Below are 230,686 nucleotides of genomic sequence, written 5' to 3' on the forward strand. Positions count from 1 at the left end.
GACATGTCTTCAACATGCCGGGTTGCCCCATTCGGATATCTACGGATCAAAAGGTATGTGCCCCTCCCCGTAGCTTTTCGCAGCTTATCACGTCCTTCGTCGTCTCTGAGAGCCTAGGCATCCGCCATACGCCCTTACTTAACTTATTGTACTTTTTGCTACAGTATGTTTCCATACTATAATGAACTCTTTTATATTTTTATAAAAAAATTTTTGATTAGATTGCTCTAATCGTTCTCTATCTATTTGATTCTTACGATATCATTTTACCAATATGTCAATGAACTTGTGGTCTATTTACTTGAAATTGACCGTTGTGGAGAATATCGGAGTCGAACCGATGACCTCTTGCGTGCAAGGCAAGCGCTCTAGCCAGCTGAGCTAATCCCCCATTATGAAATTCAGAATAAATCCTAAATTATGAATGTAGAATCCTCTTACTTCCAGAATTTCCTTAGTATTTAGTTATTTGTAGTCCCGGGCAGACTCGAACTGCCGACCTCTACATTATCAGTGTAGCGCTCTAACCAGCTGAGCTACGAGACTATAATAGCTTAAAATACTTATATTATAAAATTAACAGCAAAGAGTAAAAATGACCTTTTTTTGTAACTCACCATCTTTCTCTAGAAAGGAGGTGTTCCAGCCGCACCTTCCGGTACGGCTACCTTGTTACGACTTAGCCCTAGTTACCAGTTTTACCCTAGGCGGCTCCTTGCGGTGACCGACTTCAGGCACTCCCAGCTTCCATGGCTTGACGGGCGGTGTGTACAAGGCCCGGGAACGTATTCACCGGATCATGGCTGATATCCGATTACTAGCGATTCCAGCTTCACGGAGTCGAGTTGCAGACTCCGATCCGAACTGTGATATGGTTTATAGATTCGCTCTCTGTTGCCAGATGGCTGCTCATTGTCCATACCATTGTAGCACGTGTGTGGCCCAGGACGTAAGGGCCGTGATGATTTGACGTCATCCCCACCTTCCTCACTACTTGCGTAGGCAGTCTCGTTAGAGTCCCCAACTTTACTTGATGGCAACTAACGACAGGGGTTGCGCTCGTTATAGGACTTAACCTGACACCTCACGGCACGAGCTGACGACAACCATGCAGCACCTTGTAATCTGTCCGAAGAAAACTCTATCTCTAAAGCTGTCAGACTACATTTAAGCCCTGGTAAGGTTCCTCGCGTATCATCGAATTAAACCACATGCTCCACCGCTTGTGCGGGCCCCCGTCAATTCCTTTGAGTTTCAGTCTTGCGACCGTACTCCCCAGGTGGGATACTTATCACTTTCGCTTAGTCACTGAGCTAATGCCCAACAACTAGTATCCATCGTTTACGGCGTGGACTACCAGGGTATCTAATCCTGTTCGCTCCCCACGCTTTCGTCCCTCAGCGTCAGTACATACGTAGTAGACTGCCTTCGCAATCGGTATTCTGTGTAATATCTATGCATTTCACCGCTACACTACACATTCTATCTACTTCCATATGACTCAAGTCAACCAGTATCAAAGGCAGTTCCATAGTTGAGCTATGGGATTTCACCTCTGACTTAATCGACCGCCTGCGGACCCTTTAAACCCAATGATTCCGGATAACGCTCGGACCCTCCGTATTACCGCGGCTGCTGGCACGGAGTTAGCCGGTCCTTATTCTTACAGTACCGTCAAGCTGGTATACATACCAGTGTTTCTTCCTGTATAAAAGAAGTTTACAACCCATAGGGCAGTCATCCTTCACGCGGCATGGCTGGGTCAGAGTTGCCTCCATTGCCCAATATTCCTCACTGCTGCCTCCCGTAGGAGTCTGGTCCGTGTCTCAGTACCAGTGTGGGGGATCTCCCTCTCAGGACCCCTACCTATCAAAGTCATGGTAAGCCGTTACCTTACCATCTAACTAATAGGACGCATAGCCATCTTTTACCAATAAATCTTTAATTAAGTCTTGATGCCAAAACTCAATACCATGGAGCATTAATCTTCATTTCTAAAGGCTATTCTCCAGTAAAAGGTAGGTTCTATACGCGTTACGCACCCGTGCGCCGGTCGTCATCTGTGCAAGCACAATGTTACCCCTCGACTTGCATGTGTTAAGCCTGCCGCTAGCGTTCATCCTGAGCCAGGATCAAACTCTTCATTGTATATTTTAAATATTTTAATGAATAAGTTTCAAAAGAATTTGTTTAAATAAATCTAAACATGGTTATTCTACTCTTTAATTACGCTGTCAATTTCAATATTTTCAATGAACTTTGCTTTAATCTTAAAAAGCAACTTAAAAGCTACTCCCTAAATAAAACTTTGTAGAAATGTTAGACTCGAACTAACTGACTCTTTTAAGAGTCATTCCAAATTTTCTTTGATCGTTTTCGCTGTATTTCTTAGCGGCTGCAAACATACAAACTATTTCTAATCTGACAATAAAAAATTAAACTTTTTTTTTAATTTCTTTTTGCTTGCTCTAAAACTAAAAAACTCCTGAACGTTTTTGCCGAAAATTTCGGACTGCAAACATACAACTCTTTTTAATTATAAACCTAAGGAAATTGTTATTTTATTTTTAATAAAATTTTGACATTTTATCTAATTAAAATACTAATAATCACCTTACTTACAACTCCTCAATGAACGTTGCTAACTGTGTAATATTACTGTTAGCGGGTGCAAACTTACAACTCATTTTTAATCTAACAACTATTTTTTTACCTTTATTTTAATTTAATTTTACAATGCGTTTTAAGACACTTGTTTTTAACTGTTTATGAAGAAAGTTTTTTTGAGGGTATTTTTTGACCGATATGAACATTGAGGGTTTTTCTTAGAAAATCCCATATTTTAATCTAAACTTCACCTAAAACACCAAAGAGTTCTGGGTTGAATTTTGAAAATATCGTGTATTTATTATTACATTCTTTTAATTCTTCTTCTTAGTTACGGGTTTTTATTCTAAAAAAAAGCTCCATTATTATAATAATCCTGTATTTAACCTCTATAGATACTATTCATCTAATCTATTTATAACTTTTTATTCTTAATACTTCTTCTAAAATAGAAATATTAGTCTATTATATAAGATTGTAATTCTTAAAATGAGTCTAGAAATATTCTTTTTAAGCACATAGCAACATAGTTTTGTTCTCTCACTTATAAATAGTTTTTGAATAATTCGAATAAATCATCGTTTAAAAACACGTAAAATCTTCGGTTAAACGAAGTCTGAACTTATTTTAAGAATCTAATAGCTCTCGACTGCGCTCGAACTGACAGTATATTGAGATCCTTAAAAATTGGTTTTATTTACTTATCGATAAATTTCTATATATAAAGTAGTCTTTTCGAAATAAAACTTAAGCTGGTACATACTCGTGTTAGGGATTGAAACGGCATCCTTTTTATATGTTTATTAATGCGATAGCAGAAATAAGCATACAAAAAGATATAGTGAAAAGCCCGACCTTTTTTTTCTAGATCTTCTTTAAATTGATGTTGGTCATTAAATAAAAACGAAACTTATATAGTATTAACTAAAAAAGGGAACACCCAAAAGAGAATATTTGTCCTTTTGAATATATGTATTTAATTATTCTTATAACAAAATCATAAATGCAATGAAAGTAAATACAATTATTTGTCCCCATTTTAGATACACTCCTACTTTAGCGTGTTCTTTTAAATAGCTAGAAATACTGCCTGCTAAAATTGCTATGATTGTAAATACTAAAAAAGACACCACAATAAAAAGAGCGCCTAAAGTATAAAACTGAACAACGCTTGACATCGTTTTAGAAAACAAAAACTGAGGAAAAAATGCTAAAAAGAATAAAGCAACCTTAGGGTTTAATACATTCATTATAAACCCCTTTTTGAATAGTTTAAATGTAGACTCTTTTTGAATATTGGTATTGGACAAGACTATTTCAGCATCACTTTTATAGACTTTGTACGCTAAAAAGAGCAGATAACTTGCTCCTAATAATTTAATGATAAAGAAGAGACTTTCATTTTCTTTGATGATTGCAGATACTCCGAAAGCAACTAATGTAGTGTGCACCAAACAACCAGACATTAAGCCTAAAACTGTAGCGATACCATATTTTGTTCCGTTTACAATACTCTGTGTTAGTACAAAAATATTGTCTGGACCTGGAGAAATTGCTAAAATAGCTGTTGCAAAGGCAAAAGAAATCAAAGTTTCTACCATAACAATTAAGTTCTTTTAGGTAAGTAAATTGCTTTATTAAACTTTTAGTTAGACTTTAAGATTGTTTTAGAATTGCTTTATTAATTCGTTTTACCAAACTTGGTCCTTCGTAAATAAAACCTGTGTAAACTTGTACTAAATCTGCACCTGCATTTAGTTTTTCTAACGCATCTTTTTCTGAGTGAATACCTCCTACTCCGATTATAGGAAAAGCTTTTTTTGAGGTATCTGCTAAGTATTTAATTACAGCTGTACTTTGGTTTTTAACGGGTTGACCACTAACACCACCATTTCCTATTTCTGATAAACGTTCTTTTGAAGCTTTTAGATTTTCTCTATTTGTAGAAGTATTTGAAGCAATTACACCATCAATTTTTGTTTCATGCACCAATTCAATAATTTCATCTAACTGGATATTATTTAGATCCGGAGCAATTTTTAATAAAATTGGTTTTTGTACTTTTTCTTTATTATTAAGATTCTGACAAGCAGAAATTAATTCTAATAAATAGTCTTTATCATTTAGTTTTGCATGGCTACCTACATTTGGACAGCTTACATTTAATACAAAATAATCTACATATGGATGCAATTCTGTAAAAACCTCGCAATAATCTTGCGTATAATTTTCTGGAGTTGTTGCTGTATTTTTACCAATGTTTCCACCAATAATAACTTGTCCTTTATTCTTTTTTAGGTTTTTAATGGCAGCTTCCATTCCGTCATTATTAAACCCCATTCTATTTATAATTCCTTGATCGTCTTTTAATCTAAACAACCTTTTTTTAGGATTACCAACTTGTCCTTTTGGTGTCACGGTTCCTATTTCTATAAATCCGAAACCAAAATTTGCCAATTCACTATACAAAACTGCATTTTTATCGAAACCTGCTGCCAAACCTACTGGATTCTTAAAGGTTAATCCGAATAACGTTTTTTCTAATCGTTTGTCATCAACCACATATAAACTTCTGAATACAGAAGAAACAAAAGGAATTTTACAAAGGTTTTTGACTAAAGAAAAAGTGAAGTAATGAATTTTTTCTGGATCGAATAAAAAGAAAATCGGTCTTACAATAGATTTGTACATGCTTTACTAGAATTATTTTAAGTAGCTTATTTCTAGTTTTCAAAATTACAAATTTTATAATGATAAATCTCTAAAACCTATTTCAAATAAAAAATCAAAAAAAAACTTTTAAAAAAAAAATTGATAACACACTCAAAAAGAGGTAGAAATAAAAAATATTTTCTTTTCTATTTTTCTATTTCAGAAAAGAAAAAAATCATCTTGTAATGTAAATAATTAGCATTCGACAAAGAAACCTAACTATTAAAAAACATAAAATGAAAACAAGTAAAATAGTATTAGGATTGGTTTTTGGACTAGCTTTAACAGCACAAACTAATGCACAAGGATTGTTAGATGGTTTTACTCCAAAAAAAGGTGATTTATCTGTAACAGCTTCTTATACCTCTAGTAATTATGAAAAATTTTATGCAGGAAAAACTAAAATGGATGCAGTGCCTGCACATAATGAAATTGATCAAAACATATACAGTTTATACGCAAAATACGGTATTACAAACAAATTATCTGTTGTTTTAAATGCACCTTACATTTCTGCAGAAGGAAATGGTATTGCAGATCCTTTTAACGGAACTAGTAAACAAGATGGTTTTCAGGATATTTCTGTTGGATTAAAATATAATGCGTATACTTTTGATTTTGATAAATTAAATTTAGATGTTATAACGGGTTTAAGTGTTGATATTCCTACAGGTTATGAAGCAAACGGAATTTTATCTCTTGGTAATAATACATTTTCTACGAACCTAACTGCTGGTTTACATTTACAAAATAATGATGGTCTTTTTGCTACTTTTTTAAATTCTTACCAATTTAAAGGAGATGCAGATAATACTTCTGGTGGAGCTGATTTTGATGTACCAAATGCTTATTATGCAACAACTAAAATAGGATATGCAAGTTCTTTTATTTATGTAGAAGGTTGGTTAGATTATTTAGCTTCAACTGATGGTGTCGATATTAGTGATGCTACTTTTGGAGGAAATTTCCCTGAAACTAAAGTAGAATACACAAGATTAGGTGCAACTATTTATAAAAACATTATTCCAGAATTAGGAGCTAGCGTAGGTTTTAGTAGCGTAATTGACGGTCGTAATATCGGTAAATCGACTAACTTTTCTGTTGGATTAACTTACAACCTTAACATATAGGTTTCTTTTAATACCATTAAAAAAGCTCGTAATTTCTTACGAGCTTTTTTATTTTAAACTATTTTATAACTTTTAAAGTTCTTTTTTTTACTGATAAATCAAGTACTTACTTCGAACTTCTTTAAATGCATCTAAATCTTTCTCCCAAGTTTTTCTGATGTCAGTTTCAGAGATCCCTTTTTCTATTTGTTGTTGCAGCTTTTTGGTACCTGCTAGTTTTGTAAAGAAATTATTAAAAAACTCATTAGAAGAATTCTGTTTGTAAGCCTCTAATAAAAAAGACAAGTCTAATTTATTAAGTTTTTCTGCTTCTTGTAAATTTTCTCCATAACATAATGTGTTTTTATATTTTGGATATTTAGCGCCTTCATTTGCTTGTGGAGTAAAAGTAAAATCGCTTTTTGCTAAATACGGAGAACCATAAATTTGGAACTGCATTTCTGTTCCTCTTCCTGCAGAAACATTCGTTCCTTCGAAAAAGCACAAACTAGCATAGAGATTTATACTTTTATCATTTGGTAAATTTGGTGACGGTTTTATCGGTAAACTATACTCCGTTTGATGATTGTAATTATCTACAGGTATTACTGTTAAATCACACTTAATTCCGTTTTTAAGCCATTTTTCACCATTTATCATTTTTCCATATTCGCCAATAGTCATTCCATAAACTACAGGAACTTTATGCATTCCCACAAAAGATGTATGCTCTAGTTCTAAAACAGGACCATCTATATAATATGCATTCGGGTTTGGTCTGTCTAACAAAATCACTTGGATTCTTTGTTCTGCGCAAGCTTCCATTACATAATGTAAAGAAGAAATATAGGTGTAAAAACGAGCACCTACATCTTGAATATCAAAAACTACAACGTCAATTCCTTTTAATTGTGCTGCTGACGGTTTTTTATTTTTACCGTAAAGCGATATAATTGGTAAACCTGTTTTGGTGTCAAATCCGTCTTTTACAACCTCGCCAGCATCTGCTTTCCCTCTAAAACCGTGTTCTGGTGCAAAAACTTTTTTTACATTTATTCCATTATAGTTATGTAAATAATCTACCAAATGATGCGTAACTTTTTTAGACCCCATAACATTAGGCGCTACTTCCGCTCTCTGAATAACAGACAATACAGAAGTTTGGTTTGCAACAATTGCTACATTTTTACCTTTTAATAAACTGAGATACAAATGGGTGCTTTCTGCACCTACTTTAACAGTTTCTTGTTCTCTGTTACTCCCTACTTTTAAACCTGTACTTTTAATTGATGTAATTTGAGCATAACAAATCAGCTGAAAATTCAGCATTAGAAATAAGAATAAATATGTACTTTTGAAAGGTTTAAAATCTATCATCAATTTGAATTACGAGTTATTTATTGCAAAACGCATTATTGCCGGTAAAAAGTATAAAAATAGCATATCATCTCCAATAATAAAAATTGCAATCACAGCAATTGCATTGGGGATTATTATTATGCTCATTTCTGTTGCAACTGGTGCTGGATTGCAATATAAAATTCGTGATAAAATGGCTGGTTTTAAAGGCCATGTTCAAATTATTAATTACGATGCTAATAATTCTGATGTTTCAACAGTGCCTATTGATAAAAACCAAGATTTTTATCCGAAGTTTAAAGATGTAGATGGAATTAAAAACATTCAAGTTTTTGCTAATAAAGCTGGAATTTTAAGAACAGAAACAGAATTTGAAGGCATTATTTTTAAAGGAGTTTCTACAGATTACGATTGGACTTTTTTTACAGAGTATTTAGTTGAAGGTAGAACCCCAAACTTTAATCAAGATAGAACCAAAGAAGTTTTATTGTCTCAAACAATAATGAATCGTTTACAACTAAAATTAAACGATACTGTTTTAGCTACTTTTATAAAAACCTCTACTAGTAAGCTACCATCAAACAGAAAATACACCATAGTAGGAATCTATAATTCTGGTTTTGCTGAATTTGATAAAAACATGATGATTGGTGACATCAGAGAAGTCCAAAATCTAAATAAATGGACAGAAAATGAGGTTGGAGGCTTTGAAATTATTTTAGATAGTTTTGATAAAATTGAAGAAAAAGGAGAAGAAATTTACAGTAATATTGGTGCAACTTTAAACAGTAAAACTATTTTAGACAGTTACCCAGCTGTATTTGAATGGATAGAACTTTTTGATAATAATGTATGGTTTATTATTGCCATTATGATCTTAGTTGCAGGCATAAATATGATTACTGCCCTACTCGTTTTAATTTTAGAACGCGTACAAATGATTGGTATTTTAAAAGCCTTAGGAAGCACAAATACAAGCATCCGTAAAATATTTTTATACAACGCCTCTTACCTTATTTTAAAAGGGCTTTTCTGGGGAAACATTATTGGTTTATCTATCCTTTTTATACAATATTACTTTGAGCTAATTACATTAAATCCGGAGACCTATTATGTAACTACAATGCCTGTTTACATTTCTCTAAAAGCTATTTTATTACTAAATATTGGCACGTTAATTATGTCTTTTTTAATGCTGATTATTCCATCATATATAATTACTAAAATTCAGCCTTCTAAATCTATAAAGTTTGCTTAAATCTCTTTTTTAAAACAATATTCTTTATTTAATTTGTTTTTTAAAATTTCACAACGCTTTAATTAAATGATAATTACGGTATCCCTATTTAAAATTTAAATAAGGCAAAGAGAAAAACAATAATACTTATAAATAAGTATTATTGTTTTTCTCTTTTATAAAAGATTTATACAACAAGAGTAGTACTTTTAATCCCTGTGAATCACTCCATTATATTTAATTCTAAACTAGGAAGCAACATCTCTTTCATTAGATGTTTAATTTGTTGCACTTAAATTTATTAACTAAAGCTATCTTTAGAACTAATTTGTAAAGCTTCCCCTAGTTTCATGTTAAAAGTTGATTACATTTATAATTAAATAATAACATTCCAAAAATAGATTATCTAACTACCTATTATTTAGATAAAAAAAAACGGATTTTTATTAAAACATCCTCCAAATAAATAAAAAATCAACTTGAAATAATTAGGTTTAAAAATGTAATATTACAGTAACTATTAAATTATTAGTTTATGAAAAAACTCTTGGTTTTAATACTATTTTTGTCTTCCATAATTAACTATGCACAAAAATCTTATAAAGAATTTCAGTTTGTAAATATTAAGGAAGGCATACCTAAAGTGGGCGTCTCATCTATTGTACAAGACAACCAAGGGTTTATTTGGATTGGTACTACTGGAACTGGTTTATATAAATTTGATGGTATAGACTATACTCCTTATAAATTTGATTTTGAAAACACTCATTCTTTAAGCAATAACTTAGTACAATGTCTTTTTTTAGACAGTAAAAATAGACTTTGGTGCGGAACAGAAAATGGATTAAATTTATATGATAGAGATTTAGATCATTTTAAAAAAGTACAATTAAACACTAATCTTAACTATAAAGAAAATGTATTAGCCTTAGAAGAAGATGCTGCAGGTAATTTGTTAGTAGGAACAGACAGAAAAGGTCTTTACAAATTAGACATTAATACACTTTTAACAGAAAGAATTTTAAATAAAAAGTCTCCAGATTTATCAATTACTAGTATAAAACACACAAAGCAAGGCAAAACTTTTGTAGGTACAAACCTTGGTTTAAAAGAAATTGATTTTATACATAATAAACTAATTAATACTAGAGTTTTTGCAGGTGATGAAAAATCTATAAATCACTCAATTTCTAACCTGTATATAGATGCAAAAGATAATTTATGGATTGGCTTTGAAAGAGAAAATGGTATCTACAAATGTGACCTTACTAATGATAGAAATAACAATATAATACGTTTAAATAAATTTGATATTACATCGAAAAAAATCATGAAAATAATTCAATTATCAGATAGTACATTGATGATTGGAACAGAGAATGATGGTCTTTTTCATTTAGAAGAGAATGGCGATATTATTAAAAATTATGTTTCAAATAAAACAGAAGAAAACAGTATTTTACATAACTCTATTTGGGAACTTTTTATAGATAAGAATGATAGAATTTGGATGGGTTACTTTAACAGTGGTGTTGCCGTTAGCGATAAACTCTATGATAAATTTAAAGATATAAAAAGCTTACCTAATAAAAATAATTCGTTAACAATACCCTCTGTTTCAAGTGTTGTAAAAGACAAAACTGGTAATTTATGGATCTCCACAGATGGCGGTGGTATTGATATTTACAACCCTATAAACGCTAAAATAACTCATATCAATAAAGAAAATAACACTGTTTATTCGGGACTTAATTCTAATTACATTGTGAGTTTGTTTTTAGATTCTAAAAATAATTTATGGGCAGGAAGTTGGGATAGTGGTATTTATCTTTTAAAAAATGGATCTAAAAAATTCATAAATTTCAGTAAACATAATGCTGTAAAAAACTTTAAAGCAAATACGGTAAGAAGTTTTTCGGAGGATTCTAAAGGTACCATTTGGATTGCTACTTTTTTTGAAGGACTACACTCCTACACCCCTACTACAAACACCTTTACAAAATTTAATTCTGAAGAATTTGTAGCTCATAAATCTTTATGCAATAAACTTATGGTAGTTTTTGTAGATTCAGAAGATGTTATTTGGGTAGGAACTCCCGATGGTCTGTTTAGAATAACAAGATTAGAAAATAACACCTTTAATGTTGTTTCTCTAAAAACTAGAATGCAAAAAGAGTATGGGCACTTATCTGACGTCAGTCATATTTTAAGTATTTATGAATCTTCTAAAAATGAAATTTGGATTGGAACAAGAGGAGCAGGACTTTGTAGGTACAATAAAAAAGAAGACACCTATACATGGTATAATAAATCTAAAGGTTTTGAGGAAGAGAATATCGCTGCAATCATAGAAGATAATGATAAAAATATTTGGGTTAGCGGTAATTCTGGTCTTACAAAAATTGACATAGAAGAAGAAAATTTCACTAATTATACATCAAATGACGGTTTACTTTCTAATGATTTTAATTTTGGAGCAGTTTTAAAAGATGAAAAAGGTATTTTGTATTTTGGTAATTTTAAGGGGTTAGATTATTTTAATCCAAAAGAAATAGCCACAAATGCTAGCTTGCCTTCTCTACATTTTACAGATTTTAAATTGTTTAATGAGAAAGTAATTCCTCTTACTGAAAACTCTCCATTAGAAAAAGTTATTTCAGAAACAAAAAACATTCAACTTTCACATACGCAATCTGTATTTACCATTGAATATACTGGCTTGAACTATACAAGACCAGAAAAAAATAATTATGCTTATTATTTAGAAGGTTATGAAAATACTTGGAATTACGTTGGACATAAACGAAATGCGACCTATACAAATTTAGATCATGGAGATTATATTTTTAAACTCAAAGCCTCTAATAATGACGGTGTTTGGAGTAACATTCCATTAGAATTAAATATTACCATTCTTCCACCTTGGTGGAAAACCAATTGGGCAATATTAGGTTATATTATACTGTTTTTATTATGCATTTATTTACTAAACAGCTTAACTCAACAAAGAATAAAAGAAAAAGAAATATTAAAAAATGAACGTTTAGCACAAACTCAAAATGACGAATTGAATCAAAAGAAACTTCAATTTTTCACAAATATTTCTCATGAATTTAGAACACCGTTAACACTAATTATAAACCCTATTAAAGATATTATTAGTAACAAAGAATTAGACCTACCACAAAGTGTTAAAAATAAACATGCAATCATTTACAAAAACACAAACAGACTTTACAGATTGATAAATGAGTTAATGGATATTAGAAAATTAGAGCATAATAAGATGAAAATTAGAGCCTCTAAAATTAATTTAATTGAGTTTTCTAAAAACATTGCGAACTATTTTCAAGAAGAAACAACCAATAAAAACATTTTATTGAGTGTAGATTCTGATGTACCAGATTTAAGTGTTTGGGCTGATGAAAAGATGTTAGAAAAAATCATATTCAACCTCTTATCTAATGCCATAAAGGCAACTCCAAAAGGAGGTGCTATAAATATTGATTTATTTTCTAATCACAAACGATACCTTTTACCTTTAATTGATAAAAAGCAACCGGTGGAAGTAATAGAAATAGTAATTTCTGATACCGGAACAGGATTAAACGAACAAGAAGTTGAAAAAATATTTGAACGCTTTTATCAAGTAGAAGATCAAAACAAAACCTATATCGGTGGAACCGGAATTGGTTTAGAAGTAGTAAAGAGTTTTGTGTACCTCCATAAAGGAGATATCAATGTAGAAAGTAAAGTAGGTTCTGGCACCACATTCAAAATACTATTACCAACTGGTAATGCTCATTATACAAAAGATCAAATTATATATGAAAATGAGAAGAAAGTAAATATAAAAGAACAATTCTTATTAATTACCCCAGAAGACACAGAAATTCCAACTACAGAAGCATCTAAACTAACTAAAACTAAGACCATTTTAATTGTTGAAGATAATATAGAATTACTAGATTATTTAAAAGTAGAATTAAGTAAAGAATACAAGGTTTTTGTTGCTGGTAATGGTAAAGAAGGCGTTAAAATGGCAAAAGAAACCTTACCAGACGCAATTATTACAGATGTTGTAATGCCAGAAATGGATGGGTTTGAATTTTGTAAAACAATAAAAACAGATGCCTCTACAAGCCATATTCCTGTAATGATGTTAACTGCAAGAACAACCATAGAGAATAGAATTGAAGGTATAGAAAATGGTGCTGATGCTTACATGATAAAACCATTCGATTTAAAATTATTAAAACTTCGTTTGTCACAATTAATAACAAGTAGACAATTAATTTTCGATAAATTTTTTGGAGCAATAAGTGGTGCTGATGAAAAAATAAACTCTAACTCAATTGATAAAGAATTTATACAAAAACTATTAGAATATATAAATAACAATATTTCAGATTCTAACTTAAGTGTAGAGGAGTTGGCATCACAATTAAAACTAAGCAGGAGTCAATTATACCGAAAAATAAAAGCTATAACAGGTCAGACTGTAAATGAGTTTATTAGAAAAATAAGATTAGAAAGAGCCAAACAAATTTTAGACTCTGGTAGAGGTAATATTAGTGAAGCTTGTTTTAGTGTTGGCTTTTCTTCTCCCTCTTATTTTTCTAAATGCTTTAAGGCTCACTTTGGTATCTTACCTTCTGAAATAGAAATTAAAAAAGAAACTAATTAACACTATTAAAACACTTTACATCTTTAAAAAGATCATTTTTAAGTGTACTTTATTTCTCAATAAAATAGTGCTATAAAACAATTGTTGCGTCAAATGAATTAAATGTAGCATACGTGTTAAATAAAGGTTAAATAGCTACAATTGTTTTAAAAGCTGTTTTTTTTGTGGTACAAAATATTGATTTGTTCTTATAAATTTGAAGAGTACGACAATGTTTATGGAACAGAAAAAGTTTAAAAATAAAATATTTTACGAGGTACTATTAGTAATTATTATGTTATTACTATTGGTAGTATTACTTAATTTATAACACTATTTTTTAGTTGCTACATTGTTTATCAAAACAAGTATTTTAATTAACCAATTAATATGAATGATGATAAAATTTAAAGTCACGATTATTGCATGCCTAATGTTATGTATGCAGAATGTTTTTTCGCAAAGCAAGACAATTACTGGTCAGGTAACGGATTCCGCAGGAAACACTTTACCAGGAGTATCAGTTGTAATTAAGGGAACTATTAAAGGTACAAATGCAGATTTTGAGGGAAATTACTCAATAGCCGATGTTTCTCCAGACAATGAGTTAGTTTTTTCTTATTTAGGGATGAATTCTCAAACAATTCTTGTTGGAACCAGTACAAAAATAGATGTAATTTTACAAGACAACCTAGAGTCTTTAGACGAAATTGTAGTTGTTGGGTATGGTAGTAAGAAAAAAAGTTTAGTTACTGGAGCAATTTCTAGTATCGATTCTAAACAAATTAAAAGTTCTTCTAATCAAAGAGTAGAGTCTGTATTACAAGGTAGAACATCTGGTGTTACGGTATCGTCTTCTTCTGGTTCACCAGGTTCTGGAGCAAAAATAAGAATTCGTGGTGCGGGTTCTAGTGGTAATTCAGAGCCTTTATTTATAGTAGATGGTATGAAAGCTTCATCTATTGCAGATATTGCTCCATCAGATATTGCAAATATCGAAATACTAAAAGATGCTGCTTCTGCTGCTATATATGGTACAGAGGGTGCTAACGGTGTGGTTATAATAACAACTAAAAGAGGACGAAAAGGAGGGTTACAAGTGTCTTTTAATTCTCAAATAGGTGTTCAATTTTTAAAAACAGATATGGAGTTAATGAATGCTTCACAATTTGTTCAGTACATGAATGAAGCTGGATTAACAAGTGTAACAGACAATGGATATGATACAGATTGGATTGAAGAAACCTTCTCTCCTGCCCTTATGCACAGAAATGACATTAACCTATCTGGAGCCACAGAAAAATTTTCTTATTTTACTTCTGCCTCTCATTTAGATCAAGATGGTATTGTTGGCAATGGAAACTCTTCTTTTAAAAGATCTACTTTTAGAGTAAACTTAAAAGGTGATGTTGCTAAATGGTTAGAAGTAGGTGTTAACTCTACCTATTCATCTTCAGATAAGAGTGGGATTCAAGAAAATAGTGACACTAGAGGTGTAATTCAAAATATGCTAATTTTAGATCCACTAACACCTGTCACTTATGCTAACGGTTCCGTACCTCAATCTGTTATAGACCGTTCTAACACAAATGGTGTTCCGGTATTAAAAGATGCAAATGGTAACGTTTATGGATACCCAAGTTACTCTACTGGAGAGGTTGTAAATCCTGTTGCCTATGCAAATAACATTAACAAAACTACTGTAGATGCTTATCAATTTTTAACCTCTGCTTATTTAAAATTTAAACCTTTTGAAGGCTTTTCTTTTACAACAAGATTAGGATATGACAAAAATCAATGGGACACAAGGAATATGATCAATCCATATTATGTTTCTTCAGAAGCCTCTAACACAACGTATTCTGGTTCTCAAAACGTTGTTGAATCTAAAAGATGGTTATGGGAAAATTTTGCTTCTTATGAGAAAGCCTTGGGAAATCATAATTTTGTTTTATTAGCAGGGTATTCTGCAGAAGAAACAAGAGTAACAACACCAACTTCTAGAAGTGGATCTGCTTCTATTGTAGATTTTATTGGCTTTAATTTTGACTTACCAGAATTTAACACTCAAGTAAATCAAATAGATCCATCTCCAGATAATATGGTATCTATATTCGGTAGACTTTCTTATGATTATTTAGGAAAGTATTTATTTGAAGCTTCTATTAGAAGAGATAAATCAGATAAATTTCCAATAGCAAATAAAGCGGGTACTTTTCCTGCATTTTCCGCAGGTTGGGTAGCTTCAAATGAAGATTTCTGGAATAGAGAATCTAAAATAGATTATTTAAAGTTAAGAGCAAGTTGGGGGCAAAATGGAAGTAGAAGTAACTTAAATGGTAACTCAGATAAAACATATATTACCTCAATAATTAACGGACAAAATATTGATTATTTAGGAAATATAGGTGCTCAAATTACAGGATACTCAAACCTTAACTTAGTGTGGGAAACTTCAGAACAGTTAGATTTGGGAGTAGATTTAAGAGCGCTAGATAACAAGCTAACTTTCGCCGCAGATTATTACAAGAAAACAACTAGAGATGCTATTATTAACGACGGTTCTTTAATTACACCTGGTTCGGCAGGGTTTCTTTCTAATGAATTTAATTCTGGTACCATAGAAAATAAAGGTTTCGAATTTGAGTTAGGCTATGGAGATACTACACAAAGTGGACTTAGCTACAATATTAATGCAAATTTATCTACTCTACAAAACAAAGTAACAGAGATTCTATTTGTACCAGAAGGGACTTCTCTTGCAGGTGCAGGTGCTCCTCAAAACCCAGACGGAATTACAAGGTTTACAGAAGGGCAGCCTTCATGGTATTTCTATGGATACGAAACGAATGGAATTGATACTGCAACTGGTGAAGTTATAAAAGTAGACACCAATAAAAATGGAAGTATTACAAATGCTGATAAAACAAATATAGGATCACCGCATCCAGATGTTCTATTTGGAGGAAACATCAGTTTAGCGTATAAAGCGTTTGATTTTAACCTACAATTTCAAGGAACATTGGGTAATGATATTATTTCAACGTATCATCAACCGTCTAGACCAATTACCAACAAACCAGTACATTTCTTTAATGAAAGATGGACACAACCAGGTGACGTAGCTTCCTACCCAGGAGCCGCAAATGTAATTGCCTCATATGACACAGATTTAATGGTAGAAGATGGCTCTTTTATGAGAATTAAACAAATTCAATTTGGATATTCTTTGCCAGAAAACACTATTGAAAGAATGCATATTAACAACTTAAGGTTTTACGTTTCTTTAGATGACTTTTTCACCTTTACAGGTTACAAAGGCTTAGATCCAGAAATTGGAAATTTCAACTATAATTCTATTGGTGTAGATAGAGGTTTTTACCCTACGGCAGCAAAAGTAGTATTCGGACTCTCTTTAGACTTTTAATAAAAACACATACATATTATGAAAAAAACAATTTTAACAATTATTGGAGTTCTTTTTCTAGGGATTATATCTTGTAGCGAAGAATTTACAGAAAACCCAAGAATAAATGTTGATGATTTAGACACCTTTTTTCTTGAAGAGGAAAATGTAGAATCTGCTGTTATAGGCATCTATGATTTAATGCAATTTAATTACGCTGTAGACTGGAGTAGTGTCTTTTTAGTAAAACTACTTCCTGGAGACGATGCAAATGCTGCTGGAGGTAATGCAGACGATCAATCTCAACTGCAAGCTATAGATGATTATGTAGATGTATCTTCTTCTAATGCTTCGATAACTAGTATTTGGGATCTTTTTTACAGAACTATCTCATTATCAAACCTAGTCATAAACAACATTGCAGATAGTGATTTAAGTAACAAAGACAGAGCTTTAGCTGAAGCTAAGTTTATGAGAGCTTGGTGTTATTTTGAATTGACAACCATGTTTGGTGAAGTTCCTTTAAGATTAACAGTACCAGAAAAAGCTGAAGATTTTGGAATCGTAAAATCATCAAGAGCAGACATATACACCCAAATTGAACTAGATTTAACAGCTGCTATTGCTGATTTACCCGGAAAAGGAACGTCAGATAGTTTTAGAGCAACTAAAGAAACTGCAGAAGCATTAATGGGTAAAGTGCTCGTTTTTCAAGAAAAGTATAGCGAATCAATTCCATATTTTGAATCTGTAATTAATAATCCTGCTATCGATTTAGAAGCAAACCCCGCAGATGTTTGGAGCATTAATCATGAATTTGGAAAAGAATCATTATTCGAAATAGGATATATTTCTACAACTGCAAGAGATTGGGGTAACTTTGCTTGGGGAGGTAGAAATGAAAGTAATCTACACATTCAATTAATGGGACCAAGAGGAGACGGAATCTTTGATCTTACAGGTACAGACCTTATTAATGGATGGGGATTTAACTTACCGTCAGAAAAATTAATAAATGCTTTTGAAGATGCAGGAGACACAGACAGAAAAGCAGCAACTATTATGACAGAAGCTGAATTAATTGATGCAGGCGGAAGTGTAAATGCTTCACTAGCTACAGGAGGAGTAATTTGGGATTATGAAGGAGCTATAAGAATAAAATACGCAACAAAATCTGAAGACACAAGTGAAGACGGTATTAAAGAATTAAATTACAGCACTAATTTTAGGTTATTTAGATATGCAGAAGTTTTATTATTAGCTGCTGAAGCATATAATAAAGACGGGCAAGACTCTAAAGCAAGAACAGAATTAGATAAAGTTAGAAATAGAGCTGGTTTAAGTAATATTAATAGCAACACTAGTGGTACCGATTTATTTGATGCTATTGTCAATGAAAAATTCTTAGAATTAGCACATGAAGGTCAGCGTTTTTGGGACTTAGTGAGATGGGGAAAAGCAGCAACAGAATTGTCTGGCACAGGCTACACTTCTAAAAACGACCTATTCCCTATTCCTATTACAGAAATAGATAAAAACTCAGAATTAACAATTGCAGATCAGAACCCAGGATATTAACAATTAACAATTTTAGTCCCCCAATTTTATTCTAAGAAGAATAAGGCAGCATAAAAACTAATTTTATGCTGCTTTATTTATTAAAAAAACAAAACTTCAAGATCCTTTTTCTTCTGAAATTATCGTATCAACTTCATATTATTCAATCAAAAATAATAGAGAACAAACCTTATTTTAGAAATATAATATACCTCTACCTAAAATAACTTTAAAGAGAGGTGATATTATATTAAATCTTTTTATGGTTTTTAATACCCAGAATTTTGCACAAAATTTTCATTTTTATTCATTTCATCTTGAGGAATTGGTAACAAGTATCTAAACTCATTAAAATTAGATTGAGGTTCTAATCCATCAATATTAAAAACTTCGTTTCCTAAATCTAAACGAACAATATCGTACCATCTTTTAAATTCAAAAGCAAGCTCTACACGTCTTTCTTCTATAATGGTTGTTCTTAAATTTTCTTTATTGATACTAGCATCAACATCTTCTGGATAGCTTGAAGCCATATAAACACCATAGCCACTTCCTTCAAAATTAATAGCACCTGCATTTCTTGCACGTTTTCTAATTTGATTTAAATATCCAACAGCTTCGGTAGTTAAACCTAATTCGTTAGCAGATTCTGTAGCAATCAATAAAACTTCTGCATATCTAAAAGCAACAAAATCTAAATCAGATCTCCATCCTGCAGTAGTTCTCCCTTCTCCTGGAAATCTATTAAACTTTGCAATATGTGGTCTTGCTATTTCAAAATCAGTATAAGGTTTTACAACATCGGTACCATCATCTAAGATTAGAGAATCTGCTAAACTTACTTTTAATCTGTAATCTCTAACATCCCAATTATTATAAACATTAATGTGAGGTACTAACATACTCCATCCTCTTATAGGTTTCACTCCACCTTCTACTCCATTAAATGGCCCAACTTTATTATCGTTTTCATAAGTAACCGGATTAGGATTTTGCCCAGTTTGATTATTCGTAAAATCTATTGTAAAAATATCTTCTGTAGAAACCCACTGTTCACTATTTCTAAATATATTTTGATAATCATCTTGTAAAGCATAGTTTAATTGACCAGCATTATCAATTACCCATTTCGCATTTTCATAAGATTTCTCCCAATTACCTAGCGTCAAATATATAGACGATAAATAAGTAGCAGCTGTACCTTTAGACGGTCTAGATTTTACACTTCCTCTAGAAGTCATCTCTAAATGATTAAAAGCAAACGTCATATCTTCTATAATTTTAGCATACACTTCTTCTTTAGTAGCTTGTTTTATACTTAAAGGATCTGCAATATCTGGATTATCGATATAAGGAATGTTACCATAAAGTCTTACCAAATGATAATACAAAAATGCACGAACAAACCTTGCTTCTCCTTCTGCTAGAATTTTCTCTTCTTCATTTGTATCATTTAAAAGACCAATTCCTTTTATTGCTGTATTGGCTGTTGCAATTGTTTGATATGAAGATGCCCAAACATCGTTTACATAAGAGTTTGTTGGCGTTACTAAAAATGGACTAAACTCGGCATAATCACCAAATTCATATCCGTTATCTACCATGTCACTCATTAATTGTAACGGAACTGTAAGTCCGGCTCCGTAATAACTAGAAGAAGCCATTAAGCCATATGTACCATCTATCATTGGGTATACATCTTCTACTGTATTAAAAAATCCTTCAGGAGTTAAAGAGCCTTCTGGTGTTTCATCTAAATCTACACAACTAACCATAAAAGTTAAAACAGCTAAGGCAGATAATTTTATTATATTATTCATAATTATAATTTCAAATTTTTATTAAATACTAAAATTCTATGTTTAACCCTAAAGTGTAAGATTTAACGCTTGGGTAACTACCATAATCTAATCCTATATTACTACTAGAATTACTATAAGATACTTCTGGATCTATCCCTTTATAATCTGTAATTGTAAATAAATTTTGTCCACTTAAATATAATCTAGCAGAAGACAGATTAATTTTAGATAACAATGCTTCTGAGAAATTATATCCTAAAGAAATATTTTTTACTCTAATATAACTTGCATCATCTACCCATCTGTCTGAAGTAACAAAGCTTCTACTAACTCTTGCTTCTGGAATATCTGTATCTGTATTTGTAGGCGACCAACGATTAAGTGCTTCTGTAGTAACATTTGTTCTACCGTTTAAAGCACCTAATTCCATTAAAGTATAATTTAATATTTCTCCACCTTTAGAACCTTCGACAAATACATTAAGACTGAAGTTTTTATAACTAAAATCATTATTCCAACCCCAACTAAAATCTGGATGTGGATCTCCAATAACGGCTCTATCATCATCTGTTAAAGCGCCATCTCCGTTAAGGTCTTTAAACTTTTCACCTCCAATTTCTTCTCCACCAACAAGTACATCATCTGTAGTTTGTACAACACCATCATAAAGATATCCCCAAAATTGACCAACAGATAAACCTTCTCTTAATAACTGTGTAGTTCCTGCTCCAGACAACGGTGATGATGAATAAAATATATCATTCCCATCAGTATCATTATCAACTAGTTTTATTATTTTGTTTTTATTGAATGAAATGTTAGCGTACGTTTTCCATTTTAAATCTCCTTGTAGAATAGTTGCATTTACAGCAAATTCAAATCCTTTATTTTCTACGGTACCAATGTTTTGTAACTGCGTTAAAAAACCTGTATAATTGGGTGTTGGTACATCAAATAAAAGATCATTGGTCCTCATATTATAATAATCTAAAGTAACACCAAATCGATTTCTTAAAACCTGAAGATCTAACCCAATATTAGTTTGTGTAGTGGTTTCCCAAGTTAAATCGTTATTAGAGATTGTAGACGGTCTTATAGCTGTAACTGTACTACCTTGTACTGTAGAAAAAACATCTGTAAATGATGCTAAAGATTGATAAGGACTAATTGCCTGGTTACCAACTTGACCATAACTCATACGTAGTTTTAATAAGTTGATGACGTTTGATTCTGATAAAAATTGTTCTTCAGAAATTTTCCAACCAAAAGCTGCTGATGGAAAAAAACCATACTTATTATTTGCTGCAAATACAGAAGCTCCTTCTTGACGCCCAGTAAACGTAAATAAATATTTATTGTCTAAAGTATAATTAATTCTACCAAAGAAAGCTTCAAAAGCAGTTTCTGATAATTCTGAATCTACAGAAGCAGGGTTTGTTCCTCCTCCTAAATTCCAAAAAGAAAAAGAATCCGAAATAAAACCAGAAGCAATTATATTAGATGATTCTGATCTATCTTTTTGTAAAGAATAACCAGCCATAATAGAAAAATCATGCTTTTTACTGATAGTTTTATTGTAAGTTAAATAATTTTCGTTGATAAAACTTGTACTCTTTTTTGTGCTAAAAGTAGCTTCACCACCTACACTATTCCCCCTATCTAAAGTTGTTGGGTAATAACGTCCGGTTCTAGATTGATTGATACTAACACCTAAAGTCGATTTAAATTTTAAATCTTTAAAAAGTCCAACTTCTGCATATACATTTCCCTGAAACAAATCTGTAATTGTCTCATTTTTATACTCTTTTGCTAAAGCATACGGATTATCAATAGGATAACCAATAATACTTAAAGAATTGTCTCCATTTTCATCTGTAACTCCTTGTGTTGGCGAAAATTTATAAGCTCCAGAAATTACACCTGTTTGTGCTGCATCTCCTCCTTCTTGACTTTTAACTCCGTTTTTATTAGTTCTACGAACAAAAATACTTGAACCTAATTTTACAGATTCTGATACCTTTAAGTCTAAATTAGAGGTTATAGAGTATCTATTAAAATCTGAATTTTCTACAATTCCTTTTTGATCAAAAATAGAACCCGATAAATAATAGTTTACTTTTTCAGTTCCTCCAGAAGCAGATAGTTGATAATTTTGAACTCCGCCGGTTCTATATATTTTGTCTTGCCAATCTACTCCTTCTCCTGTAAATTCGGACACAAAGCTAGGGTCTAATTCTTTAATAAAAGTTGTAAACTGATCTGCGTTTAATAAATCTAAACGATTGATCTCTTCATGCGTTGAGTAAGAAGAAGAAAAACTAAATTGTGTTTTTCCCTTTGCTCCTCTTCTTGTACTTATTATTACCACTCCGTTTGCACCTCTTGCACCATAAATTGCTGTAGAAGAAGCATCTTTAAGAATTTCCATCGCTTCTATGTCTTCCGCCGGAGGCATAACTCCACCAATAAAACCATCCACAACAATTAAAGGATCATTACCCGCATTTATAGAAGTATTTCCTCTAATTTGAATGCTATAATCAGAACCTGGCGCACCGTTTGTAGATTGTACCGTTACACCTGCAGCTCTTCCTTGTAATGCTTGTGTTGCATCCATTACTGGAAAAGCAACCAAATCTTCTGAGTCGATAGAAGAAACAGAACCTGTTAAATCACTTTTTTTAACACTTCCATATCCTACAATTACAACCTCATCTAAACTAGATGAATCCATTATTAAACGAACAGAAATTTCTTTTTTTCCGTTTAACGGAACTTCTTGTGTTACAAAACCTAAATATGAAACTACAATTACAGCATTATTAGTAGAAACTTTTAATGAAAATAGCCCATTAAAATCTGTTGTAACTCCATTATTTGTTCCTTTTTCGAGAATAGTAGCTCCAGGTAAAGGTTCTCCCATTTCATCTACAATATTTCCCGTAATTACCACTTTTTGTAGTGGTTGTTTAGGTTCTTTTATTTTACCAATTAAAATTTCATCTCCATTTACTTTAAAATCAAACTGAGCACGTTTACCTAAGTCTTCTAAAATTAAAGTCAATGATTTATTTTTATAAACAGCACTGTATTGATTGTTATTCTTGGCAATAAAATCGCCATAAGTAATATTATAATGAGTTACATTAGCTATTTTGTTTAAAATTTTTACTAGTGTAGCTCCTTTTTCATTTAGAGTTAAATTTATTGTATTCATATTTTTAGATGCTCCAAACATCTGAATCGTACTAAAAAAACATACAAATAGTAATACTTGTACTGTTTTACTGTGATTTTTCCTCATTTAATTAAGTCTTAGTTTTTACTTTGTTTTAATGTAATTCTTATGATTTTTATTTAATTATTATCTCTATTTTTTCACTATTTCAACCATATTATTATTTTTGATTAGTTTTACTTCGTTGATAAAATTGATACGCTCTAATAAATTATCTAATGTTTCATTTTTAGATAATTTTAATGAATAGAAGTACTCCTCTTTAAGGTTATCTGTTTTAAAAACAAATGGAATTTTATATAACTTTTGAAGCTCTACTACTAACTCTTCAATTTTTATTTTTTCTAAAACCACTTCTTCTTTCCTCCAAAGGTTTGTTACTTCTGCATTTACCTCTTTCTTATAAAGTCTATTTGTATTCTTTTTATAAATTACTTTTTGGTTAGGTTTGATAAATACAGATTCTTGTTTAGATGTTACGTTTACCAAACCTGCATTAACTACTACTTCTGTAGTATTTTTTGTTTCTCTTATATTAAAAGAAGTACCTAAAACTTTGGTTGTAATTTTACCAGATTCAATAACAAATGGTTTCTTTGGGTTTTTAGTTACATCAAAAAAAGCTTCCCCTTTTAGCTTTACTAACCTAATTGTATCATTAAAATTTTTAGGATATTCTATAGAACTATCCCCATTTAAAACAACTAAAGAACCATCTGGTAAATAAACTTTTACCTGCTCGTTTAAATGAGTTACTTTTAAAACTTGTGCTGTTTTATTCTGATTTCCGAAAAATAAAATTCCTTTATTGTTACTTACAGAATAAAAGTTAAAACCTAATAGAAAAACAATAGAAGCTGCAATTGCCCAACGCCAAATTATTTTTGGCTTTTTATTTTTCTCTATTCTTTTGTAAATTTTGTTTTTAAGGGAAAGATTGTATTTAAAATCCGCAGGATTTTTTCCGCCTTTTTGCATTTCATCGAAAAAAGATTCTACACTTTCAATTTCTTTTTGCGTAGCGGTTCCTTCTTCGTATTTTTTTAAAATAATTTTAAAACTCTGTTCTGTCATAGTGTACTTATATATTGGAAAATAGATTCCTCTACTGTTAAGTACCGAGATTTTAAATGTCCCCTATGTTTTTATTTGAAATTAAAGTTTTGTTAACCTAGATAACACTTAATTAACATTGTGCAGATACAATGCCTATTAACACAAATTGAAGTAACATCATTTCTGAATTATAAACTCCTGACTCTCGTAAAATTTTTAAGGCTTTGCTTATTTGGTTATCAACTGTACTTGTAGAAATATTTAATACAGAAGCAATTTCTTTGTAACTTAAACTCTCTTTAAACCGAAGTTTAAAAATCTGAAGACATCTTTCGGGCAACAAGTCGTCGGCTAAAACATCTATTTTTTTTATCAGTAATACTTTATTTTCTTCTATTTTTTCACTTTCTGCTGTATCATCAAAATTTAAAATAGCTTCCATTTTTTCTAACAAAACTTCTGTAAAAGGTTTATTACGAAGTCTTTTTGCACATTGAAATTTAACAGCTTTAAATAAATAGGCTTTATAATGTTCTATTGATAAATTGTCTAAGCGATTCCATAAATCTAAAAAAACTTCTTGCGTAACATCTTCTGCATCTTCACTAGAACGTAAAATATTATTCGCATACCCAAATAATTGATACCAATACTCATTGTAGGCCTTATTGTAGTCTTGCTTCTTACCCATAAGTTTAATTGTTATCATCTTTATATTTTACAAAAAAAAAGCATTTAACCGCAACTACTAACAAGTATATATTATCATTCCGTTAAATCATAAATTAAAAATTTTAGACAATAAAAAACACTTGTTATTAAGCTTTTTAAACACTTACAAGAACACTAATACAACAAAAAGTAATATCTTAAAATTCATCTCTAATAAAAAAATCAGACTCTTTTAAAGTTCTAAATAAGAGTACTTAAAATAGGTTTTGTTCCTATTTTAGTTATAAATGAATATACGAAGCATCTATAATTATAGTTTTAATAAACAACTTCAGAATAAACATTTACTTAACTAATTGTTAATCTAAACATAACAAAAAAAAATAAAACACTAACTACCAATAAGTTAAATTAATTAGATTTAAATTAAATATTCGTTACGCCCTCTATTGTCAACATGTTTAGTAGTTCTTGTTTTTAATTTTTCGAAAAATCATTTGCAAACAGATTATATACATTTGCCCTTTAAAAAACCTTCCTATTCCATGGTTAAAAAATCATATTCCCTAAACTTTGGGAATCCTCTTTTTATAAGAATACTTTTTATTGTTTCCTTTTTATTATTATCTGTACAAGTATTTGCACACGGAGATTTATCTATTCGAATAGAAAAAAAGACTCTAGAAATTAAAAAAGACCCCAATAATTTTAACCTTTATTTTCAAAGAGGTTTACTATACCAACAACATACAGAATATAATAAATCATTAATCGATTATAAAAAATCTAAAACTTTAGGAAATAAAAATAATGCTTTAGAATATAGAATTGCTGAGGTAAATTATTTATCAGAAGAATATAATGAAGCTTTAAAAGCGATAATTTCTTATTTAAAAAAAGAGAAATTAAATACCAAAGCTAAAAAGCTAGAAGCCCAAATATTATTCCATTTAAAAGCCTATAAAAAATCGGTAACAGCATATAAATATGTTATTGATAATCTACAAGATATTCGCCCAGAAAATATTTTAGAATATGCAAAAATAATACTTGCAGAAAATAATAAAAATTATAAAGATGCTTTGCAAGTAATAGAAGTAGGTTTAGAAAAATTGGGGACAAATACATTATCTCTTCAACTTAAAAAGTTAGATTATTTAAAAGAATCTAATCAAACAGAAAAAGTAATTACACAATACAATTATTTTATTATAGAATACAACAGAAAAGAGTTTTGGTATTATAAAAAAGCTAAGTATTTAGCAAGCTTACACCAACATCAGCAAGCAAATATAGCCATACAATTAGCTTCTATTAATATAGAAAAATTAGATGCTAAATTAAAAAAAATGAACTCTACAATTAAGTTAAAGCAACAAATTAAAACTTTAGAAAACGCCATTAACAACTAAATATTATGATTAAAAAAAGCATATTTTTACTACTGACATTAATTTCTGTGTCTTTATTTTCTCAAACTTCTGTCATTGTAAAAAGAGGTCCTTATTTACAAAGCGGTACACCTACAAGCGTTATTGTAAAATGGCGAACAGATATTGCAACAGCATCTGTTGTTAATTACGGAACTAGATTAGATTCTTTATCGAACAATAAAATCAATAAAAATAAAACAACAGAACACCAAGTTGCTTTATCTAATTTACTGCCAAACACAAAATACTATTTTAATATTGGTAATCAAGAGAAAGTTTTAGCCGAAAGTATTTCTGGTGATATGTATGTAATAACTGCTCCAAAAGTTGGTACAGATCAGTTTGTTCGTGCTTGGATTTTAGGTGATCCTGGTACAGATAATAAAAGTCAAAGAAACGTAAGAGATGCCTATTATAAATATGTTGATACAGATTCTATAAACACAGGTAAAACAGATATGATGTTATTTTTAGGCGATAATGCCTATAGTAGCGGGACGGATATAGAGTACAAACTTGCTTTTTTTGATGTTTATAACGAGATGTTAAAAAAATCTGTTGCTTGGTCTTGTTTAGGGAATCACGATGGTTACACTGCTGATTCAGACACGCAATCTGGTCCTTATTATGATATTTTTTCTTTTCCTAAAGAAGCAGAAGCAGGCGGAATAGCTTCTGGTACTGAAGCTTATTACTCTTTTAATTATGCTAATATTCATTTTATAATATTAGATTCTCACCACTCTAGTAGAGCTGTTGGTGATGCAATGTACAATTGGGCTTTTACAGATATTCAAAATACAAAACAAGATTGGATTGTAACTTTATTCCATCACCCTGCATACTCTAAAGGTTCTCATGATTCTGATGTAGAAGATAGACTTATTGAAATGCGAAAAAACTTTATGCCTATGTTAGAAGCCAATGGTATAGACCTTGTTTTAAACGGCCATAGTCATTCTTATGAACGCTCTTATTTTTTAAACGGGCATCAAGGTTTTTCTAATAGTTTTAATCCTAAACAAACAACTAAAGGAGGTAACATTGTTGGCAAAAATGGAACTGGAGATGGAAAAATAGATGGTAATGGTGCTTACATAAAAACAAAAGAAGATACTAAAGGAGCTGTTTATATAACAACAGGGTCTGCAGGACAAATATCTGGCGGAGAATTAAACCATAAAGCAATGTATATTTCTTTAAATAAACTGGGTTCTTGTGTTATGGAGGTTGATGATGATGGTAAAGGTGGACAAAATTTAACTGTTAAATTTATACGAGATACTAATGAAATTGATGATTATTTCACCATCAATAAACCTAATATCACTATTAAATCTTCTTCTATCAAAAAAGAAATTATAAAAGATAATGAATCATTTATATCTCCCATTAACGGTGTACTTACCATCAACTTAAAGCCTAAAGAAAAACTAAAAAAAGTTCAATTTTATAATAATATTGGTCAGTTGGTTAAAGAAAGTAATGACAAAGTTATCGACGTTAAAAAAATGGAATTAGGTACATATGTTGTAGAAATAACAACGGATAAGGGAACATTTTATAAATCTGTTATTTTAAAATAATTTTAAATTCTCATTTTAATAAATTACTATTAAGGCTTTTTTATTCTGATAAAAAAGCCTTAATAGTTGATAAAACTTGTACTAAATGAAAAAAATAAGCATTTTATGTATATTGCTTTTTAGTTGCTTTTTTATCTTGTCGGGTAAAAAAACAACCGTTTATAAAACAGATTCCATTTTAAAAAATATAGTTTTTGATTATACAAAAAATTTTTACAAGTTTCAAAAGGAAGTAAACTTATTAGATGCTCTTACAAATAAAAAGGCTCCCTTAAAAGATATAAAAAGCCAAGTAAGAAATACAAGATTAGCTTATAAGAAAATTGAATTTATTTTTGATTATTACCAAACATTTTACAATACTACTTATATAAACGGAGCTCCGTTACCAAAAATAAGTGAATATTTTGAAGCTACTAAAGTTATAAAACCAAATGGTTTACAAGCATTAGATGAGGCTATTTTTGAAGAAAATTCTTTAGAAAACAAACAACATATTAAAAAATTAGCTAATAAATTAAAAGAACGTGTAGATTTCCTTCTAAAAAGCCACTTACCAATTCAGTTAAAATCTAGTCAAATTATAGAGTCTATTCGCTCTGGAATGGTTAGAATATTCACTTTAGGAATTACAGGCTACGACACGCCTGGTTCTGTAAATGGTCTAGAGGAAAGCTTAGTGAGTTTGCAAAGTATGAAAACCGCTTTTTTGCACTACAATGAAGGAATAAATCCTAATGCAATTATTAAATTTCACCATATTAAAAGACTTTTTGAAAAAGGAGAAAATTCATTAAAATTAGAAAATAATTTTAATGAATTTGATAGAATGCTCTTTTTAAAAGAAGTCGTAAATCCATTATATGGTAACTTATTAGAGTTTCAAAACCTGAATAACATCACGCTTGAACCTTATAAAAAGCATGCTCAAAATTATAAAGTAAAAAATATATTTGATGCTAATTTTATAAACAGTGATTTTTACTCTGAATTAGTTTACCTACCTTTAGATAATAAAAAAACAATTAAATTAGGTAAGTTATTGTTTAATGATCCACAACTTTCTAATAGTGGTAAAATGTCTTGTTTAACTTGCCATGATCCAAATAAAGGGTTTGCAGATGGTCTACCTAAAAGTATATCTAATAAAAAAGGGGGCTTTGGAGCTAGAAATGCTCCAACCATATTAAACGCAGGTTATTCCACGGGTTACTTTTTAGACATGCGCGCTTCTAATTTAGAAACTCAAGTGGCTCATGTTATTGATAACCCCTTAGAGTTTAACACTACTTTTAACGCTATAATTAACAAACTAAATAAAGATCCCAAATATCTAGCGTTGTTTAAAGATGCTTACAAAGGAATTACCAAACAAAATATCAACCAACGTTCTATAAGTAACGCTATTGCAGCCTATGTAAATTCTTTAAAATCCTTTAAGAGTCCATTTGATAGGTATGTAAGAAATGAAACAACAAAATATCCTGAAAATGCAAAACGAGGTTTTAATTTATTCATGGGAAAAGGAACTTGTGCTACGTGCCATTTTGCTCCAATTTTTAACGGAACTACACCTCCCTTTTATTTAGAATCAGAGTCTGAGGTTTTAGGTATTACGCAAGGTTTTGATTCTATAAACCCTAAATTAGACACAGACTTAGGGCGTTATAATAATGGTCTTATAGGCGATAAACAACCTTATTTTAAAAATTCTTTTAAAACGGTTTCTATTAGAAATGCAGATTTAACTGCCCCCTACATGCACAATGGTTTATTTTATACTTTAGAAGATGTTTTAGAGTTTTATAACTTAGGAGGTGGAGAAGGAATGGGAATAAAAGTAAAAAATCAAACACTTTCTAACGTACATTTAAATTTATCGAAACAAGAAATTAATGATATTATCGCTTTCATAAAAACGCTTTCAGATACATCTAACTTTACAACCAATAAGAGTTAAAGACTCCATTTTAAAATAATTATGTGTCTTTTATTTTAATAGATTATAATTTTACGACTCTTAATCTGGTATAAATATTTCCCTAAACAGAAGCTAGGGAAATAATATATTAAATATCTCTTTTGCTACCACAAAGAACCATTGAATCTAACTTTTATTATTTACTTTTTAAGAGAAAATGATGTTTTTAAACCTTCTGATGCATTTGGTCCAACCCAAATATTAAACACTCCTTCTTCTGCAGCTTTTATCATTTTATGATTGACAAACTCTAAATCTTTAGCCGAAATTTTAAAAGTAACTTCTTTTGTTTCTCCACTTTTTAAGAATACATGCTCAAATCTTTTTAACTCTTTAACAGGTCTAGTAATGCTACCAACAACATCTTGTATATAGAGTTGTGCTATTTCTTTACCGTCATTTTTACCTGTATTTGTAATGGATACCTTAACCTCTAAATCTTCATTAAAGTTAATGATCTCTTTAGATATAGAAATATCTGCATATTTAAAAGTTGTGTAGGTTAAGCCATAACCAAAAGGAAAATGAGGTGTAAAACCGACATCTAAATAATGAGAATCGTTACCCAGTGAACTTTGCCATGCAGCAATAGGGATTTTATCCATCGGAATAAAATTAATGCTATCCGCAGGTCTTCCTGTATTTTTATGATTGTAAAAATACGGGAGTTGACCAGCTGTTTTTGGCCAAGAAACAGGCAATCTTCCTTCAGGAGATTTTATTCCATGTACAATTTCATATAAAGCCTCACCTCCCATTGTTCCGGGGTGCCATGCCATTAAAACAGCATCTATTTTATCTATAATATTTGTAATGGTAATGGGTCTACCTGCCATAATTACTAAAACAATAGGTTTTCCTGTTTTAGCCAATTCGTTAATTAATTCTTCTTGAGCTCCTGGTAAATTAATGTTTGCTCTACTATGTGCTTCACCAGATAAAATTGCTTCTTCTCCTCCAAAAAATAAAATAATATCAGATTTTTCTGCGTTATTTATAGCTTCTTTAAATCCTTCTGTAGAGACATCTCTACTATGCCCTAATCCTTTTGCGAACGTAAAATTTGCATTTGCTTTTTTATATGCATCTAAAGGTGTATTGGTGTGTTCTTTTTCTCCATCAAAAGCCCAAGTTCCTAATTGTTCGTGTGGTGCATTTGCCAAAGGTCCAATAATTGCAATATTTGTTTTCTCCGAAAGAGGTAAAATAGAATTCTTGTTTTTTAACAACACCGTACTTTCAATCGCTGCTTTTTTAGCCTCTTCTAGATGACTTTCTGCATACAAGTTACCCGTATGTTCTTTGTTTCTATGCGGATTTTCAAAAAGACCAAGTCTAAATTTAATTCGTAGAATATTACGTACAAATTCATCTAATTCTTCTATAGTTACCTTTTCTTCTTCAATCAATTCTTTTAAATGGTTTTCGTAAGCTTCACTATTCATTTCCATGTCTAATCCTGCTTTTGCAGCTAATTCTGCAGCATGTTTTTCATCACTTGCAAAACCATGAGCAATCATTTCTGTAACCGAATCCCAATCACTTACTACAAAGCCATCAAATTGTAATTCTCCTCTTAAAACATCCTTTAATAGAAACTCATGTCCTGTTGCTGGAATTCCGTTTATTTCATTAAAAGAACTCATTACAGTTGCAGCACCAGCATTTATAGCTGCTTTAAATGGTGGTAAATAAATGTTTCTTAAAAGAGGTTCACTTAAATTAACCGTGTTATAATCTCTACCTCCAAAGGCAGCTCCATAGGCAATATAATGTTTTGCAGAAGCCGCAATTCTGTAAGGGTTGCTTAAATTATTTCCTTGAAAACCTTTAATATAAGCAGCACCTAAAACGGTTGCTAAATAAGGATCTTCTCCTGGTGATTCTGCAATTCTTCCCCATCGGCTATCTCTTGCAATGTCTAACATTGGGGCAAACGTCCATCGTATACCTGATGACGTAGCCTCAAAAGCAGCTATTTCAGAAGATTTTTCTACTATTTGAGTATTCCAAGTAGCGGCTAATCCCAATGGAATTGGAAAAATAGTTTTAAAACCATGAATTACGTCTCTACCAAAAATTAATGGAATTCCGTTTGGACTCTCTTCAACCGCGATTCTCTGTAATTCATCTACATAGTCTAAATTCATAATGTTTAAAAAAGCACCAACTTCTCCTTTTTTAACAGCTGCTATTAATTTTTCTGGAAGTTCATTTTCGGTACTGTGCATACCTCTTAAATTGGTTTGCCCTATTTTTTCTTCTAAAGACATTTTAGAGAGTAATACTTCAATCTTTGCTTCATGCGTTGTGTCTTCTGCAGAAGACAACTTCTTGTTTTCTTTACAACTTATAGTTGTTACCAATAACAGTAATAAAAGGAATGTTTTTTTCATAATATTATTCATTTTGTTGGTTTATTTTCTATCAAAAAAGTATTTTTTGCGTCTTTAATTCATAAAAATTACAAAGGCTACTTTTTACTTTCTCTTTAGTTATGTCTACATTTTTAGTAATTATATAAAGAGTGACTCATTTTTTACTAAAAAAAAGCAGTACAAAATTAAATTCATACTGCTTTTCCACTTTAATCAACTCAAATTAAAACAAATCAAATTTTATCTTTTTCACAATATTATTGGATGCGTTACCTACGTATAAATAATAAGTTCCTTCCTCTACAGTCCAGTCTGAAATTTCTGGATTATAATAGGCTAATGTGGATGCATCAATAGTAATTGTACTCGTTTTTTTAGTTCCTTTATCTAAATAAATTTTCGAAAATCCTTTTAATTCTTTTAAAGCTCTTTCTACTTTAGATTTATGTTTACCAACATATACTTGTACAACTTCTGCTCCTGCTCTATCTCCGGTGTTTGCAACATCAAAAGTTATTTTTATTTGATCATTCTTAGCATATTTTTTTTGATCGATTTTTACATCAGAAATTTTAAGATCAGTATAAGATAAACCAAATCCGAAAGCATATTGAGGTTTTATTTTTCGGGTATCAAACCATCTATATCCGACTAAAATACCTTCGCTATAATTTTGATTAACGCCATCTCCTGGGTATGATATTTGTCCGAAAGCATGTGCTGCATTGTCATTTAATTCTTTTGGAAAAGAAAAAGGAAGTTTCCCTGAAGGGTTTACATCTCCACTAACAACATCTGCTATTGCATGACCAGCCATACTACCCAAATACCAAGTTTGTAAAATTCCTTTTGTTTTAGAAATCCAAGGCATTTTTACCGCATTTCCTGTAACCAATAAGAAACCTAAGTTTTCATTAACTTTTTGAATTCCATTTATTAATTTTTCTTGTCCGTAAGGCAAATCAAAAACTTTTCTATCATCTCCCTCACTATCTTGGTGATGACTTTTATTTAAACCGCCCACAAAAAGAACAATGTCCGCTTTTTTTGCAACTTCAATTGCTTTTACATACAAAGAATCTTGGTCTAAATTAGCTGGTAAAATTTTATCATAAACAGAGGCACCAGACTCATAGCCCATTGTATGAATAATCGTTGCATTTTTGTATCGTTCTTTTATCCCTTGCAAAGGAGAAATTTCAAAAAGCGGTTTTAATTGAGAAGATCCTCCACCTTGTGTCATATCTCTTGTTGCATTTTCTCCAATAACAGCAATTGTAATTCCTTTTTTATCCTGAATAGGAAAGAAATTATCTTCATTTTTTAACAAAACAATTCCTTCTGTAGCTACTTTTCTAGCAACTTCTAGATGCTTATCTGTATTCAACTTCCCTAAAGTTCTATTCGGGTTTAAGTTTGTACGATACATCAACCTTAATATTCTACGTACTTTATCGTCTACCAAATCTTCACTTAACTCACTATTTTTTATCGCTTTTAAAAACGGATTTGCTAAATAATAATGTTGATAATGATTATTGGTTGTAGTTCCCAAACCGTCTGTTCCTGTCCCCATTTCCATATCTACACCATATAAAGCTGCTTCTTTGGTAGAATGTACAGAACTCCAATCGCTAATTACAACTCCATCAAAGCCCCAATCTGTTTTTAAAATTTTATGTAAAATTTTATTATGGGTAGTGTACTGACCTCTAAATTTATTATAAGCGCCCATTAATGCCCAAACATTTCCTTTTTGCACCGCTGCTTTAAATGCTGGTAAATAAATCTCATGCAATGCTCTATCACCTACTTCTACATTAATTTTATCTCTTAAATGCTCTTGATTATTTAGAGCAAAATGTTTTACACAAGCGGCAATACCATTGTCTTGAACCCCTTTAATATAAGGAACTACCATCGTGGAAGCTAAAAAAGGATCTTCACCTAAATATTCAAAATTTCTACCATTCATGGGCGTTCTATAAATATTTACACCAGGACCTAATAAAACCTCTTTTTCTCTATATTTTGCTTCTTCACCTAAACTAAAACCATAATTCTCTGCTAATTCTGGGTTAAAAGTTGCCGCCAAACATGTAAGTGCCGGAAAAGCAGTAATAGCATCATTGGTCCACCCTGCATTCTCCCAAGCATCCCAACTAATTTCTTCTCTAACTCCATGTGGTCCATCAGACATCCAAACTTCTGGAATTCCTAATCTTGCAACTCCTTTAGTACTAAATTTAGACTGCGCATGTGTCATTGCTACTTTTTCTTCCAAAGTTAAAACAGCAATAATACTATCTATTTTGGCTTCTATAAACGCAGTAGAAACTTCATTTTTCTCTAATTGAATTTGTGGTATTTTATCTTGTGCTTTCGTATATGAAATCTGTAAGCACAAAACAAAAACGAATACAGAAATATTTTTTTTCAACGCTAGTCTCATATTTAAAGTTTATTTAATTGTTTACTATTTTTGATAAAACTACTATTTAACTAAATATATGAATAAAACTATTTGAACTAAGATTAAAACATTTGTTGCAATTACTACCTTACCACCCCATTTTATATGGCTATAACACATATGAGTTACTTGATGCTTTAGATTTTGCATCAAAAGAGTTTTTTAAATTAGAGTTTTATAATACTTTAGTCCTATTGATATTTTAATTTAATTTTTAATAAAAATAAAAGCTTGAGACTCATTACTAAAACCTTATTCTATTTATGTATAATACTCTGTTTAAGTTGTAACAAAGACAGAGAAACAGCTAGTCAAAATGAATTAGCCAACGAAACGAGTCCTTATTTGTTACAGCACGCAAACAATCCTGTAAATTGGAAAGCTTGGAATGATAAAACTTTACAACTTGCCAAAGACGAGAATAAGCTAATTATTATTTCTATTGGATATTCTGCTTGCCATTGGTGTCATGTTATGGAAGAAGAGAGTTTTGAAAATGATTCTATTGCCAAAATAATGAACGAAAACTTTATTAATATTAAAGTTGATAGAGAAGAAAGACCTGATGTAGATAATGTGTATTTAAATGCCGTACAATTAATGACTGGTAGTGGTGGCTGGCCACTTAACTGTATAGCATTACCAGATGGAAGACCCATTTTTGGAGGAACTTATTTTACAAAAGAACAATGGCAAGAAATTTTATTAAACATCTCTAAACTGTATAAAGAAACTCCAGAAAAAGCTATAGAATTTGCAGCAAAACTTACAGAAGGTTTACAACAATCAGAATTAATTACATTAAAAGAAGACAAAGCCGAGTTTACAGATACAGAACTAAAAAAAGCAGTTTTAAAATGGCAACAAGACTTCGACACTATTTATGGTGGTGAAAAAAGTGATATTAAATTCCCAATGCCAAATTCTTATGAGTTCTTATTAAGGTACGGTTATCAATTTGAAGATGAAGGTGTAAAAAAACATATAGAAACTACCTTAACAAAAATGGCTTTTGGTGGAATTTATGACCACATAAATGGTGGTTTCTCTAGATATTCTACGGATAAGAAATGGCACATTCCACATTTTGAAAAAATGCTTTATGACAATGCTCAACTTGTTAGTTTGTATGCCAAAGCTTATCAAAATGATAAAAAGGAGTTGTACAAGACGACGATTGAAGAAACTTTAGATTTTGTAAATCAAGAATTAACAGATAAAAATGGAACGTTCTTTTCTTCTTTAGATGCCGATAGTAAAAACATAGAGAATGAATTAGAAGAAGGTGCTTATTATTATTTTACAAAACAAGAATTGCAAGATTTAATTACTGATGATTACGCTCTGTTTGAAGATTATTATAATATAAATGATTTTGGTCTATGGGAAAAAGACAGATATGTTTTAATCAGAAATTCTACCAATGTAGCTTTTGCAAACAAACATAAAATAAGTACGGACGCACTTTCAATTAAAATTAAAAACTGGAAAACAATTCTTAAAAAAGTAAGAAAACAAAAAGTAAAACCAAATTTAGACGATAAAGTTTTAACCTCTTGGAATGCCTTAATGATAAAAGGGTACCTAGATGCTTATAAAGCTATAAAAAACGAAGATTATTTAAAAGCCGCACTTAAAAATGCAAATTTTATTTTAAACAATCAATTACAAAAAGACGGAAATCTGTATCGAAATTACAAAAATGGAAAAAATACTATTAATGCATATTCCGAAGATTATGCTACGTTAATAGATGCCTTTATCAATTTATATGAAGTAACTCTTGATGAAAAATGGTTAACAACATCTAAAAAATTAATGGACTTTACTTTAGATAATTATAAAAATACAAAAAACAATATGTTTTATTTTGCTTCTAATAAAAGTAAAAAATTAATATCTAGAAAAGTAAAAGTTGATGATAATGTAATTGCTTCTCCTAATTCTATTTTAGCTAACTGTTTGTTTAAGTTGAGCCTTTATTATTACGATGCAAATTACACTAAAATGGCAAAACAAATGCTTCATAATATGCACAATCACATTTTAGAAAGTCCTACGGGTTTTAGTAATTGGTTAAATTTAATGACCAATTATACCAAACCATTTTATGAAGTTGCAATTGTAGGAAATGAAGCACAAAATATTAAAAAAGAGTTATTAGATCATTATATACCAAATATTATAATAGTAGGTTCTGCAAATGAAAATGAAAGTGTTCCTCTATTAAAAGGTAAATTTGTAGAAGATGAAACTTACATTTACGTCTGTAATTTAGGTACTTGTAAATTACCTCAAAAAGAAACTAATAAGGCCATTGAGCTCATACAGAAATAATATACAAAACTAAAAAAACCATCTCGTTTAAGATGGTTTTTTGTTATGCTAACTAATTCAAATAATTTACACAATGAAAACAGTTTACTAGGTTGCTTTCATTATTATATAAACAACTTCTGTGCCAAAAAATATTTGAATTTTATTTTTAGATATATTTAACAATTCCCCTAATTAACTCCTTCTTTTTTTCACTTTAGAAACCATAGGTACTGCTTTTTTTAATGCTTCTACAATAGAATAAGCAGCAGGACAAATAGCTGTATTTGCAACCGTTAAATCAGATATATTTATAAACTTCTTTCTATTTGTATGCGGATATTCAGAACAAGCTTTTGGGCGAACATCATAAATAAAACAAGTATTATCAGATTCATCAAAGAAAGAACAAGGTGCTGTTTTTAACACCATAAAATCATCTTCATCTCTTTCTAAATATTGCTCTGTAAAACCGGCAACTTTCATTTTTAAATGCTTAGAAATACGTTCTACATCTTTATCCGTAAAAATAGGACTTGTAGTTTTACAACAATTTCCGCAGGTTAAACAATCTGTTTTTTTAAATTCTGCATCGTGCAATTCTTGTACAACGTAATCTAAATTTTTGGGCGTTCTTTTCTTAAGCGTCGCAAAGTACTTTAGACTTTCCTTTTTAGCTTCTTCTGCTAATTTTGGTAATTGTTCTAGACGTTTTTCCATTGTGCAAAAATACAATTTAATAGTTTAAAACAAGATTTCTAAAAAAAGGTTTCATAATTATCTTACACATCAATTACTTCTATTTTATCACTTAAAATTCATCTAATTTAAACTTGTAAATCTTTAATTGTGAAGGCTTGAATCTTTTAATCTTTTAACGTAATTTTGCATTTCAATTTTCGATACTAAATGAGCATTCAAAACATTATAGAAACCAAAGTAAAAGAAGGGTTTTTAGCACTATACAATATAGAGATTCCAACAGTAGAATTTCAGGCAACCAGAAAAGAATTTGAAGGAGATATTACAGTAGTAGTATTCCCTTTATTGCGATACAAAAAAGGAAATCCTGTGCAAATTGGTGAGGATTTAGGTAAATATATAGTAGAAAATGTTGCCGAAATAACCAATTACAACGTAGTAAAAGGTTTCTTAAATCTAGTAATTGACGATAGTTTTTATACTAACTTTTTCAATTCTATTTATCCTGATTCTAGTTACGGTATGGTTTCGCCAAAGGCGGATGAAAAAGCGGTGATGGTAGAATACTCTTCTCCAAATACCAACAAACCTTTACACTTAGGGCACGTTCGTAACAATTTATTAGGATATTCTGTTGCTGAAATTATTAAAGCTGCAGGTAAAAAAGTCTATAAAACTCAGATTATAAACGATAGAGGTATTCATATCTGTAAATCTATGTTGGCTTGGGAAAAATTCGGTAACGGAGAAACGCCAGAATCTACAGGTTTAAAAGGTGATAAATTGGTTGGTAATTACTATGTAAAATTCGACCAAGAATATAAGAAAGAAATTGCGCAATTAATTGCGGAAGGTAAAACAGAAGACGAAGCTAAAAAAGAAGCTCCTTTATTTGTAGAAGCACAACAAATGTTGTTGAAATGGGAAGCTGGAGATGAAGAAGTTGTTGCTCTTTGGAAAGAAATGAACTCTTGGGTATATGCTGGTTTTGAGGTTACTTATAAAAGTATGGGGGTAAATTTTGACACTTTATATTATGAAAGTAACACCTACTTATTAGGAAAGGATGTAGTTGCACAAGGTTTAGAAAAAGGTGTTTTCTACAAAAAAGAAGACGGTTCTGTTTGGTGTGATTTAACCGAAGATGGATTAGACGAGAAAATCGTTTTACGTTCTGATGGAACAGCTGTTTATATGACACAAGATATTGGTACCGCTATACAACGTGTAAAAGATTATGCAGATGTTGGTGGAATGGTGTATACGGTTGGAAACGAACAAGATTATCATTTTCAAGTATTGTTCTTAATTTTAAAGAAATTAGGATTTGATTGGGCAAAACAATTGCATCATTTAAGTTACGGAATGGTAGATTTACCTTCTGGTAAAATGAAATCTAGAGAAGGAACTGTTGTAGATGCAGATGATTTAATGGATGAAATGACGGCAACTGCCAAAGAAATTTCTGAAGAATTAGGAAAACTAGACGGTTATTCTGATGAAGAAAAAAACGAATTATACGAAACCATTGGTTTAGGTGCTTTAAAATACTTTATTTTAAAAGTAGATCCTAAAAAGAGAATCTTGTTCGACCCAAAATCTTCTGTAGATTTTCAGGGAAATACAGGTCCTTTTATTCAGTATACCTATGCTAGAATTCAGTCTATAATTAGAAAAGCAGATTTTGATTACTCACAACCTATAAAGATAGAATTACACGAAAAGGAAAAAGAATTACTAAAACAATTAGAATTGTATCCTGAAACGGTACAACAAGCTGCTGCCAGTTATTCGCCAGCAATTATTGCAAATTATACATACGATTTGGTAAAAGAGTTTAATTCTTTCTATCAGAATGTACATATTTTAGGAGAACAAGATTTAGATAAAAAAGCTTTTAGAGTTCAATTGTCTAAAAAAGTAGCTGATACTATAAAATCTGCATTTTTATTATTAGGAATTAAAGTTCCGGAGAGAATGTAAATTAGTTGAATCTTACATTGGCTGTAAGACCAAAAGTTAGTAAATTAGCAAGCGTTAGGGATTGAAGTGGCATCCTTTTGCTTTTTTAGCAAAAGATACAACGGAAAGCCTGTTAAAACGCCCAACTTCTGGATACGATTTAAAAAAATAACTAGAAGTAACATAGATAAAAATAAAAAGTTAAATATACAATTATGAAATACGACATCATTATTATTGGAAGTGGACCTGGAGGTTATGTTACAGGTATTAGAGCTTCTCAATTAGGCTTTAAAGTTGCCATTGTAGAGAAAGAAAGCTTAGGTGGAATTTGCCTAAACTGGGGATGTATACCTACAAAAGCATTGTTAAAATCTGCACAGGTTTATGATTATTTAAAGCATGTTGACCAATATGGTTTAAAAGCAGAAGCTATTGATAAAGATTTTGATGCTGTAATTAAAAGAAGTCGTGGTGTTGCTGAAGGAATGAGCAAAGGTGTTGCTTTTTTAATGAAGAAAAACAAAATTGATATTATTAACGGTTTTGGTAAAATTAAAACTGGTAAAAAAGTAGATGTTACTGCCGAGGATGGAACAGTAACTGAATATAGTGCAGACAATATTATTATTGCTACAGGTGCACGTTCTAGAGAATTACCTAATTTACCTCAAGATGGTAAAAAAGTAATTGGTTATAGACAAGCAATGAGTTTACCTACGCAACCAAAATCTATGATTGTTGTAGGTTCTGGAGCAATTGGTGTTGAGTTTGCTCACTTTTATAATTCTATGGGAACTGATGTTACTATTGTAGAATTTATGCCTAATGTAGTACCAGTTGAAGATATTGATGTTTCTAAACAATTTGAAAAATCAATTAAAAAAGCAGGTATTAAAGTAATGACAAATTCTTCTGTAGAATCTGTTGATACTTCTGGTGAAGGTGTTGTTGCTACTGTAAAAACTAAAAAAGGAGAGGAAACTTTAACGGCTGATATCTTATTATCTGCAGTTGGAATTAAATCTAACATTGAAAACATTGGTTTAGAAGATGTTGGAATTATTGTTGATAGAGATAAAATCTTAGTAAACGATTTTTATCAAACTAACATACCTGGTTATTATGCTATTGGTGATGTGGTTCCTGGACAAGCTTTAGCACACGTTGCTTCTGCAGAAGGAATTACTTGTGTTGAGAAATTAGCTGGTTTACATACAGAGCCAATCGATTACGGAAACGTTCCTGGTTGTACGTATGCTACTCCAGAAATTGCATCTGTTGGTATGACTGAAGCAAAAGCTAAAGAAGCGGGTTACGATTTAAAAGTTGGTAAATTTCCATTTTCTGCATCTGGTAAAGCAACTGCATCTGGAGCTACAGAAGGTTTTGTAAAAGTAATTTTTGATGCAAAATACGGAGAATGGTTAGGATGCCATATGATTGGTGCTGGTGTTACAGATATGATTGCTGAAGCAGTTTTAGGACGTAAATTAGAAACTACTGGTCATGAAGTTTTAAAAACAATTCACCCTCACCCAACCATGAGTGAAGCAGTTATGGAAGCTGTTGCTGACGCTTATGATGAAGTGATTCATTTATAAAATATAGATTATTAGATTTGTAGCACATTAGAAATACGAATCTGACAGAAAAAAGTAATATTATTTACGATAGTTTAATTCTAACGATAAAAACAGTACTTTTATCGAAAACCGAAGCTTCTTGCTTCGGTTTTTTTGTATCTTTAAAGTATTAACGATAACTAAAAAATAAAATGAAAACAAAATATCAAAGTGTATTAGATTTAGGAGAACAATTAGCAATTGAAAACGGTGATGTAAAAGAAGAAAATGGTGTTTTACACTTAACAGGTACTGCAAAAAACCAATATGAAAAAAACCTTCTTTGGGATAAAATAAAAGAAGTAGGTGGTGATAACCCTACAGATATACAAGCAAATATTGAAGTTGCTGATACTTCTATTTTTGCATCTCATACTGTAAAAAGTGGAGATACTTTAAGTAAAATATCTAAAAAATATTACGGAAAGTCTGGAAAATACAATGTTATTTTTGAAGCTAACACAAATATTTTAACGAATCCTGATGCCATTCAGATAGGACAAGAATTAGTGATTCCTAATATCTAGGCATAAACGGATCATCATATTTAAGCCGAAGCAAGTTGCTTCGGTTTTTTTGTTTTTATTAATTGATAAAAAAACAGTATTAAAAAACAAACTAAATTTCTTTGGTTTTATATATCTTTGAGATTATAAAAACAAAAAATGAGTTCTAAAAAATCTGCAAAATCTAAGAAAGACAACTTTATAGAGTATTGGGAAGCAAAGAGAAATAATAGAGTTAAATACGCACTGCTACAAAGTCTTTATTTTGCAATTCCTTTTGGTATTGTTTTTCAATTACTAGAAAGTGTACAAGGTTTTTTAACCCTGCAATTCGTTTCTAAAGTACTTACTATTTTTTGCGTTTATTTCCTTCTTTCTTATTATGTTTCTTTTACTATTTATGAGAAAAAATATAAAAAGTTAAAAAAACAATCATAGATTTAAGCTGTTAAATCAAAGAATTTTGTAGTCCTTTTTCAACATTTATCCAGAAAAAATTCCAGAAAGATTTTGTGGTATCTCTTTCTACATTTTCAGTTTCTACCTTTACAATTCCGTTTTTAGAAGAATCCTTTATAAATAGATTTGCCAACCAACTTAGCACTTTATTTTTGGTTTTGTCTTTGTCTAAAACTTTAATGTTAAAGTTTTTAAAATCTAAATTTAACTTCCCATTAGAGGCAAAATCATTTCCTTCAAAATCGAAATACATTTTATCTATATAACCATCCATTTTCACATTCATGGTAGGTAATAAAAAAGAACTCATGTTTTTTGAATTCACATCAAACAAACTTCCTGTTATTCTAAAATTATCATTTTTATTATTAATATCAAATGTCCACTCAATATCCAACGGACAATATTCCATAAAATTAGATTGAATCTTTGCAGTTGTTAACTTAGTAGCTTTATCACTACTATTATTTATATTACTTATTTGCGCCTGTAACTTGTCGAAAATTAGAATACCTGGTTTGTTGTTTTCAATTATATATTCTTCATAAACAATTTTAGAATTTTTAATATCTACATTTTTTACATCAATATTAAAAGGTAAATTTCTAAGACTTTTACTATACAAATCCTTCCTTATATTTGGGTGCTCTAAAACAGTTCCGTCTAAATATAAATTAAAAAAAACTTCATCAAATAAAATATGATTTACACTGACGTGAAATTTTTCTTTTTCCACTATTTTTATATCAGAAATAACAACTTTTTCACTAAATAAAGTCATTAATTCTTTTTCTTGAGAAACATGATAGATATATTCTTCTCTCGACTTTAACGGCCTAATTTCTAAACTATCTAAGGTTAAATTGTCTTTTTCAAAATTTAATTTAGAAAATTTAACTTTCTGAACTTTAGAATACTGAGTTTCAAAATTACTCATTGAGATCTCTATATCATCATATAAAAAAGGAATCGTTTTATTTTGAGTATCATCCAACTCAAAACCATTCATTTCAAAAGAAATGTTTTGTACAATTAAAGGATAGTTATCATTCTTAATGATATCAATTTCTATATTCTCAAACTGAATATTGTCTATTTTTAAACCTAAAGGAGCTTTTTGGGGTGTACTAGTACTCTCCCCTTTTTTAGTTTCTTTATTTATTAGCTTCCCTGTAATTTTAGAATTCAGCACTTTTAAATTCCCAACAGAAATTGATTTGTTTTTTACATATTGATAATAAGAAACATCTTCAATTTCTAATTTTTCTGTTGTAAATTGAAGACTATCTTTTACACTTGCTACATTCTTTAAAGTAATATTACCAAGTAATAAATTTACTGATACAGCATCATAACTTAATTGTTGTGTTTTTAAATAAGCATCCACTTTTTTTGTAACCCGATACTCTACAATTTTATAAATAGATAAAATAGATACGACTAGTAAAAATATTTTAAACGTTTTTTTATTCATGTGAGTTTGCTTTAAAACAAATTTAACATACTAATCTATTTTTTCTTACTCCAATGCACAAAAGAATGAACTCATACCATTCAATTTAATAAAAAAAGAAGAGTTGACTCAGTTTAGAATCTTATTTTTGTCACAAAAGAAATAATACATTGATTACTAATAAAAAACTATTCTTAAAAGAAACGCTAAAAGCATTATTAAAATTAATAATTGCAGGAATTCTTATTGGTGTTTTAAAAGAATATGACGCTATAATAGCAGGTATTTTAGTTCTAAAAATTATACATAACGTTTACAAGGAAATTATTCTGCCAAAAAAAAACAAGAACTGGTTATTATTAATAGGTATGCTATTAACTGGTTTTGGTGGTATTATTGGTGAAACTTGGGGCGTTGCAAATGGTTATTGGGAATATCATGAAGTTACAAGAGAATTGCCTTTATGGTTGCCTTTTGCTTGGATGCTAGCTTTTCATTATTTGTATAAACTAGAACGCACTTTAATTCCTTTATTAAAAGAGAAAACTCAAAAAAACAAGGTTTTTCTGGCCATTTTACTGGCTTTAATTCTTCCTGCTTTTGGAGAAGTGATTACTATTTATTTAGGTGTTTGGACCTATTATTGGCCATATCAACTTTTTGGAGTGCCTTTATATGCCTTTATCTGTTTAGTTTTTGTACACATGTTGGTTTATACTCTTTTACATTTTATTTGTAAAAAGTATAAAATTAATGATGTGGTTTTTAACTAAATCTTTTTTGTCATTTCTAAATGAGCTAAATCTTATAAAAAATTACAACACCAATATTATTAAATCTTACAAAAAACACTTCAATCCATCATGAGATTCCACTTCGTTCCTCATTCGGAATGACTAACTACATTCCGGTTCCCAATAACAACAAACCGAATATCATTTAAAATTAGATTTTTTAGCAAGTGAGAAACCTCATAAAAAAAGGTTCAATCAATTTATAAATTGATTGAACCTTTTTTAAAAATATATTTTTCCTCTGAAAAAATTAAAGAACCTTTAATTAAAACCTCCAAGCAACAATTCTGGTTACTTTATTTCCTTGGTGCATCGGAATAATTTTAAATTCAACAGCCCCTAATTTTGCAGAAGACTTTTCTAAACTCTTTACGTTTTCTTTCTTAGAAACTAAACTAGTAAACCATTTACTACTTTTAGGAAACAAAGAACTTTCATATAAATAATTATGTAAAAAAGCTTTTTCTCCACCTACGTACCAAAGTTCATTGTTATTTCCGGCAAAGTTTCTAACAGCGTTATTACCTAAGTTTCTAGATTTTCTTCCATTAGCTCCTTGTGCTTCTTCTGCCGATTTGTAAAAAGGCGGATTACACATTGTTGCAGAAAATGAATCGGTATCTTTTAAAACTCCTTTTAAAATTTGCTCCTCATTTAATTGCTGACGTAATTCTATTTTATTTGTAAAATTATTATCATCCATAATATCTTGGGCAGTATCTAAAGAATCTAAATCGATATCTGTAGCAACAAAACTCCAATCATATTCTGCAATTCCTAATAATGGATAAATACCTGTAGCACCTGTACCGATATCTAAAATTTTAATATCTTTTTCTTCTGATAACAAATCTGCTAAGTGATGAATGTAATCTAAACGACCAGGTATTGGTGGACATAAATTTTTATCGCCAAAATTCCAAGTAGAAATTTTATCTAAAGAAAATAATAAAGCTTTATTCAATTCTTTTACTGCATCAGGGTTCGAAAAATCTATGGTAACAGTGTCAAATTGATTTTTAGCAACATATTGCTTTAATGCTGGGTTTATGGTACTTAATTCATCAAAGTTATAGCCTTTGTTGAATTTATTTTTGGGGTGTAATCCTTTGTCTTTCATTCTATTTGATGTAATTATTGTGTAAATAATTTACACAAATTTCACTGATTATAACAGCGTGTCAAAAGTAGGCTATATAAGCTGAATTTATAATGTAAGTTTTAAAAATTAAAAAAAATTTATGAGATTTCGCAATTGCTAAAAAAAACTCGGTGAAGCTCTGTAGCTTCTCTCATTCTCCTAGTATTACAACTCTAAAATTGTAAACTCTAATTGCAATGGTTTTAATGCCATTTTTAATGCTTTTGTAAATGACGAACCATACTCTAAATAATATTCAGAAAAATTACGTTGACGTTCTTCTAAACTATGATTTGGTAAAATTTCATTTTGTAATAATGTAATTCTTTCTACTAAATCTTTTTGTCTTTTTTTCTCTGCTTTTAACAAACGCTTTTGTAAATTTTCTAAACCTTTAATTTGCTTTCTTTCTTGCGCATTTACAGCATTCACAAAAGAAACATCTGTTTGTTTAGCTACTTCTTTAAGTTCTAAAAATTGCTTTTCTAAAAACTGAATCTTTTCATCGAAGTTTACTTTTATATCAGAGTTTTCTTTCACTTTTTCAGATAATAAATCATGTTGATTTAAAAACAGTTCTTCTAAAGAAATATTTAATTTCTCTAATTTTTTTGCTTGTTTTTCTGATACTACTTGTACCGAATTACGCAATAATAAAATAGGAAATGGAATGGCTACTGCTTCAAAATAATCTTTTAATTCTAACCAATACGCCATCTCTCCTCCTCCTCCTAAATAACAAAGATTTGGTAAAATTACCTCTTGGTATAAAGGTCTCATAATTACGTTTGGCGAAAATGATTTTGGATTTTCATCTACTTCCTTTAAGATTTCAGCCTTAGAAAAAGTAATATCGGTATTGTTTACTTTGTAAACTCCTCCTTCTAAAATAATACGTTCTCTAAAATCATCACCCAAATAAAATAAATTAATTTCTCTTGGGTTTACTTGAATTTTATAATTCTTTTCTAAATCTGTAATTGTTTTAGAAACGGCTTTAAATGAAGTTTCATTTTCAAGTTCGTCTTTTACAATTGGGGTAAACAATTGTTTTAGACTAGTGTCATCTCCATCTATAATTATCAAACCATAATCGCTAAATAATTCGTTTGCAATATAACGCGTTGCATCCGCTAAGTTATTATGTTTTAAATATCCATCAGAAAATAACTCTTTTAGAAATTCAGCATTTTTAGAATGCCCTAAGTGTTCCGAAAAAACGTCAAAAACAGCAGCTAATCCTTCAGTAGAAAATCGTCCAACTGCTCCACCATCTTTTCGGTTCCAAAGCACTTTTTTTCCATCAAAATTAAAATAATTAATCTCTTCAAAATCATGATCTTCTGTCGCCATCCAATAAATGGGAACAAAATTTTGTTCAGGAAATTTTTCTGATAACTCTTCACACAAATTAATTGTTGAAAGAATTTTATATAAGAAATATAAAGGTCCTGTAAACAAATTTAATTGATGACCTGTAGTTACAGTAAATGTATTTTGCAACTTTAAGCTCTCTATATTTTCTTCCGTTTTTTTTGAAACATTAAATCCTTGATATTGATTTTTTAAAGCATCAACCAACACCAATCTAGATTGCAATCTAAATGATTTTTGCTTCTCCTCTATCTGACTATGAAAACCAGAAATATCAGGAAAATTATTATAAAATGGTTGTATAGACTCTTTCTTTTCTAAATAATCTAGCATTATCTTAGAAAAAAATCCTGTTTTTTGAAATGGTATCTGTGTTACTTTCATCTTAAATAACACTTTTTTGGCAACAATCAGATTCTGAAGTAGAATTCATTTAGTTTGATTAATTTTTGATAAAAATACGAATAATTTTTCCTTTGTCGTAAGAGCCAATCCAATCTAACAAAGTTTTAACAAGATAAAGAATCAATCTTCTGAAAAACAAAAAAATATATTCTTACTTTTGGTTTCCAAACTCTTATTTATGAAATTTAAAATCTTTTTTAGTATTGCTTTCTTAACTATAGGAAGCCTTTTTTCACAAACAGTACAATCTCCTTCCGAATTTTTAGGCTATGAAATTGGTTCTCGTTTTACCAGACATCATAAAGTTGTAGACTATTTTAAATACGTTAGCAATACTTTAACTAATGTAAAATTAGAAAAATACGGAGAAACCAACGAGCACAGACCGTTGTATTTAAGCTATATTTCTTCTCAAGAAAATATAGATGATTTAGAAAATATTAGAAAATCAAATCTATCTCAAACAGGTATTATTGATGGCAATTCGGTTAATAAAAAAGCCATTGTTTGGTTAAGTTACAATGTACATGGTAATGAAGCTTCTAGTACAGAATCCTCTATGTTAACAATTTACGAATTGGTAACCAATAAAAAAGACTGGTTAAAAAACACCGTTATCATCATGGACCCTTGTGTAAACCCTGATGGAAGAGATCGTTATGTAAATTGGTACAACCAAGTAAAAAGTACACCTTTTGATGTTGATCAAGATGCCAAAGAACATCATGAACCTTGGCCAGGAGGAAGACCAAATCATTATTTATTTGATTTAAATAGAGATTGGGCTTGGGCAACTCAAGTAGAATCTCAGCAAAGAATAAAAATGTATAACAAATGGATGCCACATGTTCATGTAGATTTCCATGAACAAGGTATTAATAGTCCTTATTATTTTGCTCCTGCAGCAGCTCCTTTTCACGAAGTTATTACAGAATGGCAAACTGAGTTTCAAACACAAGTAGGTAAAAATCACGCTAGTTATTTTGATAAAGAAGGTTGGTTATATTTTACAAAAGAAAGTTTCGATTTGTTATACCCAAGTTACGGAGACACATATCCTATTTATATGGGAGCAATTGGTATGACGTATGAACAAGCGGGTCACGGACGTGCTGGTTTAGGAATAGACACAAATGAAGGTGAAGTTTTAACTTTAAAAGCTAGAGCAACTCACCACATGACAACCGGTTTATCTACTGTAGAAATTTCATCAAAAAATGCAGAAAAATTAAATACCGAGTTTAAAAAATTCTTTAAAAACAATAATTCTGATTACAAAAGTTTTGTTTTAAAGAATGATAATGATGATAAAACAGATCGTTTAAAAAGCTTATTAGATAAACACGAAATTAAATACGAATTTGCAAACAGCGGATCTGTAAAAGGTTATAATTACAGTACTCAAAAAGAAGAAAAATTTACAACTTCTAAAGGAGATTTAATAATTCATACAGATCAACCAAAAGGAACAATGGTTCAGGTTTTATTTGAACCTAAGGCAAAATTAGTAGATTCTTTAACGTATGATATTACTGCTTGGTCTTTACCATATGCTTACGGTTTTAATGCTGTTGCTTCTAAAACAAAAGTTAGTTCTACTACTAATACAACTGCACAAAGTATTACAAATTCTATTGATAAAAGTGCTTACGCTTACATTGCTAAGTGGAATACTATTAAAGACGCTACTTTTTTAGCTGCTATATTAAAAGAAAATATGACTCCTCGTTTTGCTGAAAAGTCATTTTCTTTAGAAGGAAATTCTTACGAAAAAGGAACTTTAGTTATTCTAAGAAACGATAATAGAATCGCTAATTTTGATGATAAATTACTTGAAATAGCTAATAATAACAACAGAAAAATTCAAGCAGTTTCTACCGGTTTTGTAGACACTGGTTTAGATTTTGGTTCTGCTAGTGTAAAACCAATTAAAAAACAAAGAGTTGCTTTACTTTCTGGTGATGGAACTTCTTCTTTAAGTTTCGGAGAAGTTTGGTACTTTTTTGAACAAGAATTAAAATACCCTTTAACTGTAATAAACTCAGATTATTTTAGCAGAACAGATTTTTCTAATTACGATGTTATTATACTTCCTGATGGTCGTTACGGAAGTGTATTAAATCAAAACACTTTAGATAAATTATCAACTTTTACACGTTCTGGAGGAACTTTAATTACAATTGGTGGAGCTTTAAATAGTTTTGCTGATAAAAAAGGATTTTCATTGAAACGAAAAAAATCTAAAGAAGAAACTACAGAAAGTAATTTAACACCATATGCAAATCAAGAAAGAAAAAGTATAGGGAATTTAATTACAGGTGCAATTTTTAAGAGTAAAGTTGATGCTACACACCCTTTAGCTTTTGGTTATACTGAAGAATATTTTTCTTTAAAATTAAGTGGATCAACTTTTAACTATTTAGAGAATGGTGGAAATGTTGCTTATTTTGAAAAAGGAACCAAAAATATTTCTGGTTATGCAGGAAGTAAAGCTGTTAAAAATGTACCAGAATCTTTATTATTTGGTGAAGAAAAAATGGGTAGCGGAAGTATTATTTATATGGTAGACAATCCTTTATTTAGATCTTTCTGGGACAACGGAAAGCTTTTTGTTGCTAATGCTGTTTTCTTATTAAATTCTGATAATTTAAAATAAGTTACTTGTTAGGTTGAACGCAGTAGAAACCTATTTAAATAATCATATAGTTCTCTACTTCGCTCGAACAGATAATAGTAAAATTCTAACTCAAATCACAATACCAAAAACTCGTATCGTGATTTGAGTTTTCTTTTTTAGGTTGATGACAGTTATCATCCTCATTATCATGCAATGTGTAAGAACGTAACACTTTCTCTCCTATAGAGAACTCAATCGGATTTTTAAAGATAGGTCCATCGAAAACAAAAGTGTGAAACTCTCCATTTTCTCCGCAAACATCTACATTTTCTGGTAAGTCTTTTATAAATTGCTCATCGATAACTCTACCCACAAACTCCTCGCCTAGTAATTTTGCATTTACACAAACTGTAATTGCCTTAAAACCTAAAGCTAAAAATTCTTGCAAGACTTCTTTGGTGTCTTTTTTCCAAAGCGGATACACTCCTGTAATATCTACCTCAGCTAATTTATTATCTCTGTATGTTTTTAAATCTTCAAGAAAAATATCACCAAAAATAGTATGAGAATATTTTTTTTCTACTAAAGAATCCATAACTTCTTTCATGATTTCTGCATACATATCCATCGTTACATCCGCAGGAAATTCTATCGTTTTTAAATCGATTCCTATAGATGCTGTTTGTTTTAATAATAAATCATTTCTAAGACCATGCATAGAAACTCTATTAAAATCTTTATTAATTGTAGTTACTAATAAATCTAAATTGAACGTAGGGTCTTGTAGAATTTTATAAAGTGCCAACGCAGAATCTTTACCTGAACTCCAATTAAAATACGTTTTTTTCATAAGAACAATTTGCATAAAAAAATCCTACATAAAGTAGGATTTTTGATTCTTTATTTTCTTTTTTGATTTAAAGAAATTGGTTTTTCAACTTTAGTTACTGGTGTTCCGTATAAATCGTAATCTCCAGCTTCATGAATTTTAATATCTATAAATTCACCAATTTTAATATAATGTTCTTTTGCATCTACAATAACATCATTATCTACATCTGGCGAATCAGACTCTGTTCTTCCATAGAAAAACTCTCCGTCTTTTCTATCAAACAAACATCTAAATGTTTTTCCTATTTTTTCTTGATTCAATTCCCAAGAAATTTGAGATTGAATTTCCATAATTTCATTTACTCTTCTAAACTTAACATCTGCAGGTACATCATCTTCTAAAACATACGCTCCAGTGTTTTCTTCATGAGAATATTCAAAAGCGCCCATACGTTCAAAACGCATTTCTTCAATCCAATCTTTTAACTCTTGAAACATTTCTTCTGTTTCTCCAGGATATCCAACAATTAACGTAGTTCTGATGGCCATTTCTGGTACTTTTTCTCTAAATTTATGAATTAAAGCCGTAGTTTTTTCATGAGTTGTACCACGTTTCATAGACTTTAACAACTCTGTATTAATGTGTTGTAAAGGAATATCTAAGTAGTTACACACTTTAGGCTCGCGTTTCATTACCTCTAAAACATCCATTGGGAAACCTGTAGGAAAAGCATAATGCATTCTAATCCATTCAATTCCATCTACTTTAGCCAAAGCTTCTAACAACTGAGCTAAAGATCGTTTTTTATAAATATCTAATCCGTAATATGTTAAATCTTGCGCGATTAACATTACTTCTTTAATTCCTTTTGCTGCTAATTTTGTTGCTTCTGTAACAATATCTTCAATTGGTGTAGAAACGTGTTTTCCTCTCATTAAAGGAATTGCACAAAACGAACAAGGTCTATCACAACCTTCTGCAATTTTTAAATATGCATAATGTTTAGGAGTTGTTGTTAAACGTTCTCCTATTAATTCGTGTTTATAATCTGCTTCTAAAGCTTGTAAAAGATTCGGTAAATCGTGCGTACCAAAATATTGATCTACATTTTTAATTTCTGCTTCTAAATCTGGCTTATAACGTTCACTTAAACAACCAGAAACAAAAACTTTATCAATTTCACCAGCTTCTTTTCTTTTGGCATAATGCAAAATAGTATCAATAGACTCCTCTTTTGCTTTACCTATAAATCCACAAGTATTGATTACGACAATATTTCCATCATCATTTTCATCTTCATGAACAACCTCTTTTCCATTGGCTTTTAATTGCCCCATTAATACTTCTGAATCGTAAATATTCTTAGAACAACCTAAAGTAACAACGTTAATCTTATTTTTTTTGATGGTTTTTGTACGCATATCATTTTTTTCTGACTGCAAATATACAGCTTAATTAGGGTTTATCTATATAGTTTTTATATGGTTATTAATTACGATTTTTTAATACCAAAAATCTTGTTTTTTCCCATAAAAAAACCTCGAAAAATTCGAGGTTTAATACTTATTATTTTCTGATTAGAATTGTTAACTCCAAAATTCTCTTTTCTTATTCAATTCTTCTTCTTCTTCAGTCAATGCCTCTAACTCTTTAACAGACAAAACCTTTAAAAAAGATTTGTGTTGTTCTATAGCAAACTCAATTTTAGTTACTATATCTGCTACACTTTCATTTTCATAATCTATATCTAATGGTTCTTTAATAACCATAGACTGCAATACATTACGTTTTTTAATACTCAAGCCTTTTTTATCAAAAGACCTTCTAAATCCATCAATTACAATAGGCACTACAACTGGTTTGTAGGTTTTAATAATATGAGCTGTACCTCTTCTAATTGGTCTAAAAGGGGTTGTTGTACCTTGCGGAAATGTAATTACCCAACCATCTTTAATTGCTTTTCCTATATTAGAAATATCAGAATTTTTAACTTGTCTTTTTACATCTTTACCATCACTTCTCCATGTTCTTTCTATAGACACAGAGCCCATATAAGCAAAAATTTTAGGCAATATACCTGATCTCATTGTTTCTCCTGCCGCAACAAAATATACATTTAACTTCGGTTTCCATATATAACCTATATTCTTTATAGAATCCTCTCTACCGCTTAAAGAAGCGTTAAAAACATGATACATAGCAGCTACATCTGCAAAATAAGTTTGATGGTTAGAAATAAATAAAACTCCAGAATCTGGTAGGTTTTTAAGATTTTCTGAACCTTCTATGTTTAGACTATTGAATTTACGATACCTACCGTGAGATACAATTCCGAAAATTCTTATAAGCCATTTTTTTAGGACTAAAATATGGCCAAATGGATTCCTTTTAAATAAAGGCATTCTATATTCGTTTTTAGTTAGTTTAACAAACTTACAAAACAATTAAGAAAGATGCTATTTAAAGAGTTCTTTAATTTCAGAAAGCATCATAGCTGTTGCTCCCCAAACAATATAACCATCTAATTTAAAGCAAGGTACTTCTACATCCTCCATATAAGAAGTGTTCATTTTTATAGCCGTTAAATTCGTTTCACTTAACAAATCTCTTAATAAAACTTCAATTGTTTGCTCAACTTCATAATTTAGATTAAAATTTGGTTGTTGATTCGCATATCCTAAAAAAGGTGTTGCTAAAAAATTACTTGGAGGAATATAAACATCTGTTAATTCTCTAATTATTTCAATAGATGCCTCAGTTACACCAACTTCTTCAAATGTTTCTCTTAAGGCTGTTTTTTCAAGATTTTCATCTTCAATATCCTTCTTTCCCCCAGGAAAACTTATTTGCGCAGAATGTATGCCCTTATAACTTGCCCTTTGTGTTAGCAAAAAACAAGTTTCATTTTTTAAATTTGGATAAAACAAAGCCAATACTGCTGCCTTTCTTGGATTATTTGCAGTAATTTTATCGGCATCGTACTTTAATCTAATTTTTGGAGCTAATTTAAATTGTGCATTTAAACCTCCTAACTCAGTTGTTTTAAGTTGAGATATTTTATTTTTGAAATCATTAAAATTCACTTATAAAAATTTTATTTTAACAAAATTATTCATTTCTATTTTAAACAAACTGTATTTGGCAAGAATTTTGAAAGACCTTATTAAAATACAACTATGACTAAAAAATACAAAAAACTAATTTTAAGCATTGTACTAGATCTTATTGGTATCATTCCAATACCTTTTCTAGATGTTCTATGGGCACCATTATCTAGTTATTTAATGACTAAAATGTACAAAGGGAAACAAGGAAAAATTGCTGCTGTAATTAGTTTTATTGAAGAAGCTCTCCCTTTTTTAGATATTATACCAACATTTACAATAATGTGGTTTTACAGCCATGTAATTAAAAAGGAAGAAGTAGAAGAAATTATAACGCTTTAATCTTCTTTTTTAAATAAAAAACCGAGCCCTAATCTAGTTAAAAACTTTTTTTCAAAAGCCCAAAAGAATTTAAATTGCCCAAAAAACCAACCTACAATTGGAAGTGTAGCTTGGTAAATAGGAAAAATTAATAAAATTCTTAAAGGCCAAAATACCCAAGGATTTGTTGTTTCTTGAGACAGCCCAATGTAACTAGTTATAGGTTTAGCTACCCAAGTAGCAAAAGAACCGTTTATAGAAAACACTAAAATAATTGCTACAATAGACCAATTATTTTTTACTCTCCAACGTTGTTTTAATTTCTCCATATTTTTGCGAAATTACAACTAGGAAACCAATTAAGGAAATTTAGTAGACACTAATTTTTTTACTAAAACTACCATTGGAATTTCTTACTCTAATGATGTAAATTCCTTTTTTAAAATTAGTGGTATTCATTTTTATTTCAGACTGTTTTAAAGTGTTTTTTTTAGAAACAACATTTTGTCCTAATAAATTATATATTTGAACTTCATCTAAAATTTCTTTTGATGAAATAACGAGGTCTTTATCCTGTTTTTTAACAGTAAATTTATTTGTTGTATTAATTTCTAAACCAAGGGTTGTTTTATTAAAAGTTATAAAAAAACGATTATCATAAACACCTGAATCAAGGTTTACTATTGCATTCTTCGAAGTAATATCGAAATAATCTTGAGTTACACTATCATATAAATAAACATCAGAATCTATATCTGTCATGTCATCTATTTTAAAAGTAACATCTCTATTTAAATTGGTTTGCACTTTTAAAGGTATTACTAAAGATTGATTAAAATCTTCTATACCTGTAATAGCATATGGTAAATCTTTTCCTTCTATTTCTAAAGCCATATCCGTAGATTTATAATCCCACATTTCTGCTTCATACCCATCTTCATACTCAGCCGTAAGTCCTCTAAATCCTATACTTACTTGTCTGTGATACGTTTGGTCTGTTAACAAAAATTCAAAACCTATTCTTAAAATAGGGAAAGATGTTTTCTTAGAAACATCTTTATTTTTATGAAATACCTCTGTTGCAGCCCCAGAAACATCAAAAACTCTTTGTGCATTATTAAAACTTATAGTACCTCCAGAAGCAGATGCTTCAACAAAGAAACCTTGACCTATATCTATATTCTGATTTGGAGTCTTCGTCCCTATTCCTCCAATACCAGATGCTGGGGCTCCTATACCTGAGGTTCTCGTTGCATAACCTCCTAAATACTCTCCTCTTACATGAGATGTATCATCACCAGAATCATAAAAATAAAGAGTTCCAACAATAACACCAGAGTTATCGGTTATAAAAGTATCTGCATTTATTGGTGTTGGATACGGGTTTCCTAAAACACTCCATGTACCAGAACCATAAGCAGCTATTTCACTGTTGTAGTCTCCATCATTTGGTCTACCTACAAATGTATAATTTTGACCTGTTGCATTTCCTGTACTTTTTTTAGTAAAACCTTCTACAGGATTTAATAACGTTGTAGATTCATTTATCTGCCTTGTCCAATCATTATTATTTACAAACTTAGCCAACCATCTTCTACTTAATGTTATAGGAGAAGTACTATTATCTCCATTATAATTATCTGTAAAAGTAATATCTAAAGGTGTACCAGTTGCTGCTAATGGAGTTGTACCGTCCTTTAAAACTCCTTTTATATTGTATGTTTCTCCGTCTGTTGTTACTGGTGATGACCAATAACTTGTTTGATAAACGTTAGATAAATTCCCTTTTACATCTTTATAAAGGTTTCCTGAACCTGAAGCATTTTTAACACCTGTATGTGTTTGATTTAATTGAGAAGTTCCCAATAAACGGATATCTCCTATTAATTCTAAAGAGTTAGAAACGTTTAACTCTAAACCTGTTGTTACCGATAAAGTATTTCCAGATTCCACATTTAAACAAAAACAATCTACATCTTCATTTAAAGTTACATCAGATTGAATGCGAATTCCTTTTGTTACATCTGCTACTGTTGGCTGTCCACTAGCTCCGCTTCCTCCAGACCAAGTTCCATTATAAATAATATCATTATAACAACTTATAAAATTGACACCAACAAAACCTGAAAATGCTACTGCATTAGTAACTGTTGCTGCACTAGATGACGTAAAAGCTGCATCTGTAAAATTAAAAACTAAATCTGCAACATCATCTGTATCTAAATGAGATTTTGCTACTCCTATAAAAGAAAGTGTTGCCACGGTATCTCCATCAGACAAGGTAAAAACAGGTGTTAGTCCTTCTGGTAAATTGGTAATTGTAAATTCTGTAGTTTCATCTAGTAAATTATCTCCGTCTATATCTGCAAAAGTATCTCCACTAATAGTTACAACTAAAGGATTAGAAGCACTTATTGTTCCGTTATTTGTTACTGCTACTTCTGGTAAAAAACCTTTTGTTAGATTAAATTCATTAATATTATCGCTCTGTAAACCAACTAGATACGTTTTAGAACCTGTATTATTAAAGGTAATGCCTGTGGGTCTATTTTCTATTGAAGATATTAAATATTCATTTGTTAAAATTGGTGTCCTGCTAATTAAATCGAATGGCGTTATTAAAGTATATTCAAAAACTTTTTTAAATTCATCACCTGTAATAAAAAACTTTGTACCATCATTATTAAAAGCTAAACCTGTTGGCTCATTATCATCTACATTAACAGAAAAACTACCTATAGCACCAGAAGCAATACCAGATAAATCGTAATTAGTAGAAAGGGCATATACAATTACTCTATCTGTAGTGTTTCCTAAAACAAATAACAAACTACCATCATTATTAAAAGTAAAACTAGATGGATTTGAATCATCTGAATTTACATCATAACTCCCTAAATGAGTAACTGTAGAAGATAAATCAAAAGGTATAGAAACAGCATACTCTCCTACATCATCAGATTGTGAGCCAATAATATAAAACCGATCTCCAATATTATTAAATTGTATACCTCTAATAAAAGTTTCTTGACTACTAATGGACAAAGCATCTTCGAAAGTTATTGTTGAAATATCATACGGAGTAGATAAGGAAAACTGTGACACTGAATCTAAAATATCTCCTGCAACATACATCTTAGTACCATCAGCATTAAACAATACATCATGTGTTGTTTTTTCTATTGTTTCTATTTTATAGCTATCTAAATAAGTTACAGTAGATGTAAAATCGAAATTAGTAGATAATGTATATTCATCTACATCTATTCCATCTGTTCCAATAACGTAAAACTTAGAACCTATATCATTAAAAATCACTTCTTGGGGTTCTTTTTCATGGGTTTGAATGGAAAAATTAGAAGAGTAACTAGCTAGTGATAAATTAAATTCACTCCCTGACGGAAAAGTGTAAGTATTTATGTCATCACCTGTCATACCAATAACATATAGTTCACTTCCATCATTATTAAAAGCAAGTCCTCTTGGATTTCTTTCTTGACTAGAAACATCTAAATCTACAACACCCGTTGAACTTGCTGAAGAAACATCATAAACAGTAGTTAAATTAAATGCGTAAACTTTATCGGTATCTCTTTCTAATACATACAGTTTAGAACCGTCATTATTAAAAGTAATACCATGAGGATTTGTTCCTGAAAGACCGTTGTAAGCAAATATAGCTGCAGAAATATCAAAAGTATCATTAATTATAGCAGAAGAAACATCCCAATTTATAGGTAAATCAAACTCTGTAATATCAGCATCGTCTTCTCCTGTAATGTACATTTTAGAGCCAGATGCATTAAAAGTTATATCTTCTGGATTATTATCTACACTCGATTCTATAAAGTAGTTTTTATCTAAATGAGACATTGTAGATAAATCATAAGGAGTGGTTAAGTTAAATTGACTAATAAAATTTGAACTAGAACCAACCACATAAAATTTTGTTCCTCCATCTCCAAATGCCATACCATTAGGAGTTGTTTCATAAGAAATAATACCATTTGTAGCTCCTACAAAATCGACTTCTGTAATATCAAAATAATTAGGGCCACTATATTTTAAACTTTGGGCATTAATAGTTATTTGCAGTAATACAAATAGAAAAAATAAAGGGGATGTAAATTTCATAGTTGAGTTAATTCTATTAGGAATTGAAAAAACTGAACAATAAACTTACAAAAAAATACTTATTATTTAGATATGAAACTATTTTTTCTTCCTTAACATTAACCATAAACCAATTAAAACTAGCGGTATACTTAAAACCTGACCTGTATTTAAAGAGTTTAAAATCCAATCTTCTCTACCATCTACTTGTGCTTCTTTTAAGAACTCTATAAAGAATCTTAAAGACCAAAGTACTACCATAAAAAGACCGAAAAGATAACCTGTTTGTTCTTTTTTATCTGTTTTCCAGAATAAATGCCACATCACAAAAAACAATGCTAAATAACTGAATGCTTCATATAACTGTGTTGGATGCCTTGGTACCGTTTCTCCTGCTGCTTTAAAAATTACTCCAAAGCTAGAACCTGTTTCTTTTCCATAAATTTCTGAATTGAAAAAGTTTCCAAAACGGATAAAAAAACCTGCTAAAGCAACCATAATTGCCAATCTATCTAAGATAAATAACCAAGGTTTTTGTAAGTGTTTTTTTGCATAAAAATACATCGCGATAGGAATTCCAATTGCGGCTCCATGACTTGCAAAACCAGTAAAACCAGTAAATTTCCATCCTTTTATAATTCCTAATAAAGAATCGTTTGCACTTTCTTTAATAGGTAAAAATATCTCTAATAAATGATTCTGATAATAAGACCAACTATAGAAAAACACATCTCCTAAACGCATCCCTACAAGCATCGAAACAAAAACATACATAAATAATACATCTAATTTTTCTGCAGGAATTTTATCTTCAACATAAATTTTCTTCATTAGTCTTAAACCTAATAAGAATGCCGCTACAAACATTAGACTGTACCAACGTACGATAAAAAAACCTAAATCTATTCCTATTGAAGGATCCCATGTAATTGCTAAAAAGCTCATATATTTCTTATTCTATGTTGGTCGATCGCAGTCGAAACCTCATTATAAAATCTACTATTATAAAAATATCTCGACTGCGCTCGAGATGATAATTTAATTTATTCTTTTTTATCCGGAACAGGATCATAACCGCTTCCTCCCCAAGGATGACAACTAAATATTCTCTTTAACGCTAACCATCCGCCAGAAAATAAACCATGTTTTTGCAATGCCTCAATGGTGTAATGTGAACACGTTGGGCTGTATCTACAAGTAGCTGGTGTAAATGGTGAAATTGCTACTTGATAAAAACGAACTAGCAATATAAATGGAAAAGACACTATTTTTTTCAATGATTAAAATTTAAGAATTAAATGAATAAATCTTGATGATGAGATTTCTCAATCGTTTCTCTTTCGAAATTACAATTACACTTTTAATTTATTAAAAAAGTGGTACCTTCTTTTCCGTCTTTTAATTGAATTCCTAATGTAATTAGTTCATCTCTAATTTGATCTGACAAGGCCCAATCTTTATTTTCTCTGGCTTCTTTTCTTAATTTAATCAACAATTCTACAACACCATTTATTTTTTCTGAATTGTCTTGAGAATTTTCATTCATCAACCCTAAAACATCAAAAACAAATGCATTAATTGTAGTTTTAAATTCGGCTAAATCTTCTGCTGTTAAACTTGCTTTATGTTCTTTTATTTGATTGATAACTTTTACAGCTTCAAACAATTGTGGAATTAACATTGGTGTATTAAAATCGTCATTCATGGCAGCATAACATGCTTTTTTCCATTCTTGAACATTAAAAGTAGATGTTTTTCCTGCTTCAATCTTGTCTAAGAAATTAACAGCTTCCATCAATTTAGAATGTCCTTTTTCTGACGCTTCTAATGCATCTCCAGAAAAATCTAAAATACTTCTGTAATTGGCTTGCATGTTAAAAAAACGAACTACACTTGCAGAAAATGGTTTTGGTAAAATAGTATTTTCTCCTGTTAAAATTTCATTAGGTAAAATAAAATTCCCAGTAGATTTAGCCATTCTCTGTCCATTTAAAGAAAGCATATTTGTGTGCATCCAATAATTTACAGGCGTAACACCACTACATGTTTTAGATTGTGCAATTTCACATTCGTGATGCGGGAATTTTAAATCCATTCCACCACCATGAATATCAAAACTTTCGCCTAAATACTTTGTGCTCATTACGGAACATTCTAAATGCCATCCTGGAAAACCATCGCTCCAAGGAGAAGGCCAACGCATAATATGTTTTTCATCTGCTTTTTTCCAAAGTGCAAAATCTTGTGGATTTTTCTTATCAGATTGACCGTCTAGAGTTCTTGTATTATTTAATAAATCTTCTACTTTTCTACCAGAAAGAATTCCGTAATTTTCTTTTTTGTTATACTCATGTACATCAAAATAGACAGAACCATTTACCTCATATGCAAAACCTTTTTCTATGATTTCTTTAATCATTTCTATCTGCTCAACAATATGTCCTGTTGCAGTAGGTTCTATACTTGGTGGTAGAAAATTATAGTTTTTTAAAACATCATGAAAATCTACAGTATAGCGCTGTACAACCTCCATCGGTTCAATTTGTTCTAAACGTGCTTTTACAGCAATCTTATCTTCGCCTTCATCCGCATCGTTTTCTAAATGGCCTGCATCGGTTATATTACGCACATAACGTACCTTGTAGCCTAAATGCAATAAATATCTATACACAACATCAAAGAACATAAAGGTTCTAACATTTCCTAAATGTGCGTTGCTATAAACGGTTGGACCACAAACGTACATACCCACGTATCCGTCTGTTATAGATTTAAAATTCTCTTTTTTCTTTGTTAAAGAGTTGTATACTTTCAGTTGATTTTCTTTGTACAGTTCCATTAAATAAGTGACTAATTACAGCCGATAAAGATAGACACTTTAAAAAGAATGACGAAATGGATTTTGTTAGAAGTTTACTAACATTTAAAGTTGGTTAAAATAAATATGAATGTTATTCCTTTACTAAGATAAAGTTCTTTAAAAATTATAATTAAATTTACACTTTTATTCATGGAAGATACAAATTTTGTAACATCATGAATAACTAGTATCAAAAAACATACCTTATAAATGAATTGGATTCTATTAATTATAGCAGGACTTTTTGAAGTTGCTTTTGCTGCTTGTCTAGGTAAGGCAAAAGAAAGTACAGGTACAGAAACCACTTATTGGTACATTGGTTTTTTAGTATGTTTATTTATTAGTATGTTTCTACTTTTAAAAGCTACACAAGAGGTACCAATTGGAACCGCGTATGCCATTTGGACCGGAATAGGTGCTGTTGGAACAGTTTTATTAGGAATTCTTGTTTTTAAAGAACCTGCTACTTTTTGGCGACTTTTTTTTCTTTCTACTTTAATCTTTTCTATCATTGGGTTAAAAGTGGTGTCTAATTAAATGTTTTAGTTTTGAGAATAAAAAATAACATTAAAATTAAATAAAACTATTCTATAACATGCTTCTAAGAAGTAGAACAAATAGTACTTTTGCCAAACTTTTAAAAAAGGATGTCAAAAAAATTATATGATTAAAAAGAGTTTATTATCACTAGCATTAGGAACTTTTGCCATAGGAATGACAGAGTTTACAATGATGGGTATTTTACCTGATATTGCTAAAGACTTAAATATTGATATTCCTTCTGCAGGACATTTAATTTCTTTATATGCACTAGGCGTTGTTATTGGTTCTCCCATTTTAGTTCTATTTACCGCTAAATATTCACCTAGAAAAGTATTAATTTTTTTAATGCTATTGTTTGCTGTTTTTAATGCTTTATTTGCTGTTTCTCCAATATATGCCCTTTTACTCGTTTCTAGGTTTATGGCAGGTTTGCCACATGGTGCGTTTTTTGGAGTTGGCTCTGTAGTGGCTGCAAAATTTGCAGACCCTGGTAAAAAAGCACAGGCAATTGCTATTATGGTTACCGGTATGACCATTGCAAACCTTATTGGAGTTCCTTTAGGTACTTATATTGGGCATCATTTTTCTTGGAGATACACGTATTTAATAATAAGTTTATTTGGTTTATTATCGATGCTTTCGATATACTTCTGGATCCCTAAAATGCAACCACTTTCACAAGTTAGTAAGAAAAGTCAGTTAGCATATTTTAAAACAAAAAAAGCATGGGTTATAATCGGTATGGTTTCTATTGGAACAGGTGGTTTATTTGCTTGGTTAAGCTATATAGCACCTCTTATGACAGAAATCACCAAAATTAATGAAGATGGAATTCCGTTTGTAATGGTTTTAGTTGGTTTGGGAATGATAATAGGAAACCTTTTAGGCGGAAAATTAGCAGATATTATTACGCCACAAAAAACAGTAACCGTTTCTTTTATATTTATGATGCTCTGTTTAATAATCATCTATTTTACAGCCCACATTCCGTTTATGAGTTATTCAATGGCATTTATTACGGGGGTTGCTGCTTTTAGTTGTTCATCTCCAATACAAATGCTTTTAATAGATTCTGCAAAAGGATCAGAAAGTATTGCCGCTGCCGGAGGTCAGTCTAGTTTTAATTTAGGAAATACCATGGGTGCTTTTTTCGGCGGGTTGCCAATTACATATGGTTATGCCTATAATTCGCCTTTACTTATTGGAGTTGGTATGGTAGCAATAGGTATTTGTTTTTCTTATTACTATTTAGTTTTACTAAAAACAAAGGATTAATATAAATGTTATTAAAAAAATAAATCAGATTTATTATTCTGCCTTACAAATTTAAAATTGAATCTACTTATTTTTCTTTAGGTTTATAAATTACAATAACCTGAACTACAACACCTAAAAAAATTAATACGTATATTTCTAGTTGTGTAAAAAGCTCTATTGAATCAATTGCCCTCTTACTTATAGACATTTGCCTTTTTCCTTCATTCATTTGAATTTCAGACAATGCATATAAGTTTTCTTTTACATTTAATATCTTACTATTATAAGAACTTTTTTCAAAAGGTGTGGAGTTTTCTGACTCTATTAATACTGCTAAATTATTTTTAAAATCATTAAAAACTTTAGCTTCTTTTTTGGTTAATTTTGTTCCTTCAAAGGTATTAATAGCCTTTTCAATATCATCATTTACTTGTTTGTTTCTACCTAAATAAAACGTAGAATCCAATTTAGCTAGTGCCAATTCTTTTTCTTGAACAGATTTAGAAATTTTAAAAATTAAATCTTTAGCAACAAGCCTATCTTCATAAATAGTTTCTAAAGAATCTTTTATTCTTACAAAATTATTTCTATCGATTAGATTCGTAGCAATAATTAAAATAAAAATCATTAATATTCCAAGAACCCATTTTACTTTTGTATACAATTTCATTTTTTTTTAGATTAAAACAAACAATATCAAATATACGAAAAATAACAGGTAAAAAAAGCAACTATCTAGATTACAACCGCATCCAACACTTAAAAATGCAATAAAGCACTAACTAATATTAGACCAAATTTTAGAATTTTTAGACAATTCTAAATAGGCTGTTTTAATATTTTTATTTTCTGGGTTCGATAAATTACCATCTTCTTGCAAAATTGCAATTGCTGTATTTCTCGCAGCAACTAAAATTTTAGAATCTTTTACAACATCGGCAATTTTAAGGTTTAAAACACCACTTTGCTGGGTACCCATTAAATTTCCTGGGCCTCGCAATTTTAAATCTACCTCAGCAATTTTAAATCCGTCTGTGGTATCTACCATGGTTTTTAAACGGGTTTTTCCTTCTTCGGATAGCTTATAACTAGACAATAAAATACAATAACTTTGGTCGGCACCTCTACCAACCCTTCCTCTTAATTGATGTAATTGTGAAAGCCCGAATCGTTCTGAACTCTCAATAATCATTACACTTGCATTGGGTACATTTACACCAACTTCTATTACAGTTGTTGCTACCATAATTTGTGTTTCGCCTTTTACAAAACGCTGCATTTCGTGTTCTTTATCTGCAGGTTTCATTTTTCCATGAACAATACTTATTTGATATTTTGGTGTTGGAAAATCTCGAGAAATACTCTCATAACCATCCATTAAATCTTTATAATCCATGGCTTCAGATTCTTGAATTAAAGGATACACTACATACACTTGTCTTCCTTTTTCAATTTCATCACGCATAAATTTAAAAACCGACAATCTATTTTTATCAAATCGATGTACTGTTTTTACTTCCTTTCTTCCTGGAGGTAATTCATCTATTACAGAAATATCTAAATCTCCATATACAGACATTGCCAAAGTTCTTGGAATTGGTGTTGCCGTCATTACTAAAATATGGGGCGGCAAAGAATTTTTAGTCCACAATTTAGCCCTTTGTGCAACTCCAAATCGATGTTGCTCATCAATAATTGCAATTCCTAGGTTTTTAAATTTCACTTTATCTTCTAACAAAGCGTGTGTTCCAATCAAAATATGTAAAGTTCCGTCTTCTAAATTCGCATGGATTTCTCTTCGTTTTTTTATTCTAACCGATCCTGTTAATAAATCGATATTAATATCCATGTCTTTCAACATCTCTGAAATAGCATGATAATGTTGGGTTGCCAAAATTTCTGTTGGCGCCATAATAGTTGCCTGAAAACCATTATCTATAGCTAAAAGCATGCTTAATAAAGCAACAATCGTTTTACCAGAACCAACATCTCCTTGTAAAAGACGATTCATATGCGCACCTGAAGCAACATCTTTTCTAATTTCCTTTAAAACTCTTTTTTGAGCGTTTGTTAAATCGAAAGGTAAATGATCTTTATAAAAAGTATTAAAATAATCACTTACGTTTTCAAAAACAAAGCCTTTTATTTTTGTTTTATTAATGAGTTTCTTTCTCAATAACTGCAACTGAATAAAAAATAATTCTTCGAACTTTAAACGATTTTGGGCTTGAGCTAAGTTTTCTTGATTTTTAGGAAAATGTGCATTCAGCAAAGCATCACGCTTAGACATCAACTTAAAGTCATCTATTATTTCTTGTGATAATGTTTCTGTAAATACTTCAAAAAACTGCTGTAATACATACTGAACATAACTACGCATCAATTTATTTGAAACACCAGAGTTCACTAATCTTTCTGTTGATGGATATACAGGCTGCATTTTAGATTGCAACTTTTTCTTGTATTCCGTAACCAATTCTAACTCTGGGTGTGGAATGCTAAAATTGCCGTTATAATGGTTCAACTTACCGTAAACCACATAGGGTTCATTAATTTTTAAAGAATCTTTAATCCATTTTTGACCTTTAAACCAAACCAATTCCATAGAACCTGTAGCGTCTTGAAAAGTTGCTACTAGCCTACTTCCTCTTTTTTGAGCTACCGATTTTACGCGTGTAATTTTCCCTACAATTTGTACTTCAGAAGAATTGGGCTGTAAATCTTTTATAGCATAAAAAGCTGTTTTATCTATATATCTAAAAGGAAAAAAGTTGAGTAAATCATTACATGTTTTTATACCTAATTCGGTGTACATAAGCGCTGCTCTCTGTACACTAATTCCTTTAATATATGTTATTGGATAGCTTAAATTCAACTGATAGAAATATAAAAAACGAAAATACAGAAATCTACAGGAATAAAAGAAAAAATAATACTTTTTGAAGGTTCTTGTATTTCACAACAAAAGCAATCGTTGATATTCTTACAAAAAAATAGCCCCATTGATTTTTGTAATAAAAACCAATAGAACTATTTAAACAAATAATTAATGCCAACGTTTGCTATTTACAAAACGTCATTTCTCCCCACTCACTAATTTAATATAACTTTTTTAGAAATTTTTCCTTTTTCTGTTTCAACATTTATGATATAAATCGCTTCAGATAATTTATTTATTTTTAACCTCTGTTGCGTAGTTGTTTGATCTAAATCTTTCCAAGAACCAATTGTTTGACCTAATAAATTAAATAGTTCTACGCTTTTCAGTTGAACATTATTCTCGTTATTAATAACGATTTCTTGCGTATCATTATCCATGAAAACAGTAATACTTTTGTTTAGTATTGCTATATCGTCTGCAACATCCAGAGTACTGTTTGTACTTTGTTGAAATGTTAAGAAAAAACGATCTGTATAACTTCCGCTTGAAAGGGTTAAAGAAAAACGGCCATCACTAATTAAGTACGTCACATTTGTTAATTTATCTTTTATATAAACTTCTCTATCAATAGCCTCCCATTCATCAATACCTATAGTTACCGTTCCGTTATGAGCTAATGACAAGTATAAAGGCACTTCTAAATCATCCGAAATAGTTTGTACTCCCGTAATAGCATATTTATCATCATTATCAGGAAACTTCCAGTAAATATCTGTCTCACCAACATCTAACATTGCTGCATCATATCCTTTATCAAAGCCAAAAGAATTATCATTTTTAAATGAAATACCTATCTGTCTATGTAATCCTAAACCTTCTTCACTTTTATAATCCATCCCTAATTTAATAATAGGAAGTTTACTTACAGTAATATTTTCTTCTTTAGACTTACCATTGCTTTTAAAGAAAATTGACTCACTTCCTTCTTTCACATACACTCTTTGCCTATTATTAAAAGTAATGTCTCCACCACCAGTTTCTCCGTCTCCATCTTTATTGTCTGAGTCTCCATCTACAAAAAATCCTTGCCCCATAGCAATATATTGTCCTGGTATTTGATAAGGTCCAGAACCTACTGATGGAACTCCTTCATTTACAACACGTCCTATTAAAGAAAATTTATCTAAATATATACCAACAGTAGCTACGTTATCTACATATAGAACCTCTACAACATCTCCAACTTTAATATCAACAGGAAGAGCCCCCTCTTTGTATTCCGTATTGGTATCTACCAAGTCAAGTACATGCACACTTCCACTATTTATTTTAATTCCTAAAGATATTTCATTAACAGTTCTATAAAAAACAGATAATTTATCTACATCTACCGTACTTGTAAAAGAAAGACCTTCATTAACAGCATTAAGCAATACCCCTGAAAGGCTTCCTGAATAAGTTTCTGCACCACCTGTTAATATGCAAGACTCTGCTTCAGTAACATTCATCTCTACGTCCGAACCATTATTAGAAGAAACTTGATTAGCAGCCAATCCCATAGAAATATTTCTTACAGCATAACCACCAACATAGCCTCCATAATTATGACCCGCTGTACCCGATCCACTTTTTTCCGCTGCATGTTCCCAGAAATATAAACTACCAGTTATAACATCTAAATTATCTTGAATAAATTTCTTCACACTAATTGCTCCTGCAAAAGGGTTCCCTACTAAATATGATTCATTGGCTCCTACTGTTGTAGCCATAATTCCATCCTTTGGAGTACCTACAAATGTATAATTTTGCTTTTGATCAGGTCCTTTAAAAATAAAGCCATCCGTTTCAGAAATTGTTTGATTTTTGTACTTATGCTCCCAACTAGACCTATCTCCTGCTCCATTAGCATAGGTATACACCCAGTAATCAGCTATAGATATAGGATCTGTACTCCATGTACCATTATAACCACCAATAAAAGTTATGTTTTTTGCAATATCAGTCGGTCCTTGACCAATTACACCTCCATGACTTAAGACATTGCTACCGTCTTTTAGAACACTTTCTATGGTATAATTAGTTTCTCCAACAGTATTTACAGGAGAACTCATGTAATTATATCTATACATACTAGGTACCATAGATTTTTGATCTACCAATAATTTACCAGAACCTGTAATTTGTTTTACTCCATCATGTGTTTGTAACAGTTGTGCTTTATTAGTATCATCTGTACTAACTAATCTAATTTCTCCGTCTAAAACAATGTTATTAGTTACAACTAATAAATGATCTGTAACACTAAACACAGTATTACTTTTAACTTCTAATTTACGAGCACTTAATTTTTCTATATGTTCGTAACTTTCCGAAACAACCACTTCTCTAGATCTATCTGGATAACCATTAGACCATTCTCCACTTATTCTATCTGTTAAACCAAAATTATGTAAACCTGGTTTTGTATTTGCCGCATCATCTGCAGACTCTATTTCTGATAATAATGGGTCATGAGGATGACGTTCATCATTTTCATCAGTAAGATCATTTCCTAAATCTGTATAAGTAATAATATCATCATCTATAAATGCAATCCATTCTACAGAGTCAAAAGTTGTATTTGGTGATGAAACATTATCAATACGCACATAACTTGTGTTATCTGCAATGTCTTTAATTACATCTAATCTTTCACTCCATGCAGTACTACCACTTCCTTTAGTTAGCGCAATAATATCATTTCCTCCTGTAAAGGCAGTTACCGGCGAACTAACAGTTACTTCTGCTGATGCTAATTTATTTGTAACAGTATGAACAGATTTAAACAACATAGATTCTCCTATACCTATAGCCACTGTGTTTCTAGCTATTGCATTTGGAAGCGAAGATTCTGGATCTGAACCATTTGAAAACAACGCTATATTTATAGTATTAGCTGCTATAACTTTATTTACTGATATATTGGTTACTTCTATCCAACGCTCTGTTGCAGATTGAAATACTTGCGTTATCATTACCTCTGTACCACAAGCATTAACATTTTTATCTAACGCATAAACCGTATAAGTAGATGTATAACTTGTTATTGCAGTAGAAGAATCGTCAGACTCTAAACTAGCAACCAAACCATTAGCCCCGACTTCTTGTCCTGAAACCGTAATGTCTAACATTGCATTATCTAAACTTGTTGTTGTATTTGCTGTATTATCTGTACCATTTCCATTGGTTACCATAGCTGCTTTAAAAATACCTGGCACACCTGCCTCTACACTATCTGGACAACCATCTCCATCTGAATCTAAGTCTAAATGATTTGGAATCCCATCCCCATCTGTATCGAATACATCCGGAATACTATCTCCATTAGTATTTACATAATCTGTTGTACTACCATCTCCAGAACCACTACCATTATCAAAAATATCTAAATAATTTGGTATTCCATCTCCATCCGCATCCTTTAACGGCTCATAAACACCGTATTCTTGAGTATCTAAAACACCGTCATTGTCATCATCTAAATCTATACTGTCTAAAATACCATCTAAATCTGTATCTTTATCTGTACAGCTATCAAAAACACCACCAACTCCACCTGTAGCTCCTCTTGTGTCTACAAAGGCGCCGTAAACTTTTAGCTCACTACTTCCCAAAACACCACTTAAATCTACACCTACAAATTTAGTCGCTGTAATTTTTATTCCATCATAAGGTAGTGTTGTTTTAAAACCTAAATTAACATTTCCAGTACCTGTGGTTCCTAAAACAGTACCTCCTAACAAACCTAAACCTAACAAATTACTTCCCGTAGCGGTTTCAGAAACAGTTCCATCATCTTTTAACGTGGTAATTGTAATCGCATCATATAAAAGGTCTAAACTCAATAAGGAATCATCAAAACTCACATTAAACCCAGCATAAGAACCAGCAGGGTATGTATTCGTTGCATCTCTAACTGCAATACTCACAGAACCATTAACACCTACCGCAGCATTCATTGTTGCAAAATCAGTATTATTACTTGTTAATACATTATTTGCATTTTCTACGCTACAATCTACGCAAGCTGTTCCAAAAACACCTGTCTGAGAAAAATCTACATAAGTAGAAAATCCAGGAGAACTTAAGTTGTAAGAAGTATTACACTCTAACGTTGTACTACACATTTTTTGAATGACACTATTATATATTTTAATAGTTCCTAAATTAACAGCAGCAATGGGTGCAGCAAATTTAATTCTAACCTCATCAAAAGTCTGTATAGCAGGAAAACCAATTGTTTGTTTGCCTGAAGCTGTTAGTAAAGGAACACTTGCCAAAGCACCTCCTCCTGTTTCTGATTCTACCAAAACGCCTTCTAAATAAGTAGAAATTGTAATGTTACTTAATATATCTACCCCCACCAAAGATTGTGTTTCCATTACAAAACCTACATAATAAGGATCTGTTGTTGCAGCTGTATAACTGTCTAAAACATCATAAACACCTATTTCTAAAGAACCTAAAAGATCTATATTTAAACCTAATTCTGCATAATCATCACCAACATTATCTCCATTTACATCTATAGTACCAGGATTTATAATATTATCTAACCCTTTTATAGTTGAACCTGCGCTAACTAAACCAGTATCTCCAGGATTATAAACCTCTACCGGATAATCTGTATTTGTCCACGCTACTTGTTCATTACAAGTTAAAGCCGCTGCCAAACAGTATTCTTTTATAATAGGATGGTTAACAAAAAAATCACCTAAACTTACACCAACAGTATCTGAAAGTTCAACTTTAATTTCATCATAAGGTTTAGATGTATCTGTAACAAAACCTACATTTCTCGTTGCACTTGTTAAAAGCGGAAGCCCCACTAGAGCATCAGTAACATTTATAGTTTCTTGTGGTGAATCATTTAAATAAGTAGTAATTGTTAACGTGCTTAATGCACTTAAATCTACAAGAGCATTTGTCGTTATATTAAACCCTGCATAGGTACCTCCTGCAAAAGGAACTACTGTAGCAGCCTGAAAATCTCTTTGTTTTTTTACGGATAAATACACGGTTCTTAACACTCCTGCCGAAAGAACACCACCTGTTAAATTTGCGTGAGTACTTGAACTACCATCTAATACATTTTCTGGATTAATACCTGTTGACCCCAAAAGATTAAGACTAACACCAGTAGTACCAACATCATCTATTTCCATCGCATAACCTGTACCTAAAGAAGCTTCTGAAATTGTGTTACAAACTAATGCACTACTTGTATCTTCATAAATTTTCACAAACGGATAGTTAACTTCTAATGTGGTAACCAAACCACCTATAGAAATTCTCATCTCATCAAAAGCTGCTGGTGATACAAAACCAATATTTGCACTTGAACCAAAACCTAAATTAAGCGATAAAACATCACTCGAAGGACTATAACTAGCTACTGGAGCTGGATTACCGTCTATATATAAATCAATAATTATTGTACTCAACAAACCTACTCCCGTACCGATATTAAAACCAGCATAAGTTCCTGCAGGGAAATCGCCTAATGCATCAGGAGCTTTGACTGTTAATGTATTAGTACCTAAAACAGTAGCCAGTGTAGATGTAGAATTACCTGTATCACTATCTACAGCATTTGCTCCATCTCCAGACCAATTATCTGAACACCCCAATGCTATAATACAATCTTCAGACCCATCTGCAGTTACTCCACTAAAATTAGCACCATCATTTACCAGAGGTACAATTTGATTTTTAGGTAAATCTGCAATAGTGTTTACTGCAAGTGATTTTGTTGGTAAAGTTTTTGTTGTTTTTGTCTTAGGCGGACCTTCAAGACCATTTGCCTTATCATTCGTAGCATAAATATTTATTATACTTAAAACGAACAATAGGGTGAACCATTTTTGGGTTGTTGTTGCTGTTGTTGTTTTCATTTTTCAGGGAATTAAAAAATTTATAAACTTTTTGTATGCTATTCTTCTAGGATAAAATTATATACATATAATCTTATCCTCAGAATAATTATTCTAAACATTGTGTTTGTTATGAATTTTAATAAAATAATAAATAGGGTATTTTTTTATATGACTATACCTAGTCAATTACCTATTACGCTACCTTTAGATTTCTACGCTTTGCCTTATCAACTTGCAATAGACGGTATTTGCTATTCATCTTCATAACCATATTAAAACAAGTATGATTATTCATTAAAGTTACTACTTGGTTCTCCGGAGGTTTACCAATAGTATCAACAATAAGTATTGTTTTAGTACCTGTAGACTTGTTAGTAAGTCTTTTCACCTCCTTATTATTCTCTGCAGAAGTATTTAAAATACTTAGAACGAATAAAAGAATGAACCATTTTTGAGTTGTTTTTCTTTTCATTTTTTCGGGGGATTAAAAAATTCATAAACTTATTTATATCATTACTTAAGGTTAAAAATACAATTCTTACCTAAAATAACTACACAATGATGTTTGTTCCTATTTTAGTAAAATAACATAGCAATTATCTTAAATCTAATTTATATAAAACTCTAAAAACTAATTTACTAGATTTTATTAGACCTATCAATAATATGATTTTTTATTCACAAAAACAAACTTTCACCTATTAAATATCTAATTTTTTATCAAAAAACATAAACATAACCTTAGCAATACATTAAATAAACAAACAATTATGCAAAAGAGTATTCCCTACCCTTTTTCAAACTTTCCTATAGGTAAAAAATAAGACTAAAATATCAAGTAGTAACTTTAAAATAGTGAAAAATTTTCACTGTTTTTCATTTCCTCTATTTTTATGAACTCTATTTTAAGAAACAGAAATAACAATTGTCTCATTCAAATTGTAAGAGAAATTTTAATACAAAACAGAACCTAATAATTATACTGTAAGTTATAAATATTAAATTAAGTTATGAAACCTGAAATGTCACTCATAAATTTGTGATGCATCTTTTTTATATCCTTAATTTGTAAAATATAGCACTTCAAATCAAAATAATTGTAATAAATACAGTTTCACGCGACTCAGAAAAAACAAACCAAAAGCTAAAAAAAAAGCTGTACTTATTTAAATAATTTCAACTAAAAAAAGATACCATTTTTTCTTTTTAAATACACTCAAAGAAGAATTTTAATAATTAATATTAAAATAAATTGAGTCCTACATTTTACAAATAAACACAATAAAATTGCCAATATCAATAAGAAAACATGGAGTGAGTAGTAAGTGCGTAGTGATATTGAAGTGGTTTGAAGAAAATACTTTTTTAAATTAATTTCTATTTAAATGACTATATATAATTTTGCTCTACTATTTAATAATACAGATAGAAAGGTCCCCACTAAATATCCAAAAAAAAAAAACACACACACCTTTAAAATGGTGTAAAAACGGGTATGAATTAGATATTAAAAAGCAAACACCAGTAAAGGCATTATGAATGAGAAAGTAGTAATAGAGTAATTTAATCTCGTCTTCTGACATAGCTAATTAAGAAGACGATAATTTTTAAGGCTTAAAATAGAAAAGATCATTTATCAGAAGTTTTATATGAAAAATTTTCTTCTTTTAATTTAATTATTAGTTGCGTCCCCACAAAACTAATCTCTTTTCTATTTGAGTCTTTTTTTTGCTTGTAATTCAAAGAAACTTAAAACTATATTAAAATAATTTTACACCATTAGTCTATAAAAATATAGTTCATTACATAAAAACATGTTTTTTTTTATAAATTCATATATTAATCAATAACCAAGTTTCACAACCTACTCTTTATAAACTTTAATAACATAGTATACTTTTAGAATACTATGTAAGTTTCATTTTATAAAATATAATAAAACTCACATAAACTAATTTATTTGAGAATAAACTTACCGGAACTTCATATAATATTACAGAAGGTAAAGCTACATTAACTTTAAATAAAGAGGTACATCCTGATAGATTTGTACTTGCTTTTACACCTAATAGTAGTTTAGATCTAGAATACGAATTATTAGCTGCAAAGACTAATATTTATGCTGATAATAAAAACAAACAAATTGTAATTTCTAAAGTAGAATTATTTGATATTCTTGGTAAAAAAGTATGTATGCTGGAGTATTAAAGAACAAAAAGATACGTACCAATTAAAAATTAAAACGCAAATACCAACAGGTATATACATTGTAAAAATGAATACTAGTAAAGGTGAAACTAATAAAAAAGGGGTTATAGAGTAAAATAAACTCAATAGAATACTATTAATTAAAGCTGAATAACAAAATCGTTATTCAGTTTTTTTTTGTCATGTGAATACTTTACTAAGTTAAAATCAACATAGAATAGCATAAATATGCAATTTTCAAATAAAAAAATGAAATATTTTTTATTTAAACATATAACAAATATTTACATGGTAAAAAGAAGAAACTATAAGAAATAACAAGAAATAAGCAACAATTTAACAGATAACACACTTTTCCCTCTTTTTAATTTATGGATAAAAACTTAAATGTGACTTATCTAACTTATATGAGTCCTATAAGAGGTGCTTAATTAAGAGCAACTATTATATCTTTTAAAACTTACTACATGATTAACCCCCTAAAAAAAAGAAAATTATTTCAAAAATTAATTTCTTTTAAATTAAAATCTTCTTTATTATTATTTTTAGTAGTTGCATTATCTTCAATTTCCAATACAAATGCACAATGTGATACTTATGATTACACTTTAAACAGTAACCAAAGTAATGGTTATACCTTTAAGTCTGGTGTTACCCGTGTTGTAGGTAATATTAGCGTTAGTAACGGAAGTGGTGCAAAATTTAACGATGGCGCAGTAATTTGTATTTCTGATGGTAGCACATTAAAAGTAGCCAATGCAACCTCAACAGGAAATGTTTCTTTTATAATACAAAACGGTGAATTAATTTTCGATCAAAATCCACAGTTGAGTGCTAATATTACAATAGAAATAGGAAGTAAAGGAAAACTTACTGCTTTAAATACTATTAGTTTTAATGGTGCTAAAAATAAAATTTACAATGAAGGTACAATAAACATCAGTAAATCATTGCAGTTTGGAGGCGCTACTGAAAATGAATTTGATAATCTTGGTAAAGTAATTATTGGTACAGAAATGAATGCATCTTCTGTAGGTCTTAGTCAAATTAGAAATCAAAATGAAATGATTATTACAAATAACTCTCAAATTGGTGCTAATATTACTTTTGTTAACTGTGGTGTACTTACATCAAAACAAGCATTTAATAATAATGGACTTGTTGTTAATACTGGTACTTTTAACATTACAGGTGGTGCTTTATCTTTAGGTGTATCATCTGCTATTTTTAGAAATTACGGAAAATTATATGTAAATGGAGATATCAATTTAACTGGAGAACTTTATAATGAAGGCTACGCAGAGGTTAATCAAAAAATACAAGGAGGCGGAGATGTTACTGGTCCATTAACATCAGAATCTAAAACTGGTTATATTAAAATTGGTAGCCAATCCCCTATTTCAGGTAAAGTTGGTCCTAATTTAGATTTCTCATATTCTTTTAGTGGTACTCCAATACAAAACGGAACTATAGACAGTACTGTAACCTATAACTGTACGGGTACAGATTGTAAAAACCCAAAAGATACAGAAGAAACTTGTGCTAATTTAGACGGAACAATACCTTGTTCTTTAACAGAACCAGACACTATAATTGGTACTTGTACTAATGAAAATGATTTACAATTTACATTAAATTTAAAAGGAAATAACATAGGTGATTCTTATGTAATATCAGGTACAACTGCTACTACAGGAATCTACAATACCGATACCGTTTTTATAATTACAAACGGTGCAGATGGTTTAGACAAAACAGTAACTGTTACAGATATAAATGATGCTAATTGTAATTTAACAATTACAATTTCTGGAACCGCGTCTTGTATAGATACAGATAAAGATGGTGTTATAGACAGTATTGATTTAGATGATGATAATGATGGTATTTTAGATACTGATGAAGGTTGTGGAAATTTAATTATAAACGGAAGTTTCGAACTTCAAGATTTTTCTAGTACTACAGAATTCCCTAATGGTTACACAGATGCATCTGGTACATTTATAGGAACTACATTTAATACAAATACACTAAAAGGATGGAATTACACTCAAAACCTAGATGGTTGGGTTGGTGGTCAATCACCAAGTTGGTCTACTAATATCTATGCAGATGCGTATGACGGAAAACAATACTTAGATGTTCTTGGTAACAACGATAAAAGTGCAGGAGGAGTTAGTAACATACTTTCACAAAATATTACAACAATTCCCGGTACAACGTATACCCTTAGTTTTTATTGGGGAGAAGATATTGGCCATTCTGTAGGACAGGAAGTTACTTTAGATTTAAACATTAAAAACACCTCTAACGTAAGTATTTTCAACAAAACTTTAAGTAGCATAGCAGAAGGAACTGTAAACGGAATTATTGGTCCTAAAAAATGGTATCGCTATAGCACTTCTTTTGTTGCCAATGACACAGAAACAACAATAGAATTTCAGGCAACACCTCCTACAGGTGGATCTATAGGTATAGGAGCTGCTTTAGATCTTGTAACTATTTTCGCTAATAACTGTGCAGATACAGACAATGATGGTATTCCTAATTCTTTAGATTTAGATTCAGATAACGACGGTATATCAGATTTAGTAGAAGCTGGAGGAGTAGATACTGATGGAAATGGTAAAGTAGATGATATAAATACTGACGGTACCTTAGTAAATGATTCAGATGGTAACGGTTTAGATGATCGTTATGATGTAAATAATGGAGGAATCGCTATTGCAAACCTAGATACAGATGGAGATGGAATACCAAATACTCAAGATTTAGATTCTGACAACGATGGTATTCCTGATGTTATAGAAGCCGGAGGTAAAGATGCAAACGGTGATGGTTTAGCTGATGACTTTGTAGACACTGACAACGATGGTTTTAATGATACTGTTGATGGAGATGTTGGACAAGATGGTGTTTCAGAAAACAAAGACAATGTTTTAATATTAACAGGAGAAGATACTGATGGAAACGGAACCCCGAACTCATACCCTAAAGGTGATGCAGATAATGATGGTATTTTAAATCATTTAGATATTGATGCAGATAATGATGGTATACCAGATAATGTAGAAGCACAAACTACTGTAGATTATATTGCACCAAGTGGAGTTGGTAGCCAAATAACAGATATCAACAAAAATGGTGTAGATGACACTTATGAAAACGGTACTACAATTGGTCTTACACCAACAAACACAGATGGTATAGATACTCCAGATTACTTAGATACAGACACAGATAATGATGGTATTCCAGATATTTTTGAAAATGGAGATACAGACAATATCCTAAGCGGAAATGATGTAGATAATGATGGTTTAGATGACAACTTCGATGACAATGATGATTCTAGTATTATTGGAGCTACAGTAAATGATGGTTTAAACCCAGATAACACTGTAATAAACCTAATAACATTAGAAAATTCTTTTGGTGATGAAGATAATGACTTCTCCCCTACTAATCCAACTACTGGTGATCTTGATTATAGAGATGCACCAGAAGCTGCAGATGTTATGATAACACAAGTATATCAATTTGGCACAGAAAAATGGATTGAAATTACAAATATAGGAACTACAGATATCCCTGCTAATACTATTAAAATTCAATTATATAAGGATACTACAGGCGATCAAACAGGTGTTACACCAGATGTCTCTGATATTGTAGACTCAGTATTAAAAGTAGGCGAATCTGTATTGTTTAAAAACTCAGTAAATACAGTTTCTCATGTAAATGCAACAGCTACAATAATTACAAATAATGAGTTAACAGATTTAGATGACACTACTAATGATATCATTACACTTTCAGCTGCTTCAGGAACTTATTCATGGGCAAATAGATATGATGTTGTTTCAAATATTACCAACAAAACTTCATTTGTAAGAATAGATGAAACGACTAGTACTAATAAAGATTATGACGCTACTGAATGGGTAGTATTTATAGATGATGCAATAGCTACTTATGATGTAGTAAATAGTGCTATATCTACAGATATTATCCAAAGAAGACATCCGCAAGATTTATTAATATCAGAAATACTAAGTTCTAATACTGATGCAAACACATTACTTGGTTTACACAGAATTAAAGAAACTACTAGAAATTTAGATGGAACTTGGGATAATGGTTTTCCAGACAGATCTCGTTATGTCATAATAGATGAAGATTACAACCATACAACAGATAGATTAAGTGCTAGAAAACTAAAAATAGATACTTCTAAAGAATTATTAGTAACAAATAATCTATTAGTAGTTACTAATGATATCGAATTAAACGGAAACATACGTTTATCTGGTACTTCTCAACTAGTACAAACCCATACAAGTTTAAGTAGAGTATCGGGTTCTGGTTTACTTTTTGTTGATCAAAAATCTGAAGTACCTAGTATATATCGTTACAACTATATGAGTTCTCCAGTAACTACTTTAGGAGAAAACACCTATACTTTAGAAACTGTTCTTAGAAACGGAACAACAACCAACTCACCAAAAGAAATTACTTATGTTTCTGGATATGATGGTGCAGTAAATGGTACTGATATTTCTTTAGCAGATTATTGGGTATATACATATGCTGCAGGTAGTAACGGTAGATCTAATTGGGAGCATAAATATAAAGACGGAGCTATAAATAAAGGAGATGGTTACATATTTAAAGGACCCGGACAAGAACAAAACTACACATTTGTAGGTACACCAAATGACGGTGAGTTTAATACTATTAATGAAATAAACCCTGGACAATCTTATTTAATTGGTAATCCTTTTCCTTCTGCAATGAATGCTAGAAAATTTATAGAAGATAACGAAGATTCAATAACAGGAACGCTATACTTTTGGCAACATGTAGGAGAAGATGAGGATGAAGGTACTGCAGGGCATAATTTTGCAGGTTATATTGGTGGTTACGCTACTCAAAATAAAACAATGGGTACTGCAGCAAACGCTACTAGCCAAAATGAACCCGTAAATTATACTTTAGAAGCAGAAGATGCTCTTGAAGGAGATGGATTTGAAATATCAATACCAATGATAGGTTTCTCTGTAGTTTCTTTAAATAATGAAGACCATATTACGTTTCCTAATATTTCTAGAGGTGTAGATTCATTAAGAATAACCTACGCATCTTTTTATGATAAAACATTAAAAATTAAAATTAACAATGTAGACAGAGGAGAAATTACATTCCCTAACACTGGTCTATTATATAAAGAGCTTAAAATTGCTTTATGCATGGAAGCTGGTAGTAATGTTACATTGACTTCTAGTACTGATGGCCATAGTATTTTTGTTGACAAAATAGTTTTTAAAGATGAAGACGGACAAATATCTTGTGCTCCGAGTACAGGTGGCGAAGAATACGCAGATAAATACAAGACTCCAGAACCGTATATTGCTGTTGGACAAGGTTTTTTCATTGAAGGGAATACAACAAACGGAAAAATTGTTTTTAACAATAGCCAAAGAGAATACATAACAAAAGAATCTGGAGAATCTGTATTCTTTAAAAGTGAAAAGAAAACAACAGAAAAGTCATCAAACTTAGGCTTACCAATCTTAAAGTTGGGTATGAATTATTCTAATACATTAGGAAACAATTTACATCGCCAAATAGGTATTTCTTTTAACCAAACAAACTCGTTTGAGTATGAAAAAGGATATGATTCTGAAATATATGATATTAACCCAACGGACTTCTATTGGAAATTTCCTAACAACACTAGTAGCTACGTTATTGCTGGTGTACAACAAATTTCAAATGAATTAGAAGTTCCTTTAGAAGTTGTTGTGAACCAAAATAGTGTAATTACAATAAATATCGATGAAATAGAAAACATCAATCAAGATATATATATAAAAGACAAATTAACAGGTAAAACACAAAAAATAAATGACGCTAGTGCTACGTATCAATTAAAAAAAGGTACTTACACAGATAGATTTGTTTTAGCATTTATCACTGCACAAGATGCTGTACTTAGTATTGAAAACGAGCTATTGTCTACCTATACAAATGTATATGCCGACAATAAAAATAACCAAATTGTAATTTCTAAGAACAATGATGTAGAAATTAATAACATAGCGTTATTTAATATTCTTGGTAAAAAAGTAATTCTTTGGGATATTAAAGAACAAAAAAGTGATTACCAACTAGACATCTACAAACAATTACCAACAGGTGTTTATATTGTAAAAATGGACACTAATAAGGGGATTACAAGTAAAAAAGTAGTTATAGAATAAGAGTTAAAAGAATAAAGTTTATTAATTAAAGCTGAATAATGATAACATTATTCAGCTTTTTTTTGTTTAAAATTTCCTTTGAAATAAATAATTAACTCTTAAAATACACACAGTACAGATTAAGAATATATGTAACAGTTATTCTTGACATTCTTATTATTAAATTCTCAATAAAATCTATCTTTTTTAAAAAATATACAATAATTAAATAATATCTAATGATTTATACCCAAACAATCAACCAGAATAAACATTATTTTATTATATTTAGACAATGTTTATTTAATTTAATCCCCCAAAAAAATGAATAAAGATAAAAACCTATTAGAATTAATTTTTCAAGTACCTGATTTTTTTAAAACTGAATACTTCACAAACAAAAAAGAAATTTTGTTTTTAACCTTAACCCTATCATTGTTGTTCATTCCACAAACTTATGCGAACATAACACCTATAAAAACAGCCTCTTTACTGTGTGAAGAAAGCGTTCCTATTTTAAATACAATAGAAAATTCGTTAAAAAAGATTACAGAACTAATAAATTAAAAACAACAAGCACTCCAGAATTATTACCAATTATTAAATTAGGATTTGAGTATAAAAATACTGATGATTTATTATTACATAGTCAAATAGCAGTTTCTATTCAAGAATCAAAACGTAATTATTTCTAAAAAACCAGAAGTAACTTTATATAAAGTAGAATTATATAATATCCTTGGTAAAAAAACCAATTTTTGGGGAAATTAAAGAACTCAAAAAACTCTTACCAATTAGCAATTAATAATCAAATACCAACGGGTATTTACATCGTAAGGTTAAATACAGATAAAGGCATCATAGATAAGAAAGTTCTATTTTGATAAATAAATGACACACAACCAATAACTAAACAACCTAACTCAACTCATGATTGTACTCATCCAAACTCCCCCAATCAATCCTCCTCCACCACCTCCAGGTCTAGAAATCGATACTGGCGTTTTAACACTAATTATCATAGCCGTTTCATATGGTATATATACCATAAAAAGTGCTAAAAAATTAATCATTAAATAATTGCTTAGAACAAAGAAAAGTTAAATAGATATCGATTTAACTTTCCTTTTTTTTATTTAAAACAGATTCATTTATGATAACAATTATCAATAATAAAAGAATACACAAAACTCTATAAATAATACTAAACCTTATTAAAACGTATCTAACGTTAAAAATGAATCAAAACTAATGATTCGTAAGGCAGATTTTGTACATTTGTGCCTTATATTCAAAAGAAATAATGAGATTACACAGAAACTTAACTTTTGCTGTTATTGACAGCATAAGAGATATATTTAATGAAGGTGTTTATGCTGATAAAGCAGTAGAAAAAGCTTTAAAACGAGATAAACGTTGGGGAGCAAGAGACCGTAAATTTGTAGCAGAAACCATATACGACATTGTTCGTTGGAATCGTTTATATAGCGAAATTGCAGAAGTAAAAGCTCCGTATGACAGAGATAATATTTGGAGGTTGTTCTCTGTATGGTGTATTCTAAGAGGAATTGCTTTACCAGATTGGAACCAAATTGGTGATGTACCAGAAAGAAGAATTAAAGGACGTTTTGCAGAATTATCTAGAACCCGAAAATATAGAGAATCTATTCCAGATTGGATGGATGAAATGTGTGCTAAAGAATTAGGTGAAGAAGTTTGGACGAAAGAAATTGCAGCTTTAAATGTACAGGCAAGTGTAATTTTAAGAACCAATACTTTAAATATTACTAGAGGAGTTCTTCAGAAAAAATTAAAAGCAGAAGGCGTAAATACAGAATTTGTACCAAATCACCCTGATGCTTTAATTTTACCAGAAAGAGCTAATGTTTTTAAAACGGAAGCTTTTCATAGTGGTTATTTTGAAGTTCAAGATGCTTCATCGCAACTTGTTGCTGCCTATTTAGACGTAAAACCAGGTATGAAAGTTATTGATACTTGTGCAGGTGCTGGAGGTAAAACTTTACATTTATCTGCTTTAATGGAAAATAAAGGTCAAATTATTGCCATGGATATTTACGAAAGTAAATTGCGTAAATTAAAAGTGAGAGCAAAGAGAAACAAAGCACACAATATTGATATGCGTGTTATAGATTCTACAAAACCTATTAAAAAATTACAAGGTAAAGCAGACAGAGTTTTAATTGATGCTCCTTGTTCTGGTTTAGGGGTTATTCGTAGAAACCCAGATTCTAAATGGAAATTACAACCAGAATTTATAGAAAATATTAAAAAAATTCAACAAGACGTTTTACAACAATACTCTACAATGGTTAAACCAGGTGGAAAAATGGTGTACGCTACGTGTTCTGTATTACCATCAGAAAACCAAGAGCAAGTTAATCATTTCTTAACATCAGATGCAGGAAAAGATTTTACCTTTGTGTCTGATAAAAAAGTGTTAGCGCATATTTCTGGTTTCGACGGATTTTATATGGCACTTTTAGAAAGAAAATAATACAACAAAGGGTTATATTTATTGCTGATGTAACCCTTAAATTGCTGAAAAAGAAAGTATTTATTTTTTAACTTAATTTCATTTTATATGGTAAAAAAACTACTTCTTTTTATTTTAACAATTACATCTTTTATATCTTTTTCTCAAGAAGATTATTACGATGATGTAAATTTACAACTAACTGGTATTGCTTTAAAAGACGCCTTAGCTGCAAAAATTATTAGTACACATTCTAATATGTTAACCTATACACCTGGTGTTTGGGAAGCTTCTAAAATTACAGATCTAGATACCGCAGAACCAGACAATGTTGTTTTAATTTACGGTTGGGAAGATGGTACTGACAGCGATATTACTAATGACAAAACTAGAGATAATTCTTTGCAAGATGCTGGTACAGGTGCTACTTTTGTATGGAATAGAGAACACGTATTCTCTAAATCGCTTGCTAACCCAAGTTTAATTACAGACAACCCAGGTGCGGGAACAGATGCCCATAATTTAAGACCCGCAGACAAAAATAGAAACTCAGAAAGAAACAACTACAAATTTGCACTAGGTAGTGGAAACTCAGGACGTTCTTCTATTACTTACAATGGTCCTGATGGAGCAGACACAAGAGGCTGGTATCCTGGAGACGAATGGAAAGGAGATGTTTCTAGAATTATAATGTACATGTATCTTCGTTATGGCAGCCAATGTTTACCAACAAATGTTGGGGTTGGTGATACTCAATTTACACCAGATGAAATGATTGATTTATTCTTAAAATGGAATAGAGAAGATCCCGTTTCAGGTATTGAAAAAAGGAGAAACACGTATCACGAAAATACTTCTAATACGTACGCTCAAGGAAATAGAAATCCATTTATAGACAATCCGTTTTTAGCTACTAGAATTTGGGGAGGAGATAATGCTGAAGATACTTGGGGAATTTATACAAGTAGTGACACAGAAGCTCCTACTGCGCCAACTAATGTTACTTTAAGCAACCAAACCTTAACTTCTATAGATATTTCTTGGACTGCTTCTACAGATAATATTGGCGTTGCACAATACCAAGTGTATGTTAATAATGTTTTAACAAAACAAACAACAACAGCTACCTCTGCCTCTATTACAGGTTTAGAAACAAATACAACTTATAATTTTAAAGTAATTGCTAAAGATTTAATTAACAAATCTGAAGCAAGTAATGAAGTGGTAGGTACAACCTTAGCAGATACTACAGCACCATCAATCCCTACAAACGTAACCATTACAGACATAACAGATAGTTCTTTTAATATAAACTGGTCTGCATCTACAGATAACAACGAAGTAGCCGGTTATGATATTTTTATTGATGGAAACTTTAAAGAAACTTCTACTACAACTACTTATGCTGTTATTGGTTTAGCAACATCTACTACTTATAGTATTACGGTTTTAGCAAAAGATAAAGATGATAATAAATCGGCACAAAGTACTGCCATAAATGCAACTACAACAGATGGAGCATCTGGTGGCTCTGCTTCAGAATTATTTTTCTCTGAATATTTTGAAGGAGACGGAGGAACAAACAAAGCATTAGAAATTGTTAATTTAACTGGAGGTACAGTAAGTTTATCTGGTTATGTAATAAAACTAGATAGAAATGATACTGGCGAATGGGTATCTCCACTAGCACTAGATAGCGGAACTGTTAAAAATATTGTTCCCGGAGATGTTTTTGTAATTGGAAATGGAAAGAACTCTATTCCTGAATTACAAACTTATTCAGAAACAAATACCATTGGTCAGGTAGATTTGGTACAACCAGTTATTGAAGAAACGAACTGGGGGCAACCTATAAACTTTACAGGTAATGACGCCATTGGTTTATTTAAAGATAACATATTAATAGATATAATAGGAGAATTTGGTAACGGCGCTAATTTTGCAGCAAACAAAACATTAAGAAGAAATGGCGATATAAGTGCACCAAATACCACTTTTGATTTACAAGGAGAATGGACACCTTTTCCTGCAAATACTGCAGACGGTTTGGGTAGTTTTACTTCTACTTTGAGTACTTCTAAAAATACATTTAAAACTTTTAAAATGTTTCCAAACCCAACAGATGGAAATAGCATCTACTTTAGTATTACAGAAGACGCTACGATTCATATCTATACTGTTTTAGGAAAATTAACAAAATCTGTTAATGTTACTCAAAGTAAAAATAAAATTGATATATCAGATTTATCTAAGGGTGTTTACTTACTTAAAATTAATTCTGATAAACAATTTATCACTAAAAAATTGATTAAAAATTAAATTATTTTTCAAACTCAATAAAACATAAAACACATGAAAAAAACGTTACTTATACTTTTATTATTCTCTTCATTTTTAATAAATGCTCAAGCAGAATCTTATTATAGCGATGTAGATTTAACAAAATATGAACTAGATTTAAAAGAAGAACTAGCTAATAAAACAATAACAGCTCATACAAACATACTTTCTTATGGTTGGCCAGCTTTACAAGCAACAGATGTAAACCCAGAAAATGACCAAGAAGTATTATTAATTTATGGTTATTCTACATCTGGCACAACTGCTAGAACAAGAGGTATCTATGAAAACGGAGGTGGTTCTAATGACTGGAATAGAGAACACACCTATGCAAAGTCTTTAGGAACGCCTAATCTAGGTACTGCTGGACCTGGTGCAGATGCTCATCATTTACGTCCATCTGATGTTGGTTTTAATGGTCAAAGGGGGAGTCTAAAATTTGCAGATGGTTCTGGAAATGCTGGTCCAGTTTCTGGAGGATGGTATCCTGGTGATGAATGGAAAGGAGATGTTGCTAGAATGATGATGTATATGTACATTCGCTATGGTGACCAATGTAAACCTACTGGTGTTGGTATTGGAAACCTTGTTGGTCCAGATGATGAAATGATCGATTTATTCTTAGAGTGGAATGTAGAAGATCCTGTATCAGATTTTGAAAGACAAAGAAATACCTACCATGATTCTAATGAAACTTATGCACAAGGAAATAGAAACCCTTTTATAGACAATGCTTACTTAGCTACAAGAATTTGGGGAGGAGATAATGCTTTAGATTCTTGGGGAATCTATTTAACTCCAGACACAGAAGCTCCTACAGTACCTACAGATGTTTCTCTTAGCAATATTACAACTTCAACTATAGATGTAACTTGGACAGCTTCTACAGATAATGAAGCAGTAACAAAATATGAAGTTTATGCAAATGCGGTATTACAAGGTAACACAGCAAGTACAACATACACTTTAACTAGTTTAGCACCAAATACATCTTATAGTATTACTGTTTTAGCTAAAGATATTGCAAATAATAAATCGGCTCAATCTGTAGCTGAAAATGCTACCACATTAACAGATGTAACACCTCCATCAGTACCTACAGATATTACTATTTCTAATCAAATAAGTTCTGGTTTTAAAATAAACTGGACAGCTTCAACAGATAATTCTGGTGTAGCTAGTTATGATATTTTTATAGATGGATCTTTAAAAGAAACAGTACAAAGTACAGAATACCAGGTTACAGGTTTAACTGCATCAACAACTTATAATGTAACTATTTCTGCAAAAGATATTGCAGGAAATGCTTCTGAACAATCAGCTATAACACAAGCAATAACAGGAACAGAAAATACAGGAACATCTTGTGGTGAAGAAACTTTTGAATTGATACCAACTAACAGTAGCTCATATTCTACTAGAACTTGGACAGGTGATAATGGCTTAGAATGGACTGCTACTTTAGCTAGAACAGATCAAGAATTAAATGGTAGAGCAATTACTTTTGATGTTAGAGACAGTAAAACGGGTTCACTTACTTCATCTACATTTGCAGGCGGAATAGGAAGTTTAACAGCTTCAACTTTACGTGCTTTTTCAGGAGGTTCTGGTACATTAAATGTTTTAGTGAACGGAAATATAGTAGCTACATTACCTTATGGTGATGAAATTCAAACAACAACAATTTCAGATATTAATATTTCTGGAGATGTAACTGTTGTTCTAAATGAATCTAGCTCTGAAGGTGAACGTGTAATCATAGACGATTTAACTTGGACATGCTATTCTACTTTAAGTACAGAAGAAAATCTATTTAACTCTTTTAAAATGTACCCAAATCCAGCAGACGGCAATAAAGTTTATTTTAAATTAACAGAAAGTGCAGAGGTTAAGGTTTACAATGTTTTAGGAAAATTAATTAAAACACTAAATGTAAATACAAACAATAATAGTATGGATGTTTCTAGTCTTAGCAAAGGAATATACTTAGTGAAAATAAATTCTGACAACCAATCTATTTCTAAAAAATTGATAAAAAATTAAGCTTACATTTAGATTTATAGAAAAAGGCGTCTTTGTAAAAAAAGGCGCCTTTTTTTTATGTTTTATAACTACGTAAATTACTCTTAAATTTCACTGAATTAATTCATTAGAATTAAGTTGAAAAAAAGTAAATTTGCATTTTTACAACAACACCCAAATAAAACATAATAATGATTCATTTCTTTGGAAATATAAACAGCAAAGTATTCGCTGTTCAAACAACAGAAAAATTAACTACAGAAACTATTGCTAAATTGACTTGGTTATTTGCCGATCAACCAAAAATAGAAGAAACAACAATAGATGCATTTTTTGTTGGACCAAGAGCCGCAATGATTACGCCTTGGAGTACCAATGCTGTTGAGATTACTCAGAATATGGGGATTTCTGACATCATTAGAATAGAAGAATTTACTGTATCTACAGAAGAATTTTCTGATTTTGATCCAATGATTTCTGAAAAATTCAATGGTTTACATCAAGATTCATTTACAATTGAAATTAAACCAGAAGCAATTTTAGACATCGAAGATATTGCTGCTTACAATGCACAAGAAGGATTGTCTTTAAGTGATGAAGAAGTTGAATACTTAGAAAGTGTTGCTACTAAAATAGGTAGAAAATTAACAGATTCTGAAGTTTTTGGTTTTAGCCAAGTAAACTCAGAACACTGTCGTCATAAAATATTTGGCGGAACATTTGTTATTGATGGAGAAGAACAACCTACTTCCCTATTCAATATGATAAAAGAAACCTCTAAACAATTTCCGAATGATATTGTTTCTGCGTACAAAGATAACGTGGCTTTTGTAAAAGGACCTAAAGTGGAACAATTTGCGCCTAAAACGGCGGATAAACCAGATTTTTATCAAACTAAAGATTTTGAATCTGTAATTTCATTAAAAGCAGAAACGCACAATTTCCCAACAACAGTTGAGCCTTTTAACGGAGCAGCAACTGGTTCTGGAGGAGAAATTAGAGATAGATTGGCTGGTGGAAAAGGTTCTTTACCTTTAGCCGGAACAGCTGTTTATATGACTTCGTATTCTCGTTTAGAAGCGTCTATAGATTCAATTAAGAATACAAGATATTGGGAAAATAAATTTGAAGCAAGAGATTGGTTATACCAAACTCCTATGGATATTTTAATAAAAGCATCTAACGGAGCATCAGATTTTGGAAACAAATTTGGTCAACCTTTAATTACAGGTTCTGTTTTAACTTTTGAACACGAAGAAAATTCTTCTGTAAGTGATTCTCCTGCAAGAAAACTTGGTTTCGATAAAGTAATTATGCAAGCTGGTGGAATTGGATACGGAAAAGCAGACCAAGCTTTAAAAGATACACCAAAAGAAGGCGATAAAATTGTAATTCTTGGTGGTGAAAACTACAGAATTGGAATGGGTGGAGCTGCAGTTTCTTCTGCAGATACCGGTGAGTTTGCTTCAGGAATTGAACTAAACGCAGTACAACGTTCGAATCCGGAAATGCAAAAACGTGCTGCAAATGCAGTTCGTGGAATGGTAGAAAGCGATGAAAACTTTATTGTTTCTATTCACGATCATGGAGCTGGTGGACATTTAAATTGTTTATCAGAATTGGTAGAAGATACAGGTGGTAAAATAGATTTAGATGCTTTACCTGTTGGAGATCCTACCCTATCAGCAAAAGAAATTATTGGTAACGAATCTCAAGAAAGAATGGGATTAGTAATTGCTGATAAACATTTAGAAACTTTACATAAAATTGCAGATAGAGAACGTTCTCCTATTTACGATGTTGGTGTAGTTACTGGTGATGATCGTTTTACTTTTGAGTCTAAATCTACAGGTGTAAAACCAATGGACTTAGCCTTAGAAGACATGTTTGGTTCTTCTCCAAAAACTGTTTTAACAGATAAAACTGTTATTAGAAAATATAAAAACCCTCGTTATAAAACGAAGAATTTAGAAATCTATTTAAAACAAGTTTTACAATTAGAAGCTGTTGCTTGTAAAGATTGGTTAACAAATAAAGTAGATCGTTGTGTTGGTGGTAAAGTAGCCAAACAACAATGTGTAGGACCATTACAAATTCCGTTGAACAACGTTGGTGTAATGGCATTAGATTATAAAGGAAAAGAAGGTGTTGCTACAAGTATTGGGCACTCTCCTATTTCTGCGTTGATTAGTCCAGAAGCTGGTTCTAGAAATGCAATTACAGAATCTTTAACCAACTTAATTTGGGCACCATTAAAAGACAATTTAAAAAGTGTTTCATTGTCTGCAAATTGGATGTGGCCTTGTAAAAATGAAGGTGAAGACGCTCGTTTATACAAAGCTGTAAAAGCCGTTTCAGAATTTTCTATAGGTTTAGGAATCAATGTTCCTACAGGGAAAGATTCTTTATCAATGAAACAAAAATATACTGATGGAGAAGTAATTGCTCCAGGAACTGTAATTATTTCTGCAGCAGGTAACTGTAATGCGATTACTAAAGTTGTAGAGCCTCTTTTACATGTTGATGGAGGAAACATCTATTATATCAATATTTCTCAAGACGAATTTAAATTAGGTGGAAGCTCATTCAACCAAACTTTAAATGTGATTGGAAATGAAGCACCAGATGTTACAAATGTAGCGTATGTAAAAACAGTTTTTAACACCATTCAAGATTTAATTAAGGCTGATAAAATTACTGCAGGGCACGATGTTGCTTCTGGAGGATTAATTACCACTTTATTAGAAATGTGTTTTGCTGATGTTAATTTAGGTGCAGATTTTAACATTTCTGCATTAAATGAAGAGGATGCTATAAAAGTATTATTCTCAGAAAACTCAGGAATTGTTTTTCAAGCAGATGCTTCTGTAGAAACGATTTTATCAGAAAATAATATTGAGTTTTTTAATATTGGATCAGCAAATAATTCAGGAACAGTTACTATTAAAAACAACGAAGATAATTTCTCTTTTGATGTTACTGAAATGAGAGATGTTTGGTATAGAACTTCTTTCTTATTAGATCAAAAACAAACCGCTAATAATTTAGCTCAAGATCGTTTTGATAATTATAAAAATCAACCTTTAACATATAAATTCCCAGAGAATTTTACAGGTAAATTACCTGTAATAGGAAAAGACAAACCAAAAGCTGCTATCATTCGTGAAAAAGGTTCTAATTCTGAACGTGAAATGGCAAATGCAATGTATTTAGCTGGTTTTGATGTTAAAGATGTACACATGACAGATTTAATTTCTGGTCGTGAAACATTAGAGGACATTCAGTTTATTGGTGCTGTTGGTGGTTTCTCTAATTCTGATGTTTTAGGTTCTGCTAAAGGTTGGGCAGGAGCATTTAAATACAACGAAAAAGCAAATACTGCTTTAAAAAACTTCTTTAAAAGAGAAGATACGTTGTCTGTTGGTATTTGTAATGGTGCACAATTATGGATGGAATTAGAATTGATTAACCCAGAACATAAAGTTCATGGGAAATTAGGTCATAATGATTCTCAGAAGCATGAAAGTTCTTTTACATCTGTGAAAATTCAGGAAAACAATTCTGTAATGTTATCTAGTTTAGCAGGAACAGAATTAGGTGTTTGGATTTCTCATGGAGAAGGTAAATTTAACTTACCAGAATCAGAAGAAAGCTATAATATTGTTGCCAAATATGGTTACGCAGGATACCCGAATAACCCAAATGGATCTGATTTTAACACAGCAATGCTATCTGACAAGTCTGGAAGACATTTAGTAACAATGCCTCATATTGAGCGTTCTACTTTTCAATGGAACTGGGCCAATTACCCAACAAATAGAAAAGATGAAATTACGCCTTGGTTAGAAGCATTTGTAAATGCAAAAAACTGGTTGACAAAATAATTTATTTAAAAAAGTAGATCAAAAGGGCTTTTTTAAAGCCCTTTTTTTGGCTCTAAAAATAGAAAATAACAACCCTATCTAATTAATAAAAATGAGAGTTCCAAAAAAATATCAATTTATAGTTGAATTAGGAAAAGCCCTACACACTTATGGTATTCCTTCCTATAAAATTCAGTCTTACCTAACAGAAGTAGCACAAAACAAAGGTATAACTGGTAGTTTTATGGATTTACCTACATGGATAAATTATGTTTTTTATGATGAGAAAAATTCTTATAATTATGTAGAATGTATTCCTCCTGGATCTTTAAATTTAGGAGCTTTTTCTCGAATTGACGAACTGACTAATAAAGTTATTGATTCTAAAATTGAAGAAAGTGCTATTAATGAAGAACTAAATATTATTCACGCTAAAACTAAAGAAATAAATCATATTTATTTATATCTCGCATATACTTTTGCTGCGGGTTCTTTTAGTTTAATGATTGGTACCAATTGGGTATCTTTTATTTTTTCTTTATTATTAGGTTCTATCACCTACCTACTCGTCTACTTAGCTACAAAATCTAAGTATGTCGAAAATGTATTCGAGTCTTTATCTGCTTTAGTAGTAACTGTTATCTGTTGCCTTTTATCCTTAGTTTTTCCTGATTTTAATTTAGGGTTGACAATATTAGCCTCCATTATTATCTTTATTCCAGGATTAGCAATTACAACCGCTTTAGAGGAAATAACTTCTAAAAGTTTAGTCTCAGGAAGCGCAAAGCTTTTTGATGCTATGATTGTACTATTTAAACAATTTTTTGGAGTAATTCTTGGATTAGGCTTAATGACTTCTTTAATTGATATTGATCTAACTCATTATGTTTCTGACATGCCAAAATGGACTTTATTTTGTGCCATTCCTATATTTTCTATCACGGTTTTACCGATATTTCAAGTACGTAAAAAAGATGTGTTTTTTGGAGTTTTAACAGGTGTCCTCGCTTTCTTTATCACAGTATTTTTATCATCGGTTTTAGGCATATTAGTAAGTACTTTTGTTGGAACGTTAGCCGTTGTTGGTATTAGTAGACTGTTTGGCAGAATTTCTAAAACACCAAAATCTGTATATTTAACACAAGGTATTATTATGCTTGTACCAGGGAGCAAGTCTTTTATGGGGTTAAGTAATTCTTTTTTTAATCCTTCAATTACCGCTTCTGCAAACATTTTTGAAGAAGTAGCTTTTATTTTAATGGCTATCATTGGTGGACTACTTTTTGCGGGTACTTTTAGAGAAAGAAAACCTAGAAAAAAATTAATTGAAAACAATAATTAAGATCTTTATTTTATAAAAAAACAGCTTTTAGAAGAATCTAAAAGCTGTTTTTTTTTGTTAAAAATAAAAAATATTAGGAATCTATTTGTAGTTTTTCTTTTTCATTCTAGAGCGCATTTGCCTTCTTAACAACAAAAATCCGTTGCTTAATTTTCTTTTTTTCTTTAATACAGGAATACTTAAAGTAACTAATAGAGCAATACAAGCTGCAGAGCCCAAACCACCACCAAAGCCATTAAAAAAGTTACTTGTATTAAAATATATAAGTGTAAAAACGACTCCTGAGAAACCTATTAACAAATAATCTGACATAATTTTAGAGGATACCATACCTATAAAAGAAGCTCCAAAACAAACTAGGGGCAAATTTTCGGTTAAGTAAGCTGACAATAAATTAGGAAACACTAAAACAAACACTCCTACTAAAACACCAACTAAAGAAGATGACCTAACCGGACCTTGTTTAAATTTTACTTGTAAAAGGAATGTAACTACAGAAGAAAGTCCTCCTACTATTAACAATATAAGGTTATCTATAGCCATCTAGAAATTATAAAAGTGATAAAGAAAGCAAGGGTTACACCTCCAAAAGCTAAAGTTCCTAATTTACCTCCAAAACCATGAAAAGCATCTTTTGTACCAACTAACAAAAAACCAGTTATAACACTTGCTAGTGCTATAAATATATAATCTGGTGCAATATCAACATTTGTCATTCCAACAAAAGCTCCGCAATAAACAGCAGTAGGCATCCCTTTAATAAAATTATTCTTTTTAAAAAATGAAGGAACAAAGCTAACAACCAAACCTACTAAACTTGCTGCTAAAACACTGCTTAATTTAAATGAAACACTTAAAACATATGTAATAATTGCTCCAAAAAAAACAAATGCAACAGTTAACACATGTTCTAAATCATGATTTTTAGCTTTTAATGATGTTTTTTTATATCTAATTAAAAGTAATACAATGACCAAAACAACAAATACAGAAACATAAATGTTCTGTTGTTTTTCATATAATATTGCTGCTAAAAAACCTAAATGGCTTAATAATATTAAACTGAATGAAAGCTGTTTTACGTGCTTTTTAATCATAAAATGTATTAAATTTATAAGGTGCAAAAATACTTAAATTACTTGTGTAAGCTTTCTTATTTAAAAAGCATTATAATAAAAATTTCAAATAATTTATTTAGGCATTTAAAAGCGAATAAAATATTTATTCTTTTTTTGAAAATGTAAGAATACATCTAACTAAAAGTAGCTAAAAACATACTAAAAGCTTTAAATTAATTCTAAAACAAACTTAAAAGAGAGTAATAACACCTTAATATATAAATGTGATTCTCCATAGAATAACAGAAACCAGTCATTAAAAATTTAGTTCAAATTTATACTTATTAGTCAAAAAATAATTAGAAAGAATTTAGCTTAAAAAAAATGTAGGCAAAATACCTGGAAAATATATTAAAATAAAATGTTTTTTTAACTTAATGATAAAATATGAAAAAGATCAGATAGATTTGAAAGACTTATTTTATATGTATAATTATTATAATGAATCTCAATTTGATAAAGATTTTAAATTATTTACATCAAGCTCTTTTAAAAATTATTTTAAATAAGATTACTTAATTGTAAAACAAGACTTAAAAAACTCTAACAAAAAACTAGTTGGTGAAATTAGAACTATGAAAATAAACAGACTTATCAGCAAGTACTTTTAAAAGTAATAGCACCTTTAAATATATAAATTTTAATAATATCAGTTTTAATAATTCTGTCTTTGACGACATATCAAAATTTAAATACATGAAATTATCTAGTAGTTTCAACATAAAAAATATGAAATTTGGCTATGAAATAGATTCGAAATACACCTAAATAAAGGGTAAAAACATCAATAAATCATTATAAAACACAAAATAGGTATTTATACCTGCTTTAATTTCTACAATAAATTATAAATTGCACCCATAATGGAAGAGGTTGGAATTAGGGGGCTAACCAAAACCGTATTCAGCTAGCTTTTTTTTTATAAAAGCTAGCTTTTTTTTATACAATAAAATATTATCAATATTACCAGGATAGATTCCCCCTGAAGAATATATAAACCATAATAAGTAGAATACAATACTCATAAACAAACAATCTATTATTTAGTATTTTAGATATATAGTACCATCAAAATTAAATTATTCTTAATAATAAACTCTTATAATAAGTATTTGTTAATTCAATCTAAAATACCTAATTTGCCTACTTCAATTATAATATGATTATATGGCAGTAGAAGTTACAAGATTATTCGATTTTCCTTATTACCAATTAGAAACCTATAATTTAGAAAAAGCATTTAATTCTAAAGTCGGTGATAATTGGCAATCTATTACAACACAACAATATATTGATCAAGCAAACCAAATTAGTAGAGGATTAATAAACTTAGGTGTAAAACCAAACGACAAAATAGCCGTAATTTCATCTACGAATAGAACAGAGTGGAACATATGCGATATTGGAATATTACAAACTGGTGCCCAAAATGTACCGATTTATCCAACTATCTCAGAAGAAGATTATGAATATGTGTTAAATCATTCAGAATCTATTTACTGTTTTGTATCAGATATAGAAGTTCTAACAAAGATTAATAAGATAAAAAGTAAAACAAGTTTAAAAGCTATTTATACTTTTGATGATATATTAGGTGAAAAAAGCTGGAATGAAATATTAGAATCTGGTAAAGATACTAGCTCTCAAAATCTTGTTGAAGAAAGAAAAAACAATGTAAACACAGACGATTTAGCTACTTTAATTTATACGTCTGGTACAACAGGTAAACCTAAAGGTGTAATGCTATCTCATAGAAATATAGTTAGTGATGTTTTAAGTTCAGAAAAACGTGTTCCTTTTGATTATGGAAAATCTATTGGTTTAAGTTTTTTACCTATTTGTCATATTTTTGAACGCATGATTTTGTACCTATATCAATATTGTGGAGTTTCTATTTATTTTGCAGAATCAATTGAAAAATTATCTGAAAATGCACAAGAAATAAAACCCAATGTAATGACTGCGGTACCTCGTTTATATGAAAAAATTTACGACAAAATAATTTTGAAAGGAGAAGCATTAACCGGCGTAAAAAAAGGATTGTTCTTTTGGGCAGTAAATTTAGGTTTAAAATATGAACCATATGGTGTAAATGGTTGGTGGTATGAAACTCAGTTAAAATTAGCTAGAAAATTAATTTTCTCCAAATGGCAAGCAGCATTAGGAGGAGAATTAAAAATCATGGTTTCTGGTAGTGCGGCACTTCAACCAAGATTAACAAGAGTATTTGCAGCAGCAGGCATGCCAATAATGGAAGGTTATGGTTTAACAGAAACATCACCTGTAATCTCAGTAAATGACCAAAGAAATAAAGGCTTTAAAGTTGGTACAGTTGGTAAAGTAATAGATAATGTAGAAGTGAAGATTGCAGAGACTGGTGAAATTTTAGTAAAAGGACCAAATGTAATGTTGGGTTACTATAAAGATGCAGAAAGAACTGAAAACGTATTAAAAGGAGGATATTTTTACACTGGTGATAAAGGAGAACTAGATAGCGAAGGTTTTTTAAAAATTACTGGTAGAACAAAAGAAATGTTTAAAACTTCTGGAGGAAAATATGTAGTTCCACCATTATTAGAGGGTGAATTAAAACAATCTTTATTTATAGAACAGGTAATGGTTATAGGAGAGGGAGAAAAAATGCCGGCAGCTTTTATACAACCAAACTTCGACTTTATCAAAGAATGGATTAAGCATAAAAATTTAAACATTGGTTTATCAAACAAAGAAATAGCTAGTTCGGATATTGTAATTGAACGTATTCAGAAAGAAGTAGATAAATGTAACTTAAACTTTGGTAAATGGGAACAAATAAAACGTTTTGAACTAACACCAGAGGTATGGTCAATTGAAGATGGACATCTAACTCCAACAATGAAAATGAAGCGTGCAATCATCAAAGAAATCTATAAAGAATTATTTGATAAAATTTATAGAGAATAGTTTTATAAAAAAATAAAAATGGGCGTAAGTTAATTATATAACTATACGCTCATTTTTTTTGACATTAAATTATTTAAATAACAAATATCCCTAACATAAGACTAAAAGTATAAAACTGCCTACACACTAAACTTTAAGCATCCAATTAAATGTAATAATTAAGGCGTACAAGTTTTTAAAAATATATCATTTATAACCATAGGTAGAAATGGTCTGGCAATCCACTACAATTCTTCATTCGTACCTCACTGTCTGCTTTTTGTTACTATTCTTCACGCAAAAGAATATTCCATAAAAGTATTAGAACAAGCACTTACATGGTTTAATTTTAACCTTTATCTCATTTACTCGGAATTAGACAAAACTAAATCAGAACAAAAGGATACATAGAAAACTAAACTTAGTCACCCTCAACTTGTTTTAGAATATAAACGAACTTACTATAACTATCATAATAATTTTAAAAACTAAGATTGACATAAAACAACAAAGACTAAAGTATGGGTTGTGCTCGTTTGTAACATTATTGTCACATATTAACAGAATAAACCATAGAAATTCATAAAAAAATTATCAAGAAAGAATAAAAATTGGTCATGCTGAACTTGATTGAGCATCTCAAATTGCATAGACTTAATGCAACAAAGAAATTGAAGTAAATTCAGATTAATAAAATAACAATAAGTATTTCCGAGGCTAGTGCTCGTTTGTAACGCGTACAGACACGGATTAACATATTTACACCCAGTGTGTCATTTCCCCTTTTGTAAGAAAACACCTAACAATATAAAGTAGTGTATGATCAAGCGTATGAGATTTTCCTACCATCAAATGATAAGTTAGATGATTTTATGTAATTCATAGATTACAAAAAAGGTTATGTTTTCAGTTTAGGACAAAAAAAAACCTCAATTCATAAGAATTGAGGTTTAGGATCTTGAATATTCAAGATTAAAGAAAGGCGGCGACCTACTCTCCCACATAAATGCAGTACCATCGGCGCGATTGGGCTTAACTTCTCTGTTCGAGATGGGAAGAGGTGAGCCCCAATGCTATAACCACCCTAAAATTTTCAGCTAAATGAATTTAACTGTATAAGTTAACATATGGTAAAATAATATCTAAATCGTCTAATAAATAAAGAGGTTCTGCTCCCGCCTTTCGGCGGGAAGCGTACATAAGTCTATGGGTTATTAGTATCACTTGGCTATGACATTACTGCCTTTACACCTATGACCTATCAACGTTGTAATCTCCAACGACCCTTTAAAGAAATCTCATCTTGTGGTGGGTTTCGCGCTTATATGCTTTCAGCGCTTATCCCTTCCCGACGTAGCTACCCTGCTATGCTTCTGGCGAAACAACAGGTACACTAGAGGTCAGTCCAACTCGGTCCTCTCGTACTAGAGTCAGATCCACGCAAATTTCTAACGCCCACAGCAGATAGAGACCGAACTGTCTCACGACGTTCTGAACCCAGCTCGCGTGCCACTTTAATGGGCGAACAGCCCAACCCTTGGGACCTTCTCCAGCCCCAGGATGTGACGAGCCGACATCGAGGTGCCAAACCCCCCCGTCGATATGAGCTCTTGGGGGAGATCAGCCTGTTATCCCCGGAGTACCTTTTATCCTTTGAGCGATGGCCCTTCCATGCGGAACCACCGGATCACTATGCTCTTGTTTCCAACCTGATCGACCTGTATGTCTCTCAGTCAAGCACCCTTATGCCATTGCACTCTACGTACGGTTACCAAGCGTACTGAGGGTACCTTTAGAAGCCTCCGTTACTCTTTTGGAGGCGACCACCCCAGTCAAACTACCCACCAAGCACTGTCCTCATCTCTGAGTTAGACTCTAGATAAGCAAAGGGTGGTATTTCAAGGACGACTCCACAACGCCTAGCGACGCCGCTTCAATGTCTCCCACCTATCCTACACATTACTTATCCAAAGCCAATACTAAGCTATAGTAAAGGTTCACGGGGTCTTTTCGTCCCGCTGCGGGTAATCGGCATCTTCACCGATACTACAATTTCACCGAGCTCATGGCTGAGACAGTGTCCAGATCGTTGCACCATTCGTGCAGGTCGGAACTTACCCGACAAGGAATTTCGCTACCTTAGGACCGTTATAGTTACGGCCGCCGTTTACTGGGGCTTCATTTCAGATCTTCGCCGAAGCTAAACCCTCCACTTAACCTTCCAGCACCGGGCAGGTGTCAGGCCTTATACATCATCTTTCAATTTAGCAAAGCCCTGTGTTTTTGATAAACAGTCGCCTGGACCTTTTCACTGCGGCCCATCCGAAGATGGGCGACCCTTCTCCCGAAGTTACGGGTCTATTTTGCCTAGTTCCTTAGCCATGAATCTCTCGAGCACCTTAGAATTCTCATCCCAACTACCTGTGTCGGTTTACGGTACGGGTTCTTATAATCTGAAGCTTAGAGGTTTTTCTTGGAAGCCCTTAGGCACACTATCCAATTGTCCGAAGACGCTTGGTACTATCACATTTCACCTAACTCTGCGGATTTACCTACAGTGCCAATAGCTACATGTTTCAACGAACTATTCCGTCAGTTCGCGGTGCTTTCATTACTCCGTCACCCCATCGCAATTATAAGAAGTACAGGAATATTAACCTGTTATCCATCGACTACTCCCTTCGGATTCGCCTTAGGACCCGACTAACCCTCAGCTGATTAGCATCGCTGAGGAAACCTTAGTCTTTCGGTGTGGGGGTTTCTCGCCCCCATTATCGTTACTTATGCCTACATTTTCTTTTGTAAACACTCCAGCATACCTCACAGTACACCTTCTACGCTGATTACAATGCTCCCCTACCACTAACGTGTCTTTCAACGTTAATCCATAGCTTCGGTAATATGTTTATGCCCGATTATTATCCATGCGAAATCGCTCGACTAGTGAGCTGTTACGCACTCTTTAAATGAATGGCTGCTTCCAAGCCAACATCCTAGCTGTCTAAGCAATTTCACCTCGTTTTTTCAACTTAACATATATTTGGGGACCTTAGCTGATGGTCTGGGTTCTTTCCCTCTCGGACATGGACCTTAGCACCCATGCCCTCACTGCTGAGAAACATTTTATAGCATTCGGAGTTTGTCAGGAATTGGTAGGCGGTGAAGCCCCCGCATCCAATCAGTAGCTCTACCTCTATAAAACTTTTACTCAACGCTGCACCTAAATGCATTTCGGGGAGTACGAGCTATTTCCGAGTTTGATTGGCCTTTCACCCCTACCCACAGGTCATCCAAAGACTTTTCAACGTCAACTGGTTCGGTCCTCCACTGTGTGTTACCACAGCTTCAACCTGCCCATGGGTAGATCACTCGGTTTCGCGTCTACTACTACTAACTAAAGCGCCCTATTCAGACTCGCTTTCGCTACGGCTCCTTGACTTAATCAATTAACCTTGCTAGAAACAGTAACTCGTAGGCTCATTATGCAAAAGGCACGCCGTCACACCATAAATGATGCTCCGACCGCTTGTAGGCGTACGGTTTCAGGTTCTATTTCACTCCCTTACTTAGGGTTCTTTTCACCTTTCCCTCACGGTACTAGTTCACTATCGGTCTCTCAGGAGTATTTAGCCTTACCGGATGGTCCCGGTGGATTCATACAGGATTACTCGTGTCCCGCACTACTCAGGGTACCACTATCTTAAATTTGCTTACTTTTACGGGACTATCACCCTCTATGGTCAGTCTTTCCAAACTGTTCTAATTCACTTATCTTCGAATATCGTGGCCCTACAACCCCTATTTTGCCGTAACAAAATAGGTTTGGGCTAATCCGCGTTCGCTCGCCACTACTAACGGAATCACTATTGTTTTCTCTTCCTCCGGTTACTTAGATGTTTCAGTTCACCGGGTTTACCCCTATTGCTAGGTGACATGTCTTCAACATGCCGGGTTGCCCCATTCGGATATCTACGGATCAAAAGGTATGTGCCCCTCCCCGTAGCTTTTCGCAGCTTATCACGTCCTTCGTCGTCTCTGAGAGCCTAGGCATCCGCCATACGCCCTTACTTAACTTATTGTACTTTTTGCTACAGTATGTTTCCATACTATAATGAACTCTTTTATATTTTTATAAAAAAATTTTTGATTAGATTGCTCTAATCGTTCTCTATCTATTTGATTCTTACGATATCATTTTACCAATATGTCAATGAACTTGTGGTCTATTTACTTGAAATTGACCGTTGTGGAGAATATCGGAGTCGAACCGATGACCTCTTGCGTGCAAGGCAAGCGCTCTAGCCAGCTGAGCTAATCCCCCATTATGAAATTCAGAATAAATCCTAAATTATGAATGTAGAATCCTCTTACTTCCAGAATTTCCTTAGTATTTAGTTATTTGTAGTCCCGGGCAGACTCGAACTGCCGACCTCTACATTATCAGTGTAGCGCTCTAACCAGCTGAGCTACGAGACTATAATAGCTTAAAATACTTATATTATAAAATTAACAGCAAAGAGTAAAAATGACCTTTTTTTGTAACTCACCATCTTTCTCTAGAAAGGAGGTGTTCCAGCCGCACCTTCCGGTACGGCTACCTTGTTACGACTTAGCCCTAGTTACCAGTTTTACCCTAGGCGGCTCCTTGCGGTGACCGACTTCAGGCACTCCCAGCTTCCATGGCTTGACGGGCGGTGTGTACAAGGCCCGGGAACGTATTCACCGGATCATGGCTGATATCCGATTACTAGCGATTCCAGCTTCACGGAGTCGAGTTGCAGACTCCGATCCGAACTGTGATATGGTTTATAGATTCGCTCTCTGTTGCCAGATGGCTGCTCATTGTCCATACCATTGTAGCACGTGTGTGGCCCAGGACGTAAGGGCCGTGATGATTTGACGTCATCCCCACCTTCCTCACTACTTGCGTAGGCAGTCTCGTTAGAGTCCCCAACTTTACTTGATGGCAACTAACGACAGGGGTTGCGCTCGTTATAGGACTTAACCTGACACCTCACGGCACGAGCTGACGACAACCATGCAGCACCTTGTAATCTGTCCGAAGAAAACTCTATCTCTAAAGCTGTCAGACTACATTTAAGCCCTGGTAAGGTTCCTCGCGTATCATCGAATTAAACCACATGCTCCACCGCTTGTGCGGGCCCCCGTCAATTCCTTTGAGTTTCAGTCTTGCGACCGTACTCCCCAGGTGGGATACTTATCACTTTCGCTTAGTCACTGAGCTAATGCCCAACAACTAGTATCCATCGTTTACGGCGTGGACTACCAGGGTATCTAATCCTGTTCGCTCCCCACGCTTTCGTCCCTCAGCGTCAGTACATACGTAGTAGACTGCCTTCGCAATCGGTATTCTGTGTAATATCTATGCATTTCACCGCTACACTACACATTCTATCTACTTCCATATGACTCAAGTCAACCAGTATCAAAGGCAGTTCCATAGTTGAGCTATGGGATTTCACCTCTGACTTAATCGACCGCCTGCGGACCCTTTAAACCCAATGATTCCGGATAACGCTCGGACCCTCCGTATTACCGCGGCTGCTGGCACGGAGTTAGCCGGTCCTTATTCTTACAGTACCGTCAAGCTGGTATACATACCAGTGTTTCTTCCTGTATAAAAGAAGTTTACAACCCATAGGGCAGTCATCCTTCACGCGGCATGGCTGGGTCAGAGTTGCCTCCATTGCCCAATATTCCTCACTGCTGCCTCCCGTAGGAGTCTGGTCCGTGTCTCAGTACCAGTGTGGGGGATCTCCCTCTCAGGACCCCTACCTATCAAAGTCATGGTAAGCCGTTACCTTACCATCTAACTAATAGGACGCATAGCCATCTTTTACCAATAAATCTTTAATTAAGTCTTGATGCCAAAACTCAATACCATGGAGCATTAATCTTCATTTCTAAAGGCTATTCTCCAGTAAAAGGTAGGTTCTATACGCGTTACGCACCCGTGCGCCGGTCGTCATCTGTGCAAGCACAATGTTACCCCTCGACTTGCATGTGTTAAGCCTGCCGCTAGCGTTCATCCTGAGCCAGGATCAAACTCTTCATTGTATATTTTAAATATTTTAATGAATAAGTTTCAAAAGAATTTGTTTAAATAAATCTAAACATGGTTATTCTACTCTTTAATTACGCTGTCAATTTCAATATTTTCAATGAACTTTGTTTTAATCTTAAAAAGCAACTTAAAAGCTACTCCCTAAATAAAACTTTGTAGAAATGTTAGACTCGAACTAACTGACTCTTTTAAGAGTCATTCCAAATTTTCTCTGATCGTTTTCGCTGTATTTCTTAGCGGCTGCAAACATACAAACTATTTCTAATCTGACAATAAAAAATTAAACTTTTTTTTTATTTTTTTTTGTGTTTGCTCTAAAACTAAAAAACTCTTGAACGTTTTTGCCGAAAATTTCGGACTGCAAACATACAACTCTTTTTAATTATAAACCTAAGGAAATTGTTATTTTATTTTTAATAAAATTTTGACACTTTATTTAGATAAACTACTAATCCTCACCCTACTTACAACTCCTCAATGAACGTTGCTAACTGTGTGATATTACTGTTAGCGGGTGCAAACTTACAACTCATTTTTAATCTAACAACTATTTTTTTACCTTTATTTTAATTTAATTTTACAATGCGTTTTAAGACACTTGTTTTTAACTGTTTATGAAGAAAGTTTTTTTGAGGGTATTTTAAAGGTTTTAGGTTCTGGGGTGGTTTTGGAAGTGGATGCTTGTTTTTAACAAAGAAAACATAAGATCGTTGGAAGGTTATTTTAGTAAAAATAGACCTTTTTATTGTTTGAGATTTGTTGAAATGTGCGTTGTTCTATGAAATAATGTGGTTGAAATCTGTTTTATTAGTTGAAGAAAACACTTTTTTAGATGCTAAATCTGTTCTTGGTATGATTCTTTTTGTAAAAAAGTACTTCGGTTGACAACTCTGGAGATATTTGAAATGAGAATTCTCACAAAGTAATTCAGAAAACCTGAATAATATGGGCTTTTGTTTGGGTAAATAGTATCGAATAAGGTGAATTTGATGATACTAATATATAACCTATATGAAAACTAACAGCTCCTAAAAAGAAAACACTTATTGTCAGTTCATTAAAACTAATAGACCTCACAGGTTTTAAAAACTGTGAGGTCTTGGTAATAGTTCTGCTTAAATATTACAAAAGTAATCTATAATGTTTCTTGCGTATTAAGCCAGTACTTATATAAAGAGGAACCCCTCAAAAGGAACTTCATTCTGCAAATTTGTTGTGTTAGGGATTGAAACGGCATCCTTTTTATATGCTTATTTCTGCGATAGCAGAAATAAGCATACAAAAAGATATAGTGCAAAGCCCGACCTTTTTTCGAAATAGTGAATTAAATTGATACGTATTAATGAAATAAAAATAACTCCTATATAGTATTCATTAAAAAAAAGGGAACACCCAAAAGGAAATATTAATTCTTAGAAGTTCTAATTTTTCCTTTTTTACGCATTTTAGCAAAAAACAGTTTGTATTCTTCTACATTAATTTCTGATTTTCTTTCTATAATTATTTTAGTGAAATCGAAATTAAGTTTTGACGGTTGAGGCTTAAGCTTACCCTCTTGAAATGCACGTTGCAATACATCCTCTATTAGAAAATCTTCATTTTCTGTTTCTGGATGGTACTCTGTTTTTAATGAAAGTTTAAAAACATTAGCGGTTGTATTATACCAAAAGGCTTTCCAACCGCTTCTTAATTCCTTGATATTATCGAATGCAGTTTCACCTGTTTGACGATGGATCAACTTGATGAGGATTCGACCTTCTGTGGTAGTCATCTTTTTAATTTGATCTGTAAACTCGCCTTCTATGTATTTTTGAATGATTTTTGTATACTGTCTTCTTTTCCTTTTAGATTCGATTTTTTCTAATCTTACATTTAAAGAATCTAATCTTTCAGAGGCAAGTTGAGCATAGGGATAGGCTCTAAATACTTTTCTACGAAACCATAGATAATAACGAATATCTTCTCTTGAACTGAATTTGTGTTTTGGTAATAATGAAAACTCATTAAGATTTACAACTAATGTATCTCCTGGTTTTACAAAAACATAATCGTCGTCATTAATAGGCAAGGAATCTGTTTCTTGTATTTGAGAAAAAGAGACTGCCGAAATTAGTAGTATATATATGTAAAGAAGTTTTTTCAATTTTATTATCATATTACAAGACAGCATCAGTTGAAAATGAAAGTCAACTATTTCTATTATTTACTGCAAATTAGAGTCCAAAGTTACCTTTTAACTAATTTTATCTATAAAATCTTGTTCCGAAATTATTGCAATTCCTAAACTCTCTGCTTTTGTTAATTTTGATGGCCCCATATTATCGCCAGCAACAATAAAATTTGTTTTTTTAGAGATTGATGAACTTACTTTTCCGCCATTGTCTTCAATTGCTTTCTTTAATTCATTTCTACTCATTTGATAAAAAACGCCAGACACTACAAATATTTGTCCTGCTAGTTTATCTGTTTGATTTTCTAAACTTTCGGCAGAGACTTCTAATTGAACTCCGGATACCTTTAATCGATTTATTAAATCGATATTTTCTTGGTTTGTAGAAAATTCAATAATGCTTTGTGCTATTCTCTCTCCTATTTCGTCTACGCTTATTAAAGTTTCTAAATCTGCAGACATTAAATTATCTATCGATTTAAAATGTTTTGCTAATTTTTTAGCTACCGTTTCACCTACAAAACGAATTCCGAGTGCAAATAATACTTTTTCGAATGGAATTTCTTTTGATTTAATAATTCCGTCAATCATATTTTGAGCAGATTTTTCTGCCATTCTTTCTAACGGAATCACTTGATCTACCGTTAAATCATATAAATCGGCATAACTTTTAACAAGTCCTTCCTTGCGTAATAAATCTACCGTTTCCCCTCCTAAACCATCAATATCCATGGCTTTTCTAGAAATAAAATGCTGAATTCTTCCTGTAATTTGAGGCGCACACCCAAACTCGTTTGGACAATAATGCTTTGCATCTCCTTCTGTTCTTATCAATTCTGTGTTACATACGGGACAATTAGTTGCGTAAATTGTATGTTCTGAATCATGTGGTCGTTTTGTAAAATCTACCGCAATAATCTTAGGAATAATTTCTCCTCCTTTTTCCACAAAAACAGTATCTCCGACTCTAATATCTAATTTTGAAATTTGATCGGCATTGTGTAATGAAGCTCTTTTTACTGTTGTACCAGCTAATTGCACAGGTTCTAAATTTGCGACCGGAGTTATTGCTCCCGTTCTACCAACCTGATACGTAATTTCTTTTAAAACTGTTGAAACTTGTTCGGCTTTAAACTTATACGCAATTGCCCATCTTGGTGCTTTTGCTGTGTACCCTAATTCTTCTTGTTGATATAAATTATTTACTTTAACAACAATTCCGTCAGTTTCATAAGGTAAACTGTGTCGTTTTGTATCCCAATTTGTGATGAAATCGAAAACTTCATCAATCGATTTGACCAAAGTGATGGTTTCTGGAACTTTAAAACCTACTTTTCTAGCGTTTTCTAAACTCTCAAAATGAGTTTTATATTTACGCTCTTCCGTTACTACTTGATACAATAAACAATCTAAAGGTCTTCTTGCAACTTCTGTACTGTCTTGTAATTTTAAGCTTCCGCTTGCGGTATTTCTTGGATTTCTATATTCTTCTTCTCCGTTTTCTACACGTTCTTCATTCATTTTATTAAAACCTTCAATAGGCAAAATGATTTCTCCTCGCATTTCAAAATTGGAAACGAAGTCTTCTTTGATACTTAAAGGAATAGAACGAATTGTTTTTATATTCGGTGTTACTTCATCTCCCTGAAAACCATCGCCACGCGTTACTGCTTTAACAAACTGACCATTTTCATACGTTAAATTGATAGAAGCTCCGTCGAATTTTAGTTCACAGGTATATTCTACCTCTGTTGTACCCAAAACTTTTTGCACCCTTTCTTCCCAATCTAATAAATCTTCTTTAGAGTAGGAGTTGCTTAAAGAATACATTCTATTTTTATGAATAACCGTATTAAAGTTTTTTGTTACCGTACCTCCTACTCTTTGCGTTGGAGAATTTGGATCAAAAAACTCAGGGTTTTCCGCTTCTAACTTTTCTAACTCTTTTAATTTTATATCGAACTCGTAATCTGAAATTGATGCGTTATCTAACCCATAATAATTGAAATTATGTGTATTTAATTCATCACGAAGTGCTACTATTTTTTGTTGATTTGTCATTCTTAAATAAAAAATTAATCTTGTTGTTTTCCTGTTAATACACTTACCCTGTTTGAAAAAGGGTTTCCAGTAGAGCGCCTAAACGAAACTATTTGTCCAACATGCCAAATTGCATCTGCAATTGGTCCATTTATTACACACCAAAAAGAAAACTCTTTATCTGGAAATAAAATTTTATAATCAGAAACATCTTTACTTTCCCTAAGAATTGTACTTGCTTGCAATAAATTTTCTAGTGTTTTTTTCCTTTTTTCTACAAAAGTAAGCTCAGGTTGCTCACCTCCATTTACCTTTTTTAAAGTAGCATATAAAATTCTTATTGATAAATTATAAATATGATCTACCGTTTCTTCTGTTGTTCTTGCTTCTACATTTGGCTTAAAAGTTAAATCTTTTTCTACTAAACCATCTGTTGCCCAATAATATCTGAACCCCAAACCATCTATCATTCTACTAGTTGTTGAACCGGCAGTAAATTCTGGTGAAGGTTCTGGTATTTGAAAATAGGGTAAATTTTGATGAGATTTCATATAAAAACGGATTATTAAGGTGTGTAAAAATAGTAAAAAGAGGGTTGGCTACAAAAGTTTGTTTAATCAAAAAAACAGTATTAAATAATGAGCTATTTATAACTAAAAAAAGACTACTGCTTTCTGTTAAAAAAACAATAATACCACTAAATAACTTGTTATTAATTTGAATAATATGTAATTTACATGGACATTCAAAAATGAAGTAAAAAATGAAGTACGCTATTAAAATAAACAAAATTTCTACAGTAGATGACTTGGAAAATTCTTGGAGTATTGAAGATTACAAAGAACTTTTGGTACGTTTTGATTTTGCCAATAATGATGTAAATGAAATAAAGGAATTAAGAGAATTACTTTTTATGGCAATTTCGGATAAAGAACCTAATGAAGCAGCTGCTATTGTTTTAGACTATAAACTGTCTGATGTTTTAAATGAAGGACAAATAGATTCTCTTTCTTATGAAATGTTGGTGGATAAGATTTCTGAGGAATACCCAAAAATTGAATTACACAAAACACTCTTTATTATAAACCAACTTTTATACAAAGCTTTTAATGGAAAATTTCCAAATACAAAAGCAACTGTTGTAGATTTTGAAATTACTCCAGCTAGAAACGCTGAAACAAACATTACAAAAGAAATAACATTGAAATGTTTTGCTCTAAACTTAGATAGCCATAACGTAATTAAACGATTATTTGCTGATCAGTTAAATGCAGAAGAAGCTTTTGTGGAAGCTAATGATATTATTTGGTATTTAGAAAAAAATGAAACAGGCTACAGAATGACGACCTCTGAATATTTTATGAGTAAAGAAGAGTTTTTAAATGAAGAGTTTGAAGCTGTTATTGATTTCTTTGAGGAAGAATAAATAAGACTGTTATAATTGAAATTTTGATTTTCTAAAATAATTACAGAAGCTGCCAAACAAGTTTAGCCCTGATTGAAATGGCATCCTTTTTTTGTTTTTTCAAAAAAAGATATAATGGAAAGCAGGAAATTGCTTCTAAAAAATTAAAACCCGAAACAATAATATTTCGGGTTTTTACATTCAATTTTAATTGAATGAACTTGCACTAAGAGACTTTTAATAATAGGTATACCTTCTTACTTTGGCAATGTGTTTTGCTAGTCGCATTACTTGATGTGAATATCCATACTCATTGTCGTACCAAATATAAATTACAATAGTTTCCTTGTCTGTAATTGTAGATTTACTATCAAAAATTGAAGGTGCTGTAGACCCTAGAATATCTGAAGACACCAACTCATTGTCTAATGAATATTTAATTTGCTCTACCAAATCGCCTTCTAAGGCATATTTTTTTATAATTGAGTTTACACGTTCTGTAGAAACCATTGTATTTAACTGCAAATTAAGAATTGCCAAAGATCCATTAGGAACTGGAACTCTAATTGCATTAGATGTTAATTTACCTGCCAACGCAGGAATTGCCTTTGCAACAGCAGCACCTGCACCAGTTTCTGTAATAACCATGTTTAAAGCAGCAGCTCTTCCTCTTCTATTTTTACTATGCATATTGTCTACCAAATTTTGGTCGTTTGTGTATGCATGAATAGTTTCTAAATGCCCTTTTTTAATTCCGAAATTATCTTCTAATACTTTTAAAATTGGTGTAATTGCATTGGTTGTACAAGACGCTGCAGAAAAAACATCTACTACATCCGGATTGTATTTTTTGTGATTTACACCATGTACAATATTAGGAATTCCTTTTCCTGGAGCTGTTAACAAAACTTTGCTTGCTCCCTTTGCTTTTAAATGTCTTGCTAAAGCAACATCATCTCTAAAAGCACCAGTATTATCTATAATTAATGCGTCTTTAATTCCGTATTTGGTATAATCGATTTCTTCTGGATTATTTGCAGATATTAAATGAACTGTTGTGCCGTTTATAATTAAAGCGTTGTGTTCTACATCTATTTCTACAGTTCCTAAAAAATCTCCGTGCACAGAATCTATACTTAATAAAGAAGCTCTTTTTTCTAAAACTTCTCTATTTATTTCGCCACGAGTAACAATAGCTCTTAATCTTAATTGTGAGCCTTTCCCCATTTTAGACATGAGCTCTCTTGCTAATAAGCGTCCGATTCTACCAAAACCATACAAAACAACATCTTTAGGCTGAATGTTCTCTGATTCTGTAGCGCCTTTTAATTTGTTCCTTACAAAAGCCACTTTGTCGGCTCCTTTTATAGGACTTAAATAACACTCGTAAGCAAGTTTACCAATATCTAATTTAGAAGATGGTAAGTCTATCTGCTGAATTGCTTTTGCAATATCTAAGGCATCTTGTATAGAAATTGGTTTGTTTACAAATTCTTTAGCATAGTTTATTAAATTTAAAACTTCACTTGCTCTTTTGTCTATTAAAGTGTTTCTAAATAATACAAGTTCAATAGATTTATCATACCATAAATCATTTACAATAGTGATAAACTCTACTGTTGCTCTTCTATTTTGAGCTTGTTTAATTACCTCTTTTTCGTAATCTAAAATTATTGACATATTGAAAATTAAAATAAATTTCAGGCAAAAGTATTTCTTTTTCCTTAAACACGAAATCGATTTCGTAAAGTTTTCGTAAATAAAAAAATCCTGATAAATTATCAGGATTTTTAATATTGTAGTTATAGATCTTATCTGAAGGCATAACGCTCTCTTTCTCCATCTAGATTAATAACCTCTATATAAATTGGATGTCCAGCTCCAAAAGATGCATCTATTTCTTTTACCGCATCACTTGCATTTAAAACTGGTTTTTTATTAATTTTGGTAATAATATAGCCTTCCTTTACACCATAATAATTAAGATTTTTATTTTGATTGGTTATTATTCTAGCTCCTCCAGAAATATCAAATTTCTTAATTTCTTTTTTAGAAACATCTTTTAAAACAACTCCTAACTTTCTAGAAACATAAGCATCTTTTTTACTTAAGGTTATACTCTTAGTGATCTCTTCACCATCTCTATCTATCGTAATATTTACCAAATCGCCTGGTCTTTTTGCTGTTAGTTGACCTCTTAACTCAGAAAATTTAGAAATTTTTACATCATTTACCTTTTTGATAACATCACCAGCTTTTAAGCCTCCTTTTTGGGCACCACCATCATCACTAACTCCGCCAATCAACACGCCTTCTATATCTCCATCTTCTTGGTTTATATTGATTCCTAAAATAGCCTCTTGTACTGTACCAAACTCTAATAAATCATCAATTATTTTTTTAGCAATATTAGATGGTACTGCAAAAGAATACCCAATAAAAGAACCTGTTTTAGACGTAATTGCTGTATTAATTCCTACCAACTCACCACGTGTATTCACCAATGCTCCTCCACTATTACCAGGGTTTACAGCAGCATCTGTTTGAATAAATGAATCTGTAGAAGTAGTCCCTTCTAAATCTCTACCTTTTGCACTCACAATACCAGCAGTTACTGTAGAAGTTAAGTTATAAGGATTACCAACTGCTAAAACCCATTCTCCAATTTTTATATTGTCTGAATTAGCAAATGGAATGTAAGGCAAATCAAAATCTACATCAATTTTTAACAAAGCAATGTCATTCTCTTTATCTGTACCTATTAACGTTGCTTTATACTTCTGTTTATTATTTAATGTAATTTCAATATCTGAAGCTCCATCAACAACGTGATTGTTTGATACAATGTAACCGTCTTGTGAAATAATAACTCCACTACCTGTTCCAACTTGCTCAAACTTTCTAGTACCACTACTATTACCAAAGAAAAGATCTATTGGGTTAGATTGTGTTCTTATAGATGTGTTTTTAACATGCACTACAGCATGTACCGTATTTTCTGCTGCAACTGTAAAATCTACAGAGTTTGCTGTTGCATTTGCATTACTTAATGCAGGGTTATAGTTTGCAGTAACCGTTTTTACGGGGTGAGAAATAGTTCTTTCTATAACCACATTTTCATTAAATAGCATTTTATATCCGCCTAAAGTGATAGCGCCTCCTAAAACTGCCATTCCTAATAAACTTAATAATTTTTTCATGATTTTTAATTTTTATTACTCAAAGATACAATTATAACAATTTCAAAAAATCTGTTTAACTTGATTTTAACTGACTTTAACCGCTTTTTAACAGTGCTTTTTTATTCTTTAAATTCCTATATTTGTCCTAATGAATTTAGACTTTTATAAATACCAAGGAACCGGAAATGATTTTGTTATGATAGATAACAGAACTCTAACTTTTCCGAAAGAAAACATTGCCCTTATAGCGAAACTTTGTAATAGAAATTTTGGTGTAGGAGCGGATGGAGTTATCTTAATTGAAAACGATACCGATTTCGATTTTAGAATGATTTATTTTAATGCTGATGGAAGTCAGACTTTCTGTGGAAACGGAGGACGATGTGCTGTTGCTTTTGCAAAGTATTTAGAAATTATCAAAGCTAAAACGAGTTTTATTGCTGTTGATGGACCACATTTAGCGACCATTTACAACGGAATTGTTTCCTTAAAAATGATAGATGTTGATGAAATTACCGTGAAAGAAAACTCAGTTTTTGCTTATACAGGTACACAGCATCATGTAGAATTGGTAGATAATTTAGATAATTTCCCAGTTTTTGAAAAAGGAAAAGAAATTCGTTACTCTTATAGTGCTCCTGGAAGTAATGTCAATTTTGCACAGAAAATTAATGAGACTACTTTTAGAGTAAGAACCTATGAAAAAGGTGTTGAAGATGAAACTTTAGCTTGCGGGACCGGAGTTACAGCAGTTGCTATTGCTATGCATAAAACGGGAAAAACAGCTAGTAATTTAATTTCTTTACCCGTGGAAGGAGGAAATCTAGAAGTTTCTTTTTCTGAAGAAAATGGCGTTTATACAAATGTATATTTAAAAGGACCTGCTACTTTTGTTTTTAAAGGGAGTATTTCTTTTTAATTCATAATCTCAAATGAGGTTATTCTTTTGACGCTGATATCTATTACAAAAAACCATTATGAGTATTTTTAAAAATCTTTTTAACACAAAAAAAGACTCTACTAAAATATTTCCGAAAGAAAGTAATGAGGGAAATGTAAAAATTGAAAACAATCAAATTAGTTGTATAGATACTAACGGAATTCATACTTGTACCGTACACTTAAAAGATTTACAATATGCCTATATTACTATCAGAAATAATAAACTAGCTTATCTTTTCCTTTTTGATTACCATCAAAACCTTATCCCTGTTACCTATACTGGATTCAGCAAAGTTTATAAGGAATTATCTACTAAATTTAATTTTAAAGACGCTATCTTTTTTGAAAATATTGCAAAAAAAACCGTTTTAAAAAAAGAAATTTGGAGAAAGCACTATGTACCTACTTTTAAAATCTTAACATCTAATAATAACGACTACAACCTAGGTTTTGAAATTCAATCTACCCCCAAACAATTCATTTCTTGGGATACGACCTATGAGGAGTTAGAAAAAAATAAAAATACTCTATTTGAAAAGTCGCCTTACGGACAAAAATTACTAAAATTTAATGCTCCTGTGCGTATTGGAAATATCCTCTTAAAAGATTTTGGTGCTTATTTTGATAATGATAGAGCTGATGTTCCTGTTTTGCACTATTATACACATTGTTTTAATAATATAGCGACGGATGAAAGTTATTTACAGCTAAAGAAAATTTTAAACAAAGATTTAGCAAGCAGTAGAATGAATACCGGTTATGAACGAGCAGATCAAAAAAATATAAATTTCAATTTAAAAGGAATGCACTTGTCAATTTGTTATACATATGACAGTGATTGGCTTTTTAATGGTGGTTATACTTCTTTATCCATAGAAAATAAAAGAGAATACCCTTCATTACTACATAATGAAAGTTACGAAGAACTTATGGTTATTTCTGACTTCTTATTATTCAAAGGCAATATAAAAATGTCTGGTGACTATAGAAAAAACAAGAACATAAAAAACAGACCAGAAAAAATAAATCTTCAATTTAAAGACAATACCATTATTTGGGTTGATAATAAAAATAAAAAAATAGGATTCTCTAGTAATCACATTGCAGAATTATTTGATATCGATGAAATAAATTCATTCTGTATTCAAAATATTTTACCTGCAAAAGGAAGTGGTGGTGCTTATCTAGAATTAATAACAGATACTAAAAAGTACAACTACCCCATTTTTTATGAAGCTTGTAATTTCTTTGATACATACGCTTTAACAATAGAGAAAATAACAGGAAAGAAAGTAGTATTTGGTAAAGAATACTATGATTGTTAAACGAAAACTATTTTCATGCAACTCCAGGCTCTTTAAGATTATTATTTCCTTATTTTGCATTCTATAATCTATGTGCTTATTAAATTTTCCTTAAAGAAAACGAACTTCAGAAAAAATGATGACTTTAAACAGTATAAAAATAAACTTACGTGCTTTAGAACCCGAAGACTTAGATTTTCTATATCAAATAGAAAACAATGAGTCTTTTTGGGAAATTAGCCATACACAAACTCCTTTTTCTAAATTTATTCTAAGACAGTATTTAGAAAATGCGCATTTAGATATTTACGAGGCTAAACAATTACGCTTGTTAATTGAAGAAACGACCACGAAGAAACAACTAGGAATGATTGATTTGTTTGATTACAATCCGATGCATAAAAGAGCAGGAATTGGTATTTTAATTCACCCAGATTTTCAAAAAAAAGGCTTTGCCTCAGAAGCACTCTCTGTTTTAATTCAATATGCTTTCTCTTCTTTAAATATCCATCAACTATACGCCAATATTACTTCAGAAAATTCTAAAAGTATCTCCCTTTTTAAAAAACATCATTTTCAAAAAGTGGGTATTAAAAAAGATTGGATTTTATCCGAAGGAAAATTTAAAGATGAAGTTTTATTTCAGTTGATAAAAGACTAATTTTGCAATTCTAAAAAAATCAAAAAAACTTTGGGTAAAAAATTTATATACGCAGTTATTGCTACCGTTATTTTTATTAGTGGAATTATAGGATACCAATATTATCAAAAAATATTTGGAAAATCGATCACAAAAGATACAGAACTTTTCATCTACTCTTCTGACAGCTTAAGTGATGTGAAAGAAAAAATTTCTGATTTTTCTAAAAACACCAATACTTTTCTCTTAGTAGCTGCTAAGAAAAATCTTTCGAAACCAAAACCAGGTAGATATATTTTAAAAGAAGGAATGTCTAACAACGAATTGGTTAACCTTTTAAGAAGTGGTAACCAAACACCTATAAAGTTGTCTTTTAATAACCAAGACACTTTAGAAAAATTAGCAGGAAGAATTGCAGAACAATTAGAAGCAGATTCAATTTCTCTATTAAACTCTTTTAAAGACAAAGATTTCTTGTCTAAAAATAACCTGACAGAAAAATCTGTATTGCAAATTTTTGTTCCAAATAGTTATCAGTTTTACTGGACTACTTCAGCAGAAAACTTTAGAGACAAAATCTTTGTAGAATACAATCGATTTTGGAATAAAAGCAGATTGCAAAAAGCGAAAGCATTAGAATTATCTAAAGAAGAAGTGATCACTTTAGCTTCAATAGTTCAAAAAGAAACTGCAAAAAACATAGAAAGACCAATTGTTGCTGGTTTGTATTTAAATAGATTAAAAAAAGGTTGGCCTTTGCAAGCAGACCCAACAATTATCTATAGTGTTAAAGAACTTAAAGGACAAGATTATGTGGTAAAAAGGGTATTGACCGCAGATTTAGAAATAAACTCACCTTACAATACTTATAAAAATAAAGGTTTACCACCTACCTTAATTTCTATGCCAGATATTTCATCTATTGATGGCGTTTTAAATGCAGAAAAACATGACTATTTTTATATGTGTGCTAATGTAGATAAATTAGGGTATCATGCTTTTGCAAAAACACTTTCTCAGCACAATAGAAATGCAGCTAAATATCATCAATGGATGAACAAACAAAGCATTAATAGATAATTATTTACAAATTTAATCGTTGGGTTTGATTCGCAAAAAATACATTTCGTTTTATCTCTTATTTATATGCTCATTTTCTTTGTGTGCACAAAATTCATCATTTTATAAAAAATCTGATACTTTAAATACAAAAAGAAGAAATGCTATTATTCTCACTGAAAGCGTAATGGCTGGAGGCGCTTTAATTGGTTTAAATCAACTTTGGTACAAGGATTATCCACGTTCTGGTTTTCATTTTAAAAATGACAATAATGATTGGAAACAAATGGATAAAGTTGGCCACATGATGACTTCTTATTATATTGGTAAAATTGGAATGGAAGTTTTAGATTGGGCTGGTGTTTCTAGAAAAAATCAATTAATTTACGGAGCAACCTCTGGTTTTGCTTTTTTAACTGCTGTAGAAGTATTAGATGGTTTTTCTGATGAATGGGGTGCATCACCCGGAGATATTCTTGCAAATGCAGCAGGTACAGGATTGTTGGTTGGACAAGAATTACTTTGGAACGAGCAACGAATTACAGTTAAGTACTCTTTTCATCAAACCGAGTTTGCAAAACAACGACCAAATACCCTAGGAGAAAACTATTTACAACAAGCTTTAAAGGATTATAACGGACAAACTTATTGGCTTTCTGCCAATATTTGGTCTTTTAACAAGAAAAGTTCATTCCCTAAATGGTTAAATATCGCTTTAGGTTATGGAGCAGAAGGCATGCTTTATGGAAACTCAAATGCAGTAAACCCAATACAGCAAGATGCTTACCGACAATTCTATCTAAGTTTAGACCTCGATTTAACAAAAATTAAGACAAATTCGGAATTCTTAAAATCTGTCTTTTCTGTTGTAAACTTCATAAAAATACCTGCTCCTACTCTTGAAATCAACACCAAAGGAGCTTTAACATTTCATTATATGTATTTTTAATAAAATTTAACATATTGATTATCAGTATAATTAAATTTGGTTATACATTTGCACCCGCAAAACAGAAAATTTAGTTTATCAAAAAGTTTTTATTTTTAAGTATCGTATTTTTAGGATTTATCAACGCAACTTCTATTGATAAAAAAATAGGTACTCACAACAAAGTTACTTTCCCAAAATTTGTAGACTATAACATACCTTATTTACAAAAGGACTTTGTAGGTTTTAAAGAAGCATTAGCTTTTAAAGAATCTCAAGGAAGTTATACCGTAGTAAACACATTAGGATATTTAGGAAAATATCAATTTGGAAGAACAACTTTACGAAGATTTAAAATTTACAATACAACAGCATTTTTAAAAGATCCAGAATTACAAGAAAAAGCATTTATAGCTTTGTGTAAAGTAAATAAATGGATTTTAAGAAAAGACATTAGACGTTCTGTAGGAAAAACCATAAACGGTATTAAAATTACCGAATCTGGTATCTTAGCAGCCGCTCATTTAAGTGGTGCTGGAAACGTAAAAAAATATTTAAGAAGTAATGGTGTTGAAGGCTTTTCTGATGCTTATGGTTCTTCTATAAAGTCTTATTTAAAGAACTTTGGAGGTTATAATGTTTCTAATATTATAGCAGACCAAGACGCTACTGTTATTAATAGTTAATTAACAGAATACAGCTCTTAATAATACTATTATTTTTATATACAATAACCCGTGGTACGAGTTATTTCTTTTAAAACAAAATAACTTTCTAAGACACCAATATTCTCGATTTTAGAAAGTTTTAGTCTTACAAACTCATGATATTCATTAAGACTGCCTAAGTTAATTTTCAAAAAAAAGTCAACCTTACCAGCCATATGGTAACATTCTTGTACTTCTTTTAAACCTTTAATTTGCTTTTCAAATTTATCTATAAAGCCTTCATCGTGGTATCTTAATGACACCATACAAATTGCTGTAATAGGAATATTTAGAAGGTCTTTATTTATAAGTGCGACGTACTTTTTAATATACCCACGTTTTTCTAATCTTCTAACACGCTCATATACGGGAGAAGGAGTTAGATTAAGCATCTCTGCAACTTCTTTTGTTGTTTTTTTAGAATCTTCTTGAAGAATTCTTAAAATATTTAAATCTGTTTCGTCTATTTTTTCCATATAAAGATAAAATCACTTGTTAGTGGCCTACATCGCCCCATGTAAAAGTATTTAAAATTTTAATACTGATTAAATAAAGATAAAAATACTTATTTTTAAATTAAACCAAGTGAAATTAACTTTATAATTAATCAAATATTTAATTTTATCCTTTCAAAATTTTATTAAAAATGGATAAAGAAATTATTTTAATAACAGGTTCTAGTGGTCAATTAGGCACTGTTTTAGCTGAAAAATTACAAGAAAAATACGGGGTTAAAAATATAATAGCAACAGATCTAAGAGTAAATCCAACATTTAATGGGGTCTTTGAAACTCTAGATGTTACAGATTTTAATTCTATAGAAACAATTGTATTAAAATATAAAATTACTCAAATATACCATTTAGCAGCTATTTTATCTGCAAATGGAGAAAAACATCCATTAAGTACTTGGGACTTAAACATGAAAACTTTTTTTAATGTTTTAGAAGTATCTAGAATTCATAAAATAAGTAAAGTATTTTTCCCTAGCTCAATTGCCGTTTTTGGGAATAATATAGAACGTTTAAATACTCCTCAATCTTCCAATTTAACACCTTCTACGGTATACGGAATTAGTAAAGCTGCAGGAGAAAATTGGGGAAAATACTATTTTGATAAATATGGATTAGATGTACGATCATTAAGATATCCTGGTGTTATTGGTTATCAATCTTTACCGGGTGGAGGTACAACTGATTATGCTGTAGATATTTTTCATAAGGCTGTTAATAATGAGAATTATGAGTGTTTTTTAAACGCAGACACTACGTTGCCAATGATTTATATGGATGATGCTATAAGAGCCACCTTAGAATTAATGGAAGCTCCAAAAGATAAAATAACAGTAAGAACGTCGTATAACATTTCTGGTTTAAGCTTTAATCCAAATCAACTAGAAACTTGTATTAAAGAAAAATATACTGATTTTAAAGTAACTTATTCACCAGATTTTAGACAAGAAATAGCAAATTCTTGGCCAATGAGTATAGATGATCTAGATGCAAGAAAAGATTGGCAATGGAAACCAAAATTTAATATCAAGTCTTTAACAAAAGTGATGTTAAAAAACTTAGAACTTAAATATAATAATAACCTTATAAATTCATAATACTATGTACGGCACTATAAAAATCGATTTAAAAAAAGAATTAGAAACCATAAAATCTAATGGTCTTTTTAAAAGCGAACGTATATTGACTTCTAAACAAGGAGCAAATATTAGCACAGTTAACCAAGACAATGTTCTTAATTTTTGTGCCAATAATTATTTAGGATTAGCATCACACCCAGACGTACTAGAAGCAGGAATAAATGCTATAAAAACACATGGTTTTGGTCTTTCTTCTGTTCGATTTATTTGTGGAACACAAGATATTCATAAAGAATTGGAAGAAAAAACTGCCGCTTTTTTAGGAATGGAAGACTGTATTTTATATGCTGCTGCTTTTGATGCAAATGGAGGGTTATTTGAACCTTTACTTTCTGCTGAAGACGCTGTTATTTCTGACGCCTTAAACCACGCCTCTATTATTGATGGTATTCGTCTTTGTAAAGCAAAAAGATTTAGATATTCTCATAACAACATGGCAGATTTAGAAGAACAATTAAAACAAGCTAGCTCATCTAGACGTAGATTAATTGTTACAGATGGTTCATTTTCTATGGATGGAACCATAGCTCAATTAGATAGAATTTGTGATTTAGCAGACAAATATGATGCTTTAGTAATGATTGATGAATGCCATTCTACTGGTTTTATTGGTGCAACCGGAAGAGGTGTACATGAATACCACAATGTAATGGATAGAGTAGATATTATTACCGGAACTTATGGTAAAGCTTTAGGTGGTGCATCTGGTGGTTTTACAGCAGCAAGAAAAGAAATAGTTGCTATTTTAAGACAAAACTCTCGCCCTTATTTATTTTCAAACACGTTGGCTCCTGCAATTGTTGGTGCTACACTAAAGGTATTAGATAAAATAACAAAATCTACAGATTTACGAGATATACTAGAGCAGAACACTATGTATTTTAGATCTGAAATGACAACGGCTGGTTTTAACATTGTAGAAGGTACACACCCAATTGTACCAATAATGCTTTATGACGCTAAAATTGCTCAAGAATTTGCAAAACTCTTGCTAGATGAAGGTATTTACGTTATTGGTTTCTTCTTCCCTGTTGTACCCAAAGGAAAAGCAAGAATTAGAGTCCAATTGTCTGCCGCACATTCAAAAGAACATATCAAAAAAGCAATTGAAGCTTTTGTAACAGTTGGAAAAAAATTAAATGTTATTTAATATAACTAAGCAATAAGTCTAAATACATATTTATTTCATTTTTATACTTCAAAAAAAACACTTAATAATCTATAGATTATTAAGTGTTTTTTTTGAAGTATCTATTATAATCTTTATATCACAAAGTCTTTAATAAGACTTTAGTCTAAATAAAGTAATGTGCTATAGTAAATATAATTAGACTACTTATGAATAATAAAAATAGCTGGTTTCTTATGTAAGTCTGGCTGTTGATGTTTCCAGTCTTTAATCATCATGGTTTTAATATATTCTGACGGCAAAGTAATATCTGCCGCAATACATAAATTGGTAGTTGGCGATAAAGTTGCTTTTAAATCTGCCAACATTTTATCATTTCGATAAGGTGTCTCTATAAAAATTTGAGATTGATTTTTATCTTGAGAAATTCTCTCCAAATCTTTTATCGTTTTTTTTCTATCCGATTTATCAATAGGCAAATACCCGTTAAAAGCAAAGTTCTGTCCATTCATACCAGAACTCATCATTGCCATGATAATAGACGATGGTCCAACTAAAGGAATTACACGAATATTATTTTCATGTGCTAACTTAACAATACTTGCGCCGGGATCTGCAATTGCAGGCACACCAGCTTCAGACAATAACCCAACATTAACTCCTTCTTTACAAACATCTAAATATCTAGACGTTTCTAATTCTTCAGCATATTTGTCTAACAACATTAATTGAAGTGAAGGCTGAGATTTTTTAGGTGAGATTTTCTTAATAAATCTTCTTGCTGATTTTTCATTTTCAACAATATAGTAATCAATCTGTTCAACTACTTTTTTAACTGATAAAGGCATTACTTCTAAAGGTTCAGTTTCTCCTAAAGTAGTGGGGATTAAATAGAGTTTACCAATCATTTTTTTATATTTTAGATACAGTTTTCACGATTTTATACAAACTAAAAACGTAGAAATAATATTTTTATTTTTTTTGATACTTATCATACAGACTCACACTGATAAGGTGCATCCTTTTTTAAGACAAATTATCCGCAATAATATCACAGGCTTCATCTAACATCTTATACACATTTTCAAAACCTTCATTTCCTCCATAATATGGATCTGGAACGCTTAAATTTTTAGTAGGATGTGTTTCATTTAAAATCATTCGTACTTTTTGCTCATCAGTATTATTTCTGGCTAATGAGAGTATGTTTTGATAATTACTATCATCCATCGCAAAAATAATATCAAATTCGTCAAAATCTTTTACAACAAATTTTCTTGCTCTTTGCTTAGTAATATCTATTCCATGTTTTTGGGCAACTTCTATAGAGCGTCCATCCGGAAGTTTACCTATATGATATGCAGCCGTTCCTGCAGAATCTACAGAAACAATATTAGAATTTACTTTAGATTGTAAAATTCCTTCTGCTAAGGGAGAACGACATATATTCCCTAAACAAACCATCAATATTTTTTGCATAAAAATAATTTTTGATAAAAATAATTTTTGATAAAAATAAGAAACAATTACGCTCTTAAAAAATTTAAGAGCGTAAAATTAAATATCAATAAGTTTTTTGAAGTTCTCTTTTTAGAAAGTCAACTTTTTAGTTAAATCTTCCACATACTTTTTAAACTGCTTGTCGGTTTCTGTTAAGTTATCTACAGTTTTACAAGCATGCAATACCGTTGCATGATCTCTTTGTCCTATTTGATTACCAATACTTGCTAAAGAAGTCTTCGTTAATCTTTTAGCAAAAAACATAGCTAACTGACGTGCTTGTACAATATGACGTTTACGTGTTTTAGATTGCAAGGTTGCCACATCCATATCAAAATATTTAGAAACTTCTTTCTGAATATAATCTATAGAAACTTCCTTTTTGGTGTTTTTTACAAACTTATCTACAATCTGTTTTGCCAATTCTACAGAAAACTCTTTTCTATTAAAAGAAGCTTGTGCAATCATAGAAATAACAACACCTTCTAGTTCTCTTACGTTAGATTTTATATTTTTTGCAATATATTCTACAATATCTTCTGGCATTTCTACACCATCTCTGTACAATTTATTTTGCAAAATAGAAATTCTAGTTTCGTAATCTGGTGCTTGTAACTCAGCAGATAATCCCCATTTAAAACGAGATAATAAACGTTGCTCAATATCTTGCATGTCTACAGGTGCTTTATCCGAAGTTAAAATAACCTGTTTTCCATTTTGATGTAAATGGTTAAAAATATGAAAGAATACATCTTGTGTACCAGCTTTACCAGATAAGAATTGTACGTCATCAATAATTAACACATCTACCATTTGATAGAAATGAATAAAATCATTTCTTGTATTCGATTTTACAGAATCTATAAACTGTTGTGTAAATTTTTCTGAAGAAATATATAAAACAGTTTTATCTGGATATTTATCCTTGATATCTACACCAATAGCGTGCGCCAAATGTGTTTTACCTAATCCAACACCACCATACACTAATAATGGATTAAAAGAAGTTCCACCTGGCTTATTTGCCACTGCCATACCTGCAGAACGTGCTAATCTATTAGAATCTCCTTCTATAAAGTTAGCAAAACTATAATTAGGGTTTAATTGAGACTCAATCTTTACTTTTTGTAATCCTGGAATTACAAAAGGATTTCTTAATTCTCTTTTATTAGACTCTAAAGGAACAGTTACTCTTTGCGGCTTTAAAGGATCTCTGTTAGAACTTGGAATTTTAACAATTTGCGGTCTATTACTGCTGTAATTGTTTTCCATTTTTACATCGTAAATCAATTTGGCATCGTTACCTAATTGTTTTACCAATGCAACACGTAATAATTTGATATAGTGCTCTTCTAACCATTCGTAAAAAAATTTACTAGGCACCTGAATAGTCAACGCTTCGCCAGAAAGTTTTACCGGTTTTATTGGCTCGAACCAAGTTTTATATGCTTGCGGTTTTATGTTATCTTTTATAAAAGACAAACATTCATCCCAAACTGAGTCAGCATTTACAATCATTTAATTTTAGCGATTTTTTGTGTTATAATTAGGGTTTAAAAAGGGCTTATGATGCCTTTTTTAAGGTGGTACAAAAATGTGAATAAAATTCAGTATAAAAAAATCAATTTGCTATTGATTATTAACTATTTTTTACGTAGAATACACAAAACACTAATTAATTATATCACTTGAAAAAATCTATAACAAAAACTAGAATCCGATATTCCGAAACGGATCAGATGGGGGTTGTGTATCACGGTAATTACGCGCAATTTTTTGAACTAGGACGTACCGAATGGATGCGTTCTTTAGGGGTTACATACAAAGATATGGAATTAAGTGGGATAATGCTTCCTGTTATTTCTATAAATTTTAAATTTATAAAATCGGCCTTGTATGATGATGTTTTAACCATAAAAACCATATTGAAAAAGAAGCCCATGGTTAAAATTGAGTTTGATTATGAAATTGTAAATCAAAATGACGAACTCATTTGTACAGGAAGTTCTGTTTTAGCTTTTATGAATTCTAAAACGATGAAACCAACTCGCTGCCCTGATCATTTATTAAAAGGTTTGGGATATTAATTTTTTAAACAAAGAAAACTTTCTTGAACTAAAATATTACTCTAATTTTTTAATATCAACTTTATATAAAGTATCAAAAATAGTATAAATTGCTTGTGCATCTTTTTTTCTTATAGAAATGGTGTACTCGCAATTCATTTCTAATTTTTGATTGGTAATATCAATATTTTTCTCTTTAATAACCCTTTGTACAGCATTCATCATATCGTATTCAAAAGTTAACTTATAATAAATATTGATGGTTTTTTCTAAAATATCTGCAGCTTCTAAACTAATTTGAGCTGATGTTTTATATGCAGAAATTAAACCACCAACACCCAACTTTGTTCCTCCGAAATAACGGACAGAAACAATTAAAATATTGGTTACTTCAAAAGATTGTATTTGACCATAAATAGGTAAACCTGCAGAATTATTAGGTTCCCCATCATCATTTGCTCTAAATCTCACATCTTCAATACCCAATTGATAGGCATAACAAAAATGACGTGCAGCATGATGTTGCTTTCTTAAGTCTTCTAAATGTTCTTTTACATCTTCTTCTGATAAAACAGGAAAAACATACCCAAAAAACTTAGATCCTTTTTCTTTAAAAAGGGTTTCTTCAGATGGTTTTTTTATTGTTTTATAAACGTCTTCTAACATATTAAGCAATGGTTACTAAGACAATTCCTATAATTGCCAAAGCAACTCCTATTTTATTTTTTAAACTAAATTTTTCTTTAAACAACAATAATCCAACCAAGGTTGATACTACTACAACAGACACATTATTAATTGTAAATAAAGTAGAACTCTCAAAACCTGATGTTTGCATCGCTTTAATTAAAAATACAATTGTAAAATAATTAGGAACTCCCAAAACAATACCTGCAATTATATTTTTAAAACCAAATGGTTCTCTCTTTTGAAGCGTTTTTATCAATAAAATAAGCAATCCAAAAAAAGCAGCAAAACCAAATAAACTCCCAGAAAAAAGGGAGGTTTCATTATTTTGAACAAAATTTACTTCAACATATTTAAGTGTCGTATCAATTATACCTGAACCAAAAAAAAGTAATATTGGAAACACTAATCCGGCTTTATTCAAAGTACTTTTTTCTTCTTTTACAGAGGCTAAATAAACAGATAATAAGGCAATTAAAATACCAATAACTTTAAAGTAAGTAACCGATTCATCATATAAAATAATGCCAAAAACCACTGGAATAACTACAGACATTTTTCCTGCAACTGAAGCTACTGAAACTCCATTTTGTTGTGCTGTATTTGCCATTACAAAAAATACTGAAACAAATAAAGCACCTAAGATTATAGCACCAAAAAACCAAGGTTTCTGAGGTATTTCATTAAAAGAAAATGTAATTTCAGACAAACCGAAGCCTAAACAAAAGGCCACTAAATAATTTACAACAATTGCTTTTAAAGTGTCAATTTTATAAATATCGAAATATTTAAATATGACAAACAATAAGGTTGAAAAAAGAATGCTGAAAATTAAATAAATCAAAATAAATTTTCCTTTTTTGTAAATAATTCCGTTACCTCTTCTTCTCCCGGAATTAAATTCCAAGTATGAATGCCTAAGGTATTTGCAGAAACTGTATTTTCTTTAGTATCATCTATAAAAAGTGTTTCCTCCGCTATTAAATTATTCCCATTCAACACAAATTCATAAATATTAACATTTGGTTTTCTTAAATGAATTTCGTGCGTTAAATAAAATTGTTCGAAACAGATTTTAAAGGAATTGTAGAATTCACTTCCAACATTATTTTGAATCCAAGAAATATGCAAATCGTTGGTATTACTCAATAAAAATAATCTGTATTTTTTACTTTCTGCTAATTCCTGAATAAACTTTAATCGGTTTTTTGGAAAATCTAACAGAATAGAATTCCAAGCTTTTACTAATTTTTCTTTTGAAACATTGAACTTAGCTTCAAAAAAAGCAACAAACTCTTCTGTAGAAATTAAGCCCATTTCGTACTCGTTCAAAATTGGTAAATTGACTTCTGCTTCTTGCGAAATCCCTAAGTCCAGTAATTCTTTTGCAAAACGTTTTTTATCTAGGTTGATAAAAATATCGCCAAAATCGAAAATGATGTTTTTAATCATTTGTATATATTTTTAAAACATCTGTTTTGATGTTTATTTCTTCTTTAACTACTTTCTTAAAAACAGGTGCCTTCACTCCTACTTTAAAAGTGGTTTCCCCTACAAAAAGCCTCGCTTCATCCCAGAGATTTTCATCTATAAAAGTTTGTAAAGTCTGCGTACCTCCTTCTATAATTACAGATTGAATTTGGTGCTTTTGTAAAACATTGCAAACTTGTTTTGCTAGATTATGAGAGAAATCTATGGTTTCAAGAATTAGTTCTCGACTACTCTTGAACAGATATTCTTCTTTTTCTGTAATGATAATCGTCTTTACACTTCCGTCTAAAACACTACTATTTTCTGGAATTCTTAAAGTACGATCTAAAACAATTCTAACAGGATTTTGACCAGTCCAACTCCTAACATTTAATTTAGGATTGTCTGCAATAACCGTATTTGTTCCTACTAAAATTGCGTGTTCTTGTGCTCGCCATTTGTGGACTAACTGCTGAGAATATGGGTTAGAAATCCAAACTGGTTTCTGCTCATCTTTTGTTAAAGGAGCAACAAATCCGTCTTTAGTTTGTGCCCATTTTAAAATAATATAAGGTCTTTTTTTATTCTGAACCGTAAAAAAACGATTGTGATGTTCTTTACACTCATCTTCTAAAACGCCAACAGTTACATTAATCCCTGCATTTATAAGACGTTCAATTCCTTTACCAGCAACCAAACTATTAGAATCTACACAACCAACAACAACATTCTTCAGTTGATGTTTTACAATTAAATCTGCACAAGGTGGCGTTTTACCAAAATGAGAACAAGGTTCTAAAGTTACGTAGATCGTTGCCTCTTTTAAAAGTACTTTGTCTTTTACGGCATTAATTGCATTTACTTCTGCATGATTACCACCATAAGCAGATGTAAAACCTTCTCCAATAATTTTATTTTGATATACTACAACTGCCCCCACAGAAGGATTAGGACGTGAAACGCCTACCCCATTTTTGGCTATTTGTAAGCAACGTTTTATGTATAATTTGTGATCTATCACTAACAATTAAAATTTGATTTCCTGAATTTGATCTATCGGATATACACTAGAATACCCGAAAACCTTGTATTTTAAATCTCCTGTAAATTGCACTTTTATAGATTTATTTAAAAATGAATTTAGCAGACCTCCTAAGATTCCGTTTTTGTTATTATCAAAGACTTTTTTAGCAGGAATTACCACCATTAAAGGTATAGAAAACTCCTTTCTTGCTGGTACTTCAAATTCATCTGAAGAAACCTGTGCAACTTCTGCACCGTTTACAATCACCTTAATTTCATCCGTAGAAATAACACCACCAACATCATTTGGGTTTTCAAAAAAAGCTGACGCTTTTAAACGAATAGTATCTCCCTTAAAAGAAGATACCTTTACATTATCTACCTTTATAAAAATAGGTTTTTCCCTTACAGAACAACTTGTAATGAATGTAAAGAAAAGTACAAAATATATAAGGTTTTTCATGTTCAATATTTAAAAAAAAAGGTAAATTGCTCTTGCAAAAATACAGTAATAAATGAAAAGTACAGATTTTATCATTAGAGAAATTCAATCTAAAGACAATGCACAAATGGCAACTGTAATCAGAGAAGTTCTTTTAGAAATGGGTGCACCAAAAATTGGTACTGCCTACGAAGACAAAGCTACTGATAAAATGTTTGAAAACTTTGAAAAACCAACCTCATTTTATTATGTTGTAGAGCATAATAACAAGGTAGTTGGAGGCGCAGGAATTGCACAATTAGATAATTTTGAAGGGAATACGTGCGAGCTTCAAAAAATGTATTTTTTACCGATAACACGAGGAAAAGGTTTGGGTTCTAAATTAATAAATACTTGCTTAGAAAAAGCAAAAACAATTGGTTTTGAAAACTGCTATTTAGAAACTATGCCTTATATGAATGCTGCACAAGCATTGTACAAAAGGAATGGTTTTGTAAATCTTGACAAACCTATGGGAAATACCGGACATTATTCTTGCCCTGTTTGGATGCTTAAAAAATTATAAAAATTGATATATACTATTCTCTTATCGATACACCTTGTACTGTTTAGTTGGGCTTTTTACAATATTTTATATTTTGGCGTAAAACCTTCTAAATCTTTAAGCTGGATTTTAATTACACTCTTATTTCCTTTCATGGGGGTTTTTGCTTTTATTTTATTCGGCATTAATAGAAGAAAAATAAAATACTTTGAACTTAAAGAGACTAAAAAAAGGAAAGATTACATTGAAAAGAATCGCAAAAATGAAAAAAATAAAAATGTAGCTGTACTTAAGAGTCGCAAAGCTTCTAAAATATCTAATCTAATTTTTAATAACACAAACTTACCGCTACAATTAAATAATGATGTTGTAGTCTTAAAAAGTGGAAAAGAAACTTTTGAAGCACTTTTTAAAGCTATTAAGAATGCTAAATCATTTATCCATTTACAATATTACATTATTGAAAATGGAGAAATTCTCAACAATATTATTAACTTATTAGAGCAAAAACGAAAAGAAAATGTAGAAGTCCGTATTTTATACGATTCTATAGGAAGCTTTCCCTTAAACAAAAAAACCATACAACACCTAAAAGAAATAGGTGTAAAAATATATCCAGAAACTCCTTTTAAATTTGGAAGCTTTCTTTTTTCTTTAAATTATAGAAATCATAGAAAAATTGCAATTATAGATAATGAAATTGGTTTTACAGGTGGCGTAAATATTTCTGATGAATATATTACAAAAGACACCGATTTAGGTATTTGGCAAGATGCACATGTACAAATATCTGGTTGTGCAGTCGCTAATTTACACGATACTTTTTTAAAAGATTATTACTACGCAACAGATATAGATTTAAGTCAGAAAGAAAAATACAATACGGTTTGTAACGCTGAAGGAAACACTAAAATACAAATTGTTTCTAGCGGTCCAGATTACAAACAACCTGTTGTAATGCAACAATATTTGAGCCTTATTAATTTAGCAGAAAAGAGTATTTGTGTATTAAACCCATATTTTATACCTACTTACTCTATATTAGAATCGTTTAAAATTGCAGCTTTAAGTGGTGTAAAAGTAACTTTATTATTACCTAAAGTTACCGATTCTAATATAGCTACCTATAGTATGTATTCTTATTTTGAGGGTTTATTAAAAGCCGGAGTAGATATATATTTAAGGGACGATTTCTCGCACAGTAAAGTTATATTTATTGATGATGAGATTGCTTCAATCGGTTCTACCAATTTTGATTGTAGAAGCTTTGAACATAACTATGAATTAAATGCTTTAATTTTTGATGAAGAAATTACTTCAGAAATATCAAAAGAATTCAATGAAAGAAAAAATTTAGCCACCAAAATAACTCTAGAAGATTTCTTAAACAGATCTAACAAACAAAAAACACTTGAACGTCTTGCTAGATTTTTAAGCCCTTTATTATAAACTATCTATGACACTTCAAAATTTTCGTATTTTTTTTAACAGTGAATTATCAACGATCTATCCAAAAACAGAAATTGATTCTTTCTTTTTTCTGTTGATAGAAGTAAAACTGAACCTACAAAGAATCGATACCGTTTTAAAACCAGACTTTTTAATTGACGAAAGTATTTTATCAGAAATAAAAAATATTGTAAAAAGACTTCAAAAAGAAGAACCTATTCAGTATATTTTAGGAGAAACTGAGTTTTATAGTTTACCCTTTTTAGTAGATGAAAATACCTTAATACCAAGACCGGAAACAGAAGAACTAGTAGAATGGGTTATCAATGAAATTCAAGAAATAAGAAGTAAAAATCAAGACAATAAATTAAATATTCTTGATGTAGGAACAGGTACAGGTTGCATTCCTATTTCTTTGGCTAAGAACTTAAATAACGTTTCTATTTCTGCTATAGATGTTTCTTTAGAAGCTTTAAAAAAAGCAAAGCAAAATGCAGTTTTAAATAAAGTTGACATTACTTTCTTAGAAATAGATATTTTAAAAGCTAAAGAATTGCCTAAAAAATATGACTTCATAATTTCTAATCCTCCTTATGTTAGAGAATTAGAAAAGATAGAAATAAACAATAATGTATTACAAAACGAACCACATCTTGCCCTTTTTGTTGATGACGAAAACCCACTAATTTTCTATAAAAAAATTGCAGATTTAGCAAAACAATACCTTACTAAAAACGGATTGTTATTTTTTGAAATCAATCAATATTTAGGAAAAGAAACCTTAGAAATGCTACAACAAAAAGGGTTTAAAAACATAGAATTAAAAAAAGATTTTTCTGGAAATGACAGAATGATAAAAGCTACATATTAAAATCGATTATCACCATCTAATAAATCTCCTATTCCACCTAAAACACTTCCTTCTCCTCGCTTTCCACTTCCTGTTCTTGGCGCCATTGACAAAACTCTTCCTGCCAATCTACTAAAAGGTAAAGATTGAATATACACAGTTCCTGGCCCTTTTAAAGAAGCAAAAAACAATCCTTCACCTCCAAAAACAGTATTTTTAATACCACCAACAAACTCAATGTCATAATCTACATCTTGAGTAAAACCAACAATACACCCCGTATCTACCTTTAAAACTTCACCTGGTTGTAATACTTTTTTCGCCATGGTTCCTCCTGCATGAATAAAACTTAAACCATCTCCCTCTAATTTTTGCATAATAAAACCTTCGCCACCAAACAAGCCTCTCCCTAATTTTTTAGAAAACTCTATTCCAATAGAAACACCTTTTGCTGCACAAAGAAATGCATCTTTTTGGCAGATAAACTTCCCTCCAAATTCTGTTAAATCAATCGGAATAATTTTACCAGGATACGGAGACGCAAATGAAATTTGTTTTTTTCCAAAGCCATCATTGGTAAAAACAGTCATAAATAAACTTTCGCCAGTTAAAATTCTTTTTCCTGCTGAAAAAATCTTTCCTAATAAGCCTGTTTCTTGATTAGAACCATCACCTAAAATAGTATTCATTTTAATATTATCATCCATCATCATAAAAGTACCTGCTTCTGCAACAACTCCTTCTTGCGGATCTAACTCAATTTCTACAAACTGCATTTCTTCTCCAAAGATTTTATAATCAATCTCGTGAGCATTTCTATTGTTTGAGTTTTGTGGAATTTTATCTTGAAACATAATTCAATTTTTAAGGTTAATACATTAATTAGAAGATTTTAAAGGGTATTTGTTACACCAAAAAACTATTTTTTTAAATTTAGTGAATTTTACTTCAATCTAAATAAGTACATTTTTTTGATACATTACTTCTTATGAAAGGTTTATGTAAAGAACCTTTTAAATTTTTGTTAATAAAGCCAAAACAGCCGTTTTCTAATTATTTATGAGTAGAAAAAGCAATATTTTTGCAGTGATAAAAAGAAAAACTATATTTAATACACGAATTAAAAAATAAAAAAATTATGAAATATTTATCTCCAGAAATAGAAGCTTTATCTAAAAAATTTGAAGTAACAAAATCTTTAGCGCGTACAAATGTATCTTGTGGTATTTTTCAAGAATGTGATTATAACGAAGAAAGACCAGAACTATATAAAGGTAAAGAATAAACTACTTTTTCACTCTTAAACTCCAATGGAATTGAAATCTAGAAATCACTACTCCATCTTTATTTTTTCCTTCGGATGTTAAAATAATAACCTGCCCTTCTACAGTTTTAATAGATTCTTGAATTGCTTCTCGAATTTCATTTCCTCCTTTACAAGAAAAAAGAATTCTTCCCGTAGCTTTTTTAAAGAACTGCGCTTCTTGCTGGGTCACCAACATAGATACTTTTACCTTAGAATCGTCTATTGCCTTCATTACCAAAACACCTGTTGGCATTTCTGCCGCCATACCTTGTGCAGCCCAAAACATACTTCTAAACGGGTTTTGATTCATCCATCGATGTTTTATAGAAACCACCACTTCTGTATCTGTAATAGTGCGCACTCTTACGCCTCCTAAATATGCTAAAGGCAATTTTACAAGGTTAAAAAGATTGACTTTTCTCGGAGTAAATTTCATTTTATATATTTAATTAATTTTAAAAAATACTATTAAAGTTGACAAGGTAGTTAAAATAAATGAAACCAAAACCCAATAACAACAACGGATACAAGACTTTTTAATAGCTTTTTTAACCAAAAATAAAAATGTTAAAGAAATGTTAAATACAGTACTATGTATTGCATAATACCTTTTTAAAGATATATATTTGCATAAGAAAGTATTATATAGTTTATAAATCATGAAACAAAATAACGAAAACACCAATGCCTTTTTAATACATATTTCTGCTTTTGCAGGATTTATATTTCCGTTTGGTAATATAATTACACCATTAATTGCATGGCAAACGTTAAAAGACAGAAGTACCTTTTTAGACGAACACGGTAAAGAAGCAATCAACTTTAATATTAGTTATTCTTTATATATTTTTATATTGACATTAACTTTTATTCCTGTTTTTATTGGATCTATTTTTAGAAACTTCGATAATTTTAACAACTTTAATCATATTAATATCAATTTTGAGACTTCTAATTTATTCGGTGTTTTTGGTATTGCATCTCTTGCAGGAATTGTAGGCATCATTAAAATTGCATTGATAATTATAGCTGCATTAAAAGCGAAAGAAGGAGAAAATTATAAATATCCTTTCACTATAAAATTTATTAAATAATCATTTAAAACCACAATAAATGAAAATAGAAAATACAAAAGCACAAATGCGAAAAGGTGTTTTAGAGTATTGTATTTTATCCATTCTAAAAAATGGAGACGCCTATACTTCTGAAATTCTTTCCACATTAAAAAGTGCAGAAATGATTGTGGTTGAAGGCACCATATATCCTTTATTAACACGCTTAAAAAACGCAGGTTTGTTAACCTACAGATGGGAAGAATCAACCTCTGGACCACCAAGAAAATATTATGTTTTAACAGAAAACGGAGGCATGTTTATAAAAGAACTAGATAAAACATGGAGTAATTTAGTAAACGCAGTAAACCAAGTAATCAGCAAAAAACCAACTACCAATGAATAAGACAATCAACATAAATTTAGGCGGGTTTTTCTTCCACATAGATGAAGTTGCCTATCAGAAATTAAAGCGATACCTAGAATCTATTTCTAGATCGTTGAGCGATGATCCGCAAGGAAAAAATGAAATCATTGCAGATATAGAAGCACGTATTAGCGAATTGTTATCAGAAAAAATAACAGATGCAAGACAGGTTATTAATGAAGGTGATATAGAAGATATCATTAAAATTATGGGACAACCAGAAGATTATGCTAGCGCTGAAGAAGAATATAGTGACGCAAACTATTCATATACTAGAAATAACACTACCGGAAAAAAATTATTTAGAGATGGTGATGATAAATTTTTAGGAGGAGTTGCTTCTGGTATTGCACATTATTTTGATGTAGATACTATATGGATTCGTCTTGGTTTGTTAGCCCTTTTCTTTGGAGCTGGTTTTGGAGTGATCTTATACATTATCCTTTGGATTTTGTTGCCAGAAGCTAAAACGACGGCAGAGAAATTACAAATGGAAGGAGAGCCTGTAAACATCGATAACATCGAAAAAAAGATTCGTGAAGAGTTTAATAATGTTTCAGAAAATGTAACCGAATTTGCGAATAAAGCTTCAGAAAAATTTAAAGATGGCGCTAATGAGTTTTCAGAAAAAATGAATCAGACTTTTTCGGGAAAGCCTCAAAAAAATAATGGATTACAAGATTTCATCAACACCATAGGCAAGATTATTCTTGTATTCTTTAAAGTGATTGGTAAATTTATTGGAATTCTACTAGTGTTTATTGCTGGTGCGGTTATTTTATCACTAATCATTGGTGGGTTTTCTGTAGGAAGTTTAGAGGTTTTAAATGTGAACGGAGAGTTTTTACAATATCCGCCATTTTTTTATGATGCAATTTTACCAAAGTGGGTATTAACACTTGCAGCATTTTTATTAATTGGTATTCCGTTTTTAATCTTATTTGTTTTAGGGTTGCGCATATTATCGAGCAGTGTAAAAAAAATTAGCAAACCAACCTCATTAACACTTTTAGGTATTTGGGTAATGGCTTTATTAACCATGATTTTTACAGGAATAGAATACGGAACCTCTCATGTAAATGACGGTCAGTTTGTAAAGAAAACAGCTTTAAATAGCATAGAAAATGATACCATCAATTTAAAAATGATCAATGATGATGAAATTTACTACAGACACAACTTAAGAAGAAATTCTAGTAAACAGCAAGTTGAAATAGATGGAATAAACAAATTATATTCTAATAATATTAATGTTGATGTTAAAAAAAGTAATTCTAATGAAGCATATATAATTCTTCAAAAAGAGTCTTCTGGAAAAACCAGATACAATGCAAACTGGAATGCTGAAAGAATTGAATATAAATATGAAATTATCAATAATACTATTATTTTAGATGCTTATTATTTATCAAACTTTAAAAATATATGGAAAGATGAAGAAGTTAATATCACAGTTTATATTAAAGAAGGGAACACCATTTATTTTGATCATTCAGTAAAAAACTTTTTAGACGATGTAAAAAATGAAACTGATATTTATGACAAAGACATGGTTAATCATCATTTTAAAATGACCGATAAATCCTTACAATGTACAGATTGTGAAGTAGAATTAGAAGATACTAAAATTATTGAAGAGGAAGTTAATTAATACAATTCAACCATAAAAAACAACAATTGAGTAACCATCCTTTGATTTTAAGCGTCTATTAAAAGACATTTACAATATAATTAAAACCAAACACATGAAAAATTCAGTATCAAAAATTATTGCAATTCTATTTATAACTACTCTTTTTACATCTTGTAGTATAGACATGATGAATAGAGTTAACGGAGATAAAAATGTAATTACAAAAACCAGAAAAATTGCAGATCAATTTACGGGAATAAAAGTAAGTACAGGTTTAGATGTCTACATAACTCAAGGTTCTAAAAATAAAGTGACCGTAGAAGCTGATGAAAATTTACACGATATTATTATTACGGAAGTTGAAAATGGCATATTAAAAGTATATGCTGATAAAGGAATCTGGAGAGCAGCAGCCAAAAAGGTACATGTTACCATTAAAGATTTAACGCTTTTAACAGCTACAAGCGGAAGTGATGTTTACGGAAAAGATATTATAAATACCGATGAAATTTCTATCTCAGCTACAAGTGGTGCAGATATTAATATTAAAGTAAACGCAACAAGTGTAGAAACAAATTCTACAAGCGGATCTGATATTCATATTTCTGGAAATACGATAAATCATGCTTCTAATGCAACAAGCGGAAGTTCTATTGATGCATATGATTTAGAAAGTGAAAATACTATAGCAAAAGTAACAAGTGGAGCTGATATTAATATTTATGCTTCAAAAAAATTAGAAGCAAGAGCAACAAGTGGTGGCGATATTGATTTTAAAGGAAACCCAAAAACAATTGATAAAAAAACAACTTCTGGCGGAAGTATTTCTAAGAAATAAGCAACCTTAACAAATTAAGCAACCAAAACTATGGACTCTTTTTTAGAACCTTTTAGAAAATCAATTTTAATAAAAGTAGTACTGTTTTTAGCAATGTTGTTTTACAACTTTGTTTTAAACGCTCAGGTTGATACAAATTCAAACTTGTTTAAAATATTAAAATCAAAAGATAGTATTTTATTTGAAAGAGCGTTTAACAATTGTGAAATCGAAAAACTAAGCCCAATTATAGCTGATAATTTTGAATTTTATCACGATGTTGGAGGTATCCAAAATAAGGAACAATTTATTGATATTATAAAAAAGAACCTATGTACCAACCCAGGAAATAACACTAGACAATTAGTTGCTAATTCTTTAGAAGTACATCAATTAAACAATAATGGCGTTATTTATGGGGCTATTCAAAAAGGAAAACACACGTTTCAAGAAAAACAAAAAGGTGTATTAAAAACTGTTGGAATTGCAGATTTTACACACCTTTGGATTTTAGAAAACAAAATTTGGAAATTAAAAAGGGTGCTGAGTTTTAATCACCAACCGTATTCCGAATAACAATTTATTAGAAAGCTAACTTCTAATATTTATACTAATACTTGGTTTTATTAGTTTACTTGGTAAGTCGTCGTTTTTTAAAAAAACGACGCTTACTTTTTTATGCTAAAACTATTTTACACGTTTTTCGAAAAATGAATCTGCTAAATTAACAGGACTTACCAAAGCCAATTTAAAATCTACAATTTTAGTTGTTAGTATATATAAATCTTTTTCATCTTTAGAATACCAAGTAATTTGTTTTGGTAAAATAAAACCACTTACGTTTTCCCAAGAATTATACCTTATCATTTTATATTTATCAACAGGAGCTTTAGATTTAAAGGTTACTGTATATGCTAACCATTCCATTTTAAAGGTTTCTGGATTATAATACACAATATAATTATCATCTGGAGAAGTACCTACATTTGCTCTATAAGAAATTTTATAACCAGGATAATTGACTCCTTCAAATACAAAATCATCTACTTTCTCATAAGTAATTCCGTCATCCGCCAAGACAAAAGGCATGGCATAAAAATAAAAATATAAGTTGTAATAAAAAGCAGGATCTCTTTTTAAACTACCTTCAACCTCTTCTAAAGACCAAATTTCATTTCCATCAAAACCTAATGAATATTTTGGTGATTTTACAATAATCTTACGAGAATGTAAATCGGAAATATGAACCTCATCTTCCTTATTAAAAGACAATACTTGTACTTTTCTCCATGCGTCAATACCACCGTGGGACTCAAAAACTTTTCCTAATTCTGTTGGAAATGTTTCTTCTTGCTCCTCTACTTTCTTTATTTCTGATTTAACCTCTTTTTTAGGTTCACTTTTGCATGAAATTGCAATTACAACTATTAACAATAAAATTATTTTTTTCATCCTCTAAATTTTATAAATTATCTAGTTGCAAATATATTTACTTTACAGGCTTAGAAAAAAATGAATCTGTTAAATCATTTTTATTGATTGATGCATCTGTAAACACAGTCGCAGGTTTCGCTGGTTCAGTTGGTACACCATTTTCATCTTTTTTATACCAAGTAATTTCTGATGGTAAAATCAATCCGTTTACATTATTCCATTTACCATATTTAATAATATTGAATTTATCGCTTGGTTTTTTAGACATAAATGTTGCGGTATATGCCAACCATTCCATTTGATGTGTTTCTGCGTTAAAATACAACTTGTAATTATCGTCTGGAGAACTTCCCATATCTGACTTGAAAGACATTTTATAACCAGGATAATCTACACCATCAAAAGTTAAAGGTGCTATTTTTTCATACGTAATTCCTTCATCAGCTAATACAAAAGGCATTGCATAAAAGTAAAAGAATAAATTGTGATAAAAAGCAGGATTTCCTTTAAAAGTTCCTTTTTCTGCCTCGTCTAACCAAACATTTTTTCCGTCGAAACCAACAGCATAATTGGGTGCATTAATTACATTTATACGAGATTGTAAATCAATCGTATGTACTTCCTCTCCTTTTTTAAAGGATAAAACCTCTGCATTTCTCCAAGCATCAATTCCTCCATGAGCTTCAAAAACTTTTCCTAATTCTTCTGGGAAAGTTTCTTTTTTAACTTCAACTTGTTTTACAGATTCTTTAACCTCTTTTTTAGGTTCATTCTTACAAGAAATTGCAATGACTACAATTAACAATAAAAGTACTTTTTTCATAATTCGATTATATATTTAAATTCGATAGTTTAAAAAGTCGGTTTTATTATATTTCTTTACAAAAGGAATAGAATTTAAATGTTAAATTAAAAAAGAATAGGTAGTTTTATAAACTAAACACCCTTCAATTTTAGCAAAATGTTAGGTTAAGCGCAGTGGAAACCTATTTTAACTTTAAATAGTTGTAGACTACGCTCGAACAAACAGTAGAATTGTTATCCACTGATTTCTGTCTTATATTTTAGATTGATAGGTATACAAATCATAATACCTGCCTTGTTTAGCAATCAATTCATCATGCGTACCTCTTTCTGCAATACTTCCTGCTTCAATAACTAAAATCTGATCTGCTTTTTTAATAGTACTTAACCTGTGCGCAATCACAATCGTTGTTCTATCTTTCACCAATTTAGACAAACTTTTCTGAATTAAAGACTCACTTTCGGTATCTAAACTAGAAGTTGCTTCATCTAAAATAATAATTTTTGGATCTGCTAAAATAGCTCTTGCAATTGCCAAACGCTGACGCTGACCGCCAGAAAGCTTTACACCTCTTTCTCCAATTAAAGTATCTAAACCATAATCAAAACGATCTGTAAACTCATTTACATACGCCGCCTTTACGGCATTTTGTAATTCCTCTTCTGTAGCATCTGGTCTAGGAAATAGTATGTTTTGTCTAATGCTACCTTCAAACAAAAATTCGTCTTGTAAAACAACACCTAAATACTTACGATAACTGGATAGTTTCACTTTAGACATATCTTGATTATCAATAGTAATCTTACCAGATTCAGGATTTAAAAATGTTGCTGATAGACCTGCAATGGTAGATTTACCTGAACCAGAACTACCTACCAAAGCTGTTACAGAACCAGCAGGAACTTTAAAGTTGATATTATTAATCACCTTCTTTCCTTCTTCGTAAGAGAATGAAACATTGTCAAAATTAATTTCTCCTTGTAGATCTTCTAAAACAACTGTTCTTTCTTCATCATCTTCTTCCGCAGCCATATTCATTAACTCTTCAGTTCTGTCTAAACCTGCCAAAGCTTCTGTTAATTGACTACCAATATTACTCATTTGTACAATTGGCGCTACCATAAAAGCTAACAAAAATGTAAACTGAATAAAATCACCAAAAGTCATGGTACCTTGTATCATATAATACCCACCAATTCCCATCACTCCAGTAGTTGCTAAACCAATTAAAAGGGTTGATGAACTTGTCATGATAGCAGTTGCCGTCATACTTTTCTTTACATTCTGATAAATATTATCAACACCTTCCTCAAAAATTTTGCTTTCTTGTTCTTCTGCATTAAAGGCTTTTATCACCCTAATTCCGCCTAACGTTTCCGTTAAACGTCCTTTTACTTCTGCATTAATTTTTCCCCTTGCTCTAAAAATCGGTCGAATGTATTTAAAAGATTTTAACGCTATTATACCAAAAATTGATAAAGGAACAAAGGTAAAAACCGTCATCCAAACATTCATTCTTAACAAAATAACCAAGGTTAAAATTGCCGTAAACGAACCTCCAATTAATTGTACCAAACCTGTACCAATTAAGTTTCTAACCCCTTCTACATCACTCATGATTCTAGAAACCAAGGCACCAGATTTTGTATTATCGAAAAAACTGATAGGCAAAGACAAAACTTTCTTTTGTACTTGTGCTCTTAATTCTGATATTAAATATTGCGCCTGAATACTCAAAACTTTCGTCAATAAAAAAGAAGTAATTGCTTGTACTAAAATCGCCCCAATAACAATAAAAATTAAGTTGTATAAATGACTGTAATCTTTATTAGGAATTACCTCATCCATCAAAACTTTACTTTGCATGGGTAGCACAAAACCAGATAAACTTCTAATAATTATTAATATTAAACCTAAAAAAACCAAGTTTCTTCTTGGCCAAATAATGGTTTTAAAAGCTTGTTTTAAGGTTACTTTGGGTTTGGTTTTATCTTTTTTTGATTCTTTATAATGTTGCATCGTTTGTTTTAAAATGTAAGTACAAATGTATTGTCAATTTATATGCCATATAAAAGAAGTCTGACATATTTGCAAAGTTACATTTTTCATTTCAATGTTATCTTTTAGGGCGTTCCCAAAGGGTCGGGCTATTCGCTAAATCTTTTTTACAAAAAAGTAAAAAAGGATACCACTACTATCCCTTACGCAAAAACAACCTATATATAATTAAATTTCACTTCGCTTATGAAGCCATATTATCCAATCTTAAACATAAAAAAACAATAGAAAAACACCAACAACATATTCTTATTTCTCTTAGAATAACTATATTAAATTAGCAACATTTAGATAAACCACTTAAAAAGAAACCTTTAAAAAACATATATTTACAATCATTAAATTATAAAAAAGGATGAAACATGCTTATCAAGTAAAAGTAAACGATACTTTCGATTTTAAAATTGACGAACAAGCTGTAAAAAAACTAGACACTTTAAAAGTTTCAGATTCCGAATTTCATGTGCTAGATAATCATCTATCGTACAAAATTGAAATTATAAACGCCAATTTTAATGAGAAATCGTATTCCGTAAAAGTGAATAACACGGTTTATCATATGAACATTCATGATGAATTAGATACACTTATTAAAGAAATGGGATTCGAAATTGGCATCACAAAAGAAGTTAACGAAATTAAAGCGCCTATGCCCGGTTTAATATTAGAAATTAATATTAAAGTTGGTTCGGAAGTAAAAGAAGATGACACCCTTTTAATTTTAGAGGCCATGAAAATGGAAAACGCATTAACATCTCCAAGAGCAGGAATTATAAAAACGATTTCGGTAATAAAAGGAGAAACTGTAGATAAAAATCAACTTTTAATAGCATTTGAATAAACAGAAAAATCCTACAAGGTTTATACAAACCCGATAACCATCTTCCGAAATAAAAAAATATAAATTTTATATGAAAAAAATTTTAATAGCAAACAGAGGAGAAATCGCCATTCGTGTTATGCGAACCGCTAAAAAAATGGGTATAAAAACAGTTGCTGTGTATTCTTCTATAGACAGAAATGCACCTCACGTACGGTTTGCAGACGAAGCTGTTTTAATTGGCGAAGCACCTTCCAATCAATCTTATTTATTAGGTAATAAAATTATTGAAGTTGCTAAAAACCTAAACGTTGACGCTATTCATCCTGGTTATGGTTTTTTATCTGAAAATGCCCATTTTGCAGAAGCCTGCGAAAAGAATAACATCGTTTTTATTGGTCCAAAACCTAAAGCCATTAAAATAATGGGAAGTAAATTGGCAGCAAAAGAGGCTGTAAAAGCATATAATATTCCGATGGTTCCTGGCACAGAAGAAGCCATTACAGACATTCCGAAAGCTAAAATAATAGCTAAAGAAATCGGATTTCCAATTCTAATTAAAGCATCCGCCGGTGGCGGAGGAAAAGGAATGCGTGTGGTAGAAAACGAAATGGAATTTGAATCACAAATGCAAAGAGCCATCAGCGAAGCTATAAATGCTTTTGGTGATGGGGCTGTTTTTATAGAAAAATATATCACCTCACCTAGACATATCGAAATGCAAATTATGGCAGATACACACGGAAATGTGGTGCATCTTTTTGAACGTGAATGTAGCATTCAACGTCGTCATCAAAAAGTAATTGAAGAAGCTCCTTCTGCTATTTTAACACCAGAATTACGCTCAAAGATGGGAGAAGCAGCCATTAAAGTTGCAAAATCTTGTGATTATGTTGGTGCTGGTACGGTTGAGTTTTTGCTAGATGACCATCATAATTTCTATTTTCTAGAAATGAATACGCGTTTGCAAGTAGAACATCCGGTTACGGAACTCATTACAAATACCGATTTGGTAGAATTACAAATTCGTGTGGCTCGAGGCGAAGTATTACCAATCACACAAGAAAACTTAAAAATTAAGGGACACGCTTTAGAGTTACGTGTCTATGCAGAAGATCCTTTAAATGATTTTTTACCAAGTGTGGGGAATTTAAAGGTTTACAAATTACCAGAAGGTAAAAACATTCGTGTGGATAATGGTTTTGAACAAGGCATGGACATTCCCATTTATTACGATCCCATGTTATCAAAATTAATCACCTACGGAAAAACAAGAGAAGAAGCTATTGAATTGATGATTACCGCTATTCAGAACTATCAGATTGAAGGAATTGAAACCACTTTACCTTTCGGAAGTTTTGTGTGTGAACATGATGCTTTTCGTTCTGGAAATTTCAATACACATTTTGTTAAAAAGCATTATTCCCCAGAAGCTTTAATAAACAAGCAACAACAAGAAGCAAAAATTGCAGCACTTATTGCTGTAAAAAAGTATTTAGAAGATCAAAAATTATTAAGAATACCTATTTCTAGTAGCAGTATTCAGTAGCAGTCTTAAAAAAATAAAATTTAGACATATAAATTAATACTTAATAAAAAAGAAATTCAAAAAAAGTCAACAAACACACAACATAAATAATACTCAACTTTGCGACTTTGCGCCTTCTCGAGAAAACAAACACAATAATGGAATCAAAAATAAAAATCCTTAACGACAAACTTGCTCAAGCTTATTTAGGTGGTGGTCAAGATAAAATTGATAAGCAACATCAAAAGAAAAAATTAACCGCAAGGGAGCGTGTTTTGTATTTATTAGATGACGATTCTTTTGAAGAAATTGGCGCTTTAGTTACACACAGAACAAAAGAATTTGGTATGGAATATCAAGTTTATTATGGTGATGGTGTAGTAACTGGTTACGGAACCGTAAACGGAAGACTAACCTATGTCTTTGCTCAAGATTTCACTGTTTTTGGAGGCTCTTTATCTGAAACACATGCAGAGAAAATCTGTAAAATTATGGACTTGGCGCTGAAAGTTGGAGCTCCATTAATTGGTCTAAATGATTCTGGTGGTGCAAGAATTCAAGAAGGTGTTCGTTCTCTTGGCGGTTATGCAGATATTTTTTATAAAAATGTGCAATCGTCTGGAATCATTCCGCAATTATCTGCCATAATGGGACCTTGTGCTGGTGGTGCAGTCTATTCCCCTGCCATGACAGATTTTACCATTATGGTAGAACACAGCAGTTATATGTTTGTAACAGGACCGAGTGTCGTAAAAACAGTTACCAATGAAGAAGTTACAAGTGAAGAACTAGGTGGAGCAAGTACACATGCTACAAAATCTGGAGTGGCACACAAAACGTCTTCTAATGACGTAACTTGTTTAGAAGAAATTAAAAAACTTTTAAGTTATTTACCTCAAAATAATAAAGAAACTCCTGCCCTATTACCTTTTAAATTACAAGATGAAATTAGAGAAGAGCTTACTAACATTGTTCCTTTAGACTCCAATAAACCGTACGATATGCACAAAGTCATATCCGGAATTATAGATGAAGATTCTTTTTATGAAATTCATAAAGATTATGCCGAAAATATTATTGTTGGTTTTGCTAGATTAGGCGGAAGAAGTGTTGGAATTGTAGCGAATCAGCCGCAGTTTTTAGCTGGTGTTTTAGATGTAAATAGTTCTAAAAAAGGAGCTCGATTTGTGCGTTTTTGCGATGCTTTTAATATTCCGCTTTTGGTGCTTGAAGATGTTCCAGGTTTTTTACCAGGAACCGACCAAGAATGGAATGGTATTATTGTACACGGAGCAAAATTGCTCTACGCTTTTAGCGAAGCTACTGTACCCAGAGTTACCGTAATTACACGTAAAGCGTATGGTGGCGCGTACGATGTTATGAATTCTAAACATATTGGGGCAGACATGAATTTTGCATGGCCAAGTGCAGAAATTGCAGTTATGGGAGCTAAAGGAGCTGTCGAGATTATTTTTAAAAGAGAAATTAAATCCTCTGAAAATCCAGTTGAAAAATTAAAAGAAAAAGAAGCAGAATATGCAACACTTTTCACCAATCCATACAGCGCTGCGCAACGTGGTTTTATAGATGAAGTAATTATTCCAAAAGATACCCGAAGAAAGTTAATAAAAGCATTTTCTATGCTAGAAAATAAGGAAATAGTGAAGCCAGATCGAAAGCACGGAAACATACCATTATAACTATAGTTATTTAATCATATTAAGAGATCACTTTTTAAAAACAAATCGTTTATTGTAAATTAGAGTCATGAATACCATTGCGAAACGGATATCAGATTTTTTAAAGGACTTCCCTCCTTTTAATATGTTGCCTAAAGACGAATTATTAGCGATCTGTAAAGCTGTGGACATCCTTTATTTAGAAAAAGATTCCAATTTATTTATTACAGGAGCCCCTATAAAAAATCAATTTTATGTAGTGAAAGATGGTGCCATTGGTTTGTTTGAAGAAGAAACAAATCTTTTAGTTGATGAATGTGATGAAGGTGATATATTTGGTTTACGAGCGCTCATGCGAAAAGACAGTTACAAATTAACTGCAAAAGCCTTAGAGGAAAGTATTGTGTATAGTTTGTCTTCGGAATTGTTTGAGAATTATATCACCACAAACCCAGAAGCAAGTACATATTTAATGACGAGCTTTGTTTCTAACACACGCTATTCAGAACCGAAACCTCAAAATCAATCTTCAGGGAATATTCAAGATTTTTTTGAAGAGCAATCTATAGAGTTTTCTAAAAACCCTATTCACTGTTCTCCAGAAACTAGCATAAAAGCAGCGGCAATTATTATGACGCACAAACGTGTGGGTTCTATTATAATTACGGAAAAAAACAAACCTTTAGGCATTATTACCGATAAAGATTTACGCATAAAAATTGCCACGGGATTGGTTTCTATAGAAGAACCTGTTACTAAAATAATGTCATCTCCCGTTATTACCTATCCTGAAAATATTACCGTAGCAGAGGCACAAATTGCCCTATTAAAATATAAAATTACGCACTTGTGTATTACCAAAGATGGTACACCAAATTCTGGTTTAACAGGTATTCTATCTGAACATGATATTATAGTTGTTAGAGAAAATAATGCATCTGCATTAGTGAAAGAAGTAAAACGAATCTCAACTCCAAAGCAATTACAACAAATTAGAAAACGAGCAGAACAACTTTTAAAACGGTATATAAAACAGCAAATTCCTATTGTATTTGCCACTAAAATACTTTCTGCCATTAACGAAAGTATTACGCAAAAAATTATTGAGCAAGCTATAAAAGAAATGCCAACTCCTCCTCCAACTACTTTTGCTTGGTTAGCCATTGGAAGTCAAGGTAGAGAAGAGCAATTATTACTTACAGACCAAGACAATGCGCTAGTTTTTAATAATGTTGATGAAAATGAACACGAAAAAACACAACAATATTTTTTATCCCTTGCCAAAAAAATCAATCAAAAATTAGAAATCGTTGGTTTTGAATTATGCCCTGCGGATATGATGGCTAGTAACCCTAAATGGTGTTTATCAATTTCTCAATGGGAACAACAATTTAAAAAATGGATTACAACTCCAAATCAAGACAACTTAATGTTGTGTACTATTTTCTTTGATTTTGAATTTGTTTATGGTGATAAAAATTTAGTCAGCTCTTTAGCTGAAAGTATTTTTGAGTCTATAGAATCTCGTGATATTTTTTTAACTTATTTAGGTTTAAATGCTTTAAAAAATCCGCCTCCGTTAAGTTTCTTTAGACAATTTTTAGTAGAACGAAATGGAGAGCACAAAGATCAGTTTGATATTAAAGCACGTGCAATGATGCCTTTGGTAGATGCTGCTCGTTTATTAATCTTATCAAAAAACATAAAAACACATAACAATACCATTGTTAGATATGAAAAATTAGCTGAATTAGAACCACAAAATAAGGATGTGTTTTTAGCCTGTTTAGAGGCATTTAAAAACCTTCTTTACTTTAGAACTCAACAAGGTTTACTACATAACGATTCTGGAAGGTTTATAGATTTACAAACATTAAGTAAAGCCAATCGTTTGGAATTAAAAAGTTGTTTTAAAGCCGTAAAAGATGTCCAAGATTTAATTCAGACTCGATTTAAACTTTCTCAATTTTTATAGTATGTTTTGGTTTAGAAAAAAAAATTACCCTGCATTTTGGAAATCTTATACAGCATATTTCAAAGAAAAACAAAACGCTAATTTCGAAAACATTCGTTTTGTAATTTTTGATACTGAAACTACAGGTTTAGACATCAAAAAAGACAGAATATTATCTATTGGAACCATCACTGTTATTGATAAAACGATAAAGGTTTCTGACTCTTTAGAATCCTATCTAACACAAGATTTATTCAACACAGAAACTGTAAAAATTCATGGTATTCTAAAGCAAGGAACTATACATAAGGTAACTGAAGAAGAAGGTATAGTTCAATTTTTAGCACATATTAAAAATGCAGTATTAGTTGCTCATCATGCCGCTTTTGACGTTGCCATGATTAATCAAGCATTAAAACGATTGAATTTACCAAAATTAAAAAATAAAGTATTAGACACTGGACATTTATTTATAAAATCAAAATTAGATACTTCAAAAAAACATTTTAGTTTAGATGAATTATCACTTCGATTTAACATACCTCAACATGATAGACACACAGCATCTGGAGATGCTTTTATTACCGCAATCTTATTTGTAAAACTACTTTGTGTTTTAAAGAAAAAAAACACGGTACTTTCTTTAACTTATTTGCATAGAAGTAATGACAGAATAGGTCTTATATAGAGACTGAATAAACTTTAATTTTAGTATAAAAATTAAATAAAAAAGGCAGCTCCAAATTATAAATTTAGAGCCACCTACAAAAAAACTAACTTAACAATGCTTAAATTAAATCATATTCCTTTTTCAATTTCTTATAGTCATTAAAATGTTCTGTAAATAGATTTCTGTTTTTTTTATGCTCTTTGTAAAAAAATAAATCACACGCTAAATCAATACATTCAGTTGGGTTGTCTAAGACATTCTTATATTCCAAAAGTATATGATGTATCATCTTATTATTTTCAATAATAGTAGAAACCTCTTTACTTAAATGATCTTTTCCAAGACTATTCATTTTAATATCATTACATACTTGTGAAATTTCATTCAGTTCTAACATCCATCTTTTTACTTCGTTAAGACTTCGTTTTTGAATTATTTGATTTTCGGTTTGCTCATTATCTATTTGCATAATAATTATTTATTTTGTTATACTTTCTGGCTGCATTACTTCTAAAACTTTTAATTCTTTTAGACCTCCAGGAAAATCCCATAAAATTAAATCGCCTTTGGCATATCCTAAAACAGCAGTACCCATTGGTAATAACAATGATATTCTATTTTGTAAAACGTTTCCTTTAGAAGGCACAACCAACTCAAAAGTTTTCTCCCATAAACCATCTAAAGAACGCACTGTAACTAATGAATTAAGTCTTACAACATCTGCAGGCATTTCTTTTTCCGTTACAACTTTAGTTACATTTCTTAATTCTTCTTGTAGTTTAAAAATATGACTCTTTACCGTTTTTGACTCGACTACCTTATTTAAATTTAAGAGTTTTTCAACTATTAAAAACTCATTTTCTTCTATAATTAACTGATCATACTTCATTATTTCAAAATTTAATTCTATGGAAAAACCACATTTTACATACATTCTTTCTAATCCATCTATTGCCAAAACATAAATATATCTACCTACTTTCTTCAAGATATAATTCTTTAATAAATACTTCTCCCTTTATATTCTGATGCCATTAAAAATAACAATCTATAATACTTCTAGAATTACATAAATACCTGGAGTTATAGCAATATTATTTTTCTCTACGTCTTTTCTTAAAGAAAAATGAATTACCTATTAATTATTGGCTACATTAAATATTTCTTAATTAAGGTTTGAGTTTACAAACTAATTAGCACTGTAAAAGCCCTTAATACATTTTCGATCTAACCTTGTTTAAGTGGCTTATTTTTTATACTTCTCTACTAACAATTTTATAATTAAATGTTTTCAATTTCTTAGAAATTAAAACCTGTTATTGCATTTGTTTCTAATAAATCTTTTTTTTCATATTCACTACAAGCCCAAATAGCATTTTTATTTGATGTTAAACTACAGTCTGTTTTATGAATACAAGTACTACATAAACTATTATTATTGAAAACCATAATTATCTTTTTAATTACAACTATCTAATAGCAAGTGATATGCCACATGTATCCAAAAGAACAAAAACAACACACAATAAACTAATAATCAAACACTTAAATGAACAACAATGTTTATTACAAAAAAAACAGTTGAGGAAATATTCCCCAACTGCTACTTTTTTACTCGTTTTTAAATGTACTTATTTTAATTTTTCCCGGAGTGTTTTTCTATCAATTTTAAGAATCTCTGCTGCCTTAGTTTTATTATTATTCGTAGCTGCTAAAACCTTTAAAATATAGTTTTTTTCAAATTCTTTTAAAGACAACAGCTTGTCCGTTTTAGAAAAATTGATTTGATATTTAATATGCTCCGGCAAGTGCTCTACATCTACATTTCTATCAGACATAATAATAGCTCTTTGTATTACGTTTTCTAATTCCCGAATATTACCTGGCCAATAATAGTTTTTTAGAACCTCTAAAGCTTCAGGTGTAATCTTTATAAAACGGTCTTTGTATTCTATTCCATATTTGAATAAAAACTTTTCTACCAACAACAGAATGTCAGAACTTCTCTCTGTTAAAGTTGGCACCTTAATTTCTACAACTGTTAATCGGTAATATAAGTCTTCTCTAAAACGCTTTTTTTCAATTAAATCTTTTAAATTGATATTTGTTGCAGCAATTACCCTAACATCAACTTTTTCTGCTTTTTGAGAACCAACTCTTACCACTTCTTTTTCTTGTAAAACCCGTAACAATCTTAATTGAGTTGCTAAAGATGCATTGCCAATTTCATCTAAAAAAATAGTTCCATTATTGGCTGCCTGAAAAAAGCCTTTTCTATCTTTTTCTGCACCCGTGAATGCTCCTTTTACATAACCAAATAACTCTGATTCTAATAAATTTTCAGGAATTGCTCCGCAGTTTACGGCAACAAAGGCTGCTGAGGAATATTTACCCATATAATGAATAGAACGTGCCACCAACTCTTTTCCGGTTCCGCTTTCACCATAAATAAAAACCGTTGCTTTGTTGTTTTTTAACCGATCTATTACGTCTGTTACTTTTCTCATTGCAAGCGATGCTCCTATTAATTCGCCATATGATTTATGAGTCTCTGCTACTTTTACCTGGCTAACTGTATCTTTTTTAGAGTTTATTTCTAAAGATTTTAAAACTGCCTTTTTAAGTTCTTCTTTTGTAAAAGGTTTCGTAATATAATCTACTGCTCCAGATTTCATTACTTCTAAAGCTCCTTCTATAGAAGGAAAACCTGTAACTACTAATTTTGGAATTTTAGGATAATGTTCAGACGTGTATTTAATTAATTCTAAACCATCCACATCTGGCATTTGCAGGTCTGTAATTAATAAATCTATAGAAGTATCTTTTAAAATTTCTAATGCTTCCTTTACAGATATCGCCTTATAAGTATGATAATTTAAAGATTGTAAATGCCTCTGTATGAGTTCTAAAATAAGAAGATCATCATCTACAATTAATATATTTTCTTTGTTTAGCATCTTTTAACTTTTAGGAAAACTAACAACAAAAATAGTCCCTTTTGGTGAATTTGGTTGATGAATAATAGTGCCTTTATGACTTTTAATAATTCCGTGTACAACACTCAAACCTAAACCTGAACCATCTCCGGTAGGTTTGGTTGTAAAAAAAGGATTAAAAATATTTTCGAAATTGACAGGTTCTATTCCTGAGCCTTCATCAGAAATTCTAATTTGTACATTTTTAGTTTTTTCAATAACATCAATATCTATTTTCCCTCTTTCTTCTGAAAAATAAATAGCATTGATTACCAAATTAAAAATTACTTGAGTTAACTGAATTTTATCAACCCTTAAATAAATTTTATCACTTGAAAAAGTAATGTTACAGCGTATGTATTTTTTACTAAAACTAGGTTTTAACAAACTAATTGCCTCATTAATAATAATATTGATATCTACATACATCATTTGCTGGGGCATTTCACAGGAAAAAAACATTAACTTTTTAACAACTTCTCTAGAATAGATGGCGCTATTTATTATTTTATTTAAATCTTCACGCCCAACTTTATCTCCTTTATACTGTTCTTTTAATAATTCTGAAAAGCCTAAAATATTAGCTAAAGGTGTATTTAACTCATGCGCAATTCCAGCAGTAATTTCTCCTAGAATTGTTAGTCTACCTACTCTTTCAATTTGCCTTTTGGCAATCGCTTCTTTTTCATTGATTTCATTTCGTTCTAAAAAATCGCCAATTTCTGAAGCAATCTGATGTAATAATAGTTTTTCTTCTTCTAAAAAAGAGTTTTCAGAAAATTTTTGTTTGGAATACCCTATCGTAACAGATCCTTTAATTTTTCCAAAAGATTTTATGGCAGAAATAATAAAAATTGCATCTTCTCTTTTTTTTCCTTCAACGAAAACAAAATTTTCTACTTTAATTTCTACAAAGGCTTCTTCTGGAAATCTAACAGCTTCTTTTAGACTTAGGGCTATTTCTTTTAATAATTCTTTTAAATCATTAAAACCATTATCTTTAATTAAAGAACTAACTCTATATAAACAAGTTAGTTCTTTAATTCTTTCTTTTAATTTATCTTCTAGCGTAATCTGGTTTTCCATCTACAAATAAAAAATATATCTAATTACTTTCTATTATCAATAATACTTTGTACTATTTCTGGGTTTAAAAGCGTACTTGTATCTCCTAAATTATCCATTTCGTTACAAGCTATTTTACGTAAAATACGTCTCATAATTTTTCCAGAACGTGTTTTTGGTAAACCTTCTGTAAATTGAATTTTATCTAATTTAGCAATAGGTCCAATTCTATCTGTAATTAATTGATTGATTTCTTTTTCTAAATTATCATGATTTCTATATTCTCCAGCATTTTTTAAGGTAATATATCCATATAATGCACTTCCTTTAATATCATGTGGAAAACCAACAATAGCAGATTCTGCAATTGCAGGATGTTCATTAATAGCATCTTCTATTGGTGCAGTTCCCAAATTATGCCCAGATACAATAATTACATCATCTACTCTACCAGTAATTCTGTAATACCCAACCTCATCTCTCAGAGCTCCATCACCAGTAAAATACATGTCTTTGTAGGCAGAAAAATAAGTCTCTTTATATCGTTGATGATTTCCCCAGATGGTACGTGCAATACTTGGCCATGGAAATTTGATACACAATCTTCCTTCTACTTGATTTCCTTTTAACTCGCCACCATTTTCATCCATTATTGCAGGTTGAATTCCTATAAATGGTAAAGTTGCATATGTAGGTTTTGTTGGGGTTACATAAGGAATAGGAGTAATCATAATTCCACCAGTTTCTGTTTGCCACCAAGAATCTATAACGGGACTTTTTCCCTTACCTACATTATCATTATACCAGTGCCATGCCTCTTCATTAATTGGCTCACCAACAGACCCTAGAACCTTTAAAGATGATAAATCATACTTATCTAATAATTCTGTTCCGTGTTTTGCCAAAGCTCTAATTGCAGTTGGAGCTGTATAAAATTGATTGATTTTATGTTTTTCTATAATATCCCAAAATCGACCAAAATCTGGATAACTAGGTACCCCTTCAAAAAGTACCGTTGTTGCTCCGTTTGCTAACGGTCCATATACAATATAAGAATGCCCAGTAATCCAACCAATATCTGCAGTACACCAATAGACATCGTTTTCTCTGTATTGAAATGCATTTTTAAAAGTATATGCTGTGTACACCATATAACCTGCTGTTGTATGCACCATTCCTTTTGGCTTTCCTGTAGAACCAGAAGTATATAAAATAAATAAAGGATCTTCTGCATCCATTATTTCCGGGCTACATTCCTTAGAAGCGTTGTCTAATAATGGTTGTAACCATTTATCTCTTCCTTCCTTCATGTTGATATTTGCCTTGGTTCTTTTTGCAACCAACACATTTTCTACTCCAGGACAATTTTCTAAAGCCTCATCTACGATTCCTTTTAAATCGATTGATTTTTTACCTCTAAAAGAACCATCTGCAGTAATAACAATTTTACAATCAGAATCATTAATTCTTGTTGCTAAAGCAGTAGATGAAAAACCAGCAAAAACAACAGAGTGTATCGCTCCTATTCTTGCACAAGCTAACAAAGAAATTGCTAATTCCGGAATCATAGGAACATAAATACAGACTCTATCTCCTTTTTTAATTCCATGCTCTTTTAAAACATTGGCAAATTGATTGACTCTTTCAGATAACTGTTTATAGCTAATATGTTCTGCAGGTTCATTCGGATCATTAGGTTCAAATAAAATTGCAGTTTTGTCTGCTTTTGTAGACAGATGCCTATCAACACAATTTTCTGTGATGTTTAGTTTTGCACCTTCAAACCATTTAATCTCTGGCTTAGAAAAGTCCCAATCTAACACATTGTCCCATTTTTTTCTCCATAAAAAATGCTCTTCTGCTATTTCTTCCCAAAAGACTTCTGGTTCTCTTATAGATTTTCTATAGACTTTAAAATATTCTTCTAAATGTTTTATGTGGTAATTACTCATACTTATATTGGTTTTATTTTTATAAGGCATTTTGCTATTAATGCCTAGTGTAACAAGTTAGTTTTTAATTTTGTTTATTAAATTATTTATAAATTCCTATGTGATTTTTCTGATAAATACTTTTTATTTCGGCTATAATTGAAATATCATCAATTGTAGACGGAATATTATACTGCAAGTCATCCGCAATATTGCGTAACAATTTACGAAGAATTTTCCCACTTCTCGTTTTTGGCAATCTATTTATAATTAATACATCTCTAAAAGAGGCAACAGCGCCAATTCCATGACGTACATCTTGTATAATTTCTTTCTGAATTTGTATTTCATTATATCCATCTCCCTTTTTTAAAACGACTAATCCTAAAGGTTTTTGTCCTTTAATTTCGCAATGCACACCAAAAACAGCACACTCTGCAACTGCTTTATGAGATGCTACAACTTCTTCCATTTCTGCAGTAGACAATCGGTGTCCGGCAACGTTTATAATATCATCTACTCTTCCGGTAATAAAAACATATCCATCTTCGTCTTTGTAACCGCCATCACCAGAAAAATAATATCCAGGAAATCGATGTAAGTATCCCATGTGAAAGCGTTCTGGATTGCCCCAAAGATTCATTAAAGTTCCTGGAGGCAAAGGCAATTTAACAGCAACAAAACCTTCGACACTTGAAGCTACTTCCTCTCCTTCTTCATTTAATATCTGAATATCATAACCGCAAACAGGAAAACTTGCAGATCCTGGTTTTACTTCCTGCAATGCTACACCAACCATATTTGCTACCATTGGCCAACCACTTTCAGTTTGCCACCAATGATCTATAACGGGGACTTTTAAATGTTCTTTTGTCCATGTTAAAGTAGCCACATCACAACGTTCACCTGCTAAAAACTGATATTTTAAACTCGATAAATCGTATTTTTTAATCAACCTTCCGTTAGGATCTTCTTTTTTGATTGCTCTTATTGCCGTTGGCGCCGTAAACATCACTTTTACTTTATGCTCACTAATTACGCGCCAAAAAGTAGACGCATCTGGAGTTCTAATTGGTTTTCCTTCAAAAAGTACCGTTGTATTTCTGTTTAATAAAGGAGCATACACAATATAACTGTGCCCAACCACCCAACCAACATCACTTGCAGCCCAAAAAACATCTCCTTTATCAACTCCATAAATATATTTCATAGAAAATTTTAATGCAGTTGCATATCCTCCTGTATCTCTAATAATTCCTTTAGGAGTTCCTGTAGTGCCAGAAGTATATAAAATGTATGAAGGGTGTGTAGCTGCGACGGAAACCGCTTCTATAGAGGCAGACTTTTCAACTAAATCCGTATAATCTATATCGTAACTTTTCATTGATACTTCTACCCCTAATTTCCTATCGAAAACAATTACTTTTTCTGGCTTATGTACCGATTTCTCAATAGCAGCATCTACATAGGGTTTATACGGAATAATACGTTCTATTTCTACACCACTAGAGGCAGTAATAATTGCTTTTGGTTTACAATCATCTATTCTAATAGCCAATTCATGCGGAGCAAAACCACCAAATACAACAGAATGGATAACGCCAATTCTAACACATGCCAACATTGCATACAGTGCCTGCGGAATCATGGGCATATAGATAATACAGGTATCTCCTTTTTTTAATCCCAATTGTTTTAATCCACCAGCGAGCTTAGATACTTCGTGATGCAATTGGTGGAAGGTAATATGTTGTTTTGTATTGATTACTGGCGAATCATAAATAATGGCATTTTGGTCTCCAAAACCATCTTTAATATGTATGTCAATACACAAATAACTTAAATTAAGTTCCCCATCCTCAAACCATTGATAATAATTGTGTTTGTCTTTTGATAAAATAGTTGTTGGAGTTTTATACCAATCTAATTTATCTGCTTGTTTGCTCCAGAAATCTTCTGGATTAAGAATGCTTTTTTTATAAAATTTTTGGTATTTCATGATCTCGCTTTTTTAGAATTAAGCAAGCCAAACCAATTAGGGTTTAATATTTTAAGTTTAATAAGCGCCCAAATAATGGTCACAAAAGAAAGTCCTAAAACTACCGAAAGTATAGGATCTATGTTTCCGTTATCTTCAAACTTAAACCTAAAATACAATGTACTTACTGCATAGATACTGATAAAAATATCTGATGCAAGCGGATTTAGTTGAAATTTCATGTCTTTAATTTTTAATTAAACATTGTTTGTTTGCACACAAAATCAATATTTAATAACGTTAAAGACTCTCTTTTAATTTAAAAGTTCCAATATTTCTGAAACTAGTTTTTTTACTGAAAAAGGTTTTGTCAAATACTTATCTGCTCCAAGTTTCAAACCCTTTTCAACGTCTGAAGCTTTATTTTTTGCCGTTAAAAAGACCACTTTAGTGTCTTTTAAACTCACCGTATTTTTTATATGCTGTAAGGTTTTATAACCATCTACATTTGGCATCATAATATCTAACAAAACAATGTTAGGCGTTTGATGTTTTAAGATCTCTAAAGCTTCACTTCCATCCCTTGCAATATACACTTCAAAATTTTGTTTTTTAAAAGCATATTCTAATGACATTACAATATTTGGCTCGTCATCAACAATTAAAATTTTCTTCTTCATACTTTACGAGAACAATTTACTTAAAAGGGATGGTAAAAACAAATGTTGCTCCATTTTTAACACCTTTTTTTGCCCAAATTTCTCCGTTATGCTTATCTACTATTTGCTTGGTTATTGCCAACCCCAATCCACTACCTTGTGGCTTTCTAGTATTTTGATGTTTAGATTGATAAAATTTATCAAAAATAAACTCATGGTCTTCTTCAGGAATTCCTTTACCATTATCTGTTACAGAGATTTCTACAACAGCATTTCCTAATTTATAATCTATTTCAATTTTACCGGTTTCTGGTTGACAAAACTTAATGGAATTAGATATTAAATTGGTTAATACTTGTAAAATTCTATCTTCATCATAATTCACTTTAAAAGAGTGTAAATTCTTCACCACTATTTTCACGCCCTTTTTTGTGGCAATTTGAGTAATACTTCCAATCGCTTTGGAAATGGTTTTTTGAATATCTACATATTCTAAATCTAGATGTAATCGTCCTGTTTCTAGCTTTTCAAAATCTAAAATATTATGAATTAAGCGTCCTAAACGTTCAGAATCTTGAAGGATGTTTTTCAAAAATTGCGCTTTTACTTCTTTAGGCATGTCATCCTCTTCATCCATCAACAATTCTGTTGCCGCACGAATCCCTGTAATTGGGGTTTTAAGCTCATGCGCAACCGTGTCTAAAAACTCATCTTTTTGCTTGTCTTTACTAATCAACTCTTTATTTGCATCTTTTAATTTTGAGGATAACTGAGATAATTCATTAGACTTTTCTAGTAAAACCTTATTATTAACAATATTCTCTTTAGATTCTTCTAAAATTTTTAACACCTCAACCAAGCTAATTTGCTCTTCTTTTACGACACTTGCAATCAAAATTTTTGCAGATGCAGAACCAATACTTCCTGTCAATAATTTTTCTGAGAAATTAATTAAACGAGCATCTCCCAATTGTGTATCTGATGGTAATTTATACTTGGTGAAAAATATTTTAAGGGCACGAGTAGCGCGTTCATCACCTAAAAAACGAACCAATACATTTTTAATATCCGACACATAAGCTTCCCCTTTCCAAACAAACGCACTTTCTTGAAGGGATGTAAAGCTTCTACTATCTACAAACATTTCTGCATAATTTCGTTCTCTATAATTTCCTTTAGAAACTAATGAAAACACTAAATAACTCATCAAATTAAATGTTAGACTCCAGAAAAACGCATGAGCTGGCGGACTTAAAAAATCAATACCAAATAGTGCATTTGGTCTTAAAGCTTCAATACCAAATAAACCATATTGCGTAAAATCTGCTGTAGCTGTGATAGCTTGTAAAATAAATGGTAAGACCAAAGAATAAGAAGCTATAAAAAAACCTATTATAATTCCGATAATGGCTGCCCTTGAAGAACCCCGATTCCAGAAGAGACCAATAAAAAAAGAAGGTGCTAATTGAGCGATGATTACAAAAGAAATTAATCCGATTGAAAATAAAGAAAGTTCTTTTGAAAACGACACATAAAAGAAATATGCAAAAATTATAATAGAGAAAATAGAAATACGACGGATATTTTTAATGTACTTAGAGTTACGCTCTGGTTGGTTCTTTATAAACTTATCTAAAAACCCATAAGGGATAATTAAGTTATTACTTACCATGGTAGACAATGCCAACGTAGAAACCACCACCATAGAAATAACGGCTGAAAAACCACCTAAAAAAACAAGCGTAGCTAAAAATGAATTTCCATTTTCTAACGGAAGTAATAAAGAATAGTATTCTGCATTTTTTGTAGTTTCGAAAGTTAATTTACCTGCCCAAGCTATAAAAATAACAAAGATATTAAACAGTAATAAATACAATGGAAACAACCAAATTGCCTTTTTTAAATGTTTTTCTCTATTATTTTCTAAAACCGTAACTTGAAACTGGCGTGGTAATAAAAAGATGGACATAAAAGATAAAGCAATCATAAAAAACCAATTAAAACCATCTTCTAATCCGCTTAAAGTAGTCAGTTCTTTAAAGTTTTCTGTTTTCGAAATTTTATTATAAATATCTGTGGTACCATCAAATAAGTAAAAAGTAATATAGCCTCCAATAATAAAGAAAAAAACTAATTTTAAAACCGATTCAAAAGCAACTGTAGCAACAATTCCTTTGTGTTTTTCTGACGCATCTGTATTTTGAGTACCAAAAAAGGCGGCAAAAATAGCCAACAATAGAGCAACATAAAAGGTAGAGTCATCAAAAATAGAAGTTGAGACATAACTTGTTTCATCAGACATGATTTCAAAGGTTTCAGAAACAGCTTTTAACTGTAAAGAAATGTACGGTAATGTTCCGAAAAGACACACAACAGTTACCAATGCTCCTAAAAATCGATTGTTTCCGTAGCGTAAAGAAATAAAATCTGCAATGGAAGAAATTTTATGTTGTTTAGATATTCTAATAATTTTTCGAAGTACAATAATCCATAAAGGAGCTGCAATAACAGGACCTAAATAAATAGGCAAAAAGAGAATGCCAGAAGTAGCTGCAATACCTACACTTCCGTAATACGTCCAAGCAGAACAATAGACTGCTAGAGACAAAGTATACACATAAGGATTATTTACCCACTTGCTTTGTCGTTTTTTTTCAGCAAAAAAGGCAATGTAAAACAACACTGCTAAATAGATAATAATGATGGTTATTAAAGTAAAACTATTCATAATGACGATTTAAAACGATATATGAAATTACAATAGACAATAACCAAGCAGAAAATATTGAAAAGTAAAAAGTAGGGATACCATAAACCGCTCCTTCAAAATTAAAAATTAGGACAAATGGTATATTAAAAATTAAAAACAATGCAATTGATAATACAACTAACTTCTGCTCATGTCTTTTTTTCATTGATTTACTTTATTCCCTAAAAATAATAAAAAAATCAGCATTACAAGTTGTAATACTGATTTCTAACAAACGAATTTCCTCTTATTTATTTACTTTTTAAATAGTATCGCTTAATGATCTGAAGCTTCTCCAGCTCCAGAAGGTATTCTTATACTTTCTACCATTTCTTGTACATCTTGTGGTGGAGCCGCAGTCATTCTAGAAACCACTACTGAAATAACCACATTAACAAACATTGCAATTGTACCAAACCCCTCTGGAGAAGTACCAAACCACCAATCTTCTTCTGTACCGCCACCAAACATGTCTAATTTAAATTTCATCATATAAAAAAGCATTAACACAATACCAACTACCATCCCTGAAATGGCCCCTTCTTTATTCATTTTTTTATCAAAAATACCCAAAACAATTGCAGGAAAGAAAGAAGCTGCTGCCAAACCAAATGCGAGTGCAACTACCGCAGCAACAAACCCTGGCGGATTGATACCAAAATACCCTGCAATTAAAATTGCTACAAAAATGGATATTCTTGCTGCCGTTAACTCTGCTTTGTCTGAAATGTCTGGTTTTAATTGTTTTTTAATTAAATCATGAGAAACTGATGTAGAAATCACTAATAACAAACCTGCAGCTGTAGATAATGCTGCTGCTAAACCACCTGCAGCAACCAACCCGATTACCCAATTTGGTAATTGCGCTATTTCTGGATTCGCTAAAACCATAATATCTCTATCTACATACAATTCGTTTTTAGCATCTAAATCTGCGTTTGAAATTAATCTTTCTCCAAACGTACCTCTATCTTCTGTGTACACTGGTTTCTTACCATCTAATGCATTTCCTGCAACATATTGAATTTTACCATCTCCATTTTTATCCGTCCAAGAAATTAAGCCTGTATCTTCCCAATTCTTAAACCAAACAGGTATCTCTGAATATTCTTTTTCACTAACCGTTTCAATTAAATTAGTTCTAGAAAAAACAGCAATTGCTGGAGCCGTAGTATATAAAATAGCGATTAAAAGCAATGCGTAACCTGCAGATTTACGTGCATCCTTTACTTTAGGAACAGTAAAAAAACGAACAATAACATGAGGTAAACCTGCTGTTCCCGCCATTAAGGCTAATGTAATTGCAAAAATATCCCAAGTAGATTTAGAGCCAGAAGTATATTCCTTAAACCCTAATTGAGTGTGTAGTGTATCTAATTTATCTAAAAGAAAAGTACCATCTTCTACCGTTCCTCCCATTCCTATTTGAGGAATTAAATTCCCGGTCATTTGAACAGAGATAAAAAATGCGGGTACCATAAAAGCAAAAATCAATACACAATACTGAGCTACTTGCGTATATGTAATTCCTTTCATCCCTCCTAAAAGAGCAAAAACTAAAACTACAGTCATACCTATTAAAACTCCATACACAATATCAACCTGTAAAAATTGTGAAAAAACAATTCCTACACCTCTCATTTGTCCGGCTACATACGTAAAAGAAACAATTAAAGCACAAATTACAGCCACTGTTCTTGCGGTATTAGAGTAATATCTATCTCCAATAAAATCGGGTACTGTAAACTTACCAAACTTACGTAAATAGGGAGCTAATAATAATGCTAACAACACGTAACCACCAGTCCATCCCATTAGATAAACAGAGCCATCATAACCCGCAAAGGAAATAATACCTGCCATACTAATAAATGAGGCAGCACTCATCCAATCTGCAGCGGTTGCCATACCATTTGCTAAAGGAGAAACCCCTCCGCCAGCTACATAAAATTCTTTTGTAGAGCCTGCTCTAGCCCAAATTGCGATTCCGAAATAAAGGGCAAAAGTAATTCCTACTAATAACCAAGTCCAAGTTTGTACACTCATAATATTTTGTTTTATTTTTTAGTTTTAGTTAAGGATTACTCGTCGAAACCATATTTTTTATCTAGTTTATTCATTAACCGTATGTAAACGAAAATTAAAATTACAAATACATAAATAGACCCCTGTTGGGCAAACCAAAAACCTAATTTAAAGCCTCCAAGTCTAATTGTATCTAGGGCTTCTCGGAATAAAATTCCGCATCCAAAGGATACCACAAACCATATTATAAGTAATATTGTTAAATACTTAATGTTCTCTTTCCAATACGCAGAAGCGTTTTCTTGTTTATCACTCATAATTGTTAGTTTTTTTTTATAAATAAATCATTGCTTGTAAGGTTACAACGCTTGTAGAAGTGCCATAATCCTGATTTTGATACTCTAATGTTAATTTTGAATTATGCCCACTCATAAAAGCGTTTATACCTACACCTAAAATATTTCTATTATTTGTAGTGGCATCATAGCTATTACTTCCATAAGAAAGATAAGGTTGAAATCTTGTTTTAGTTTTATCTCTTGCAAACACATAACCTACATGAGAATACAGCATGTTACCAGTGCCATAAGCACTGTACAAATAGTTTTCGCCATAATTATTAGATTGATACGTTGCGTAAGCTGTTATTGCACTTCCATCATCTCCTAAAGGAGAATCATAAAAAGCATCTATTGCAAAAATGGAAACATCTTCTCCCACAGGATTACCGTTTTCTTTTTTTACAACACCATTAGGATGTAAAAAAAATCCAGCGCCTATATTAAATACTTTTTTTTCGCCAAGATAAGTCCCAACTTTAAAAGGTAAAAAGTTAGATTCTTGATCTAATAGGTTATACTCAAAATATCCTGCAAAGGTTTTTCCTGCATCTTTAGTACCTAATAAATTAACTCCTCCATATACTGTTTGTCCGCTTGTTACAACTCTAGTATCTAGTCCGTTTGTAATGGCATCATTAACAGCGATTCGATACTGTAATTTACCAAAATTCCCTTTCATAAAAAGACCAATATGTCTTGCAAATTGATCTGACAATCCAATAGTAGCCCAAGACTGACGATTATTATCAAGCGTCATCATATTTAAAGTACTTTGATTATTAAGTCTAGAAATACCATTAAAATAATGTAAACCAGCACCAATAGCATGGGTATCACTTAAACGGTATTGTACCCAAGCATCATGTACAAAAATTTGAGAACCATCTCCATTACCTGTAGGTGAAAGTGTACCTGTATTTAAACTGTTTAAACCAAAATGAGTTAAGATTAAAAACTTATCGGTAATTTGAGAAAATAGCATTATACGTGCTCTTCTTAAATTAACACTTGTTTTACTCGAAGTTTTGGGAGCATCATTATTATAAGTTGCTTGTACTTGTGTCCAAGAAATTAAACGAAGGTATTTTTTACCGTCTTCGTCGAATTTAATTTTTAATCCACCATTATAGTCTGGAGAGCCTTGTGCAACAAGAAACTGAAAAGAGGACAGAAAAAAAACTAGTTGTAGTAATTTTTTGTTTTTCATAAATTTAGTTGTTTAGCTAGTAAATAATTGATTTTGTGTGCACTGCTAAACTCGGAAAAACAATTAATTAACAAAAAACTACTATATTTATTTGTTAATTAGATATACTAATCTTTAAAACGCTCCCATTTAATCAACATAAACTTATCACCTAACTCTGTAACCACAACTCCTGCTCCCTTTATATTTTCTGAATTACTGAAATAAACACCTAGTTCTGTAGCATTTAAAATTTTATACGTAGAATGATATTTAGAATTGTAAGGTCTTTTTATGTTGTATTTTTTTACCCAATTCATAATACTTACATGAGACACTCCTAAGATGCGCTCTATCTCTCGATAGGTCAATCCTTCTAAATATAGCTGCAAAGATTTGTTTACATAATAATCGTCTATTTTCTTTCCAATCTTATTTACCGTAAAAAAGTAATTGCATTTTTTACATTTATAGCGTTGCCTATTATTAACAATACCACTTTTAATGTAGCTATCTGAACTGCAATTTGGACATAAATCTATAGTCATATATATTAATTTAGCATAAATATAGTAATTTAGCAACAAAATTTGAGTCAACTTGTTAAAAAACAAATAATTACTCATAAAAAAAAGCTTTAAAGTAGTGAATAACACTAATTTTTAAAGCTTATATTATTAAAATGAAAAATATTAAGACGACTGTACTCTATTGTTAATTTCCAAAAAAGGAGGCTTCCTCTTTTGTCAATAATCTAGAGTTAATAAAAAACCGAAGTCCTAATGGTATTTCTAAAGAAAAACTAGCCCCTCTACCTTCCGTTATATCAACTGTTAAATGTGTGTGCTTCCAATACTCAAATTGGTCTTGATTCATATAAAAATTAACACCGTTTAAAGTCCCCAATAAAATATCACTCTCGTCTAAATAAAAATCTTCTTTCTCTAAAATCATCGGTGCAGAACCATCACAACAACCACCACTTTGATGAAAAATTAATTCGCTATGTTTTTCTTTTAATTGCTCTAATATTTTTGCTGCTGCTTCTGTAATTGCTACTCTTTCCATAATTCTGGGTATTAAAAAGAGACTGTTTAAAAAGAGATTTTTTGTCCATCTGAATTTATTTCAGATTCTTACGATAGTTTATTATCATTGCATTGAGATACCGAAACAAGTTCAGCAAGACAGGATTCATCCCTTTTCAGACAGCCTCCAATATATTATTTATCAACTACTAAAAGAAACCTAATTTATTTTTATCATAAGAAATTAACATGTTTTTAGTCTGACGATAGTAATTAAGCATCATCACATGATTTTCTCTACCAAAACCAGATTTTTTATATCCACCGAAAGGTGCATGTGCAGGATATGCATGATAACAATTTACCCAAACTCTACCGGCTTTTATAGCTCTTGGAATTTGATATAATTGATGTGCATCTCGCGTCCAAACTCCGGCTCCTAAACCATAAAGAGTATCATTTGCAATTTCTAAAGCTTCTGCTTCGTCTTTAAACTTTGTAACACAAACTACGGGACCAAAAATTTCTTCTTGGAAGACTCGCATTTTATTATGTCCTTCTAAAATAGTTGGCTTAATGTAGAATCCGTTTGCTAAATTCCCTTCTAATGCATTAGCAGAACCACCGGTTAGCACTTTTGCTCCTTCTTCTTTACCAATTTCTATATAAGATTGTATTTTTTCGTATTGATCTTTTGATGCTTGCGCCCCTACCATAGTATTTACATCATAAGGATTGTCTTGAATGATTACATTCGTTCTTTCTACAACACGTTTGATAAACGCATCGTAAATATCTTCTTGCACTAAAATTCTAGAAGGAGCGGTACATACTTCTCCTTGATTAAATGCAAATAAAACAGCACCTTCAATCGCTTTGTCTAGATACGCATCATCATGATCCATAACAGAATTAAAAAATACATTTGGAGATTTCCCTCCTAATTCCATCGTAACCGGATTTAAGTTTTTAGACGCATATTGCATAATTAATTGTCCGGTTGTCGTTTCTCCTGTAAACGCAACCTTATCAACCCTTGCACTAGAAGCCAAAGGTTTCCCTGCTTCCGGACCAAAACCGTGAACAATATTGATAACTCCCGGCGGAAAAACATCTGCTATTTTCTCCATTAATAAAGTTGCTGTAGACGGGGTTTGTTCTGCTGGTTTTAAAACCACACAATTACCCGTTACTAGCGCTGGAGGTAATTTCCAAGACAACATTAATAAAGGAAAATTCCAAGGAATAATTTGCCCAACAACTCCTAACGGCTCTTTAATAGTTAATGATAATGTATGTTGATCTAATTCAGAAGCGCCTCCTTCTTCAGAACGAATACAAGCTGCAAAGTAGCGCCAATGATCTACCGCTAAAGGCACATCTGCGTTTAAAGTTTCTCGAATTGGTTTTCCGTTGTCACACGTTTCTACCAACGCAAATTCTTCTAAATTAGCTTCAATAATATCTGCTACTTTATTTAATAGGGTAGCTCTTTCTGTAGCAGATGTATTTCCCCACGCTTCTTTTGCGGCATTGGCTGCATCTAAAGCCAACTCTACATCTTCTTTTTGCGAACGAGGATATTTTGCTATAAAACTATTATCAATTGGTGATGTATTATCAAAATACTGACCTCCAATTGGAGCTACAAATTTCCCATTGATAAAATTGTGATACTTGTCTTTAAATTTCGGTTTTGAATAACTCATAATTTAGTGTTTTTTTTTATATGATTAAGCCTGCTATAGCAGTAGGCTGTTAATTAATATAATGACAATAATATTGGTTAAAATATAATGTATTATCATTTTAGGTAAAGTTATTTTATAATATTCACTATAAATAGAACATATTTATTATATTGTTGAACAATTCTATTATTATATAAATCGTCCTTTAAAATTTTAGAGCTATAATTATGAGTCATTTATTACATCAACATAAAAAATATAGAAAACTAACTACACTTGTAGAGAATAGAACGACTTACAATGCAGATTATGCTGAACTAAATATTTACGAAACTCATAAATATGCAGAAAAAGTGGCTTTAAAATTCGATTTTCCAATTATTGCGAGTATGCTTACCGGAAAAAAAATAATGCATATAGACGGTATTCCTTCTTTTGATTTTTATCCTGGAGAATCTGTTGTTATGCCTAGAAATAAGGAAATGATTATTGATTTTCCGTTGGCAAAAAAAGACAATCCTACACAATGTTTAGCTTTAGGAATTGATGGAACTAAGATTAACGAAGTTGTAGGTAGATTTAATCAACATGTTGCCATTGAAAACAAGAATAATACTTGGAGTTTAAATAAAAGCAGTAGTCATTTAACTAACAATAACGACGTTAATCAACTTATAAAAAGATTAACCTACACTTTTACCAATAACAATACCTCTAAAGATGTTTTGTTAGATTTAATGATTCAAGAACTTATTGTAAGGCTTTTACAAACCAAGGCAAAATCTATTTTATTAAATGATGAACCACTTTTTAACGACACCAGAATAGGCATGGTTATTAAGTATATAAAAGAAAATTTAACAAATAAAAACATTAATGTAGATGTGTTAGCAAAAAAAGCACACATGAGTGCTTCTCATTTTCATAAAAAGTTTAAAAATACTTTAGGCATTTCTCCTATTGATTTTTTAAACTCTGAAAAAATAAAATTTGCTAAAAAATTAATCAAAGAATCTAAAGATTTTAGAATGTCGGAAATTGCTTTTAAAGCTGGTTTTAACAATACCAGTTATTTTAACAGACAGTTTAAAAAGATGGAATTGATGACTCCCCAACAATTTAAGAAGTCTATAAATTCTTAAATTGTCTTTAATATTTATACTATCTTTATTTAATTTTATAGTAGTAAAAAAATACTATAAAAATATTAAATTTACAACTTGCTTATAGAATCTTTTTTTACGTATTGGCACATCATATTACTATTCTTTACAGTTGCAATTTTATATTCTTCTGTTGGTTTTGGTGGCGGCTCTAGCTATTTAGCTATTTTAGCATTAACAGGAATCGTATTTACCCAAATTAGAGCAACTGCTTTGTTGTGTAATATTGTTGTAGTCTCTGGAAACGTATTTTTCTTTTATCATCAAAAAAAGATTGATTGGAAAAAAGTAATTCCGCTTATTTTACTCAGTGTTCCTTTTGCTTTTTTAGGTGGAAAATTAAAAATCAGTCAGCATTTATTTTTTATTCTTTTGGGGTTTACATTATTATTTGCAGCCATTACCATGTGGGTTTCTAAAAAAATTATTGCTTCAGATGAAAAACAAACAAATCTAAAACCTATTAAAAATGCTAGTTTTGGAGGTATTATCGGTTTCATTTCTGGAATGGTTGGCATTGGTGGCGGCGTATTTTTAGCACCTCTTTTACACCTTACCAATTGGGATACTCCTAAAAAAATTGCAGCCACAGCAAGTGTTTTTATTTTAGTAAATTCTTTAGCGGGATTATTGGGGCAATATTCTAATCCTGATTTTATTATTGATTGGAATTTAACTTCCATATTATTAGTTACCGTTTTTATTGGCGGACAAATAGGTAGCAGAATGAGCAATAATTACTTTACGCCTATTCAGCTTAAAAAAGCGACCTCAATTTTAATTGCTTTTGTGAGTTTGCGTATTCTTTGGAAATATCTTTTTTAAGAAAACCTAATAAATAGTTCTCGACTGCGCTCGAACAGACATTAAAGTCTAATTTTTAAGACATAAACATTTAGAAAACATCGTTTTTCTCACCGTAAAATATACTTTTTATTAGAGTTCTATTTTTTTCCTTCTTCCCTATTTTTTCTTTTTTCTTGCTTCCTGCTTATTGTCTCTTGTCTCTTGTCTCTTGTCTCTTGTCTCTTGTCTCTAAAAATCAAAACTTTAAAACTAATTCAAATAAAAATTGTGTATTATCTTCAATCAAAATACCTTTGAAACCATCAATTATAAAAAAATAAAAAATGCTAGGAATTCTTTTTACATTACTCATGTTGGTCTTACTACAAGCTGTACTTGGCTTTGACAACTTACTTTACATTTCTTTAGAATCTAAAAAAGCGCCAGAGGCGGATCAAAAAAAGGTTAGAAAAACAGGGATTTTAATTGCCATTGTTTTAAGAATTGTACTCCTTTTTATTTTGGTTTCTATTATCGATTTTTTTCAAGAACCTTTTTCTTTTTTATCCGGAGGAATAACAGATATTATTCATTTTGCTTTTAACGGCCATAGCATTATTGTTTTATTAGGTGGTGGTTTTATCATTTTTACAGCAATAAAAGAGATATGGCACATGATTTCTACAAAAGGAATGGAAGTTTCTGATATGGCTTCAGACAAAGGCACTAAATCTTCTAATGCCGTAATTACAAGTATTGTTATTATGAATTTAGTATTTTCTTTCGATTCTATTTTAGCAGCAATTGGTCTTACTAGCGAAATAGAAAACACTACAACCGCATTTATTGTTATGGCAATTGCTATTGTAATAAGTGGTTTATTAATGCTAATTATGGCTGATAAGATTTCTACCTTCTTATCAAAAAACAGAATGTATGAAGTACTTGGTTTGTTTATCCTTTTTATTGTTGGAATTATGCTAGTTACAGAAGGCGGACATTTAGCTCATATTAAACTTTTTGGCGAAGAAATTGTACCAATGAGTAAAACAACCTTCTATTTTGTATTGGCTATTTTAATTATTGTTGATGTTGTACAAGGAAAATATCAGAAGAACTTATTAGCAAAAGCTAAAAAATAAGTATAAATTATAGTTATAAAAAAAAGTCGTTGTATGTATTTACAACGACTTTTTTTATGTCTTTATTTAATTTCTGTACTAAATTATCTACTTTCTCTCCAAACCATATCTATTGTTATTGCACTAGATAGAATTACTATTTTGTTGGATTCATCAGTAAAACCTGCATTTAAATCTACCTTGTATTTATCTGCAGTGGTAAAAACTTCTTTTAAAGCTCCATTCCATTTTTTAGTAATTGTTCCTATTTCTTTATCAGAAGCATCATTTATTTGAAAGTTCCAAGCTTTCATGTCTCCAGTAATTACAGCAACAAGTTCTTCGGATTTGTTAAAAATTTTAAAAGTTGGTTTTAATAATTTAAATTTTTGTTTTATGCTACCAATAGTATTGCCTTTTGCATCATCAATACGAATTGTTGACATAAAGAAAGTCCAACCTCTAGATATAGATGCTTGTAAATTTCCTGATGCATCTTTTATCTCCAGCTGAAAAGGCAACATCGTTTTGTTTAATATGAATCTAATCGCTTTTTGTCCTGAAGTTAGTGTTTGGTTTACAGAACCAACCTCATTTCCTTTATCATTAAATACTTTATAACAATTTTTAAACTTAAAAATATTGATTTTTTCGTCAATAAAATAAGTCTTTAAATCAAAAAAATTTGAATTCATTTATTATCTAATTTTTATTAATTGATATAATATTCTGTTTCCCATTTGATATATTACCCAATATTTGTTTTTAATCGATTAATCGTTTTTTCTTTAAACTCCTTTTGCCATTCTTCAAGTTTAAAATTGTTTCTCTCTTGAAAAGAAGACGTTTCCCAATACATTTTTAAGCCATAATTTTGTTCCATTATTAATGCTTTGTTAATGTCTCCATTTAGGCTTAGTTCTTCTATAATTTCTCTAATTACTGAATAGTCTTTATTCTCTTTTTGACCTCCAAAGTTAAATTGAAGATGATTTCTATTTTTAATTAATGGATGCTTTTTTAATTCCTCAATTGCGTTTAAATTCTTAAACATTCTTATTGCATTTTGAGAAGGAAAATCAATTGCCCAATTGGAAATAATTGAATTAATTATACTTTTTTGAAACTCTAATTCATTTCCAATTCTTTTATATTGAGAAGCCAATTTAAACCAGTTTTCACTAAGCTCTCCAAAACTTTCGGTACTTTCTTTATAAAATTCAATTGCTTTTTTAGGATCATTTTTTTTCAAATAATCATTTCCTTTCTGTAGTAACCTAAAAACAAATTTTTCATCCTGAATTTCTTCTTCTCCCCAATCATAATCATTTAGCTTATACCAATCCAAGAATTTATTAAGATTAGAAAACCTCGGAACAATAACTCCTTCATCATGAATCATTTCACAAATTACAGGTTCTTTATCTTCTTTTCCAAACTCCCAATAGAATCCAAAATTATCTCCATTTCCTAAACTTGCTTCTGTAAATTGTAGAAATCCATTTGGAGGATATACCCCAATCTCTATTTCTGAATAGATTGATACTTCTTTTATTTTTTCTGGTAATGTCATTTTTTAGAGCATTAAGTAATGTTTAATATAAAAAAAGGTATAACGTGCTTTCAATTAAATTAATCCGTTATTTTTTGGATGTCATTATATTCAATCCAAGATTTTAATCTTGCTATATAGAACATTTTAAGATAATTCTCGGACAAGAAGATATTAGACCAATCAAACCTTTTTGCTTGTACACCAAGATAAAAAACAAAAACAGCTAAACCCGCTTTAGGAATCATTTTCAATTCTTTTTCAGATAATTGTCTCATACTTTGGTAGCCATCTAAAAAATATTTCTTTTTTATTTCGTACTCTTTTTTATCGGTTTCAATATGAAATAATTGCTTACAAAAATAGCCAACATCTAAAACCGGCTCTCCATTTCCACAAAAATCAAAATCGTACATAGTAATTTCTCTATCACCTGTTACAGCCATATTATCATACCAAATATCTAAATGAACAATTCCTTTTTGGCAGTTTTCAAAATCCGTTTTATCAAAGAATGCATCAATTCCTTTTATAAATTCCATTTCTGGTAATTTCTCTGAAAAAAATTGATTTAAATATGTATAAGGTAATTCTAACAGTGATTTTTTATCATAAGAAATTCGATCTATAATTTTGTTAACTGTAAGATTATGAATTTTTGCCATTAATTCTCCAATTAATGAACATGTTTCAGTATCCAAAAATCTAATCTTATTACCTTTTGCAAACGAAAAAAGAACTACATATCTAATTCCTTCTGGTGCTTTTATTTCTTGAATAAATTCTCCATTCTTATCTTTAATAGGAAAAGAAACCCCTAAATTATTTTCACTTAATAAATTTAAAAGTTCAATTTCTTCATTTATTTCAGATTTTGATCTCCAATTATAACTATAAACTCTTAACGCATATTTTGTTTCATTATCCGAAAGAAAATAAGTGTGGTTCATTCCTGTTCTAAATAATTTACAATCGAAATTTTTATGGAGTCCATATTTTTCTTTTGCAAACTCTCCCAATTCTTTTGCTGAAATTGTAGAGGCTATAACTGGTAATTCTGTCATTTTTATTTAGTTGTGGTTGAGATCGTTTGTGTGCTAAGAAATTGCGTTGAAATATAATAACCTAAAATAGAATCTATCTTCTAAATAATATTTGATTGAATATAAGCGCCATTAGACTCAAAAGAATAGTTAAAACAATTATTTATATTAATCAATGAAATTATAACTCACTACAATAGTGTAAACTTTATGCCTTCCATTAATCGCCAAGTATCTCGTATTTTGTAAGTTTTTCTTATTACTATTAGAAATTTTTTATCATTGCTTTTGCACACCAAAGTAATATTCCCTCTTTCCAATTGTATGCTTGGGTCTGGGTCTGGGTTGGCATCATAGCGCACTTTCTGTAAAATAATATCTTTCCATTCAATACCAAAAGCATTTCCTTTTTTAATTACTTTTCTAAAATTTTCAGAAGCATCTATTTTAAAGTTTGAAATTATGGTATCTACATCAGGAATGTCTTTGTCTGGTTGCGCAGCGCGCTCTATCGGAATGAGGTAAGTAATATCATCCTTAGTAGGCAAATTCTTTAAAAACACTTTTACTTTCTGTTTTTTCAGCGCTTTAAAGACATTGGTTACAATCTTCGTTTTTTCGAAGTTCTCTTGCGTAAAAGAAGTTTGACTGACCAAAAAGGAAGTTATAAAAAATAGTAAGTATAAAGGACTTTTCATTGATGAAGTGTTTCATTTTTTTTTAATTGTTACTCTATTCGTTTTCAAATTTACATTTTCAAAGAATGGATAAATTGCTGAGTGAATAAAAACCAGCAATAAGATTTAAACAGTGTTGGTAATTGTTATTTTTTTAATGTTATATGATACAATTTTTCAAAATCTTTTAAGATAATTGTGTCCTTGCTTTCATATAAAATATTTACACCATTTCCATTGTTTGAGTTTTTTGCTTTAAACTTTGTTGTTTCGTTATGTAATGAAAGTGCTACATAATTGTAGCCATAAGAAGTATAACCACCAACGTAATGATTTCCTGAAAATGAATTCCCTAAAACAACCTTATCAAATGATTTTGGACTTTTTTCTAAATTCCATATAGGTTCTAATCCATTAAGGCGTGTTTTTTCTAACACGTCTTTAAACTCACTTGTATGGTCATATCTCGTATACAATGCAAATTCTTTATCCTTGAATCTTAAAACACTTACTGAATTTGATAATGGATAAATTGAAATTAAATTTGGTTTTAATTTTTTTATTTTATCAGAAGTTAAATTATTTTCTTTTTGATAAACAACATGAACTAAACTATCTATATGACTCTTAATTTTAAGATTGTCTATATCATTTATTTTACGCTTATAAACTACATTTAAAGAATCTCTTATTGTAAACGGTTCTCTAGAATTGATGATAAAATTCTTTAATTTTTCTTTTTTGAAATTATTTTCAATAGACATTTTATAAACCTCAATTAATTCCGGTTTTTCATTAGGTTGCATAAAATAAATAGTTCCGTCCTTACTAATGTAATTATTAGGAACCTTTAATTCTTTAATTTTATTAAATTTTCTATCTAAAATAATCAAATCACCTTTTTCATTATTAGCAAATAAGTTTTTCTCATTGTACTTAATGTCTATTAAATTAGTAGTGAATTGTTTTATAGATATCTTATTGTTGGTATGCTCTGGAAAAACTGGAATTTCAGGATGTTTATCTTCCTCCATTTTTTGATATCCACAAGAAATAAATATCAGAATAAATAGTAGAGATGTTATTTTTAAGGCGTGCTTCATTTGGTAATTACTGTTAACGTATTTATGTTTTAAGAAAGTTGCGATTTTTGTAATCCGAGTTAGATCTAATTATTTTACGTTTTGTTCAAAGTTAATTTTCCATAAAAAAACCAAGGTATTAATGTCATACCGAATGCATAACCTTTTTTTTTGTGATAGACTTTTGCTAATTCCACATTTATTAAATATTTTGGAATTAATCTAATGAAAGGAATCAATAAGAAAATAATCCACCAAGTAGGTTTTTTAGAAATTTCTAAAAAGATTAAATCTTTTTTAATTGGTATTATAGAATAAATACCTTTTTTCTTATAATTTACGAATAGCACATACGAACTATAGTAAAACACTACAAATAGTAATAGTATTGTTGGAGATTCAATTATACTTGTAAAAAGAGTTCTAAAACTAAAGTTTGATATAGAAAACGATGGAATTGAAAACGATGGAAATGAAGGGATAACATTACTTATGCTTATATCTGATTTTAAGTAAGAGTCAGTTAGATGCCAGCAGTACAAAAAAATATCACTTACTATAAGAAAAGATAGTAAACTAATCAATAATTCATTAAACGAATATTTTGTCTTTTTAATTTTAGAAATTATAATAATTGCCCAAAACACAAATAAAACACTATTAATTACTTTGTAAATAAAATACGGAGATGTTACTATGTTAAAAATTTGTTTTTGATAAATAAAGAACCAAATATTAGAAATCACTTCTGATGATAACATAAAAAAAAAGCTATATTTTATAACTTTTTTAAGTGTTATATTAAACGAATCTTTAGCCTTAATTATAAAGTAAATCAAACATAGTATTAAGATAATGTCAAAAATTACAACATGAAAGTAGAATCCCACTCTATGAATAAAATTATAATAATAGGTTGGAAAAACCTTATAAAATAAAGCTATTAACATTGTGCAGATAACAATATATTTTGGGATGTTTTTAGAATTCATTTTTTGTTTTTATCAAATTTTTGCCAACGTGTTTTTTGTATGGTTTGTTCCGTTTTAAGCGACTAATTTAAAAAATAATAACTAAAATAAAACCTGAGAGGGTTTTTGTAAGTGATTAAAGATAAGCAATACTTAATATTAGGTGAAGTGTATTGTTTTTCCTTTTGTATTATTAAGATTTAGAATTATTAATTTTTTAAATAATTTTGATTTTGGAATTTCTTTTTTTAATATTTCTAACTCTTGATTTCGTATATCTGAAGAAATATGATTAATTAAGATTAACCACCATTCTTCAAATTCATTGAAATATTCAGCTATCTTTTCTTCTTTTTCTTTTAATCCAATAATAATATTTTCTTTTAAATCATTAACTACAACTCCTCCTTTATTATCATCTCCCCATAACATCACTTCAAAATCGCTTTCAAATCTCTCTTCACATTCTATAAAACTCATTTTGAAATTTTCATTGATTTTATATTCTAAATTTTGATTTAGATTCTGAACATAATGATTCAACGATTGTTCAATTCTCTTCTTAATTTTAGTAAACTTCAAAGGCCTTGAATAACCAATACAAACAGAATGTGTATTTGTAAAAGTTTTGTTTGAGTTAAAATTTAAAATGAAATTTTCAATTTTTCTTATTTCTCCAAATTCAAGTTTTTCTAAAGGTTCATTATTATAATGTTTATTTAACCTTCTAACTTCAATTCCAATTTTTTTATTGATCGAAAAATCGGGAGGAATATTTCCATTTGGCTCAAATTCTAATTTTTGAAACCCTAAATTCAATAAATATGAATTTGCTATTTTTTCGTCATCATTCACGATTTTCTATAATTATTACTAATTAATATTATGACAAAAAATTAATTAGTCACTTTATTATTTTTACACAACTTCCAAAATACTATCTTTTAATCTTTGCGTAACAATCTGTAAAATTCTTCTATTAATTTCTGATGCATTATCAGCATAAAAAGTAAATTCATCCGAAGAAAAATGACCAATAATTATCCCTAAAGTAAAGTTCTTATAATTATTATCCGTTTTAAAAACAGAAGTAATTTTACTTCTTCTTTTCTTATCAGTTAAATCAGTAAAATCTACTTTTCTTTTTATAAGATGGTGCTTAAATGAACTAATCAACAAACTGTGCTGCATTTTTATTACAGGTCTTAATACTTCATTCTGAAATTTTTCCATTTCAGAAGTTCCTTCATTCACTAAATCCGTTAATACTGGTCTCTCTTTTTTATTCATCTAATAATTCGTCTAATTCTAGTTGATAATCATACTGTAAATCTTCGTGTAACGTAGCAATTGCTTTTTTAATTAAAACCACTTGCCTATCAAAAGTTGCAACTAATCTTACACTCCCTTTCATAGACGGTTTAAACTCTTTTAAACAACGACAAAAATGGAGCAATAATGCTACTTCTGTTTCTTTCTTTTTAGAATACCGAATAAATTTTTTATTGAGTGTTAAAATCTTTCGAACACTTTTTCTAATATAGAAATAACTCTTTGTGTTAATCTCAGAAAACAATACTTCGTTTTGATCTTTTACACTTTGTATGTATTGTTCTTCGTCATGAGATTCAAACAACAAATACGTTAGTAATTCTTTATTCTCTTTTTTAAATTTTGATAAATGCAAACACAACTCTTTCAACTCATTGGCAGATTTATGAGAGAGTTCGTCTTTTAATTGTTTTACAGTTACTGCTTTCATCAACTTTAATTTTGTACAAGATAAAAAAAACCTCACAATAGTTGCCAAATAAATGCAGCATTAACTGTGAGGTTTATATTTATGTTTCCGCTATCGCGGGATAAGAATCTTACTGAATACTTGGTACGTTTACAACTTCATTTACATCAGCATCATAATCTACACCACCAACTTTAAAACCAAAAAGGTTGTAAAAATCGTTGCTATAACCTTCTAAATCTCCAATTTCTGATAAGTTTTCTGTAGTTGCAGTTTCCCAAAGCTTGTTAACTTCTGCTTGTACATCTTCTCTCATTTCCCAATCGTCAACTCTAATTCTTCCTTTTTCATCCAAAGCTAAATCACCGCCAAATAAACGTTCACTATACAAACGTTGAATTTGCTCAATACAACCTTCGTGAATTCCTTTTGCTTTCATCACTTTATATAATAATGAAATATATAAAGGAATTACAGGAATTGCAGAACTTGCTTGTGTAACTAATGCTTTATTTACAGAAACATACGCTTTACCACCAATCGATTTTAAATCGTCTGTAATTGTAAAAGCTGTTGCTTCTAAATGATCTTTTGCAGCTCCAATAGTTCCGTTTCTATATACTGGTTTTGTTACTTCTGGGCCAATATAAGAATAAGCAACTGTGGTAGCTCCTTCTGATAATAAGTTTTCAGATTGTAATGCGTCCATCCACATTTTCCAATCTTCACCACCCATTACGTTTATTGTGTTTTCTACATCTTCTCCTTCTGCAGGATTGATAGAAATTTCTGATACTTTACCTGTATGGAAATCTACTGTTTTATTAGAAAAAACATCTCCTATTGGTTTTAAAACAGATTTATATCTTTTTCCTGTTGTTGGATGTGTTCTTACTGGTGATGCTAAACTGTAAATCACCAAATCAATCTGACCTAAGTCTTCTTTGATTAAGTTTACAACTTGCTCTTTTATCTCGTTAGAAAAAGCATCTCCATTAATACTTTTTGCATATAAACCTGCAGCAGTTGCGTGTTTTTCAAAAGCAGCTGTATTATAAAAACCTGGCGAACCTGGTCTTCCTTCTGTTGCTGGTTTATCAAAGAAAACTCCAATTGTAGCAGCATCAGAACCAAATGCACTAGATATTCTTGAAGCCAATCCGAATCCTGTAGAAGCACCAATTACTAGTACTTTTTTTGCGCCTTCAATTTTTCCTTTCGATTTTACATATTCTATTTGATTGATCACGTTTTGCTCACAACCCGTTGGGTGCGATGTTAAACAGATAAATCCTCTTGTTCTTGGTTCTATAATCATGGTTGTTGGTTTTAAAAAATTCGTCATTACGAGGAAGCATGACGAAGTAATCTTTTATTTATAATTAAAATAATCAGATTGCCACGTCGTTCCTCCTCGCAATGACGTAAATTTATGTGTTATTTTAAAAATTGAAGTACATTCTCCTCAATTCTATTTAATACATTCTCTGTGGAAGCCTTTACAAAAGTTTCTCCTGTAATTTGTTCGTATAATTCTATATATCTGTTAGAAATCTCGATGACTTTATCATCTGTCATTGCCGGAATTTGTTGTCCGTCTTTTCCTTGAAAACCGTTTTCAATTAACCACTGACGTACAAACTCTTTAGACAATTGTTTTTGCGCTTCTCCGCTATCTTGTCTTTCTTGATAACCATCAGCATAAAAATAACGAGAAGAATCTGGTGTATGAATTTCATCAATCAATACAATTTTACCTTCTTTCGTTTTCCCGAATTCGTATTTAGTATCTACTAATATCAACCCTCTTTTAGCAGCAATTTCTGTTCCTCTTGCAAATAAAGCTCTTGTATAGTTTTCTAATACAATGTAATCTTCTTCAGAAACAATTCCTTTTGATAAAATATCTTCTCTAGAAATATCTTCGTCATGCTCTCCGTTATCTGCTTTTGTAGATGGCGTAATTAAAGCTTCCGGAAATTTATCGTTTTCCTTTAAACCTTCTGCCATGGCAACACCACACAAAGTTCTTTTACCTAATTTGTATTCACGCGCTGCGTGACCAGACATATAACCACGAATTACCATTTCTACTTTAAAAGGCTCACATAAATGACCTACGGCAACGTTTTCATCTGGATTTGCAATTAACCAATTAGGAACAATATCTGCGGTATCATTCATCATTTTTGTTGCAATCTGATTTAAAATCTGACCTTTAAACGGAATTTGACGTGGTAAAACAACGTCGAAAGCAGACAATCTATCTGTTGCAATCATTACCAAAAGGTCGTCATTAATATTATAAACTTCTCTTACTTTCCCTATATAAACAGACTTCTGCTTAGGAAATTGAAAATTAGTATTGTTAATTGTATTCATTATATGTTATGTTGTTGTGGCCGCAAAAATAAACTAAAGACTAGTTACTAACAACTAAAATTTTTATTCTGTTTCTATACTCTTATATGCACTAATTATTTTCCTCACCAATCGGTGTCTTACCACATCTTTATCGTCTAAATATACCTGAGCAATTCCTTCAATATCTTTTAATGCTAATAAAGATTCTTTTAAACCAGAAACTTGCTTTCTTGGTAAATCTATCTGACCAGGATCTCCCGTAATAATAAACTTTGCACTTTTACCCATTCTTGTTAAAAACATCTTCATTTGATTATGGGTTGTATTTTGCGCTTCATCTAAAATTACAAATGCATTGTCTAAAGTTCTACCACGCATAAAAGCCAAAGGTGCAATTTGAATCACTCCTTTTTCTATATAAGATTCTAATCGCTCATGCGGAATCATATCTCTTAAAGCATCATACAAAGGCTGCATGTACGGATCTAATTTCTCCTTTAAATCTCCAGGAAGAAATCCTAAATTTTCACCAGATTCTACCGCAGGTCTTGTTAAAATTATTCTTCTAACTTCTTTTTCTTTTAAAGCTTTTACAGCCAAAGCAACTGCTGTGTATGTTTTCCCTGTTCCTGCAGGTCCAACAGCAAACAACATATCGTTTTTACCCATAAGAGTAACCATTTTACGTTGGTTTTCGGTTTGTGGCTTTATCAGCCTTCCGCTAACTCCATGTACCAAAACTTCTTTAGCGTTTTTAGCCGCAGTTGTTTTTTCTTCATTTCCGTTAGACGTTAGAATTTGTTCAATACTATTTTCATCTAACTTATTGTATTTATTATAATACTTTATCAAACGTTCTATTCGAATTTCAAACTCATCTAAAATTTCTGGTTCTCCATAAATTTTTAATTTAGATCCCCTAGCAACGATTTTAATTTTTGGAAAGTATCTCTTTAATTGTTCAATAGTACTGTTTTGTGCTCCGAAAAAATCTTTAGGACTAATTTCTGTAAGCTCTATAGTGCGTTCGTTCAAATGATTAATTTTTATTAATAAATTACATTTATATTTCAACTAAAAATAACCAATAAATTTTTTAAAATGATTAGATTTGCGTAAAATAATTAACAACTTTTACACAATTAATTAACAGCCCATTTTTTAATGTCTATAATCACTTTAACAACAGACTTTGGCACAAAAGACCACTTTGTTGGCGCTGTAAAAGGAGCTATTTATTCTGAATTACCAGATGCTAAAATTGTAGATATTACACATGAAGTATCTCCTTTCAGTATTACTGAAACGGCTTATATTTTAAAAAACTCTTACAAAAGTTTCCCTAAAGGTACCATACACATTGTTGGTGTAGACTCAGAATTAAGTGATAACAACAAACACATCGCCATAGAATTAGATGGTCATTTTTTTGTATGTCCAGATAACGGTTTAATCTCTATGATCGCTTCGGAAATTCAACCAAGTAAAATTGTAGAAATCAATATTCATGATAGAATAGAAAGTAGTTTTCCTGTTTTAGATGTATTTGTACAAGTAGCCTGTTTTATTGCTAGAGGAGGAAACTTAACGGTTATTGGTAAAGAAATTCCTGAATTTAAAAAGATTGTAGAAATTCAGCCAAAGACAAATCAGCAGAAAAATCAAATTTCTGGAGGCATTATTTATATTGATAATTACGGAAATGTAATTACCAATATCAGTAAAAAAATGTTCAAAGAAATAGGCAAAGGAAGAAATTATATTGTGCATGCAAGAAAACATTCTTTTACAAAAATATTCACTAAATATAATGAAGTAGTAAGCAATGAATCTTACACCAACCAGCAATATGAAGGTCATAAATTGGCTATTTTTAATTCTGCCGGTTATTTAGAAATTGCAATTTACCGAAGTAATTTAGACACAGTTGGTGGTGCATCTACCCTGCTAGGTTTAGGCTATAGAGATGCTATAATTATCGATTTTATCGATGACATAAAACCAGATTTCACTCACTTAACCTAAAAACATGTTTGTTAGAATTGTAAAATTAAGTTTTCATACCAAAAACATCGTAGAGTTTTTATTAATGTTTGAAGAAAAAAAAGCATTAATTAGAGCTTCTAAAGGTTGTAACTTATTAGAATTATATCAAGACAAAACAAATCCTGAAATCTTTTTCACTTACTCTTATTGGGAACAAGAAGAAGATTTAGAAAATTACAGAAACTCAGCTCTTTTTAAAGATGTTTGGGCAAAAACAAAAGTGTTTTTTAACGATAAACCACTAGCATGGAGCGTTGATAAAAAAGTGAGCTTACAATAAAAAATTAAGACAAATATAAATAAATAATGGATTTCGATTTTACTACTTTTCCTGTTTTAGAAACAGACAGATTAACATTAAGAGCAATAAACTTAGAAGATGCAAAAGCAGTTTTTGGTTTAAGAGCAAACAAAGAAGTTAATAAATACATACAACGTGAGTCTCTTAAAAATCTTTCTGAAGCTAGAGCTTTTATAGACCAAGCCACTAATTTAGTAGCGGACAACAAAGGGATTTTTTGGGTTATTGAATCTAAAAACAGTGCAGAATTACTAGGTACAATTGGTTTACGTAATTTTGATGTTGCAGAAAATTATGCAGAAATCGGGTATGAAATTCACCCAGACTACCAAGAAAGAGGTTATATGACTGAAGCTTTTGAAGAAGTATTAGAGTATGCTTTTGAAAAAATGGAATTAAAAAGCATAGAAGCTTTTACACACAAAAATAATCTTGCTTCTATTACGTTGTTACATAAACTAGATTTTGATTTGCAAATAGACAGAACAGATGAAGGTTTTGAAGACAATAGAATTTATAAGTTAGAAAAATAGAAACTAGAGATCAAAATAAAGAGTCTTCGACAAGCTCATGCAGACATCAGAAATATTAATTGGTTATTGAATTTAATTTAGTAACATCTTAAAAACTAAGAACAATTAAAAAACAATGTCACACTGTGCTTGTCGAGATACTTTTGACAAATAAAATTAGAAATACAAAGAACCAAGTAAACGCATAAACATTTTACATTGATAGCGATCTTAAAGAAGGAATTCAACTCATTTTTTGCAAGCCCAATTGCCTATTTAGTTATTGGTGTTTTCTTATTGTTAAACGGTTTGTTTCTGTGGGTTTTTAAAGGCGATTTTAATATTTTAAACGCAGGTTTTGCAGATTTAACCTCGTTTTTCTTCTTAGCTCCTTGGGTCTTTTTATTTTTGATTCCGGCAATTACCATGAAAAGTTTTGCTGATGAATTTAACAACGGAACCATAGAACTCTTAAAAACAAAACCAATTTCCGATTGGCAAATTGTACTCGGTAAATTCTCGGCTTCCCTCCTATTAGTTTTTGTTGCTTTAATACCCACGCTAACCTATATTTATACGATTTATCAATTAGGAAACCCTGCCGGAAACATCGATTTTGGTAGTACAATTGGTTCTTATCTTGGCTTATTATTCTTAGCCGCAACCTATACTGCTATTGGTTTATTTACATCTACACTTTCTAAAAACCAAATAGTAGCCTTTATATTAGGTGTTTTTATCACCTTCTTTTTATTTTATGGTTTTGATGTAATTTCCGATTCTATCGGTAATAATTTAACCCTAAAAAAAATGGGATTAAACGAACATTTTAAAAGTATTTCTAGAGGTGTAATTGACACACGAGATATTGTATACTTTTTAAGTGTTACTCTTTTCTTTTTATTCATCACTAAAACACGTTTAGATAATGAATAAAAATATAAAAAATAGCATCCTTATAATTGCTGGATTGATTCTCTTAAATGTGATCAACCAATCATTTTACAAACGTTTCGATTTAACAGCAGATAATCGTTACACGCTTTCTGAAACTACAAAAAACATCCTTTCCAAAGTAAACAATCCTCTATTTGTTACCGTTTATTTAGAAGGAGATTTTCCATCAGAATTTAAAAGATTACAAGCAGAAACAAGACAGTATTTAGAAGAGCTAGCCACTACTAATTCTAACATCAGAATTAATTTTGAAAACCCAGATAATCAGCGAGAAGAGTTGATTAAAAGAGGCATGTTACCTAGCCAGTTAACCGTTGAAGAAGATGGTAAATTATCTGAAGCTATTATTTTTCCGTTTGCAGAAGTAGTGTACGGTAAAAAATCTACCGTTGTTTCATTATTGCCAAATGCCATTGTAGCATCGCAAGACGAACAACTGCAAAAAGCCATTGAAAACTTAGAGTATAGTTTTTCTAACGCCATTAATTCTGTTACTCAAAAAAAACAAAAAAGTGTGGCTGTAATTACTGGAAACGGAGAATTACAAGACATTTATCAGTATAGTTTTTTAAGTGAAGTTGCTAAGAAATATAAATTAGCAAAATTTACATTAGACTCTGTAGAAATCAATCCACAGCAAACTCTAAAAGATTTAACGTCTTTAGATTTGGCTATTATTGCAAAGCCAACCGAAAAGTTTACAGAGAAAGAAAAACTGACTTTAGATCAATTTATCGCCAATGGCGGAAAAACATTGTGGATGTTAGACAATGTGCAAGCAGATCAAGATAGTTTATTCAATTCTGGAAAGATGTTGGCGTATCCAAGAGATTTAAACTTAACAGACATGTTGTTTTCTTACGGAATAAGAATTAATACCTCTCTTATTAAAGATTTATTTGCTGCTCAAATCCCTTTAGCAACGGGTAAAGTTGGAAATCAAACGCAGTTTAAAAATTTAGATTGGTTCTTCCATCCGTTGGTTGGTGGAAATCCAAATCATCCAATTACAAAAAATGTTTCTCCTGTTAGATTGCAATTTGTAAATCAGATAGATACTTTAAAAAACAACATTAAAAAAACACCTTTATTATTAAGTTCTACTTTAACGAAAATAATTGGAACTCCTAGCTTTATTGAACTACAATCTATTGCTGATGAAGTTATTGAAGATGAGTACAGAAGCGGAAATCAATTAGTTGCAGTTTTACTAGAAGGTAATTTTAAATCGGCTTATAAAGACAGGGTAAAACCTTTTGAAACCAATCTTTTTAAAGAGCATTCGACCAACAATAAAATGGTCGTAATTTCTGATGGTGATATTGGAAAAAATCAGATTTTAAAAAAGCAACCGTTCGATTTAAATAGAGATAAATGGACAAATCAACAGTTTGGTAATAAAGATTTCCTTTTAAATACTGTCGATTATTTACTAGATGATGCAGGCTTAATTCAGCTTAGAAACAAAACTTTACAAATTAGAATATTAGACAAACAAAAAGCGTTTAAAGAACGTACTTTTTGGCAGTTTTTAAATGTGGTTCTACCATTAATCCTTTTATTTGCCTTCGGATTTGTTTTTAATTATTTGAGAAAGAGGAAGTATAGTAGATTATAAAACAGCGTTTTACGGAGAAAAAACGCAGAGATACGCTGAGATTTTTTTGAGAACGAAATACTTACCTGTATAACGACTATCAATTCGAAATGACATTAACGCCCTATATATCTAACAAGTCATCATGAATAAAAGTATAACCTAAAACTTCTTGGACTTTTTTAGAACTGATAATTTTCCATTCATAGACTTCATTATCTTCAAATTCTGGCATTTCAAAATCGTTACTTAATTTTGCTATGGTATAAAATTCTCTTCTAGTTGGATGATGATTAGAACACGCATTAAAAGTTTCGTTCCAACAATCTTGTGCTATAATTTCATGAATAATTTCTATACAATCTTCTTTATGAATCATATTTACAACCCCCTTTGGTTGCGGAATTTTTCGTCCATTTTTAAACCAATTATAAGGTTGTCTAACATCACCAAATAAACCAGCAAAACGAATTATTGTGGTTTCAAAAAAAGTATTATCTCTAAATAAATTTTCAATTTCTGTTAGCGGTGTATTTAAAACAGCATCCTCTTCCGTCATTACTTTATTTATTCTACCATAAACAGAAGTAGAACTAATAAAGATCACTTTTTGAATCGGAGAGTTTTCAATTTGAGATATTAAATTTTCAAAACCATCCACATCTTTAGAAGTTATAGCAATGATTAAAATATCTGTATGTAAGAAATCATCATACTCTTCAAATTCAGAAATATTTACAATATAAGGTTCTATATGATTCATCTCTATAAGTTCTAGCTTCTCTTCGCTCGTAGTAGAACCTTTTACAGCATACCCTTCATCCAACAAAGAAATCGCTAAAGATTTCCCTAACCAACCACAACCTAAAACACTTACATTTCTCATAAAAAACCACTTTTTAACGCTATAATAATAACAAATATACAATCCCTTTTTAAGGTTTTGTTAACAATTCTATTTATTTGAAGTTGTAATTTTGAGTATCAATAAAATCACAAAAAAAATCACTAATTATGAATAGAATTATTTTATCTTTATTTATCGTAGTATTTACATTAACTGTAAACGCACAAATTACTACACCACAACCAAGTCCATTACAAAAAATTGAGCAAATTGTTGGTTTAACAGATATTACTGTAGAATACTCTAGACCAGGAGTAAAAGGAAGAACAATTTTTGGAGATTTAGTTCCATTTAATGAAGTTTGGAGAACTGGAGCAAATGCCAATACAAAAATTACATTTTCTACTGATGTTACTATTGATGGGAATAAAGTAGAAAAAGGAAGCTATACTATTTTTTCTATACCTACAGAGAAATCTTGGGATATTGTAATATATGAAGAAACAAAAAGTGGAACTCCAAAAAAATTAGACGAAACTAAAATTGTTGCAAAAGTGAATGTTGCAACACAAAATATACCAATGGTAATTGAAACTTTTACCATTAGTTTTGATGATATGACCACTAATACGGCTGTTTTAGGAATTATGTGGGAAAACACCTATGTAGGTTTTAAAATTGAAACACCAGTAGAAGAAATGGTTTCTAACCAAATTACAGCTGTTATGAACGGACCTTCTGCTGCTGATTATTATGCAGCTGCATCTTATTATTTAGAAGCAGATAAAGATATTAAAGAAGCACAAATTTGGATTGACAAAGCTATTGAAATGACTGCTGAGTCACCAAAATTCTTTTATGTTCGTAAACAAGCATTAATTCATGCAAAAGCAGGAGACAAAAAAGGAGCTATTAAAGCTGCAAAAGAATCTCTAAGACTTGCTAAAGAAGCAGGAAATGCAGGTTATATTAAAATGAATACAGCATCTTTAAAAGAATGGGGAGCAATGTAAATTGTTTTTCTTTTTAATAAAACTTAAAATCTCAAGCTTTCACTTGAGATTTTTTGTTTCCATACTATTTTCATCTAATTTCGCCACCTATTTTATACCTACAAATCGATACTCAAAATGAAAATTAAGAGAAAATTAATTTCATATTCTAACCTACTAGACCAACCCATAAAATTTAATCCATTTGTTTTTAATCGTACCTTTTTACTTTGGGCGCTCGTAGGATTAATTGGTGGTGTAATTGCAGGAACCTATTGGGTTGTTTTAGAGTTTTTAATTCATAAAATAGCTTTTTTTGATGGTTGGTTGGTAATTCCTACCATGGCTATTTGTGGTTTGTTAGCAGGGTTAATCATACATTTTATTGGAGACCCAGGAGAGATTGATTTAATTGTAGATAATATTCGTTTTAACAAAGGAAAATTAACTCCTAAAAACAACCCTTCAATGGTACTTTCCTCTCTACTTTGTGTAGCTTCTGGCGGAAGTCTTGGTCCGGAAGCACCTTTAGTACAGGTAACAGGTTCTACAGGTACATGGTTAGGAAAAATATTTAGATTAAAAGGAGAAGAACTTCGGTCTCTAAGTATTGCTGGTATGGCTTCTGGTTTTACAGCTTTGTTTGGAGCACCTTTAGGAGGAAGTTTATTTTCTTTAGAAATATTACATCACAAACACGCAGTAGAATACTACAAAGCAATTATGCCTGCTTTGGTTGCTAGTTGTTTTAGTTATATTGTTTTTTCATTAATTATACATTTAGGCTTAGGTGCTACTTGGACTTTGCCTACTTATCAATTTTCTGGAACCTTTGATTTTGGTATTGCCGTTTTATTAGCAATAGCTGCCACATTAGTGGGATGGATATTTATATATTGTACAAAGTTTTTAAAATCTGTTTTTAAAAAGATCAAAGTAGCTATTTATATTAAAACCTTAATTGGTGGGATACTACTTGGTATCATTTCTTATTATTTTCCTTTAACAAGATATTTTGGACATGAAGAAATTAACTCTTTGTTAAACAATGATTTCCCTATTAATGCTTTATTTTTAATACTAATTTTTAAAATCTTAGCTATTTCTGTAACCGTTACTTCTGGTTGGCGAGGTGGTTTTATAATACCATTGTTTTTTGTAGGCACAACATTAGGTTTGATAATTCACCATTTTTTTCCATCTATAAATGTTTCCTTAGCAATTATTTGTTGCATGGCAGGTATAAATGCTTGCGTAACAAGAACACCAATGAGTACCACAATATTACTAGCTACATTAACAGGTTTTTCTTATTTCATACCCATTCTATTTGCTAGTTTAACAGGTTATTTTTTAGCACCAAAAACTGCATTTATTGGTTCTCAAATGGATAAAAAAGAATAGTATTTAAAGATTAGTAATAAACTGACGAGAACGTTTTATTTTTTTCAAGAAATAAACGTGTTACCTATAAATTGACAATTAAAATCTATTTAAGCAACATTCTTTTTGGTTATTCGTAAATATTTTAATCAACTTTATTATCCACTCTTTTTGCCATAACTTCGTCCGCTGTTTATCTACAAAACTGAAAAGAAAAAATAGATGGTACAAAAAAAAATAAAAAGAACGTACAGGCTAACTAAATATATAATCTACAAAGAAACTTTGATAGATTATAAAGAGAAATTTTGGTCGTTTATTGGTGCCTTTATTGGTATCGGAATAATTGCTTTTATACAATCTCTATCATTCACTAAAGTAGAAAACATTTTTTTAATTGGTTCTTTTGGTGCTTCAAGTGTATTAATTTATGGGGCAATACAGAGCCCTTATTCACAACCAAGAAACCTTATTGGTGGACATTTATTATCTGCTTTTGTTGGAATTAGCGTTTTAAAAATTTGTCCAGATATTATTTGGATCTCAGCTCCTTTGGCTGTTTCAGCTTCTATTATACTAATGCAGTACACTAAAACATTACATCCTCCAGGAGGAGCAACTGCCTTAATACCAATTATAGGAACAGAAAAAATTACTTCTTTAGGGTATTTTTATATGCTATCACCTGTTTTAAGCGGTGTTTTAATACTATTGATTACAGCTTTAATTTTTAGCAACATGACCAAAAACAGAAGCTACCCAACAAATAAAATGTCTACACGAATATTTAAAACAAAAAAACGTTTGGCAAAAATACTTCCCAAGTTTGGGGAAAGTAAATTAAAGTGATCTCTTTTTATTTTTCTAAATGCTCTTCAATATCTTCAATATGATGTTGCAATGCCTGTATAGAAATCTGTAATTCCTTTATCAACAACCCAAGAGAAATAATTAATAAAATTAATGCAAATCCAAATACCCAAGCTGCTACTATATTTAAACCTATGTATATTAAAAACATAGTTACCACACAAAATAACAAACTAGAAATTCCGAATATTTGCATCCATCTTGTTAAGTTTAAACGTAATTTTAAGTTCTTAATTTGTCTTAATAATGAAGTATCTTTCTTCTCTAAATAAATATCATGTAAATTTCTTATCACCGCCGCATATGCCAAAAATCGATTGGTATACGCAAGCATAATTAAAGATATTGCAGAAAATAAAAGCGCCGGTGTTGTTAAAGTTAGTTCTTCCATATTGCCAACAAATTTAAGAAATAATGAACATCTAATAAGAAATCAAGCACTATTTTATTACTAAAACAGGTATTAAAAAATCCAACAAAAATAGTACATTTGCGGCATGCGTATAGATATTATTTCAGTAGCCCCAAATTTATTAGAGAGTCCGTTTAATCACTCAATTATTAAACGTGCAAAAGACAAAGGTTTGGCAGAAATTATAATTCACGATTTACGTGAATATGGTTTGGGAAATTACAAACAAATAGACGACACCCAATTTGGAGGTGGCGCTGGTATGGTTATGATGATTGAACCGATTGCAAATTGTATTAAAAAATTGCAAGCAGAAAGATCGTACGATGAAGTTATATATATGACTCCAGATGCAAAAACATTAAATCAATCTACCGCAAATACACTTTCATTAAAAGAGAATATACTTATTTTAACAGGACATTATAAAGGTGTAGATCAAAGAATACGAGACAAATACATAACCAAAGAAATTTCTATTGGCGATTATGTATTAACAGGAGGAGAATTAGCAGCTGCCGTACTAGTAGATGCTGTTGTTCGATTAATTCCGGGTGTTATTGGAGATGAGCAATCTGCACTTACAGACTCTTTTCAAGACAATTTATTATCGCCACCAGTATATACAAGACCTTCGGAATTTGAGGGAATGAAAGTTCCTGAAGTTTTATTGTCTGGCAATTTTCCAAAGATTGATGACTGGAGAAGCGACCAAGCTTATAAAAGGACAGAAGAAATAAGACCAGATTTACTTGATGAAACTTCTTAAAGAAGTATTATCAAAATACTGTTTAGCCATAAAAAGTACAATCTCTTATTAAAATTAATAACGAAGCGTCTATAATTTTTTAGCTTTACTATTGTGCTAATTATCAGGTTAAAAAATAATTAGTTTTTATTTTCTGAACAAAAAATAATGACTACTTTTGCAACCGCTAAATTAACCTCTGACGAAAAAATCGTGAACGTTGTTTTACAAAACCAATTAAATTAAAAGATATGGAATCTTTAGTAAAATTTGTACAAGACGAATTTGTAGCAAGAAAAGAATTTGCAGAATTTGCAGCAGGTGATACAATCACTGTTTATTACGAAATTAAAGAGGGAGAAAAAGTACGTACTCAGTTTTTTAGAGGTGTAGTTATTCAAAGAAAAGGAGTTGCAGCTTCTGAAACATTTACAATCAGAAAAATGTCTGGTACTATAGGTGTAGAAAGAATTTTTCCTGTAAACTTACCTTCTATTCAAAAAATTGAAGTTAACAAAAGAGGTAAAGTACGTAGAGCTCGTATTTTCTACTTTAGAGGTCTTACTGGTAAAAAAGCTAGAATTACTGAAAAAAGAAGAAAATAATCTCTTTTTACTTAGATTTAAAAAAAGCGTTGTGAGAAATCACAACGCTTTTTTAGTACACAAATGTTAATAACTACGGTTAACAGATTGTTAACAACAAAAATGTTAAAAAAGAAATATATCTATAAAAAAACTATATATTTATAATATAATTTACAAGTTAATTATTAAATGACATGTAAATACATAAAGTAACGTTCTTTATAAAATATTGTTAATCAGAAAAACTAAATTGAAACTTCTATTTATTTGAAAGAATAAATAGAAACGTAAACTAGATTTATTCATTGTGTAAATAGTTCTTAAATCTAAAAATATTTATTTTTGATGGTTACAATTGAAACATTAATAAAAATTTTAAAAAAGTAGAATGCTTAATTAAAATTAAGGATGTTTTAAAAACTGAAATAGCAGTAGGTAATCTCTTTTCTATAGAGATATAAAAGGAAACTTTTATTTGATATTGTAGCAATACAAACAGTACTAAAACACTATTTCGAAGAAGCCATATCATAACAAGAAATTGTATGATATGGCTTTTATTTTGTTTTAAACTCACATTCTTACCAATAGACTTAATTTATTATTAAAAACGCACAAAAACAACATAATTAATAATAATTAATCAACAAAAGTATCATTATTAATTCATAAATTTGTTCCACTTTTTTTTACGAAATGCATTTCGTAGAAAACAAAATAACATATAAAAATATATCTCAATATGAGTAAAATAGCTAAAATTGTTTACACAAAAACTGATGAAGCTCCTGCTTTAGCAACACGTTCATTCTTACCTATCGTAAAGGCTTTTACAAAATCTTCTAATATAGAAATTGAAGTAAAAGACATCTCTTTATCTTCAAGGATACTTGCTAATTTCTCAGATTATTTAAAACCAGAACAACAAGTAGAAGATGCTTTAGCTTTTTTAGGTGATTTTGCAAAAAACCCAGAAGCTAACATTATTAAATTACCGAATATTAGTGCCTCTGTACCTCAATTAAAAGAAGCGATCTCTGAGTTACAAGAAAAAGGTTTTGCCCTTCCTAATTATCCAGATGAAATTAAAACAGACGAAGATAAAGCTGTTTTAGCATTATACAATAAAGTAAAAGGTTCTGCTGTAAACCCAGTTTTACGTGAAGGAAACTCAGACAGAAGAGCTCCTAAAGCAATAAAAAATTACGCTCGTAAAAACCCACATTCTATGGGTGCATGGTCTTCAGATTCTAAAACGCATGTTGCAACCATGACTGAAGGTGATTTTGCAAATAATGAAAAATCTTTAACTATAAAAGATGCAACATCAGTAAGTATTGTTCATACATCAGAAAAAGGAGCTAAAACCGTTTTAAAAGAAAATTTAGACCTTTTAGACGGTGAAATTATAGATGCTACTATAATGAGTAAAAAAGCATTAATTTCTTTTTTAGAAGAGCAGTATGAAGATTCTTTAGACAAAAATGTATTGTTTTCTTTACACATGAAAGCAACTATGATGAAGGTGAGTGACCCTATCATTTTTGGTCATGCAGTTCGTGTTTATTTTTCAGATTTATTTAAAAAGCATGGAAAAACGTTTAAAAAAATAGGTGCAGATGTAAACAACGGATTAGGAAATTTACTTTCTAAACTAAGTGAATTACCAAAAGAAAAACGTGATGAAATTAGACAAGAAATAAGATACGCTATAGATCATGGTCCAGAATTAGCAATGGTAAACTCTGACAAAGGAGTTACAAACTTACATGTACCTTCTGATGTTATTATAGATGCTTCTATGCCAGCTATGATTAGAACTTCTGGACGTATGTGGAATGCTGATGGAAAATTACAAGATACCAAAGCAATTATTCCTGATAGTGCTTATGCGGGTATTTACTCTGCAACCATAGATTTCTGTAAAAAACATGGTGCTTTCGATCCTACAACTATGGGAACTGTTCCTAACGTTGGTTTAATGGCACAAAAAGCAGAAGAATATGGTTCTCATGATAAAACTTTCGAAATTGCTGCTGCAGGTAAAGTAGCTGTAGTAGATGCTTCTGGAAAAAAACTTTTAGAGCATAAAGTTGAAGAAGGTGATATATGGAGAATGTGTCAAGCAAAAGATTTACCAATTCAAGATTGGATTAAATTAGCAGTAACAAGAGCAAGAGCTTCTGATACTCCTGCTGTTTTCTGGTTGGATAAAAACAGAGCACATGATGCAGAAATTATTAAAAAAGTAAAAAAATATTTACCAGAACATAACACTGAAGGTTTAGATATTAGAATTTTATCACCAATAAAAGCTACTGAATTTACTTGCGAAAGACTTATAAAAGGAGAAGATACTATTTCTGTTTCTGGTAACGTTTTACGTGATTATTTAACAGATTTATTCCCTATTTTAGAAGTTGGTACTTCTGCTAAAATGTTATCTATTGTTCCATTAATGAATGGTGGTGGATTGTTTGAAACTGGTGCTGGTGGTTCTGCACCTAAACATGTTCAGCAATTTGTTGAAGAAAACCACTTACGTTGGGATTCTTTAGGTGAATTTTTAGCTTTAGCAGTTTCTTTAGAACATTTAGGAACAGCAAACAATAACTCTAAAGCCTTAATTTTAGCTGAAACGTTAGATGAAGCTACAGATAAATTCTTAGAGAATGATAAATCTCCTTCTAGAAAAGTTGGTGAAATAGACAACAGAGGAAGTCATTTTTACCTAGCTTATTACTGGGCACAAGGTTTAGCTGCACAAGATAAAGATGCTGAATTAAAAGCTACTTTTACTAAAGTTACTGCAGAATTAAAAGATAATGAGTCTAAAATTATAGCAGAATTAAACGAGATTCAAGGAAACGCTGTAGAAATGGGTGGTTATTATTTACCAAACGAAAATTTAGCAGATGCTGCAATGCGTCCTAATGCTACTTTAAATATTATTTTAAACGCTATTTAGATTTCTAAATAACATATTTTTAATAAAAGCCGATGTTTTACATCGGCTTTTATTGTTTATAATTCTTATATAAAAAAAATAGTTTTTTCATTATAATAAAAATTAGATTTGTATTTTTGTTTATAATTTAAATTAAATCATTAAACAAAATGTTTCTTTTAAAAAAAATCTTCTTTTTTGCAATCTTAGTAAGCTTTAGTGCTTTAAGTCAAGAAAGGCATACCATTAGTGGTACTATTTATGATGATAGTAATAACGAAACTTTAATAGGAGTTTCTGTATATTTTCCAGAATTAAACTCAGGTACTACCACCAATCAATATGGATTTTACTCCATTACGCTTCCAGAAGGCAGTTACAAAATACAAGTCAGTTACTTAGGATATGCTACCACTATTGAAAACGTTGACCTCAATGAAAAAGTGACAAAGAACTTCAAACTAAAAGAAGAATCAGAAAGTTTAGACGAAATTATTATAGAAGGAAATGTAGAAAACTTAAATGTTAAAACGCCTCAAATGAGCGTTAACAGACTTACATCTGCTACTATCAAACAAATACCTGTAGTCTTAGGAGAAGCCGATATTATAAAATCTTTAATCTTATTACCCGGAGTAACAAGTGCTGGAGAAGGCGCATCTGGTTTTAACGTGAGAGGTGGCGCTGCTGATCAAAACTTAATTTTATTAGACGAAGCGATCGTTTTTAATTCTTCACATTTATTCGGATTCTTTTCGGTATTTAATCCAGATGTTATAAAAGACGTAAAATTATACAAAGGAGGAATTCCTGCCAAATACGGAGGTAGATTATCGTCAGTTTTAGATATTTATCAAAAAGAAGGAAACAGTAAAGAGTTTAAAGTTACCGGAGGAATAGGTTTGGTATCCTCTAGATTATTAATAGAAGGACCTATAAAAAAAGAAAAAGTATCTTTCTTAGTTGGTGGTAGATCTTCTTATGCACATTTATTCTTACCATTATTTGATATGGATAATACCGCATATTTTTACGATTTAAACACCAAAGTAAATTATAGAATTGATGACAGAAATAACGTATTCTTTTCTGGATATTTTGGAAAAGACGTTTTTGGAATTAGCGATAGTTTTGTAAATACTTATGGAAATAAAGTTGCCAATGTACGTTGGAATCACCTTTTTTCTGATAAACTTTTCTCTAACCTATCTGTTATTTATTCTGATTACTTTTATGGATTAACCCTAGATTTTGTTGGTTTCGAATGGGATTCTGGTATAACAAACTATAACCTTAAATATGATTTTAACCATTACATCAATAATAAATTTAAGTTGAGTTATGGAATAAACAACATTTACAACAAATTTAATCCAGGTGAAATTAAACCAAACAGAGAAGACTCAGGAATTTTAGCAGAAAAATTAATTGATAAATATGCAAACGAATTTGCCGTTTATATAGATGCAGAACATAAAGTTAGTGAGAAATTAAGACTGCAATACGGACTTCGTTTTAGCAACTTTACAAGGTTAGGACAAGATGAACTAAATGTTTACACAAATAACCAAGCTGTACTTTATAATAGTGAGTTTAAAAAATACGAATCTGCAAATGCGATTGCTACAGAATCATTTAAAAGAAGTGATGTAATTACAAGTTTCAATAACTTTGAGCCAAGGGTTTCTATGTCTTATATTTTAGATGACAACACTTCTATAAAAGGGAGTTATAATAGAATGGCACAATATTTACATTTATTATCTAACACCTCTTCTCCTACTCCTCTAGATGTTTGGGCGCCTAGTGGGAAGTATATTAAACCTCAACTCTTAGATCAATACGCTGTTGGATATTTTAAATCTCTAAAAAACGGTGATTACTCAATAGAAACAGAAGTTTTTTATAAAGACATTCAAAATAGAATCGATTATATAAATGGCGCTAATTTAATTGCCAATAATGAAATTGAAACGGTAATTTTAAACGGAAAAGCTAGAGCTTATGGCTTAGAATTATTGCTTAAAAAAAATGCAGGAAAATTTAAAGGTTGGTTTTCTTACACCTTATCTAAATCTGAACAACAAACCCCTGGTAGAACAGCTGTTGAACCCGGAATTAACAGCGGAGAATGGTACAATACCGCTTATGATAAAACACATGATTTTTCTATTAATGGAAGTTACGACTTTAATGAAAAATGGAAATTCAACGCAAACTTTGTTTTTCAAACAGGACAACCTACAAATTATCCGGTTGGTCAATACGAATACCAAGGATTAAATGTGCCTATTTATGATGATAATAGAAGAAATGCAGACAGATTACCTGCGTATCACCGACTAGATATTTCTGCAACGCTAACTCCAGAAAAAAACAAGTTTAGAAAATGGCAAGGAGAATGGGTTTTTGGAATTTACAACTTATACGGTCGTCAAAATGCAGCGTCTATTAACTTTACACAGAACAGCGAAACCTATAGAAACGAAGCCTTACAAACCTCTATTTTTGGTTTAGTTCCTTCTGTTACTTATAATTTTAAATTCTAAACCCTTTAGAGGTTATTAAGTATTATTCTTATGAAAAATATAAAAATTATTATCGTTCTAATGATCATCTCTTTTTCAAACTGTGAAAAAGTGGTAGATATTGATGTTCCTTCTATTGAACCAAAATTAATTATAGACGCTTCTTTTGAAGTCTTTTTTGATGAAAGTCCTGTTGTGGCAAATACCACTGTAAAACTAAGTTTATCTGCAGATTATTTTGATGATGAAATTCCGGCTGTTACAAATGCAGTTGTTACTTTAACCAACTTACTAGACAATGTTGTAATTCCTTTTGAAGATGTTAATTCCGATGGAAATTTTACACCCATAAATTCTTTTATTCCTGCGAATGATACAGAATATGAATTAACTGTAATCTATGATAATGATATTTATAAAGGGAAAGCGACTAAGGTAAAATCTACCATTATCAATAGTATTACTCAAGGTGATGAAACTCTTTTTTCTGATGATCAAATTGAGTTAAAGATTTTATTTTCGGATGATGAAAACGAAGAGAACTATTACGTTTTTAATATTGACACCTACAATTTTGTTAATATAGAAGATACTTATTTTAACGGATCTGATTATAATTTTTCCTATTTCTATGAGGATGAAAATATTGAACTTCCTAAAGAAATAGCTATTAAGTTATCTGGAGTATCTAAAGATTACTACACTTATTTTACCATATTATCTAGTCAGAGTGGAGAAAGTGGTGGTGGCCCTTTTCAGTCTATTCCATCATCCTTATTAGGAAATATTGTGAATACTACTAACGATGCTAATTTCCCTTTAGGTTATTTTCATATTTCGGAAACAGACACGTACAACATAAATTTAGTAGAAAAAGAGTAATTTATTAGTATTATTCTTGGCGCTGCGTTAGGGATTGAAACGGCATCCTTTTTTAGATGATCGGACATCCCTATTGTACGTATATAATACAACTGTTATTGCCCTTGCGGATATTTACTTAAAGCTAAGTCTAAAAAAGATATAGTGTAAAGCCCGTTAAAACGCCCAAAAACATTTACGATTCATATAGAATTCTGTACTTTTGACCGATGAATTTTATAAAAACAACAGAGCAAGATTCTAACTACAATCATCTAGAAAAGATGTCTGTAAAAGAATTATTAAACAATATAAATAACGAAGATAAAACGGTTCCTTTAGCTGTAGAAAAGGCTTTGCCACAGATTGAAAACTTAACATCACAGATTGTAACTAAATTACAAAACGGCGGTAGAATTTTCTATTTAGGTGCAGGTACATCAGGAAGATTAGGTGTTTTAGACGCCTCTGAATGTCCTCCTACTTTTGGAGTTTCTCCAGAAATAGTTGTTGGTATTATTGCCGGTGGAGATATCGCTATTAGAAACGCTGTGGAGTTTGCAGAAGATTCTAAAAACCAAGGTTGGTTAGATTTGCAAGAACACCAAATTTCTAATAAAGATGTGGTTGTTGGTATTGCTGCATCTGGCACAACACCTTATGTAATTTCTGCTCTGGAAGAGTGTAATAAAAACAATATTGTTACGGGCTGTATTGCTTGTAATAAAAATAGTCCTTTAGGTATTGTTGCTCAATTTCCTATTGAAGTTGTTGTGGGACCCGAGTTTGTAACCGGAAGCTCTAGAATGAAAGCAGGAACTGCTCAAAAATTAGTGCTAAATATGATTTCTACTGCAACCATGATTCAATTAGGAAAAGTTAAGGGGAATAAAATGGTTGATATGCAACTTTCTAATAAAAAATTGGTAGAAAGAGGCCAGAAAATGTTAGTTTTAGAACTAAATATAGACCAAACCGAAGCAAGGGCATTACTTCTTAAATTTGGTAATGTTAGAAATGCCCTTAAAAACTATAAAAATGAGCACTAATTATAACTTATTAGGTAAAGGTTTAAGAAATTTAAGTATTCTACTTATTCTTTTTATAGCTTCACCAATATCGCTTACAATGGGTTTTAAAGCGTTAAAAAAGTTTGATAACACTCCTCAAGAATATATCTCTTATCTTATTTTATTTGTTGCTGCATTAATAATCATCTTCACGATTTACTTTGCTTTTAAAACTTTTAATGTGCTGCTAAAAGCAATTTTTAATAATTAATGAGCATAGACAAGACTAACGGAATTATAGTAATTCTCTCTTACCCAGACACCGTTGTAAGACCTGCCTATTGGGAACCTTCTAGTAAGGTTTGGCCTCTAATTGGTATTGGCAGTAAGCATGCAGTACAAGCTGGTCATGCTGCTTTATTATTGATAAAAAAAGACCAAACTGAGATTAATTATTTCGATTTTGGTAGGTATATTACAAGTTACAGTAACGGACGTGTTAGGTCTAAAGAAACAGACCCAGAACTTAAGGTTTCTATAAATGCCGAATTTGAAAACTCAAAATTAATCAACTTAAAAGAAATTTTACTTTGGATAGAAAAGCATCCTGAAAAAACACATGGAGATGGCAGATTGGTTGCAAGTATTCATAATGAAATTAATTTTGAAAAAGCGCATAATTATATTCATCAATTAATAAATCAAAAAGAAATTCCTTACGGAGCTTTTATAAAAAATGGTACCAATTGCGCCCGATTTGTAACAGATGCAATTATTGTTTCTTCCACAAATAAAAAAATTGGTAAACAATTAAAACGTTCTAACTTATTAACACCAAGTCCTATTGGGAATGTTATTAAAGGAAACACCAACAACAGTATTTATAGTGTTTACAAGCAACAAATTGAGGATTATAAGAATAGATCAATTCTTAAAGAATACAAAACTTCTTTTTTTAATAAATTTGATATTGAACCGAACTTAATTGGAACAGAGCTCCCTAATAAAAAGGTTTTTGATTTAAAAGATGGAACTTGGTTAGGCGGAATTGGAAGTGGTGCTTGGTTTAAGATTGAAAGACAAATTGATTCAGAAAATTATACCATCTCAAGGTTTGATTCTAAAGGTACAAAAGATTTTTATGCTGATTTTAGCATTGATAAAAAATGTTTTAATTATTTAGAGAAACATCAATTTATATATCCTACAAATTGTAAAGAAGCAATTATTATGCAAAATAACGAGTTATACATTTTACAAAACTACTCGTAAAACACATTCTAACTTCTTTCTATACTTACTTTTGGCGTAGTTGGATTAAATCCAAAATCTGCGTCTGGTAATTCTATTCCTAATTGATAAATAATATAACCAATACTTGCAAAATGATGAATTGCATGACTGTGTGCTTGCATCAATATAGCCGCCAAAGTATAGTTTACAGATTTTACTCCCAAGCCTAAATCATCTGTAACAAGCACTGTACTTTCTAAACTTAAAGTATTAATTTCTTTTAATTTTTGAATTGTTTCATTAAAATATTCAATTCCTAATTGGGTATGTAATTCTAATAATTCGTTTCTATTTCTTTTATTTAGATAAATAGATTTTGTTTCTAGCCCTTCGAAAACACAAGAAAAAACATCTAAAATATGGCGCATATGACAACCTATGCTAGAGAAATAAGGAGCTACAGAGCTGTCTGAATATTGTTCATTAGAAATTGTATTTAATAAAGAGATTCCTCTTTGTAAGTTTTTCTCAATAGCTTCAATCATAAAAAAAATATTTTTCCTTTTGTCGTTAAAATTTTCATGAATTTACGAGTTCTATTCTATATTTTCAAACAAAAAACAAATATTAACTTAAAATACTAATAATCAGAAACATAAACCCACGCAAATTAAGCCTTTATTACCTCATTAAATATAAATTTTGTTTTTTGGCACGTTCTTTGAAAATATGATAATCAAATACGGAAGCTGAAAAGTAAATTAGAGTAGGCAAAACCCTAAAACCATAATTATGAAAAAAGGTATACTTATATTAATGGGAATGTTCTTTCTTGTTTCAACTACTAAAGCCGAAAACAATAAAGAAATCCTAAACAATTTCGGGTTTAATTACTCTTACGAAAATACTGTAAATTTTGTAGAGCGAGATATTGAGTTCTTTATTTTTACCAATGGAGAATTTGATTTTAACACTCATTATTACGACAATCGAAATCAAAGAGGCATATATATAGCTAGAGATCATAGAGGTAGAATTGAAAGAATAGGAAACTCTTTTATAAACTATGATAGATATGGAAATGTAACCAGAATTGGAAACGTTTTTATGAAGTACTATAGAGGACAATTAACCGATGTAGGTAATTTAAAAATTAGATATGATCATTGGGGAAATCCTAAGTTTTACGGAAATGTAAAAGACAATTATTACCATCATAATGGCTTAAGAATTAATTTAAATATTGGAAATATATTTGAATACAATAATTCTTATTTCTATCACAGAGATTTCTCTAGACAATATAGTAAAATTAGAGAAGACCATAATTATTATTACTATAGAGCAAATCCGAATGCCAAAATTGGTAAAAAAAGTAAAATTTTAAGAAGAAGAAAACCTGTAGCAGTTACAAGAAGGAGCAATACTACTTACAGAAGACCAGCTACAATAAATAACAATGGAAGAACAGTAATAGACAAAAGAAATAATACAACAACGAGAAGACCTACAACTGTAAACACACAAAAAAGAGGAACAATTGATCGAAGAAATAGTAGCACTACTTTTAGAAGACCTACAACCGTAACAAGAGAAAATCCTACTTCTGTTAAAAGAAATGACAACAGTTCTAGCAGAAGACCTTCTGTGGATAGTAAAAAATCTGAAAATACAAGAAAATAGAATTCAACAACAAAAAACGAAAATAAGAGAAAAAGAAGAAGTTAAAAACAGGTATTTATACGTAATTTTTAATTAACCTATTTTTATAAATTTACAAAGTAATTGTTTGAATACCAAATCAGTTAACTAATTTTCAATTAGTTCTGATAGGAAAATTAAAAGTTAAAAGCCTCATTTCCTAAAAGAAATGAGGCTTTTATAATTAAATGTTTGTTTTATCTACAGTCCTTAGTTTGCAAGTAGTTCTAAATAAGTCCAAAATCTTTAGTAATAGCAACTAAATGTGCTGGATTATTAGCGTTAAAATGTTCTTTTAAAAATTTCAATCTTTTTTCAATAGCACTAATACTAGACGGTGATATTCCTTTTTCTTTTAACTTTTTACTGATAGCCTCTTGCAGCAGCCCTTTAGATAAATATTCTATTAGAAGAATATCTGAATCTGTAATTTCAATAGTTTTTTTGGGGTGAATTACACTATTTAAATCCGGAGAAATATAAAATTGATCTGAAGTAAAAACAGAATCTATTGCTTTTTTTAATTCTTTTAACCCATTTCTACTTTTCCAAACATATGCTTGAATTTTTAGATTGTTGTATAAGTTCTGAATTCGATATGATTTATCTTCTACAGAAAAAACAATGATTTTTAAATTAGGAAATTCTTGTCGTATTTTTTCGATGAGTTCTTCACCTGATTTTAATTGCTGTGGAGTTCCATCGTTTTCAAACGATAAATCAGATATAATTAATTGATAAGGCTCACCCTTTAAAAAAGCATTTTTAATTTTGAGAAAAGCTTCGTCACAATAAGAAATAAAATCTACTTCCTTTATCTTCAGTTCATCTAAAGCTATTTTAATTCCGCTATTAATAACATCAAAATCTTCTACAACTAAAATTTTTTTAAACATTCTTAATTTTTAAAATGAATTTTTACTTTTACCCCTTTGTTCGGCTTATTTTCAAAGTTAATGGTTCCTTTAATCGTTTTTATACGGGTTTCCATATTTTTAAGTCCATTTTTAAAAATAACAGTATTCTCTTTAAATCCTATTCCATTATCTGCATAACTTATTTCTAAATTATGATTTGTTTTCTTACATGCTAAAACGACTAAACTCGCTTTACTATGCTTTTTCATATTTACAAATAACTCATTAAAAACCCGATAGATAACAATTTGTTTCTCTTTGGTTAAATTATTTAAATTTAAACAAGACAAATCTTTTAATATAATTTTACAACTATCAGAATTATAACTCGCTACTAGATTTCTAAAATAATTCTCAAAATCAAGCCCCGTTTCAATAGAATCATTTTCATGAGAAATTGCCCGAGTTTGTAGATATATTTTATCTAAATCATTTATAATTTCTTCTGTATTAATTTTAGGATTTTGAACTTTTGTAAGTGTATTAAAAATATCATTCCCCAATTCATCATGTAATTTTTTTGCAATCCTTGTTTCAGTATTATAATTCTCTTGTAAGATTCTTTTTTTGTATTGATATTTTCTTCTATAAATTAAAATTAACAACCCAGATGTTAATAGAATACCAAGAATAAAAATATTTTTCTTATCACTATATTCTTGTTCTGCAACTAACTTGTTTTCGGTAGCTAGTGTTTTAAATTTCTGTTTTTGTTTTTCTTCTTCTTCATAATTGTATTTAATCTTAGCAAATTTATATTGACGTTTTATTTCTGCTTCTTGTAAACTATCTCTTAATCTAATACTTTCTTTATAATACTTAATAGATTTTTGAGGTGATTGAAAGTTGACAATTTTATCTATCGCTTCTAATAAGTCTTGTGGACTTTTTTCTCGCTTAGCTATTTTATACATTTCACTCGCATAAAACAATGATTTAGTATTGTCTTTTTTATTGAAGAACTCTGATAAATGGCTATAACTAGCAATTAAGCCATAATTATCTTTTTCTGTATTTCTGATTGATTTTGCTAATAACAACTCTTTTAAGACAGCACTACTCGCATCATTTAACCACTTAGTATGTGCTAAATTATCAATAATTCTGGCTTTAGTTTTTTGATGAGTAATGGTATCTTTTAATAAGTCTTCTAGAATTAAAATTGACTTAGAATATTCCTTTTGCTCCTTAAAAACATTAGCAACGTTGTTTTTATAAATAATTTTAGAACTTTTACTCTTCGAAATAAGAATACTTTTATTGTAATAAGAGATTGCTTCTTTATATAAAGACTGTTTCTTAGAGTTTATAGCCATGCAATTAAATACTTTTGCTTTAAGGCTTCCGTTATTACTTTTTAAAAATTTTAAAGCTTGCACAGCTGTAGAATCGCTACTAGAATAACTACCAAAATCTGACTCTAAAATAGCTAAATTGATTAAAGCATTACTTATATAAACACTATCTTGAGTTTTTAAAAAATATTCTTTAGAATTAGAATAATAAAAATAGGCACTATCCTTTAAATTAATTCTATTAAAATAATTACCAAGTTTAAAAAAAACTTTTCCCTTTAATTTATCGCTTTCTATAACATTAGGTAGGTTTAACATTTTTTTTGTAAAAACAATTGCACTATCAATTTTAGGTAACTTACCATATAAATAGCTGATATTGTTGTATATTAAATACTTATCTGAAACCTCTAATTTCATTTCTTTAGCTATCTTTTTTGAAAACTTAAGTTTCTCTACATCATCTAATTTTTTATAGTTAGGGGTTTTTAATAAGACCTTTATTTCAGGTTCCTTATTTAAATTCTTTTCTTTTTCAACTTCTTTTCCACAGGATAAAAAAGCTAATAAAAGAAAAAGGAGGAATGTAACTTTTACATGTTTCATTCCTCTAAAATACTATAAATATTTAGAAATATTAATCCTAATTTGTAGGATTTACCTATATAAAAACTCTTTTTGGTAAGATATTTTAGCTCTAAAAGAATCGCCAAATAATCTTTTTTATAAGACTATAAAAAAAGGTGTACTTACAGAAAAAGCAGATAAAACTATTGCAAACTAAAAAAGCAGCTAATAAAATTAGCTGCTTTTTGTAAAATATAATTTCAAGAAAATTATCTAATTAATTTTCTATACTTAATACGTTTTGGCATTAAATCTCCACCCAAACGTTTCTTTTTGTTTTCTTCATATTCAGAGAAACCACCTTCAAAGAAATATACTTCACTATTCCCTTCAAAAGCTAAAATATGTGTACAAACTCTATCTAAAAACCATCTATCGTGACTAATTACAACCGCACAACCAGCAAAGTTATCTAAACCTTCTTCTAATGCTCTTAATGTATTTACATCCAAGTCATTTGTTGGCTCATCTAATAATAAAACGTTTCCTTCCTCCTTTAAAGTCATTGCTAAATGCAAACGGTTACGTTCTCCACCAGAAAGTGTATTTACTTTTTTATTTTGCTCACTACCAGAGAAATTAAAACGACTTAAATAAGCTCTAGAATTTACTTGCTTACCTCCCATCATAACTAAATCTTGTCCGTCAGAGAAGTTTTCCCAAATTGTTTTTTCTGGATCAATATCAGAGTGTGCTTGATCTACATATGCAATTTTAGCAGTTTCACCTACAGAAAAACTTCCTCCATCAGGTTTTTCTTCTCCCATAATCATTTTAAAAATAGTAGTCTTACCAGCTCCATTGGGACCAATAATACCTACAATTCCTGCCTGCGGAAGATTAAACTCTAAATTATCATATAATAATTTTTCTCCAAATGCTTTTGAAACACCTGTTGCTTCTATAACATTGGTACCTAAACGTGGTCCATTAGGAATGTAAATTTCTAATTTTTCATCTGTTTGTTTTTGATCTTGACTCATTAACTTGTCATAATTCTTCAAACGAGCTTTTTGCTTTGTCTGACGACCTTTTGCTCCTTGACGAACCCAATCTAATTCTCTTTCTAATGTTTTTTGATGTTTAGAAGCGGTTTTACTTTCTTGTGCCATTCTCTTAGACTTTTGGTCTAACCACTCAGCATAATTTCCTTTCCAAGGAATTCCTTCTCCTCTATCTAATTCAAGAATCCAACCAGCAACATTATCTAAGAAATATCTATCATGCGTTACAGCAATAACAGTTCCTTTATATTGTGCTAAATGGTGCTCTAACCAGTGTACAGATTCTGCATCTAAGTGATTGGTAGGCTCATCTAATAATAAAATTTCTGGTTCTTGTAATAATAATCTACATAAGGCCACACGTCTTTTTTCACCTCCAGAAAGTACTCCAATTTTCTTATCAGAATCTGGAGTTCTTAACGCATCCATTGCAATTTCTAATTTGGTATCTAATTCCCAAGCATTAGCAGCATCAATTTTATCTTGCAATATGGCTTGTTGCGCCATTAGTTTATCCATCTTATCAGCATCAGAATACACTTCTTCCAAACCAAACATGTCGTTTATTTTATTGTACTCTTCTAAAATTGCAACTGTTTCTGCAACTCCTTCTTTTACAACTTCTAAAACTGTTTTCTCTGGATCTAATTGTGGCTCTTGTTCTAAATACCCTACCTTATAACCTGGAGCAAAAGTAACATCTCCTTGAAAATTCTTTTCTACTCCTGCAATAATTTTTAATAAAGTAGATTTTCCTGATCCGTTTAAACCAAGAATACCAATTTTTGCTCCATAAAAGAAGCTTAAATAAATATCTTTTAAAACTTGTTTACCTGTTGATTTATAAGTTTTAGACAACTTATTCATCGAAAAGATTACTTTCTTATCGTCGCTCATTTGTTTGTTTATTTTAATTTAATTTGAAAACTGCTACTGAAAACTGTAGACTTTTTTATACTCTTCCTTTTAATGCATTAAAAACCCATGCAATACAAAAGAAACCAAAACCAACTGCCGCAAATCCCCATCCGGCAACTTCATTATATCTAAAAGCTCCTAAAGCTATTAAACCTAAGCCAACAAGTATCATAATAAGCGTAGCAAAGCCTAATACTGTATTTTTATTCATTCCCATAATTCGTAATTAGTTCGTTTGATTGGCAAATATCGGTAATTATTTGGTATTGCCCAATAATAGACTTCAGTAAAAGCCTTTAAAAGTTAGAGTTTCAGTAAGTAGTAATTAATAAAAACCTAGCTTCTACCAAGTTTACGCAAAGCTACCCATTGTTTCATTTTTTCTCTAGAATCACATGCTGGATAACCAACTACAGATTTACCTGCTTCGATATCTGCAATAACACCAGAACCTGCACCTACTTTTGCTCCAGAATGAATGGTAACATGGTCTTTTATAGAGGCACTTCCTCCAATAATTACACCATCCCCTAAAGTTACAGAACCTGCTAAACCACTGTGTCCTGCCATAATACAACATCTTCCTAAAACAGAGTTATGACCTATTTGCACCAAGTTATCAATCTTACAACCATCACCTAAAATAGTAGAACTAAATTTACCACGATCAACGCAAGAGTTTGCACCAATTTCAACAGCATTTCCGATAACTACATTTCCTATATGAATAATTTTCACTAATCCTCTTCCATCAGGGCTTGGTCTGTATCCAAAGCCATCAGCTCCAATACTCACATTTACATGAAAAATACAATGACTACCTATTTTAGTACGTTCTCTAATTACAGTTCCAGACCAAATTACAGTCTCGTTCCCAATGGAGGTATCATCAAAAATGGATACATTAGGGTAAATGGTTACATTATCTCCTAAAACTACATTTTTACCTACATAAGAATTTGCACCTACTTTACATCCTTTTCCTAATTTTACTGTTTTATCTATTACTGCCGTTGGATGAATATCCGTTTCAAAATAAGGAGATTCTGGCTCAAAAGCTTCTAATAAAACTGCCATTGCCAAATCTGGATTCTTTACTTTAATAAAAGCTTTTCCTTCTTCTGGCTCAATTTTTATTCCATCATAAACAATAGCAATACTTGCATTTGAGTTTTCCCACAAGCGTGCATATTTAGAGTTTCCTATAAAAGTTACATTTCCCTTTATTGCGTTTTCTATTTGCTCTGGAGCATGAATTTTGTCGTTACAAACTCCTATTTGTTCACCTTTTACAAGTGATGTTATTTCTTCTACAGAAAATGATTTCATAGATTATTTTTAATTTTTTCTAAATGTACTATAATATTTATTAACACAAAAAAATCCTATGATAACATAGAATTTTTTAAAACTTATTGTCTACTCATTCCTCCACCTCTGCTTGGTCTAGAACTTTCATTAGTATTCTGTGGCTTTTTTGGTTGTAGGCTTTCAACTTTTTTCTTTTGATATTTTAACCACTTCTTTTGCTGCTTTTCTGATAAAATTCCTACTAAAATTTCATTAAGTTCTTTTTCATATTCATGAACACTATCTCTAACAGGACGAATAATTTCTTCAACTTTTTTTCTCATTTCCTGACTAGCATCATTATCCTTCTCTTTAGTCATGGAATTCATAAAAATATCTAAATCAGAAAATTTAGCAGAATTTAAAAACTTAATTTCCTTAATTCTAAAGTTATAATTTTTAAGTGCTTTTTTTACTGAATATTGTTTTTCCTCATCTTTTACTTTTATTTTTTTAATTACTTCATCAATATCATAATAAAAGAGACCTGCAACATCGTTCGCACTAAATTTCTTTACTTCTTTTACCTCATTAGATTGTGGTCTTTGCCCTTGTGATCTTCCACCACCTCCTCCACCTGGTGGTTGTGCAAAAAGATTAAATGTTAAAAAAGTTACTAGGATTAGAAGAAATTTATTCATTATGGATTTTATTTTTTGAGTTTTACTTCTTATTTAGATGCAATTACACTAAAAAACTTGCTCAATTATGTGCTTTTTTTTAAACAAAGCAGATTACAGATCTGCAGCTAATCGTGCTCCTTGATTAATAGCTCTTTTTGCATCTAATTCACTTGCAAAATCGGCACCTCCAATAACATGTACTTTTTTACCAGCATCTAACAAAGGTTGATACAATTCTTTAAAAGGAACTTGACCTGCACAAATAACAATATGATCAACCTTTAAAATTTTAGCTTTTTCATTCTGAACATAATGCAACCCTTCATCATCGATTTTGGTATAGGAAACCTCACCAATAAACTGCACTTTCTTCTTTTTTAAAGTAGATCTATGAATCCAACCTGTAGTTTTACCTAAATTTCCACCAAATTTCCCTTTGCTTCTTTTAAACATAAAAACTTCTCTTGGTGAAGGTTCAAATACTGGTTTTACATTTTCAATTCCGGCTCTAGCCTCTAAGTTTTTATCTATTCCCCATTCTTTCAACCAAGCATCAATATTTAAGGATGTAGACTCGCCTTCATGCGTTAAATATTCCGAAACGTCAAAACCAATTCCACCAGCACCAATTACTGCAACACGTTTTCCTACTGGTTTTTTTAATTTTAAAACATCAATATAACTCAACACTTTTGGATGATTGATGCCTTCTATTTTTAACGCTCTAGGTTTAATTCCTGTTGCAATGATAATTTCTTCAAAATCTGATTCTTTTAAATCTTCTACAGAAACTTTAGTATTTAATTTTACAGTTACATTGTGCAATTCTATTTGTTTGTTGAAATAACGCAAGGTTTCGTAAAACTCTTCTTTACCCGGAATTTGTTTTGCAATATTAAACTGACCTCCTATTTCTTTATCAGCATCAAACAACGTTACAAAATGCCCCCTTTCTGCCGCAATTGTAGCTGCTGCTAATCCTGCAGGTCCTGCACCTACAACTGCAATTTTCTTTTTAAGTACGGTTTCATAATAATTCAATTCCGTTTCATGACAAGCTCTAGGATTAACCAAGCAACTTGCTACTTTCTGTTGAAATACATGATCTAAGCAAGCCTGATTACAACCAATACACGTATTAATTTCATCTACTTTTTCTTCAGCTGCTTTATTTACCCATTCTGGATCTGCTAAAAAAGGACGTGCCATAGAAATCATATCCGCATCACCTTCTGCTAATATTTTTTCTGCCGTTGCAGGCATATTTATTCTGTTAGAAGTTATCAAAGGAATCGATAATTCTTCTTTCATTTTTTTAGTGACCCAAGTAAAAGCTGCTCTAGGAACGGATGTTGAAATGGTTGGTATTCTAGCTTCATGCCAACCAATACCGGTATTGATAATGGTTGCTCCCGCTTTTTCTATTTCTTTACCTAATTGCACCACTTCTTCCCAAGAAGAGCCGTTTTCTACCAAATCTAACATCGATAATCTGTAGATAATAATAAACTCTACCCCGACAGCTTCTCGTGTTTGTTTTACCAGTTCAATAGGTAAGCGCATTCTGTTTTCATAACTTCCACCATACTCATCGGTTCTTTTGTTGGTTCTTTTTACAATAAACTGGTTGATTAAATAACCTTCAGACCCCATAATTTCTACACCATCATAACCTGCTTCTTTAGATAGTTTGGCAGAGTTTACAAAATCTCTAATGGTTCTATTAATTCCCGATTGTGTTAATTTAAAAGGTTTAAATGGTGTTATTGGTGATTTTATTTTGGAAGGCGCAACATTAAACGGATGATACCCATAACGTCCAGAATGTAGTATTTGCATGCAAATTTTACCACCTTCTTTGTGGACTGCTGTTGTTATTTTCTGATGTTTTTTTGCGTGTTTTTTGGTAGACATTCTTGCTGATAAAGGAGCTGTCCAACCTTGTATATTTGGGGAAATTCCTCCCGTAACAATTAATCCAACTCCACCTCTTGCTCGTTCTGCATAATAAGCTGCGATTCTTTCTAAACCGTTTCTCTCCTCCTCTAAACCGGTATGCATAGACCCCATTAAAATTCTATTTTTTAAAGTTGTAAAACCTAAATCTAATGGTTCAAAAATGTGCTTATATTTCATAATCTTGGAATTAATTTTATTATGCACGCATAACACTTTGCAAGATATGTTTATTTTTTGAAAAGAAAAAACCTCAAAGAAATGATTCCTTGAGGTCTGATTTTTTTATAACGAATTTAACTTACATCGGTACTTCTATCAATAATAATTCAGAATTAGATAAACTTTTAATCATAAAACTATCAGTTTCATAAATCCCTATTGCATCTCTATTCGATAGTATTGTTGAATCAATCTCAAAATCGCCAGAAATACTCATAATATATACTCCACGGTTCTTACTTTTTAACTGATAGTTAAAATCTTGATTTTTATCTAAATCAATTCTAAAAATTTGTGCATCTTGGTGTATTTTTAAATTATCATCATCAGAATTAAAAGAATTCACCAATAATTGCAATTTATTTTTTCTATCTTTTATATCAAATTCCTTTTGGTCATATCTTGGAGTAACTTCATTTTTTTCCGGCATTATCCAGATTTGAAATAAACCTAAATGTTCATTTGCAGAACCATTTATTTCTGAATGATACACTCCTTTTCCTGCAGACATTACTTGTACTTCACCTGGCAAAACAGGAATCCAATCATTTGCCATGTTATCTTTATGTTTTAAAACACCTTTTAATGGAATTGTAATAATTTCCATGTTCTTATGAGGATGTGTACCAAATCCCATGCTTGGTGCAATTAAATCGTCATTTAAAACTCTCAATGCTCCAAATTGTATTCTCTTTGGATCATAAAAATTAGCAAAACTAAACGAATGATTTGCTTCTAACCATCCATGATTTGCGTGCCCTCTTGTGGATGCAGTATGAATTATTTTTTTCATAATTATCTCATTTTATCTAACAAATCACTTAAAACAATTGCCTCTTCTTCCGTTAACTTTTCTAAAAACGAAAGATTGTTATTATCGTCTATGTTAGATAATAATTCTAAACCTTTTTCATTAATTTTCACAAATACAACCCTTCTATCATGCTCACAACGCTCTCTTTCAATTAAGTGTTTTTCACATAACTTATCCATTAAGCGGGTTGCATTAGGTGCTCTTTCAATCATTCTATCTTTTACAATTTGCACCTTAATTTGATCTTTAGCTCCTCGTAAAATTCTTAAAATATTATACTGTTGTGGCGAAATTCCGTAAGGTTTAAAAAACTCATTTTCTTTACTACTTAACCAATTTGCAGTGTATTTTATATTGATTAAAGCCTTTAACTTATTGCTAACAAAATTCGATTTTATGTCTTTAGAAATGTCTCCCATGTATTCAGTATTCAGTATTCAGTATTCAGTATTCAGTATTCAGTATTCAGTATTCAGTATTCAGTATTCGAAAATTAAAAATTTCAGTTGATAGACTTACTTAAAAACTTATTAACTTTTGAAAAGATTAAATATTTCTGTTAATTCATTAATTGGACTTCGACAAGTTCAGTCTGACATTGTTAAGCTTCATTGAATTATTGAAATCAATAATATGTTCCTAAAACATAAAAAAACGACCACATAACAACATAGAAAATATAGATTTTGTTACTCCTAAATAACCTTCTATCTCTTTGTTTCTTGATTCTTGGTTCTAAAACTTTGAAAAAATCAACCAATACCAACATAGATTTAGTCTTATGTCCTAAGTCATTTTTTAGTCCTCAGTCTTTTCTCTTGTCTCTTGTCTCTTGTCTCTTGTCTCTTGTCTATAAAATAAAAACTACGCTCTTAAATTTAAATCTTGCATTATCTTATTAAATTCTTCAGTAGTCGGAGTTAAATACACTTTATCATCTACAAACAATGTTGGATATTTTGCTACACCATCATACAATTCTTTACTATGTTCTCTTGCTTCTACATCTTTAGAAATATCCTTATAGACATAAGGAACATCAGTTGAATTTAGAAAGTTTTTAAACGCTACTGTATATGCGTGTCCTGCTCTTCCGTATAAAACTATTTTCATTTTTTATTGATTTATTAAAGCTTCAAATTTATTTACTTGTACTTTTAATAGTGTCCCAAATTCTGCTTCAACAATTTTATTTTCTTTAAAATTATCATAGAAATTTGGTAGAGAAAATGTTAATAATTCTTTTGCTCCTTGTATAGGAAAACGTTGTTCTCCTGCCGCTAAAACAAACTGACCTCCCATTTTACCTGGAGAAGTAGCCATTAACAATAAGGGTTTATCTCTAAAAACTTTTACCTCTAATCTAGACGCCCAATCAAAAATATTTTTAAAAGCAGCTGTATAAGATCCATTATGTTCTGCTAAAGACAATATAAAACCATCGTAATTATCTAATAATGCAGAAAACTTTTTTGCATCTTCTGGAAAACCATTTTTTTCTTCATCTTCACTAAAAACTGGTAATTTAAAATCTCTTAAATCTACAACGTCAAAAGAAGTGCTTTCTAAATTTTCGGCTGCAAATGTTGCTAATTGTTTGTTGATAGAGGTAGAACTTGTACTACCTGCAAATGCTAATATTTTTTTCATCTTTTAAAAATGTTTATTTGTGTAATTTCCTAACTGTCTATCTAATCCTTACAGTAAACTGTTATACTACTAACTGCAAACGGAACTAAAGAATACTACTAAATATTCTAGTTTCTCCTTTTATCATTTTAGCTACCGGACATTTACCTGCAAATACTAACAATTTCTTTCTTTGCTCTTCCGTTATCTCTTTTTCAAAGGATATTTTTTCTGTTAAATAACTTCCTTTTTCATCTTTAAGTTGAGTAACATTTACTGTTATTTCTCCAAGATCCCAACCTCTTCTTTCTGCATACGTTCTTAACGTCATAGAAACACAACCTCCAATTGCGGTTAATAAAAATTCTACCGGAGTTGCTCCGCTATCATCACCTCTAGAAGCAACCGATTGATCCATTGTTAAAAAATGGTTTCTTGTTTTAGCTTCTGCTAAATAGTTTCTGTTTGTTAAAACGACTTCTGCTTTCTTATGCTCTTCCATTTGTAATTTTCTTGCTAGATATATAAGAGATTATTAAAACAATAAAAGCAATTAACGCTGTCATATGCCCACCATCTTTAACCATTACGTGTGCCGTAAAAGCTAACACAAAATCGAAGAAAAAACCTGCATAAGCCCACTCTTTTAAAGATTTACTTTTGATAAACCAAAGTGAAATTAAACCTAAAATTTTTAAAATTGCTAAAGGATAAATTATATATGTTGGATAGCCTAAATGTGTAAAAAAACCTGCTATTGCTTCATGATTAAAAATATACATTCCTGCAGAAAAAAGCATGATTACAGTTAATAATGCAGTAGAAATATAATAGATAATTTTAGTTGTTTTCATCATGAATGGTTTTTAAATTCTTGACAAAATTACAAAATAATTTTTTACTTACCAAGGAAAATAAATCCAAGGAAGTATTTTCACATAAAACAATATAACATACAGCTCAGATAATTTAAAAAAATTAATCATTACCGTAGACAAGATCAATAAACTCTGAATTTTCTAATTTCCCAAAATAATCGGCAATAGTTATATGATGTAACTTCTTAGTGATTTCATTTTTATCATAAGGAACACCAATTAATAGCTCTTCAAGATCTGCAACGGGTTGTCTACCAAAGAAATCTCCAAAAATTTTAAAGTCAGAAATATGTCCTTTTTCTACAAAAATACGCAGATCTATCTCTCCTATTGGAAATCGTTTATTGCGTTGTATGTTAAACTTTGGCGAGTTTCCAAAATTCCAATCCCACAAATCATATTTTGCTGCTTTTAATTCTTTAACAGCTTTCCACTCTACTTCGGTTAATTTATGAATTTCAAATGCTTCCTTGGCTTCAAACAAACCAGTAAGTAATTGTTTTTTAAACAGATCCATTGTAATTGGTTCTTTTAAAAACTCACTAATATTTGCAACACGGCTCCTAACCGATTTATGTCCTTTAGATTGAATTTTACTCATTTTTACTTGAAGTGCTTTCCCAACCTCACTCATATCTGTATCGAATAATAAAGTACCATGACTGATCATTCGTTTTCCTGTAGAAAATTGAGCTGTTCCAGAGATTTTCTTTTCATCAACTAGGATATCATTTCTCCCCTTTAACTCGGCGTTTACCCCCAATTCATTTAAAACACGAATTACAGGTTCTGTAAACTTTTTAAAATTACTAATACTTTTTCCGTCGTGATTGGTTATAAAACTGAAGTTTAAATTTCCTAAATCATGATAAACCGCTCCTCCACCAGAAATACGTCTAACTACTTTTATATCATTTTTGTCGATATATTCTTGGTTAATTTCTTCTAAAGTATTTTGATTACGGCCAATAATTATAGATGGCGCATTAATATAAAATAATAAATAATCTGTTGAAGCGTCAAAGTTTCTTAACGCATATTCTTCTAATGCTAAATTAAGCTTAGGATCTGTACATCCTTCATTATCAATAAAAATCATAGGTTTTATCTATTAATTGTAGCTAACAAATATAACGATTTTCTAAAGTTTTTTTTAAGTATAATAAGACTAAAATAACACAGATGCAAGGGAATTTCAAAACAAAAAAAAAGCCAACTTTTAAAAAACAGCTTTTTCTATTTTTTATATAAGTTGGCGAATATACTTAGCCCCGATTGAATGGTCTGTTTGAGCTCTTTTTTGTTTTTTCAACAAAAAAAGCGAGTAATGAAAGCGGGAAATAGCTACAAAAACTACTGATTCTCTTTAATAGAATCTATTTTTCTCTGAAGCTTTTCTATTTCTGTAAGTTTTTTATCTTGTGCAGAAAGTAGCTTAATAGAATCTAATATTTGCTGATTTTTATCTAGGTTAGAAATTAATTTTATAGAATCTAAAACTTGTTTGTTCTGCTCTAAAATTGTTTTTTGTTTTTCGAAATACAAATTACTTCCTTCACTAGTTTTCCAAGCTTCATTTAATTGGTTGTAAACCTCCTCGTTCCAAGTACTTGGTTTTTTAGCATTTATCCAAACTACATCTCTATATTCACTATCAATTAAGGCTAGATCTGGCGTTGCAGAACCATCAAATTGTTCTGGATTATCTGAACTAATTGTAGAAACTGTTCCTAGAAAAAACATTCTTTTTCTACCTGCAATATTCTTTATATAAGGTCTAAATTCTACGGGCGTATTTGAGTTCCAATCGTACTCTTTTTTAGATTCTTTTACTTTTAAAGGCATCGCAGAAACTCCAGCATATCCTTGTTTTTTTGATGCATGATCATAAAAATAAAACTTATCTGTACCGTCTGCTGGGATAAATACACTGTAACTTAAACTGGTTCTTTCATTACCTACTGGCTCTAAACCAAACCAATGATATAAGCCGCTAAAAGCGTCTGTTTTACTGTCTGAAAAATCGAAATCGGTTACATAAGGTTGTGCATTTTGATCTTTTGGTACCGTAGGAATTTTTACTGCACTTTCCATGTTCCAAGGTAATGGATCTGAAAAACCTGCTAAAAATTTTAAACTTTCTGCTTGTAAACGAGATACGCGCTCTGACAATGTATTTTGCTTGGTTAAATAAGCATGATTTTTCATTTCATCTGGAGCTATATAGGTTCCTTTACCAATGGTAATTCTTTCTAAATAATCTGTAATATCATGTTCTCCGTTTTCAATGACCATGACACCTCCAAAACTTGGATATGGAAAAAAGAAGCCTTTCCACTTTATTAAACTCACAACCTCTACCCAAGCTCCTTTATCATTTTTCATGTAATACGTGTCGCTTGGTTCGTAATTAAAAAGCATCCAAGGATTTAAACGTTGTACTACCGCATTGTAGGTATTTCTACTAAATTTTAAAGATTCTCCAATAGAAAATGTCACCGAGATTCTATTTTCTGATGAAAAACGAGGAAAAGGAGTTGTACTTGACACCGAAAACACCTCTTCTGTATTGTCTTTTAATCCTTGCCAATAGTATTTTTCTGTAGGCTGGATTGCCATAGTCCATTGATTATTTCCATCCACTCTTACCAAATGTGGCAACGAAACATCTTTGGTTTCTCCTACAGATTCGTTTGCCATAGAGAAAATGTTTCTTAATGGCTGAATTCTTTCATTTTGAGTTAATGGCAACTCATGAATTTCTATCTTATTTAAATCGTTAAATACGTTGTAGGTTTTCATATAATCGTAGAATTTCAAATTCCAACCTACATAATATAAGATTCCAAAAAATGCTGATAAGAAAAACAAAATTCCGATTCTTTTTCCAACACCTACCGCTTTTCTAAAACCTCGTAAACCTAGAAACAGTAATGAAAAGCACAATAAAATTATGAAAATAAATTTTCTAACAAATATTAATGCTGGCTGATAATCATCTCTAAAAAAGAACAATAATGCCAATAATATTATTAAAAATATGATGACTCTTTTCTTTTGCTTTGCTCCTTTACTCCAATAATTCTTAATCATAACTACAAGTTTGAAGCATGAAGTTTGAAGCTAAAAGTTTCTTACTCATACTTACTATTTTATTCTAATTAATTATCTTTACTAATCACTTTAACTGAAAACTTATAACAAACCTTTATCTTTTAAACGGTCTCTAGCACTTTTCTCTGCTACTTTAGGCATTTCTTTTGTTACTTCAACTTCCTTATTATCTTTTTCTTTAAAATCTTCTACAAAATCTTTTCCTTTTTCTATAATTTCTTCTAATTTATCCTCGAAAGCCTCAGTCTGTTCTTCAATAATTTCTGAAGATTTAAAAATAGCTCCTGCAATATAAGTTCCAATCAAAGTTCCGAAAATCATGGATGCAAACAATGAAATTGTTGCATAATTTATGGGAATTAAAAATTGCACAATTAAAATTCCGATTAGAAATACAACAGCGATATAGACAAACCTTAAAACAAAATTCTGCTGAAACACAAAACCTTTTGTATCGGTATCTTTCATCTGTAATTCTTCTGAATTCATTACTTTATTGAAGAATAGATACATTTTATTACCTCTTGATTCTCTCCAATAAATAACAATTCCGAATAAAATTGCTGCGATAAATATGATGATTTCTATGGTCATGGTTATAAAAAGATTGAAGTTATATATAATATTAGTCTATTTTTTCTAAAAATTGTTACAAATTGTTTCTATTACCCAATCTTGTGTCGAATCTTCTAAAGTTTTAAAAACTTCGTAAAATTGTTCTTTGTCATACCAATACAAAAATAACACATCTTTTGGTGCAATGTTTACTAATAAACTCCAAATTAAATCTTGATGATTTGGTAATAATGAAGAGTGTGGTTTGTGCAGAGCCACATACATTTCTTCATCAATAAAATCTTTCGGATTTATGTTTTTAGAAATTTGCTGTTTTTCTAAAAATAACTCTAAACCCATTATTTTTTTTCTTGATGAAATATCTATTTTGTTTAAATAACTCTTAAATAAAATCCCCTCTTCTAAAATATCTTTAACAGAGTGTGTCGATTTTTTTAAATACGATGAAAACATATATTTCTGAATTCTCTTGTATCTTTTTTTAGTAGTTTCTTCTTCTAAATCTAACTCCAGAACATTATAACTGATTAATTTCTCAATCATTTCTTTATGTGAAATATGATACATTAAAACATCATACGTTGTATCTTGAATTGCCTCTTTATAGGTTGCTTCATTTTGAAAAACAAGAACCGGTACTACTAAATCTCTTAATAAGAAAACACCTCCAAAAGCCTTTGTATAAAAAGAATCTGTTGTAAAAATAATTTCTTCTATACTTAAATTTCTCTCTCTTAAATCTCCATATTTCTTTGCAGATGTTATCAATTTATTGTGAATCTCTTCGTTTATAAAATTGTTATCATCATTAAATAATTCAATTAATTGTAATTGCTCTTCTTTGGCTTTGTATAAGTTATCTATTAAATGAAACTTAATCGTAATGTCTTTGTACTTTAAAACATCTAAAGGTTCATAAAAAACATCTATTTTTTGATCAAATTCAACACAAACTGCAGAATCTCTTGTAATATCATTAATAGTTTTTTCGTGATGTTTAAACACCAATTTCATCAATTCTCTATCAAAAGAATTAAACGGATTGTATACAGGTAATCCTTTTTGTCTTGGAGTAATAATTATAGCGTAGGTATTTGCTTCACCATTATTTAAATAAAAGGGTTCCCCTTTTTCTTCTGCTATTTCTGGACTCCAACCTACTCCGTCTATAGAAAAAGAAGTTAATTTAGTTTCTGTAAACCCTAGTTTTACTAAACATTTATTATAACGTTCTACCAATTTTCCACTAACGTTAATGGACTCGCTTCTGTATAAATTGGCTTTTATTAGTTTTTGCATTTTTTAATTGTTACACAGAGTTTCACTGAAATAATACAGAGAAACACGGAGTATTTTTTTTTACTCTTAATATTACTTTTTATTACTCTAATAATTTATGAATAATAGCATATTGCAAAAGTACAATAGTTCTTGTATCTACTATTTCTCCTTCATTTAACATTCTTACAGCTTCTGTAAACGGAATTTCTAAAACTTCTATATCTTCTGTTTCACTTTCTAAACCTCCACCTTCACTCACCTTCATATCGTCTGTATATTCACCCACAAAAAAGTGCATTTTCTCTGTTAAAACTCCGGGTGATGAATAACCTTCATATACTTTTTTAACAGACTTTAAACGAATCCCTACTTCTTCTTCGGTTTCTCTAATGATACATTGTTCTGGATTGTCTAAATCCAATAATCCGGCAGGAATTTCAATTAAAAATCCGTCTTTGTTATCATGTAAAAAAGTAGGCAATCTAAATTGTTTGATTAAAACTACTGTTTTTTTGGTGGTATTGTACAACAAAATCCCAGCTCCATGACCACGTTCATACACTTCTCTCATTTGATTTACCCAACTTCCGTCGGACATTTGATAATCGAAATTGAATTTATTTAACGTGTAATAATTATCTGATAATAATGTCTTTTTACTATTTTTTATTCTGATGTTACTCATTCTCAAAAGTTTTTCTTGCTTGTAAATCAATGTTCATTTGGTTGACTCTCGCGTCTACTTTTCTCTTAAAATCTGTATCTGCAATCGTGGCAACATTATCTAAATAACGCACTACTTCTTGTCTTCTAATTTCAGAAAAATTAAGTCCTTTCATATTGCTTTTCATTAATTCTTGCAACATGTTAAATTTGGTTTCATATTTCTGTTTGAAATAAATTTCAGGATTTTCAAACCAATCTTGTTCTAAATCGAAATCTGTTAATCGCAATGAAATTGCAGACTGAATATTACGCACATCTCTCGATGAAAAGAATGGAAATATTTTCTGAATTTCTTTGTATAAAATGGCAAAGAACAAATGCTCATTTGATCTATGGTTTTTCTCTGCTCTGTCATACGCTTCTAAAACTCTTTGTTCGGATGGTTTTTCTACAGAGCCCAAAATTTCTCCCATACTTTTTGTCAATCCTTGATCTTTTAAAAATTGATAATTAGATGGATTTTGCATATTTACAAAATCGGGCATTGTTTTTTCAAATTTCTTCCACCAAATATAATCCTGATCTAAAAAATCGTGTTCTGTTCTTGCTCCATCAATTTTAAATCTACCTTGTACACGAGAAATTACCGCTTTGTCTAACATTTCTGGCAAGTTGGTAAATAATCCAATAGAAGAATTTCCATAATTCACCGCATAAGCGCCTTCTGTATACCGTAAGAAAACTCCAATAACTTCTTTAACTCCGGCAGAAACGCCTTGTGCTGTCCTTTCTTGTAAATTGTTTTCGGCATCATCAATAGGTGCAAAAATCAATTTGGTTGGATCTTGCATTGGTTTCATCCATTCTACCATTTTTTCTGCAGATCCTCCTTGAAAAGTAGAAATCAACGTGTCTGGCATTGGATGAAATAAAAACGGAATCTCTAAATTGTCTGAATATTCTTTTAGTCGTGTTGCAATGGCTGCAATTAACATCGATTTTCCTGTTCCCGGAATTCCATATCCCATAAAAACAGGCATAAAACCACCCAATTCTTGAAACGGATTCTTCTTTGCATCAAAATCGTAACTCAGCATTCTTTCTGTTAATCTACGTGCAAAATGTTTAGCATCTTTATTCCCTACAATTTGCTCGAACTGAATTTTATTAAATTCGATACTTTTTGCGGTTCCAGAAAAAACATTGTCCCAACCAGAAATAGCAAAATCAGAATTTTCTAATTTATAGGTTCTATCAACTATGGTTTCGGTGTATTCTAAACTGCTTTTACGCAATTGAATTTCATCAATTAGAGCTTCAAAATACACCACTGTAAAATCAATGACATCTTTGTCTGACTTTACAATATCTGGATGTCCTAAATATTTATCAAAATAAAATAAAGAACACGCAATTCCTTTTAAAGGTGATAAAAGCGAAACTTCTGGAATACCAGCAAACTTTTGCTTCATCACCGATAAATCATCTGAAGCATGTGGTTTTAAATCGTGTAAAATTTTATAAGAAGTCGCAAATAATTGTAAAGCGGTTGCTGTTTGCATCTTACTTTCAAATTCTCTTTTTCCTGGAGAATCTAAAGCCGATTTTCGTTCGTGCAAACTTGATAAACCAGATGAATCATAATAATTATCTTTAATCCAAATACCTAAAGTGAGTCCTTCTTGCACTGCATACAACGTCTGATTCAAATACACAGGTATTGCTATAGAATCTGGCAATAATCTCTTTTTTAAAGCTAAAATAGTTTTAGATATTGATGTAACTTCTACATTGCTTCCTGAATTAGCTCTTGACAAATACAGCAAAATCGATTCGTCTTTTGCGTCTTTTTCTTTATTCTTTGCTCTATTACTTTGCTCCCACTGAATACTTTTTAAATAACCAGAAGCTTCATCGCGAAGCATGTTTAATTCATTTTGTTTGATGGGAAAAGTAGAATTATGATTCATAGTTTTTCAGTATGCAGTTGGCAGTAGTAGTTGGCAGTTTTACACTGCTTTTCTTATACCTGGTTATTTTTTATATTTTTAATTTTCATTCTTCAGACCTCACAAGTTTTAAAAACCTTTGAGGTCTTGTCTTTATTCTCAAACTCTATTTCACATCAATTTTTAAACTCGCCAATTCAATCGGCGGTTTTGCCAATTTATCTAAAGTTCTTGGTGTTTGGTTATATAATAATTGAATTATCCTGTGAGGCGCTAAAACATATTTTTGTTGAATAACTTCACTCCATTTTTGCATCGTTTGTTTCGAGAAAAAACTTCCTTCTGTAAATGTATCACCAGAAAAAACCTCATCTATTTTTAATGATAAAGCATAAGACTCTAAAGGAATTTCTTTTTTAGCAATTCCACCTAAAATAGTATGTGTTATTTCATTTTCGTCTTTTGCGAAGACATTATGAAAAGGTCCTAAATCTATTCTTTTAAGATGCTTTGGTCTGATATCTGGTAATTTTCGATCAATATTATACGCCATTGTATCTAAAGACATTTCTCTATCTGCTGTTTCTTTTAAAACTTGGTAAATTTTATCTTTATTTAATTTTCCGTCATAATTAAAATACATATAACAAATAAAAGGTCGGTTATGACTTACATCGTAGAAACTCCAACTTGTCATATATTGATAATTCTGACCTTCTTTAGCTGTTAATATTTTACCTTGTACAAATCTGTTAAAAATGTATTTTTTTTCTACAGAAGTATAATAAACAAAAGAAGAAGCTTTAAATAAATCTAACCTTTTAATACGTTGTTTTTTAACTAAAAGTGTGTTTAAAAATTCTGCTTTTAGAATTTCTACATCTTTTAATTTATCTAAATGCTGATTTCTTAACTCTAAATCGTTGTACAAAAATCGAAATTCTAAATAATTAGGAAACCCAGAATCTGTTAAATCGACTTTCATATTATCTTCTTCGTCATACATATATTTAATACGCATGGCTTCTATAGAATATAAAAGTAAATCTGAATATTGCTTAAAAAGTAACAATTCTTGATGTGTGCATAGTTTTTCTTGTTGCACACTTACAATGAGTTCTTTTAATACAAAATCTACCATTTTATGATAAAAAACATATTGTTCTTTTGAATCTAAAAGTGCAGAATCTAAAGGTGTTGTAATCATTTTTTAGTTGATAATCTTTTACAATGAATTTATTTAGCAAGTATGCCAGCTGCGTTAAGGATTGAAATGGCATCCTTTTTTGAGGCACGAAAAAAAGATATAATGAAAAGCCTGACCTTCTTTTTGATTTTCAAAAAAGAAGGTAACGCCCAAAATATTTTTCTTAACAACAATTTTCAGGCACAAGCTAACTGCTAACTACAACTGAAAACTGAATACTTTTTACCCTAACAAATCGTCGTTAGAAGTATCTGTTTTTGGTTTTGCTGCAGGAGCATCCGTTCCTTTTGGAGCAGTTGCATCTGCTTTGTAATAGTCTTCAAAAATCTCTTTCATGTCTATCCCGTAACGATCTGCAAAATTCTTTTGGATATCTACATCTTTCTCTCTAATTTCGTGCAAAGCCTCTGCGTAAGAGCTATAAACACCGGTCATCACTTTTTCGTGAACCGGAATATTGTCCATCATTTCTTGACGAGCTCTAGCACTTGCAGAATGCATAGACGCTAAAGTTTCTCCGATATGCTCATCCGTTTTTACACCTAAATGTTCTAAAATTGCCGCAAATTCTTGATCTGTTCTTGCTTTTAATGCAACCACATAACCATCATAATACTTTAACCTTTCTTCTGTATCTGACTTTAATTTTGCTCTATGGGTTTGTAAATTAGAACGCAAAGAAGTTAATACTTTAATGGTTAAATTGTGTTTGTGCACAAAACTATCTTTACTGGCTGCCAAAGTTGTGTAGGCATTTTTAAGACCTTCTAACTCTTCTACTTTTTGCTCAATAGCAGTCATTTTACCAATTGCTTCTGAATAAGCGGTAGATTGTTTGTCTACAATTTCTTCTAGTTCTTGGCGAGATTGTTTTAATAAAGCATATTGCTCTTCTAATTGCGCTTCTACTTCTTTCTTTTTAGCTAACGCTTTTGTGTGATTTTTAGAAGCTTCTACAATAGCATCTTTTAACTTTTCTTCTACTTCTTTTATTTCTACTTCTCTATTTTTAAGACGAGTAACTGCTGCTTGAGATTTGTAGGAAAGTTCACTTAATAACGTTTGAATATCTGCACTTTCTATACGTTGCTGAAACAATGCTTTTGCTTTATTATCTGCACCTGCACGTAGTTTTTCTGCTGCTGCAAATTCTATTTCTTCTTTTTTAATTTTAGACTTTCTTCCCCATAAATTGTTCCACCAAGTATCGGCTTTATTTTGGGCATCTTCTAACTCTATTCTTGCTCGTTCTAATCCTTTTTGAGCATCGTCTATTACTTTTTGTTCAGATGGGTTTAAAGCTGAAAATTTTTCGAACATGATACCAACTTCTTCTTGGTAATCTGTTAAGTCTTTTATAGCATCTAAAAGCGTACTTCTGTCTTTTTCTGCCATGTGCACAACATCATCTAAGGTTGCGTTTAGAATTTTTTGGCGAGACTCTGGATCATCTTCTTGTGCCAATTTAGATTTCATGGTATCAATCGCTTTCCCCCAATTTACATCTACTTTTTCAGTTTTTTTATTGGCACTCGTTTCTAGTAAATCAAAATCATCAGACATAGTTTTTTTATTTTTTTAGTTGAACACGTTATTAGACTAGCAATTTCGTTAAAAATTTTTAATTAAATACAAAATCACATCTAAATATATGTAGCTCAGATTCTTTATTTGTTACAACTAATTTAATATTTTTAAAGTTTTAATGCATATAAAGCTACTTTTTGACAAGATTTCAAATAATAATACTTCCAAAAAAATATTTAATTCTATTTTTTACATGTTTCAACTATTTTTTAACACAATAAAATGATAGGACTCTATAAATAGTTTTATTTTTATTTTTTAAAACCCTCAATTTGAAAATAAAACTACTTTTATTACTTATTCTTATTAGTATCAATACTTTCTCGCAAAGAGAAACAGATCATTGGTATTTTGGAGATAAAGCAGGCATTCATTTTAATAAAGAAAATGTAGATGTTTTAGAAGACAGCCAAATGACAGTTCTTAAAGGCTCTTCAAGTATTTCGGATAACCAAGGAAACTTATTATTTTATACAGACGGACAAACCATCTGGAATAAAAATAATGAGATAATGATAAATGGTGAGGGCTTAAATGGCGAGTTAAACAACACGCAATCTTCGATAATTATACCTAAGCCAAATAGTGATTCTACTTTTTATGTTTTTACAACTAGAAAAACAGAATTAAGTTCTCCCTTAGTTTATCCTATGATTTATCATTCAGAAATAGAATTTTCAACTTCAAGACCTTTAGGCTGGGTTAAATACAAGAACATGCCACTTATACATTCCACAGCAAATAAAATTACCGCTGTACACCATAAAAACGGTAAAGATGTTTGGGTTATAACTTACGGAAGTAATGCATATGAAGCTGAAAATGATATTTTTTACGCTATTAAAGTTACAGAAGATGGTGTAGAAAGACCATTTACAACAACACAACTTGAGTATGTAAAATATGAAAATAGTTATGATGGAGAAATGACAATTTCTCCTGATGGAAGTACCATCGCTTTATATAATGATGGTCTTATCAGGTTTTTTAATTTTGATAGCAATACCGGTATTTTATCAAAATTAAAATATGTAACCATAGCAGAATTTGGTGGAGCTGGTTATGCCGCTTATGGACTTACTTTTTCTCCTGATTCTAAATTTTTATATTATTCTGCAAGTTATAGTGGTCAAACCTATAACATAATGCAATTAGAAGTAGCCAATACAAATGAAAGTTATAGAGGAACCCCCGTATACTCTGGTCCACTAGACATACTGCAATCTTCTATAAGCTTAGGTACAGACGGAAAAATATATATTGCACAATCAACCTATGAAAATCTATATGATATAAATGGTTATAAAATTGGTTATAACCTATTTCCTGTCCAAACTCTTAGTATTGTACATGAGCCTAATAAAATAGGTGCTTTGGCAAACTACGAACATGAAGCTCTAAATTTAAAAAGTGGTGCTTCTTATAGAGGCTTGCCTAATTTTATTCAATCTTATTTTAGAAATAGAATTGTTACTAAAAATGAATGTATTACAGATACTTTTAACTTTAGTCTAGACTCTTATAATACAATATCTAATGCCCAATGGGATTTTGGCGATGGAAATTCTGCTTCAGGTTTATCTTCAGATCATCAATACGCATCCGAAGGTAATTACCTAGTAACCTGCACCGTAACAATTAACGGAACCGATATTCCTTTTTATAAAGAAGTAACAGTTTATCCATTACCTGTTTTAACTCCAGACCAAAAATTAATACAATGTGATGTTGATAATAATGGAATCGATTTTTTTGATTTAACTGATATTGGAGATAAAATAGTTAAAGATGCCTTTAATAAAGCGTATCTTTTCTACAAAAACAGCATAGATGCAGAAAATGATGAAAACCGCATACCAAATCCAAAAAACTTCGAAAATGAAAGCAATCCTCAAGAACTTTTTGTAAAAGTTATTTCGGAAAAAGGCTGTGGAAACATTACTAACTTTTTTATTGAATCTAAGTTTGTTTCTCTTGGTACCATTGACACGTATTATACCTGTGATAGCTCAGACAATTTAAATGGAGACAGTATTGGATATTTCGATTTAAGAACAAAAAGCACTGAAATTATAGACCAATTTAATTTAGATTCTAAAAATACAATTCGTTTTTACCCAACATTATTAGACGCACAAACCACAGAAAATCAACTTCCTTATAAACTTAATACGCCATCTACAACTATTTATGTTCGAGTAGATAATGAGTTAGGTTGTGGCGGAATGGAGCCTATAAATTTAGTAGTAAATCCTACTCCCAAAATAGAGCTACAAGACAGTTACACTATTTGTTTTAATCCAAATGTAAACCCAATTACCCTAACAGCAGATGCTAGCAATGATTTATATGAATGGAGAGATAGTTCAGACAATATTATAAGCACAAACAAAGACTTTAAATTAAATGCTATCGGAGATTTTTCTTTAACGGTTTACAAAACCGAAAACGGAATAACCTGTACTAGTTTTAAAGAATTCACAGTAATTAATCCGCCAGCGGCAACGATTTACTACATCAATGTAAACACAGAAGACGAAGCCAATAATATTGTTGATATTAGTCTTGACGGTAACAGTACCTATGAATTCTCATTAGATAATAACACCTTTTTTGGTAATGGAACTTCACATACTTTTACGCATGTCACTCCAGGATCAAGAACTATTTATATAAGAGATCTTAATAATTGTGAACCTCCAGTGCAAACCGATGTTTCAGTAATTGGGTATAGAAAGTTTTTTACACCAAACAATGATAATAAAAACGACTATTGGAATGTAAAAGGAATAAATAGCACTTTCTTTAAATCTGTTAAAATATTTATTTTTGATAGATACGGTAAAGCAGTCTACCAAATTACAGATTTCAATAATCTAGGTTGGGACGGAACCTATAATGGTAAACCGCTGCCTTCTAACGATTATTGGTTTCAATCTGAAATTATTGACAACAACGACCAATTAATTAAAGCTTCTGGAAATTTTAGTTTAATAAGAAAGTAATAATCTTTTTTCTATCCGTATTTTTACATCATGGAATTTAAATTGGTATCAGAATTTTCTCCTACGGGAGATCAACCACAAGCAATAAAAGAACTTACACAAAGTGTTAATGATGGCGAAAAATATCAAACGCTTTTAGGAGTAACAGGTTCCGGTAAAACATTTACCGTTGCTAACGTGGTAAAAAATGTAGACAAACCTACCTTAGTTTTAGCGCACAATAAAACATTGGCGGCACAATTATATTCTGAGTTTAAACAATTCTTTCCTGATAATGCCGTAGAATATTTTGTTTCGTACTATGATTATTATCAACCAGAAGCATATATTCCCGTTACCGGAACCTTTATTGAAAAAGATTTATCCATCAATGATGATATAGAACGTTTGCGTTTAAGCACTACTTCTTCTCTACTTTCTGGTAGACGAGATGTTATTGTAATTGCATCGGTTTCTTGTTTGTATGGTATTGGAAATCCGGTTGAATTTAAGAAAAACGTCATTCCCATTCATGTTGATCAACAAATTGCAAGAACAAAATTTTTACATCAACTAGTACAAAGTTTATATTCTAGAACAGAACACGAAATAAAAAGCGGAACCTTTAAAGTAAAAGGAGATGTGGTTACCATTTATCCGTCTTACGGAGACAATGGCTATAGAGTCCATTTTTTTGGTGATGAAATTGAAGAAATAGAATCATTCGATTTAGAAAGTAATACCGTTTTAGAAAGCTTTAGTGAACTGACCATTTACCCAGCAAACTTATTTGTAACGTCTCCAGACATTTTACAAAATGCCATTCATCAAATTCAGGAAGATATGATGAAACAGGTAGATTATTTTAAAGAAATAGGCAAACATTTAGAAGCAAAACGTTTAAAAGAGCGAACAGAATTCGACTTAGAAATGATTCGTGAATTGGGTTATTGTTCTGGTATTGAGAACTACTCTCGTTATTTAGACGGACGAGAACCCGGTACAAGACCGTTCTGTTTGTTAGATTATTTTCCGGATGATTATTTAATGGTTATTGATGAAAGCCACGTAACCGTTCCGCAAACACACGCTATGTATGGTGGCGATAGAAGTAGAAAAGAAAATTTGGTGGAATACGGTTTTAGATTACCTGCTGCAATGGACAATCGTCCGTTAAAATTTGAAGAGTTTGAAGAAATTCAGAATCAGGTAATTTACGTCTCTGCAACGCCTGCAGATTACGAGTTAGAAAAAACAGAAGGTGTTTTTGTAGAGCAAGTAATTAGACCTACGGGGTTGTTAGATCCGGTAATTGAAATTAGACCAAGTTTGAATCAGATTGATGATTTAATTGAAGAAATACAACAAAGAGTAGAAAAAGACGAACGTACTTTGGTTACTACACTTACCAAAAGAATGGCAGAAGAATTGACTAAATATTTAACAAGAGTAGATATTCGTTGTCGTTATATTCATTCTGATGTTGATACTCTTGAGCGTGTAGAAATTATGCAAGATTTGCGTAAAGGTTTGTTTGATGTTTTAATTGGTGTCAACCTTTTGCGTGAAGGTTTAGATTTACCAGAAGTTTCTTTAGTAGCAATTTTAGATGCTGATAAAGAAGGTTTTTTACGTTCGCACCGATCTATTACACAAACCGTTGGTAGAGCTGCAAGAAATGTAAATGGTTTGGCAATTTTATATGCTGATAAAATGACCAACAGCATGCAAAAAACCATTGACGAAACCGAACGCAGGCGAGAAAAGCAAATTGCCTACAATACCAAACACGGCATCACTCCGACTCAGATTAACAAAAAAATTGATGATACTTTGTCAAAATCTGCTGTTTCTAGTTATCATTACGATAATGCAAAACAGGTTGCCGCGGAACAAGATTTACAGTATTTACCAAAAGAGGAAATAGAAAAACGTATTAGAGAAAAACGCAAGCACATGGAAGCTGCCGCAAAAGAATTAGACTTTATTGTTGCTGCAAAATTACGTGATGAAATTGCGGTTTTGAGAGAAAAATTGTAATAAATAATTCCATATTTTTTTTACAAAATTATTTTTTAAAACTTCTTTTGAATAAAATTTAAGTAAAATAAACATTAAGTTAAGTCGAATAAAAAAGCAAAAAAAAAGCAATTCTATTAATAAGTTTTAATGTAGATAATTATCAATAGTTAAGTAAGGTCTTATTTATATTTTCACAACAATAATTAAAACAATGAAAAAGATAATTACTCTTATTATCCTATTTATAGGATTAAATTCAATTGCCCAAAATAAATTTGAAAAAGGTTATTTTACAACTATAGATGGAAACAAAACTGAATGCTTAATTAAAAATGAAGATTGGAGGCAAATTCCATCTCAATTTCAATTTAAATTAACTGATAAATCTGAAGTTAAAAAAATACAATCTAATCAGTTAAACGTATTAGAAATCTATAATAAATTCTTATTTGAAAAACATAAAGTAGACATTAACAAATATTCTAATAATTTAAATAACCTGAGTAATAAAAGGGTCTCAATATTTAAAAATAAAAACTTGTTCTTAAAAGTAATAATAAAAGGAAAAGCAAGTCTATTTAAATATTCAGATAACGGAGTTGATTACTTTTTTTATAGTATAAATTCAAAAATTAAACCTTTAGAGTATAAAAAATATAAGAATAATAAAGGTGGTATTTCTGAAAACTTAAATTACCAAAAAACGTTGAGGGATGAATTAAATTGTAAAAACATTAATTCTAACATTAAATATAGAGAAGATAGTTTTATCAACTTTTTCTCAAAATTCAACTCATGCTCTAATAGTTCAAATAAATTATATATAAAAAAAAACAGAAAAGGTAAATTTAATATTTATGGTAAAATAGGTTTTGGACTATCATTATTAGATTTTACTTCTACTCCAGCAATTAATTTAGGTTTAGAATTAGAATATATTTTCCCTTTCAATAATAATAAATGGTCTCTATTTACTGAGCCTACTTATCAGTCTGCTTTCAAAACAATTAATATAGATGTAGTTACAGGATATACACTTTATGCACCACCATCAAACCCAAATGCAATGGTTAACTTACCGATTTATAGTAATGAAAAAGTAAAATACAGCTCTTTAGAAATCCCCATTGCAATAAGACATTATCTATTCCTTAATAATAAAAAAGTTTTATTTATTAATTCGGGTATTAACTTAGACTTTCCTATAAAATTTAATGAAAAGGAAACTAAAATGAATAAAAACATAAGTTTTCTTTTAGGAATTGGATACCACTTTAATAATAAACTCAGTATAGAAGCACGTTATAATGCACCTAAAAAAATAACTTCAGAAAGTAATACTGAATATCCAAACATTCAAAGTTTCATGATTAAATTAGGATATTCTTTTAATTAAAAAATTACAAACTATACATTAAAAGAACTATGAAAAAAATAATATCAATTCTATTAATACTAATATTGCTTTCATGCTCAAACGATGAGTCTCTTCCTCATCAAAATTCAAATCCTGAAGAAATAAAACTAGAAAAAATTTCTTTTGAAGGAAAAACAGTTACTATAGATTGGAATACTGTTTTAGATGCAGATGATGATCTTATATATTATAGCTTATATATAAATTCTATTTTAGTAGAAAAAACAACTAAATCTATAAGCACATCACTCTTAGAGTATAACAATGAATATAGAGGTAGAATCATTGCCACAGATAAAAACGGAGGAGTTTCTGAATTAGAATTCACTTTTGAAAGCCCTAAAAGTAAAATCCTACTTTTTTCAGATTCTTCTCAAAACTTAATAGCATATGATTTAATTACAAATAAGACTTTGTGGGAATCTAGCACTTCGTTTATTGAAGCTCATACAGCTTATAAAGACATGATTTTTTCAGGTGTAAAGGGATTAAACGGTATTAACATCCTTACAGGTGAAATTGAATGGACAAGCAGTCCGGGTACTAATTATAATGAATATAGAAACATTATTACAGATAATACCAATGTATATGCTTTTGATGCAAGTAGTAAACTTTATTGTGTAAATATTGAATCAAAAGAAAAATTATGGGATCGTAGTTTTCTTAATTATTACGCAACACTATCTATCGATGAAACTAGAGTCTTTGTAAGCAGTAGAAATAATGATCATTTATACTCCATAAATAAAGTATCAGGACAAACAGATTGGAGTCTAAGGTTAAACGCAAGTTATAAATTTTTAACCAATCCTTTAATTAATAACGACCATATATATATTGGGGATTACTATGGTATATTTTATGCATTGAATAAAAATAACGGAAGTAAAATATGGACTGTCGATATGGGAAGATATAATTCCTTTTTTGCAGCACCAACAATATTCGAAAACACTATAATAACAGGAACCTATAGCACTCTTTATGCTTTGTATGAAAACAACGGCAATATTAAATGGACTTACAAACCTGAAGGAACAATAGAAACTTCTCCTTTTATACACAACAACAATATTTATATTGGTTTATCTAAAAATGGAACAGCAGAATTAGTCTGTTTAAATGCTGAAGACGGCGGTTTTAAATGGAAATATGATTTAAGTTCTAAAACAACTACTTCTCCTATTGTTTACGAAGACATTGTCTATATCGGTGATTGGGATAATAACTTCTATGCAATTAACGCGACTAATGGTAGCTTAGAATGGAAACTACAAACAGATAATCCTATTATAAAGTCTCCAATAATTATTATTGGAAACAGTGATACTGTAATTTATCCTAGTTCTCACGGCTTAAAAAACTAACAAAAACCCCCTATAAAATGATTAAAAAAATCACAATATTAGTATACATAATATTTGCTCTTATAGCATGTTCTAAAGACGATGAACCCGATTTACCAATTGTTTTAAGCAATCAGAACACCATTAACTCATTTGACCTTACTATTAACGGAGAAATTATAAACGGAACTATAAACCAAATAGACAAAACAATACTATTTAGTTTAGCTGGAGCTGACATTTCTGCCTTAAAGCCTTCAATTGATTATTCTGAAAACGCAAATATATCACCTAACATAAACGAATCTCAAAATTTTAATAATGAAGTAGCATACACTGTATATGCAGAGAATGGAGACCCTAATATTTATAGAGTTATTGTTAACAATAGACCACTTAATTCAGAAAGTGAAATACTATCCTTTTCGGTCCTTGTTGAAAATAAAACTATTGAAGCCTATATTAATAAAGACAACAAAATTATTAATTTTAATATGGGAACATTAGATAAAAGTTCGCTTTTACCTACAATATCAATTTCTGAAAACGCTACAATTTCTCCTGATATTACAATTCCTCAAAACTTTGAAGAACCAGTTAATTATACCGTTACCGCAGAAAACGGAGATAAAACGGAATATACAATCATTGCTAATATGCCCCAAATTAGCGACAATAGTAACTCTTCATCGGCCAGCCTTTACTATATTAGAGCAGATTTACGTATTTCAGGTCAATTTTTAGACATGGATAAACCTGGTGCAGAAATCTACTTATACGATGGTAGTAATAAATATGAACTAAATATTTTAAGCCAAAATAGCTATTCTTCTCAAGAAAACATTATTGAATATAGTCTAAATACTAAAATTACAGAAAATATACCAACTTACGGTAATTACAAAATAGTATATCAAACAAATTCAATACGTATAGAATCAAGTCAATTTATAGATATACTTGCAGAAAGTGCTCCTAAATTCATTTCATTAAATCAAGATTCTTTTTCTTACAATGATATTTTAAAGATTACTGGTGAGAATATTACACAAACAATTGCAATTCCTTCAAATGGCTCTATATTTCAGATACAAAATTCTTCCAACTACGATTACACTGTAAATAGTGATAAAACTCAGGCAACATTAACACTTGATTACTATTATTTGTTTCCGGCATACTTTGGAAATCCTGCAGCTCCAAAGACCATTACTTTTTGGGGACCAGGAAGAAGGATAGGCGAATCATTTACAACTATATTCAATTAAATTTATCTAATAATACTATTAAAGAAGATTAAAAGTTACTATAAAACAATGAAAAATTAAGTTTTCAAAACTGTAATTTTTCCAATACACTTTTTGCTAAATAAAAAAATGCCTCAATTACTTGAGGCATTTTTAATATAGCGTAATACTAAAATAAAGTATTCTACTTTACTACTACTCTTACTTTTTTCAAATAACAAACCACCTTTATAGATTCCTTTCAAAACAGGACGTATATATATTCCTAACAAGCAACTTTCTTATATAATGCCAAGTAATGCTAGAATAATGGGAGTAAATATGGCCGTAAACAATCCGTTTAAAATAAGTCCCATACTTGAATATGCTCCAAATCGTTGACTTATAGCCATCGCTTGAGCCGTTCCAAGCCCGTGACTTGCGGTCCCCATTGAAAGACTTTTAGACATTGGATTACTCACTTTAAATAGTTGTAAAATTTTAAAACCTGCTACTGATCCAAAAATTCCTACCATAACAACCATTGATGCAGTAAGAGATGGAATCCCCCCTATTGACTGTGAAATATCAATAGCAAGCGGAGTCGTAACAGACTTAGGTGCTATCGAAATTATTACATCATTTGAAGCTCCTAACCACTTAGCAATAAGAACCCCCGAAATGATACCTACTATAGAACCTACTAATTGTGAAATAAAAATAGGGATCACTTGTTTTTTTATTTTACTTAACTGAAGATATAACGGTACTCCTAATGCTACAATTGAAGGTTTTAGAAAAAACTCAATAAACTTACCTGCCTCATGATAAGTCTCATAAGAAATACCTGCTAATTTTAAAATGCCTATTACAGCAATTATTGTTATTAATATAGGATTTAGTAGAACTGAGTTGGTTTTATTTTGAAGATATTTTGTCAACCAATAAATACCTAC

At 30.7% G+C, this 230,686-nt stretch carries 178 protein-coding genes, 4 tRNA genes and 5 rRNA genes (2 of these 187 only partly in view); 76 read left to right on the top strand and 111 right to left on the bottom strand.

Going from position 1 to position 230,686, the window contains the following annotated elements:
- The 6 genes from H0I28_RS07000 to H0I28_RS07025 all read right to left on the bottom strand — a co-directional run.
- Positions 1-149, bottom strand: a 23S ribosomal RNA gene (locus H0I28_RS07000); it reaches 2,736 nt to the left of the window's first position.
- A 168-nt stretch (positions 150-317) separates the two neighbouring features.
- Positions 318-391: transfer RNA gene (locus H0I28_RS07005), tRNA-Ala, on the bottom strand.
- An 81-nt stretch (positions 392-472) separates the two neighbouring features.
- Positions 473-546, bottom strand: a tRNA-Ile gene (locus tag H0I28_RS07010).
- A gap of 84 nt (positions 547-630) precedes the next feature.
- Positions 631-2,148: ribosomal RNA gene (locus tag H0I28_RS07015) — 16S ribosomal RNA — on the bottom strand.
- The 16S and 23S rRNA genes sit together here with 2 tRNA genes alongside, the layout of an rRNA operon.
- A 1,445-nt stretch (positions 2,149-3,593) precedes the next feature.
- A complete protein-coding gene (locus tag H0I28_RS07020; protein WP_218761150.1) occupies positions 3,594-4,208 on the bottom strand; it encodes a LysE family translocator in 615 nt (204 codons plus the stop codon).
- 55 nt (positions 4,209-4,263) lie between these two features.
- On the bottom strand, positions 4,264-5,298 hold the full coding sequence (locus tag H0I28_RS07025; protein ID WP_218761151.1) for a quinone-dependent dihydroorotate dehydrogenase: 1,035 nt from the start codon (positions 5,296-5,298) through the stop codon (positions 4,264-4,266).
- A 257-nt stretch (positions 5,299-5,555) separates the two neighbouring features.
- On the opposite strand from H0I28_RS07025, the gene H0I28_RS07030 reads away from it, so the two are divergent.
- Entirely contained in the window at positions 5,556-6,449 is an 894-nt protein-coding gene (locus tag H0I28_RS07030) for a transporter (RefSeq protein WP_218730833.1), read from the top strand.
- Positions 6,450-6,536: 87 nt separating this feature from the next.
- Here the strand turns inward: H0I28_RS07030 and H0I28_RS07035 are convergent, their stop codons facing one another.
- Entirely contained in the window at positions 6,537-7,805 is a 1,269-nt protein-coding gene (locus tag H0I28_RS07035; RefSeq protein ID WP_218761152.1) for an exo-beta-N-acetylmuramidase NamZ domain-containing protein, read from the bottom strand.
- A gap of 4 nt (positions 7,806-7,809) precedes the next feature.
- Here H0I28_RS07035 and H0I28_RS07040 point away from each other — a divergent pair, with 4 nt between their 5' ends.
- The 4 genes from H0I28_RS07040 (at position 7,810) to H0I28_RS07055 (ending at position 18,674) form a co-directional block, all read left to right on the top strand.
- Positions 7,810-9,045 (top strand): ABC transporter permease, encoded by a 1,236-nt coding sequence (locus tag H0I28_RS07040; RefSeq protein ID WP_218761649.1) that lies wholly within the window; start codon positions 7,810-7,812, stop codon positions 9,043-9,045.
- 514 nt (positions 9,046-9,559) lie between these two features.
- Positions 9,560-13,711, top strand: coding sequence for a hybrid sensor histidine kinase/response regulator transcription factor (locus tag H0I28_RS07045; RefSeq protein ID WP_218761153.1), 4,152 nt, complete (start codon positions 9,560-9,562; stop codon positions 13,709-13,711).
- A 421-nt stretch (positions 13,712-14,132) separates the two neighbouring features.
- Positions 14,133-17,117: a SusC/RagA family TonB-linked outer membrane protein gene (locus H0I28_RS07050; RefSeq protein WP_254712852.1), complete on the top strand. Its 2,985-nt coding sequence runs from the start codon at positions 14,133-14,135 to the stop codon at positions 17,115-17,117.
- A gap of 18 nt (positions 17,118-17,135) precedes the next feature.
- Positions 17,136-18,674, top strand: coding sequence for a RagB/SusD family nutrient uptake outer membrane protein (locus H0I28_RS07055; protein WP_218761155.1), 1,539 nt, complete (start codon positions 17,136-17,138; stop codon positions 18,672-18,674).
- A gap of 248 nt (positions 18,675-18,922) precedes the next feature.
- Here the strand turns inward: H0I28_RS07055 and H0I28_RS07060 are convergent, their stop codons facing one another.
- From H0I28_RS07060 to H0I28_RS07075, 4 genes are all read right to left on the bottom strand, one after another.
- Positions 18,923-20,473: a RagB/SusD family nutrient uptake outer membrane protein gene (locus H0I28_RS07060; protein WP_218761156.1), complete on the bottom strand. Its 1,551-nt coding sequence runs from the start codon at positions 20,471-20,473 to the stop codon at positions 18,923-18,925.
- Between the two features lie 28 nt (positions 20,474-20,501).
- Complete coding sequence (locus H0I28_RS07065) at positions 20,502-23,672, bottom strand: TonB-dependent receptor (protein WP_218761157.1); 3,171 nt, start codon at positions 23,670-23,672, stop codon at positions 20,502-20,504.
- 153 nt (positions 23,673-23,825) lie between these two features.
- Complete coding sequence (locus tag H0I28_RS07070; protein WP_218761159.1) at positions 23,826-24,767, bottom strand: FecR family protein; 942 nt, start codon at positions 24,765-24,767, stop codon at positions 23,826-23,828.
- 112 nt (positions 24,768-24,879) lie between these two features.
- Entirely contained in the window at positions 24,880-25,458 is a 579-nt protein-coding gene (locus H0I28_RS07075; protein WP_218730841.1) for an RNA polymerase sigma factor, read from the bottom strand.
- Positions 25,459-25,966: 508 nt separating this feature from the next.
- Between H0I28_RS07075 and H0I28_RS07080 the strand changes: the two genes are divergently transcribed.
- From H0I28_RS07080 to H0I28_RS07090, 3 genes are all read left to right on the top strand, one after another.
- The gene (locus H0I28_RS07080) at positions 25,967-26,833 is read left to right on the top strand and encodes a lipopolysaccharide assembly protein LapB (protein ID WP_218761161.1); all 867 of its coding nucleotides are present in this window, start codon (positions 25,967-25,969) and stop codon (positions 26,831-26,833) included.
- A 5-nt stretch (positions 26,834-26,838) separates the two neighbouring features.
- Complete coding sequence (locus H0I28_RS07085; protein ID WP_218761162.1) at positions 26,839-28,440, top strand: metallophosphoesterase; 1,602 nt, start codon at positions 26,839-26,841, stop codon at positions 28,438-28,440.
- An 85-nt stretch (positions 28,441-28,525) separates the two neighbouring features.
- Complete coding sequence (locus H0I28_RS07090; protein WP_218761163.1) at positions 28,526-30,400, top strand: cytochrome-c peroxidase; 1,875 nt, start codon at positions 28,526-28,528, stop codon at positions 30,398-30,400.
- 161 nt (positions 30,401-30,561) lie between these two features.
- On the opposite strand, the gene H0I28_RS07095 is transcribed toward H0I28_RS07090, so the two are convergent.
- Both H0I28_RS07095 and H0I28_RS07100 read right to left on the bottom strand, forming a co-directional pair.
- Positions 30,562-32,817, bottom strand: a complete 2,256-nt coding sequence (locus tag H0I28_RS07095; RefSeq protein ID WP_254712853.1) for a glycoside hydrolase family 3 N-terminal domain-containing protein — start codon at positions 32,815-32,817, stop codon at positions 30,562-30,564.
- A 205-nt stretch (positions 32,818-33,022) separates the two neighbouring features.
- The gene (locus tag H0I28_RS07100; RefSeq protein WP_218761165.1) at positions 33,023-35,251 is read right to left on the bottom strand and encodes a glycoside hydrolase family 3 protein; all 2,229 of its coding nucleotides are present in this window, start codon (positions 35,249-35,251) and stop codon (positions 33,023-33,025) included.
- A gap of 252 nt (positions 35,252-35,503) precedes the next feature.
- On the opposite strand from H0I28_RS07100, the gene H0I28_RS07105 reads away from it, so the two are divergent.
- The gene (locus H0I28_RS07105; protein ID WP_218761166.1) at positions 35,504-37,609 is read left to right on the top strand and encodes a thioredoxin domain-containing protein; all 2,106 of its coding nucleotides are present in this window, start codon (positions 35,504-35,506) and stop codon (positions 37,607-37,609) included.
- Between the two features lie 174 nt (positions 37,610-37,783).
- Here H0I28_RS07105 and H0I28_RS07110 read toward each other — a convergent pair whose 3' ends face one another.
- On the bottom strand, positions 37,784-38,308 hold the full coding sequence (locus H0I28_RS07110) for a YkgJ family cysteine cluster protein (RefSeq protein WP_068448536.1): 525 nt from the start codon (positions 38,306-38,308) through the stop codon (positions 37,784-37,786).
- A gap of 189 nt (positions 38,309-38,497) precedes the next feature.
- On the opposite strand from H0I28_RS07110, the gene argS reads away from it, so the two are divergent.
- The 4 genes from argS to H0I28_RS07130 all read left to right on the top strand — a co-directional run bounded on the left by argS (position 38,498) and on the right by H0I28_RS07130 (position 42,821).
- The gene (gene argS, locus H0I28_RS07115; protein ID WP_218761167.1) at positions 38,498-40,273 is read left to right on the top strand and encodes an arginine--tRNA ligase; all 1,776 of its coding nucleotides are present in this window, start codon (positions 38,498-38,500) and stop codon (positions 40,271-40,273) included.
- A 194-nt stretch (positions 40,274-40,467) separates the two neighbouring features.
- Positions 40,468-41,856 (top strand): dihydrolipoyl dehydrogenase, encoded by a 1,389-nt coding sequence (gene lpdA, locus H0I28_RS07120; protein ID WP_218730849.1) that lies wholly within the window; start codon positions 40,468-40,470, stop codon positions 41,854-41,856.
- Between the two features lie 173 nt (positions 41,857-42,029).
- On the top strand, positions 42,030-42,404 hold the full coding sequence (locus tag H0I28_RS07125; RefSeq protein WP_218730850.1) for a LysM peptidoglycan-binding domain-containing protein: 375 nt from the start codon (positions 42,030-42,032) through the stop codon (positions 42,402-42,404).
- Positions 42,405-42,542: 138 nt separating this feature from the next.
- Positions 42,543-42,821: a hypothetical protein gene (locus H0I28_RS07130; RefSeq protein WP_218730851.1), complete on the top strand. Its 279-nt coding sequence runs from the start codon at positions 42,543-42,545 to the stop codon at positions 42,819-42,821.
- A 10-nt stretch (positions 42,822-42,831) separates the two neighbouring features.
- Here the strand turns inward: H0I28_RS07130 and H0I28_RS07135 are convergent, their stop codons facing one another.
- On the bottom strand, positions 42,832-44,316 hold the full coding sequence (locus H0I28_RS07135; protein WP_218761168.1) for a hypothetical protein: 1,485 nt from the start codon (positions 44,314-44,316) through the stop codon (positions 42,832-42,834).
- 149 nt (positions 44,317-44,465) lie between these two features.
- On the opposite strand from H0I28_RS07135, the gene H0I28_RS07140 reads away from it, so the two are divergent.
- Positions 44,466-45,068, top strand: coding sequence for a hypothetical protein (locus tag H0I28_RS07140; RefSeq protein WP_218753821.1), 603 nt, complete (start codon positions 44,466-44,468; stop codon positions 45,066-45,068).
- 286 nt (positions 45,069-45,354) lie between these two features.
- Here the strand turns inward: H0I28_RS07140 and rlmF are convergent, their stop codons facing one another.
- Both rlmF and bshC read right to left on the bottom strand, forming a co-directional pair.
- Positions 45,355-46,209 carry a 23S rRNA (adenine(1618)-N(6))-methyltransferase RlmF gene (gene rlmF, locus H0I28_RS07145; RefSeq protein ID WP_218753823.1) on the bottom strand — a complete coding sequence of 285 codons (855 nt, stop codon included), beginning with the start codon at positions 46,207-46,209 and terminating at the stop codon, positions 45,355-45,357.
- A gap of 186 nt (positions 46,210-46,395) precedes the next feature.
- Positions 46,396-47,988, bottom strand: coding sequence for a bacillithiol biosynthesis cysteine-adding enzyme BshC (gene bshC / locus H0I28_RS07150; RefSeq protein ID WP_218761169.1), 1,593 nt, complete (start codon positions 47,986-47,988; stop codon positions 46,396-46,398).
- A 199-nt stretch (positions 47,989-48,187) separates the two neighbouring features.
- Between bshC and H0I28_RS07155 the strand changes: the two genes are divergently transcribed.
- Positions 48,188-50,665, top strand: a complete 2,478-nt coding sequence (locus H0I28_RS07155) for a M14 family metallopeptidase (protein WP_218761170.1) — start codon at positions 48,188-48,190, stop codon at positions 50,663-50,665.
- An 85-nt stretch (positions 50,666-50,750) separates the two neighbouring features.
- Here H0I28_RS07155 and H0I28_RS07160 read toward each other — a convergent pair whose 3' ends face one another.
- The 4 genes from H0I28_RS07160 to H0I28_RS07175 all read right to left on the bottom strand — a co-directional run bounded on the left by H0I28_RS07160 (position 50,751) and on the right by H0I28_RS07175 (position 54,541).
- Positions 50,751-51,476, bottom strand: a complete 726-nt coding sequence (locus tag H0I28_RS07160; protein ID WP_218761172.1) for a diphthine--ammonia ligase — start codon at positions 51,474-51,476, stop codon at positions 50,751-50,753.
- A 50-nt stretch (positions 51,477-51,526) separates the two neighbouring features.
- On the bottom strand, positions 51,527-52,879 hold the full coding sequence (rimO, locus tag H0I28_RS07165; RefSeq protein ID WP_218761174.1) for a 30S ribosomal protein S12 methylthiotransferase RimO: 1,353 nt from the start codon (positions 52,877-52,879) through the stop codon (positions 51,527-51,529).
- Between the two features lie 165 nt (positions 52,880-53,044).
- A complete protein-coding gene (locus H0I28_RS07170; RefSeq protein WP_218761176.1) occupies positions 53,045-53,860 on the bottom strand; it encodes a 1-acyl-sn-glycerol-3-phosphate acyltransferase in 816 nt (271 codons plus the stop codon).
- A gap of 54 nt (positions 53,861-53,914) precedes the next feature.
- Positions 53,915-54,541, bottom strand: a complete 627-nt coding sequence (locus H0I28_RS07175; protein ID WP_218761177.1) for a CoA pyrophosphatase — start codon at positions 54,539-54,541, stop codon at positions 53,915-53,917.
- A gap of 93 nt (positions 54,542-54,634) precedes the next feature.
- On the opposite strand from H0I28_RS07175, the gene H0I28_RS07180 reads away from it, so the two are divergent.
- Positions 54,635-54,904 carry a hypothetical protein gene (locus H0I28_RS07180; protein WP_218761178.1) on the top strand — a complete coding sequence of 90 codons (270 nt, stop codon included), beginning with the start codon at positions 54,635-54,637 and terminating at the stop codon, positions 54,902-54,904.
- Here H0I28_RS07180 and H0I28_RS07185 read toward each other — a convergent pair.
- The 5 genes from H0I28_RS07185 to cysS all read right to left on the bottom strand — a co-directional run bounded on the left by H0I28_RS07185 (position 54,901) and on the right by cysS (position 61,835).
- A complete protein-coding gene (locus H0I28_RS07185; RefSeq protein ID WP_218761179.1) occupies positions 54,901-55,212 on the bottom strand; it encodes a DUF6787 family protein in 312 nt (103 codons plus the stop codon). The two genes, H0I28_RS07180 and H0I28_RS07185, sit on opposite strands and share 4 nt — an antisense overlap.
- A 40-nt stretch (positions 55,213-55,252) precedes the next feature.
- The gene (locus tag H0I28_RS07190; RefSeq protein WP_218761180.1) at positions 55,253-59,017 is read right to left on the bottom strand and encodes a beta-propeller fold lactonase family protein; all 3,765 of its coding nucleotides are present in this window, start codon (positions 59,015-59,017) and stop codon (positions 55,253-55,255) included.
- Positions 59,018-59,095: 78 nt separating this feature from the next.
- Complete coding sequence (lgt, locus tag H0I28_RS07195; RefSeq protein ID WP_218730864.1) at positions 59,096-59,941, bottom strand: prolipoprotein diacylglyceryl transferase; 846 nt, start codon at positions 59,939-59,941, stop codon at positions 59,096-59,098.
- 98 nt (positions 59,942-60,039) lie between these two features.
- A complete protein-coding gene (yidD, locus tag H0I28_RS07200) occupies positions 60,040-60,273 on the bottom strand; it encodes a membrane protein insertion efficiency factor YidD (RefSeq protein WP_218761182.1) in 234 nt (77 codons plus the stop codon).
- A gap of 83 nt (positions 60,274-60,356) precedes the next feature.
- The gene (gene cysS, locus H0I28_RS07205; protein WP_218761184.1) at positions 60,357-61,835 is read right to left on the bottom strand and encodes a cysteine--tRNA ligase; all 1,479 of its coding nucleotides are present in this window, start codon (positions 61,833-61,835) and stop codon (positions 60,357-60,359) included.
- Between the two features lie 231 nt (positions 61,836-62,066).
- Here cysS and H0I28_RS07210 point away from each other — a divergent pair, with 231 nt between their 5' ends.
- Entirely contained in the window at positions 62,067-62,393 is a 327-nt protein-coding gene (locus H0I28_RS07210; protein ID WP_218730867.1) for a multidrug efflux SMR transporter, read from the top strand.
- 126 nt (positions 62,394-62,519) lie between these two features.
- Positions 62,520-63,674 carry an MFS transporter gene (locus H0I28_RS07215; protein ID WP_254712854.1) on the top strand — a complete coding sequence of 385 codons (1,155 nt, stop codon included), beginning with the start codon at positions 62,520-62,522 and terminating at the stop codon, positions 63,672-63,674.
- Positions 63,675-63,741: 67 nt separating this feature from the next.
- Here the strand turns inward: H0I28_RS07215 and H0I28_RS07220 are convergent, their stop codons facing one another.
- From H0I28_RS07220 to H0I28_RS07235, 4 genes are all read right to left on the bottom strand, one after another.
- Positions 63,742-64,326, bottom strand: a complete 585-nt coding sequence (locus H0I28_RS07220; protein ID WP_218761186.1) for an MCP four helix bundle domain-containing protein — start codon at positions 64,324-64,326, stop codon at positions 63,742-63,744.
- Positions 64,327-64,434: 108 nt separating this feature from the next.
- Positions 64,435-66,531, bottom strand: a complete 2,097-nt coding sequence (recG, locus tag H0I28_RS07225) for an ATP-dependent DNA helicase RecG (protein ID WP_218761188.1) — start codon at positions 66,529-66,531, stop codon at positions 64,435-64,437.
- Positions 66,532-66,749: 218 nt separating this feature from the next.
- Positions 66,750-72,470 carry a T9SS type A sorting domain-containing protein gene (locus H0I28_RS07230; protein WP_218761190.1) on the bottom strand — a complete coding sequence of 1,907 codons (5,721 nt, stop codon included), beginning with the start codon at positions 72,468-72,470 and terminating at the stop codon, positions 66,750-66,752.
- A 175-nt stretch (positions 72,471-72,645) separates the two neighbouring features.
- Positions 72,646-72,924 carry a hypothetical protein gene (locus H0I28_RS07235; RefSeq protein ID WP_218761192.1) on the bottom strand — a complete coding sequence of 93 codons (279 nt, stop codon included), beginning with the start codon at positions 72,922-72,924 and terminating at the stop codon, positions 72,646-72,648.
- A 2,203-nt stretch (positions 72,925-75,127) separates the two neighbouring features.
- Between H0I28_RS07235 and H0I28_RS07240 the strand changes: the two genes are divergently transcribed.
- The 3 genes from H0I28_RS07240 (at position 75,128) to H0I28_RS17695 (ending at position 81,786) form a co-directional block, all read left to right on the top strand.
- On the top strand, positions 75,128-80,923 hold the full coding sequence (locus tag H0I28_RS07240) for a T9SS type A sorting domain-containing protein (protein WP_218761194.1): 5,796 nt from the start codon (positions 75,128-75,130) through the stop codon (positions 80,921-80,923).
- 303 nt (positions 80,924-81,226) lie between these two features.
- Positions 81,227-81,469, top strand: coding sequence for a hypothetical protein (locus H0I28_RS07245; RefSeq protein WP_218761196.1), 243 nt, complete (start codon positions 81,227-81,229; stop codon positions 81,467-81,469).
- A 191-nt stretch (positions 81,470-81,660) separates the two neighbouring features.
- Positions 81,661-81,786, top strand: coding sequence for a T9SS type A sorting domain-containing protein (locus H0I28_RS17695; protein ID WP_218761198.1), 126 nt, complete (start codon positions 81,661-81,663; stop codon positions 81,784-81,786).
- 39 nt (positions 81,787-81,825) lie between these two features.
- Here the strand turns inward: H0I28_RS17695 and H0I28_RS07255 are convergent, their stop codons facing one another.
- Positions 81,826-81,975, bottom strand: a complete 150-nt coding sequence (locus H0I28_RS07255) for a hypothetical protein (protein ID WP_218730876.1) — start codon at positions 81,973-81,975, stop codon at positions 81,826-81,828.
- Positions 81,976-82,205: 230 nt separating this feature from the next.
- On the opposite strand from H0I28_RS07255, the gene H0I28_RS07260 reads away from it, so the two are divergent.
- The 5 genes from H0I28_RS07260 to H0I28_RS07280 all read left to right on the top strand — a co-directional run bounded on the left by H0I28_RS07260 (position 82,206) and on the right by H0I28_RS07280 (position 92,963).
- Positions 82,206-83,417 (top strand): RsmB/NOP family class I SAM-dependent RNA methyltransferase, encoded by a 1,212-nt coding sequence (locus H0I28_RS07260; protein WP_218753855.1) that lies wholly within the window; start codon positions 82,206-82,208, stop codon positions 83,415-83,417.
- A gap of 87 nt (positions 83,418-83,504) precedes the next feature.
- Entirely contained in the window at positions 83,505-85,715 is a 2,211-nt protein-coding gene (locus H0I28_RS07265; RefSeq protein WP_218761200.1) for an endonuclease, read from the top strand.
- A gap of 33 nt (positions 85,716-85,748) precedes the next feature.
- The gene (locus H0I28_RS07270; RefSeq protein WP_218761201.1) at positions 85,749-87,779 is read left to right on the top strand and encodes an endonuclease; all 2,031 of its coding nucleotides are present in this window, start codon (positions 85,749-85,751) and stop codon (positions 87,777-87,779) included.
- A 170-nt stretch (positions 87,780-87,949) separates the two neighbouring features.
- Positions 87,950-91,642: a phosphoribosylformylglycinamidine synthase gene (gene purL / locus H0I28_RS07275; RefSeq protein WP_218761202.1), complete on the top strand. Its 3,693-nt coding sequence runs from the start codon at positions 87,950-87,952 to the stop codon at positions 91,640-91,642.
- A 91-nt stretch (positions 91,643-91,733) separates the two neighbouring features.
- Positions 91,734-92,963: a threonine/serine exporter ThrE family protein gene (locus H0I28_RS07280; protein ID WP_218761203.1), complete on the top strand. Its 1,230-nt coding sequence runs from the start codon at positions 91,734-91,736 to the stop codon at positions 92,961-92,963.
- A gap of 81 nt (positions 92,964-93,044) precedes the next feature.
- On the opposite strand, the gene H0I28_RS07285 is transcribed toward H0I28_RS07280, so the two are convergent.
- Both H0I28_RS07285 and H0I28_RS07290 read right to left on the bottom strand, forming a co-directional pair.
- A complete protein-coding gene (locus tag H0I28_RS07285; RefSeq protein ID WP_218730882.1) occupies positions 93,045-93,506 on the bottom strand; it encodes a hypothetical protein in 462 nt (153 codons plus the stop codon).
- The gene (locus tag H0I28_RS07290) at positions 93,497-94,060 is read right to left on the bottom strand and encodes a hypothetical protein (protein ID WP_218761204.1); all 564 of its coding nucleotides are present in this window, start codon (positions 94,058-94,060) and stop codon (positions 93,497-93,499) included. The genes H0I28_RS07285 and H0I28_RS07290 overlap by 10 nt, the downstream gene beginning before the upstream one ends.
- 1,188 nt (positions 94,061-95,248) lie before the next feature.
- Here H0I28_RS07290 and H0I28_RS07295 point away from each other — a divergent pair.
- Entirely contained in the window at positions 95,249-97,024 is a 1,776-nt protein-coding gene (locus H0I28_RS07295) for a long-chain fatty acid--CoA ligase (protein ID WP_218761205.1), read from the top strand.
- 956 nt (positions 97,025-97,980) lie between these two features.
- Here the strand turns inward: H0I28_RS07295 and rrf are convergent.
- From rrf to H0I28_RS07335, 8 genes are all read right to left on the bottom strand, one after another.
- Positions 97,981-98,090, bottom strand: a 5S ribosomal RNA gene (gene rrf, locus H0I28_RS07300).
- A 107-nt stretch (positions 98,091-98,197) separates the two neighbouring features.
- Positions 98,198-101,082, bottom strand: a 23S ribosomal RNA gene (locus tag H0I28_RS07305).
- A gap of 168 nt (positions 101,083-101,250) precedes the next feature.
- A tRNA-Ala gene (locus H0I28_RS07310) sits at positions 101,251-101,324 on the bottom strand.
- An 81-nt stretch (positions 101,325-101,405) separates the two neighbouring features.
- Positions 101,406-101,479, bottom strand: a tRNA-Ile gene (locus H0I28_RS07315).
- Positions 101,480-101,563: 84 nt separating this feature from the next.
- A 16S ribosomal RNA gene (locus H0I28_RS07320) occupies positions 101,564-103,081 on the bottom strand.
- 1,412 nt (positions 103,082-104,493) lie between these two features.
- Positions 104,494-105,231 carry a DUF4294 domain-containing protein gene (locus H0I28_RS07325; RefSeq protein WP_254712856.1) on the bottom strand — a complete coding sequence of 246 codons (738 nt, stop codon included), beginning with the start codon at positions 105,229-105,231 and terminating at the stop codon, positions 104,494-104,496.
- A gap of 90 nt (positions 105,232-105,321) precedes the next feature.
- Positions 105,322-107,319, bottom strand: coding sequence for an NAD-dependent DNA ligase LigA (ligA, locus tag H0I28_RS07330; RefSeq protein ID WP_218761207.1), 1,998 nt, complete (start codon positions 107,317-107,319; stop codon positions 105,322-105,324).
- A gap of 14 nt (positions 107,320-107,333) precedes the next feature.
- A complete protein-coding gene (locus H0I28_RS07335) occupies positions 107,334-107,849 on the bottom strand; it encodes a hypothetical protein (RefSeq protein ID WP_218730888.1) in 516 nt (171 codons plus the stop codon).
- A gap of 212 nt (positions 107,850-108,061) precedes the next feature.
- Between H0I28_RS07335 and H0I28_RS07340 the strand changes: the two genes are divergently transcribed.
- Positions 108,062-108,724: a hypothetical protein gene (locus H0I28_RS07340; RefSeq protein WP_218761208.1), complete on the top strand. Its 663-nt coding sequence runs from the start codon at positions 108,062-108,064 to the stop codon at positions 108,722-108,724.
- Positions 108,725-108,940: 216 nt separating this feature from the next.
- Here H0I28_RS07340 and H0I28_RS07345 read toward each other — a convergent pair whose 3' ends face one another.
- Positions 108,941-110,383 (bottom strand): glyceraldehyde-3-phosphate dehydrogenase, encoded by a 1,443-nt coding sequence (locus tag H0I28_RS07345; RefSeq protein WP_218761209.1) that lies wholly within the window; start codon positions 110,381-110,383, stop codon positions 108,941-108,943.
- Positions 110,384-110,514: 131 nt separating this feature from the next.
- Complete coding sequence (locus H0I28_RS07350) at positions 110,515-111,903, bottom strand: trypsin-like peptidase domain-containing protein (protein WP_218761210.1); 1,389 nt, start codon at positions 111,901-111,903, stop codon at positions 110,515-110,517.
- Positions 111,904-112,033: 130 nt separating this feature from the next.
- Between H0I28_RS07350 and dapF the strand changes: the two genes are divergently transcribed.
- The 6 genes from dapF to H0I28_RS07380 all read left to right on the top strand — a co-directional run bounded on the left by dapF (position 112,034) and on the right by H0I28_RS07380 (position 117,444).
- Positions 112,034-112,804: a diaminopimelate epimerase gene (gene dapF, locus H0I28_RS07355; protein ID WP_218761212.1), complete on the top strand. Its 771-nt coding sequence runs from the start codon at positions 112,034-112,036 to the stop codon at positions 112,802-112,804.
- A 58-nt stretch (positions 112,805-112,862) separates the two neighbouring features.
- Complete coding sequence (locus H0I28_RS07360; RefSeq protein ID WP_218761214.1) at positions 112,863-114,152, top strand: hypothetical protein; 1,290 nt, start codon at positions 112,863-112,865, stop codon at positions 114,150-114,152.
- 115 nt (positions 114,153-114,267) lie between these two features.
- Positions 114,268-114,792 (top strand): GNAT family N-acetyltransferase, encoded by a 525-nt coding sequence (locus tag H0I28_RS07365; RefSeq protein WP_218761216.1) that lies wholly within the window; start codon positions 114,268-114,270, stop codon positions 114,790-114,792.
- A 30-nt stretch (positions 114,793-114,822) separates the two neighbouring features.
- Positions 114,823-115,851, top strand: a complete 1,029-nt coding sequence (mltG, locus tag H0I28_RS07370) for an endolytic transglycosylase MltG (RefSeq protein ID WP_218761218.1) — start codon at positions 114,823-114,825, stop codon at positions 115,849-115,851.
- Positions 115,852-115,930: 79 nt separating this feature from the next.
- Positions 115,931-116,779, top strand: coding sequence for a DUF2279 domain-containing protein (locus tag H0I28_RS07375; protein ID WP_254712857.1), 849 nt, complete (start codon positions 115,931-115,933; stop codon positions 116,777-116,779).
- A 134-nt stretch (positions 116,780-116,913) separates the two neighbouring features.
- Complete coding sequence (locus H0I28_RS07380; RefSeq protein WP_254712756.1) at positions 116,914-117,444, top strand: peptidoglycan-binding protein LysM; 531 nt, start codon at positions 116,914-116,916, stop codon at positions 117,442-117,444.
- A gap of 35 nt (positions 117,445-117,479) precedes the next feature.
- On the opposite strand, the gene H0I28_RS07385 is transcribed toward H0I28_RS07380, so the two are convergent.
- On the bottom strand, positions 117,480-117,941 hold the full coding sequence (locus tag H0I28_RS07385; protein WP_218730897.1) for an Lrp/AsnC family transcriptional regulator: 462 nt from the start codon (positions 117,939-117,941) through the stop codon (positions 117,480-117,482).
- 170 nt (positions 117,942-118,111) lie between these two features.
- On the opposite strand from H0I28_RS07385, the gene H0I28_RS07390 reads away from it, so the two are divergent.
- The gene (locus tag H0I28_RS07390) at positions 118,112-119,074 is read left to right on the top strand and encodes an NAD-dependent epimerase/dehydratase family protein (protein ID WP_218761222.1); all 963 of its coding nucleotides are present in this window, start codon (positions 118,112-118,114) and stop codon (positions 119,072-119,074) included.
- 4 nt (positions 119,075-119,078) lie between these two features.
- A complete protein-coding gene (gene kbl, locus H0I28_RS07395) occupies positions 119,079-120,266 on the top strand; it encodes a glycine C-acetyltransferase (RefSeq protein ID WP_218761224.1) in 1,188 nt (395 codons plus the stop codon).
- Positions 120,267-120,448: 182 nt separating this feature from the next.
- Here kbl and H0I28_RS07400 read toward each other — a convergent pair whose 3' ends face one another.
- The 3 genes from H0I28_RS07400 to dnaA form a co-directional block, all read right to left on the bottom strand.
- A complete protein-coding gene (locus H0I28_RS07400; protein ID WP_218730900.1) occupies positions 120,449-121,153 on the bottom strand; it encodes an SAM-dependent methyltransferase in 705 nt (234 codons plus the stop codon).
- Positions 121,154-121,271: 118 nt separating this feature from the next.
- Positions 121,272-121,724: a low molecular weight protein-tyrosine-phosphatase gene (locus H0I28_RS07405; protein ID WP_218761226.1), complete on the bottom strand. Its 453-nt coding sequence runs from the start codon at positions 121,722-121,724 to the stop codon at positions 121,272-121,274.
- A 111-nt stretch (positions 121,725-121,835) separates the two neighbouring features.
- A complete protein-coding gene (gene dnaA, locus H0I28_RS07410) occupies positions 121,836-123,263 on the bottom strand; it encodes a chromosomal replication initiator protein DnaA (RefSeq protein WP_218730902.1) in 1,428 nt (475 codons plus the stop codon).
- Positions 123,264-123,433: 170 nt separating this feature from the next.
- Here dnaA and H0I28_RS07415 point away from each other — a divergent pair, with 170 nt between their 5' ends.
- Positions 123,434-123,832, top strand: coding sequence for a thioesterase family protein (locus H0I28_RS07415; protein ID WP_165733534.1), 399 nt, complete (start codon positions 123,434-123,436; stop codon positions 123,830-123,832).
- A gap of 36 nt (positions 123,833-123,868) precedes the next feature.
- On the opposite strand, the gene H0I28_RS07420 is transcribed toward H0I28_RS07415, so the two are convergent.
- The 5 genes from H0I28_RS07420 to H0I28_RS07440 are packed head-to-tail and all read right to left on the bottom strand — an operon-like array spanning position 123,869 to position 127,454.
- On the bottom strand, positions 123,869-124,477 hold the full coding sequence (locus H0I28_RS07420) for a YigZ family protein (protein WP_218761227.1): 609 nt from the start codon (positions 124,475-124,477) through the stop codon (positions 123,869-123,871).
- Position 124,478: 1 nt separating this feature from the next.
- Positions 124,479-125,342, bottom strand: coding sequence for an EamA family transporter (locus H0I28_RS07425; RefSeq protein ID WP_218730904.1), 864 nt, complete (start codon positions 125,340-125,342; stop codon positions 124,479-124,481).
- Positions 125,339-125,950, bottom strand: a complete 612-nt coding sequence (locus tag H0I28_RS07430) for an HAD-IA family hydrolase (protein ID WP_218761228.1) — start codon at positions 125,948-125,950, stop codon at positions 125,339-125,341. The genes H0I28_RS07425 and H0I28_RS07430 overlap by 4 nt, the downstream gene beginning before the upstream one ends.
- Positions 125,943-126,989: a bifunctional diaminohydroxyphosphoribosylaminopyrimidine deaminase/5-amino-6-(5-phosphoribosylamino)uracil reductase RibD gene (ribD, locus tag H0I28_RS07435; RefSeq protein ID WP_218761229.1), complete on the bottom strand. Its 1,047-nt coding sequence runs from the start codon at positions 126,987-126,989 to the stop codon at positions 125,943-125,945. Before ribD ends, H0I28_RS07430 begins: the two co-directional genes overlap by 8 nt.
- A 6-nt stretch (positions 126,990-126,995) precedes the next feature.
- Positions 126,996-127,454: an LEA type 2 family protein gene (locus H0I28_RS07440; RefSeq protein WP_218761230.1), complete on the bottom strand. Its 459-nt coding sequence runs from the start codon at positions 127,452-127,454 to the stop codon at positions 126,996-126,998.
- Positions 127,455-127,506: 52 nt separating this feature from the next.
- On the opposite strand from H0I28_RS07440, the gene H0I28_RS07445 reads away from it, so the two are divergent.
- The 3 genes from H0I28_RS07445 to prmC are packed head-to-tail and all read left to right on the top strand — an operon-like array spanning position 127,507 to position 130,297.
- The gene (locus H0I28_RS07445; protein WP_218753893.1) at positions 127,507-127,998 is read left to right on the top strand and encodes a GNAT family N-acetyltransferase; all 492 of its coding nucleotides are present in this window, start codon (positions 127,507-127,509) and stop codon (positions 127,996-127,998) included.
- Between the two features lie 3 nt (positions 127,999-128,001).
- Complete coding sequence (gene cls / locus H0I28_RS07450; protein ID WP_254712858.1) at positions 128,002-129,426, top strand: cardiolipin synthase; 1,425 nt, start codon at positions 128,002-128,004, stop codon at positions 129,424-129,426.
- A 7-nt stretch (positions 129,427-129,433) separates the two neighbouring features.
- Positions 129,434-130,297: a peptide chain release factor N(5)-glutamine methyltransferase gene (gene prmC, locus H0I28_RS07455; RefSeq protein ID WP_218761231.1), complete on the top strand. Its 864-nt coding sequence runs from the start codon at positions 129,434-129,436 to the stop codon at positions 130,295-130,297.
- Here the strand turns inward: prmC and H0I28_RS07460 are convergent.
- Positions 130,294-131,130, bottom strand: a complete 837-nt coding sequence (locus tag H0I28_RS07460) for a TIGR00266 family protein (protein ID WP_218753897.1) — start codon at positions 131,128-131,130, stop codon at positions 130,294-130,296. The genes prmC and H0I28_RS07460 overlap by 4 nt on opposite strands.
- Positions 131,131-131,414: 284 nt before the next feature.
- Between H0I28_RS07460 and H0I28_RS07465 the strand changes: the two genes are divergently transcribed.
- On the top strand, positions 131,415-131,561 hold the full coding sequence (locus H0I28_RS07465) for a hypothetical protein (protein WP_165733542.1): 147 nt from the start codon (positions 131,415-131,417) through the stop codon (positions 131,559-131,561).
- Position 131,562: 1 nt separating this feature from the next.
- Here H0I28_RS07465 and H0I28_RS07470 read toward each other — a convergent pair whose 3' ends face one another.
- Positions 131,563-132,018 (bottom strand): DUF4442 domain-containing protein, encoded by a 456-nt coding sequence (locus H0I28_RS07470; protein ID WP_218761232.1) that lies wholly within the window; start codon positions 132,016-132,018, stop codon positions 131,563-131,565.
- A gap of 223 nt (positions 132,019-132,241) precedes the next feature.
- Here H0I28_RS07470 and H0I28_RS07475 point away from each other — a divergent pair, with 223 nt between their 5' ends.
- The 5 genes from H0I28_RS07475 (at position 132,242) to H0I28_RS07495 (ending at position 136,087) form a co-directional block, all read left to right on the top strand.
- Positions 132,242-132,676 carry a DUF4870 domain-containing protein gene (locus H0I28_RS07475; protein ID WP_218753901.1) on the top strand — a complete coding sequence of 145 codons (435 nt, stop codon included), beginning with the start codon at positions 132,242-132,244 and terminating at the stop codon, positions 132,674-132,676.
- Between the two features lie 19 nt (positions 132,677-132,695).
- Positions 132,696-133,040, top strand: a complete 345-nt coding sequence (locus H0I28_RS07480) for a PadR family transcriptional regulator (protein WP_165733545.1) — start codon at positions 132,696-132,698, stop codon at positions 133,038-133,040.
- The gene (locus H0I28_RS07485; protein ID WP_218761233.1) at positions 133,033-134,712 is read left to right on the top strand and encodes a PspC domain-containing protein; all 1,680 of its coding nucleotides are present in this window, start codon (positions 133,033-133,035) and stop codon (positions 134,710-134,712) included. Before H0I28_RS07480 ends, H0I28_RS07485 begins: the two co-directional genes overlap by 8 nt.
- 94 nt (positions 134,713-134,806) lie before the next feature.
- Positions 134,807-135,532 carry a head GIN domain-containing protein gene (locus tag H0I28_RS07490; protein WP_218761234.1) on the top strand — a complete coding sequence of 242 codons (726 nt, stop codon included), beginning with the start codon at positions 134,807-134,809 and terminating at the stop codon, positions 135,530-135,532.
- A gap of 30 nt (positions 135,533-135,562) precedes the next feature.
- Entirely contained in the window at positions 135,563-136,087 is a 525-nt protein-coding gene (locus tag H0I28_RS07495; RefSeq protein ID WP_218761235.1) for a nuclear transport factor 2 family protein, read from the top strand.
- Positions 136,088-136,198: 111 nt separating this feature from the next.
- On the opposite strand, the gene H0I28_RS07500 is transcribed toward H0I28_RS07495, so the two are convergent.
- The 3 genes from H0I28_RS07500 to H0I28_RS07510 form a co-directional block, all read right to left on the bottom strand.
- Positions 136,199-136,963: a DUF6503 family protein gene (locus tag H0I28_RS07500; RefSeq protein ID WP_218761236.1), complete on the bottom strand. Its 765-nt coding sequence runs from the start codon at positions 136,961-136,963 to the stop codon at positions 136,199-136,201.
- 37 nt (positions 136,964-137,000) lie between these two features.
- Complete coding sequence (locus H0I28_RS07505; RefSeq protein WP_218761238.1) at positions 137,001-137,768, bottom strand: DUF6503 family protein; 768 nt, start codon at positions 137,766-137,768, stop codon at positions 137,001-137,003.
- 234 nt (positions 137,769-138,002) lie between these two features.
- On the bottom strand, positions 138,003-139,769 hold the full coding sequence (locus H0I28_RS07510) for an ABC transporter ATP-binding protein (RefSeq protein ID WP_218761240.1): 1,767 nt from the start codon (positions 139,767-139,769) through the stop codon (positions 138,003-138,005).
- A gap of 394 nt (positions 139,770-140,163) precedes the next feature.
- On the opposite strand from H0I28_RS07510, the gene H0I28_RS07515 reads away from it, so the two are divergent.
- From H0I28_RS07515 to H0I28_RS07535, 5 genes are all read left to right on the top strand, one after another.
- Complete coding sequence (locus H0I28_RS07515; protein ID WP_218761241.1) at positions 140,164-140,649, top strand: acetyl-CoA carboxylase biotin carboxyl carrier protein subunit; 486 nt, start codon at positions 140,164-140,166, stop codon at positions 140,647-140,649.
- 70 nt (positions 140,650-140,719) lie between these two features.
- Positions 140,720-142,177 (top strand): acetyl-CoA carboxylase biotin carboxylase subunit, encoded by a 1,458-nt coding sequence (accC, locus tag H0I28_RS07520; protein WP_218761243.1) that lies wholly within the window; start codon positions 140,720-140,722, stop codon positions 142,175-142,177.
- 137 nt (positions 142,178-142,314) lie between these two features.
- Entirely contained in the window at positions 142,315-143,856 is a 1,542-nt protein-coding gene (locus tag H0I28_RS07525; RefSeq protein WP_218761245.1) for an acyl-CoA carboxylase subunit beta, read from the top strand.
- A gap of 67 nt (positions 143,857-143,923) precedes the next feature.
- The gene (locus tag H0I28_RS07530) at positions 143,924-145,810 is read left to right on the top strand and encodes a DUF294 nucleotidyltransferase-like domain-containing protein (RefSeq protein WP_218761247.1); all 1,887 of its coding nucleotides are present in this window, start codon (positions 143,924-143,926) and stop codon (positions 145,808-145,810) included.
- A gap of 1 nt (position 145,811) precedes the next feature.
- The gene (locus H0I28_RS07535) at positions 145,812-146,477 is read left to right on the top strand and encodes a PolC-type DNA polymerase III (RefSeq protein ID WP_218761248.1); all 666 of its coding nucleotides are present in this window, start codon (positions 145,812-145,814) and stop codon (positions 146,475-146,477) included.
- A gap of 100 nt (positions 146,478-146,577) precedes the next feature.
- On the opposite strand, the gene H0I28_RS07540 is transcribed toward H0I28_RS07535, so the two are convergent.
- The 17 genes from H0I28_RS07540 to H0I28_RS07620 all read right to left on the bottom strand — a co-directional run bounded on the left by H0I28_RS07540 (position 146,578) and on the right by H0I28_RS07620 (position 164,105).
- Positions 146,578-146,928, bottom strand: a complete 351-nt coding sequence (locus tag H0I28_RS07540; RefSeq protein ID WP_218730925.1) for a hypothetical protein — start codon at positions 146,926-146,928, stop codon at positions 146,578-146,580.
- A gap of 9 nt (positions 146,929-146,937) precedes the next feature.
- Positions 146,938-147,447, bottom strand: a complete 510-nt coding sequence (locus tag H0I28_RS07545) for a GreA/GreB family elongation factor (protein WP_254712859.1) — start codon at positions 147,445-147,447, stop codon at positions 146,938-146,940.
- 311 nt (positions 147,448-147,758) lie between these two features.
- On the bottom strand, positions 147,759-147,908 hold the full coding sequence (locus H0I28_RS07550; RefSeq protein WP_218730927.1) for a hypothetical protein: 150 nt from the start codon (positions 147,906-147,908) through the stop codon (positions 147,759-147,761).
- 182 nt (positions 147,909-148,090) lie between these two features.
- Positions 148,091-149,416: a sigma-54 dependent transcriptional regulator gene (locus tag H0I28_RS07555; RefSeq protein ID WP_218761249.1), complete on the bottom strand. Its 1,326-nt coding sequence runs from the start codon at positions 149,414-149,416 to the stop codon at positions 148,091-148,093.
- 3 nt (positions 149,417-149,419) lie between these two features.
- Positions 149,420-150,520 carry a sensor histidine kinase gene (locus H0I28_RS07560; RefSeq protein ID WP_218761250.1) on the bottom strand — a complete coding sequence of 367 codons (1,101 nt, stop codon included), beginning with the start codon at positions 150,518-150,520 and terminating at the stop codon, positions 149,420-149,422.
- A gap of 23 nt (positions 150,521-150,543) precedes the next feature.
- Positions 150,544-152,451 carry an acetate--CoA ligase gene (gene acs, locus H0I28_RS07565; protein ID WP_218761251.1) on the bottom strand — a complete coding sequence of 636 codons (1,908 nt, stop codon included), beginning with the start codon at positions 152,449-152,451 and terminating at the stop codon, positions 150,544-150,546.
- An 82-nt stretch (positions 152,452-152,533) separates the two neighbouring features.
- Positions 152,534-154,429 (bottom strand): acetate--CoA ligase, encoded by a 1,896-nt coding sequence (locus H0I28_RS07570; RefSeq protein WP_218761252.1) that lies wholly within the window; start codon positions 154,427-154,429, stop codon positions 152,534-152,536.
- Complete coding sequence (locus H0I28_RS07575) at positions 154,426-154,650, bottom strand: hypothetical protein (RefSeq protein WP_165733563.1); 225 nt, start codon at positions 154,648-154,650, stop codon at positions 154,426-154,428. The genes H0I28_RS07570 and H0I28_RS07575 overlap by 4 nt, the downstream gene beginning before the upstream one ends.
- 72 nt (positions 154,651-154,722) lie before the next feature.
- A complete protein-coding gene (locus H0I28_RS07580) occupies positions 154,723-155,088 on the bottom strand; it encodes a response regulator transcription factor (RefSeq protein ID WP_218753940.1) in 366 nt (121 codons plus the stop codon).
- A gap of 16 nt (positions 155,089-155,104) precedes the next feature.
- Positions 155,105-157,795 carry a sensor histidine kinase gene (locus H0I28_RS07585; protein ID WP_218753942.1) on the bottom strand — a complete coding sequence of 897 codons (2,691 nt, stop codon included), beginning with the start codon at positions 157,793-157,795 and terminating at the stop codon, positions 155,105-155,107.
- The gene (locus H0I28_RS07590; protein ID WP_218730935.1) at positions 157,788-157,982 is read right to left on the bottom strand and encodes a hypothetical protein; all 195 of its coding nucleotides are present in this window, start codon (positions 157,980-157,982) and stop codon (positions 157,788-157,790) included. The genes H0I28_RS07585 and H0I28_RS07590 overlap by 8 nt, the downstream gene beginning before the upstream one ends.
- A 110-nt stretch (positions 157,983-158,092) precedes the next feature.
- A complete protein-coding gene (locus H0I28_RS07595) occupies positions 158,093-159,862 on the bottom strand; it encodes a sodium:solute symporter family protein (protein ID WP_218730936.1) in 1,770 nt (589 codons plus the stop codon).
- A gap of 35 nt (positions 159,863-159,897) precedes the next feature.
- Positions 159,898-160,158, bottom strand: coding sequence for a DUF4212 domain-containing protein (locus H0I28_RS07600; RefSeq protein ID WP_165733568.1), 261 nt, complete (start codon positions 160,156-160,158; stop codon positions 159,898-159,900).
- 16 nt (positions 160,159-160,174) lie between these two features.
- Positions 160,175-161,389, bottom strand: coding sequence for a hypothetical protein (locus tag H0I28_RS07605; protein WP_218761253.1), 1,215 nt, complete (start codon positions 161,387-161,389; stop codon positions 160,175-160,177).
- A gap of 107 nt (positions 161,390-161,496) precedes the next feature.
- Entirely contained in the window at positions 161,497-161,916 is a 420-nt protein-coding gene (locus H0I28_RS07610) for a helix-turn-helix domain-containing protein (RefSeq protein WP_165733570.1), read from the bottom strand.
- A 166-nt stretch (positions 161,917-162,082) separates the two neighbouring features.
- Positions 162,083-162,436, bottom strand: a complete 354-nt coding sequence (locus tag H0I28_RS07615; protein ID WP_218761254.1) for a DUF779 domain-containing protein — start codon at positions 162,434-162,436, stop codon at positions 162,083-162,085.
- A gap of 169 nt (positions 162,437-162,605) precedes the next feature.
- A complete protein-coding gene (locus tag H0I28_RS07620; protein WP_218761255.1) occupies positions 162,606-164,105 on the bottom strand; it encodes an aldehyde dehydrogenase family protein in 1,500 nt (499 codons plus the stop codon).
- Between the two features lie 209 nt (positions 164,106-164,314).
- Here H0I28_RS07620 and H0I28_RS07625 point away from each other — a divergent pair, with 209 nt between their 5' ends.
- From H0I28_RS07625 to H0I28_RS07635, 3 genes are all read left to right on the top strand, one after another.
- The gene (locus H0I28_RS07625) at positions 164,315-165,229 is read left to right on the top strand and encodes an AraC family transcriptional regulator (protein ID WP_218761256.1); all 915 of its coding nucleotides are present in this window, start codon (positions 164,315-164,317) and stop codon (positions 165,227-165,229) included.
- A gap of 78 nt (positions 165,230-165,307) precedes the next feature.
- Entirely contained in the window at positions 165,308-166,075 is a 768-nt protein-coding gene (locus H0I28_RS07630; protein ID WP_254712860.1) for a sulfite exporter TauE/SafE family protein, read from the top strand.
- A gap of 305 nt (positions 166,076-166,380) precedes the next feature.
- On the top strand, positions 166,381-167,178 hold the full coding sequence (locus H0I28_RS07635) for a TerC family protein (protein WP_218753950.1): 798 nt from the start codon (positions 166,381-166,383) through the stop codon (positions 167,176-167,178).
- 83 nt (positions 167,179-167,261) lie between these two features.
- Here the strand turns inward: H0I28_RS07635 and H0I28_RS07640 are convergent, their stop codons facing one another.
- The 12 genes from H0I28_RS07640 to H0I28_RS07695 form a co-directional block, all read right to left on the bottom strand.
- Complete coding sequence (locus tag H0I28_RS07640; RefSeq protein ID WP_218761258.1) at positions 167,262-167,852, bottom strand: phospholipid scramblase-related protein; 591 nt, start codon at positions 167,850-167,852, stop codon at positions 167,262-167,264.
- Between the two features lie 53 nt (positions 167,853-167,905).
- The gene (locus H0I28_RS07645; protein ID WP_218761260.1) at positions 167,906-168,730 is read right to left on the bottom strand and encodes a hypothetical protein; all 825 of its coding nucleotides are present in this window, start codon (positions 168,728-168,730) and stop codon (positions 167,906-167,908) included.
- A 59-nt stretch (positions 168,731-168,789) separates the two neighbouring features.
- Positions 168,790-169,773, bottom strand: a complete 984-nt coding sequence (locus H0I28_RS07650; RefSeq protein ID WP_218761262.1) for a phosphotransferase — start codon at positions 169,771-169,773, stop codon at positions 168,790-168,792.
- A 170-nt stretch (positions 169,774-169,943) separates the two neighbouring features.
- Positions 169,944-170,450 carry a hypothetical protein gene (locus H0I28_RS07655; protein ID WP_218761263.1) on the bottom strand — a complete coding sequence of 169 codons (507 nt, stop codon included), beginning with the start codon at positions 170,448-170,450 and terminating at the stop codon, positions 169,944-169,946.
- Between the two features lie 125 nt (positions 170,451-170,575).
- Positions 170,576-171,463, bottom strand: a complete 888-nt coding sequence (locus tag H0I28_RS07660) for a hypothetical protein (RefSeq protein ID WP_218761265.1) — start codon at positions 171,461-171,463, stop codon at positions 170,576-170,578.
- A 143-nt stretch (positions 171,464-171,606) separates the two neighbouring features.
- Complete coding sequence (locus H0I28_RS07665) at positions 171,607-172,272, bottom strand: DUF5684 domain-containing protein (protein ID WP_218761267.1); 666 nt, start codon at positions 172,270-172,272, stop codon at positions 171,607-171,609.
- Between the two features lie 369 nt (positions 172,273-172,641).
- On the bottom strand, positions 172,642-173,337 hold the full coding sequence (locus tag H0I28_RS07670) for a hypothetical protein (protein WP_218761269.1): 696 nt from the start codon (positions 173,335-173,337) through the stop codon (positions 172,642-172,644).
- Positions 173,338-173,400: 63 nt separating this feature from the next.
- On the bottom strand, positions 173,401-173,772 hold the full coding sequence (locus tag H0I28_RS07675) for a glyoxalase (protein WP_218753964.1): 372 nt from the start codon (positions 173,770-173,772) through the stop codon (positions 173,401-173,403).
- A complete protein-coding gene (locus H0I28_RS07680; protein WP_158838376.1) occupies positions 173,765-174,244 on the bottom strand; it encodes a hypothetical protein in 480 nt (159 codons plus the stop codon). Before H0I28_RS07680 ends, H0I28_RS07675 begins: the two co-directional genes overlap by 8 nt.
- A 109-nt stretch (positions 174,245-174,353) precedes the next feature.
- Entirely contained in the window at positions 174,354-175,541 is a 1,188-nt protein-coding gene (gene fabV / locus H0I28_RS07685) for an enoyl-ACP reductase FabV (protein WP_218755156.1), read from the bottom strand.
- 119 nt (positions 175,542-175,660) lie between these two features.
- Positions 175,661-176,605, bottom strand: coding sequence for a phosphoribosylaminoimidazolesuccinocarboxamide synthase (locus H0I28_RS07690; RefSeq protein ID WP_218761271.1), 945 nt, complete (start codon positions 176,603-176,605; stop codon positions 175,661-175,663).
- 63 nt (positions 176,606-176,668) lie between these two features.
- On the bottom strand, positions 176,669-177,622 hold the full coding sequence (locus H0I28_RS07695; protein WP_218730950.1) for a PhoH family protein: 954 nt from the start codon (positions 177,620-177,622) through the stop codon (positions 176,669-176,671).
- Positions 177,623-177,751: 129 nt separating this feature from the next.
- Here H0I28_RS07695 and H0I28_RS07700 point away from each other — a divergent pair, with 129 nt between their 5' ends.
- The 5 genes from H0I28_RS07700 to gldG all read left to right on the top strand — a co-directional run bounded on the left by H0I28_RS07700 (position 177,752) and on the right by gldG (position 182,021).
- Complete coding sequence (locus tag H0I28_RS07700) at positions 177,752-178,612, top strand: S-adenosyl-l-methionine hydroxide adenosyltransferase family protein (RefSeq protein WP_218730951.1); 861 nt, start codon at positions 177,752-177,754, stop codon at positions 178,610-178,612.
- Between the two features lie 4 nt (positions 178,613-178,616).
- A complete protein-coding gene (locus tag H0I28_RS07705) occupies positions 178,617-178,913 on the top strand; it encodes a putative quinol monooxygenase (protein WP_218761272.1) in 297 nt (98 codons plus the stop codon).
- A 26-nt stretch (positions 178,914-178,939) separates the two neighbouring features.
- The gene (locus H0I28_RS07710) at positions 178,940-179,467 is read left to right on the top strand and encodes a GNAT family N-acetyltransferase (RefSeq protein WP_218761273.1); all 528 of its coding nucleotides are present in this window, start codon (positions 178,940-178,942) and stop codon (positions 179,465-179,467) included.
- Positions 179,468-179,665: 198 nt separating this feature from the next.
- Complete coding sequence (gldF, locus tag H0I28_RS07715) at positions 179,666-180,382, top strand: gliding motility-associated ABC transporter permease subunit GldF (protein ID WP_218761275.1); 717 nt, start codon at positions 179,666-179,668, stop codon at positions 180,380-180,382.
- Complete coding sequence (gene gldG, locus H0I28_RS07720; RefSeq protein WP_218761277.1) at positions 180,375-182,021, top strand: gliding motility-associated ABC transporter substrate-binding protein GldG; 1,647 nt, start codon at positions 180,375-180,377, stop codon at positions 182,019-182,021. The genes gldF and gldG overlap by 8 nt, the downstream gene beginning before the upstream one ends.
- A gap of 103 nt (positions 182,022-182,124) precedes the next feature.
- Here gldG and H0I28_RS07725 read toward each other — a convergent pair whose 3' ends face one another.
- The gene (locus H0I28_RS07725) at positions 182,125-182,886 is read right to left on the bottom strand and encodes an NAD(P)-binding domain-containing protein (RefSeq protein WP_218761279.1); all 762 of its coding nucleotides are present in this window, start codon (positions 182,884-182,886) and stop codon (positions 182,125-182,127) included.
- 128 nt (positions 182,887-183,014) lie between these two features.
- On the opposite strand from H0I28_RS07725, the gene H0I28_RS07730 reads away from it, so the two are divergent.
- The 3 genes from H0I28_RS07730 to H0I28_RS07740 all read left to right on the top strand — a co-directional run bounded on the left by H0I28_RS07730 (position 183,015) and on the right by H0I28_RS07740 (position 186,071).
- Positions 183,015-183,860 carry a DUF2911 domain-containing protein gene (locus H0I28_RS07730; protein WP_218761281.1) on the top strand — a complete coding sequence of 282 codons (846 nt, stop codon included), beginning with the start codon at positions 183,015-183,017 and terminating at the stop codon, positions 183,858-183,860.
- A gap of 117 nt (positions 183,861-183,977) precedes the next feature.
- Positions 183,978-185,243: a chloride channel protein gene (locus H0I28_RS07735; protein WP_218761283.1), complete on the top strand. Its 1,266-nt coding sequence runs from the start codon at positions 183,978-183,980 to the stop codon at positions 185,241-185,243.
- Positions 185,244-185,444: 201 nt separating this feature from the next.
- Positions 185,445-186,071, top strand: coding sequence for an HPP family protein (locus H0I28_RS07740; RefSeq protein WP_218761285.1), 627 nt, complete (start codon positions 185,445-185,447; stop codon positions 186,069-186,071).
- Between the two features lie 7 nt (positions 186,072-186,078).
- Here the strand turns inward: H0I28_RS07740 and H0I28_RS07745 are convergent, their stop codons facing one another.
- On the bottom strand, positions 186,079-186,483 hold the full coding sequence (locus H0I28_RS07745; protein ID WP_166383078.1) for a DUF2721 domain-containing protein: 405 nt from the start codon (positions 186,481-186,483) through the stop codon (positions 186,079-186,081).
- A gap of 106 nt (positions 186,484-186,589) precedes the next feature.
- Here H0I28_RS07745 and trmD point away from each other — a divergent pair, with 106 nt between their 5' ends.
- The 8 genes from trmD to H0I28_RS07785 all read left to right on the top strand — a co-directional run bounded on the left by trmD (position 186,590) and on the right by H0I28_RS07785 (position 196,457).
- Positions 186,590-187,273: a tRNA (guanosine(37)-N1)-methyltransferase TrmD gene (gene trmD, locus H0I28_RS07750; protein WP_218730960.1), complete on the top strand. Its 684-nt coding sequence runs from the start codon at positions 186,590-186,592 to the stop codon at positions 187,271-187,273.
- Positions 187,274-187,503: 230 nt separating this feature from the next.
- Complete coding sequence (gene rplS / locus H0I28_RS07755; RefSeq protein WP_068450019.1) at positions 187,504-187,857, top strand: 50S ribosomal protein L19; 354 nt, start codon at positions 187,504-187,506, stop codon at positions 187,855-187,857.
- A 724-nt stretch (positions 187,858-188,581) separates the two neighbouring features.
- Entirely contained in the window at positions 188,582-190,807 is a 2,226-nt protein-coding gene (locus H0I28_RS07760) for an NADP-dependent isocitrate dehydrogenase (RefSeq protein WP_218761287.1), read from the top strand.
- A gap of 149 nt (positions 190,808-190,956) precedes the next feature.
- Positions 190,957-193,335 carry a TonB-dependent receptor gene (locus H0I28_RS07765; RefSeq protein ID WP_218761289.1) on the top strand — a complete coding sequence of 793 codons (2,379 nt, stop codon included), beginning with the start codon at positions 190,957-190,959 and terminating at the stop codon, positions 193,333-193,335.
- 30 nt (positions 193,336-193,365) lie between these two features.
- Complete coding sequence (locus H0I28_RS07770; RefSeq protein WP_218761291.1) at positions 193,366-194,196, top strand: DUF4249 family protein; 831 nt, start codon at positions 193,366-193,368, stop codon at positions 194,194-194,196.
- A 209-nt stretch (positions 194,197-194,405) separates the two neighbouring features.
- The gene (gene murQ, locus H0I28_RS07775; RefSeq protein WP_218761292.1) at positions 194,406-195,224 is read left to right on the top strand and encodes an N-acetylmuramic acid 6-phosphate etherase; all 819 of its coding nucleotides are present in this window, start codon (positions 194,406-194,408) and stop codon (positions 195,222-195,224) included.
- A complete protein-coding gene (locus tag H0I28_RS07780) occupies positions 195,214-195,456 on the top strand; it encodes a DUF6095 family protein (RefSeq protein ID WP_218761293.1) in 243 nt (80 codons plus the stop codon). The genes murQ and H0I28_RS07780 overlap by 11 nt, the downstream gene beginning before the upstream one ends.
- The gene (locus tag H0I28_RS07785) at positions 195,456-196,457 is read left to right on the top strand and encodes a DUF6695 family protein (RefSeq protein ID WP_218761294.1); all 1,002 of its coding nucleotides are present in this window, start codon (positions 195,456-195,458) and stop codon (positions 196,455-196,457) included. The genes H0I28_RS07780 and H0I28_RS07785 overlap by 1 nt, the downstream gene beginning before the upstream one ends.
- Before the next feature lie 8 nt (positions 196,458-196,465).
- Here H0I28_RS07785 and H0I28_RS07790 read toward each other — a convergent pair whose 3' ends face one another.
- Positions 196,466-196,963, bottom strand: a complete 498-nt coding sequence (locus tag H0I28_RS07790) for a DinB family protein (RefSeq protein WP_218753988.1) — start codon at positions 196,961-196,963, stop codon at positions 196,466-196,468.
- 247 nt (positions 196,964-197,210) lie between these two features.
- Between H0I28_RS07790 and H0I28_RS07795 the strand changes: the two genes are divergently transcribed.
- Positions 197,211-198,101: a hypothetical protein gene (locus H0I28_RS07795; protein ID WP_218761295.1), complete on the top strand. Its 891-nt coding sequence runs from the start codon at positions 197,211-197,213 to the stop codon at positions 198,099-198,101.
- A gap of 245 nt (positions 198,102-198,346) precedes the next feature.
- Here the strand turns inward: H0I28_RS07795 and H0I28_RS07800 are convergent, their stop codons facing one another.
- From H0I28_RS07800 to H0I28_RS07900, 21 genes are all read right to left on the bottom strand, one after another.
- Positions 198,347-199,015 carry a response regulator gene (locus H0I28_RS07800; protein WP_218761296.1) on the bottom strand — a complete coding sequence of 223 codons (669 nt, stop codon included), beginning with the start codon at positions 199,013-199,015 and terminating at the stop codon, positions 198,347-198,349.
- Between the two features lie 2 nt (positions 199,016-199,017).
- On the bottom strand, positions 199,018-200,937 hold the full coding sequence (locus H0I28_RS07805; RefSeq protein ID WP_218761297.1) for a sensor histidine kinase: 1,920 nt from the start codon (positions 200,935-200,937) through the stop codon (positions 199,018-199,020).
- Positions 200,938-201,167: 230 nt separating this feature from the next.
- Positions 201,168-202,859 (bottom strand): energy-dependent translational throttle protein EttA, encoded by a 1,692-nt coding sequence (gene ettA / locus H0I28_RS07810; RefSeq protein ID WP_218761298.1) that lies wholly within the window; start codon positions 202,857-202,859, stop codon positions 201,168-201,170.
- 55 nt (positions 202,860-202,914) lie between these two features.
- Positions 202,915-203,091 carry a CAL67264 family membrane protein gene (locus tag H0I28_RS07815; RefSeq protein ID WP_240914557.1) on the bottom strand — a complete coding sequence of 59 codons (177 nt, stop codon included), beginning with the start codon at positions 203,089-203,091 and terminating at the stop codon, positions 202,915-202,917.
- Between the two features lie 125 nt (positions 203,092-203,216).
- Positions 203,217-204,209 carry a UDP-3-O-(3-hydroxymyristoyl)glucosamine N-acyltransferase gene (lpxD, locus tag H0I28_RS07820; protein WP_218761299.1) on the bottom strand — a complete coding sequence of 331 codons (993 nt, stop codon included), beginning with the start codon at positions 204,207-204,209 and terminating at the stop codon, positions 203,217-203,219.
- An 83-nt stretch (positions 204,210-204,292) separates the two neighbouring features.
- Positions 204,293-204,871 carry a hypothetical protein gene (locus H0I28_RS07825; RefSeq protein ID WP_218761300.1) on the bottom strand — a complete coding sequence of 193 codons (579 nt, stop codon included), beginning with the start codon at positions 204,869-204,871 and terminating at the stop codon, positions 204,293-204,295.
- Positions 204,872-204,964: 93 nt separating this feature from the next.
- Positions 204,965-206,992, bottom strand: a complete 2,028-nt coding sequence (locus H0I28_RS07830) for an FAD-dependent oxidoreductase (protein WP_368384469.1) — start codon at positions 206,990-206,992, stop codon at positions 204,965-204,967.
- 118 nt (positions 206,993-207,110) lie between these two features.
- Positions 207,111-207,824 (bottom strand): pirin family protein, encoded by a 714-nt coding sequence (locus H0I28_RS07835; protein WP_218761303.1) that lies wholly within the window; start codon positions 207,822-207,824, stop codon positions 207,111-207,113.
- Positions 207,825-207,826: 2 nt separating this feature from the next.
- Positions 207,827-208,264: a MarR family winged helix-turn-helix transcriptional regulator gene (locus H0I28_RS07840; RefSeq protein WP_218730975.1), complete on the bottom strand. Its 438-nt coding sequence runs from the start codon at positions 208,262-208,264 to the stop codon at positions 207,827-207,829.
- Between the two features lie 445 nt (positions 208,265-208,709).
- A complete protein-coding gene (locus H0I28_RS07845) occupies positions 208,710-208,958 on the bottom strand; it encodes a glutaredoxin domain-containing protein (RefSeq protein ID WP_218730976.1) in 249 nt (82 codons plus the stop codon).
- Between the two features lie 3 nt (positions 208,959-208,961).
- Entirely contained in the window at positions 208,962-209,495 is a 534-nt protein-coding gene (locus tag H0I28_RS07850; RefSeq protein WP_218761306.1) for an NADPH-dependent FMN reductase, read from the bottom strand.
- Positions 209,496-209,580: 85 nt separating this feature from the next.
- Positions 209,581-209,976 (bottom strand): OsmC family protein, encoded by a 396-nt coding sequence (locus H0I28_RS07855; RefSeq protein WP_218761307.1) that lies wholly within the window; start codon positions 209,974-209,976, stop codon positions 209,581-209,583.
- Positions 209,963-210,331, bottom strand: coding sequence for a DoxX family protein (locus tag H0I28_RS07860; protein WP_368384468.1), 369 nt, complete (start codon positions 210,329-210,331; stop codon positions 209,963-209,965). The genes H0I28_RS07855 and H0I28_RS07860 overlap by 14 nt, the downstream gene beginning before the upstream one ends.
- Before the next feature lie 121 nt (positions 210,332-210,452).
- Complete coding sequence (locus H0I28_RS07865; RefSeq protein ID WP_218730980.1) at positions 210,453-211,451, bottom strand: lipoate--protein ligase; 999 nt, start codon at positions 211,449-211,451, stop codon at positions 210,453-210,455.
- A gap of 254 nt (positions 211,452-211,705) precedes the next feature.
- Positions 211,706-213,445 (bottom strand): hypothetical protein, encoded by a 1,740-nt coding sequence (locus H0I28_RS07870; protein WP_218761308.1) that lies wholly within the window; start codon positions 213,443-213,445, stop codon positions 211,706-211,708.
- Between the two features lie 102 nt (positions 213,446-213,547).
- A complete protein-coding gene (locus H0I28_RS07875) occupies positions 213,548-214,060 on the bottom strand; it encodes a hypothetical protein (protein WP_218761309.1) in 513 nt (170 codons plus the stop codon).
- 45 nt (positions 214,061-214,105) lie between these two features.
- On the bottom strand, positions 214,106-215,341 hold the full coding sequence (locus tag H0I28_RS07880) for a DUF6638 family protein (protein ID WP_218761310.1): 1,236 nt from the start codon (positions 215,339-215,341) through the stop codon (positions 214,106-214,108).
- A gap of 82 nt (positions 215,342-215,423) precedes the next feature.
- Entirely contained in the window at positions 215,424-216,008 is a 585-nt protein-coding gene (locus tag H0I28_RS07885; RefSeq protein ID WP_218761311.1) for an NUDIX domain-containing protein, read from the bottom strand.
- A complete protein-coding gene (locus tag H0I28_RS07890; RefSeq protein ID WP_218761312.1) occupies positions 216,001-217,959 on the bottom strand; it encodes an AAA family ATPase in 1,959 nt (652 codons plus the stop codon). Before H0I28_RS07890 ends, H0I28_RS07885 begins: the two co-directional genes overlap by 8 nt.
- A 145-nt stretch (positions 217,960-218,104) precedes the next feature.
- On the bottom strand, positions 218,105-219,145 hold the full coding sequence (locus H0I28_RS07895; RefSeq protein ID WP_218761313.1) for a hypothetical protein: 1,041 nt from the start codon (positions 219,143-219,145) through the stop codon (positions 218,105-218,107).
- Positions 219,146-219,367: 222 nt separating this feature from the next.
- Complete coding sequence (locus H0I28_RS07900) at positions 219,368-220,708, bottom strand: microtubule-binding protein (RefSeq protein WP_218761314.1); 1,341 nt, start codon at positions 220,706-220,708, stop codon at positions 219,368-219,370.
- Positions 220,709-221,004: 296 nt separating this feature from the next.
- Here H0I28_RS07900 and H0I28_RS07905 point away from each other — a divergent pair, with 296 nt between their 5' ends.
- From H0I28_RS07905 to H0I28_RS07925, 5 genes are all read left to right on the top strand, one after another.
- On the top strand, positions 221,005-223,737 hold the full coding sequence (locus H0I28_RS07905) for a T9SS type B sorting domain-containing protein (protein WP_218761315.1): 2,733 nt from the start codon (positions 221,005-221,007) through the stop codon (positions 223,735-223,737).
- 30 nt (positions 223,738-223,767) lie between these two features.
- Positions 223,768-225,756: an excinuclease ABC subunit UvrB gene (uvrB, locus tag H0I28_RS07910; protein WP_218761316.1), complete on the top strand. Its 1,989-nt coding sequence runs from the start codon at positions 223,768-223,770 to the stop codon at positions 225,754-225,756.
- Positions 225,757-225,949: 193 nt separating this feature from the next.
- Complete coding sequence (locus H0I28_RS07915; protein WP_218761317.1) at positions 225,950-227,134, top strand: PorT family protein; 1,185 nt, start codon at positions 225,950-225,952, stop codon at positions 227,132-227,134.
- Positions 227,135-227,163: 29 nt separating this feature from the next.
- Positions 227,164-228,525, top strand: a complete 1,362-nt coding sequence (locus H0I28_RS07920; RefSeq protein WP_218761318.1) for a PQQ-binding-like beta-propeller repeat protein — start codon at positions 227,164-227,166, stop codon at positions 228,523-228,525.
- Positions 228,526-228,542: 17 nt separating this feature from the next.
- Complete coding sequence (locus tag H0I28_RS07925) at positions 228,543-229,772, top strand: DUF5018 domain-containing protein (RefSeq protein WP_218761319.1); 1,230 nt, start codon at positions 228,543-228,545, stop codon at positions 229,770-229,772.
- 260 nt (positions 229,773-230,032) lie between these two features.
- On the opposite strand, the gene H0I28_RS07930 is transcribed toward H0I28_RS07925, so the two are convergent.
- Positions 230,033-230,686, bottom strand: the 3' portion of a protein-coding gene (locus H0I28_RS07930) for an LrgB family protein (RefSeq protein WP_218730993.1). Its footprint extends 42 nt past the window's final position; 654 of the gene's 696 nt are visible here — the last part of the coding sequence; the start codon falls outside the window, past its right edge — the gene reads right to left on this strand; its stop codon occupies positions 230,033-230,035.

The sequence above is a fragment of the Polaribacter sp. AHE13PA genome (assembly GCF_019278505.1).
Taxonomy (GTDB): domain Bacteria; phylum Bacteroidota; class Bacteroidia; order Flavobacteriales; family Flavobacteriaceae; genus Polaribacter.

What these genes read in the sequence shown, in the direction of transcription:
- H0I28_RS07020 (WP_218761150.1), bottom strand. Translation starts at nt 4,208, where the DNA reads ATGGTAGAAACTTTGATTTCTTTTGCCTTTGCAACAGCTATTTTAGCA.
- H0I28_RS07025 (WP_218761151.1), bottom strand. Translation starts at nt 5,298, where the DNA reads ATGTACAAATCTATTGTAAGACCGATTTTCTTTTTATTCGATCCAGAA.
- H0I28_RS07030 (WP_218730833.1), top strand. Translation starts at nt 5,556, where the DNA reads ATGAAAACAAGTAAAATAGTATTAGGATTGGTTTTTGGACTAGCTTTA.
- H0I28_RS07035 (WP_218761152.1), bottom strand. Translation starts at nt 7,805, where the DNA reads ATGATAGATTTTAAACCTTTCAAAAGTACATATTTATTCTTATTTCTA.
- H0I28_RS07045 (WP_218761153.1), top strand. Translation starts at nt 9,560, where the DNA reads ATGAAAAAACTCTTGGTTTTAATACTATTTTTGTCTTCCATAATTAAC.
- H0I28_RS07050 (WP_254712852.1), top strand. Translation starts at nt 14,133, where the DNA reads ATGCAGAATGTTTTTTCGCAAAGCAAGACAATTACTGGTCAGGTAACG.
- H0I28_RS07055 (WP_218761155.1), top strand. Translation starts at nt 17,136, where the DNA reads ATGAAAAAAACAATTTTAACAATTATTGGAGTTCTTTTTCTAGGGATT.
- H0I28_RS07060 (WP_218761156.1), bottom strand. Translation starts at nt 20,473, where the DNA reads ATGAATAATATAATAAAATTATCTGCCTTAGCTGTTTTAACTTTTATG.
- H0I28_RS07065 (WP_218761157.1), bottom strand. Translation starts at nt 23,672, where the DNA reads ATGAATACAATAAATTTAACTCTAAATGAAAAAGGAGCTACACTAGTA.
- H0I28_RS07070 (WP_218761159.1), bottom strand. Translation starts at nt 24,767, where the DNA reads ATGACAGAACAGAGTTTTAAAATTATTTTAAAAAAATACGAAGAAGGA.
- H0I28_RS07075 (WP_218730841.1), bottom strand. Translation starts at nt 25,458, where the DNA reads ATGATAACAATTAAACTTATGGGTAAGAAGCAAGACTACAATAAGGCC.
- H0I28_RS07080 (WP_218761161.1), top strand. Translation starts at nt 25,967, where the DNA reads ATGGTTAAAAAATCATATTCCCTAAACTTTGGGAATCCTCTTTTTATA.
- H0I28_RS07085 (WP_218761162.1), top strand. Translation starts at nt 26,839, where the DNA reads ATGATTAAAAAAAGCATATTTTTACTACTGACATTAATTTCTGTGTCT.
- H0I28_RS07090 (WP_218761163.1), top strand. Translation starts at nt 28,526, where the DNA reads ATGAAAAAAATAAGCATTTTATGTATATTGCTTTTTAGTTGCTTTTTT.
- H0I28_RS07095 (WP_254712853.1), bottom strand. Translation starts at nt 32,817, where the DNA reads ATGAAAAAAACATTCCTTTTATTACTGTTATTGGTAACAACTATAAGT.
- H0I28_RS07100 (WP_218761165.1), bottom strand. Translation starts at nt 35,251, where the DNA reads ATGAGACTAGCGTTGAAAAAAAATATTTCTGTATTCGTTTTTGTTTTG.
- H0I28_RS07110 (WP_068448536.1), bottom strand. Translation starts at nt 38,308, where the DNA reads ATGGAAAAACGTCTAGAACAATTACCAAAATTAGCAGAAGAAGCTAAA.
- argS (WP_218761167.1), top strand. Translation starts at nt 38,498, where the DNA reads ATGAGCATTCAAAACATTATAGAAACCAAAGTAAAAGAAGGGTTTTTA.
- lpdA (WP_218730849.1), top strand. Translation starts at nt 40,468, where the DNA reads ATGAAATACGACATCATTATTATTGGAAGTGGACCTGGAGGTTATGTT.
- H0I28_RS07125 (WP_218730850.1), top strand. Translation starts at nt 42,030, where the DNA reads ATGAAAACAAAATATCAAAGTGTATTAGATTTAGGAGAACAATTAGCA.
- H0I28_RS07130 (WP_218730851.1), top strand. Translation starts at nt 42,543, where the DNA reads ATGAGTTCTAAAAAATCTGCAAAATCTAAGAAAGACAACTTTATAGAG.
- H0I28_RS07135 (WP_218761168.1), bottom strand. Translation starts at nt 44,316, where the DNA reads ATGAATAAAAAAACGTTTAAAATATTTTTACTAGTCGTATCTATTTTA.
- rlmF (WP_218753823.1), bottom strand. Translation starts at nt 46,209, where the DNA reads ATGAAAGACAAAGGATTACACCCCAAAAATAAATTCAACAAAGGCTAT.
- bshC (WP_218761169.1), bottom strand. Translation starts at nt 47,988, where the DNA reads ATGAAAGTAACACAGATACCATTTCAAAAAACAGGATTTTTTTCTAAG.
- H0I28_RS07155 (WP_218761170.1), top strand. Translation starts at nt 48,188, where the DNA reads ATGAAATTTAAAATCTTTTTTAGTATTGCTTTCTTAACTATAGGAAGC.
- H0I28_RS07160 (WP_218761172.1), bottom strand. Translation starts at nt 51,476, where the DNA reads ATGAAAAAAACGTATTTTAATTGGAGTTCAGGTAAAGATTCTGCGTTG.
- rimO (WP_218761174.1), bottom strand. Translation starts at nt 52,879, where the DNA reads ATGCGTACAAAAACCATCAAAAAAAATAAGATTAACGTTGTTACTTTA.
- H0I28_RS07170 (WP_218761176.1), bottom strand. Translation starts at nt 53,860, where the DNA reads ATGCCTTTATTTAAAAGGAATCCATTTGGCCATATTTTAGTCCTAAAA.
- H0I28_RS07180 (WP_218761178.1), top strand. Translation starts at nt 54,635, where the DNA reads ATGACTAAAAAATACAAAAAACTAATTTTAAGCATTGTACTAGATCTT.
- H0I28_RS07185 (WP_218761179.1), bottom strand. Translation starts at nt 55,212, where the DNA reads ATGGAGAAATTAAAACAACGTTGGAGAGTAAAAAATAATTGGTCTATT.
- H0I28_RS07190 (WP_218761180.1), bottom strand. Translation starts at nt 59,017, where the DNA reads ATGAAATTTACATCCCCTTTATTTTTTCTATTTGTATTACTGCAAATA.
- lgt (WP_218730864.1), bottom strand. Translation starts at nt 59,941, where the DNA reads ATGAGCTTTTTAGCAATTACATGGGATCCTTCAATAGGAATAGATTTA.
- cysS (WP_218761184.1), bottom strand. Translation starts at nt 61,835, where the DNA reads ATGGAACTGTACAAAGAAAATCAACTGAAAGTATACAACTCTTTAACA.
- H0I28_RS07210 (WP_218730867.1), top strand. Translation starts at nt 62,067, where the DNA reads ATGAATTGGATTCTATTAATTATAGCAGGACTTTTTGAAGTTGCTTTT.
- H0I28_RS07215 (WP_254712854.1), top strand. Translation starts at nt 62,520, where the DNA reads ATGATTAAAAAGAGTTTATTATCACTAGCATTAGGAACTTTTGCCATA.
- H0I28_RS07220 (WP_218761186.1), bottom strand. Translation starts at nt 64,326, where the DNA reads ATGAAATTGTATACAAAAGTAAAATGGGTTCTTGGAATATTAATGATT.
- H0I28_RS07230 (WP_218761190.1), bottom strand. Translation starts at nt 72,470, where the DNA reads ATGAAAACAACAACAGCAACAACAACCCAAAAATGGTTCACCCTATTG.
- H0I28_RS07235 (WP_218761192.1), bottom strand. Translation starts at nt 72,924, where the DNA reads ATGAAAAGAAAAACAACTCAAAAATGGTTCATTCTTTTATTCGTTCTA.
- H0I28_RS07240 (WP_218761194.1), top strand. Translation starts at nt 75,128, where the DNA reads ATGATTAACCCCCTAAAAAAAAGAAAATTATTTCAAAAATTAATTTCT.
- H0I28_RS07245 (WP_218761196.1), top strand. Translation starts at nt 81,227, where the DNA reads ATGAATAAAGATAAAAACCTATTAGAATTAATTTTTCAAGTACCTGAT.
- H0I28_RS07255 (WP_218730876.1), bottom strand. Translation starts at nt 81,975, where the DNA reads ATGATTAATTTTTTAGCACTTTTTATGGTATATATACCATATGAAACG.
- H0I28_RS07260 (WP_218753855.1), top strand. Translation starts at nt 82,206, where the DNA reads ATGAGATTACACAGAAACTTAACTTTTGCTGTTATTGACAGCATAAGA.
- H0I28_RS07265 (WP_218761200.1), top strand. Translation starts at nt 83,505, where the DNA reads ATGGTAAAAAAACTACTTCTTTTTATTTTAACAATTACATCTTTTATA.
- H0I28_RS07270 (WP_218761201.1), top strand. Translation starts at nt 85,749, where the DNA reads ATGAAAAAAACGTTACTTATACTTTTATTATTCTCTTCATTTTTAATA.
- purL (WP_218761202.1), top strand. Translation starts at nt 87,950, where the DNA reads ATGATTCATTTCTTTGGAAATATAAACAGCAAAGTATTCGCTGTTCAA.
- H0I28_RS07280 (WP_218761203.1), top strand. Translation starts at nt 91,734, where the DNA reads ATGAGAGTTCCAAAAAAATATCAATTTATAGTTGAATTAGGAAAAGCC.
- H0I28_RS07285 (WP_218730882.1), bottom strand. Translation starts at nt 93,506, where the DNA reads ATGGCTATAGATAACCTTATATTGTTAATAGTAGGAGGACTTTCTTCT.
- H0I28_RS07290 (WP_218761204.1), bottom strand. Translation starts at nt 94,060, where the DNA reads ATGATTAAAAAGCACGTAAAACAGCTTTCATTCAGTTTAATATTATTA.
- H0I28_RS07295 (WP_218761205.1), top strand. Translation starts at nt 95,249, where the DNA reads ATGGCAGTAGAAGTTACAAGATTATTCGATTTTCCTTATTACCAATTA.
- ligA (WP_218761207.1), bottom strand. Translation starts at nt 107,319, where the DNA reads ATGACAAATCAACAAAAAATAGTAGCACTTCGTGATGAATTAAATACA.
- H0I28_RS07335 (WP_218730888.1), bottom strand. Translation starts at nt 107,849, where the DNA reads ATGAAATCTCATCAAAATTTACCCTATTTTCAAATACCAGAACCTTCA.
- H0I28_RS07340 (WP_218761208.1), top strand. Translation starts at nt 108,062, where the DNA reads ATGAAGTACGCTATTAAAATAAACAAAATTTCTACAGTAGATGACTTG.
- H0I28_RS07345 (WP_218761209.1), bottom strand. Translation starts at nt 110,383, where the DNA reads ATGTCAATAATTTTAGATTACGAAAAAGAGGTAATTAAACAAGCTCAA.
- H0I28_RS07350 (WP_218761210.1), bottom strand. Translation starts at nt 111,903, where the DNA reads ATGAAAAAATTATTAAGTTTATTAGGAATGGCAGTTTTAGGAGGCGCT.
- dapF (WP_218761212.1), top strand. Translation starts at nt 112,034, where the DNA reads ATGAATTTAGACTTTTATAAATACCAAGGAACCGGAAATGATTTTGTT.
- H0I28_RS07360 (WP_218761214.1), top strand. Translation starts at nt 112,863, where the DNA reads ATGAGTATTTTTAAAAATCTTTTTAACACAAAAAAAGACTCTACTAAA.
- H0I28_RS07365 (WP_218761216.1), top strand. Translation starts at nt 114,268, where the DNA reads ATGATGACTTTAAACAGTATAAAAATAAACTTACGTGCTTTAGAACCC.
- H0I28_RS07385 (WP_218730897.1), bottom strand. Translation starts at nt 117,941, where the DNA reads ATGGAAAAAATAGACGAAACAGATTTAAATATTTTAAGAATTCTTCAA.
- H0I28_RS07390 (WP_218761222.1), top strand. Translation starts at nt 118,112, where the DNA reads ATGGATAAAGAAATTATTTTAATAACAGGTTCTAGTGGTCAATTAGGC.
- kbl (WP_218761224.1), top strand. Translation starts at nt 119,079, where the DNA reads ATGTACGGCACTATAAAAATCGATTTAAAAAAAGAATTAGAAACCATA.
- H0I28_RS07400 (WP_218730900.1), bottom strand. Translation starts at nt 121,153, where the DNA reads ATGATTGGTAAACTCTATTTAATCCCCACTACTTTAGGAGAAACTGAA.
- H0I28_RS07405 (WP_218761226.1), bottom strand. Translation starts at nt 121,724, where the DNA reads ATGCAAAAAATATTGATGGTTTGTTTAGGGAATATATGTCGTTCTCCC.
- dnaA (WP_218730902.1), bottom strand. Translation starts at nt 123,263, where the DNA reads ATGATTGTAAATGCTGACTCAGTTTGGGATGAATGTTTGTCTTTTATA.
- H0I28_RS07420 (WP_218761227.1), bottom strand. Translation starts at nt 124,477, where the DNA reads ATGTTAGAAGACGTTTATAAAACAATAAAAAAACCATCTGAAGAAACC.
- H0I28_RS07430 (WP_218761228.1), bottom strand. Translation starts at nt 125,950, where the DNA reads ATGATTAAAAACATCATTTTCGATTTTGGCGATATTTTTATCAACCTA.
- H0I28_RS07440 (WP_218761230.1), bottom strand. Translation starts at nt 127,454, where the DNA reads ATGAAAAACCTTATATATTTTGTACTTTTCTTTACATTCATTACAAGT.
- H0I28_RS07445 (WP_218753893.1), top strand. Translation starts at nt 127,507, where the DNA reads ATGAAAAGTACAGATTTTATCATTAGAGAAATTCAATCTAAAGACAAT.
- prmC (WP_218761231.1), top strand. Translation starts at nt 129,434, where the DNA reads ATGACACTTCAAAATTTTCGTATTTTTTTTAACAGTGAATTATCAACG.
- H0I28_RS07460 (WP_218753897.1), bottom strand. Translation starts at nt 131,130, where the DNA reads ATGTTTCAAGATAAAATTCCACAAAACTCAAACAATAGAAATGCTCAC.
- H0I28_RS07465 (WP_165733542.1), top strand. Translation starts at nt 131,415, where the DNA reads ATGAAATATTTATCTCCAGAAATAGAAGCTTTATCTAAAAAATTTGAA.
- H0I28_RS07470 (WP_218761232.1), bottom strand. Translation starts at nt 132,018, where the DNA reads ATGAAATTTACTCCGAGAAAAGTCAATCTTTTTAACCTTGTAAAATTG.
- H0I28_RS07475 (WP_218753901.1), top strand. Translation starts at nt 132,242, where the DNA reads ATGAAACAAAATAACGAAAACACCAATGCCTTTTTAATACATATTTCT.
- H0I28_RS07480 (WP_165733545.1), top strand. Translation starts at nt 132,696, where the DNA reads ATGAAAATAGAAAATACAAAAGCACAAATGCGAAAAGGTGTTTTAGAG.
- H0I28_RS07485 (WP_218761233.1), top strand. Translation starts at nt 133,033, where the DNA reads ATGAATAAGACAATCAACATAAATTTAGGCGGGTTTTTCTTCCACATA.
- H0I28_RS07490 (WP_218761234.1), top strand. Translation starts at nt 134,807, where the DNA reads ATGAAAAATTCAGTATCAAAAATTATTGCAATTCTATTTATAACTACT.
- H0I28_RS07495 (WP_218761235.1), top strand. Translation starts at nt 135,563, where the DNA reads ATGGACTCTTTTTTAGAACCTTTTAGAAAATCAATTTTAATAAAAGTA.
- H0I28_RS07500 (WP_218761236.1), bottom strand. Translation starts at nt 136,963, where the DNA reads ATGAAAAAAATAATTTTATTGTTAATAGTTGTAATTGCAATTTCATGC.
- H0I28_RS07505 (WP_218761238.1), bottom strand. Translation starts at nt 137,768, where the DNA reads ATGAAAAAAGTACTTTTATTGTTAATTGTAGTCATTGCAATTTCTTGT.
- H0I28_RS07510 (WP_218761240.1), bottom strand. Translation starts at nt 139,769, where the DNA reads ATGCAACATTATAAAGAATCAAAAAAAGATAAAACCAAACCCAAAGTA.
- H0I28_RS07515 (WP_218761241.1), top strand. Translation starts at nt 140,164, where the DNA reads ATGAAACATGCTTATCAAGTAAAAGTAAACGATACTTTCGATTTTAAA.
- accC (WP_218761243.1), top strand. Translation starts at nt 140,720, where the DNA reads ATGAAAAAAATTTTAATAGCAAACAGAGGAGAAATCGCCATTCGTGTT.
- H0I28_RS07525 (WP_218761245.1), top strand. Translation starts at nt 142,315, where the DNA reads ATGGAATCAAAAATAAAAATCCTTAACGACAAACTTGCTCAAGCTTAT.
- H0I28_RS07530 (WP_218761247.1), top strand. Translation starts at nt 143,924, where the DNA reads ATGAATACCATTGCGAAACGGATATCAGATTTTTTAAAGGACTTCCCT.
- H0I28_RS07535 (WP_218761248.1), top strand. Translation starts at nt 145,812, where the DNA reads ATGTTTTGGTTTAGAAAAAAAAATTACCCTGCATTTTGGAAATCTTAT.
- H0I28_RS07540 (WP_218730925.1), bottom strand. Translation starts at nt 146,928, where the DNA reads ATGCAAATAGATAATGAGCAAACCGAAAATCAAATAATTCAAAAACGA.
- H0I28_RS07550 (WP_218730927.1), bottom strand. Translation starts at nt 147,908, where the DNA reads ATGGTTTTCAATAATAATAGTTTATGTAGTACTTGTATTCATAAAACA.
- H0I28_RS07555 (WP_218761249.1), bottom strand. Translation starts at nt 149,416, where the DNA reads ATGCTAAACAAAGAAAATATATTAATTGTAGATGATGATCTTCTTATT.
- H0I28_RS07560 (WP_218761250.1), bottom strand. Translation starts at nt 150,520, where the DNA reads ATGGAAAACCAGATTACGCTAGAAGATAAATTAAAAGAAAGAATTAAA.
- acs (WP_218761251.1), bottom strand. Translation starts at nt 152,451, where the DNA reads ATGAGTAATTACCACATAAAACATTTAGAAGAATATTTTAAAGTCTAT.
- H0I28_RS07570 (WP_218761252.1), bottom strand. Translation starts at nt 154,429, where the DNA reads ATGAAATACCAAAAATTTTATAAAAAAAGCATTCTTAATCCAGAAGAT.
- H0I28_RS07575 (WP_165733563.1), bottom strand. Translation starts at nt 154,650, where the DNA reads ATGAAATTTCAACTAAATCCGCTTGCATCAGATATTTTTATCAGTATC.
- H0I28_RS07580 (WP_218753940.1), bottom strand. Translation starts at nt 155,088, where the DNA reads ATGAAGAAGAAAATTTTAATTGTTGATGACGAGCCAAATATTGTAATG.
- H0I28_RS07585 (WP_218753942.1), bottom strand. Translation starts at nt 157,795, where the DNA reads ATGAATAGTTTTACTTTAATAACCATCATTATTATCTATTTAGCAGTG.
- H0I28_RS07590 (WP_218730935.1), bottom strand. Translation starts at nt 157,982, where the DNA reads ATGAAAAAAAGACATGAGCAGAAGTTAGTTGTATTATCAATTGCATTG.
- H0I28_RS07595 (WP_218730936.1), bottom strand. Translation starts at nt 159,862, where the DNA reads ATGAGTGTACAAACTTGGACTTGGTTATTAGTAGGAATTACTTTTGCC.
- H0I28_RS07600 (WP_165733568.1), bottom strand. Translation starts at nt 160,158, where the DNA reads ATGAGTGATAAACAAGAAAACGCTTCTGCGTATTGGAAAGAGAACATT.
- H0I28_RS07605 (WP_218761253.1), bottom strand. Translation starts at nt 161,389, where the DNA reads ATGAAAAACAAAAAATTACTACAACTAGTTTTTTTTCTGTCCTCTTTT.
- H0I28_RS07610 (WP_165733570.1), bottom strand. Translation starts at nt 161,916, where the DNA reads ATGACTATAGATTTATGTCCAAATTGCAGTTCAGATAGCTACATTAAA.
- H0I28_RS07615 (WP_218761254.1), bottom strand. Translation starts at nt 162,436, where the DNA reads ATGGAAAGAGTAGCAATTACAGAAGCAGCAGCAAAAATATTAGAGCAA.
- H0I28_RS07620 (WP_218761255.1), bottom strand. Translation starts at nt 164,105, where the DNA reads ATGAGTTATTCAAAACCGAAATTTAAAGACAAGTATCACAATTTTATC.
- H0I28_RS07625 (WP_218761256.1), top strand. Translation starts at nt 164,315, where the DNA reads ATGAGTCATTTATTACATCAACATAAAAAATATAGAAAACTAACTACA.
- H0I28_RS07635 (WP_218753950.1), top strand. Translation starts at nt 166,381, where the DNA reads ATGCTAGGAATTCTTTTTACATTACTCATGTTGGTCTTACTACAAGCT.
- H0I28_RS07640 (WP_218761258.1), bottom strand. Translation starts at nt 167,852, where the DNA reads ATGAATTCAAATTTTTTTGATTTAAAGACTTATTTTATTGACGAAAAA.
- H0I28_RS07645 (WP_218761260.1), bottom strand. Translation starts at nt 168,730, where the DNA reads ATGACATTACCAGAAAAAATAAAAGAAGTATCAATCTATTCAGAAATA.
- H0I28_RS07650 (WP_218761262.1), bottom strand. Translation starts at nt 169,773, where the DNA reads ATGACAGAATTACCAGTTATAGCCTCTACAATTTCAGCAAAAGAATTG.
- H0I28_RS07655 (WP_218761263.1), bottom strand. Translation starts at nt 170,450, where the DNA reads ATGAAAAGTCCTTTATACTTACTATTTTTTATAACTTCCTTTTTGGTC.
- H0I28_RS07660 (WP_218761265.1), bottom strand. Translation starts at nt 171,463, where the DNA reads ATGGAGGAAGATAAACATCCTGAAATTCCAGTTTTTCCAGAGCATACC.
- H0I28_RS07665 (WP_218761267.1), bottom strand. Translation starts at nt 172,272, where the DNA reads ATGTTATCATCAGAAGTGATTTCTAATATTTGGTTCTTTATTTATCAA.
- H0I28_RS07675 (WP_218753964.1), bottom strand. Translation starts at nt 173,772, where the DNA reads ATGAATAAAAAAGAGAGACCAGTATTAACGGATTTAGTGAATGAAGGA.
- H0I28_RS07680 (WP_158838376.1), bottom strand. Translation starts at nt 174,244, where the DNA reads ATGAAAGCAGTAACTGTAAAACAATTAAAAGACGAACTCTCTCATAAA.
- fabV (WP_218755156.1), bottom strand. Translation starts at nt 175,541, where the DNA reads ATGATTATAGAACCAAGAACAAGAGGATTTATCTGTTTAACATCGCAC.
- H0I28_RS07690 (WP_218761271.1), bottom strand. Translation starts at nt 176,605, where the DNA reads ATGAATACAATTAACAATACTAATTTTCAATTTCCTAAGCAGAAGTCT.
- H0I28_RS07700 (WP_218730951.1), top strand. Translation starts at nt 177,752, where the DNA reads ATGTCTATAATCACTTTAACAACAGACTTTGGCACAAAAGACCACTTT.
- H0I28_RS07705 (WP_218761272.1), top strand. Translation starts at nt 178,617, where the DNA reads ATGTTTGTTAGAATTGTAAAATTAAGTTTTCATACCAAAAACATCGTA.
- H0I28_RS07710 (WP_218761273.1), top strand. Translation starts at nt 178,940, where the DNA reads ATGGATTTCGATTTTACTACTTTTCCTGTTTTAGAAACAGACAGATTA.
- gldG (WP_218761277.1), top strand. Translation starts at nt 180,375, where the DNA reads ATGAATAAAAATATAAAAAATAGCATCCTTATAATTGCTGGATTGATT.
- H0I28_RS07725 (WP_218761279.1), bottom strand. Translation starts at nt 182,886, where the DNA reads ATGAGAAATGTAAGTGTTTTAGGTTGTGGTTGGTTAGGGAAATCTTTA.
- H0I28_RS07730 (WP_218761281.1), top strand. Translation starts at nt 183,015, where the DNA reads ATGAATAGAATTATTTTATCTTTATTTATCGTAGTATTTACATTAACT.
- H0I28_RS07735 (WP_218761283.1), top strand. Translation starts at nt 183,978, where the DNA reads ATGAAAATTAAGAGAAAATTAATTTCATATTCTAACCTACTAGACCAA.
- H0I28_RS07740 (WP_218761285.1), top strand. Translation starts at nt 185,445, where the DNA reads ATGGTACAAAAAAAAATAAAAAGAACGTACAGGCTAACTAAATATATA.
- H0I28_RS07745 (WP_166383078.1), bottom strand. Translation starts at nt 186,483, where the DNA reads ATGGAAGAACTAACTTTAACAACACCGGCGCTTTTATTTTCTGCAATA.
- trmD (WP_218730960.1), top strand. Translation starts at nt 186,590, where the DNA reads ATGCGTATAGATATTATTTCAGTAGCCCCAAATTTATTAGAGAGTCCG.
- rplS (WP_068450019.1), top strand. Translation starts at nt 187,504, where the DNA reads ATGGAATCTTTAGTAAAATTTGTACAAGACGAATTTGTAGCAAGAAAA.
- H0I28_RS07760 (WP_218761287.1), top strand. Translation starts at nt 188,582, where the DNA reads ATGAGTAAAATAGCTAAAATTGTTTACACAAAAACTGATGAAGCTCCT.
- H0I28_RS07765 (WP_218761289.1), top strand. Translation starts at nt 190,957, where the DNA reads ATGTTTCTTTTAAAAAAAATCTTCTTTTTTGCAATCTTAGTAAGCTTT.
- H0I28_RS07770 (WP_218761291.1), top strand. Translation starts at nt 193,366, where the DNA reads ATGAAAAATATAAAAATTATTATCGTTCTAATGATCATCTCTTTTTCA.
- murQ (WP_218761292.1), top strand. Translation starts at nt 194,406, where the DNA reads ATGAATTTTATAAAAACAACAGAGCAAGATTCTAACTACAATCATCTA.
- H0I28_RS07780 (WP_218761293.1), top strand. Translation starts at nt 195,214, where the DNA reads ATGAGCACTAATTATAACTTATTAGGTAAAGGTTTAAGAAATTTAAGT.
- H0I28_RS07785 (WP_218761294.1), top strand. Translation starts at nt 195,456, where the DNA reads ATGAGCATAGACAAGACTAACGGAATTATAGTAATTCTCTCTTACCCA.
- H0I28_RS07790 (WP_218753988.1), bottom strand. Translation starts at nt 196,963, where the DNA reads ATGATTGAAGCTATTGAGAAAAACTTACAAAGAGGAATCTCTTTATTA.
- H0I28_RS07795 (WP_218761295.1), top strand. Translation starts at nt 197,211, where the DNA reads ATGAAAAAAGGTATACTTATATTAATGGGAATGTTCTTTCTTGTTTCA.
- H0I28_RS07800 (WP_218761296.1), bottom strand. Translation starts at nt 199,015, where the DNA reads ATGTTTAAAAAAATTTTAGTTGTAGAAGATTTTGATGTTATTAATAGC.
- H0I28_RS07805 (WP_218761297.1), bottom strand. Translation starts at nt 200,937, where the DNA reads ATGAAACATGTAAAAGTTACATTCCTCCTTTTTCTTTTATTAGCTTTT.
- ettA (WP_218761298.1), bottom strand. Translation starts at nt 202,859, where the DNA reads ATGAGCGACGATAAGAAAGTAATCTTTTCGATGAATAAGTTGTCTAAA.
- H0I28_RS07815 (WP_240914557.1), bottom strand. Translation starts at nt 203,091, where the DNA reads ATGAATAAAAATACAGTATTAGGCTTTGCTACGCTTATTATGATACTT.
- lpxD (WP_218761299.1), bottom strand. Translation starts at nt 204,209, where the DNA reads ATGAAATCATTTTCTGTAGAAGAAATAACATCACTTGTAAAAGGTGAA.
- H0I28_RS07825 (WP_218761300.1), bottom strand. Translation starts at nt 204,871, where the DNA reads ATGAATAAATTTCTTCTAATCCTAGTAACTTTTTTAACATTTAATCTT.
- H0I28_RS07835 (WP_218761303.1), bottom strand. Translation starts at nt 207,824, where the DNA reads ATGAAAAAAATAATTCATACTGCATCCACAAGAGGGCACGCAAATCAT.
- H0I28_RS07840 (WP_218730975.1), bottom strand. Translation starts at nt 208,264, where the DNA reads ATGGGAGACATTTCTAAAGACATAAAATCGAATTTTGTTAGCAATAAG.
- H0I28_RS07845 (WP_218730976.1), bottom strand. Translation starts at nt 208,958, where the DNA reads ATGAAAATAGTTTTATACGGAAGAGCAGGACACGCATATACAGTAGCG.
- H0I28_RS07850 (WP_218761306.1), bottom strand. Translation starts at nt 209,495, where the DNA reads ATGAAAAAAATATTAGCATTTGCAGGTAGTACAAGTTCTACCTCTATC.
- H0I28_RS07855 (WP_218761307.1), bottom strand. Translation starts at nt 209,976, where the DNA reads ATGGAAGAGCATAAGAAAGCAGAAGTCGTTTTAACAAACAGAAACTAT.
- H0I28_RS07860 (WP_368384468.1), bottom strand. Translation starts at nt 210,331, where the DNA reads ATGATGAAAACAACTAAAATTATCTATTATATTTCTACTGCATTATTA.
- H0I28_RS07865 (WP_218730980.1), bottom strand. Translation starts at nt 211,451, where the DNA reads ATGATTTTTATTGATAATGAAGGATGTACAGATCCTAAGCTTAATTTA.
- H0I28_RS07870 (WP_218761308.1), bottom strand. Translation starts at nt 213,445, where the DNA reads ATGATTAAGAATTATTGGAGTAAAGGAGCAAAGCAAAAGAAAAGAGTC.
- H0I28_RS07875 (WP_218761309.1), bottom strand. Translation starts at nt 214,060, where the DNA reads ATGACCATAGAAATCATCATATTTATCGCAGCAATTTTATTCGGAATT.
- H0I28_RS07880 (WP_218761310.1), bottom strand. Translation starts at nt 215,341, where the DNA reads ATGCAAAAACTAATAAAAGCCAATTTATACAGAAGCGAGTCCATTAAC.
- H0I28_RS07885 (WP_218761311.1), bottom strand. Translation starts at nt 216,008, where the DNA reads ATGAGTAACATCAGAATAAAAAATAGTAAAAAGACATTATTATCAGAT.
- H0I28_RS07890 (WP_218761312.1), bottom strand. Translation starts at nt 217,959, where the DNA reads ATGAATCATAATTCTACTTTTCCCATCAAACAAAATGAATTAAACATG.
- H0I28_RS07895 (WP_218761313.1), bottom strand. Translation starts at nt 219,145, where the DNA reads ATGATTACAACACCTTTAGATTCTGCACTTTTAGATTCAAAAGAACAA.
- H0I28_RS07900 (WP_218761314.1), bottom strand. Translation starts at nt 220,708, where the DNA reads ATGTCTGATGATTTTGATTTACTAGAAACGAGTGCCAATAAAAAAACT.
- uvrB (WP_218761316.1), top strand. Translation starts at nt 223,768, where the DNA reads ATGGAATTTAAATTGGTATCAGAATTTTCTCCTACGGGAGATCAACCA.
- H0I28_RS07915 (WP_218761317.1), top strand. Translation starts at nt 225,950, where the DNA reads ATGAAAAAGATAATTACTCTTATTATCCTATTTATAGGATTAAATTCA.
- H0I28_RS07920 (WP_218761318.1), top strand. Translation starts at nt 227,164, where the DNA reads ATGAAAAAAATAATATCAATTCTATTAATACTAATATTGCTTTCATGC.
- H0I28_RS07925 (WP_218761319.1), top strand. Translation starts at nt 228,543, where the DNA reads ATGATTAAAAAAATCACAATATTAGTATACATAATATTTGCTCTTATA.